The organism is Janthinobacterium sp. YR213 (assembly GCF_900099875.1).
Taxonomy (GTDB): Bacteria; Pseudomonadota; Gammaproteobacteria; order Burkholderiales; family Burkholderiaceae_D; genus Janthinobacterium; species Janthinobacterium lividum.
Map to the genome: position 1 here is coordinate 229,872 of NZ_FNDA01000001.1, position 224,919 is coordinate 454,790.

Below are 224,919 nucleotides of genomic sequence, written 5' to 3' on the forward strand. Positions count from 1 at the left end.
GCCCGTCGACAGCGCGCACAATCCCGATTTCTCGGCCCTGGCCGGCGCCAGCGCGGCCGTCGGCCGCCACATGCGGCGCGGCGCCATCGTCATCTACGAATCCACCGTGTATCCGGGCGCCACCGAGGAAATCTGCATCCCCATCCTCGAGCAGCATTCGGGCCTGCGCTGGAAAGAAGACTTTCATGTGGGCTTTTCACCCGAGCGCATCAACCCGGGCGACAGGGATCATACGCTGCACAGCATCCGCAAGGTGGTTTCGGGCGACGATGCGGCCACCCTGGACAAGATCGCCGCCCTGTACGAAGGCGTGGTCGAGGCCGGCGTGCACCGGGCCTCGAGCATTCGCGTGGCCGAGGCGGCGAAGGTGATCGAAAACACGCAGCGCGACCTGAATATCGCGCTGATGAACGAGCTGGCCATCATCTTCGACCGCATCGGCATCGATACCCTGGAAGTGCTGCAGGCGGCGGGCACGAAATGGAATTTCCTGCCGTTCCGGCCCGGACTGGTGGGCGGCCACTGCATCGGCGTCGACCCATACTATTTGACGCACAAGGCGGAAATGCTCGGCTACCACCCGCACGTGATCCTGGCCGGGCGCCGCATCAACGACGGCATGGCCAAGTTCGTGGCGGAAAAAACCATCAAGGAAATGGTGCGCGCCGGCTTCAAGCTCAAGGGCTCGCATGTGAACGTGCTGGGCCTGACCTTCAAGGAAAATTGCCCGGACCTGCGCAACTCGAAAGTGGTCGACATGATCCACGAACTGCAATCGTACGGCGTGCAGGTGCATGTGCACGATCCCGTCGCCGATGGCCGTGAAGCGCTGGAAGAATACGGTTTATCGCTGGAAAGCTGGGAGCAGCTGCCGCGCGCCGAGGCCATCATCAGCGCCGTTTCGCACCAGGCCCTGCTGGCCCGCCCGCTGGCCGATTTCCAGGCCAAGGTGCAGGAAAACGGCTGCTTCATCGACATCAAATCGCATTTCGACCCCCGTCCGCTCGAGGATGGCGGCCTGCACGTATGGCGGCTGTGATGGCGGCCGGTGCCTTCGACCGGGCTGCAAACACGGCGCAAGGCGCCACAGCTGGCAGCCCGGCTGCCGGCGCCTACGCGCAAGCCTGCGCGCAGCTGGCCAGCGCACCGCGCCGCTGGCTGGTGACGGGCGTGGCCGGTTTCATCGGTTCGCACCTGCTGGAAACCTTGCTGCACCTGGGCCAGGAAGTGCGCGGGCTCGACAATTTCATGACAGGCCACCGGCACAACCTGGAACTGGTGCGCGCCAGCGTGGGAGAACAGGCGTGGCGGCGCTTCACCTTCATCGAAGGCGATATCCGCGACCCGCAGGCGTGCGCGCGCGCGTGTGGTGCGCCGGTGCAAGCCGCCGGCATCGGCCTCGGCGGCAGCTTGGCCGGATGCGGCCGTGCCGGTCCGGACGGTTCCGGCGCCGGCGTCGACTATGTGCTGCACCAGGCGGCGCTCGGTTCCGTTTCGCGTTCGCTGGAAGACCCGCTGCTGTGCCACGCCGTCAATGTCAGCGGCTTCCTGAACATGCTGGCCGCCGCCCGCGACGCGGGCGTGCGGCGTTTCGTGTATGCGGCTTCCAGCGCCACGTATGGCGACCATCCGGCCTTGCCGAAAGTGGAACAGCACATCGGCGCGCCCCTGTCGCCGTATGCCTTGAGCAAATATGTCAACGAACTGTATGCGCAAGTGTACGCGCGCTGCTACGCCATGCAGACGGTGGGGCTGCGCTATTTCAATGTCTTCGGTCCGCGCCAGGATCCGCTGGGTGCCTACGCGGCCGTCATTCCCCGCTGGATCGCCGCCATGCTGGACAACCAGGCCGTGCACATCCATGGCGACGGCGCCACCAGCCGCGACTTCTGCTTCGTGCACAATGCCGTGCAAGCCAATATCCTCGCCGCCACCGGCACCGACCCGGCGGCCGTGAACCAGGTCTACAACGTGGCCGTCAACGCCCGCACCAGCCTGACGCAGCTGCACGCCACCATGCAGCAGATGCTGCTGGCCGTCCACCCGCAGCACGTGCAGCAGGCGCCGCACTACGGCGAGTTTCGCGCCGGCGACGTGCGCCATTCGCAGGCGGACATCGCCAAGGCGGCCCGTTTGCTCGGCTATGTACCCACGCACAACCTGGCGCAAGGCTTGCGGCACACCATCGCCTGGTATGTGGCGCAGGCTGGCCGCACCTGAGGTGGGCGCGCAGCTGACTTCCATAGCCGGTGTCCGATCCTGGTCAGATCCACGCGTCCGATACACATGCCCGATACATATATATGCTTGATATATATGCTTGTTACATATGTCCGATACACATACCCGACACATATGCTTGATATCCGCCCGGCCTCCTGTCGTCTAGCGTTGCACGGGCGGCGCTGTCGGCGTTGCTGCTGACGCTGCCGGTTCGGGCGGCTCGGGTACGCCGTCGGTCTTGCTGCGCAGAACCCGGGGCGTGCCGCGGAAATCGGCCGTATGCAAGGTGACGGGGCGGCGCCAGACGCGGGCGATGTAGGCCAGCACCTGTTCTGCCCGCTCCAGGTCCAGGCCGCGCCCGTCGCGCTGGTGATCGTGGCGCAGCACCAGGCTGCCGTCGTCATTGAGCAGGGTCACGGCGATGCAGGGCGCGCCATAGTTGTATTTGGGCGCCAGGATGGCTTCGCGGATGGCCCGCAAGTCGCGGCTGGCCAGGCGCGTTTCGCCATCGCGGCGGCTTTCATGCACGAACAGGCCCAGGCGGTCAGCCAGTTCGCCGTCCAGATAGTTGCGTATGAAACTGCAGTCATCGTCGTCGCGGCAAATCTGGCGCGCCCGGGCCAATCCTTCGCGCTCGATGATGTGTTCCCACATGCAAAAGCCCAGGTGATAGGGATTGACGGCCAGCGCCTGCTGGTGCTCGCCCGCGTAAGGGCGCACCACGTCCGAATGCGACTTGATGGCGGACAGATACAAGGCCGGCGGCAGGAAGTCGGCTTCGCGCAGCAGCCGCGCATGCCAGTACGAGGCCCAGCCTTCGTTCATGATCTGGCAGGCGTACACGGGATAGAAGTAAAACGACTCTTCGCGCACGGCCAGGAAAATGTCGCGCTCCCAGTCGGCCAGCTCCGGCCCATGTTGTGCGATGAACCATAATAAATCGTATTCGGGCTGCGGCGGCAGGAGCGGGCGCTGCGTCACGCGTGCCCGTGCCGCCTCGTGCGCCGCCCGCGCGGCCGCTTCGCCGGGCAGGCGCCGGTAGCGTTGTGCAAAAGGAGCGTCGTCGCTGGTCCTGTCGCGCGTACCCGCCACGCAAGCTGGCCCGGATGCCGCATAGGGCGGGCGGTGCAGCTCGGCGTGGATGTCCACATGCTGTTCCAGCGCCAGTGCCGCGTCGAGCACGGCTTCCACCTGCTCCTGCCCGTGGCGTTGCAGCGCAATTTCGAGACGCTGTGCCCGTGCCGCGCTTTGTTCCAGGATGTGCTGGCCCGCCATGGCGCCGAAACGCAGGAACAGGGCATTGCGGCTGGCAAAGTCGGCGTGGCCCAGCACATGCGCTGTGACGAGGGTGTTTTCCGCCACGGAATTGTGTTCGGCCATGTAGGCGTGGCAAGGGTCGCCGGGGAACATGACTTCGAACATATGCGAGTTGCCCATTTTTTGATGCACGAGCTGGTGGATGTAGCGCACGCCGAACGACCAGTGGCGCATGCGCACGGGCAAGCCATAGATGGCGATCTCGGCCATGAAGCTGTCCGGCACCAGCTCGAACTCGACGGGTGCAAATGCCAGCCCCAGTTCCCGCGCCAGCGCCTCAATGCGCGCAGCGTAGCTGTCCAGGCTGGCTATGTCTGCCGTATTGGCCGTGTCGCCGTGGCGCTGAGCGTCCGTCCGGGTCATGGCGGTTCCTCCGTTTCTGCCGCCTCGTGCTGGAAAAAGGTGCGGATGGCCGCCCAGATATCGTCATTTTTGCTCAGGATGCTGCTGTGCAAGGGCAAGCCGCGCCGTTCCTGCTCGGCGCACAGGCTGTGCATTTCCGTTTCCAGGCTGCGCGGCACGCCAGGCACGGTTTCCACATAGCCCATATAGTTGAGCAAGGCGCCCAGTTCGCCCAGGACCAGGCTGGTCGCTCCCCGGTCTTCGCTGAAATTCTCGCCATCGGAAGCATAGAACAGATAGGCGTTGTAGCGTCCCTGCGCGTAGTGTTCCTGCAGCAGCTCCCGGCTCAGGCGAAAGGCGGTGGACGCCATGGTGCCGCCCATGCCGTTGACTTGGAAGAACTCCGCTTCGGAAAACTCCCACGCCCGCGTCGTATGGGCGATAAAGCGCGTTTCCACGCGCACATATCTGCGGCGTAAGCCCTGCAAGGCAAAGAAAAAGAAGGATTTGGCCAGCTTGCGCTCGGCCTGCGCCATGCTGGCCGATACGTCCAGCACGAAAAACACGACGGCATTCGCGCTCGGCCGGGGCTGTGGCAGCACCTGGCGGTAGCGCAAGTCGTCATTGGTGAAGGGCACGGGCTGCGTTTGCAAGGCGCGCCGCTTGATGGCTTCCTTGACAGTGCGCCGCCGGTCCAGGCGCGAACGGGCGCCATGACGGTCCAGGCCGCTACGCACGAGCCGGACTTCGTCGATGGCGCCCAGGTGGCGCGGCTTCAGGTGCGGCAGCTCGAAGGCGTCCCACAGCCAGTCGAGAATATCGTCGATGGGAAACTCGAGCAGCAGGCGCACCGCGCCCTCGCCATCGCCGCCTTCGCCTTGCGTTCCCGCCCCGCCCGTGGCGGCGGGGCGGGCCGCGCGCAGAAGATCGCCGGGCTGGCCGCCACCCTGGCCCGCGCCCACGCTGCTGCGCGCGGGCGCCAGGCGGAAATGCGCATGTTCAAGCAGGCGCATGGGCACTTGCACCGTGCGTTGCTGCGGCCCGCCGATCAGGTCAGGCGTGGCGATCAGCTCGGGCAAGTGCGCCTGCACGGCGTCGCGCACTTTCTGGTTGTGGCGCAGCCAGTCGCGCGCGCCGCGCGAGAACAGCCCGTACCACGGCTGGGCCAGGGCAGGCGCGGTGCCCGTATGCGCTGTCGCGCCGGCGGAATGCACCGTGCTTGCCGTGGCTGGCGAGCCTGCGCGGCCATCCCGTTCCGGAGGACCATGCTGATTGCCGTTGCCAGGCGAGGTCGTGGCGGACATGGCTATTCCTGCGCCAGCAAGGTGGTTACGTAGTTGAGCGCTTCGCGCGCGCTATGGGCGTCATAGCCGTATTCGTCGACCAGGCGCTGCTCGACGGCCGATATCCTGGACCGCACGTCGTCATCGGGGCGCTTGGCCGAGCCGACCAGGCGCAGCACGTCGCGCCGCTGCTCGAACAGGTATTGCTGGATGGCGTCGTGCAGTTGCGCATGGCTGGCCAGACCAAATGGCTCGCCCCGCTTGAAGGCGCTCATGGCCTTGCGCACCACTTCTTGTCGGAAAGATTGCTTGCCCGAGTCGCTGATGTGGATTTTTTCTTCCACGGCGCGCAGGAACCGTTCGTCGGGACGGCGCTCTTCGCTGGTGATGGGATCGCGGATCTGGCGGTTGTCGAGCATGGCTTCGACTTCATCGAGATATTTGTTCAGCAAGTCTTGCGCTTCTTGCTCGAACGACACGAACAGGGCCTTGTGCACGTCAGCCTTGACCCAGCGGTTATAGAAATCCTTGCGTGTGAGCACCAAGTAATCGACCCACTTGCGCTTGCGCCGTGGTTCGATGCGCGCATCGTTTTCGATGCCGTCCTTCAGGGCCAGCAGCACGTCCATGGTGGACAGGCTGTTGCGCTGGGCGGAAATGATGGCGTGCGACAGGGCATTGATGACGAAACGGGGCGACACGCCCGACAGGCCTTCGTCGGGCGCCTTGTCGCGCTCGCGCATGCGGCGGATGTCGGCCGGCTGCAAGTCGTCCACGTCTTCGTCGGCGTAGATGCGCAGTTTCTTGACCAGCTCGGCCTCCTTGTCCTCGCCTTCGGGCAGACGGCTGAGGATGGCAAACACGGCCGCCGCATGCAGCACGTGCGGATCGAGGTGTACGTCGCGGAAGGCGGGCGCCGCCGCCAGGATCAACTTGCGGTAGATGCGTGCTTCCTCGCGGTAATTAAGCGTGTACGGCACTTGCACGATGACCATGCGGTCGAGCAGCGCCTCGTTTTCGCTTTCTTGCAGGAATTTGCGAAATTCGGCCAGATTCGTGTGCGCGAGGATGGTTTCGTCGAGATAGATCAGGGGAAAGCGCGACACCTTGACATTCTTTTCCTGCGTCAGGGTCAATAGTAAATAGAGGAATTCCCGCTTGACCTTGAGGATCTCGATCATTTCCAGCATGCCGCGGCTGGCCGCGTATACCGCGCCGGACCATGACCAAGCGCGCGGATCGCCTTCGTCGCCGTACTGCGCCACTTTCGACAGGTCGACGGAACCGACCAGGTCGGCCAGGTCGGCCGTGGTGGGATCGTGCGGCGCATACGTGCCGATGCCGCAGCGGCCCGCCTCGGACAGGTGGATGCGCTCGACGGGCATGCGCAGGAAATCGCCTGCGTACTGTTCTTCCAGGCGGGCTCGGCAATGGGGGCACAGTTCGCCCTGCAGCTCGGCATCATAGCTGGCGCGAAAGTCGGCGCGCATGCTGTGCGGCACCAGATGCAGCGGCGATTCGTGCACGGGACAGCCGGCGATGCCGTACAGCGCGCCTTCACTGCTGTGGCTGTATTCTTCCAGGCCCCGCTTGAGCAGGATCACCATGGTCGATTTGCCGCCCGACGGCGGGCCCAGCAATAGCAGCATGCGCCGGCCCACCTCGGAGCCGGCGGCGGCGGCCTTGAAGTAGGCGGCAACCCGGTCGATCGCCTCGTCAATGCCGAACAGCTCGTCGTCGAACAGGCGGCAGCGGAAGCGCCCGTGGTCATCGGTCTGGCCGTTCCAGCGCATCATGTCCCACAGGTACTGGTGCGCGCTGCGCGTCAGCAGGGCCGCGCGGCCGGGCAGGATCTGCTCGATGAAGTCGGCAAAACTGCCGCCCCATGGGCGGATGCGGTGTTTTGCCGCCCAGGCCGCCATGCCGTGCACAAAACCCGCATGCTGGCCTGCTTGCTCGCCCGCGGGCGCGTCGTCGTGGCGTGTCATACCAGGGCTCGTCATTGTTTCCCCATCCATACCGTTACTGCCGTGGAGCAGGCCCGGTTCCAGCCTGTCAGCCAAGTATACGGCGCCACCTCTGGCCGCACGCCTGATCTCGCTCAACCTTGACGAGGGAACTATTTTTATCCTCGCTGCCCCCGTTGGGGCAGGGCCGCCATGCGCCAGCGCAGTTCAATCCAGATCAATACCGGCCCGCGCGGTCCGTCCAGACTGGTGGTTTGCGGCGACCCACGAGGAGAACATGATGATAGGCAACGAGAATGGTTTCAGCGCCCCGCCTGGCGGCAGCGGCAGGGGACAAAGCGCGGACGATGAAGAGGCCGTCGGCCAATTTTCCGTCCCTGGCGAAGACGATAATACGATCGAGAGCGCGTCCGTCTCGGACGTGCCCGACGCCTTGAGCGGCGTCAGCATGGAATTGCTGGAAATCAAGCGCAGCATCGAAGACGGCATGCGCCAAAGCATTTCCCAGGCGGGCGGCGTGCGCGCGGCCGACGCCTTCAGCGACGGCGGCAATATCCAGGGCGTGTCCATCGGCCTGGGCGAGGGCGCCAGCGACAGTTCGTCCGGCGAACCGGGCTTGCCGGCCCTGACCCTGTACGTGGCCGAGCCCACTTCCGTCGACCGCGCCAAGGCCGCCATCGTGGGAGCCATGGGCGTGCGCGCCGTGTCCAGCGACAGGGTGCCCGTCAACATCGTCGTCACGGGCGTGATCGATGCGCAACCGCACCGCTTCCGTTTGCGCCCGGCGCCGGGCGGTGTGTCGGTCGGGCATTTCCGCATCACGGCCGGCACCATCGGCTGCCTGGCCGTGGGGCGCAGCGCGCCGCGCAACAGCCGTTTGATGATTCTTAGCAATAATCACGTGCTGGCCAATTCCAATGGCGGCGTGTTCAACGACTGCATCGTGCAGCCGGGCCCCATCGATGGTGGCCGCTGCCCGCAAGACCAGGTGGCCGTGCTCGAGCGCTTCGTGCCCATCAACTTCAGCGGCGGCGTCAACTTCGTCGATTGCGCCACCGGCTGGGCCTGGCCAGACCGCGTGCGACCCGAACTGGTCTACCTGAGCGGCGGCGTGCCGGCGTACTTCCGCATCAGCAATGCGCTGGTGGCGCCCGCGCTGGGCATGATGGTTGGCAAGTCCGGTCGCACGACGCAGCTGACGCAGGGCCGTATCACGGGCCTGGGGGCCACCATCAACGTCAATTACGGCGGCGGCAGGATCGCGCTGTTCCAGGACCAGATCGCCATCACGGGCGTCAGCGGCGCATTCAGCGCGGGCGGCGATTCCGGCTCGTCCATCTGGACGTGGAACCAGCAGCGCAATCCCGTCGGCCTGCTGTTTGCCGGCGGCGGCAATATCACGTTTGCCAACCAGATGCGGCGGGTGGTGGTGGCGCTCGACATCAATTTGTACACCTGAGCACGCTGCAAGGGCATGGCGCGGCGGCCTTGCGCCGCCTTGCATCACGCTGTCTTTTGCACGATGATGATATGAGTCAAGGGCAGCAGCCACGCATGGTACTGGCCGGCCAAGCGTACTGCAATGCCGGATGGCCGGGTGTATCATGGAATGCATCAGGAGGGTGTGTCATGTCAAACAGTAAATTCGCACAATCGCCCCATGCCGTCTTCGAGGACGCCGCCATGCCGTATTTGCCGGATGATGCCACTGGACAGGGAACGGGCGGCGCGGGCCAGGGATACTACGCCCCTGCCGCGCCCCCGGGCCGCCTGGAAGCGGCAAAGCGGCGCAACGAGCGGGCGCTGATGGCCATCGATGGCGTGGAAGGCGTCAGCCTGGGGCAGACGGCCGTGGGCAAGGAAGCGCTCGTCGTGTATTTGCGCGACTCGTCCGTCAAGCGGCGCGTACCGTTGCAGGTCGAGGGCTATCCGGTGGAGACGAGCATCACGGGCCAGATCGATATCCAACGCTGGTAGGTAGGCGAGCCCGACGGCCAGGCCGCCGGGCTGCGCATAGCCGCAGGAAGACCTGTTGCCAGGCCTTCGGCTTCGCTTATCCGCCCGCCTTATTTGCTCAGGCGGCCGATCGCTTCAGCCACGCCCGCGCCATAGGCAGGGTCGCACAGGGTGCAGTTGCCGATGTGGCGTTGCTTGACTTGTTCCGAAGCGCCCGAGATGGCGCGCGCCGTGTTGTCGAACAAGGCTTGCTGCTGTGCCGGCGTCATCAGGCGGAACAGGGCGCGCGGCTGCGAATAGTAATCCTCGTCGACACGGTGGTTCCAGTGGTCGGCCGCGCCTTCGATGCTCAGCGGCGGTTCGCGGAAATCGGGCTGCTCGGCCCATTCCTGCTCGCTGTTCGGTTCATAGCCCAAGGTTCCGCCCTGGTTGCCGTCGACCCGCATCTGGCCGTCGCGGTGATAGCTGTGGAACGGGCATTTCGGCGCGTTGACAGGGATATGGCTGTGGTTGACGCCGAGGCGGTAGCGCTGCGCGTCGCCATACGAAAACAGCCGGCCTTGCAGCATCTTGTCCGGCGAAAAGCTGATGCCTGGCACTACGTTGGCCGGGTTGAAGGCGGCTTGTTCCACTTCGGCAAAGTGATTGTCCGCATTGCGGTTTAGTTCCAGCACGCCCACTTCAATCAGCGGATAGTCGCCGTGCGGCCATACTTTCGACAGGTCAAACGGGTTGAGGTGATACGTGCCTGCCTCTTTTTCCGGCATGATCTGCACGTACAGGGTCCAGCGGGGGAAATCCTTGTTTTCGATGCTCTCGTACAAGTCGCGGTGCGAGCTTTCGCGGTCCTTGCCCACCAGTTCTTCGGCTTCGGCATCCGTCAGATTTTGAATCCCTTGCTGGGTCTTGAACGTGAACTTGACCCAGAAACGCTCGTTTTGCGCATTCAGGAAGCTGAAGGTATGGCTGCCGAAGCCATGCATGTGGCGGAAGCTGCGCGGCAAGCCACGGTCGCTCATCACCACCGTGACCTGGTGCAGGGCTTCGGGCAGCGAGGTCCAGAAGTCCCAGTTGCTGTTGGCGCTGCGCAAGCCCGTGCGCGGGTCGCGCTTGATGGCGTGATTCAAATCGGGAAATTTCAATGGGTCGCGCATGAAGAAGACGGGCGTATTGTTGCCGACCAGGTCCCAGTTGCCTTCTTCCGTGTAGAACTTCAGGGCGAAGCCGCGGATATCGCGTTCCGCGTCCGCCGCGCCCCGTTCGCCGGCTACCGTGGAAAAGCGCGCGAACATCGGCGTTTTCTTGCCCACTTCGCCAAAGATTTTCGCCCGCGTGTAGCGCGTGATATCGTGCGTGACGGTAAATGTACCGTGCGCGCCGGAACCCTTGGCATGCATGCGGCGCTCGGGAATGACTTCGCGGTCGAAGTGGGCCAGCTTTTCCAGGAACCACACATCTTGCAGCAGGGCGGGGCCGCGTGGGCCGGCCGTCTGGATGTTCTGGTTGTCGACTACAGGCGCGCCAAAGGCGGTGGTCAGCTTTTTCATTGGACTCTTTCTTTCATGGCTAGGCAGAGCAATGGACGCACCGGCGCTACTCAAACACTGGCTGGGTTGAATGAACACTCACCGGGGCTGGTCCAGAGTAAAATTTCTAAAATGCAATTTCAGTGTAAACCTTTTTGTGCGAGACGGCTTGCCACGCCGCCCATGCAAGCACAGGCGGCATCCTTGTATCATAAGCGCTGAATGGCTGCCGCTCCCGCACGCTTGCAAGTTACAAGTATATAAAGACAGGCCTAGCTCACGCCACTGGCCTTTTGTCCAGATTTTAAAACCCGGTTTTTTAAAAACGGTTCCAATTGTTATGCCGGTGCTCCGTCGCTTCCTTCATCAGGTGGCCGGCGCGCAGGGCGTCGTCCGCCTGCACCGTCATGGCCAGTTCCTGGATGGCGGGCGGGTATTCATGGTGGGCCGCTTCCTCCAGCAATTCGCGGCCCTTGGCCAGGTCGCGCGGCACGCCGCGGCCTTCGCGGTAGGCGTTGTACAGCAGGAACATGGCATGTGGATTGCCCAGCTCGCTCGACTTGTCCAGCCAGCGCGCCGCTTCACCTTGATCTTTCGGCACGCCTTCGCCATTCGCCGCCAGCAAGCCCAGCATCAATGCCGCCTTCGCATGGCCTTGCTGCGCCGCTTGCCGGTACCACAGCCAGGCTTGGGCCGGCGTGGCCGCGCGCAGCATCTGGCCCAGTTCGAAGGCCGCTTCCGTGTCGCCGGCGCGGGCCGCCTGTTCGAACAAGGCCAGGGCCTCGGCGCGGCGTTCGGCACGGGGCTGGTAAATCAGCGCCAGTTCGCGCTCGGCGACGGGCATATCCTTGCCGGCCCAGCTGCGGACCTTGCGCTCGGCCTGGTGGTCGCCCGCCTGGCGCGCATGCATGGCGACGGCTTCAATTTCCGCCGCCGTGGGCGGTGGCGACGCCTGGCAGGCGGCCAGGGCGGCAGCCAGCACGACGGCGGGGAGGGGGAGTGCGTGTTTCATCTGGATTACCTTTCATCGAAACGGGCCGGAACTGCGCTTGCTCCGGCCCTCGGACCTTATTTGCTCAGGTCGATGCGGTACTTGGCAAAGCCGCTGGCGTCGAGGCCGCCTTCGGCCGCCACGTTGCTGATGCCGCTGCCTTGCGCCAGCGCCAGATGGCCGGGCGCCGAGCGCAGGATCACGGGACCGGCCGTGGCCGTCTTGACGAAGCTCCAGCTGCGCGCGCTGCCATTGGCCGCCAGCGTGACCTTGCCGCCTTTGGTGCTGAGCGACGCCAGGTAGTTGCTGACCACGGCCTGGTTTGCATCGGGCGACTTGATGATGGTCTTGCTGCCATCGATGCCAGGCACGGCGCCGCCGCCACCGGCGCGGTAGTCGTTGGTGGCGACGATGAAGTCATCGCCATCGGCCACCGCCGCACCCTTGTACGTGAGGTTGACGATGCGGCTGCCCGGCTTTTTCGTCACGTCGATCTGGTACGTCAGCGCATTGTTTTCCGCGTAGAACACGTCATAGTTATAGATCGTCCCATACGACGGCACCAGATCTTGCTCGGCGCTGCTGGCCGGATCGATCTGGTTGAATTGTTTGGCCGACGTTTCCAGCCACGCCTTCAAGTCCGCGCCCTTGATCTTCACGGCTTGCAGGTTGTTATTGCTATATAAATACAGGTCGCCCGGATTGCGCACTTGCAAGCCGACCGGCGCGGCAGGGGAAGCGCCCGCGGCCACGTCCGTGAAGTCCGACGGCCCGTTGCGGCCCGCCTTGAATGGCGCGCTGCAGGAAATGACGGGGATGTTCTTGTAGCTGGACAAGGTCGCATCCGTGCTGGTGGCGATGAAATTCTTCACGTAGTCGAGCTGCGCCTGGTTCACCAGCTGGATGGCGCTCACGTCGCCCACCAGCGCAAAATAGGCGGACATCTCGAAATCCGTGCTGATGCCCAGCGGCTGCTTGGCGTAAGCGATGGTGGCTGCGTGCTCGGTGGCCACGAGAGGAGCGATGGCCGGGTCGGCTTTCACGAGGGTCTTGCCATCCGTATACTTGAAGCCGCGCGATTCCACCGTCGTCTTGGCCGGCTGCACGACCCATTTACCGCCCTGATAGGCCATCGTCAGCTTGATGATGCCCAAGCGGCGGCCCCAGCTCTGTGCCATGACGGTGGGCACGCCGTTCACAAAGCCGTTGACGGCGTCGATCTTCGCGCTGGCGGGGAAGGCGGCAAACGAGGCGTCCAGCGCGGCCGCGCCTTCCTCCTTGCCTTTCGGGAAGATCAAGTGCGAGTGGCCGATCATCAGCGCATCGATGCCCGTGCTGGTCAGGTGATAGCTGCCGTTTTCCATCTTCGGACTGTAGGCGCTCGTGTCCAGGCCGCCATGCGACAGGGCCACGACGAGGTCGGCGCCCTTGTTGCGCAATTCCGGCACGTATTGTTTCGCCGCTTCCTGCACGCCCGTCACGCTGACTTTGCCAGCGAGCACTTTTTGATCCCATTCGAGGATTTGCGGCGGCACAAAGCTCAGCACGCCCACATTGATTTTCACGGTCAGCTTGCTGCCATCGGGCGCCGTGGCGGCGAAATCGCGGGGCAGCAGGGTGTAGGGCTGGAAGATGGGTTTGCCGCTGGACACGCCGACGACATTGCTCAGCACGGAAGGGAAGGCTGGCGCGCCGCACGTACCCGTCGGCTTGGCTACGCCGGGAATGCCGAAATCCGTGTTGGTGATCTGGCTCAGGTAGGGCAAGCCATAGTTGAATTCATGGTTGCCCATGCCGCCCGCATCGTATTTCAGCGCGTTCATGGCCTTGTGCACGGCCAGCGTGCCGGAGCAGGGCACGGGCGCCGCCACGGCCTGCAGGTCGGCCAGCAAGGTGCCCTGGATGACGTCGCCATCGTCGAGCAAGACGTTGTTCGGATTTTCCGCGCGCGCCGCCTGGATCAGGGTCGACGTGCGCTCCAGGCCCAGGCTCGTGTCTTCGGCCAGCGCGTAGTAGTTATAGCTGAGGACATTCGAGTGGATATCCGTGGTTTCCAGCAATGCCACGGTGACCGTCGTGCCTTCGGGAATGGCCGGCGCGGCCGGCGTATTTGAACTGCCGTTGCAAGCAACGAGACCCACACTTGCCAGCGCCGCCAGCATGACCCAATTTGTTTTCATTACCGCCCTCGGAGAGATTCAAAGGACGCGACTGTAACGCCGCCATATGACGCGGCGATGACAGCCGTGCAAGGCGCATGGATTCAGGGGTGCGCGCAGGCGGCCGCGGCCTTGGCCAGCCAGGCCGCATCGACGGCGCCCAGGCGCCGTGTACATATCTGATGTTGAGAATTCACAATCACTGTGTACGGCAAGCCCTTGATTTGATTGCCAAAGGTGGGCAGCAAGCCGGGCGCAGCCAGGGCCTGCGGATAGCTGGACGGGTGGCGCCGCAGGAACGCTTGCGCGGCCGCCCGCGTATCGATGGCGATGCCGATGATGGGGAGTGTCGGCTGGCTGGCGGCGTGGGCATTGAATATCGGCAACTCCTGGATGCAAGGCAGGCAGTTGCTGGCCCAGAAATTCAGCACCACAGCCCGGCCGTGGAATTGATCAAGGCGCAGCTTGCCGCCGACATCCAGGCGGGGCAGGTCGAAGGATAGCGGCGCGGCGTGCGTCTGGCAGGCGAACGCCAGCAGCAGCGCGGGCCAGCGCATCATTGCGGCACCACGGCCGCGTCCGTCATGCGGTAATACAGGCCCATGGGGTCGCTGGCCAATACCTTCAGCTTGCCTTGCACGATGAAGGGCGCATAGCTGAATTTCACGGGCGTCCGGCTCCTGATTTCCACCACGCCTTCCGGGCCGGCAGGCAGGCAAAAGGGACAGCTGGCCGAAGTGATGGTCAGCAGGAAGTGTTTCTGCTTTTGTCCTGGTTCCAAAGGCATCATGAAACCTTGCACTTTCACGTCAGTATTGTCGAGCGCGCTGATTTCCGGCGTGTATTTCGGCACCATGCGGCCTTTTTTCGCCTTCACCGTGGTGGCCTGGCCCAGCAGTTTCCACGAGACGACGCCGGGCAAGTCCGTCAAGGGGGCGAAGAACGACGGCGGTTCGTCGGCGGGGGCCGCTGCGGCGCTGCCGGCCAGCAGCAGTCCAGCGCCCAATAGCATGATTTTCAGCATGTTCTTTCCTTTCAGGGACGCGCCAGGGTGGAGGCGATATCGGTGCGGTAGGCGCGCGCGGCGGGAATGGCGGCGGCCAGCAAACCCACGGCCACGGCGATGACGGGCAGCCACGCTTCTCCGGGGACAATGCGCCAGGCTTGCAGGTTCAGCTCCTGCATCGATGCCAGCCAGCCCAGCAAGCCGACGGCCGCATGGCCCAGCAGCCAGCCCAGCGCCGCGCCCGTCAATGACAGCAGCAAGCCCTGCGCCAGCAGCAAGCGCAGCAGTTTGGCGGGCGAGGCGCCCAGGGTGCGCAGGATGGCCAGGTCGGTCTTGCGCTCTTCCAGCGCGCCGTACAGCGCCACGAACAGCGACAGGGCCGCCACCAGCAGTACGCCGGCGGCAATCGCCCGTAGCACATCGATGCCCACGCCCAGCAGGTTGAACAGCCGTGCCGCCTCGAAAGCGGGCTGCGCCGCCTGCAGGCGGGCCTGACTGTTCACCCAGCGGGGCAGGCTGATCGCGGCCAGGGGCGACGCGTATTGCACCAGCACGGCCGTCAGTTCGCGCTCGGGCGCGGCGGCTGGCACGGCTGGCTGCTCATCGGGATCCGTTTCATGCACTTGCCATACGGAAGCGACGGGCGTGAGGATCAGCCGGTCCAGCACCGTGCCCGTGGGCGCCAGGATGCCCGTCACCGTGTAGGGCGCGTGTTCGTGCACTTCGCCGCCCGCCGCCAGTCCGTGCGAGCCGGCAAAGCTGGCGCCGAGGGTGGCGCCCGTTTCGCGGGCCGCCCTGGCGCCGAACACGGCTTGCATGGCTTGCGTAAACAGTTTTCCTTGCGCCAGGTGCGCGCCATAGTGGTCCAGCAGCGCCGTCGTGCTGCCGACGATGCGGAAACCGTGGAAGTTGTCTCCCAGCGCGAGCGGAATCGCCGATTTCACCAGCGGCTGCGCGGCCAGCGCCGCCAGCGCGCTGTCGGGAATGTTACCGGTCGGAATATCGGCGTGATACACGGACGACAGGATCAGCTGCAAGGGCGAGCCTTTCGCGCCCACCACCAGGTCGATGCCTTGCGCATCGCGCTCCGCGTGCTCTTCCAGCTGGCTCGATACGCCGAGTATGAACGTCATCATGGCGATGCCGATGGCGACCAGCAGCAGGTTCAGGCTGGACGCCAGCGGCTTGTGGCGCAGGGCGCGCCAGGCCAGGGTGGCCGCGTTCATGCCGCACCCCTGGCGCGGGGCAAGCGCAGCACGAGAGCATCGGGCAGGGCGGCCAGCACCCTGGCGTCGTGGCTGGCAATCACCAGCGAGGCGCCAACTTGCGCGGCCTGGCTGGCCATCAAGGTGACGACGGCGGCGCAGGCGTCGTCGTCGAGGTTGTCCGTCGGCTCGTCGGCCAGGATCAGTTGCGGGCGCATGACGACGGCGCGCGCGATGGCGGCCCGTTGCCGTTCGCCGCCGCTCAGGGCATGCGGGTAGGCATCGAGCTTGTTGGCCAGGCCCAGCTGGCCCAGCAAGCTGGCCGCGCGGGCCGGATCGGGCCGCTGGCCGCTGGCGTAGGCAGGCAGCAAGACATTATCGAGCACGTTCAAACTGGGCACCAGCGCCAGTTGCTGGGGTAGCAAGCCGATGGCGCGGCCGCGCCAGCTGTCGCGCTGGCGTGGCGTCAGGCCGGGCAGGGACGTTCCCGCCACGTCGAGGCGACCCGCCTGCGGCGCCAGGATGCCGGCCAGCAAATGCAGCAAGGTGGATTTGCCGGAGCCGGACGGCCCCAGCAGCAACGCATGGCGCCCGGCGGGCAAGTGAAAGGCGGCGATGTCCAGCACGGGGCAGGCTGGATCATAGCCATAGGTCAGGGAGGCGAGGTGGAGCATGGAATTCTTTCGGGTGGCTAGCTGGCAAAGATTGCTGCACAAATGCAACTGAGCTGCATTATAATTCAAACGCAATAGACTTGCATTTGAAATGCAACCTCCTTGATTGCCAACCTGATCGCCCCATCCGAAAGATACCCATGACCCAACGCAAACTCCCCGTCACCGTCCTGTCCGGCTTTCTCGGCGCCGGCAAGACCACCTTGCTTAACCACATACTGCGCAACCGCGAAGGCAAGCGCGTGGCCGTCATCGTCAACGACATGAGCGAAGTCAATATCGACGCCTCGCTGGTAAAAGACAGTGCCGCAGCGGCTGGCGCAGCCCTGTCGCGCACGGAAGAAAAACTCGTGGAAATGTCCAACGGCTGCATCTGCTGCACCCTGCGCGACGATCTGTTGCTGGAAGTGCGGCGCCTGGCCGCGGAAGACCGCTTCGACTATCTGTTGATCGAATCGACGGGCGTGGGCGAACCGATGCCCGTGGCCGCCACCTTCGACTTCGAGGATGAGCACGGCGACAGCCTGAACGACGTGGCGCGCATCGACTGCATGGTCACCGTCGTCGACTGTGCCAACCTGCTGGCGGATTTTCATAGCGAAGACAGCCTGGAGCAGCGCGGCGAGATCGCGGGCGAGGGCGACGACCGCCAGCTGGCCAATTTACTCACGGAACAGATCGAATTTGCCAATGTCATCGTCCTCAACAAGGTCGACATGGTCGATGCGGCCGAACGCCTGCGCGTGCTGGCCATCTTAAAAGCCCTGAATCCCGGCGCGCGCATCATCGAAACCAACCAGTCCATCGTGCCGCTGGACGCCATCCTGGGCACGAACTTGTTCGACCTGGAGCAGGCGGCCAGCATGCCGGGCTGGGCCCAGGAACTGGCCGGCAGCCACACGCCGGAGACGGAAACGTATGGCATCAGCAGCTTCGTCTACCGGGCGAAGGAGCCGTTCCACGCGCAGCGCCTGCACGATTACATCGCCCAGCCGATCAAGGGCGTGGTGCGCAGCAAGGGTTATTTCTGGCTGGCCAGCCGTCCCGAATGGGTGGCCAGCCTGTCCGGCGCGGGCAAGCTGATGAATATCGAACCCGTGGGCCTGTGGTGGGCCTCCGTGCCGAAGGAGCGCTGGCCGACGGATGCGGCCTCCCTGGCGGAAGTCAAAGCGGGCTGGAGCGAAACGTATGGCGACCGCTACCAAGAGCTCGTCTTCATCGGCCAGGACATGGACCAGGCCGCCATCGAGGCGGACTTGAAGAAATGTCAACTCAACTATACGGAAACGCGCCAGGGCATGGCCGCCTGGCGCAAGCTGCCCGACCCGTTTCCCCAATGGCAACGCATGGAAGAACTTGAAGATTAACCATCGATAGGAAAGCAATATGACAGAACTGATCCCCGTTACCATCATCACGGGTTTTCTCGGCAGCGGGAAAACCACCTTGCTCAAACGCATATTGCAGGGTGATCACGGCGTGCGCATCGCCGTGATTGAAAATGAATTCGCCGCCGAAAGCATCGACCATGGCTTGCTGGTGCAGGACAGCGACGAGCAGATCGTGGAAATGAACAATGGCTGCATCTGCTGCAGCGTGCGCGGCGACCTGATCCGCATCCTGGGCGAGCTGCACGCCAGGCGCGCATCGGGCACCATCGCCTTCGACCACGTGATCATCGAAACGACGGGCCTGGCCGCGCCCGGTCCCGTGGCGCAAACCTTCTTTGCGGAGCCGTCCGTCAGCGAATTCTACATGCTCGACGCCATTTTGACGGTGGTCGACGCGCGCCACGCGCAGCAGCAATTGACGGCGCACAAGGAAGCGCAGGAGCAGGTGGGCTTTGCCGACCGCATCCTGCTGTCGAAGACGGACCTGGTCAGCAAGGATGAGCTGGCCGCGCTGCGGCAACGGCTGATCGCCATCAATGGCCGCGCCAGCATACAGAAAGTGCGTTTTGGCAATGTGCCCCTGCGCGATATCCTGAACATCCGTGGTTTCAACTTGAACGCCATCGTCGAGCTGGAGCCGGATTTCCTGGGAGAATTGGGGCACCGCCATGGGGACGGCGTGCAATCGTTCGTCTACCATCAGTCCCAGTCCCTGGATCTGCTGCAGGTGGAAAATTTTCTCGATGCCGTGGTGCAGCTGTTCGGCACCCAGCTGATGCGCTACAAGGGCATTTTGTATGTTGCCGATCTGCCATGCCGGGCCGTATTCCAGGGCGTGCACATGCTGATGGGCTCGGAACTGGGCGCGCCGTGGCGCGACGGCGAGACGCGCGCCAGCAAGATGATCTTTATCGGGCGCGACTTGCCGCGGGATATGCTGACGCGGGGCCTGGACCGTTGCGTGTCCGGCGCCGCCAGCCCAGCGAGCATGATGGCCGAGGTGATGGCCGGGGAGGCGGCATGAGCGTGGAAGCGGGCTTGCCCGCCCTGGCGCTGATCTTTCTGCTCGGCATGCGGCATGGGCTGGAACCGGATCACCTGGCCGCCGTCGATGGCCTGACTCTGCGCAGCCAGGCCGCATCGCCGCGCTGGGCGCCGTGGATGGGCGCGCTGTTTGCGCTGGGGCATGGCCTTACCGTGCTGGCCATCGTGGCCGTGGCCGCCGCGGCGTCGGCGCAATTCACGCCGTCAGAAACCGTGTTCGGCTGGCTGGAATGGCTGCCCATCGTTTTGCTGCTGCTCATCGCCGGCATGAATGCGCGCAGCTTGCTGGCCGGCGCGCAACTGGCCGAGGTGCGCGGGCGGCTGCTGCCACGCTGGCTGCGGGGCGCATCCGGGCCGCTCGCCGCCATCCTCGTCGGCATGCTGTTCGCGCTGGTCTTCGACACGGCCCTGCAGGCCGCCGCCTGGGGCTATGCGGCCGTCGCGCTGGGCGGCATGCAGCCAGCCTTGCTGACCGGCCTGGTGTTTGCTGTGGGCATGGGCGTGACGGATACCTTCGATGGCTGGGTCACGGCAAAAGTCATGCGCACCGGCCAGATTGACCTCGTGCGCGCCTTCCGGCGCCGCCTGGGCTGGCCCATCGTCGCCATCTGCGTGGCCATGGCCGCCTACATGGTTGCCGGCAAGCTCGATTCCGCCTGGTCGCTGCCGGAAAGCTGGACGGCGGCCCTGGGCGCGGCCATGGTGCTGCTGATGGCGGCCCTGTACGGCTGGACCTTGCTGGGTTTGCGCCGCGTGCGTGCCTGAGGCGGGGGCGTGGGTATAATGGAAAAAAACTGCCGGATTCCACCATGCCCGCACCTGAAATCGTCATTCGCCTGCTGACGCCGGCCGACACCGCCGCCTTTTGCGCGCTGCGCCTGCGCGCCATCCTCGATTCGCCCAGCTCGTTTTCCTCGTCGCGCGAGGATGAGCTGGCGCGCACGCCGGAAGAACATGTGCAGCGCATCGCCGGCGGCCCGTTGCACCGGGCGTTCGGCGCCTTCGATGGCGAACGCCTGGTCGGCTTTGCCGGCTTGCGGCGCGAATCCATGCGGCAACTGTCGCACAAGGCCTTGCTATGGGGCGTGTTCGTCGATGTGGCGCAGCGGGGCAAGGGCGTGGCGCGGCGTCTCGTGAACGCCTGCATCGAGCAGGCCGAGACGGATCCTGCCGTCATGCAAGTGCATTTGAGCGTGAATGCGGAAAACAATGCCGCCTTGCGCCTGTATGAATCGCTGGGATTTATCGCGTATGGCACGGAACCGCGCTCGATGCGCGTCGGCGACTTGTTTTACGACGAGCATCACCTGGCTTTATTGATCAGGTAATGCTGCTGCCGATTACTTGCAGCGCGGGCACAGCCCCTTGATCAGGTAATCGACTTCGCCGCCGCTGAAACCTTCCGGCAACAGCACGGGCGGGGGCAGCTTGACTTCATTGAAGCAGGTGACGTTGGCGCATTTGGTGCACTGGAAGTGCGCGTGCTCATGCGCCTGGTGGCCTGCGCCCGCGCTGAAGCGCCACACCTGGTCGGCACCGGCGATGCGGTGCACCAGTTCATTTTCCGTCAGCCATTCCAGTACCCGGTACAGGGTGACGGAATCGATATCGCTGTCCTGGGACAGCGCCTGCTGGATTTCATGGTGGGTCAGCGAACGGCTTTGCGCCATTAAAAAGTCGAGCACCTTCACGCGCGTCTTGGTGACGCGGGCGTTGGTGTTGCGGATCAGCGATTCGGCTTGCGGTGTAGAAGATGATGTCAACATGATAGGCCTGCTTGCGGGGGATCGGCTGGCGGCGTCATCGCCGTGCCTTTGCCACCCTCTGGGCCGTATCTTAGCATGCGTGCCGCACCGGATGGAACGGCGTCATGGTTTGAACGTCCAATAGCGGCCGGCCACCGTATCGACGGGGTCGAGAAAGCGCTGGTCGGCGCGCGCATGGTTGCGTATCAGATAGAACATATCGGACAGGGCGGAGCGCTTTTCCGCGAAATACGCGTGTTTCATGAAGCTCGTGTCGACCCCGCTGGCATCGATGGTTTCCACGCCCGCCACGATCAGCATGCCGGCGCCGCTGTCGCCCGCCCGCCGGTAGCCGTGCACGGCTTTCGAAGCGGCCAGGGCCAGGTCTTGCGACGAGGCATACAAGGTGACGGGGTTGCGCGCGGCAGCCAGTTTCGGCGCGATATCGTGCTTGAAGATGGCGGCGTCGATATCGGGCGCGGACAGGATGATTTCCGTAATCTTTTGCGCCAGCTGCGGCTGCGCGGCCAGCAAGTCGGCCACGGCGCGCGCCAGGCCGCGGCTGCCCATGCTGTGTCCGACCAGATACACTTGCGCCGCCTCCGTGCTGGCGAGAAAGTCGGCCAGGAAGCTGGTGAGGTGAGGCGTGCTCCACTCGATATTGTTTTCATCGATGGTGTAGCCGGCCACCTCGCCGCGCGACGGCCAGCTGTAGAACACGGGCGCGCCGTCAAAGCCCAGGTCGTAGGCCATCTGTCCCGTGCGCCGCGCCGCATCCTCGAAACTCACGTTATAGCCATGCACGAAGATAAAGGCGCTCTTGCCGGCCGAGGCGCGGATCTGGGTCTTCAAGGCGGCAAAGAAGTTGTCGCGGTCTTGCACCTCGGCCGACAGCAGCACCACGTGCTTGGCCGGGTCGTCGCGAAACTCCTGGCGCCACAGCGACGGCGATTCCAGCTGGCCCATGCGATGGTCGCGGGGGATGCTGATGTCGCAGCTGCCATAGCTGAGCGGGCCATTGCCGCCCATGATGTTGCGTTCGCCGCTGAAGCGCTGGGCCGGCGGCTTGCCCACATCGCGCTGGCGGTCCGTGGCGAAATACACTTTCACCACCGCATAGTTCGACACGACGGCGCCCTGGTCGGCAGTGGCGGGCGACGGGGGAAATGGACGCAGCGGGGGCTGCACTGCATCGAGCAAGCCTTGCGCGGCAAACAGGGTTTCCATGTCATCGGGCACTTTCGCGCTGGACAGGGCGGCCGACAGTGCCAGTTGCAGCCGGGTATCGGCAGGGTCGGCTTCCAGCGCGGCGATGGCGGCGAGGATGGCGGCGGCGCTGTCGAACTTGGCGATGGCCTGCTTGAGCCGCGCATAGTGGCTGGCGACGGCTTCGGGAGCGCGGCCGGGCGCGCCATGCCCGATGCCTGCCACGACAGCGGAAGTGATCAAGTCCATGCGCCACCTGCCTTTCAGGTCAATCTGGATCGAATGTCAATCCATATTGCCATAAAAGCACGCGAAAAGCGACTTGTCCAGCGTCCCATGCAGCGGGCGCGGCTACGGTCAATGCTGCTTGTCGTCGCTGAACTGCTGCGCCAGCGACTGCAGGGGTGCTACCGTCAGACCGCCGCGGCTCACGTGCTCGGGGATGGCCACGCGCACTGGCTTGCTGTGCATGTTGGCGGACGACAGCACATTCGTGGTGGTCTCCGGCGCCGCATTCCACACGGGGTCGACGATGCCTTCGAACACATGTTTCAATTGCTCGCCCCAGGTGTCGCGGATCATGCGGAAATACTGGTTCTTTTCATCGATGGTGACAAAGCGCGTGACGGCCAGGCTGCCCGTCTCGTAGACGAGCAGATCAAGCGGCAAGCCGACGGAAATGTTCGAGCGCAAGGTCGAATCCATGGAAATGAGGGCGCACTTGGCCGCCTCGTCCAGGCGCGTGAACGGGTTGATGACCCGATCGATGATGGGCTTGCCGTATTTCGCTTCGCCGATCTGGAAATACGTGTTTTCATCGTGCGATTCGATGAAATTGCCGGCCGAATACACCTGGAACAGCCGGCAGCGCTCGGCGCCGATCTGGCCGCCTAAAATGATGCTGACATTGAAATCGATGCCGCAGTCGGCCAGGGCCTTCGCTTCGCGCAGGTGCACGGTGCGCACGGCTTCGCCCACGATGCGCGCCGCATCGTACATGCTGGCCACGTTCCAGATGCTGCGTCCGTCCGCATCCACGTGTTCGGAAACGATCTGGCGGATCGCCTGCGAGATCGACAGGTTGCCGGCCGTCATCAGGACCAGCATGCGGTCGCCCGGGTTCTCGAACACGCTCATCTTGCGGAAGGTGCCCACCTGGTCCACGCCGGCATTCGTGCGGGAGTCGGACAGGAAGACCAGGCCTTCGTTCAGGCGCATGCCTATGCAATAAGTCATCGTCGTAAATCAAGTAAAAGGGGTAGCATTTTACACCAGCCGGGCCTGGCAACCAGCTTGCAAGGCCCGGCCAGCCTCATTCCTGCCGTTTACACGGGCACGATCTGCACATCGACCCGTAATGTTTCCGTGCCGCCACCCTGGCGCACGCCGCGCACGGGGGCCGCCGAATCGTAGTCGCGTCCGATGGCCAGGCGGCAATACGCATCCGTCATCAGGCGCGCATGCGTGACATCGATGCTGACCCAGCCCGCGAAATCCGTGTCTTCCGTCCAGGCGTCGACCCAGGCATGGCTGGCCGCGTGGCCCGTCGTGCCCGGATCGATATAGCCGGAGACGTAGCGGGCCGGGATGCCCCAGGCGTGGCAGCAGGCGAGGAACAGATGGGCGTGGTCCTGGCACACGCCGCGCCCCAGCGCCAGCGCGTCGCCGGCCGTGGTGGTGACCATGGTGGCGCCGCTTTCATAGGCCACCTTGCCGACGATGTGCTCGGCCAGGCGCAGCAAGTGGCCAGTGCCCGCCGTCACGCGCCGGTCCGGCAGGCTGGCGGCGCTCAGCTCGAGGATGGCGGGATTGGCCTGCGTCAGCGGTGTCGGCATGGTAAACAGCAGCGGCGACAAGGTATCGACCAGGTTCAGCCGTCCCTTGTGCGGATAGATGGTTTCCACCACGCCATGCGCCACCAGGCTCAGGGAGTGATGGCTGCCGTTGATCGTCAGCATGTGCGACAGATTGCCGTAGGCATCCGTGTAGGCGTGGCACTGGCCCGGCGTGGTGATTTGCCAGGACAGGGCCCGCTGCTGCGGCTCGATACGCGGCGTCAGGTGCAGCTGCTGGATGGTGTAGGCCAGCGGCGCACTGTAGGCGTAATGGGTTTCGTGGCGGATGGTGAGCTGCATCAGGCCGCCAAGGGAACGAGGAAATCGCGGCTGACCCGGTTGCCCAGGTCATAGATGTTTTCCAGAAATTCCGTCAATGTATGGTGCAAGCCCGCCTTCATGATGTCGTCGATATGGCCGAATTTCAGCTCCGCGTGCAGTTTGCCAGCGAAACGCTCCGTATCGGCGGACACATCGTTGCGGATATGCTTGAGGTTTTCCACCACGTCATCCATGCAGGCCAAAAGCGACCTGGGCATGTCGCCGCGCAGCATCAGCAATTCCGCCACCCGCGCCGGGGTGATGACGTCGCGGTACACCTTGCGGTAGATTTCAAAGCCGGACACGGAGCGCAGCAGGGCCGCCCAGTAGTAGAAATCGCGCTGGGTGATGTCTTTCGACGTATCGCGCGCGCCGTGGAACTTCACGTCGAGGATGCGCGCCGTGTTGTCGGCCCGCTCGAGGAAGGTGCCCAGGCGGATGAAATGGATCGCTTCGTCCTTGAGCATGGTGCCCAGGGTCACGCCGCGCGACAGGTGCGAGCGGTATTTGACCCATTCGAAGAACTGGCTGGGGTCCGTTTCCAGCAGATTGCTTTTCAGGCGCTTCTGCATGTCGAGCCAGGTGGCGTTCTGGATTTCCCACACTTCCGTCGTCAAGGTGCCGCGCACGGCGCGGGCGTTTTCGCGCGCGCCCGTCAGGCAGGCGAGGATGGACGAGGGGTTGTTCGGATCGCGCACCATGAAGTCGAGCACGTCGCGCGTGTGGAAACGGCCATATTTGTGGTCATACGCGCTTTGCAGCTCGGAAATACCCAGGGTGGCGCGCCAGCCCTGTTCCGCATCCTGCTCGGACTGGGGCAGCATCGAGGTTTGCATGTTGACGTCGAGCATGCGCGCCGTGTTTTCCGCCCGCTCCGTGTAGCGGGCCATCCAGAACAAATGATCGGCGGTGCGGCTCAGCATGCTTTTTCTCCTGCAAACACAGATGTTGGTTCCAGTACCCAGGTATCCTTGGTGCCGCCCCCTTGCGAGGAGTTGACCACCAGCGAGCCTTCGCCCAGCGCCACGCGGGTCAGGCCGCCGGGCACCATGGAAATCGTCTTGCCGGACAGTACGAAGGGGCGCAAATCGATGTGGCGCGGCGCAATGCCGGCCTCGACATACGTGGGGCAGGCGGACAGGGCGAGCGTGGGCTGGGCGATGTAGCCGCCCGGATTGGCCAGCAGGCGCTGGCGGAAATCCTCGATCTGCGCCAGGCTGGACGCCGGCCCCACCAGCATGCCGTAGCCGCCCGCGCCATGCACTTCCTTGACGACGAGTTTCGCCAGGTTGGCCAGCACGTACGACAGGTCGGCGCTCTTGCGGCACTGATACGTCGGCACGTTGTTGAGTATCGGCTCCTGTGACAGATAAAACTTGATCATGTCGGGAACAAAAGGATAGATCGACTTGTCGTCGGCCACGCCCGTGCCGATGGCGTTCGCCAGCGTGACTCTTCCGGCGCGATACACGGACAGCAGGCCCGGCACGCCCAGCGACGAGTCCGAGCGGAAGGCCAGCGGATCGAGGAAATCGTCGTCGACCCGGCGGTAGATGACGTCGACGCGCTTGGGCCCGCGCGTGGTGCGCATGTACACCGAGTTGTCGTTGACAAACAGATCCTTGCCTTCGACCAGCTCCACGCCCATTTGCTGGGCCAAAAACGCGTGCTCGAAGTAGGCGGAGTTGTACATGCCGGGCGTCATGACGACGACGGTCGGGTCATCCACGCCCATCGGCGCGACGGAGCGCAGGTTGTCGAGCAGCATGTCCGGGTAATGGTCGACGGGGGCGATGCGGTTGCGGGCGAACAGTTCCGGGAACAAGCGCATCATCATCTTGCGGTCTTCCAGCATGTAGGACACGCCGGACGGCACCCGCAGATTGTCTTCCAGTACATAGAATTCGCCCTGGCCGGCGCGCACGATGTCGACGCCGGCGATGTGGGCGTAAATGTCGGAGGCGACGGAAATACCCTGCATTTCCGGGCGGTACTGGGCATTCTTGTAGATTTGCTCGGCGGGGATGATGCCCGCCTTGATGATGTTTTGCTCATGATAAATATCATGGATGAACATGTTCAAGGCTTGCACGCGCTGTACCAGGCCCGTCTGCATCTGCGCCCATTCCGTGGCGGGGATGATGCGCGGGATGGTGTCAAACGGAATCAGGCGTTCCGTGCCGGCATCGTCGCCATACACGGCGAACGTGATGCCGACCCGGCGGAACGTCAGGTCGGCTTCGGCCCGCTTGCGGGCGATGGTCTCGGGGGATTGCTGCTCCAGCCAGTTGCTGAATTCACGATAGTGTTCACGTACCTTGCTGTCCGTCCCCACTTCATTTGCAGTCATTTCATTGAAAAAATTTGCCATGTTGTGATTTCCCTTGAGCCGTGTCTATGCATAGCTCAGCAGGAAGCGTGCCAACAAGGCAGGCGTGAACAGGTGTAAATATGACCACTTTTGTGGCGTCGCGCCATTGCTTGCACCAATTCGGTGCGCTAGGCGTCACTCTTGGGGACGTCGGCGGGCTGGACGAAGGGGCGGCAATCGACGGGCACGTCAAAGATGAAGCTGGTGCCTGTCTCGGCCGCGCTGTCGACGGCGATGCTGCCGCCGTGGCTTTCCGCCACGCTCTGCACGAAGGGCAGGCCGATACCCCAGCCTGGCGCGGGGCTGTCGTTCTCGCGGCGCAGGTAGTCAAAGATGCGTTCGGCCTGTTCCGGCGCGATGGGCCGCCCGCTATTGTGGACGGTGACGATCAGGCGTTCGTGGGTCGCTTCCACGTGCACGCTGATGGGCGCGTCGTCGCCATACTTGAGGGCATTGCCGAGCAGGTTTTCCAGCGCGCGCCGCAGCGAGTTCTCGCACCACCAGCCGATGACGGATTGCCCGCTGACCTGGCATTTGCCCGGCCGCTGCAGGTTGACCTGGCTGGCCACGGCGTGCACCAGCGGCAGCACGTCGAACTGGCTCAGCACCAGCGGCAACTGCTGGCCCTGGTGGTAGCTGAGGCCATCGAGCAATTCCTCGATCATGCTGTCGAGCCGCTTGCTGTGCTCGACAATCTTGTGCGCCAGCAATGTCACCCGTTCCGGGTCGGCTGGCCTGAGCAGCAGCTGGGCGCTGGTGCTGATCACGGCCAGGGGATTGCGCATGTCGTGCGACAGGCCGGCCGCGATACGGCGCCGGAAGCCTTCGTGCATGCTGGTAAATTCGCGTATCGATTCGCGGATGCCCGAGTCGATCGACACATTGATCACCTGCCAATCCTTGCTGCGCAGGGTGATGCCGGACTCATGCGCGGTGGCGGCGAAGCAGTCGCGGAAGATCTGGTATTCCTGGATCACCTGTTCCGGGCCGTAATTGGTCATGCGCGCCCGTTCATTGCCATGCACGGCGGGCACGTTGCTGTTGCTGGCGGCGTTTTCGCGCGGGTGGCCCGGGGTGAGGGCTTCGGCCAGGTTGTCGAAAAAGGCGGGCAAGGTATTGATGAGTATGGGCGTGAGCAACTGGTCGGCGCCGCGCACCTTGGCGCGCACGCGCTGTTCCCAGGCGCTGAGGACGGCGTCGCGCATGGCAAAGATGCGCTGCGCGCGCTGCAATGGCTGGCGTGCGCTGGCCTGGCGACCCGCGTGATGATCCGTGGCAATACTCACCTGGACTCCTGACTGCAATGACTATGCTTGCGATAGTATGCGCCAATTCAGCCGCCGGGGAAACGCCTTATTGTCCAGTATCGGCCTGCCGCAGGGCCGCATCGAGGCGGGAAAGTGAGGCAGACCATTCGGCCAGCGAAAAGTTCTGTGGATCATCATGACCATTCGCAAACCCTGTATCGATGACGGCATGGAAGGCGGGGATCAGCCACGTGCCCCTGCGCACGCTGGCGGCGATATACAGCAGGGCAAGCCGCTCGTATTGCGCAGGCGTAAAGCCGGGATCGGGCGCCAGGCCATCGTTGCCCTTGCCGCCGCCGGGCACCGAGTTGCGCGGCTGCACCAGCTCCACGTGCAGGAACAGGCCCGTCAGCGACGGCTTGTCCTTTTCCAGCTTGCTGGCGTAGCTGGCCGTGCCAAAGTCGCGCACCTGCAAGGAGCCGCCCAGGCGGTTCACGTAGACATGGCCTTTCGGACCGCCGCCCAGCGCCGGATTGCGCAAGCTGAAGTCGTTGAAATCCCAGCTGGCATCGTTGATGTGGCCGGGAATGGCGTCAAGCAGGAAATTCGGGTAGCTGGTGTCGTGGATGACGAAATAGCGGGCCATGGGCGCGGCCAGCCGGCCCACGGCGCGCGACAGGGGCGCGTCGACGGCGCCGCCCACATCTGCCTCGGCGATGCCTTGTTCCGCCAGCCAGGCGCGCAACCTGGCCGGAGCGATGCCCGTGCGCTGGCCGATGCGGGCGGCAAGGAAGTCCGGCAGCGGCACACTCTCGCCCAGGCGCGCATACAGTTTGACGGGGCGCAGCAAACACGTGGCTTGCGCCAGCGCATCGCCCTTGAAGCCGCTTTTCCAGGCAGCATACGGGCAGGCGGCTTGCTTTTGGGCCGCGGCAGGCAGGGACAGGCAAAGCAAAAGCAGCAGGGCAGGGAATCGTTTCATGTCGGCATTGTCGCCGAAGCACGGCTTGCGGCACAGGTGCGCACGCGGAAAAAAAGCTGCCCGAGGGCAGCTTTTCGAAGTACGACAGGGGCGCTGCCTTTAAAATGCCACGCTGGCCGATACGACTACGGTGCGCGGCGCGGCCAGCACCAGCGAGCCGATGTTGAAGGACGACACGGCCGAGGACCAGTAATTGCGGTCCGTCACGTTGTCCACGCGGGCGCGCAAGGTCACGTCACGGCCCGCCACTTGCGTCAGGTAGCGCGCGCCGATGTCGAGACGGGTCCACGATGGCAGTTGCTTGGTGTTGGCCTGGTCCGCATATTGCGTCGAGGTGTAGATGGTGCGGGCGTTCAGGGTCAGGCCTGGCGCGCCCGGCACGTCCCATTCGCCGCCCACGCTCATCTGCGTTTCCGGTGCACCGATGGGTTTCTTGCCATTATTCGTGGCCACGTCGGTATTGCTGAGCTTTGCATCGAGCCAGGTCAAGCCGCCCAGCAGGCGCACGCCCTGCATCGGCGTGCCGAAAATCGACAGTTCCAGGCCACGGTTGCGCTGTTCGCCATCGAGTTCGGCCCGCTTGCCGACCACGGCCAGCAACGGTTTGGCCGTGCTGAACAGGGCGGCGCTCATGCCCAGCTTGCCTCCGTCATACTTGACGCCGATTTCCTTTTGCTTCGATTTGTACGGCGCGAACACGTCGCCCATGTTGTCGACGTTGAGCTGCTGGCCGTTTTCCATGTACGTTCCCGTGGCCGCTGGGCCCTTGACCAGTGCTTCGATGTAGTTGGCGTACAGCGACACGTTCTGGTTCGCCTTGAAGACGATGCCAGCCACGGGCGTCGTGGCGCTCTCGTCATAGGCCTTGCCTTGCAGCGCCGAGGTGTTGTAGTCGTAGCCGGCATCCTTGATCTGCTGGCGGCGCAAGCCCACGGTCAGCAGCAGCTTGTCGTCCAGGAAGGCCATGGTGTCGGCCAGAGCATAGCTGTTGAGGATGGTTTTCTGGGTGATGCGCGGGTCGCTCATGATGCCGCCCGTGTAGGGCGTTGGCGGCGGGGTCACGCTGATTGGCGCGTAAATGTTGGTGGCAAACTTGTCGCCGATCGCATAGGCGTTCTTCGCTTCATTCCAGTGCCCGGACCAGCTTGCCACCAGGGTGTGCTTGACGGCGCCCGTAACGAGCTTGCCGCGAATGCCCAGTTCGCCCGTGCGGATTTCCTGCTTGCGGGCATTGTCGAAGCGCGACACCGTGGCGTCGCCATTGATCGAGGTCAACGAAGGCTCGGCCAGGCTGTTGGCTTCCCTGGTCGAACGGGAGCCAAACGCGGCCCAGGCCACGACATCCTTGGCCAGGTCCACTTCGGCGCGCGCCGTACCGAACACATCGTGTTCCTTCGAATAGCTCCATGGCTGGGCAAAGTTCTTCGAGGCATCGGGCGCGGATGGCAGCACGGCCACGCTGCCAATGGCGACGGACGGGCGCGGCGATGTCAGGTTGAAATTCTGGTAGCCGGCATCGGCCGACAGGCGATAGCCGCGGCCGCGGTAGTCGAGGCCCAGCGAGAACATGCCCACGTCGTGGTCTTCGCGCTTGATGCCGGTCTCGCCCTGGCGCTTGGCGGCGTTGACGCGCACGCCGAATTCCTGGTTCGCGCCAAAGCGGCGCGCCACGTCGATGGCCGCATAGGCGTGGCCGCCCGATTCCACGCCCACCGTCAATTCCGTCAGCGGCGTGTTGCCGGCGCGCTTGGGCATCAGGTTGATGGCGCCGCCGATGCCGCTGCCGCCAGGCGCCGCGCCGTTCAGGAAGGCGCTGGCGCCCCGGAATACTTCCACGCGCTCGAGCAGTTCCGGCGACACATATTGACGGGGCAGCACGCCGTACAGGCCGTTATACGCCACGTCGTCCGAATCGAGGGCGAAGCCGCGGATCACATACACTTCCTGGAAATTGCCATAGCCGCGCGACATGCGCACGGCCGGATCGCTCTGCAGCAGATCGCCCACGCTGCGCGCTTGTTGGTCGGCAATGAATTGCTGCGTGTAACTGGTGCCGCCGAATGGCGAGTCCATCATGTCCACGGCACCAAGAATGCCCATGCGCCCGCCGCGCGCCACCTGGCCGCCCGCATACGCCTTCGACAAGCCTTCCGCCGACGCATCGGCGGACGCATTGACCACCACCGTCGGCATACTTTGCGCGTCGCCGGCCGTCATGGCGGGAGTGGTTTGGGCTTGGGCGGCGGCGCTGGCCAGCAGGAAAGCGGCCAGGGCGAACGGGGTAGGGACGAGGTGGAAGGTGCGCATGGTGTTGTTTGGATATTAATGAGAATGATTATCATTATATTCCAGCGTGGCGCGCTGCGTGGAAAAGTGTGAGAAAGTGATGAAAAAGTCGCCATTTGTACAACAGCCGGTATGCGAAGGCACTGGAATCTGGCGGAAAAAGGCGCGCCAGGCGATACCTTGTGGATTTATTAATGCCCATGATCAAGTTTCGCTAGAATGGGGCATCGCGCCCGGCGCCCACAGGAAACCGCATGCCATTGCAACGCCATCTACAGTCCGCTTCCATGCGCATGCGGGAGGGCTTGAGCCTGAAAGGCGCTGCCGTCGCGCTGATCCTGGCCATGCACGTGCTGGGCCTGTATTTTCTGCTCCTGCCGCCGCGGCAACTCAAGCAATACACGGAAGTGGCTTTCATGACCTTGCTGCCGCCCCGGCCCACGCCGCAGGCGCCACCGATGGCCTTGCCTTTGCCGATGCCTGTACCGCGCGCGCGGGCAACGGCGCCGCCCGCCGCGCCGTCCGCCATCCTCGAACCATCTCCCGTAATAGTGGAAGCCATCACCGTACCGGCCGAAGAGCTTCCCGCCGTGCCGGCTACGGCCCCCTCGACGGCAGACTTGCGCACGCGCGCGCGGCTGGCCGCGGGCGCCGCCGACAAGGCTCTGCGTAGCGAGCTCAAGCAAGACCAGCCATGGTTGGCCTCTGCCGGCCTGAAGAGCGAAAGCACTTTCCAGAAGCTGGTTGCCTCCGCCTGGCGCGGCGGCCCTGTCATCCGCGTGGAGGAATTCCTCACGGCCGATGGCCGGCCCGCCACGCGCGTCGTCAGTGCCGGCGGTGCCACGTGCTTTGGCATGGCCGAGAATCCCGGCTCTGGCGCCGACCCGGCCAGGACGGGCGGCAAGGTGAAACGCGTGCCTTGCCCGGGCTAAAGACCGCATTCGGCACAGGGTTATCACGGCGATTGCGGGGCAGTCATCCCCGGTAGGGCGTCAAATATGCTAAGTTGCGTCTGCAATTCATGTGACACGACCCAGGACGCCCATGCTCCCCGAACTCCTCATCCTCGCTCCCAGCCCGTCGGCTGCCGTCAACGCGCAGCTGGAACAGCAATATACCTGCCATCACGCCTGGCAAGTGCCGGCGCAGGAACGCCACGCCTGGCTGGCCGAACGGGCGCCGTCCATCCGCGCCGTTGTCACGACGGGCGCGCTGGGCTTGAACGCCACCGACATGGCCCTGTTACCAACGCTGGAAATCGTCGCCGTCAATGGCGTCGGACTCGATGGCGTGGCGCTGGACCTGGCGCGCGAGCGCGGCATCGCCGTCACCACCACGCCGAACGTGCTGACCGATGACGTGGCCGACGTGGCGCTGGCCTTGCTGCTGGCCAGCGCGCGGCATATCGTGGCGCTCGACCGATTCGTGCGCGATGGCGGCTGGGAACGCCGCGAAGCCATCGCCCCCGCGTCCAGCCTGCGCGGCAAGACGGCCGGCATCTTCGGTTTCGGCCAGATCGGCCAGGCCATCGCGCTGCGCCTGGCCGCCTTCGGTATCCACGTGCGCTACTTCCAGCCGCGCGCCATTGCCGGCACCAGCGTGCCGCGCGCCGAATCCCTGCTGGCCCTGGCGCAGGAAAGCGATTACCTGATCGTCTGCGCGCCGGGCACCCCGGCCACGCGCAAGATCATCGACCGCACCGTGCTCGACGCGCTGGGACCGCAAGGCACCCTGATCAATATCGCCCGTGGCGCCCTCATCGATGAAGAAGCCCTGATCGCCGCCTTGCAGGATGGCCACTTGGGCGCGGCCGGCCTCGACGTATTTGCCGACGAACCGCGCGTACCAAGCGCCTTGCGCGCCTTGCCGAACGTGGTGCTGACGCCGCACGTGGGCAGCTTGACCGTGGAAACGCGCCATGCGATGGGGCAACTGGTGGTCGATAACCTGGCCGCGCACTTTGCCGGTTTGCCGCTATTGACGCCAGTAAAATGATAACGCCCGGGATGAACCGTTTTAATCAAGCATGAATGAAAGAGTAGCTATGGAATTGACAAAATCGCTGTTGCGCACGCGCGGCGGGCAGGACAGCGGCAAGGTGGGCATGATCGAGCTGTTCTTCGATCTCGTGTTCGTGTTTGCCGTGACGCAACTGTCGCACGGCTTGCTGGCGCACCTGAGCGCCATGGGCTGGCTGCAGACGGGGCTGCTGCTGATGGCCGTCTGGTGGGTGTGGATTTTCACGTCGTGGATCACCAACTGGCTCGACCCCGAGCGCATTCCCGTGCGCATCAGCCTGTTTGCGCTGATGCTGGGCGGCCTGATCATGTCCGCTTCGATCCCCGAGGCGTTCGGCACGCGGGGTCTGGCGTTCGCGGGCGCCTACGTCGCCATGCAGGTGGGGCGTCCCCTGTTCGCCTGGTGGGCCGTGCGCCATGAAGCGCTGTCGCGCCGCCGCAATTTCCAGCGCATCGCCCTGTGGGCCGTGTTGTCCGGTATCTTCTGGATCGCCGGCGGCGTCGCGTCGCCCGAGCAGCGCATCTTCTGGTGGGTGCTGGCACTGGCGATCGACCTGGCCGGTCCCTGGATGCAGTTCGGCCTGCCGGGCCTGGGCCGCTCGACGACGGCCGACTGGGATGTCGATGGCGGCCACATGGCCGAACGCTGCGGCCTGTTCGTCATCATCGCCCTCGGTGAATCGCTGCTGGTGACGGGTGCCACCTTCGCCGGCCTGGAATGGACGGCCAGCAACTGGCTGGGCTTCCTGTCGGCCCTGGTCGGCAGCATCGCCATGTGGTGGATCTACTTCGACACGGGCGCCGAGGCGGGTCACCACCGCATCGCCCACTCGAAAGACCCGGGCCGCATCGCCCGCAAGGCTTACACGTATATCCACGTGCTGATCGTGGGCGGCGTGATCGTTTCCGCCGTGGCCGATGAGCTGGCCCTCGTGCATCCGGACGAAGCCAGTTTTGCCGGCATCAGCGCCTTGCTGGGCGGCCCGATCCTGTATTTGCTGGGCAATGCGCTGTTCAAATGGGTCAGCAGCGAGCGCGCCGCGCCGCCGCTGTCGCATCTGCTGGGCATCCTGATCATCCTGGCGCTGATCCCGATGGCGTATGGACGGCTGTATGCGCCCCTGACCCTGGCCTGCATCACCAGCTGCGTGCTGGTATTGGTGGCCGTGTGGGAACATATGGCGCTGCGCCGTCCGCCACCGGATATCGATCCCTGACGTCTGTCACCCTTGGCCGGGCGGCGTGATGCCGTCCGGATCGCTGCGCGCATCGAGCTGCAGCTGTAAGAATGCCAGGTCCAGCCAGGCGCCGAACTTGGTGCCCACCTGGCGCATCAAGCCCACTTCCTCGAAGCCCAGCTGCTTGTGCAGGGCGATCGAGCCGGTATTGCCCGCTTCGATACCCGCCACCATCACGTGCTTGCCCAAGCCGCGCGCCCGCGCGATCAATTCCACCATCAAGGCCTTGCCGACACCGGCGCCGCGGCGATCGGCGCGCACATACACGGAATGCTCGACCGTATGGCGAAAACCCTCGAATGGGCGCCAGTCGCCAAACGCGGCGTAGCCAGCGACATTTCCTTCCGCATCGATGGCGACCAGCACGGGATAGCCGGCCCGCTGGCGGTCGGCCAGCCAGGCGGCGCGGTTGGCCGCATCGACCGTCCGTTCATTCCAGATGGCCAGGGTATGGCTGACGGCATCGTTGTAGATGGCCGTGATGGCCTCGATGTCGCCCGCATGGGCATCGCGTACCTGCATGTTGCTCTCCTTCCTAGTCGTCCACTATAATGGACAAATCATAGATTGCCTCTCACGCCTTGTCCAATAAAATCCGAATGAAAGCCGGAATGAAATCCAATATATGTCCACTAAACCAGACGAATTGAACCAGCGCATCGGCGCCAGGGTGCGCCTCGAGCGGGAAAACCTGGGCTGGTCGCTGACGGAACTGGCGGCCCGCTCGGGCGTATCGCGCGCGATGGTGCACAAGGTGGAGCGGGGCGACTGCAGCCCCACGGCCACCTTGCTGGCGCGCCTGTCGGGCGCCTTCGAGCTGAGCATGTCCGAACTGATCGCCCGCGCCGAGATGCGTGCGGGGCGCTTGCTGCGCAAGGCTGAACAACCCGTGTGGATCGACCCGCAGAGCGGCTATGTGCGGCGGCACGTGTCGCCCGCGTCCGACATGCCGCTCGACCTCGTGCACATTAGCTTGCCGCCGGGCGCCGTGGTGGCCATGCCGGCCGCCGCCTATGTGGCGCGGCGGCAACTCATATGGTCGCTCAGCGGCAGCCTCGTCTTCCTTGAAGGGGAGACCCGCCACGTGCTGGACGAGGGCGATTGCCTGGAACTGGGGCCGCCGGCCGACTGCGTGTTCAGCAATGAAACGGCCACCGCCTGCACCTATGCCGTGGCCGTATTGAAGAATGGCTGAAGTCAAGCCAGCGCCGCGGCGCGCAGCTGGGCAATGAAGGCGCGCGCGGCGGGCGCCTGTTCGTGGCGGCGGAAGGCCACGGCGATTTCCGAGCTGATCTGCGGCCCTGCCAGTTCGCGGAACACCACGCCGGGCAATTGCACGCTGGCCATCACCGAGTGGGGCACGATGGCGCAACCGACGCCCAGCGACACTTCCGTCAGCACGGCCACCAGACTGCCCGGGCGCGACACCACCTGCGCCGCAAAACCGCCGCGCCGGCTCGCTTCCAATGTTCCCAATTCCTGTTCCGGCACGATGAATGCCTGCTGCGCCAGCGTGGCCGGCACCGCCACATCCAACAGGGCCAACGGGCTGTCGGCTTGCACGGCCAGCACGAAGCGGTCGCGCAGCAAGACCACGCTGTCCAGTCCGTCCGGCAAGCGCAGGGGCGGGCGCACGAAGGCCAGGTCGACGCGGCCCTGGTCCAGCAAGCCGGGCAGGGTATCCATCGCGTATTCGCGCGCACCGATGTGGATGCCCGGGTGGCTGGCGCGAAAGCGGGCAAACTGGTCTTGCAGCACGCCTGAGTAAGCTGCTGATGCGACATAGCCGATTTCCAGCCGTCCCAGTTCGCCCCGTCCCGCGCGCCGCGCCACTTCCTGCGCCTGCGCCAGCTGCGCCAGCGCGCGCGCAGCCTCGATGACGAACAATTCCCCGGCCGCCGTCAGCGCCACGGCGCGCTTGCTGCGCTGGAATAAACGCGTGCCCAGCAGCTGTTCCGTTTCCTGCACCTGCTTGGTCAGCGCGGGCGGCGAAATGCCTAGTTCCGCGGCGGCCCGCGCGAAGTGCAGGCTGTGCGCCACGGCCAACACGCAGCGGAAATGCCGCAATTCCATGTCTTTGACTATATTCACCATCAGTGAATTATAAGGCGATCATCTTATAACAGGAAATAATACAAGCCTGCTTACAATCGAGGCATGAAGAATACCAACTGGACCTTATATACGTGCTCGGGCGTGTGCGCCCTGATCATGCTCGACACCAACGTCGTGGCCGTCTCCTTGCCGTCGATTGCCCGTTTGCTGAACGCCAGCTTCGTCGACGTTGAATGGGTGGTCAGCGCCTACATGCTGGCGTTCGCCTCGTTCCTGTTGCCCGCCGGCAGTATCGCCGACCGCTTGGGACGGCGCAGGGTGATGCTGTTTGGCCTGGCCGTGTTCGCGCTGGCCTCGCTGCTGTGCGGCCTGGCGTGGACGCCGTTCGTGCTCAACGTGGCGCGCGCCGTCAAGGGCCTCGGCGCGGCGCTGCTGCTGACCTCCGCGCTGGCCGTCATCGGCCACACCTTTCATGCGGAAAAGGAGAGGGCGCGCGCCTGGTCCGTGTGGGGCGCGGCCATGGGCGTGGCCATGACGGTGGCGCCCCTGCTGGGCGGCCTGATCACGAGCGCCATCAACTGGCGCTGGATTTTCTACCTGAACCTGCCAGTCGTGGCCATGTTGATGTGGCTGGTAGGCAGGCACGTGGATGAGTCGAAGGACGCCTCCAACGCCAGCTTCGACCCGCTCGGCGCGGCACTATTCTCCGCCGGCCTGTTCTGCATCATCTGGGGCCTGATCGACGCCAGCGTGGCGGGCTGGTCCAGCCGCGCCACCGTGCTGCGCTTTGTCGCGGGTGCGGCGCTGCTGGCCGTGTTCGTGCTGGTGGAGCGGCACCAGCGCGCCCCGATGGTCGATTTATCCCTGTTTGGCCGCCGCGTGTTCGTCGGCGCCGTGCTGGGCATGTTCGGCTATGCCATCGCCGCGCAAGTGATGATGACCTTTTTGCCCCTGTATCTGCAGAACGCCTTCGGCTTTTCCGCCGTGCTGGCCGGCTGCGCCATGCTGCCGTTTGCCGTCGCCATGGTGGTGCTGTCGCGGCTGGCGCCACGCGCCATGCGCCATCTGGACGACCGTGGCATTCTGGTGACGGGTTTGCTGATCGTCGCTGTCGGCAACGTGGCCACAGCCTTTGCCGCCGCCAGCCTGCAGTATGGCTGGGTGGCGGCCGGCATGATTGTCACGGGCGCGGGTGCGGGATTGCTCAATGGCACGACGCAAAAAGCCATCCTGGCCTGCATCCCGCGCGAGCGTACGGGCATGGGTTCCGGCATCAGCACCACCACGCGCTTTGTCGGCATCGTGCTGGCCGTGGGCGCGCTGGGCGCCGTGCTGGCCATGCGCACGGCCGCCTCGTTCGAGAAGCTGGCGTGGCTGCACGGCTTGAAGGCGTCGCCCGAAATGATCGGCCGCATCGTCGCCGGCAACGCGGCCGAGGCCTTCGGCCAGCTGCCGCCCGCCATGCAGGCCGTGGCGCAGGAAGCGGCGCGGCACGCCTTCATCGATGGTTTTGCCAGCGTGCTGTACCTGGCTGGCGGACTGGCGGCCACGGTGGCGGCGCTGGTGTTCGTGCTGGCGCGGCCGCTGGAAAAATTGTAACTGTTCAGCAATATTCAGATACACGGCCTCTGCTTGTAATATGATGCCATCGAGCAATACATGGCAATCATATAACTACCGCGGGAATTGCATGCGCAGAAAACGCATTATCGTCACGAGCGTGCTGGTCGCAGTCATCGGCGTGGCCGCTCCCCTGAGCCTGGCCTTCTATCTGTCGTCCGTGCGCGCCGAGCAGGGCGAGCAGGAGCGCCTGCGCCTGCTGGCCGGCTACGCGCTCGAGCGCGCCCACCGGTCGATCGCCTCGGCCAGCATGGCCCTGCGCAGCGCCGATGCGCTGGACCTGGCGCCGTGTTCGGAAGCCCATATCCAGCAATTGCGCCGCATCACCATCACCACGCGCAGCATCGACGATATCGGCTATGTGGAAAACGGCTTGCTCAAGTGCACCTCGACCGGACTCGAGGAAGAGCGCATCGCCATCACGCCCGCCGACTTCACGCTGGACAATGGCATGGGCATCGATTTCAACCTGCGCCCCGTCGTCAGCGGCGGCAAGCGCATGGTGGGACTGACTTACCGCGCCTATAAAGTGCTGATCGATCCCGTGCGTTTTTCCGACGTCATTGTCGACAGCGACATCCAGATGGCCGTGGCCATCGGCAAGGAAGGCGTGCTCGACACCTTGCACCATCCGGACCCAGCGCAGGTGCAAGCCTTGCTTGCCGGTCTGCCGGCGGCGGACGGCGCCACCCCGGACGGCAGCATCCATGCGATGCTGTACCGCGATGGCTTGACCGCCGTCATGATCGAGCCACGTAGCAAGCTGAACGACAGGCTGCGGCGCGAACAGCTGCTGCTCTTGCCGCTGGGCCTGCTGATGGCCGCCTTCATCGTCGGCATCGTCGTGTGGCTGTCGCGACGCCGCCTGTCGCTGATGGGAGAATTGCGCATCGCCATCGACCGGCGCGAATTCTTTGTCCATTATCAACCCATCATCGCGCTCGACACGGGCATATGCGTGGGCGCCGAAGCGCTGATACGCTGGCGCCGCCCCGACGGCAGCATGATACGGCCCGACCTGTTCATTCCCGTGGCCGAGGAAGGCGAGCTGATCTTGCCCATCACGGACCAGGTCATCGATTGCGTCATCGCCGACATGCGCACCGCGCTGCTGGCCGACCGCGAGCTGCACATCGCCATCAACCTGTGCGCCAGCGATATCGAAACGGGCCGGGTGCTCGACGTGCTGGAACGCGCGCTGGACGGTAGCGGCATCGAGGCGCAGCAGATCTGGCTGGAAGCGACGGAGCGGGGTTTCATCAACGTGGAAGCGGCCCGCGCCACCATCGAAAAGGCCAGAGCCCGCGGCCATGCCGTGGCCATCGACGACTTCGGCACCGGCTATTCCAGCCTGTCGAGCCTGCAAAACCTGCCGCTCGATGCCTTGAAAATCGACAAATCGTTTGTCGACACCATCGGCACGGATGCGGCCACCAGCAGCGTCACGCCGCACATCATAGCCATGGCCCGCACCTTGAACATGCTGATCGTCGCCGAAGGCATCGAAACGCAGCAGCAAGCCGATTATCTGCTGGAACGCAAAGTTGAATTCGGCCAGGGCTGGCTGTTTGCGAAAGCGCTGCCGGCCGCCGAATTCCTCGCCTTCTACCGGGCGCGCCGGGCGCCATCTTCCACATGAAGCAGCCACGTTTTCCCTACCCATTGCAGCCGCTGCGCGTACCGGGCGGCTGGCATATCACCGTCAATACCCTGTTCGAGGTGGACCCGGGTCCGGAGACCATGCAGTGGTTCAGCAGCGCGCTGCTGCTGTGGGGCAGCTGCCGCGACACGGGTTACTGCTTCAATTCGCATTTTGAACCTGAGGACGATCCGCAAGGCGAATTCGTGCTGGAGATGGGCAAGGTGGCATACGACCGGCACGGCAAGATCGTCCAGGGCAGCGACGCCTTCCTGGGCGAGTTTCGCACGCGCAGCAAGGCGGCGTTTGTCGCCCGGGTCGAGCAATTCATGCAAGACCCGGCAGCCTGAGTTTTACGGTTTGCGCGGCAAGACGACGTCCTGTCCGCCTTGCTTGAGGACGGCGCTGGCGATCTTGCCCGCGGCATCGCGTGTAAACGCCAGGTCCGCGTCGATGGCGCGGAAGAAAAATTGGTCTTTCGCGCTGGCAAACAAGGGAGCGGAACCGACGCCCGTGCCGGCCGCTTCCAGGCCATGCTTGCCCAAGGTCACCGTCAACGTGAATTTCTTGTCCAGCGGATACTCGCCCACATATTCGGCCAGCGCGGCGCGCGGCACTTCGATGGCGGCTTGCGGCTTTTTCAGCGGCGGCAGGGGCGTGCCGGGCAGCAGGGCGGACAAGCCCAGCGCATCGACGTCGCGCGCCGTGTTCGTCAGCACCACCACGCCCCGCTTGCCGTCCGTCGTAAACGCCGCGTAGCTGGCGTAGCCGCCCGTCTGGCCGCTGTGCCAGGCGTAGGCATGGTCCTGTTGCTGCTCCAGCAGCCAGGCCAGGCCGATTTTCGTATCGCTATCGGGCGCCAGCGGCCGCTGCGGCTTGATCGCCAGCGCATACGGGTGCAGCGGCTTGAACATGTACGCTTGCAGGTAGGCGACCATGTCGCGCGCGCTCGAGTACACGCCGCCGGCCGGCGCCACCACATTCAAATCCCAGGCGGGCGTAAGCTCGCCCGACAGCAGGTGGCCGGGCGCCAGGCGCGCCAGCATGCCGGCCGAAGGCGTGTTCGTGGTGGAACGCATGCCCAGCGGCACGGCGATGCGCGAGTGCAGCAGGGCTTCATAGCTGGTGCCGGCCTGCGTGGCCAGGGCCGTGCCCAGCACGGCATAGCCGATGTTCGAATAGTCAAATGCCGTGCCCGGCGCATGGGGCAGGTGATAGGCGGCAAGAAACTGCCGCTGTTTTTCTGCCGTGTAATCGGCATACGGATTGGCCGGGTCCTTCGGCACGAAGTTGTCGGGCAGGCGCGGTAGCGAGGAATAGTGCGTGGCCAGGTCGAGCAGGCTGATCGTCTTGCCGTCGAAGGCAGGCACGGTATAGCCCGGCAATAACGCCGCCACCGGTTCGTCGAGTTTCACCTTGCCTTCGACGACGGCATCGGCCAGCAGCAAGCTCGTCATGGTCTTGGTAATGGAGCCGATCTGGTAGACGGTATCGGCGCCCGGCTTGGCGCTCTTGCCGGCATGAATGCTGCCAAAGCCGTAGACGGCGCTGTCCCTGCCGTCGATCACGGCGATGACGATGCTCGAATGCAAGCCCGTGCGCGTCAGTTCTTCCGCGCGCTGGCGCACGGCGTTGTCCAGGGCAGGGGCGGCCAGTGCGGCGCTACTGGCGAGGCAAAGGGGGAGAAGGGCGAAAGTGGGTGTCATGAGGAAACCTTGTCCAGAGTGGATCGAATGCACGCCGGCGCCTGGATAAGGTCTCTGGCATGCCTGCTGAAGGATACGGCCCCAACATGAAGGCTGTCTGAGTTTTATGGCTGCCGGTATGGCAAGGCTTGCGCTTGCTCAATGTTCAGCCAGTGGCGCTTCCAGCAGGCAGGCCAGCTGCGCGCGCATGCCGCTGGCCATGCATTGCAGCAATTCACCGCGCCGGCGCGCATCGGCGCGCTTCTTCGACGGCACGTCGGCCAGGTCCGGCGCCCGGTAGGGAGCGCAGGGCAGGTGATAATTACCGTCGCGCATGCGCAAGGCGTGCAATTCCTGCCATGCCAGGTCGTAGTCGGCGGCGATATGGCGCCGGCGCCGGGCATTCAGGGCGATGCGGTTGTCATTGCTGATCAAAAACACGTTATTGCAGGCAAAAAAATCGCCGAAATCGCGCAAGGCCGTCACCATCAGGTTCTTCGGGCGGCAACCGTGCAGCGCCCGCGTGGCTTCCTTGACGGCCAGCTTGCCCGCTTCCGAGCGCAAGCCTTGCAGCGCGCCCAGCTGCAAGGACACGCCATCGGCGCGCGGCACGAACAAAAAGCTGGCCAGGTAGAAGGGGTGGCCATCGCGCGTCAGGCGAAGGCACAGTTCGCCTTCGCGGTAGCTGTCGTGGATGGCCGTCAGCTGCAGGCGGTACAGCGCTGCATCCTTGCCTTCGAACGCGGCCAGCACGACGGGCTGGCGCGCGGCCCGCTCGACCAGCGCGCGGGCGCCCGCTTGCCACAGGAAGCGGTAATGCCCTTCCAGCAAGGCCAGGCGATCCGTGCAACCGAGCTGGCGCGATGCGTATGGACGGTAAATCTTGAAGCGCAAACAAGGATGCAATTGCGCCAGGGAACTCAAGCCGGGCATGCTGCCCAGGAAGGCTTGCCAGCGCGTGCGCTGGCGGGGAAAGAAGAGGGCGCCCAGCGCCGCTTTCAGGCGGTGTCCGCTGGCAGGGTGTGGCAGGGCGGCGCCGTGGCGCAGGGGTAAAGCGATGTCATTCATGGTTCAGCCGGAAAATGGCAGGCGCTGCACAATGAGAGCCTTGCCAATCTGAATGCTACGTGGGCCAGGTGAATTTCATATTAAGAAACCTGATGCCGGCCCACCCGGGGCCAACATTTAGAGGATGACAACTAAATCATTGCCCGCTGGCTACACGGGCTTTATTCTGCTTGCCTGATTAATGACTAAGGCGCCCATGAATCACCGCCAATTGCTTGCCATTCCCATGCTGCTCGCCGCACTGGGCGTCCAGGCGCAAGACCGCACGGCCGATCCCCTGGGGCCCCTGGCGCAATGCATCAACCGCAGCCAATTCCAGTTCAGGCAGCAGGACCGCTTGCCCGCGCACGTGACGACGCGCAGCGTCAAGCTGGCAACGGGAGAGGGCCAGGTATCGGTGGCCGATGGCTACCGGCTGATGTTGTTCCACAAGAGCAGCTTGCCATTCGTGAATCTGAAGATCGAACGCAGCGCCGAAGGCCGGTTTGCCGCCGACCGCGACACCATCGTGGCGCAAATGCAGCACATGTCGGCCACCAGCAAGCCGCCACAGCTGGTGCTGCTGGAAACGGACACGCGCCAGGGCGTGGAAGTGCTAGGATTGAATAACCCGAATATCACGCAATCGTCCGGCGTGATCAGTCTGTACACGCTGCTGCATGACGCCAGCGGGACGGTCGCCACCGCCTATCTGCTCAATCAGCCGGCAGACAAGCGGGCATTCGCGACGGATGCGCAGTACCAGGCCTTGCGCGACCAGTTCATCGCTACGCTGGTCGCCTGCATGGCCAGTCCTGCGCAGTAAGGCGTGTGCGCATTGAAGGAGATGCCAGCCATGAAAAAAGCAGAACCGGGCACGCCGCCCCATGAAGAAGCGCCCAACACCGCATCGGCTGCCAGCCAGATCGACGCGAAAATCGCCTCGCTGGCGGACTGGCGCGGCAAAACCCTCGCCAGCGTGCGCGCGCTGATACGCCAGGCGGATCCTGAAGTGGTGGAGGAAGTCAAATGGCGCGGCGTGCCCGTCTGGTCACACGCGGGCATGATTTGCACGGGCGAAACGTATAAGCTGGCCGTCAAACTCACGTTCGCCAAGGGCGCCGCCTTGCCCGATCCGGCCGGCCTGTTCAATGCCAGCCTGGACGGCAGCACGCGCCGGGCCATCGACCTGCACGAAGGCGCCCACCTCGACACCGCGGCATTCAAGGCGCTGATACGCGCCGCCGTGGCGCTGAATACGGCGCCGAAACCAAAACGGAATTCTACTTGAGACATTATCTGTATATCTGGCACGATCCGGCCGAGCGCATGCTGGTCGCTTCCGGCATCGAATTCAAGGATTTTATTCCTGCCCTCGGCAAGGCTGGCGGCATCGTGCTGCGCAAGGGCAGCGCCGGGACGGCCAGGAAACCTGCCAGCTACCAGACCATGGCGCGGCAGCAACTGCCAGCCCTGGTGCAAGAAGATATCGCTGCCTGCGGCAGCCATGCCTGGGCCGATTGGCAGGGCATGCCGCCCGCTTCCCAGGATGCAGGCGTTGCCGCGATGCTGGACCACCGTGGCGCGCTCGCGCCGCTGCCAGCCTTGCGCAGCCGCTTTCTCGCCTTTGCCCACGACGACGGCTGGTATCTGAAACTGTCGTATGCGGCATGGGACGAGGTGGCGGCTTTGCTCGCCGGCGCCATCCCGCCGGCCTTGGGCACGCTCGATATGGATGCGCTGCAACGGGGAGGCGACGCTTATTGGCTGCAAGACGGCGTGGTCCAGGTCGAGCTGAAAACCCACGATATCGACAGCGTGCTGAACCGCCGCCTGTAAGGAATGGATAGTACGCCAGCCATGTGCCTGATTCGCCCCTACGCCAGCACGGACATGCAGCCCTGCACCGCCATCCTGGCCCTGGCCGGGCGCGACGCCTTCGGTCCTGTCGCCGGCAGCGCCACTTTCACGACGGCAACGCAGGGCGAAGAGCTCCTCGTTGCTGAATGCGATGGCTGCGTCACCGGTTTTGCGGCCGTGTACACGGGCGACGCCCCCGATTACTTCCTGCACCACCTGTACGTGCACCCGGCGCACAGCGGCATGGGCATCGGCGCGCAACTGCTGACGGCCGTCGTGGCGCGCTTCGGTCCCCGCCTGAGCCTGAAGACGCAGTTGGCCAATACGGGCGCGCGGCGCTTTTATGCGCGCGCGGGCTGGGTCGAAGATGCGCAAGACAGCGGCGTGGACGCCATCGGCGCGTGGATACGGGTGCGCTACCGGCAGTGAGGCATGCTGCGCATACTCGTCCCCGTCCGCCGTCATGGGACAGGCGAAATAATGTGGCAGGCCTTGAAAGCTGGCGATGCCCGTCCTGGGGTCATCATTTAGAGTCCAGGCTATTGGACGGGCTCAAACATCACGCTTTGCTATCCATGAGCAGGGCCAGCCTGGCCGCCATGCCGGCATTGTCGCGCAGCAAACCATCTCTCTCCTGCGCCAATACTTCCATTTTCTGCTGTGATGCTTGCCCATTTTCCGCCAGCATGTCGAGCTGCCGGTCTTGCGCGGCCAGCGCCACCTTGGCGTCGTTCAGCGCCAGCAGGGCTGTATCGAGCTTGGCCAGCAGGGCGTCGGCCGACGCGGCCGCCTGCAGATACTGAAATTCGAACTGGTCGCGCTCGGGGCGCACGGTGGCCAGTGCTTCGCGGTCTGCCGCCGCGTCGTCAGCAAGGCGCGCGTGTTCCGCCTGCAACTGCGCCAGGCGCATGTCCTGTTGCACCAGGGTCGCTTGCTGTCCCTGCAAACGCTGCTGCAGCTGCGCGTTGTCCTGTTCCAGCCGGCTGATTTGTTGCTGCGCCTGCACCCGTTCCTCGCTGCGTTGCGCGGCGGCCGCTTCCTGGTAATGGTCGAACTGCGAGCGCACCTGCGCCAGTTGACGATTGAGCGCCGCGATTTCCTCGCCACGGTCGGCCAGCCGTTGCGTCAAGCCTGCGTTATCGCTGTGCAAGGTGGCCAGGGTGACGGCGCGGAAATGGTGCTCTTCCTTCAATTGCGCCAGCGCATGCTGGGTGGCGCGCAATTCCTGGGTGAGGGCGGCGCGCGCCTCCGTCAGTTTCAAGCGTTCGTTTTCCGTCTTCTTCAGTTGCGCCAAAGCCGCGTCGAGTTCCGCGCGGTTCTGCTGCATGCCCGTTTCCAGCTGCTGCGCCACGTCGCGCTGCTGCTTCTCATAGACGCCGCGCATCGCCTCCATCAGCTCGGCCGGCAAGCCTGCCTCCGTTTTCACGGCGCCCGTGCCCTGGAACTCTTCCTTCCAGCGCTTCAACAGGGGAGCGATGGTGCTCTTGCTGCCCGTGCTGCCCAGCGCTTCGCGCACGCTGTCCACCGTGGGATTGCGCCCATCGGCCGCGACGATTTGGGCTGCTTTCATAACATCAGAGTACAGAATGCCGGTACGGGCCATAAAACCACCTATGAGCGAAATTTAGTAACGTATTACATGATACGTAATACTGGATAATATTACGATATAAATTTTCATGATTTTTGTAAAATATAAGTCTCGATAAGATCGCTTATCGCGGGTTATGGGGGTGGTTTGCATGGTATTCTGCGTATTTCCCAGTACACCAGCCCGATTTCAGCGATTCCATGCCCGATTTGCCCCTTTCCAAACGCCGTGTCGCCGCGCCCAAAAGCGCCGCCTTGGCTCCTGTGCCGTTACACGGCGCCCTGATCGATGCCGAGCTGGCCGCGCGTCACCAGGCGTTTCTTGCCGCAGCCACGTCCGACAACACGCGCCGCACCTACCGTTCCGCCATCCGCCACTTCCAGGCCTGGGGCGGGGCGCTGCCCGCAGACGAGTCCACCGTCATCCGCTATCTGTTGGCATATGCGGACAGCCTGAACGCGCGCACCCTGGCCCTACGCCTGACAGCCCTGTCGCAATGGCATGTGTACCAGGGCTTTGCCGACCCTGCGTCCACGCCCACCGTGCGCAAGACCCTGGCCGGCATCGCCCGCCTGCACGGCAAGCCGAAGAAGAAGGCCAAGGCCCTGCCACTGGAAGACCTGGAGCTGATCGTCGCCAGGCTGGCCGCGCTGGGCAGCGTCAAGGCCTTGCGCGACAGCGCCTTGCTGCAACTGGGATTTTTTGGCGGTTTTCGCCGCAGCGAACTGGTGGGATTGACTGTGGAAGACGTGAGCTGGGAGCCGCAGGGCATGGTGATCACCCTGCCACGCTCGAAAACGGACCAGTTGGGGGAGGGCATCGTCAAGGCGATCCCCTTCGGCGACGGCGTCTGCTGTCCGGCCACGGCCTTGCGCGCCTGGCTGGCCGCGGCACACATCCGCACGGGGCCGTTATTGCGCACCGTGAATCAGTGGGGTCATGTGAGCGTGAAAGCGCTGCACGCGAGCAGCATCAACACGATACTCGAAGGCTGCGCCAGGCTGGCGGCGCTCGATTACGTGCCGGAACTGTCCAGCCATAGCCTGCGCCGCGGCATGGCCACCAGCGCACACCGGGCCGGCGCCGATTTCCAGGCCATCAAGCGCCAGGGCGGCTGGCGCCACGACGGCACCGTGCATGGCTATATAGAAGAGGCGGGGCGCTTCGAGGAAAATGCGGCGGGGAGTTTATTGAAGGCGAAGAGGAAGCCGGCGGGCTGAGGGCGCCTGGCAACCTCCGGTATTACGTAGATGCTACTTCGCTACGCTCCATTTCCAACTCGGTAGCGGAGCTTAATTGCGCCACAATGAGAGCGCTCAGATCAACGTCCGCACCACCATCGGATACGTCCACGCAGGTATCGATAATTAGCTGAAAACAGTTGTCGCGTATCTCCCGCGTGTCTAAATCCAGCGGCGGAGGCGCCAATAACGCGATTTCCAGTCCCAGCGCGAAGGCGCGATACGCCGGATATTCCTCGTACTTCCCTTCCTGGTCAGGCGAGAATCTGATACCAAGTGCCTCGGCCAGAACGACAACAGTTGCTTCGAATGACAGCGTTGGCCGAATGTTCAGACAAGCCGTAAAATAGCTTCCACTTTGAAAATGGCGCATGCAACCTTTGGTGTAAATTTAAAATGCATGGCCTCTTGCCACGTCAGGTTGGGACATCCGCTCCTGGCCGGCTGAAGCCACCTCAAATGCCATACTTGTTCTGAACGGCGGCCTTAAGCTTAGCCTGCGGCAAGCCTCCTTGCTGCCAAAACGCAAAAAAATACTCCAATGTTTCGGCAGAAACGCCCATATCCATAGGATGCAACACGCAGATGGCAGTTCTTATTTTCAAAACGTCTGGCTCCTCCGATTGATCTCGCCCTTCAATTGCTCGCCAGAGGCGTACACGCTCCGCAATGACTTCCTCCGCCATCGCCGCGCCGGTGATGAATCGAGTCGCCACAGCTGCGGCTGACTTGGCAACCTCAGGCAATTGTGAAGTCACGCTTCCTACCGCCTCAATCATGAATTGCTGAGCTAACAATTGTTCTGCAGGGTCATCCAAGTCCACCGCAGATGCGATAGCATCAAAAAGTTTATTATTCAACATTTGCATTAATTTCAGTGATTGCTCGATGCCCACATCGGGGCCGCTTCAGGTCGGTTGCGGTCGGTGGCGACCATCCGAAATTATTCCTCGTCACGCAATTGCGCCCGAGCTTTTGACAGCGCTTGACCATATTCCATATTAAATTAAATGGAGCTACAGATTTCTTCTCAAAAATGCAGCACAAATTCCAGAGCGCCCTTTGTTCTGCTTGGTCTATTATGTCCAATTGGCCTGAATCAGAGTAGCGCCTCAAAAAATCAAATAAAACAAGGGCCTCATCAGCAGTAAGTGTTATGTGAACTTCAGAATTTGTATGCTCGTTCATATGATGTAGATTCGCGCTTTATCTTCGTCTGTAAATGGCCGAGTGCCGCTGTTGGTGGGTGACGCATATGCCTTGTTTTTTCTGCTTTTGGCCGAACTCAGCCTAAGTCTTCAGAACAGCATTTCAACGCAGTTCGTCAGTCTCTCCGAATATGTTTGCCATGTATGGCATTGTTGATTTTTTGAAAAGAAAAAAACAGGAAAGTGATTTTACGAGGCGTTCCTGGACAGCAGCTTGACGAAATGAATGCGCTCCCTGCTAGGATCGCCAAAGTGCTCCACCAGCCGTACCTGGTATCCATTGCGGATCAGCAAACGCAGCATGGCGGGATAGCGGTTCATCGATTTCACCGTGACGGCCGCAAAGCCATGTGCGCTGGCCCAGGCTTCCTGGGCTTCCAGCAGCCGCTGCGCCAGTCCCGTCTTGCGGTGCGCGGGCAGCACGCCGCCGAGCCAGCTATACAAGGAGCCATCCTCGACGGCATATCCCAGCTTGCAGCCGACGGGCTGGCCGTCCGCTTCCGCGATGAGCACCAGCGCACTGGCGGGCAGCCGCTCCTGCAACTGCGCCAGGCTGCGCCGCTGGTCGAATTCGGGTATCGCCTGCAGCACGTGCCAGGCTTCCGCGATGCTGCCGGGCCGTATCATGCGGCCGCTTGTTCCCGGGGACGGATGATCATGCAGGTGGCTGTCGCGTGCGCGTACACTTTACCGGCTTCGTCGCGGATCGTGCCCTCGGAAATGACCAGGTTGCGTCCCGCATTGATGACCTTGCCTTCAGCGTAGACCGTCACGTTGAAGGGCAGGGGACGGCACATCTTGATGTTCAGGTCCGTCGTGCCGTAGCTTTCGCCGGCCGGCAGGACCGTGTGCGTGGCGCAGCCCGTGACCGTGTCGAGCACGGTAGCGGCAAAACCGCCGTGCACGCCGCCCATGGGATTGGTGTGCGTTTCATTTGCCGTCGCCGTGAAGATGACACGGCCATGTTCGACCGTCTGCGCATCCATGGGCATGGTCTTGGAAATGCCGGGCCGGGGGAACAGGCCTTGCGCAAAAGCCTGCATCAGTTGCAAGCCGGTCATGTCGTTCGGGTGCATGGTAACTCCTGTGGTGGTGATGTGGGATGGGTCAGACGTCCTGCGCAAAACGCAGGCGCGAGGCGTGCAGCAGGAAGCGGGCGACGACGGCCAGTTCTTCTTCGCTGAAACCTTGCTTCAGTTGTTCATTAAGGCTGTCGAGCAGGGGCAGGGCGGCAGCCAGCACCTCGCCGCCCCTGGGCGACATGTGGAGGGTGCCGGCGCGCGCGTCGAGCGCCGACTGGCCGCGCACGATGAGGCCGTTTTCTTCCATGCGCGCCACCAGGCCCGTGACGGCCGAGTTTTTCAGTTGCAGCGCGCGCCCCAGATCCTTCAACTGGCAGCCTTCCTCGCCCTTCAGGGCAAACAGGGCGACGACTTGCGTGCCGGAAAATCCAAGTTCGCTGCTGAAGACGGCATCGGCCGAGCGGAACAGGTTCTGGCGAGCCAGATTAAGCAGATTGAACAGGCGCGGCGAACGCTCGCCCATCGGGCAGGCGGCGGTTGTATCGGGGAGGTCAGTATTGGTACGCATGCGGAGTATACTACTACGTATGCGTAATAAATCAAGCAGATATTGTCAGTCCCGCTGGTGGCGTCCGATGTAGCGGGCTCGCGGCCGTATCAGGGCCGCGCTGGCGGCTTGCTCAGCGGCATGGGCGATCCAGCCGGCCGAACGGGCCAGCGCAAACATGCTCATGCCCGCGCCTTCTGGCCAGCCGAACGCCAGCTCCATCGCGGCCAGCGCCAGGTCGGCGTTCGGCTTGGTATCGAGCAGCTCGCCTGCCGTGGCGCACACGGCCAGGATGGCGCGCAGTTGCGGATGCGCGTGCGACAGCGCCGACAAGCGCTCCAGCAGATACGCGGCGCGCGGGTCGCCATGCGGATACAGCGGGTGGCCAAAGCCGGCGAATTCCGGCGCGATGGCCGCGTAGTATTTGCCGATGGCGGCCCTGGCATCCCTGGCGTCTGGCGCGGCCAGCGCCTGCGTCAACATGCGCCTGGCGGCCGCACTGCCACCGCCGTGCTTGTCACCAGACAAGGCCGCCAAGCCCGCGCCCAGCGCGGCCGGCAGGCTGGCGCCCGTCGAAGCGACGCAGCGCACGGCAAAGGTCGATGCATTCAATTCATGGTCGGCCAGCAGCACGAGCGCGGCTCGCAGCAATTCAGGCTGCTCCGCGTCGGCGTTCCACGCATTGGCCAACTGCTGGTGCAGCGGCAAGGCGGACGGCGCCGTCTGCAGCAGGGCGGCGGCCAGGATGCGCATCAGTTCGGGGCCATATTGCAACATGGCCGCTGGGGCGGGCTTGGCCCCCAGCATGGCCATGGCAAGCATGGCGCGCGCCAGCGGCGTGGCATCTTGCCCGCTGGCCAAACCTTGCGGCAGGGCAGGCGCGTCTTGCCGGAAATAATCGCTTGCGCCATCGTCCCACAGCAGCCCTGCGGCCGCTTCCAGGGTCGCGTGTCGGGCCAGCGCTGTCGCATCGCAGCCCCGGTACAGCAATCGGCCATCGAGGATGTGGGAAATCCGCGTCTCCAGCACGGGCAAGCCCCAGTGCATGGCAGCCACGGCCGTCTGGCCGCCGCGCTTGGCGTCATTCTTGCGCGCCGCGAGGCGCAGCACGTCTTCCTGCGGATAGCGCTTGCGGCGCGACGTCCCATTGCTGACGGAAGCGAGCAAGCCACGGCTCACATAGGAATACAGGGTGGGCAGGCTGACGCCCAGCAGGCGCGCCGCGTCAAGAGCGGACAGATCGTTGTTCATGGCGGCCATTGTAGCGTTTGTCACTTTATATTGATTGATGGAATCAAGATTGACGGCCCGGGTGGGGCGTCACTAGACTCATGCCTTTCCCGGAGTATCCATGAGCACATTTACCATACGCACCCTGCGTCCGGACGACGCCGCCCCGTTACTGGCATTCGAGCAAGCCAACCGGGCCTGGTTCGAGCGCCATATCGACCGGCGCCCGGACGCTTTTTACAGCGTTGACGGCATCCATGCCCACGTCGCGCAATTCCTGGACGAGCACGCACAGGGCCGCATGCACCCGTGCGTCATCGTCGGCGAGCAGGGGCAATTGATCGGCCGCGCCAACCTCAAGGACATTGATCTGCAGCAAGGCGTGGCCGAAGTAGGCTACCGCATCGGGCAACAGCAAGCGGGCAAGGGCCTGGCCACGGCCGCGCTGCACCACCTGATCGCCCTGGCGCAAGAGGAATGGCGGCTGGCCAGCCTGTGCGCCTATGCCATCGACGGCAATGCAGCATCGATCCGCGTGCTGGAACGCTGCGGTTTCGTGCAGGGAATTGCCGTGCCCGATATTGCCATCGTGGAAGGCAACGTTGTCGATGGCCATGCCTATGCACTGGATTTGCAGGCGGCTGGGGTAGACTCTGTCCTGCTATAAAACCAAAGTTGCCAAACATGAATCACAAAACTCCAAAACGCATCGTCGTCATCGGCGCCGGCATCGTCGGCGCGTCGCTCGCGTATCACCTGGCCAGCAAGGGTGCAAACGTCACCGTGGTCGAGGCGGGCGGCATCGCTTCCGGCGTGACGGGCACGTCGTTTGCCTGGATTAACACGTCGTGCGCCGGACAGGACCCCATCGCGGCCCTGCGCGGTGGCGCCATCGCCGCCTGGCGCCAGCTGGAAACGCAGGTGCCAGGCTTGACGGTGCGCTGGCATGGCGCCTTGTCGTATGGCACGCAGGATGGGCGCGTGTCGCCCGAATCCATGTTGGTAGATCGCGCGCGCATCGCCCAGCTTGAGCCACATCTCAGGCAGCCGCCGCAACAAGCCGTCCACGAGCCGGAGCAGGGTGCCCTCGATGCCGTTGCCGCCACGCATGCGTTGCTGGCAGCGGCCCAGGCACTTGGCGCGACCGTGCGCACGCACACGCCCGTGCTGGGCTTTGTGGTCCGGGACGCGAAGGTGACAGGCGTGGAAACGGCCGTGGACGTCATCGATGCGGATGTGATCGTATTGGCGGCAGGCACGGGTACCGCTGTGCTGGCACAGAAACTGGGCGCCAGCCTGCCCATCCACGCCTCGCCCGCCATCTTCCTGCGCTACACGGCGCCGCCCGGCCTCGTGCGCGGCATCATCTCCAGCCATGCAATGGAAGTGCGGCAAGCCGAGGATGGCACCATGCTGGCGGCGGAAGACTATGTGGACGACGCGCCGGAAAACCAGCCCGCCGCCATGGCGCAGCGCACGGCCAGTGCGATCCGCAGTGAACTTGCGGGCGCCGATTCCATCGCCCAAGAATTCGCCTGCGTCGGCCTGCGCCCCATGCCGGTCGATGGCGTGCCCATCATCGGTTACCTGTCGCAGGTGGAAGGAGCATACGTGTGCGCCATGCATCCTGGCGTGGTGCTGGCCGCCATCGTGGGCCAGCTTGCCAGCGGGGAAATCGTCACTGGCCAGCCGGCGCCGGCCTTGGAAGCTTGCCGACCCGCGCGCTTTCTGGCGTGATTGTGCGCTGATTCCTACGGCACTGGCGTCACAAACACGGGCAGGATGAACGGTGCTTGCTCCTGCTCATCGCCTTCCTCCGACGGGGCCTGCATGTAATCTTCGTTGCGCCAATCCCCGTTCACCACCCGGTCGGCGATCAGAGACAAATCCTGCGTTTCGCGCACCTCGCAGCGAAACGGCAACCGGCCATGCGAGCGCGACACCAGGCTGAAGCGCAACTGGCGGCATTGCGCATCGTGCCAGCAATAGAACAGCATCTCCTCGCCAACGAGCGCGCTGCTGCGTGCCGCGATCAATTCTCCGATGAATGCAACGATATCCGTCGCATGAATCTGCGGCGTTTCCTCGTCCGTGGGCGAAAAGCTCCACATATTGGTCATCGCTTCGTGATTGATATTATCGGGATCAATCTCCACGGCATCGTCTTTCGCCATGCTGAACCAGTTGTTAACGACGGTTGAGTGCATCATGTAAAGCTTTCAGTACTTATTGTATTTATTTGCGTATCACCGGCTGGATGATGCCGACGCATCCATTCATCCGCGACATCGCCCATGGTTTTGGCGGCGCCATCGCCTATCCAGGCCATGAAATCACGGTCCAGTTTGAATTGCGGCCCGCACTGGTCCAACAGGAAGCGCCGGACGTTTTGCGTGTTTTTATAGTGGGCGTCGACGACCGTGTGCCGGTTAATGACGCCGCCGTGCCAATTGAAATCCATGCTGTTTCCTTTGTTTCATCTTTTGGCTATATTCTCATGCCATCGAAATGCCCGCGCCAGCTTTTCCTTCATTTAATGAGCAGGACTACCGTAGTACGCCTTAGCCCCGCGGCCCATCCGCCAGCAACTCCGCCAGCCTCGTCGTCAGCCACAGACTCGTCTCGCTGAGTTTCTTGCCATGAATCGACAGTCGCCGCACCGGCAGGCGCGACAAGGCCAGGGCAGGGCACGGCACTTCCTGCAGATACCCTTTGTAATTGTCGTAGTTGGCGATGTTCAGGGGGAGAATCGCCCAGCCCAGCTCGTCCGCCACCATTTCCGCGATGCTGTAAAAACTGTCGGAAAACCAGACGGCGGGGCTGAAGGCGTGTTCGCGGTTCAGCTCGGAATCCATGATCAGCTGGCGGTAGCGGGTCAGCTCGTTGCGGCTCACTTCCTGGCCGTGGGCCATCGCATGGCCTTTGGCGACGAACACGCCTTGCGCCACGCTGCCGATGTGCTGCTGTTCCAGCACGGGGGAGATGGGGCCGCGGTCGAAGTGAAAAGCCACGTCGGCTTGCTGCTGCTCCACGTATTGCGCCACCTCGGACGCCGTGGCGTTGAGCATCACCAGTTCCAGCGCCGGGTAGCGCGCCGCCAGTTCCTTCACCAGCGTGCTGATGGCCAGGTAGGGCAGGGCTTCGTCCAGGGCCAGGGTCAGCTGCGCTTCGGGAGCGGCGCTCAAGAGCTGGGCGCGCAGCTGCAATCGCTCGGCCTGGCGCAGCAATTCGCACGCTTCCAGGTGCATCACCTTGCCCGCTTCCGTCAGCACAGCGCTGCGGCGCGAACGGTCGAACAGTTCCACGCCGAATTCCGCTTCCAGCAAGCCGATCGAGGTGCTGACCACCGATTGCGCGCGGCCCAGCCGGCGCGCCGCGCCCGAGAAAGAGCCGGCCGCGACGGCCGCCTCGAAGTAGCGCATTTGTTCCAAAGTCCATTGCATGGCATCCACCTATCTGTTTTACAGATGGATTTTAACTTGAATGCCATTCAGGGGCGACATAAAATGCATTTACATTTTCAACAACACGAGATCCGCCATGAAAAACGCTCAAGCCCATACCCCCGCCATCAGCTTCAGCTGGTGTCACGACGCCACCGCCGAAGATGCGCTGTGCAAGCTCTACCTTGATAACGTCAGCGCCGACTATATTTCCCATTCGGAGCTGCAGGGCGAGCGCGCCGATGCGCCCGGCAACTGGCGCGCGGACTTGCCTGAGGTGATCCGTGGCGAAATCCGCGCCGCCCTGTCGCATGACTGGGCACACGGCGATTCGACCCTGCTGGCTGTCGCCACTGCCGGCGACGATATCGTCGGCATGGCACTCGTCTCGATAGACACGCGCCAGCGCGCCTCGAAATCGTTCGCCGCGCTGGACGACTTGGTCTTGCTGCCCTCCGTGCGCGGCAGCGGCATCGGCAGCCAGCTGGTGGAGTGGGTAGCCGACGAGCTGCGCAGCCACGGCATCGCCCGTCTGTTCCTCGAATGCGGCGCGCACAACCTGACGGCGCAACAATTCTTCCAGGGCCGCGGCTTCAAGCAAGTGTCCGTCGTCATGCTGCGCGAACTCGACGTGCCAGCGGTAACCGCCGCCGTGGATGACAAGGATGGCGACCGTGGCTGACGCCCGCCGCCCCCGACAAGCCCAGGCCCGTGGCAGCCTGGAACGTAAATATTTGCGCAGCACCAAATTCATCCAAACCGATAGTTGTTAAAAGTTATACTAAATCCATGAGTTGTTTATGCATCCAATGAAAAAATGGCTGACGCTGGCCATCGTCTCCAGCGCCCTGTTCCTGATCGTGGTCGACATGACCGTGCTCTACACCGCCTTGCCCGCGCTGACGCGCGACTTGCAGGCATCCTCTTCGCAAAAACTGTGGATCATCAACGTGTACGCGCTGGTCGTCTCCGGTCTGCTGCCCGGCCTCGGCACCCTCGGTGACCGCTTGAGCCACAAACCCGTTTTCCTTGCCGGCCTGGCCGTGTTCGGCATCGCCTCGCTGTGCGCCGCCTTTTCGCCCGCGCCGGAATGGCTGATCTTTGCCCGCGTGCTGCTTGCCATCGGTGCCGCCTTGATGATGCCGGCCACCTTGTCCATCATCCGCCTGACCTTTACGGACAACCGCGAGCGCTCGTTCGCCATCGGCGTGTGGGCGGCCATCGCTTCCGGCGGCGCCGCGTTTGGCCCCGTGCTCGGTGGTTTCCTGATGGAACATTACTGGTGGGGTTCCGTCTTCCTGATCAACGTGCCCATCGTACTGCTGACCCTGGTGCTGGCCGCCGTCGTGCTGCCGAAACGGGCCGGTAACCGCGACAAGCCGTGGGATCTGAAGGGCTCGCTGCAAATCATGATGGGTCTGCTTGGTGGCGTGTATGCGATCAAGGAGCTGGGCAAGTCGCAGCCCTCGTATGCGCTGGCCGCTGCCTCGTTTGCCGTGGGCGCGTTCTTCATGCTGAAGTTCGTGCGCCGCCAGAAGCGCCAGGCCAAGCCGCTGATCGACTTCGCCCTGTTCCGCGAACTGCCGTTTTCCAGCGCCGTGGCCGCCGCCATGGTGGCCTCGGCCGCGCTGATCGGCATGGAACTGGCGCTGAGCCAGCACATGCAGCTGGTGCGTGAATTGTCGCCGCTGGAAGCGGGCTTGCTGCTGTTGCCGCTGCCGCTGGCGTCCGTGTTTGCCGGGCCCTTGACGGGTTTCATGCTGCCGCGCGCCGACAAGGCCAAGGTACTGTGGGGTTCGCTGCTGCTGTCCGGTATCGGCATGGCATCGTATCTGGTGCTGCATGACGCCGCCGTTTCGGCCCAAGTGGCCAGCCTGGTGATCCTGGGTCTGGGCCTGGGCGCCGTCATGACGGCCGCATCGAGCGCCGTGATGCTGAACGTGGCGCCACAGCAAGCGGGCATGGCCGCCTCGATCGAGGAAGTGTCGTATGAGCTGGGTGCCGTGATCGGCGTGACCGTGCTGGGCACCATCTTGTCGGCCGTCTACAGCGCCACCCTGGTCATCCCGGAAAGCGCGGGCCTGTTGCCGAATGCCCATGACACCCTCGATGCGGCGCTGCTGGCCGCCGAGCAATTGCCGGCCGAACTGGGCTTGCAAGTGTCGGAACTGGCCCGCTCGGCCTTTGACAAAGCGTTTATTGTCGTGCTGGCAACGGCTTCCGCCATCCTGATGGCGGCCGCGGCCACCATCCGCCACCTGCATCTGCGGGCGCGCCGCGCGGTCTGATAGTTCAGCGCAACAGCGGCGCCACCTTGTCGCGCAAGACCATCCATTGGGCGTCGTGCACGGCCTGGTTGGGGTCGTGTCCGGCGCGTTTCACCAAGGTAAAATCCTTGGCCGGCGCCGTGATGCTGTCGAAGTAGGTGCGCGCGATGGCGGGCGAGGTCAGCAGATCCGCTTCGCCCATGATGAAAAACACGGGCAAGTCAAAGCGCGTGCCCAGCGCGGGCAGGTCGACCTTGGCGAACATGCCGTCCCCTTGCATGCCGATGAACTGGATGTACGAATAATCATCGGCTGCCTCGGCCGCTGCCAGGGCTTGCGGCGTGGCGTAGAACGGCGCCGGCTGCCACCAGTGTTTCGGCGGCGCATCCGTTGCCAATCCCTCATATTTGCGGTCGAAGCGGCGCAGAATGCCGAAGTTGTGCGGATCGCGCCAGGGCGGCGCACCGAGCCCTGTCAGCTTGTCCACCGTGGTGGTATCGCCGGCCGCTTGCGCCAGCGCAAGCACTTCCCGGTACATGCCGGTTTCGTTGGCCCGCGCATTGACCACCTGCGCCGTGCCGATATACGCGTGGAACAGGTCCGGCTGCGCCTTGGCCATGTGCACACCGAGGATCGAGCCCCAGGAACTGCCCATCAAAATGACTTTCCGCTGGCCCAGATGCTGTTCGATATAGCGGGCCACGGCGATGCCGTCGTCGCGCATCTGTTCCACCGTCAAGCGCACATCTTCAGTGGGCTGCTGTTTTGCATACGTCATGCCTGCGCCGCGCTGGTCCCACTGCACCAGGGTGTAGTGGCGTTCCCAGCCGGCATAGATGGCATCCGCGTAGGGACTCAGCGCATTGCCGGGGCCGCCGTGGATGAACAGGATCACGGGATTGCCGCAGGCGGCGCCCGTGATCGTGATCCATTGCTCGATGCCATTGATGGGCACATAGCCTTGCTCGCGGACGGACTGTGCGGGCGAGGCGCAGATGGACGGCGAGACGGGCGGCGCCGCTTGCGCCACGCCGTAACAAGATAACAACAGCAATGCCAGGCCTGTGATGCGCATATCGTCCTTTTATATAGTTGGGGGGAACTGCAGCGTGCAATCCTGCGCCAGCTTGCCGGCGATAAAGCGGGTACTGGCCTGTGCAAAGCAGGCGGGCGCCGTCCAGAGCAGGAAATGCGGGGCGTTCTGCACGGTGGACAGGGCCACCTTGCCGGCCTTGCTCTGCGTCAAAGCCTGTACCTGCGCCTGCGCGCCCGCGTACGGCGTTTTCGGGTCCAGGGTTCCCTGCAGCACCAGAGTTGGCGGCACTTTCGCCGGCAAGGCGCCGAAAAAGGCATCGCGCGGGTAGGTGGGCAAGCCGCCGCCCAGCAGGATGCGGGGCAGGGGACTGGTAAACAGCAAGTCCGCCTCGTCGCGGTCGATGTCGGTGGCAGCCCAGCCGGGGCGCAACGAAGGCTGCAGATTGTTTTCCGAATTGCTGATGATACTGACCAGAGGAATCGACAGCGGCGACTGGGAATAGCTGCCCAGGCTGGCCGCCGCCTGCGTCAACGTGGCGCGCACGGACGCCAGTTCCGTTTCCTTGCCCTGGTCCAGCTCGCGCAGCAGATACGGGATGCGGGCGCGGGCGGCCGGCACGTCGAGCATGCCGCCCAGGAAATTTTTCAGGTTCTTGCCGGGAATCTTCGCCAGCAGGGCGGGATCCGCTTGCGTCTTGTCCAGCACGCGGCGGTACAGGGTTGCGGCCGGCTCGGCAATCGCCGCATGGCAGGCAGGGTCCGCGTCGCAGCGGGCCAGCACCTGCATGCCGACCGTGTTGACCACGTGCGAACGCTGGCTCAAGTCCCAGCGCGCATCCGTTTGCGGCGGCACCAGCGAGTCGAGGATGACGCCCTTGACGGGCAGCGGTCCCAGTTGCAAGGCGCGCAAGACCAGTTGCGTGCCGTACGACACACTGTATACATACACGGGCGGCTGTGTGCCCTTGGCCTTGCGTTCGCCTTCGATCAGGGCTTGCAAGTCGCGTGCCGCCATCGTGATGGAAAACTGGCCCGCGTATTCCGGCATCAAGTTGATGCCGGCAAAGCAGCTGCCCCATTCGGCGCCAGCCAGCGCGCGGCCGCCGGGACTCTGTTCCGACTCTTCCACCTTGCACAGGCGGGAAGAATTGCCCGTGCCGCGGTGGTCGGGGATGAGGAATTCAAAGCCGGGAAAGCTGCGGCGCAAGGTGGGCAGCAAGTTGTAGAACGAAGCGCCCGATTCGCCGGGACCGCCCGCCACCAGCCACAGGGTGCCCTTGGCGGCCTTGCCGGCAGGCACATCGGCCGCAAACTTGCGCACGAAAACGTGCATGGCGTCCGGCTCGCCGATGCCGCGGCCCTGGGCGTCGTAGCTGCCAGGCACGTTCAAGCCCGAACACAGGCTGCCGGGGGCCGCCGTATCGGAACAGGGCGTGAAAAACATCGGTTCAGCATGCAGGGAGGTGCCAACCAGCAGAGTGGCCAGCAGGGTCAGGCGGGGAAGAAAGGTCATCGGCTACTTTGGCAGAGATGGAGATCAGCCGCCAAAGTAGCGTTTTTTACAGCAATTGTCCAGATGGAAAGTTTTCCACGTGGATTTATTTGGCTTTACTGCCGCGCAGCAGCCTGAGGCCATTCGCCACCACCAGCAGGCTGGCACCCACGTCGGCGAACACGGCCATCCACAGGGTCGCCATGCCGGCCAGGGCCAGGCCAAAGAACACGGCTTTGATACCGATGGCAAAGCTGATGTTTTGCACGAGGATGATGCGCGTGCGCTGGCTCAGGCTGATGAATTCGGGCAATTTCCCCAGCTCGTCATCCATCAAGGCCACGTCCGCCGTTTCGATGGCCGTATCGCTGCCGGCCGCGCCCATGGCGAAGCCGATGTCGGCCTGCGTCAGGGCCGGGGCGTCGTTGACGCCGTCGCCCAGCATGGCGACCACGCCGAACTGCTGCTGCAAGGCCTTGATTTCATCGAGCTTGTTTTCCGGCAGCAGTTCCGCCTTGACCAGGCTGACGCCCACTTCGGCACCGATGCGCTGCGCCGTCAGCAGATTGTCGCCCGTCAGCATCACGGTGGTGACGCCCAGCGCATTCAATCTGGCGATGGCGGACGCCGCCGTGGGGCGCAGCACGTCGGCCACGGCGATGACGCCCAGCGCGCCGTCCGGCGTGGCCAGCACCATGGCCGTGTAGGCTTGCTGTTCCAGCCGCACCAGGATGGCTTGCAATGCCGGCGTCAGGATGTTCAATTCCGTCATCAGGCGCGCATTGCCCAGATAATAGGTCTGGTCGGCGATCGTGCCTTGCACGCCGCGTCCATGCAGGGCGGCAAACTGGGTCACGGGCAAATGGCTGCCAGCGGGCGGGCCCGCCTTGACGATGGCGGCGGCCAGCGGGTGGGCCGAATTGGCGTCCAGGCTGGCGGCCAGCAGCAAGATGGCGTCGCGGTTGTTACCTTCCAATGCCACCACGTCCGTGACGGCCGGTTTGCCCATGGTCAAGGTGCCCGTCTTGTCGACGGCGATGGCCTTGATGCGGTAGCCCGTTTCCAGGAATTGCCCGCCTTTCACCAGAATGCCGCGCCGCGCGGCCGCCGTCAGGCCGCTGACGACGGTGACAGGCGTGGAAATGACGAGCGCGCACGGGCAGGCGATCACCAGCATCACCAGCGCTTTATATACCCAGGCCATGAAGGGCGCGCCAAGAAGCAAAGGCGGCAGCACTGCCACCAGGATGGCGAACACGACCACGGCCGGCGTGTAGTAGCGGGCGAAATTGTCGACAAAGCGCTGCGTGGGCGCCTGTTTTCCTTGCGTTTCCTCGATCACCTTGACGATTTTCGCCAAGGTGCTGTTGCCGCTGTTGGCCGTGACGGTAACGTCGAGCAAGCCCCGTTCATTGATGGTGCCCGCATACACGACGTCGCCCACGGCCTTGTCCACCGGCATGCTTTCACCGGTGATCGGCGCCTGGTTGACGGACGATTCGCCGCTTTGCACGATGCCGTCGAGGGCGATGCGTTCGCCCGGCTTGACGCGCATCAGCGTGCCGATGGCCACCGTGGCGACAGCAACTGGCTGCCAGGCGCCGCTGGCGTCGGCAACGGTCGCCGTGTCGGGTGCCAGCTGCATCAGGCTGTGCACGGCGTTGCGCGCGCGGTTCAGGGACAAGCCTTCGATCAACTCGGCGATGGCGAACAGGAAGATGACCATGGCCGCTTCCGGCCACTGGCCGATGGCGATGGCGCCAAAGACCGCCAGGCTCATCAGGAAATTGATGTTCAGGGTGAACGTTTTCAGGGCAATCCAGCCCTTTTTCAGGGTCGGCCAGCCGCCCGTGGCGATCGACAGCAGGGCCAGGGCGATGACGAGGGGCGAACTGTCTTCATGCGTGGTCCACGCCAGCGCTTCGGCGCCGGCAGCGGCCAGGCCGGAGACGACCAGCAAGCCTTTTTGCAAGCTGCTGAGGTTGCCTTCATTCGGATCGCGCCTGACTACCGCGTCCGCCTTCATGGGAATCGCCTGCATGCCGATGCCGTGCAGCGCAGCTTCCACCGTGGCCAGTGTAGGCAGGGTGTGGTGCACGTCGAGCACGCGGTTCATCAGGTTGAAATCGAGGCCCACGACGCCGGCCATATTGCCCAGCTTGTTGCGGATCAACCGTTCTTCCGTGGGGCAATCCATGTTGGCAATGCGGTATTTGGCCGTGTTGGCGCCGGCGATGGGCGTGCTGGGCAGGACTGGGCCGGTTGGGGCGGCAGGCGTGGACGAGCACGCATGCTGGCTGGAACAGCAGCTGGCCGCCTTGGGCGCATGCTCGTGCTTGTGGTCATGCTTATGCTCGTGGTCAGGTGCGTGGTTATGGCTATCGTGCGGCATCGCATCATCCTTCCGGTTTCGTGTATGCTTCCATTAGAAACCCTGTAGCCGCTACAGGGTCAAGCGGAATTTGCATGAAAGAATGAAAAGGGGATGCCATGCGTATCGGAGAACTGGCCAAACGGACAGATTGTGACGTGGAAACCGTGCGTTACTATGAAAAGGCGGGCTTGCTGCAGGAACCGGGACGCAACAGCGCCGGCTACCGCGAGTACCGGGAAGAACACCAGGAACGGCTACAATTCATCCGCCATTGCCGCTCCCTGCAGATCGGCTTGACGGATATCCGTGCCTTGCTGGAATTTAAGAACAATCCAGCCGAAGGTTGTCAGAGCGTCAATGAATTGCTCGACCACCATATTCTGCGCATTGCCGAACAGATGGCGAATTTGCAAACCCTGCAGCAGCAACTGGTGACCTTGCGCCATCAGTGCGACCAGCCGCAGCCGTCGCAAGACTGCGCGATTTTGCAAAACCTGTCCGAGGCGGCCAGCGGCCACGACTGCGCCTGCCATACCGAACTTCATTGAACCGATTGCTGCATGTTGAAACTGTTGCCTAAAAAAACTTTATTGACCTTATCCCTGCTGTCGCCGCTGAGCCATGCCGCCGATGCCCCTGCCGCAACCGGCCACTACCTGACTTTGTACGCCGTGCCCGGCGTGCCGCAAAACGATGATCCGTACACCTGGAGCACGCTTGGCGGCAAGCAGCTGACGAAAGGCGTGACCAAGGCTGACGGCCGTGCCTATGTCAAGGGGGAGGAGGGCGAAGACACGTATATTCTGAAAACTGTCAGCATGCGCTGGCAGCTGAAGGTTCCCGCCGAATGCTGGCAGGGCGCCCCTGACGCCTTCCAGCAATGCATGCAACTGGCCAAAACCACGAGCCGCTATGATGAAGAGCAGGATGCGCTCAAGCTGGCGGAGCAGCAGAAGGAAGCCAGGATGCAGGCCAGGATCGCCGCCTATGCGGTGGCGGCCAGGGCCAACGACGATGCGTTGGCCTGGCTGGGGCGTTTGCCTTCGAGCTGGACCCTGGAAGGCTATGGCAAACGCCTGCTGGGCATCGGCGACAAGATCGCCAGGCATATCGCCGACGAAGTCCCGCAGGACGGGCCGGATGCGCGCCAGTTCGTCTGCCGCGCGCCCGCCTACTATGGCCCCGTGCCGGACCAGACCGCCGTCGAGGCCTGGATGGCATTGCCGGCCGACGTGCGCAAGGTGCGGGCCGGCCCGGCCTGGGATGCGCTGGTGGCGGCAGGCGGGAAAGGCAACTGGATGGCCCGCCTGGAACTGTATTACGCCTTGTCCAGCGTCAATGTCAGCGAATTGAGCCTGCTGGAACAGTACCGCATCGTGCAATTGATGGAATGGCTGCACAAGAAGAAGGTCGGCGGCCTGTACAGCTATTTCAGCGCCGCCATCCCGGCTGCGCCAGGTGGCAACTACCATGCCGCCTGGCGCAGGCAAGATCAGGTTTTCCTGTATTCCGCCCTGCTGGGTGATTACCATCAGCAATACCGCATGGGCAATGTCTTGCGGCGGGACACGGACCCCGCGCTGGCCGAGGCAGGCAAGGCCATGCAGGCCTGCGCCCAGGCCGCCATGCCGCACCGCCGCTAACGCGCCAGCAAGGGCGGGCCGCCATCACCCAGGCGGAAGGCGTCGACCACGCGCAATAAATCGTGCGCCTGGTCCTGCATGCTTTGCGCGGCGGCGGCCGACTGTTCGACGAGGGCGGCATTACGCTGGGTCAATTCGTCCATTTCCGTGATGGCATTGTTGACTTCCTCGATGCCCTTGCTCTGGCGCTGGCTGGCCGCCGTGATGTCGTTCATGATTTCCGTCACCTGCTGGACGGAGGCGACGATATCTCCCATGGTGCGCCCGGCGCTGTCGGCCAGTTCGCTGCCCGTTTCTATCCTGGCAACGGAATCCTCGATCAGCTGCTTGATTTCACGCGCCGCCGTGGCCGAACGCTGCGCCAGGCCCCGCACCTCGGTGGCGACGACGGCAAAGCCGCGCCCCTGTTCGCCTGCGCGCGCCGCTTCCACGGCCGCGTTCAAGGCGAGGATATTCGTCTGGAACGCGATGCCATCGATGACGGCGATGATATCGACGATGCGCCCGGAACTGGCCTTGATCGAGCCCATCGTTTCGACCACCTGGCCCACCACGCGGCCGCCTTCCAGCGCCACGTTCGAGGTCGACAGCACCATCTGGTTGGCCTGGTGCGCGTGACTGGCATTCTCGCGCACGGTATCGGTCAAGGCATGCATGGACGTTGCCGTTTCCTGCAAGGAATGGGCTTGCGACTCGGTGCGGGCCGACAAGTCGGCATTGCCGAGCGCGATTTCACTCGCTTCCACCGTGATGGTGGAGCCCGCCTGGCGGATGTCGCCCAATAAGGTGTTCCAGTTTTTCAGCACGGTGGCCAGGGCGCGTGACAGCTTGCCCACCTCGTCGTCACCCTGCGCCTCGATGCGCGTGGTCAGGTCGCCGGCGGCCAGCGATTCGGCGGCGCGGCAAGCATCATCGATGGGCCGCACCACGGAGCGCGCCACCCACGTGGCGATCAGGGCCAGCAAGGCAAAGCCGATGACCATGGTACCCAGCGACAGCCAGCCGGCCCGCTGGCCCGCATTCTTGGTATCCTGCAACGCATCGACTGTGCGGTGATCGAGGTTGAGCAGCACCTGGCGCAACTGTCCGCGCACTTGCTGGTAGTGCCCGGCGGCATTTTGCATCGCGGCCACGCCCGTATTCGGGTCCATGGACGCCAGGTCCAGCGCCTGTGCCACGCTGGCACGGTAGCGCTCGATGCCCGGCAGCGCCTGGCCCGCTTCCGTGGCGGCGCCCGAGAATTTCTGCAGTTCCTTCAAGCCTTGCGCAATGGCGTTCAGCTGGCCATCCGTTTGCGCGCCGAATTGCTTGAACTGTTCGTCCGACAGGCTGGCCGCGATGGCAATCTTCGCGTACACGTCGGCGTGCACCTGGCCCAGGGCAATGGCTTGCTGGTTCGCAAGCCGTTCGGCCGTCAGGGTGACGTCTTTCAATTCGCGCATGCGCTGCTCGTTCTGCTGCATGGCGAAGTAGGACAAGGCCCCCATGGCCAGCAGGCAAGCCAGCGCGACCACCGGGACGATCAACATCTTCTGTGCGATTTTCATCGGAAGCCCTATCGTCAAGAGAGCGGAAAACCATCCCGGCGCTGGCGGCGCGGCGGCCGGCTACAGGTAGATGCCACCGCAGACGACAGTCTCGGCCAGCTTTTCGCAATACATCACTTTCGGCTCGATTTTCTTGGTTTCCGGATTCGTGAATTTGTATTCCTGCCAGAACGTGCCCTTGCTCTTGGCCAAGTCGACTCGTTCCTTGACGAAAGCCTTGCCATCGATATCCTTCAATTCGATCAGGTTCTTGCCCACCATTTTCGGGTTGGCGCCATGCGCGACGACCGTGCCGTCGAGTTTATAGACGACCAGGTACAGGTCGTGCAGGATGAATTGCGGCGACTTGGCCGTGATTTCGCCATACGCCTTGGCGTCGCCAGCGCTCTTGATGTAGGCCACGCCTTTCTTGACCATGGCTTCGGCATCGGGGCGCGTGGCGCCGCCTTCCGCAGCGCTGGCGATACCAGGCAAGGTAGCGGCGGCAAGCATGAGCGGCAGGCAAATGGCAGGGGCGAACTTGGGCATGAAAATCTCCTTCACATTGCGGCAGAGGGACGCCGGCGCGGAACCGGTGCGGTAGGGAAAGTGCTGCTGGTTCATGGTAGCGCGATGCCAGCGGGCATGCGCTGGTGCAACAGATTTTTTTTGCGTGGGGCGTTTTTGCAACGCTGCGTGCAGTTTACAAAAACGCTGTTTTCAGTGTAGAAACGGTGCTGAAGGCTATCGATACGCTAGTGTGGCATCCGCGCCGCGCTACCAGTCGGCCGGGTCTTCCGCCGCCGCGCGCGCCAGGTCGTCGCGCCAGTCCTGCTGCGCCAGTCGGTAGATATCGGCAAAGAAGGCGCGCGGGTCGTCCATCTCGTCCCACCGGGCCGGCAGCGCATGCGTGCTTTCGGGGTCATGTTCGAGGATGGCCTGGAAATCGTAAGCAGGGTCTTGCAAGGCCTGCGCCAGCACAGCCACCAGCGCGTGGCGGTGGCGGTAGCCGAGTTCCTTGTATTGCGACGTGATGTCGCGCCGTATCAGCGCCGCGCGCTGGGCGGGATCGTTCATGTCCCAGGCCTCCAGCTCCACGCCCAGGGTTTCTTCGCGGTCATACACGTCAAAGGGACCGAGGAAATGGTGCAAGGTGGGAAGGTAGGGGGCGTCGCTCCAGGGGCCGCGCAATCCTTTTTGCTGTTGCATGATGGATCGCCCTTTTACGCGCACTCGGGCAAGGTCCAGCCTTCATACCCGAGGTCGGTCGGGTAGATGGCGCGGTTCTGGCCCCAGCGGGCATGGTCGAGAATGCCGTCTTCATGCATGTCCAGCACCCATTCCGTGCTCTCCAGCAGGGTGCCATCCTTGTGATACACGCGGAAAAAGGTGGATGTGCTGAGGGCGCGCACGATGTTCTGCGGTACGCCGTTGCCGTAGTGCGGCACATAGGTCTTGATCACGCACGAGCCCTGATCGTTCCACTGCTGTGCATAGACGGTGGCATTGCGCGCCGCGCTCACCTTGATGAAGAGCCAACCTGCCAACACAATGATGAGCAGGAAGGCGGCGACGATCAGGCCGGTTTTCTTGAGTAGCTGCATGAGGTCATGGCATGGCCAAAAACGAAGTTGCCGCATTGTATGTCAAGAGCGGAAATACTTGCTGTACAGCACGTACTGCAAGTATTTCCCCGCGTATGGCTGTCTATTTCGCCAACGTCGCCTGCAGGGCGTTCGCCATTTCCAGGTGATGTTGCAGCGCTGGCAAGGTTTTGACGGCAAAGGCCTTGATGTCGGGATCGCTGGCTTTCTGGCTGGCGTCCGTAAACAGTTTCACGGCTTCCTTGTGCGCCGCCACGCCGATGCTGGCCGCATATTCCTTGTCGAAAGGCTGGCCTTCCAGGCGGCTCAGCCTGTCGATCTGCGCCTTGTGTTTGGCGCCGGGCTGGTCGCTGACCTCGATTTGCTTGCTGCTGGCCAGCTGTTTCAGCTCCTCAGCCACTTTCGTGTGGTCGGTGACCATGGCGTCGGCGAATTTCTTCACCTCCCCATTGCTGCTCTTGCTTTGCGCCACTTTGCTGGCAGCAATTTCTGTGCTGCCAGCATCGGCGGCCTTGCTGAGGAATTGCTTGTCGTACGCGCCCGGCGCGGCAGCGGCGATGCTGTTGATGGCGATGCCGCTCAAGAGCGCCACGGCGGCGCCGATGGCCACGCTTTTCAGGGAGGGCGTACGCGAACTGGTGGTAGAGATAGGCATGGGAAATCCTTTCATATCGTGAGTGCATGCGTGGTTTTTTCTACAAGCTGATGACAATGTTAAGCCCGCAGCCTGCGCACACCCATAGGACAGTCACGACCATGCCCGTAGGACTAGTCCTGTTCGTTAGCGCACAATTCGACTTGTTTGAGAGCAAACAAAGCGGCAATGCCCGCATCGCGGCGCCAGGCGGGCATGCCGATATCGAGCCATTCTGCCATCGCGTCCAGGTGCGAGGGTTCCGAGACGCTGTGTTCGAGTTCGTCGAGCACCGTGTCGCGGTCGATATACAGGCTGTCCAGCCAGGCGTCGAAGGATGGCGCCAGCTCCATCATTCCGTGGGCCCGCTTGCCCGTCCAGTCTGGCAACTCCTGCACATAGGCCAGTACCCGGCCGCCGCCTTCCTCCGTCAGGTCCAGGTAGACCATGGAATTGCCGCCATCGCGGGCAAATGGCAGGATGCGCACCGGCATGTCCGTATTCTCGCGCTCGGAGCGGATTTCGCCCACCAGAGTTTCATCGCAGAAATCGCCTTCGTCGGCGCTGAAGAAGGTATTGAAACCCATTTTTTCCACGCCGCCATTGCCGTCCGGCACATCGCAGGTGTAATCAAAATAAGCGCCGTTGGCCACTTGCAAGAACGCGAGGAAGGCGGGCGGCAAGGGCGCTTCCAGCAAGGCTTCGATGGCGGCGATCTGCTGCGCCGTGGGGGCGGGCTTGGCGCCCTCGATCGCCAGGTGACGATACCGCATGTAATGGTTGCTCATTGATTCTCCTTGTATTTATTCTTGTATCCAGACAGGCGCTGGCGCCGCATCGTCGCAGCCCGTCTCCACCTTGGCCAGCGCATCGGCGAGGCCGGCGCGCAGCACGGCCATCGAGCGGGCCTTGTCATCGATCTGGGCAATTTTCGTTTCCAGCATCGCTCGTTTGGTGGCCGTATCGAGCGCGTTTTCCTGCCATACAGCAATGACTTCGGCGATTTCCTTCAAGGTAAAGCCCAGCGCCTTGGCGTGGCCGATCAGCTCGATCCGCCGCAGCGCCTGCGCCGAATATTCCTTGTAGTTATTCGTCAAGCCCGGCTGCGGCGCTTCATCCAGCAGACCCTGGCGCTCGTAAAAACGCACCGTGTCCTTGCTCACGCCCGTCAGACGGGTGATTTCTCCGATGCGCATAGTTTTTTGACTTTCTACTCATTTGCGTTCCACGCTTGACCGTGGACTAAGGACCACAGTTTACATTAAAAACACTTTCAACCACGACACTTTTGCCATGCTCCCATACGACTATTTCAACCAGACCGTGCTGATCACGGGTGCCTCGTCCGGCATCGGCCGCGTCTTCGCGGAAACCCTGGCCGCGCGCGGCGCCAATTTGCTGCTGCTGGCCCGTTCCGGCGCCGTGCTCGACAGCCTGGCCAAGGAACTTTCCCAGCGCCACGGCATCCGCGCGCATGCGCTGGTGGCCGACCTGGGCCTGCCCGGCGCAGCAGCACAAGCCCACGCGCAAGCCTGCGCGCTGGGCATGGCGCCCGATGTACTGATCAATAATGCGGGTTTCGCCACGCACGGCCGCTTCGAAAGCATCGATCTGGCGCGCCAGGGGCTTGAGGTGGCCGTCAATTGCACGGCCCTGATGGTACTGACGCACTGCGCCTTGCCGCACATGCTGGCCCAAGGGCGGGGTGCCATCATTAATGTGGCGTCCACGGCGGCCCTGCAACCCGATCCCTACATGGCCGTGTATGGCGCTAGCAAGGCTTTCGTGCTGTCGTTTTCGGAAGCCCTGTGGGCCGAAAACCGCAACCGCGGCGTGCGCGTGCTGGCCCTGTGCCCGGGCGCCACGGAAACGGCCTTTTTCGACGTGGTGGCGGCACCCGAAGCGGCCGTGGGCAAGCGCATGGATCCTCAAGCCGTCGTCGATGAAGCGCTGCGCGCGCTGGACCGGGGCCGCAGCAGCCACGTGGCAGGCAGGCCGAACCGGCTGCTGGCCTGGCTGCCGCGCTTGCTGCCGCGCCAGACCGTGCTGGGGATTGTGGCAGGCATGCTCAAGCCGAAGGCGGCGTAGGCTTCAGAAGGCCATGGTGGCGGACATGGCTGGCGCGGTCAGCATGGCTTGCCGCTGCGCATGGTGCCTATTAGATGGCGTCATTGACAAAAACGTCGTCGAGGTTGCGCGGTTCGCGCGCGACTTTGCCCGTGCGCTCGAAGCGGAAACGCGCAGACATCGCATACGCAGCCTTGCGCACGCGCATGATGGAGCCGAGCGGCCGGTGCGCCAGCAGGCCATGCCAGGGGCTGAAGGCCATGCCGTCATCGACGGCACGCGACAGGGCTTCGCTCCAGCCCGCCTGCGGCTGGGCCGTGATGCGCGCCACGGGCAGATACGGGCTGTCTGCCTCGGGCCAGGCGACGGAAGCGTCTTCCAGCGGCATGCTGGCGATGTCGCGGCACAGCTGGATACGCACTTCCCAGGTGGCCGCATGGCGGGCAAAGTAGGCCACGACGGCGTCGCGCAAGCCATTCGGCTTGCCATCCAGGTCGACAGGCGCACCTTTCAGGGCTGACAGTTCCGGCAACACGGGCACCAGCGCCACCTTGGCCATGTAGACGCCATATAAAATGGGCGCCTGGCTATAGTAGGTTTCGCCCAGCACATGAGTTTCCGGATGGCCACCCAGGCTTTTCAGCGTACCGCTTTCGCCACCCACGGCTTCGAGCGCCTTTTCCGCTCCCTGCAGTACGGTCGACAGCGCCTGTTTCAGGCGCGGGACTTTATCCGTGGTGCTGGCCAGCAGCTTCAGGCTGCCGAGGAAATTTTTCGCGCTGGGTGCGAGGAAGGCGGGACCGTTGACGAGCACGAAATCCTGCGTGCTGGCGGGCTCCGTGCCATCGTCCGGTTCCAGGCTGGACAGCTGCGTGCCCGGTACGCCGATCACTTTGATGGCCATGCCACGCGGTACGGATACCTTGTCGTCAAGCATGTCGCCAGGGATGGTGGAGATGCGCATGACCACATCGTAGCTGGCCGGCGTGGCGAACAGGCCTTGCGCCAGCTCGGGCGCCAGGCCATCGAGTATCTGCAGGCGGGCGCGCAGCAAGCCGTGGCTTTTCGCATGCACGCTGCGCGTGGCATGGCCCGAGTCGGCATAGGTAGTGGCGGAAATGCCGTGCAGGGTCTGCAGCAGCTGCGCGCACGTCTCCTGCTCGCCGTCCTCTTCAAACTCGTAGCGTGGCTCGTAGGGCAGGGGCGGGCGTGGAATGGCGAACATGGCTTTTCCTTGTGATGGGTGAGTGTGCCCCCATCATTGCCGCCAACGCCACATCCTTCTGTTTGCTGGCATACACTGGCCCCTAAATACCTGCCGATGCCGCCTTTTGCGCCACGAAAGCGGCCGTCCGGTAGGGCACGCTGATGCTGTCCCGCCCGCGCAAGGCCGGCTCCGAGGCGATCATCTGGCGAATCTCGTCGTCGATGCGCTGGCGTGCCTGCGGCGGCAAGGCGGCAATAAAACTGGTGGAGCGCACGCGGTTGAACAGCACGTCTTCGGCCGTGCCCGTATGCTCCTGGGAAAATTGCGTTTCCTGCAAGTGTGTCAGCCCCGCGTGGGGGAAGACGTGGCGCCAGACGCCTGTGTAGTAGCGGGGCGTGTCGCCCTCGACACGGTTGACGATGGCGTCCAGGCTGGCCACCCAGGGCACGCTGGCGTCGCGCAGATTCCACACCAGGCCCAGCCTGCCGCCCGGCTTGAGCACGCGCAAGATCTCGTCGAGCGCCGCAGAGGTGGCGAACCAGTGGAAGGCTTGCGCGCAAACAACGGCATCGACCGAGGCGTCGGGCAGGGGAATGGCCGTTGCCGTGCCTGGCAGGGCCTGGACTTGCGGCAAGGTTGCGGACAATGTCGCCAGCATGGCCGGCACTGGTTCCACGGCGATGACCGTGGCGCCCGTGTCCAGCAGGCGCGGCGTGAACTTGCCCGTGCCGGCGCCCAGGTCCAGCACGGTGGCGCCCGGCCCCAGGCCCAGGCTATCCTTCAGCCAGGCCGACACTTCCGGCGGATAATCGGGCCGGCCCTTGACGTAGCTGGCGGCTGCCGTGGCGTAACCGCCGGCTGCCGCGTGATGGATATTGCTGCTCATGCAAGACTCCTCGGATGGTCGTGGCATGAGCGTAGCAGATTCCGCACTGGACGGCGCTTCAGTAGCGCGCATCCCTGGGCTTGCCTCCCTTCGGCCAATCCTTGACCTTGTCGGGGAAGTCCGGGCGCGGCATATGCGTAAAATATTCGGCCACGTCGACGGCGTCCTGGTCGGACAGGTTGCCCTGGCCCAGCGGGAATTTCTGGCCGTGGCCCATCACCATATTGGCCTTGACGAAGCCGGCCGCCGTGTAGGTGCGGGCCATGCCGGCGCCGATATTGAAGGAACGGTCGCCCCACAGCGGCGGGAAGGCTACTACGCCATTGGCGCCCTTGATGCCCTCGCCATTCGCGCCATGGCAGACGGCGCATTGCTCGGCATATACTTTTTTGCCATGCACGGGATCGGGCAGCAGATTGCGGTCGATCTTCGCCACGCCGCGTCCCGCCACCTTGTCATTCGCCTGCGTGGCACCCTTCATCCAGTCGATATAGGCGACCATCGCCTGCAGGTCGGGGCCGTCCACGGGCAGCGGCTTGCCGTGCATGGAGCGGCGGAAGCAGCCGTTGATGCGCTCGCCCAGGCTGATGATCTTGCCGGCGCGCGGCGCTTCTGACGGAAAGAAGGCGGAAATACCGAGGAAGGGCGAACCGTTGGCCACCGTGCCGCCATTCAGGTGGCAGCTGCTGCAATTGAGGTCGTTGCCCACGTTTTGCGGCAGGCGCGCGCGCGTTTCCGTCATCAGCTGCATGCCATGGATCAATTGATTGGCATTCGGATCGGCCGTCAGGGCGGCAAAGCGGGGCGTGACGAAGCCGCCCGCGTCCGGCGCCTTGAGCTTGAGCTCCTTGCGCACTTTGGCGATCTGCGCAGGCGTGACGGGCGCGCCTTGATTGCCCCACTTGCCGCGCACAAAGGTGAGGATTTCCGCCAGTTCCGTGTCCGACAGGCGGTCATACGCGGGCATGCCGAAGGAGCGGGGCGAATGCTGCGTGACAGCCGACTGCCAGCCCGTCAGCGCGATATGAATGACGGAGGTGGCATCCTTCGACTGTACCGAGTCGTTCTGCGCCAGCGGCGGGAAGATGTTTTCCACGCCACGGCCGTCGCGGCGGTGGCAGGTGGCGCAAAACTGCAGGTAGCCGAGGCCGCCGCGCGTGTTGTACAGGGCATCGTTGCTGGCCGCCACGAGGGGCGCCGTTTTCTTCGGCGGCGCGGCCGCCCCATTCTTGGCCGGCAAACTGTGCAGGTAATGCGCCAGCGCATCGAGGTCGCCATCCGTGAAGTACTGCGTGCTGTGCGTGATGACTTCCGTCATGCTGCCGGCCGCCGTGCCGAAGCTGTTGCGGCCCGTCTTGAGCAATTGCACGATGTCGCCCGGCGTCCACAGGCTGCGCAGGTTCACCGCATGCCAGCCGTCGAAGGTGAAGCCGGACAGATAATGCTTGCCGCCGCTGCCATCCTGGCCCATGGTCTTTTCCTGGAAGGCCACGCCGCGCGGCGTGTGGCAAGAGCCGCAATGGCCGAGCCCCTGGGCCAGATAGCTGCCCCGGTTCCACATGGCCGACTTGGCGCTGTCGGGCTTGAACGGCGCGTCGTCGAGGAAGACGGCGTTCCACAGCGACAGGCCCCAGCGCATGCTGAACGGCCATTTCATGTCCGTTTCGCGGTTTTGCTGCGCCACGGGCGCCACGCCGCGCTGCAGGTAGGCGTACAGCGCCTGCATGTCGTCGGGCGTGATCTTCGCGTAGGAAGGGTAGGGCATGGCCGGATACAGGTTGTGCCCGTCCGCCGCCACGCCCTTGCGCATGGCGCGGTCGAATTGCGCAAAGGTATATTTGCCCAGGCCCGTCTTGGCGTCCGGCGTGATGTTGGTGCTGTAAATGGTGCCGAACGGCGTTTTGAGCTCCAGGCCGCCGGCCATGGCGGCGCCGTTCGGGCTCGTGTGGCAGGCCACGCAGTCGCCCAGGCGGGCGACATACTCGCCGCGCTTGATCAGTTCAGCCGACGTGACTGATGCGGCCGTAGCGCTGGCGCAGAAAGCCAGCATGCCCAGGAGCATGACGGCAAGCCGGCCAAACAGCGAGGGGGAGGAAGCGGGAGGGCGGCGCGAGCCGCGATGCAGGATGGAAATGGCGTTCATGGTGACCCTTTATTATTACGCGCAAGCTTACGCAGTCGTCACCACGGCGAACATTGGGAGTTTCTTTCGATCGACTAGGTAATTTTGCCTAGTGCATCACGGCAACAATTCGTGTATGCCCATGCACGCCTGCCACCCGCCGCCCGCCTGCCTCAGGCCATGTCCGCATACTCGGGCAGCGTGATGGCATCGGCCTTGGGCGTCAGGAACCTGGCCAGTATCGTCTTGATAATTGGCACATTTGACATGCGCAACATGGCATGGCCAACTGCGATCCCGGCGCGCGAGTGCGGCGAGGCCAGGCGCGGCGCGAAGGTGGGCACGCTTTGCGCCTGGTCAACATAAGGGCGCATGATCGCTTCATATGCGGCAAAGGCTTGCGCGTGATCGTCATGGCGTCCCAGTTCCCCCGCCAGCACGTAGGCGCCGCACATGCCCAGGCTCGTGCCCATGCCGCTGATGGGCGAGGCGCAATAGGCGGCGTCGCCAACGAGCGCGATCCGGCCCTTCGACCAGCGCGGCATTCTGACCTGGGAAATCTGGTCGAAATACAGGTCGGGAGCGGCGTCCAGGGCCGCCAGGATGCGCGGCGTTTCCCACTCCAGCGCGCCGAACTTCTGCTTCAGCAGGGCTTTTTGCTCGGCAATCGGCAGTTTTTCATAGGCGCTGGGCGCTTCCTGGAATGACAGCAGGGCGCGCGTAGTACCCAGGTTATCGGGCCGCAGGCACACGCTCAGGCCGCCAGGGGCATTGAACCAGCGCATCTGGCGCTCATCGCCGGGCGCGCGCGGGATGGTGAAATAGGCCGTGTAGAGCTTGAACGAGCGGCGTTGGACTTCATCCCCGAACACGAGTTTGCGCGTATGCGAACCGACGCCTTCGGCGCCGATGACGAGATCGAACATTTCTTCGCCGCCCTGTTCGAAGCGCACCTTGACGCCATGCGGCAATTCTTCGAGCGCGGCGATGCTGTCGCCAAAGCGGTAGTCGACCGCGTCGCGGCCATGCCCGATCAGCAGCCTGGCCAGTTCCCCCCGCAAGATTTCCAGCTCGGCCACCGGGCCGTTGCCGCCAAAGGCGCCGATGCCGAATGCCGCCTGCGTGCGGTCTTGCGCATCGACAAAGCGGATGCCATCTTCATGCGTGCTTTTGGCGCGGATGGCGCTTTCGAGTCCCATGCGCTGGGCCACCAGCTTGCCTGCGCCGCGCACGTCGATCGTTTGTCCGCCATCGCGAAACTCGGGCGCCCGCTCGACAACGGTGACGTCCATGCCCAGGCGCGACAGCCAGTAAGCGAGGGTGGGGCCGGCGACGCTGGCCCCCGTGACCAGGATTTTTCGTTTCTTCGTCATTTGATCTTCTTTTCTGCTGTGGTTGGCAAGGTGGTCTGGTAAACCGTGATCACTTGCTGGAGAAAGTGTTCTATCGTCGTGCGCTCGTCGGCGGACAAGCCGCTCAGCACCGCGTCCAGTCCGTTGAGCATCGGCGCGATATGCCGGTACGTTTGCGCCACCGAGGCCTGCACCGGATGCACGAGCACGCGGCGCTTGTCGTCCTGCTGGCGTACGCGCGTCACGTGGCCGGCCCGTTCCAGGCGGTCGATGACGAGCGTCACGCCCGCCGTCGTGACGGACAGACGCGAGGCCAGCTCATTCGGAGACAGGGGACCGTGCGTGATCAACTGCTCCATCAATGCCAGGTCGGTCTGGTTGATGCCCATGGCGGTGCTCAGGTGCATCGCCGTTTCGCGCGTCAGGATCGCGATATCCTGCAACTGGCGGCCGATGACATCGCCGGCGATGTGCATGCCGCGTGGATCTTCTGCCGCGAATGTATTCATGTGTGTTTCCTGGTCATGCATGGCTTACCTCAAGTTTTGCAGCGGTGGGAAAGAAAAACGTCACGCCCATGAAGGCGATGAGTATGCAGGTCTGTATCGTCAGTGCGGCACCGAGCGCCAGGTCCGGCGTCATGGTGGGATGCGCGGCAAAGAATGCGCCGCTGAACACGGCCACGCCGATCGAAGCGGCAATCGATTGCACGGCAGACAGCACGCCGGAACCGGAACCGATCTGCTTGTCATCGAGGGCCGCCAGGATGATGCTGAACAAGGCTGCGATCACGAGGCCGGCGCCGATGCCGCAGACCAGCATGCCGGGCACCACATGCCAGACAGAAAATGCCGCGGTATTGCCCAGTTCAAATTGCAGCAGCGCTACGCCGGCAAGCTGGACCCCGGCCCCCAGCTGCAGCACCTTGCGGCCGAAACGCGCCGCCAGGAACGCGCCGCTCAGGGTGGCGCCGCAGGCCGTGCCCACGGCGAATGGCAGGTTGGCAATGCTTGCTTCGCCCGCCGTCAAGCCATGCCCGATCTGCAGGAAGAGCGTCAGGACCAGCTGCATGCCGACGAGCGAACAAAAGAACAGGGCAATGCCGGCCAGCCCGGCCGTGTAGGCGGAGCGCTGGAAGATCGACGTCATGATGAGCGGCGCCTGTCCGGCGCGCACCACCGCGGACTGGCGCAGGCCGAACAGGCCGAGGCCCAGCACGGCCATCGCGATCACCGGCCATCCCCAGGCTGGCCATGCGCCAGCCTCGCCCAGCGGCAAGACCAGGCACACCGACGCCAGCACCAGCAGGCTGGCGCCGGCGAGGTCGATCTTGACGGAGCGGTCGCCCGGACGGCGGGGCAGGTAGCGCCACGCCACCAGGAAACAGGCGATGCCGATGGGAATATTGATGAGGAACATGGCTCTCCAGCCCAGGCCGAACAAATTCGCTTCGAGCAGCATCCCGCCCAGCACGGGGCCGAGAATGCCCGCCAGGCCCAGGATGGGGCCGAAGATGCCAAACACCTTGGCCAGATCCGGCCCCTGGTAGTTTTCACGCAGCAACCCTAAACCTTGCGGCAACAGCATCGCACCGGCCAGCCCTTGCAGCAGGCGACAGGCAATCAGCGCGGCGATGGTCGGCGCCACGGCGCACAGCAGCGAGGCGACGGTAAACGCGGCCAGGCCGTAGAGAAACATGGCACGCCGCCCGAAGCGGTCGCCCAGCCGCCCGCCGAGCACCAGGCCCGCGCCCAGTGCCAGCGCGTAGCCGCCGATGACCCATTGCATCTGGGCCGGGCTGGCGCCCAGCGACCCGATCAATGCAGGTCCGCCGACATTGACGATGGTGGATGCGGCAAGATCCATGATTTCGGAAACGATCATGACCAGTAAAATCGGCCAGCGAGGCAGTGCAACAGTCTTCATTCTAATTAATAGCTAACTTAGTTAGTTATAAAGCGAGACAGTATACGGCCTGCCTATCTTTGTCAATGGCTCAAGCCGGCTTTTCGTTCCACGCCATGATGCGCTCGCGCAGCCAGCGGTGGCCGGGCTCCAGGTGCATGCGCTCGTGCCAGACCATGGCCATCTCGTAGTCGGGCAGGCTGACGGGCGGTTCCCACGTACGCAGGGCGCCCAGCGCATTCTTCAGCAGGCGTGACGGCAGCAAGGCCACCATGTCGGACGCCGCCAGCAGGGGAGGGACGATGAGGAAGTGCGGCACGGACAGCACCACCGTGCGCGTGCGCCCCAGCTGTTCCAGGGCCGTATCGACGTTGCTGCGGAAGCCCCCGCCGTTGGGCGAGACGACGATGAATTCCAGCGCGCAAAACTGCTCGAGGTCGGGCGGCGTTTGCAGCAGCGGGTGGTCGCGGCGGCCCGCCAGCACATAGTGTTCGGTGAACAGGGTGCGATGGCGCAAGCCGGGCGGCGCTTCTTCCTGGGCCAGAAAGCCCAGGTCAACCTGGCCGCTTTCCAGGTCTTGCGCCATGCGCGCCGGCACGGCTTCGAAGACGGCCATGCGCGACAACGGCGCCTGCGCGCGCAGGGCGGGCAGCATCGGCAGCAGGATCGCATACTCGGTGGCGTCGGCCGCCGCCAGGTTCCAGCGTACCTCGGCCGTGGCTGGCTCGAACGCCTGTTCCGGCTGCAAGACTTGCTCCAGCTGGGCCAGCACGGCTTGCAAGGGCGCGAACAGGGCCAGCGCCCGCGCCGTGGGCAGCATGCCGCGCGGGCCGGGCAACAGCAGTGGATCGTCGAAAGCGGCACGCAGTTTGCCCAGCTGCACGCTGACGGAAGGCTGGCTCAGGTGCAGCCGCGCCGCCGCCCGCGTGACATTGCGCTCGATCAACAGCGCATTCAGGGTCAGCAGCAGGTTCAAGTCCATCTTACGCAAATTGTTCATGGCTATACCTTGTATATCAACTATTCATTTCCACTATGATAGCGCAAGCCCTACAGTAGTTCCTGTGATCTCCACTCCTCATCTATTACAGGAATAAACTGATGCAACTCCATGAATATACAAGCTTTGATGGTCTGGGATTGGCCCAGCTGCTGCGCGATGGCGCCGTCTCGGCCGTCGAATTGCACGACGCGGCCGTACGCGCCTGTGCCGCCGTCAACCCGCGGATCAACGCTGTGGTCGAGCTGTGGCCGGCGGATTTGACTGCCATCGACAGCACAGTCAGCACTGCGCCGTTCGCCGGCGTGCCCTTCCTGATCAAGGACGTGGCCGTCACCATGGCCGGCCAGCGCAGCGAAGCGGGCAGCCGCCTGGGCGCCGGCCATGTCGCCGCGCTCGATTCCCACCTGATGACGCAGTTCCGCGCAGCCGGTTTGGCGACGTTCGGCCGCACGAGCACGCCCGAAATGGCCTTTGCCACTACCACGGAACCCGTGCTGTACGGCGCCACGCGCAATCCCTGGAATTTGGCATTGAGCGCCGGCGGCTCCAGCGGCGGCGCGGCAGCGGCCGTGGCAGCCGGCATCGTGCCGCTGGCCCATGCGACGGATGCGGCCGGTTCCATCCGCGTGCCGGCCGCGTCGACGGGCCTGTTCGGCTTCAAACCGAGCCGGGGCCGCGTCTCGAACGGCCCCTCCATGGACGAGATCTTCAGCGGTCTGGGCGTGCAGCTGGGCGTGAGCCGCACGGTGCGCGACAGCGCCGCCTTGCTCGATGCCGTGCAGGGCGTGATGGTGGGCGAGCCGTATGCGACCAGTGCACCGGGCCACAGCTGGCTGTCGCAGGTGAGCGTGGCGCCGGGCAAGCTGCGCATCGGGGTGCAGCGCGCCGCCAGCAATGGCGCCCGGCCCGTGCCCGCCGTCGATGCCGCGCTGGACACCACCGTGCGCCTGCTGCAAAGCCTGGGCCATCACGTGGAAGAAGTGCAAGCCCCGCTGGGCGTGTCGTGGCAAGCGTTCGTGCACGCCAATGCCAGTATCTGGTGTGCCAACCTGGTGCCGTGGATCGATGCCCTGGCGCAAGAGAGCGGGCGCGCCGTGTCGCTGGACAACCTCGAACCGGCGACCCTGGCCTGTTACCGCCATGGCAAGACGATCTCTGCCGTCGATTTCGTGGCGGCCCTCGACATGCGCAATACCGTCACGCGCCAGGCTGGCGCCTTGTTTGGGCAGTACGACGTCTTGCTGACGCCTACCATGCCGGATGTGCCGTGGCCGCTGGGCCGCTATGGCGAAAAGGAGGAACAGCTTGACGGTGTTGGCTGGACGGCGCGCCTGTTCGAGCATTCGCCGTACACGCCGCTGGCAAACGTGGCGGGCTTGCCGGCCATGTCCATGCCCTTGGGCATGTCGGATGACGGTTTGCCGATCGGCATGCAGTTCATGGCGGGCTACGCCAAGGATGGCGTGCTGCTGCGCCTGGCTGGCCAGCTGGAGCGGGCGGCGCCGTGGGCACAAAGGCGGCCGCCCGTGTGGGCAGGGAATTAAGAAGGGGGATTACAGCGCTGCGAGGCGGGCCGCACCGCGGCTTTCCAGGCGAAAGCGGACTTTTTCCCACAGCCGGTCGTGGAAGGGCAGGACGATCACGTTGCAGATCGGCTCGACCACGGCCAGCAAGCCGCCGAAGGCCATGGAACCCGTGGCCCAGTACATGACGCCGAAGGCCACACCCATGTGCAGGGCTGTCTGGCTGAGCTTTTCGCCGGCCAGGGCGGCAATGCCCAGGCGGCTGGCGGCGTAGCGGCGGCGGATCGCGTGCCAGGCTTTTTCGTGCCATGGCAGCAGGGCAACATTAATGACCGGTTCGATGATTGCGGCCAAGCCACCGATTGCCAGCGATCCCGTCAGCAAGTAGGCGAGACCGAAGGCGATCGACATATGCGTGCAGACCTGGCTGAATGTTTTGATGGCTGTAAACAAGGGATGCTCCTCTCTGTTGAATTCGCTTATCCTTGATGTAGATAGTAACGATTCTCATTTACAAAAGGAAGTAAAATATTTCAACTGAACCCATAGATTAAGACTATGAATTGAGAAATATCAATTGTCCTTACTGGATTATGGATGGCGTCAGGCACGTGCGGGGGCAGGGGAGATGCTTCGCCAGGGCATGTGCTGCGCATGTGAGCAGCAAGGCTCCCATGCGCAGTCGGGCAAAGGCTGTTACGGCAGGGTTTTCAGTACATTCTTCGTCGGCACGGAGAAATTATAGTTGTCGTGGCGGTCCCAGTTGATCGACCACGTCATCACGCCGCGGAAGTCCGGATACGCCTGCAGCGGCTTGATGGTGCCGCAGTTGAGCAGGCGCGTCAGGCAATTCAGGGCATTGCTGACGTCGGCATTCGTCGTGAATCCCGAACCGGCCGAACTGCGCCCCGACGGCACGCCGAAGCCCACCTGGTCCGGACGCAGGCCGGCGAAGGTATTGCCGCCATAATTGAAACCCTCGATCAGCATGCGCGCCGTGGCCACCAGCTGGTCGGCCGAGCCTGCCTTGATGGCGCCCGCCGCGTACGGCGTGTAGATGTCGCCATTGTTGTAATACTGCGGGTGCAGCACCGTCAGCTCGCTGCGCAAGGCATTGATGATGGGAATGTAGGCGCCCCAGATGCTGCCATAGCTCGTGTATCCCCCTTCCACATACACCCATTCCGGCGCCATCGACAGGTAGAAGCTGCTGCCGACCTTGGTTTTCAGGTTTTTCACGGCGATCGGCAGATAAGTCTGGATGGCCGCGCCTTGCGCCACGCCGTTTTCCAGGTCCAGGTCGATACCGTCGAAGCCATACTTGGTGATGATGGCGTACAGGCTATTGGTGAAATTGGTGGCTTCAGCCGTGTTGCCGACGGAAACGGAACCGTTCTGTCCGCCCAGCGACAGGATGACTTTCTTGCCTTTCGCGCGCTTGGCGGCCACGTCGGCGATGAATTGCGCTTCCGTGCCCGCGCCCGGATCGATGGTCAGGCTGACATTGCCGCCGCCCGCGTTGTCGCCGAAGGAGACGACGATCACATCCCAGTCATCGCTGACCTGGCTGATCGGATACGTGGCACCGCTGGGGTTGGTGAAGTTGTGCCAGTAGCCGATCAGCGCGTGCTTGGCCAGGCCGGTGGGCGTTGGCGTTGGCGTTGGCGTCGGAGTAGGCGTTGGGGTCGGCGTTGGAGTAGGTGTTGGCGTCGGTGTCGGGGTGGGAGTCGGCGTAGGTGTTGGGGTAGGCGTGGGTGTCGGTGTCGGCGTCGGGGTAGGAGTCGGCGTGCCGCAGTCTCCCACCGCCGTCCAGGGCTGGCCGCTGCCGGCGCCGCCGCTGCTGGTCGACGGATTATTGCCTTGCGTCCACCAGTTGGCCGTGTAATTGACGTTGTTGTAGCTGGCCTGGCCGCCGCCGTTGTAGGCGGTACCGCTGTTCCACGGCGTGTAGCAGGCCACTGCTGCGGTCGCGCCGGCCAGCAACTGGCTCCCGCCACCGCTGGATCCGTCGCCGCTGCCGCCACCGCAGGCGGCCAGGGTACCGCCGAAGAGGGTAAGGATGAGGGTATTCATGACTGTCCGGTTCACTTGCATCTCCTTGTGTGTTTTTAGTATGGCCGGGCGGCTGGACACCGTCCGATTTTTCAGAGTGCAAGCATTGCAGGTGGTAGTCAACTGGTTTTATTCATTGCGCAAGATCACAATACCAGTTGTGGCGTTGCCCCATGAGATGGGCGATGCGGGCCATACCAGTACCTGTTTTCCAGTGCGCTGGTATGGTGTCCGGAATGGTGCCGGGAGCAGGGCGGGGAAGGGAGGAGGACGCCAGGCAAAGTCTATGGCACCGTTTCCTTGCGCAAATCGGCATACGGCACGCGCGACAGGTCCAGCCGCATTTGCGTCAAGGCCACCGTCTGGCGCCGCATCAGGCGGTAGTCCAGCGTGGGGTATGCGAGTGTTGAGACTTCTCATGCAAAATGGGCGGCAAATGCCTGATTTCATTGATATTGCTGGCATTGGAAATACTGGCCACGGGCAGTAATTTACCACCAGGCAAGGCGCTGATCCCGCGTGCCTCATCAGGCAATGTCTCTTTTTCAAGGGTTCCATGTTCCGCTCCTGAAAGAAAACCTGTAACTTCCTGCATGGCAGCGTGCCATGACGAAAATGGAAATAATGAAAAAGATATTGATACTGGGTGCAGGCGGACAGGTGGCGCAGTGGGTCATCCGCGCCTTGGCGGGCCGTGAGGACATCGCCTTGACGTTGTTGTTGCGCAATCCCGGCAAGCTGCCTACGCCAGTCCCGGCCAACGGCACGGTGCTGGCCGGCGACGTGCTGGACCAGCCATTGCTGCGGCTAACGATGCCCGGTCACGACCTGGTCTACGCCAATCTGGTGGGCGACGACATGGAAGACCAGGCCAACAGCATCATTGCCGCCATGCGGGCATCCAGTGTCGTGCGCCTGGTTTTCGTCCTGTCGATGGGCATCTACGATGAAGTTCCCGGAAAATTCGGCGCATGGAACAACGCCAGGCTGGCGGAACACCTGAAACCATTCCGCCGCGCCGCCGACGCCATCGAAGCGTCCGGCCTGGCATACACCATCGTGCGTCCAGCCTGGATGACGGACGAAGACGAAGTCGACTACGAACTGACGCCGCGCCACGCGCCATTCAAAGGCACCGTGGTGTCGCGCAGGAGCGTGGCAGACCTGATCGCCAGCATCATCGAAGCGCCAGACTTGCACCTGCATGCCAACTTGGGCGTGAACAAACCAAACACGGACGGGGACAAGCCGTATTTCATGTAGCTTGTCCAAGCGAAGATACCCAGCGGCCACGACAGCGGCGCGCAGATGGAGAAAATCGCATTTGCGATTGGGTAGTTGGCGAAATGGGGGTTGTCTCAAATCCTTCCATAACTTCGCATAATTTATATTATGTCAAATGAAAGAAGGAGGTGTATGCTACTTTTGGTGCATCGCCCCCATCCTTCTGACGCTTTTATTTTAAAGTACGCGAACAGCATTTTTAGTACTCCAGCTACAGTACTTCAAATCAACCACCTGGGGAGAATTCAAAGGTCCGAGAATCTCTCTGATCAGCGCACACTTGCTGCCCGTGATCATGAAGGCGGGTATTTGACTTTCAGCAAGAAGCCCAATGCCATACTGTGCATTGCAGGCCAAGCGGCCATTGACATCTACTAATGCAGGAACAGTTTGGTGTACGGCTATCTTTTTGACGATCCCGAGTGGCGCTCCTACGTTCATGAAAATCCCGCATGGAATCTTGCCATCGCCAAGAAAAGACAGGACGTTGGCGACGTATACGCTAACCTCCCTCTGCTTCATTTGGTACTCGGCGCCGCGTGGACCTTGTCAATCATAAGGCGCATTTTCAGTATATCTCTTAGTTAGTCAGCGGTGGCTGGCGCGTACTTATCATACTCCTTGCTGAAGAGCTGGTCAGCTTCATCGCGGAATTCCCTGCGTCGATTTGTGAGGTCGCGCAGCTTTTCAAGCAAGCTTTTATACACAATCTGGTGAGCTTGATTTTTCAATAGTTCCTCGTTGTAGTCGTCAAACTCCACTTCATTTTCCAACGCCAAATTAACCAAATACAATAGGTCGCCCTTATTAATCTTGTCAACTGCCTGATAGGCCGCGGCCGAAGTATAGTAATGACCTTGGCCGTTTTCAATTTTCAATAATTTCATATTGATTTTTCCTTCCTTTATAAGCATCGTAACCTGCTTCCAGTGAATTCATTACTACTTCATGGCTGTTTATTGTTGCGCCGTCAACCGAATGCAGTAACTTATCGGATGGGTGCCCAGAGTATAGCCGATACGTTACCTGACGATTATCCATGACGCCTAACTCTTTCTTTGCGTATAAAACATAATCGGCGCCAATTGATGCTCCGACTGTATTATTATGCGTCACTATTACAACTGGCATGAATTGAGAAAGATGTTTTAATATCTTATTTACATTGCTTTTTAGAAAAAGATTATCAAACGATGATTCCGGCTCATCAATGAGTAGAATATCGTAATCTTTTGCATCAATGATATGCTGTAGCAACCTGAATTCAGAACGTTCACCTCCAGAAACAGGTGCTCCGTGACTATTTAATATTTGGTAACTTATTTTCGTAAATAGTTTATAGAGTTCTGATGGGACTATACCTTCGATTCCTAAAAGCTCCTGGAGGTACTCATAAGGTTGATCGTACTTCTTGAAGGCAGTGCCATAGGCCAGCGTCGTGGCTGCTGCCGCTTTTACTTCACCTGCGAGTGCATATGGCCCCTTTCTCGCCTCTACGGTAAACCCTTGGATCGTCTCTTGGGAGATAATTGACGGGACTCTAATGGCTTCCGCGATTTTTAAAAAAATTTTAACTTTTTCCTGCGCGATCTTGTAATCATATAAGTTGATATCTTCGACCGGAATTGAAGAGCTGCGGAGCGCCAATTGCTGTTTAACATCTTTAATTAAGTCATTTATTATTTTTTTCTTTTTATTTTCTTGAAATTTAAATCTAAGGTTTTCAATCAACTCACGAATCAAACCTTTTAAACCTTCAATATTGACGTGTTTCTGAATTATGTCGCGAAATTCGGCGTTCTCGATCAGTAAGCGGACTGACTCGATCAACTCATGTAAGGTGGTTGGTTCACTCACTGCGAACTCCGACTCCTTGTACAGCTTGACCTTTGAAAACGCATCTTGCCGGTCGGCCTCGTCCGCAGACTTCAGTAGCGAATCCAGGTAACGCTCTAAAGACTTTTCATTCGCATGCAGATCGACGCGTATCACTTCATCAAGGACTGACTTGAAGCCCGCGAGGTATTCCTCGATGACGATGCTGCGTTTTTTTTGCACTTCAGCGTTAAACTCTTTCTCATAGGCACTATCGTCCTGCTGAACCAGAGAAAATTGAGCGATATACTTCGGGTGTTCTACTGCCTCTTTGATCCTATTCAGTGTGTGGGTTTTTCCTGAGGATCGCTCACCGAGCAAAATATTAAGCCCGGTAGATATCTTCTGTCCATCCAAGAAAACAGGCCAAAGACGGTTGCCATCTTTCTCGGATAGCGCAACCTTGGTTCGATCGGACAGGCAGGCTTTAATGGCTTCAAACGTAAGCTCGCCGCAATCAATGAATGTATGGCGCGAAGGAAACTTGTTTCTATCTTCCCGTATCCGGGTATCGCTAAACAGGACAGGAGGAAACTTATCGTCATCCTTGACAGCACGGATAAATTTCTTTGGACTATCTACTTCTCCTGCAGTCACAAAGGGAGCGATCTTCTGCAAAGTTACGCCAGAAATAGCGGGGGATTTATCCGCGTGCGGGATGATAATATAGCGCCGCAGATCACCAAAAATGGCCTCGAATTCTTCATACGTGACACTGTCTCCTATAGCGACCACTTTCTTCGATATGAGATCGCACCTCTCTTGGAAGTCAGGCAAATTTTTGCCATCACTAATGACAAGTACATGGCCATTGACCAGGTTCACCTCTATACCTGGAAGCGCCAGTATGCCGAGTTCGTGTCTTATCGTCCTGAACTGGTCTCCGTCGAAGACATCGTGATTGGTCACTGCTATTGCATTCAGTTGTGCCTCATTCACATAGCTTTTGAACGATTCAAGGCTGAACGTAAAGTGCGCATCACTAATAGTGGGCACTGTATGAATATGCAGGTCTATTTTCTTCAACGCGATCTCCGTGTAGGCTTACGCAGAATCAACAAGATTTTCTTGAGAATACTACCTTGATATTGCAAATATGAAAACCGAATTCGATTAATGCGTTGCATTTTATGCATTTACGCAACTCGAACCTCAGGATATCGGCAAATGATCAGAATGCGCCGGCGCTCCGATGTTGCCGTGTGAAACTTTGGGAGCCACAATGCAAGTACTGATAAGATTGGTGGCAGCTGCCAGTGCATCCCACGGACACGGATGATCGTCCGTCCAGAGCAAATTCAAAGAAGCGGGCGCTTAAATCTTAGCTAGGAATGCCCGGAAATGGTCAGCTTTTACGTTTCTCTGTCCTCCCCCTCAATGCGAAGCAGTGACGCAAGGCTATCATGCGTCCAATGACCGGAAAGCACTTGGACGAGCGGCCACCCTCCCCTGGTCTGCGTTCGAATACCCGCCACCCGCAATTGCCGTGAATTAATTACTGGCAATACCCAAGCTTTCCATGACCCTGGCGGCATTATCCTTGCAGTCCACATCCTCCGGTTTTGCATCGATCAATTGAATCAGCGACAAAAGATGGGCCTTGTTTTGTGCCAGGCGCACTTCCAGCGATTCGATATCGGCTATCTTCTTTTTGAGCGCAGCCATCAGTTCATCATGCTTCCATGATGAAATATCCTCCGGCAAGACTTGCTTGATTTCATCGAGGGAAAAGCCCGCCTGCTGCGCGTCGCTGATGATGGACAGTACCGCCACGGCTTCCAGCGGATAGTCGCGGTAGCCGTTCGATTGGCGGCTCACGGCTTTCAACAAGCCCTTGGATTCGTAGAAGCGTATCGTGGACGCCGCCAAGCCGCTGCGCTTGGCCAGTTCGCCAATTTTCATTATTTTTCCCGCTGAAGTTGTAGTTTGTTATTGTGTAAAGCCTTGAGCAGAGCTTGCGCCACTTCCTTGCTGGAACCAGGGTTCTGGCCGGTGACGAGGCGGCCGTCCGTCAGCACGAAGCTGCCAAACGGGAAAAAGCCTTTGGCATACAGTGCCCCTTTGCTCTCTACCTCGCTTTGCAAAAGGTAGGGAACCTGGTCCCTGATGCCGGCAAGCGATTCTTCCAGGTTGGAAAAACCTGTTACGCGGCGCCCTTTTATCAGTGGCTCGCCCTTCTCGTCCTCCAGATCCAGCAAGCCAGCGGCGCCATGGCACACGGAGGAAACTAAGCCGCCGTTGCGGTAGATAGCCTCGGCAATGCGCTTGAGGTCCTTGTTGCCCTTGAAATCCCACATCGTTCCATGGCCGCCCGTGTAGAAAACAGCCGCATAGGCAGCGGGATCGATGTCGGCCGCGGCCTTTGTCGATTGTAATGATGCCATGAAAACAGGATCTTTCAGGTGCTCTCTTGCCGCCTCATCCATGTACAGCCATCCCAGGCTGCGTTCATCTAGCGGCACGGCCCCGCCGCCTGGGCTGACGAAGTCCACGCCATAGCCGGCTTCCTGCAGCGCGTCGTACGCGTGCGTCAATTCCGTGAGCCAGAGTCCCGTATGGTCGTTTCTGCTTGGATATTGGGAATGATTAGTCATGACGACCAGCACTTTTTCCATGCCCGGACCGCGCATGGGGGACGCCGGTTCAGCAGCAACCATCTGCATGAACAGCAAGGGCATGACAGCCAGAAGCAGCTTCTTGAAAACAGACATGGGATCGTCCTCCGAATAGTTGAGTGGTCTGGGCCATGTTGTCCGAACACAGCGTGATCGACTATAAGCTTAAAGCCAACTTGAATGTCAAGCGGCCGATGGGCAATCGCGCGATTTTTCTGGCCCAAAGGAAGCGGCCTCGCTGCAAACTAGTGTCCCGAACGCGACAGTGCGATTTTTTTTCGTTTCAGGGCTTGACCTTCAAGTTAGCTTAAAGCTTATCGTGAGGCTATCGCAACCCTGGAGATCAGCATGAAACCCTTTACCGCACTGACATTGCCCAATGGGACAGTCATTCCAAACCGTCTCGCCAAAGCCGCCATGGAAGAGAACATGGCCGACAAGGACCACGCGCCGTCCAAGGAGCTGATCCACCTGTACCAGTCGTGGGCGGACGGCGGCGTTGGCCTGATGATCACCGGAAACGTAATGATCGACCGCCACGCCATGACGGGGCCCGGAGGGGTCGTGCTTGAGTCCGAACAATTTGGCGCCCGCTTCGAGCAGTGGTCGCGCACCGCACGTTCACGCGGGGCGCAGATCTGGATGCAGATCAACCATCCAGGGCGCCAGATGCCTGCGGCCCTGGGACAGGAAACCCTGGCACCGTCAGCCGTGTCCATGGATCTGGGCAACTTTTCCAGGCAATTTTCGGCGCCGCGCGAGATGACGGAGGCCGATATTGCCGACGTGAAGCAGCGCTTTGTCAACAGCGCCCGGCTGGCGGAGCGGTTTGGCTTTACGGGCGTGCAAATCCATGCGGCGCACGGTTACCTGATCAGCCAGTTCCTCTCCCCGCTGACCAATCAGCGCACGGACCGCTGGGGCGGATCGTTGGAAAACCGGGCGCGGCTGCTGGTCGACGTCGTCAACGGGGTGCGGCAAGCCGTCGGCAAGGACTTTGCCGTCGCGGTGAAGCTCAACTCGGCGGATTTCCAGAAAGGCGGCTTCAGTTCGGTAGATGCCAAGCAGGTCGTTGCCATGCTCAACACCCTGGGCGTGGACTTGATTGAGCTGTCCGGCGGCAGTTATGAAGCGCCGGCCATGCATGGCCAGACCCGCGATGGCCGCACGCTGGCCCGCGAAGCCTATTTCCTGGAGTTCGCCAAGGAGATCGCCACGGTGGCCAGCATGCCGCTCATGGTGACGGGCGGCATACGCCGCTACCAGGTGGTGGAGCAAGTGCTCGACAGCGGCATCGCCATGGCCGGCATGGGAACGGCGCTGGCGATCGATCCGCAATTGCCCAAGGCATGGCGTGCCGATCCATCGGCGAGCCCCCTGCTCAGGGCCATCACCTGGAAAAACAAGGTGTTGTCGTCCATTGCGTACATGGCGATGGTCAAGTATCAGCTGCGGCGCCTGAGCCAGGGCAAGCAGACCAGGCCCCAGGTGGCGCCCGTCCTGGCGCTGCTGATGCAGCAATGGGAAACCGCCGTCAGGAACCGCCAGTATCGCCGCAGGATGAATAGCGGCTTGTGAACTGAATTTTTCCACATCCAACATTGAAGGTGCAAGCCATGAACATGAAAATTGCCGCGGCAGCAGCCGCCTCAGTATCGACATTGATGCTGAGTCTAGCCGCAAGCCCGGCGCGGGCCGAAAATCCTGCTGCAAACCAGCCCGTCATCATCGATATCGCCGGCCATGCCGTCCCGGTGGCGGCTGGCGGCCTGTATGAGCGCTTCCGCTCGAATCCGCCCTTATCGGTCATTGCGGCGGAAGCGCCGGACCTGGACCTGAGCTGGTTCAAGGGCATGCGGAAAAAAAAGGTCGACATCGGCTTTGCCTCGTATTCGCCGAATTTCTATTACAAGAACCGCAAGATCACGGCGGTATTTACGGCCGACCTCGCCCGCTTGAAGGAATTGATGCCGGAAGACATATTGAAGGCAGTCCAGCCGCTGCAAGTGTGGCCAGGCCGGGGGGCCGTGGCGTTGACGGCCTACGCCTATGAATACTGTGACAACGACAGCTACAATGAAATTTCATTGGCAATTGTGACCAACAGGCCCGGCGCCACCAGTTTTGGCCCGTTTTCCTTGCTGGGCCAATCGCTGTCCCATGATTTCTGGGGCTATGTGCTCAAGCTTCCCGTCAATACGGAACTGGCCAGGGTGCGTGGCGTGGTCGGCTACAACTTGCCCAAGTGGCTGACCGGTATCGACATACAGGAAACTGAGGCAAGCGTTTCCTTTGCCGTCACGGACAGCGCGACGGGCAAGTTGGATTTTGTTTTCGAAGGCAAAAAGCTGGGCGACCTGTCGCACCAGGCCGAGGTGGTGAGCAACAGCTTCACCAACAAGGATGGCGCCGGCAAGCTGACGTATGGCTATGCCGTTTCCCGCCTGCTGAGCCATGCATCGAGCACGCGCGCGGAATCGGTCGACCTGAAACTGGGCGACGGCAGTTTTTCCACGTATATGAAATCATTGAAGCTGGGGAAGATGATGAGCTATGAATACGTGCCAGCCTTCCAGAATGCGCTGTATGTCCCGCAGCCGCTGGCAACCCTCGGTGCCGGCAAGTGATTTGCTAAACAGCAGGCAGCGAAAAGGCACCGTGCCAGGTGTTTTTTTATCGCCGTCCCTCCCGGTATATGTTGATGTAGATCAATCAATTTTCCTATTGTGTGCAGCAGAATATGATCATTCGCAAGCCTCTGTTGAACAGACCATGGCAGAGCGCCTGCGTCCTGCATTACGCATTTGCCACTACATAAGGAATAACATGATCCCCACTACCATGAAAGCCGCCGTTGTCGAACAACTGGGCCAGCCGCTGGTGCTGCGCGACGTTCCCGTGCCGGTGCCAGGCCCCGGCCAGATCCTCGTCAAGACGGAAGCTTGCGGCGTGTGCCACACTGACTTGCATGCGGCGCGCGGAGACTGGCCCGTCAAGCCGACGCCGCCGTTCATTCCCGGCCACGAGGGCATCGGCCTCGTGGTGGCCGTGGGCACAGGCGTGACCGAAGTGCAGCTGGGCGAACGGGTCGGCGTGCCCTGGCTGTACTCGGCTTGCGGCCATTGCGAACATTGCCTGGCAGCCTGGGAAACCGTGTGCGCCGAGGCGCAGTTTGGCGGCTACACCAAGAATGGCGGCTTCGCCGAGTACATCCTGGCCGACCCGCGCTACGTCGCGCACATTCCGGCGGGTCTGTCCGCCGTGCAGGCGGCGCCCATCATTTGCGCCGGCGTGACCAGTTACAAGGGCATCAAGGAAACGGGGGCGCGGCCGGGCCAGTGGCTGGCCGTGTCCGGCATCGGCGGACTGGGCCACCTGGCCATCGAATATGCGGTGGCCATGGGCTTGCGCGTGGCGGCCGTCGACATCGATGAAAGCAAGCTGGAGCACGCGCGCGCCCTGGGCGCCGAAGTGACCATCAATGCGCGCCAGGGCGACCCGGTCGCGGCATTGCGCGAAGCGACCGGGGGCGGCGCCCACGGCGTGCTGATCACGGCGCCATCGATCGATGCTTTCCAGCAAGGCGTGGCGATGACGCGCAAGCGCGGCACCTGCGTATTGGTCGGCTTGCCGCCGGGCGACTTCCCCACGCCGCTGTTCGACGTGGTCGCCAATTGCGTGACGATACGCGGCTCTTTTGTGGGCACGCGCCAGGACATGGCCGAGGCGCTCGCCTTCGCCGCCACGGGCAAGGTCAAGGCCGGCGTGGAATTGCAGCCGCTGTCGGCCATCAACGAGATCTTCAGCCGGCTGGAACATGGCAAGGTTGCCTCGCGCGTGGTGCTCGATTTCAGCGGCAACTGAACGCTACGCGGGCAGCACGGTGTGTCGTGCGACGGCAATTTAATTGCCGTTGCTATGATGGCATCTCATACAGAACACCGAGGACACACCGATGAAGAAATCCCTCTCCGGCCTGCTGGCCTGCGCCGCCCTCGCCTTGTCCTTTTCGGCTGGGGCGGCCTGCGCGGCCGAGCCGGCTGCGGCTACGCTGCCCGGACACTATTACCTGCAAGGCGTCATGGAAACGGGTTCCGAACTGCTGCTGAAAAAGGACGGTAAGTTCGAATGGATGCTCAGCTATGGCAATACCGACGAGCAAGCCAGCGGCGAGTGGCGCGTTGCCGGCGACGTCGTGACCCTGGTGGCGGGCAACGGCGGCAAGGAGCCGCAGTTTCGCGTGTTCGAGGAATCGGAAATGCGCATCCAGAAACCCGCCGAAGCGGGCCTGTGGGTGGCCATCGTCGGCTTCCCCCGGCTGGGGCCGATGGCCGACGTGGAAGTAAAGTTCGAAGCGCAAAGCGGCAAGACGGCCACAGCCGTCAGCGTGGCGAACGGCGACGCCATCGTCCGCATGCCGGCGTCGGAAAGCTGGGTGCGCGCCGGCTTGCGCCGCCAGGGTTCAAAAGCCGACTATCAATGGCTGGCCGTGCCGCCCATGCGTGCGCAGGAACGCATCGCCGCATTCGCCGTCACCGATCCCCAGTGGTTGAGAGGCCAGGCATTCCAGAAGCTGTCCTTGCGCGTCGTCAAAGGCGGCCTGAAAGTGGACGATCCGGACCATGGCCTGGCCAGGGGCCTGTACGCCAAACCGGCATCGACGCAATAGCTTCCTTCCCCCTTCTTTCCATTCTCCCGGCACGTTGTCCTGGTCAAGAATAATGACCGGGGCAGTACGCGCACGCCCGTGCGCCGTTGACACCCCGCACGGTCTGTCCTATAGTCGCCGGGTTAACGACAAATGAGAATGAGAATCATGTTCAGTTCTATCAAGAAATGGCTCGTCTGCTATCCGCTCCTGGCCGCCAGCCTGCTGCTGGCCGGAGGCGCGCAAGCGCAAGTGGCCGACCAGGGCGCCGGCGCCAAGCAGTTATGGCAATTGATCGACTATGTTGCCGTCGATTACAGCGGCGCCGTCGAACACGGCGAAGTGGTCAGCGAGGCGGAATACGCGGAAATGCTCGATTTTACGGACAACGCGACGACGCAAATCGCCGCCCTGCCCGCCCACGCGTCGCAGGCGGCCATCGCCGCCGCTATCGCCGACCTGCGCAAAGCCGTCGTCGCCAAGGCGGACGGCGCGGAAGTCAAGCGCCTGGCGCACCATGCGAACGGCTTGCTGATTGCCGCCTACCCGATTCCCGTGGCGCCGAAAGTGCTGCCCAACCTGGCGCGCGGCGCCGCCCTGTATGCGGCCCAGTGCGCGTCCTGCCACGGCGTGGCCGGCGGCGGCGATGGTCCGCTGGCGGCCAGCCTGGAACCGAAGCCGATCGCCTTCACGGATGGCGAACGGGCGCAGTCGCGCAGCCTGATGGCGCTGTACCAGGTCATTTCGCAAGGCGTGGCCGGCACCTCGATGGCCAGTTTTGGCCAGCTGTCCGAAAACGAGCGCTGGGACCTGGCGTTCTATGTCGGCGGCATGTCGCACGATGCGGCGGCAAGCGCGCGCGGAGAAAAGCTGTGGCAGGATGATCCGCGCAGCAAGAACCTGTACGCGGACCTGGCTGCCGTGACGACCCTGACGCAGGAAGCCGTCGCGGCCAAGCTGGGCGCGGACGAGGCGCAAGCCTTGACGGCGTACTTGCGCAGCAACCCTGGCAAGGCCGAGGCGCACAAGCCGGCCGGCCTGGCCCTGTCGCGTTTGCGCCTGGCGGAAAGCCTGGATGCCATGCATGCGGGCGACCGCGCTGGCGCCACGCGCCTGGGCCTGTCGGCCTACCTGGACGGTTTCGAGCCGATCGAGCCGATGGTGGGCGCGCGCAATAAATCCCTGCTGCTGGCCGTGGAAAATGCCATGCTGGCTTACCGTTCCGCCGTGGCCAAGGGCACGGTGGCCGACGCCGACGCGGCCGGCGAAAAGCTGCAGCAACTGTTTACCCACGTGGAAGCGGAACTGGGCGACGCCAAGGCCGACCCGATGACGACCTTTGTCGGCGCCCTGACGATCTTGCTGCGCGAAGGCGTGGAAGCGTTGCTGATCGTCATCGGCATCATCGCCTTCCTGCGCAAGGCCAAGCGCAACGACGTGCTGCCCTATGTGCATGCGGGCTGGGCCAGCGCGCTGGTGGCGGGCGGCCTGACATGGGTGGCGGCAACGTATCTGGTGACCATCAGCGGCGCCAGCCGCGAAGTGAGCGAAGGCCTCGGTTCCGTGTTCGCAGCCCTGGTACTGCTCAGCGTGGGCTTGTGGATGCACCAGAAGAGCAGCGCCGGGCGCTGGCAGGAATACCTGCACGAGAAACTCACGGCGGCCATGACGCGGCGCTCCGCCTGGGGCCTGTTCGCCCTGGCCTTCATCGCCGTCTACCGAGAAGTCTTTGAAACCGTGCTGTTCTATTCCGCCCTGGCGGCGGACGGCAACGGCGGCGCCCTGCTGGGCGGCTTCCTGGTGGCCATCGTGCTGCTGGTCGTGATCGCCTGGGCCTTGCTGCGCACCAGCGCCCGCATGCCGATCGGCAAATTCTTCTCGTGGACGTCCGCCTTCGTGGCCGTGCTGGCCGTGATTTTGATGGGCAAAGGCGTGGCCGCGCTGCAGGAAGCGGGCTGGGTCGGCGTGAGCCCCGTCGATTTCATCCGCGTCGACCTGCTGGGCATCCTGCCGACCCTGGAAACCTTGTTGGCGCAAGCGGCCATCCTAGCCATCATCGTCGTTGGCTATGGCTGGAACCGCGTCTCGGCAGGCAAGCGCAAGCTGGCTTGACCTTGTAGAGCCGGCGCGGGCAAGCTGCCCGTGCCGGCCACGGCGCGCCTGTTCAGGCGCGCCATCCCTCCCCCGCCATCGGTCCCACTTTCATCGCCAACATCGTCATGACGGGCGGCGGGCCAGGCAAGGATGCGCCGCCGTTTTCCTTTACCCGGCAAGACATCCTGAATAGAATATGATGGCCATCATGCGGAATTTGCGCAACAACTCAACTGCCCAACCCTCGGCGCCAAACCGCAAGGAAGCCACCCACGAACGCATCGTCGAGGTGGCCACGGCCAGGACATTGCGGACCATTTCCTGACGTCGCCCTTGCGCGGATGGTACCGTTTTCATCCGGACAGGGCTTTCGACACGCGGTCTCCGAACAAGTGGTTTGCAAGGCAATGGCGATGCCCGCGCCGAAAGCGATGGGTAACAGTAGCGCGTTCATCAGGCGCTGCTTACGCATGGTGGATCGGCGCGAACGATTCAGCAAACAGATCGGGCTGGTAACCGGCGGCATTGAACAGGTGAGCGCAGGATTCGTCGATCGCGGAGCGCAGCCTTGCCTGATCCACGCCCAGTACGACGCCACCGCGTTTGCGCACGCGCCCGTTGATGATGACGGTATCGATATTGCTGCGCTCTGCCGCGTGCACCACGGTACCGATGGCGTTGTTGACCGGGTAGAGGTTGAGGTCGCCGGTGCGTATCAGTACCAAGTCGGCCTGCTTGCCTGGCGCCAGGCTGCCGATGCGTTGTTCCAGCCCCGCACATGCGGCGCCGTCGATCGTGGCCGCCTCCAGCAAGCGGAACGCATCGGTGGGCGCCGCCGCATGGTGGTGCCCATGCAGGCGCTGGGTATGCCCCAAGACCCGCTGCAGGTAGAACGCCACGCGCATCTCCATGAACATGTCGCCGCTGTACGAGGTCTCGTTGTCGACACTGAGGCCGGGGCGTATGCCGTGCTGGAACGCCGCCTGCCAGGCGTTCATGCCATCCTCGATACCGTAGTGGGCATCCGAGCGCGGGCATACGTTGACGCGCACGCCTGCCTCGCGCAAGATTTTCCAACCGGATTCCGGCAGGCAGGTGCAGTGGTTGAAGATGTTGTCCTTGCCAAGCAGCCCCTGCTGGTGCAGGCCTTCGAGTTCGGCTGCCATGCCACCACCAAAAAACTCGGTCACGATGGGAATGCCCAGTGCCCGCGCGATGGCCCACTGCTCCGGTTCCAGCTGCGCCATCATGGCCAGCGTCACCAGGCTGTCGGGATTGGCAAAATACTTGGCCTGCAGACGTGCGAGGTTACCCGGCCAATGCGCCTCATCCCAGTCGCCCGATACGGGCGCACCGGATGCATGCACGGCACGGATACCCGTATCGAGCAATGCTTCGACGGCCGCGTCGGAGTGCGCCGCGGTGCGGCTGTTGTGGGAGTTGTCGATCACGGTCGTGATGCCGGCATCGATGCAGCCCAATGCCGTGAGCAGGTTGCCCACGTAAATGTCGCGCGGCCGGTAGTATTTGGCAAACGAGAAATGGGTGGCGTTGCAATAGTCCTCGAGCGTTGCCGCATTCGGATTGATGCGGCGCAGCTGGCCTTCCCAAGAGTGCCGATGGGTATCGACCATGCCCGGAATGGCGATCATCTCCGCGGCATCGATCACCTCAGCACCGTCGGCCTCCAGGTGCACGCCGATGGCGGCAATGGCGCCGTCGGCAATCAGGATGTCGCCCTTGGGCAAATTGCCGACATTGCCATCCATGCTGATGATCGTCGCGCCGCGTATCAGCATCTTGCGGCGGGCTGGGGCCAGTGGCGCCAGCAGAGCCGGCAATTGAGTATCTTGTTCAAGCATGGTTGAGTCCTGCGATAGGTAATGGGTTGCACGCAGTTTAGTGCAGTCAAGCCGGCGGAAAAAGTAGCGCCGGGCGTTTTCAGCATGCGGAAAATCCGAACAATGTTGGGTTATAGTGCCATTTCCTTTAGCATCACACGGACAAGACATGGATCGCGTACAAGCAATGCAGGTATTCCTTCGCGTGGTCGAGAGCAGGAGTTTTGTGCGCGCGGCAGATACCCTGGGCTTGCCCGCATCGTCGGTCACCGGCATCATCAAGCGGCTGGAAAAACATTTGCAGACGCGCCTGCTGAACCGCTCCACACGAAACCTCAGCCTGACACCCGAAGGCGAGCGCTACTTCCACCGCTGCCGCGAGATACTCGACCTCATCGACGACACCGAAGCGAGCCTGCAAGGCCCAGGCGAGCTCCCGCAAGGACGTCTGCGCGTGGATATGCCGGGCGGCATCGCCCATGCCTTGATCCTGCCGCAGTTGCGGCAATTTCAGCAGCGCTACCCGGATATCTACCTGATGATCGGCGTCAATGATCGCCAGGTCGACTTGATACAGGAAGGAGTCGATTGCGTCATCCGCACCGGCAGCCTGGAAGACTCGGCGCTGGTCGCGCGCCGCTTGGGCGAGCTGCGCTGGATCACCTGCGCGGCGCCGTCCTACCTGGCCGAACACGGTGTTCCCGAGGTCCTGGAGGATTTGCAGCGACACCGGGCCGTCCACTACTTTTCCGGCAAGACGCGGCGGGAGAGCGATCTGCATTTCATCGACGATGGCGTCCGCGTCGCGGTGCCGGTCCCTGGCACGGCCGCGGTCAACGAGACGGGGCTGTACATCAAACTGGGCCTCGACGGCCACGGCCTGATGCAGCTGGCCGAGATCCTGGTGCGCGACCATTTGCAGGTTGGAGCATTGGTCGAGGTGCTGGCCGACAGGCGGCCGGCACCTGTGCCGGTATCGCTGCTCTATCCCCACCACCGCTTTCTCTCCCCGGCAATGCGGGCCTTCACCGACTGGACGACAGAACTGTTCAGCAACGCCAGCCTGATTTGACCGCGCCGAGCGCCGCCTGCAGGCGCAGCGCATCGCGTGCACGGAGTTGGAAATTACGATATGATGATCATCATGCAGAAATTACCCAACAACTCAACTGCCAAGCCCTCGGCGCAAAGCCGCAAGGAAGCCACCCACGAACGCATCGTCGAGGTGGCCACGCGCGCCATCCGCCGCAGCGGCTATGCGGGCACGGGCGTGGCCGACATCATGAAGGAAGCGGGCCTGACGCACGGCGGCTTCTATGCCCACTTCGCCTCGCGCGACGCCCTGCTGGCCGAAGCGGGCGACCGCGCGGGCGCCGAATCGGTAGCGCTGGCGGCCAGGGTGGCGGCCGCCGCCCCGTCCGGCCAGGCGCTGCAAGCCATGCTGGCCGCGTATCTGTCGCCCGAACACATCGCCGCCATCGAGGTGGGCTGCCCCGTCTCGGCGCTGGGTTCGGAAATGCCGCGCCAGGCGCCCGAGGTGCGGCGCGCCGCCACCATCCATATCAAGGAAATGATCGACCTGTTTGCGCGCCAGTTGCCGAACTGGGGCCAGCCCGAAGCGCATGCGCAGGCCATGGCGACGGTGTGCGCCCTGATCGGCACCACCATCCTCGCGCGCGCCGTCGACGAGCCAGCCCTGTCGGACGCACTGTGCGCAGCCACCCTGGCGCAGTTTCAGGCGCCCGGCTAACCGTACTGCCCGTGGCGTTGATGCGTCCCGGGCTTTTTTTTCAACAACAATATGATGATCGTCATATTCCATATTCCAAGCTGTCAATCACTGAAGGAACTGCCATGAAAAACCACAAGATTGCCCTGGTTACCGGCGCCTCGTCCGGCATCGGCGCGGCCACGGCCCAGCGCCTGGCGCAAGCGGGCTACACGGTGTACGGCACCAGCCGGCGCGGCGCACAAACGGCCGGAGTCGGCCATGCGATGCTGGCGCTCGACGTCACCAGCGCTGCGTCTGTCGCTGCCGCCGTGGCCGAGGTGATGCAGCGCGAAGGCCGCATCGACCTGCTCGTGAATAACGCCGGTTTCGGCGTGGCCCCGGCGGGCGCCGAGGAAAGCAGCATGGCGCAGGCGCAAGCCATCTTCGACACGAATTTCTATGGCGTGCTGCGCATGACCCTGGCCGTGCTGCCGCACATGCGGGCCCAGGGCGGCGGGCGCATCCTCAATATCGGTTCCGTCGTGGGCTTCCTGCCCATGCCTTACGGCGCGCTGTATTCCGCCACCAAGCACGCCATCGAGGGCTACACGGAATCGCTCGACCATGAAGTACGGGGCTGGGGCATCCGCGCCAGCGTCATCGAACCGGCCTATACGAAAACCACGTTCGAAGCCAATCTGCTGGCGCCCGATGCGCCGCTGTCCGCCTACAGGCAAGTCAGCATGGCCGTCACGCGCCGGCTGCAAGCGCTGATGGCCGGCGCCGATGACCCTGGCGTCGTGGCCGACACGGTATTGGCGGCGGCGCAGGCACGCCAGCCCAAGCTGCGCTACACGGCCGGCCCGCTGGCGGCGCGCTTGCGCCTGATGCGCCGTTTCATGCCCGCCGCCCTGATGGACGCCGGCTTGCGCAAGGACCTGCGCCTGGCTTGATCGCCCCCTTTTCAGCCTTCAGAGAGAACACCATGCAAGCATTGCAACTCAAACTATACGGCGGCCTTGATCACGTGGCGTTTGCCGAACTGCCCCGCCCCATTCCCGGTCCCGGCGAATTGCTGGTGCAGGTGCACGCCGTGGGCTTGAACCCCATCGACAATCTGATTCCCAAGGGCGACTTCAAGCCGATATTGAAACTGCGCTTGCCTGCCACCCTGGGCAGCGACCTGGCCGGCGTGGTCGTGGCCGTGGGCAGCGCCGTCACGCGCTTCAAGGTGGGCGACGCCGTGTATGCCAGTATTTTCGACACGCCATACGGCAGCCTGGCCGAATTTGCCGTGGTGCCCGAACAGGCGGCCGCCCTCAAGCCTGTCAACCTCGATTTCGTGCAGGCGGCCTCGATTCCCATGGTGGGCTTGACGGCGTGGCAAGCCATGCATGAGCGCATGCAGCTCCAGCCGGGCCAGAAAGTATTCATTCCGGCCGGTTCCGGCGGCATCGGCACGTTTGCGATCCAGCTGGCCAGGCACCTGGGCGCCCGCGTGGGCACGACCACCAGCACGGCGAACGTGGAGCTGGTGCGCGGCCTGGGTGCCGATGACGTGGTCGATTACAAGAAACAGCCGTTCGAGGACGTGCTGCGCGATTATGACGCCGTGCTGGGCACGGTGCGCGGCGACGGGCTGGAAAAGGCCTTGCGCATCGTCAAGCCTAGCAGCCATGTCGTCTCGCTGATCGGCCCGCCGGACGCCGCTTTCGCCCGTGCGCGTGGCATGAACGTGGTGCTGAAACTGGTGTTTGGTTTGCTCAGCCGCAAGATTATCGGCCTGGCGAAACGGCGTGGCGCCAGCTATGCCTTCCACTTCGTGCGTCCCGACGGCGGCCAGCTGGCGCAGATCGCCGCCTTGATCGAAGGGGGAAGCATCCGTCCCGTCATCGACCAGGTGTTTCCTTTCCATGAGGCGAAACAGGCGCTGGCTTACCTGGCGCAGGGACGCGCGCGCGGCAAGGTGGTGGTGCAACTTCCCGCGCCTTGAGTCACATCTGCCGGAAATGCTGCAGATAGCTGCGGCTGACGGGCAAGGTTTCCTCGCTGCCGCGCAAATGCAGCTGCGCCGTTTCATTCACGCCCCGCGTTACCTGGCTGACATACGCCAGGTTGACGATGACGGCGCGGTGTATTTGCACGAAGCGTGCCGGGTCCAGCTGTTCGCCCAGTTCCTTGATGCTGGTGCGTATCAGGGCTTCACCCTCTTCCCACGCCACCAGCGTGTATTTCTCTTCGGCCCGCAGATAACGCACTTGCTCGACGGGAATCAGGCGCACGCTGCTGCCCACGGATGCCTTGATCCATTGCAGCCAGGCCGGCGGCGCGGCGCGCTGGCCCAGGCGGCTGGCCAGCCGGTCCAGCACGGCGTCGAGCGCGCCGCCATCGCTCAACGGGCCGGGCAACTGGCGTTGCAAACGCTGCACGGTGTCGGCCAGGCGGGCAGGATCGACGGGTTTCACCAGGTAATCGATGGCGCCCTGCTCGAACGCCTGCAATGCGTACTGGTCATACGCCGTGACGAACACGATTTGCGCGCGGCGGGCCAGCGCGCGCGCCGTGGCAATGCCGTCCAATCCCGACATGCGGATGTCGAGAAAGACAATGTCGGGTTGATGCAGCTCAAACAATTCAAGCGCTTCGGCGCCGTTGCGCGCATCGCCGATCACGGACAAGGCGGGCCACAGGGTGGCCAGGTGGCTGCGCAGGCGTTCGCGCAGCAGCGGTTCGTCGTCGGCAATCAGCGCGGAAATGGTTTTCAAGACTGTCCTCCAGAAAAATGCAGCTCGGCACGCACGCCATGCGGGTCGAGCGCGTGCAGTTCCAGCCGGGCGCTGGCGCCATACACGGCTTGCAGGCGGCTGCGCACATTGTTCAGGCCGGTGCCAGGCTGCGCCGTCTCGGCCATGCCCACGCCCGTGTCGCTGACCCAGACGCAGCTCTTGCCGCCGGCCCCCTCCACCGTTGCGCCCACCGCGATGCGTCCGCCCGCCATAGCGGGATCGATGCCGTGGCGCACGGCGTTTTCCACCAGGGTCAGCAACGCCATGGGCGGAAAGCGCAGGCCGGCTGCCTGCGCGACGTGGGCTACCTCGAATTGCAGGCGGTCCGGCATGCGCACCCGCATCAGTTCCAGATAGGCGCGCACCAGCTGCAATTCCTGCTCCAGGGTGGCGGCTTCATCGTTCAGGCGCGGCATGGCGGCGCGCAGATAGGCGATCAGGTGGCGCAGCACGGGTCCCGCATTGGGCGAGCCGGACGCCACCAGTGCTTCCACATTGGCCAGGGTGTTGAACAGGAAATGCGGTTCGATCTGCGCCTGCAGGAGGCGCAGGCGCGCGTCCAGCAGTTCGCGCTCCAGGGTGTTTTTCTGCAGTTCGGCCTGCAGGCGGTCGGCCCGTTCGCGCTCGCGCCGTTCGCTGCGCATGGCCAGCAGGGAAAACAGCACGCCGAAGACGACAGCCAGCACGACCATCAGGAAATGGCCGACGAGGGTTTGCGTTTGCGCGAGGTAGGCAAGGAACTGGCCCCGCTGCGTGGCCAGCGCCGTGACCAGGGCGGCCACGGGCGCCATCAGCACCACGGCGCCCAGGCGCGCCGCCGCCAGCGACAGCCAGCGCGGCCGCAAGGCTCCCGCCGCCGAGTACGCCAACAGCAGCGCCGCGCCAATGAAGCCGATGCGGCCAAACACGCCAAGATACGGCGTACCGCTGAGCAGATGCAGCAGCCACGACAGGAGCAAGGTGAAGACCGTCACGACGAGCGCCTGCCGCGCGGTCGGCAAGAACGCTTGGGCACGGCGGGCGGTGACAGGGGCAGGCATCATGGCGTCACCATACGCGGGAAGCGGCCGCCGTTCAAGCCCTGAAAACCGCCGTTCGTCGCACCGTCGCCGCCCGTTCGCGCCCGCCTGGCAGGTAGCCGCCTATCTTGATGCTTCGTTCATGCCGCCAGGAGATACCGATGCCATCCGCCAGTTCCACCACCAGCCCCCTGCCCTCGCCGCGCCTGGCGTCATCGCACCGATGGGCGGCCACGGCCCTGTCCGCCTCTGCCCGCTTCTGGTTCCTCGCCACCGTCACCGGCCAGCTGTTCTTTGCCGCCTACATCATCGCCCTGTATGGCGGCGCCGCGGTGCGCGGCGATTTGCCGGGCTGGAATGCCGTCATGACGCATGGCCACGTGCCCGGCGATGGCGTGGGCAATGTGGCCACCGGCGTGCACCTGCTGCTGGCAGCCATCCTCATGCTGGGCGGCGCGCTGCAACTGGTGCCGCACGTGCGCCGCCACGCGCCCCGCCTGCACCGCTGGAACGGCAGAGTCTACCTGGCCGGCGCCGTGCTGGCTGCCTTGTCCGGACTGTATATGCTGTGGTGGCGCGGCGCCGTGGGCGATACGACACAGCACCTCGGCATCAGCCTCAATGCCGTGCTGGTGCTGGTCTTCGCCGGCCTGGCTTTGAAGAACGCGTTGCAGCGCGAGTTCGCGGCGCACCGGCGCTGGGCGCTGCGGCTGTTCCTGGCCGTAAGCGGCGTGTGGTTCTTCCGCGTGGGACTGATGTGCTGGCTGGAAGTCAACGGCGGCCCGGCGGGTTTCGACCCTGCAAGCTTCACGGGGCCATTCCTCAGCTTCCTCGCCTTTGCCCAGTATCTGCTGCCGCTGGCCGTGCTGGAAGCCTATCTGCGCTGCCGCGACGGCGGCAACGCGATGCTGCGCCTGGGCATGGCGGCCGTGCTGGCACTGCTGACGATGGCGATGAGCGCGGGCATCGCCGTGGCCGCGATGGGCATGTGGCTGCCGCGCATGCACGGCTGAGCGCCGCCCGGCATGCGGCCGGGCAAACGCCTGTTACCAGTAGCCAAGCACCTTCCACCAGGTGGTGCCGACGATGGCAAAGATCAGCAGTTCCACCACGCACATGATGAAGCCGACCCGCCACCAGTTGCCCATCGTCACGAAGCCGCTGCCGAAGATGATGGGCGAAGTGCCCGTCGCATAGTGCGTCAGGGTCATCATGATGGCCGAGCCGGCCGTCATCATCAGCATGAAAGGCACGTGGTATTCGGCGGGAATCAGGTGCAGGCCCACCGTCAGGAAAGCCAGCAGCATGGCGCTGATGTGCGCCGTCGTGCTGGCAAAGAAGTAGTGCGAAAAGACGAACACCAGCACCAGGACGGCGGCGATCGGCAGCCAGTCCATGCCGCTGGCGACGATGGCGGCCTTCATGCCGGCCGAAAACCAGGCGATCACGCCCGTCTTGTTCAGCTGCTCGGCCATCATGACCAGCGCGCCGAACCACACCAAAGTGTCCCAGGCGCTCTTTTCCGACAGCACGTCGTCCCAGTCGATGGTGCCGGTAATGATCAGTACAAACAGGCCGACAAAGGCGACCACCGTCGCATCGAGCGAAAACGCGGGACCGAACAGCATGGCGGGCACGTTTGCCCACAGCAGCAGCAACAGGGCGAAGGTACCCAGCATGACTTTTTCCGACGGCGACAGCGGGCCCATGCTTTTCAGTTCCGCCTTGGCGTAGGTGACGGCGTCGGGCGTGGCTTTCAGTTCCGGCGGCGACAGCCAATAAATAATCAGCGGCATGACCAGCAGGCAGACCAGGCCCGGCAGCAGCATGCACAGGGCCCAGGTGGTCCACGTCAGGTGAAAACTCTGGCCGCTGGCCTTGGCCACAAAGTCGACCACCAGCGGGTTCGGCGCCGTGGCCGTGAGGAACATCGCCGAGGTGATTGGATTGGCGTGGTAGTTGACGAGGGCCAGATAGGTGCCGACTTTCTTTTCCGTGCCCTTGGCCGGGTCCGAGTCGAAGGCGTTGGCGATCGATTTCATGACGGGGTGGACGATGCCGCCGCCGCGTGCCGTGTTACTCGGCGTAAATGGCGCCAGCACCAGTTCGCAGATCGCCAGGCCATAGCCGATGCCCATGGTGCGCTTGCCCAGCAGGGAAATGAACAGCAGGCCGATGCGGCTGCCCAACCCCGTCTTTTTCAGGCCGCGCGAAATCAGGATCGCCACGACGATCAGCCAGATCAATGGATTCGAGAAACTGCTGAGCGCATCCGTGATGGCGCCCTTGGATGAGGTCGACGTCACTTGCGACAATGAAACGATGACGATGGCCATCATCGCCATCACGCCGATCGGCATGACCTTCAGAATGATCGCCAGGATGGTGGTGAGGAAAATCGCCACCAGGCCCCAGGCTTTGGGCGTCAAGCCATCGGGCGCCGGCAGCAATAGCATGCTCAACAGCAAGGCTGTGCAGATCAGGGCGGGGACGAGGCGGAATGGGACGGCTTCCTTGAAATGCAGGAACAGGTCGCGCACTGTTTTATACATCTTTATTACCTTTCGCTGTGGGTCAGGCATCCTCGCGGTCGGAATCGTGCACGCAGATTCATGGGCCGGTAGGCACAAGAAGCGCGCCCGCAAGATGACAGATGCCCAACAATTCTGTTCGGCAATATCATACACGCAAGGCTGACGCGGCCCCGCCCCGTCACGCCGCCCGCTTCAACTAACTTTCAAATCGTTGATCTGGGAGCGGCATGCGCAACAAAAGCGCCTCTCGCCAGGCGTCAATGTGCTGGCGCGCCGCAAGCCGTTTTCGCATCGGCAGTACCGGCACGCGCAACTTTCCCCACGCCTGTCAGAACCTGAAGTTCGACACGGCGGCCCTGCTCAAAACATGCCCGTTGCTTGAGCGAGTCCTTCATCTCGCCGCAGCCGCTGATGCCGTCGCGATCCAGGCGTATGTCAATCAATGCATCCGCCTCGCTGATCGATTTGTCGCGTACCAGTTGATGGAACACGGTGCATGCTCTTTTGTGCGCCAAAACGAAATTACCCTCTTTTTCGCGAGGCATCGGGTCGGCAAAGCCCACGATAACTACTTTTTTCTTTTCGCCTTTTTTTGCCTGCGGCATGAATTTATCAACGTACGATTTTGAAATAGCCCACTGCCCTTCTTCGAACGTCTCTTTTCCAGAGCTGAAATAGATCCCGTTTTTCAGCTCCTGGCAAACTGTCTCTTTTCCCCCTCTTGAAACCTTGACGCCGGCGCTATCCAACTCAATCCGCGTATCTGTTGTATCGGCGGCAGCCGTCCCTTTCAGTTCGATATAGCTGCGCAGGCCAACCCCATGCCACAGAACCCGGACATTACTGATCGAAAAGCTGTCGCCATCCATTTTGCAACTATGCAGCAACACCCCCTTGGCATCGGCCGCAGCTTGCATCGTGGCGAAATTCGTTTTATTGACGATCAATACGGCATCGGAGCGCAACCCGAGGCCACTCATCACATAATTAAAACTATGCTGGCCTGCCAGCAATGGAATATAGGCAAACAGGATTCCCACTGCAATACTGGCAAAAGCGCTCCGGGAGCTGGCGCTGAGGCTGGCCGTGGCGGGGCCGGGTGGAACGGGTGGAACGGGCGGAATTGGAGGCGGAAGCGGCACGAATGTGGAAAACATCGCCACGCCAAGACTTAAAAACATTCCTGAAAATAGCAACACCAAGGGTATTGCCAGGAAGTTGAAAACTCCACTGCCAGCGTCAGGCTTGTTTAGGGCGGCAATATATCCCAGCATGGACGTGGAAGCAATCAATGGCATAACGTAGGCGACGGCGAACCAGCCATCTTCCGTCAATTTGCGAGCCAGGTACCAGTACACGCCAATGAGAACCACCGCTACGATACTTAACACGACAAATTGGCATCCACTGGCGGATCCGGCGCCGTTGTTCAAAGCCTCAAAGAAAACCATAACCAGCAGCAGGGAAAGCAGCCAAAGACCAAGCAGATATGCGGCACTCTTTAACTTCCCGGATGGGAGTATTTTTTGTGTAGCCCACGGAACAAAAGGCAAGAACCCCATGATGACCGATAAGGCACCGATACAGGAAAAAGCCAGCATGACAAAAATAAAGAATAATGTATCGCCAACACTTAACCCGGATGGGAAAAAACCAATCACGAAGAAACAATAAATAAAGACGGCAACCAGGCCAAAAGTAGAGCTCAGACCGGCACATAAACCACTCATGGTTTTCAGGCGTTCAATCCTGAGCTTTTTAATTTCGGCTATTTGCTTCTCTTCATCCAGTGTCATAATATTAGGCGGTGTATTGACGTTTAGATATTATAATGCAACCATCTTTCCTGAAGTCAATAAATTTGCAAGATTGGCATGAGCGGCGGAGTTCCACCTGGGCGCCAGAAAACTGAGCCAGGTCAAGACTCTGCCTGTCACCCGCCTGTTTCAAGGGGTATTTCAGCTCAATCTTGCCAACCGCACTATAATGTTGGCACCGCTTGCGGCAGCAATGGCGGCGATAGACGGTAACAATTTCGTGTGGAGGCCGGTACAATAGCGTCTGGGCCTACACAGGGTTTCACTTTTGCCAGCAGTTGCCAGCAACTAACCATTTTTTTGACCAGCCAACAAATACTATGAGTTCGATGAATGAAGAGCGCGTTTTAAGCGTGCACCACTGGACGGATACCCTGTTCTCCTTTACCACCACGCGCGACCCGTCGCTGCGTTTCTCGAATGGCCATTTCACCATGATCGGCCTGCGCGTCGATGGCAAGCCGTTACTGCGTGCCTATAGTATCGCCAGCGCCAATTATGAAGACCACCTGGAATTTTTCAGCATCAAGGTGCCGGGCGGTCCATTGACGTCGCGCTTGCAGCACTTGCAAGTGGGCGACACGGTCATCGTCGGCCGCAAGCCGACGGGCACCTTGGTGTCCGACTACCTGCTGCCAGGCAAGCGCCTGTACATGCTGTCGACGGGCACGGGCCTGGCGCCTTTCCTCAGCATCGTGCGCGATCCGGACATCTACGAGCGCTTCGACCAGCTGATCCTCGTGCACGGCGTGCGCCAGGTCGATGAATTGGCTTACCACGACTTGCTGGAAGAGCATCTGCCGAAGCATGAGTTCCTGGGCGAAATGGTCAGCGACAAGCTGCGCTACTACCCTACCGTGACGCGCGAAGACTTCCGCAACATGGGCCGCATCACCGAACTGATCGAAAACGGCAAGCTGGCCGAAGATCTGGGCGTGCCGGCGCTGAACCCTGCCGAAGACCGCGTGATGATCTGCGGCAGCTCGGACATGCTGCGCGACCTGAAGGAAATGCTGGAAGCGCGTGGCTTCAAGGAAGGCAATACCTCGACGCCTGGCGACTTCGTTGTCGAGCGCGCGTTCGCCGAGAAGTAATCCGCAAAAGTCATCCACAATACCCCAGGGGCCCGGCCCCGCCGCTTCCTGCGGCGGCGCCGGGCCTTTTCATTGGCGGCGGCTACCGCAATCCATTCATGAGGCGCCGCAAGGACGTAAAGGCTTCCTGTCATGGCCGGAAACGAACAGCAGCGAGGCCGCACGGTCGGTCTTGACCTTGCTTGATCTGTCGCAAACGTGGCCTGTAAAACCGCATTGGGATTCGGCCGCATGCCAAAATAAACACGCCCCCTGATGGCGGCGCATCAGTCACGCTCGCTCCTGACAGAAATTGTCAGTGCTTTTCATTATGCTTTCGGCACCAGCAGGCTAGCCAGCCTGTACTATCGATATCTCCACCTGCGACAGGACTTTTCATGACACGTGCCATCACCATTCTGACCGAGAACTTTGCCGATTGGGAAACCGCCCTGATCAATTCCACGGCGCGCCTGTACTACGGCTTTTACACGCAGTTCGCCACGCCCGGCGGCTTGCCCGTCACCTCATCCGGCGGCATGCTGGTCACGCCGCAACTGGCGCTGGAAGATATTGTGCTCGATGAACTCGATTTGCTGATGGTATGTGGCGGCAGCCACTGGCAAAGCGGCAAGGCGCCCGACCTCTCCCCTTTGCTGCGCGCGGCCCGCGACAGGAATATCGTGCTGGCCGGCATTTGCGACGGCACGCGCGTGCTGGCGCAGGCGGGCGTGCTCGACGCTGTGCGCCACACCTCCAATTCCGCCGACAACCTGAAGGATACCGGCTATGCGGGCGCCGCCCTGTACCAGGATGTGCCGTGGGCCGTGGCCGACCAGCGCGTCATCACGGCGCCCGGCACGGCGCCCGTCAGCTTTACGGCCGAGGTCTTGCGCGCCCTGGGCATAGCTGACGACAACCTGGCGGCTTACCTGGCCATGCACGGCGCCGAGCACGGCAAGGCAGACCAGGCAGTGCGCTAGTTGGCATCCAGCACGCGCAGGCGCGCCACGGCGTGCGTGTTGCCCGGATCCAGTTCCAGCGAACGGCGGTAATGCGTGATGGCCAGCGCCTTGGCGCCGTCCGCCTCGTATGCTTCGGCCAGGCTGTCGTGGCCATTTGCCCCTTGCGGGTACAGTTGCACGCCGAGCTGGAAGACGGCCACCGCCTGTTTCGGCTGCTGCCGCCGCAGCAGACGGTAGCCCCAGGCATTCAAGTCATCGTCGGTGGGCGCAGAGAGCCCATGCTGGCGCCGGATGGCCGCCAGTTTCTTGTCCAGTCCATCGAAACCAGCGCTGGCCGCTTTGTTGCGCAGCAGGTGCGCGGCATACGCGCCGCCGCGCTGCTGGCGCAGGGCGGGAAGATAAAAGCCGGCGACGGTATCGATCAGCTGTTCCGGCTGGGCGCCGGCCAGGTTGCTCAGGATAACGACGGCCAGGCCATCGTTCGGATACACATAAAAGGCTGAGCGGGCGCCGCCGATGCCGGCCACGGCACGGTGTCCATCGCGTCCGATGGTGGGCCAGCCCAGCGCCCACGGCGCCGGCTTGCCGTCATTCAAGCTGGTCGGCTGCCACAGCCGTTCCACGCTGGCGGACGCCAGCAGGCGCCCCGACTGCAGCGCGATGAGCCAGTTCGCCAGTTCGCCCGCATTGCTGTTGATGCCGGCGCCGGCGCGCATGAACACGGGAAAGTCTTCGATCACGTTGCGGTAGCCCTTGCCACCCCTGTCCAGCACGTAGGAACTGGCCTTGTTGACGACCACGTCCTTCGCGTCGCCAAAGCCGCTGTGCGGCATGCCCGCCACGTCAAACTGCCCGCGCTGGACGAAGGCGGTAAATGGCTGGCCCCCTTGCCTCTCGATCAATTGCGCCAGCAACACGTAATTGGTCTGGTTGTAGCGGTAGCGCTCGCCAGGCTTGGCTTCCACGGGCAGCGCCTGCACGGCTGTCCACGCCGCATCGGCGTCATCCGGCTGCGGCCCCACCAGTTTGCCGCTGCGCTGGTCCAGCACATCGGGCAAACCCGAGGTATGGTTGAGCAATTGCGTCACCGTCACGGCTTGCCAGGCTGAAGGCAAGCCCGTCAGATACTGGCCGATAGGCGCGGCCAGGTCGATCTTGCCCTGCTGCACCAGCTGCATGACGGCCACGCCGGCAAACGCTTTCGTTGCCGAATTGATGGAAAACAGGCTGGCGTCCGTCACCGGCACCTGGTATTGCAGGCTGGACAGTCCGAAATTGCGCGCCAGTACGACCTTGCCGCGTTGTATCACGGCCAGTTGCAGCCCCGGAATCTGGCGCTCCTGCATTTCGCTGCGCACGAAGGCGGCAATTTCCTGTTCCGCGTTGGACACCTTCGGCTGGCTGACGGCAGTGGCAGTAGCAGTGGCAGCCACGGCGCCAACGGGGACGGCGGCAAGCGCCATGAGGAGCAGGACAGACGGGAGGCGTGGGTTCAAGATGTGGCTTTCGACAGGAGAAAACGGAACCGCAGCATCCCATACCTATTTATCAACGTCAACGACAATCTTGCCGTTCAGAAAGTTACTCTTCCAGCCACACGTCTTCATACCCTTCCCGGTCGAGAATGAACTTGGCGCCGCTGGGCAAGGCCAGGTAATCGACCACCTGCGGCAGCAGTTCGTGCAGGTGTTCCGCATGCAGGGGTTGGTAAAAGCCGCTGGCATCGTCGTGCTCACCGCAATGGATGAACCAGCTGATGGTGCCGTTTTCCGGCAGCGCGATGCGCGTGCCGTAGATGGGCGACTGCGCCAGGCTGGCGATGGCCAGGGCCACCATGGGCTCGGGCGCCTGGGCCGGCAAGCCGAATTTGTCGCAGATGCGCCGTTGTGTTTCGCTGATCAGTTCAGTCATGGTGTTTCAGGATCCGATGTAGTGGTAATGCAGGCGCAGCGCGCCGTCGTGACCGGACATTTCCAGGTGCAAGGTCGCTTCGCCCGGCTTGCCGTCGGCCAGCAGCAGGCATTCCAGGCCCAGCGGTCCGGCGTCGGTGGCATACACGTCGACGGCGGGACGGCCACCCTTGCCCGGCACGAAGGCTTGCGCCAGCGGCGCCAGGGACAATGTCTGGCTAGCCGCAAAATAACTGTCGAGCATCTCGATGATCTCGTCGGCCACGCCCGGCGACAAGTCCCAGTCGCGCTGCAGTGCAACAGGATCGCGCCCGTCCAGCGTCTGCACGAAGGCGGCGGCCTGCGCGTATGCCAGCTGCCGCAGGCTGTCTGTGATGGCCATTTCCATAGAGTACGTCGTGCCTTATCCATTCAACAGGCGCCATTATAGTGCGTCGCCGCGGGAATGCTCGATCCGTTTGCCATCAATAATTGAGCACCGTTCCGCTTATTTAAAGTGGCGCGCTTATTATTTATCGCACTGCAATAACATAAATGGCTCGCGTGATATTTGGTGAGTATTTGAAAAATATAACCGCAGATACGATTGATTTTCAAGTTGACGCTTATTTATTCAGGCGCTAATATCGAATGGCCATATACCATGGCATACAGCACAAGCAGTACTTAACCATCACAAGAGGATAGTACAATGCAAAACCAAACCAAATTGTTCGCATTCAAACTGGCTGAAAAACAGGTACAAAAACAGGAAGCGCCCGCCACCGCCTGGAAGGTGCGCGACGGCGTCGCCGTGGCCGGCTGCACCGCCGTTGGCACCCATGATCAATATCGCGACTCTTCGCGCCTCAAGCCCAACGACAGCGGCCAGTATTGCTGATACCCGGCACGCCATAACCCCCGCCCGGCGTGGGGGTTTCATATATTCTCCCATATTCAAACCGGCGCCGTGTGGCGCGGCTATTCCGCGCGCAATGCATATACAAACACCTTTCAATTAAAGTTTCCATTTTTTAAAATAAGTATTTATCGGTAAAAATCGGAACACGACCATTAATAGAGGATCACATGCACAAAGAAACCAAACTGTTCGCATTCAAATTGGCGGAAAAAAAGGAAGAAGAAAAGCCAGCGCATCCTGTGCTCTGGAAAGTACGCGATGGCGTCGCCGTGGCCGGCTGCACGGCTGTCGACAGCGAGGAGCAATACCGCTATTCGCGTATCGGTTCGAGTGACGGCGGCGAGTTCTGCTGATACGTTCGCCAGCTGAAAGCCTTGCCACGGCAAGGCTTTTTCACCTTCCTTTACCGCAAACCCACGACATGCACAAAAAGGTTTTGATTATCAGCCATAGCGGCGATCTGCACGCCGACCTGGTCGAAGCCATCCTCGCCGCCCGCGGCCATGCCCCCTTCCGTATCGATCTCGACGCCTTTCCCCGCGATTATCAGCTGTGCCAGCGCCTGCACGACGGCCGCGCCAGCGCGCGCCTGCGTCACTTGCCCGATGGCGACTGGCTTGACCTGCAGCAGGTGGGCGCCGTCTGGCTGCGCAAGGCGGCCGACTACGCCTACGCCAGCGCCGACCTGACGCCGCAGGAGCGCGCCTACGCGCAGCTGGAAACGGAACAAGCCATCTTCAGCGTGCTGTATGGGCTCGATTGTTACTGGCTCAGCCATCCACTGGCCCTGCGCGGCGCCCAATGGAAAGGCGAACAGCTTGCGCGTGCCGCGCGCATGGGCTTTCGCGTGCCCGCCACCGTGATCACCAACGTGCCCGACGACGTGCGCGCCTTCCGCGCTGCCATCAAAGGGCCCATCATTTTCAAGAGCATGTCGACGCCCAGCCTGGCCGCCGAAGCGGTCGAGGATGTTGACAGGGTCAGCGCCGGCATCGGCACCACCATCGTCGACGATGCCATGCTCGATAGCCTGGACGCCGTCAGCGAACTGAGCTGCCAGTTCCAGGAATATATCGCCAAGCAATACGAACTGCGGATCACCGTGATCGGCAAGCAATTGTTTGCCGCGCGCCTGTATTCCCAGGACGATGCGCGCACGGCCATCGACTCGCGCGACATGTCGGCCCCCATCCGCTATGAAGCATGCACCTTGCCAGCGGAAATACAGCAGCGCTGCCTCGCTTTCGTGCACAGCTATGGCCTCGAATATGGCGCGCTCGATCTCATCGTCACGCCCGGGGGCGAGTATGTTTTCCTGGAAAACAATCCTGTTGGTCAATTCTTGTATGTACAACAACTGGTGCCAGCCTTGCCCATGCTGGAAAGCGTGGCCGCAAGCCTGATCGAAGGAGCCGTATGCCGCAGCCAGACCTGAACCAGATCCCCGTCCGGCTGCGCGAACTGGAACAGGCGCGCGACAGCCGGGCCATCGTCCTGGCCGCCTCGCACCTGGACATGGAACTGCTGCCCGCCCTGTACGAGCTGTGCCAGGGCATCGGCCCCGTAGCGCGCCTCGACGTGGTGCTGCACGGCCGCGGCGGCATCGTCAACGCGGCGCGCCGCATCGCCATCCTGCTGCGCCAGCATGCGCGCCACCTGAGCTTTATCGTGCCCTTCCACTGCCAGTCGGCCGCCACCCTGCTGGCCCTGGGCGCCGATGAGATCATCGCGGGCGACCTGGCCCTGTTCTCGCCCATCGATCCGCAGCTCGATGGCGCCGACGGCGGCTCGATGTCCAGCCTGGACATCAAGGTGTTCGGCGACATGGCGCAGCAATGGTTTGGCGTCGATGCCAGCGAGGCGCGCCAGCAATCGCTGTCCCTGCTGTGCGGCAGCATCTTCCCCCCTTCCCTGACGGCCTTCTACCGCACCACCCTGGAACTGGCGCAGATCGGCGAGGAATTGCTGGCCTGGCAATTGCCCGATGCCACACAAGAGGCGCGGCGCGCCATCGTCGCGCAACTGGTGACGGGTTATCACTCGCATAACTATGCCTTGACGCGCGAAGAGCTTGCCCAACTGGGCCTGAACATGGTGCGCGATATCCACGTCGAAAGGCTGGGCTGGGCCATCTCGACGCAATTGCAGGCAAGCATAGGCGGCGCCTTGCGCAGCGCGCCAGACGAGCCGTGGAACGATGCCCTGCTGGCGTCGCGCGACGGCGTGCAGCTGCGGCGCCAGTGTCCGGGCGGCTTCGCGCCCGTGTGGAGCGCACAATGCTGACGTCCGTGCTGGCCGCGTTACTGGCCGACATCGCGCGCTACTGTATCGCCTTGCTGCTGCTGGCGGCCAGCGTGGGCAAGCTGCGCAGCTACGGAGACTTTCGCGGCAACCTGGCCACCTCGTTCGGCATGCCGCCCGCCGCAGCCCAATTCGCTGCGCCAGCCCTGGTGATGACAGAACTGCTGCTGGCCGGCTGGCTGCTGGCCGGCGGTTCCTACACACCGATGCTGCTGTCGCTATTACTGCTCAGTACGCTCACCGCCATATTGACTTACCGCTACTTCACGCACAGCGTGGTGCGCTGCAGCTGCTTTGGCGAAGCGGCACGGCCCGTGTCGCAGTACGACCTGCTGCGCAACATGCTGGCGGTCGGCATCAACGGCGCCTACTTTGCGCTGGCGCAGGCACCGGCCTTGCCCGTCGCCACTTCCATATTGGCCGCCGGCCTGGCAGCCATCGTGTGCGTGGCCACGATTTCCCTGCACGAGATCGCCACTTTGGCAAAGGCAGACTGATGGATTCCACGACTTTGCAACTGGTGCTGGCGGCGCTGGCGTTTGCCCTCGCCGGCAATATCTGGCTCAGCCTGGCCGTGCTGCGCGCCAGCCGCCGCGAACGCATCGCGCCCACGGCGCTGGAGCCGGGCCAGCCCCTGCCTGCCGTGCAAGCCCGTCCGCTGGCTGGCGGCGCGCATTTCCAGCCGGGCGCCGGCGGCCAGGCAGCCGTGCTGCTGTTCCTGGCCAGCCGCTGTCCGAAATGCGGGGAAAAGCTGGCCGGCATCGAACAGTTGCTGCCGCTTGCGCGGGAGGCAGGCCTGGCCCTGTGGCTGATCAGCGAAGAGCCAGTCCGCCGCCTGCGCGCCTTTTTGCCCGGCAACACCTTGCGGGCGGCCACGGCACGGCTGACGCTGCGCGACTACCGGCGCGTGAATCCGCTAATGAGCTCGCCTTCCTATGTATTCGTCAATCACCAGGGCAGCGTGGAAGCTGCCGGCCTGATCGGCGATGAAGACTGGCTGGCCCTCGTCGAGCAACTGGCTGACGAGACGGCACAGGAGCGCGCCGCATGAGCCATCTGAATGTCGGCCCGCATCTTGAACGCCTGCGCCTGCTGTATCCCGTGCGCTGGCGCGTCGCCGCCGGCTTGCTGTGCATGGTCCTCACCGTGGGCGCACAGCTGGCCTTTCCGCAAGCCATCGCGTATTTCATCGACAACGTGGCGGAACTGACCCGGCGCGGCGTCACGCCGGGCATGGTCGCCACCATGCTGGCCGTCAGCCTGCTGTATGCGCTGATCACGACCGCGCGCTTCTATTTGCTGCAATCGAGCGGCCACATGATCGTCATGGGCGTGCGCCGGCGCCTGTTTGACGTGGTGATCAATCAGCCCATCGCCTTCTTCGACAAGCACCATGGCGGCGAACTGAACAGCCGGCTCACGTCCGACGTCTCGGCCCTGCATGAAAGCTTGACCATCGGCGCGGCCAATGCCCTGCGCTCGCTATGCGTCTTTCTGGGCGGCATCGCCATGCTGCTGCATCTGTCACCCATGCTGAGCCTGCCGCTGGCCCTGTTCATTCCCATCAGCCTGTATCTCGGCAAGTTATCAGGCAGCAATTACCGGCAGCGTTCGCGGGCCATTTCCGCCACCCTGGCCGCCAGCGGCAAGGTGGCGCAGGAATACTTTGCCCATGCCCGGCTGGTGCAGGCATTCAACCAGCAGGGCGGCGCCATGGCCCGCTATGCGCAAGCCATGCGGCAACTGCTGGAGGTGTCCCTGGCCGGCACGCGGCTGCTGGCCGTGTTCCAGGGCGCGCAAGGGCTGCTGGCTTTTGTTGCCCTGCTGACCACCCTGTGCTTCGGCGCCCACCTGATCGGCCAGGGCCGCTTGAGCGTGGGAGAGCTGACGGCTTTTGTCATCTATGCCAGCATGGTGACGGACACGGCCGGCTCAATCAGCGAATTCTGGAACACGTGGATGCGCACCATGGGCTCAACCGACCGCATCTTCGAGATCCTGCGCAGCCACCGCGCCGTGCCCGAGGCGGCGCCGCAACCGCCGCTGGCCGGCCACATCGCGCTGCGCGACGCGCGCTTTTCGTATCCCGAACGCACGCAGGTCACGGCCCTCGACGGTGTCAGCCTGTCGATACGGGCGGGCGAAAAAATCGCCCTGGTGGGCGCCTCGGGCGCGGGCAAGTCCACCATCGCCAGCCTGGTGCTGGGCCACTACCAGCTTGACGCGGGCAGCCTGCAGTTCGACGGCATCGATGCAGGCATGCTGGGCGTGACGCAGCTGCGGCGCCAGATGGCCGTGGTGGAACAGGAACCTGCCCTGTTTTCCGGCAGCATCGCGGACAATATCGCCTTTGCCGTGCCAGACCGCCAGGTGACGCGCGACGAAATGCTGGCGGCGGCGCGCCTGGCGCACGCCCACGATTTTATTCAAGCTTTTCCTGACGGCTACGAGACCCTGGTGGGCGAACGGGGCGTGCAATTGTCCGGCGGACAGAAGCAGCGCATCGCGATCGCCCGCGCCATCCTGCGCGCGCCGAAAATCCTCATCCTGGACGAAGCCACCAGCGCGCTCGACGCCGCCAGCGAACAGCAGGTGCAGCTCGCCCTCGACACCCTGATGCAAGGGCGCACCACCATCATCATCGCCCACCGCTTTTCCACCATTATCAAAGCGGACCGCATCATCGTCATGGACAAGGGCCGGATATGCCAGCAAGGCACGCACGCCGAGCTGCTGCGCGCGGGCGGCCAGTATGCGCGGCTGATGCAGCAGCAGTTGTCGCAATTCCAGCAATTGCATGCTAGTGCGGCAACGCTGTAAGGCGGCAGCGTGCGCTGGCACTGTCCGACTTGCCTGAATAAGCACGCGCACCCCGTTGTCTGGATCGGCATTCTGGGCGATAATTACGCCCATGAACGATACCACCACCTTACCCCCATTGCCCGATCGCCTGTCGATCGACCCTAGCAGCCCTTACCACGTTGCAGCCGTGTTCGAGAACGACGTCGGCATCCGCTTCAACGACAAGGAGCGTCTTGACGTGGAAGAATATTGCATCAGCGAACGCTGGATCAAGGTCGCTTCCACCAAGTCACTCGACCGCCGCGGCCGTCCGCTGCAGATCAAGCTGAAGGGCAAAGTCGAAGCTTTTTACCGCTAAGCAACGCACGCAGCTGTCATCGAGGCCGATTTTCATCGGCCTTTTTTGCGTGCGCCGCTTGTCTTTCAGGCATCGCAGATGACCAGCCCGGCCGCGGCCGCCAGCGGCAGCCACAGCATGACGTCGGCCAGTACCTCGTCCGGCGCCCTGCCGCTCGACCGCGCCGCCTGCCCCGCGCACTGTGCCAGCGGCGCGCCGCCGGCCAACGCTTGCAGACAATAAAACTGCCAGGGCTGCAATTCCTGCATGGCAAGCCGGTAATGCATGCGCGAAATGGCGACAAAGGCGGACCTGGCACCAGGCTGGGCCGGCACGGCGTCGTCCGGCGCGGCCTGCGCCTGTTGCCAGTAGTCGCACAGGGGGAACGACAGGGCCAGCAGCCGCGTGCACGGCGCCAGGCGCCAGGCTGGTGTATTTCCTAATAGCAAGTCCAATCCGCACGGCAGCATGGGCGGCGTCAGCTTTTCCAGGCCGGGCGCCCTGCCCGCTTCGCTGCGCGCCCGTTCCAGCTGCGCCAGTTCGACGGGAAAGCGCAAGGCGGCGCCCTGCGCGCCGGCGGCATGCTGGCTGGCGGCGAGAAAATCGGCAAAGCCGGCACCCAGGTCGTACAGGGTCGCGGACGCGGACGGGTGGCGCCAGACATAGGCGCGGGCAAAGAAGGCGAACAGCTCGTCACCCATGACCTTGCGCAACACGGGATAGTCGGCTTGCAGGCATTCCAGCAGGCGCTGCACATAGCCATCCGCATGGATGTGCAGCGGCGCCGGCCCGCCCCTGGCCCGTTTCAATACTTGCTCCTGCGTCAAGCCATGGCGCTCGCTGGCCAGCTGGACGCCGCGCGCCGCGCCGCCCGGCGCCGTCATCGCCGTCAGGAACCATGCCTGCAATTGCGCCAGCGGTGCGCGGGCCTCGCCAGATTCGCCTGCTGCGGTGCTACTGGGCATGGGCAGCCTCCAGGTGAAAGCCCAGCGGCGCCGAGACGGCGGCGGCAGCCGTGACTGGTGCCGCATCCGCGAATTCTCCCCGCTCGGCCGCGCGCGCCTTGTCGAGCTCGGCCAGCAGCTGCGGGTACGGGGGAATCGCCGCATCCCATTCCAGCAGGGCCGACACGCCGCCCGTCAGCCGTTGCGCCAGCGCGTACAGGCGCCACACGGCGGCCGGCACGGGGGCGTCATGGGTATCGATCAGCACGGCGCCGCACACGGTGGGGCCGGCCAGGTGGATCTGCACGATGTGCGCGTGCGGCAGCTGGCGGATGTAGTGGGCCGCGTCATAGCCGTGGTTATGCGCGCTGACGTGGACATTGTTGACGTCGAGCAAGAGTCCGCAGCCCGTGTCTTCGGCCAGGCGGCCCAGGAATTCCCATTCCGGCATGCTGGACTGGGCAAATTCCACGTAGCTGCTGGGGTTTTCCAGGACCAGCGGACGGCCCAGGAATTCCTGCACCTGCCGCACGCGCCCCGCCACGTGGCGCAGGCTGGCCTCGTCCAGCGGCAGCGGCAGCAAGTCGTGGCTGTTAAGCGAGGCGGCACCCGTCCAGCACAGGTGGTCGGAAATCCACGCGGGCCGGATCTCGCCGGCCAGCTGGCGCAGCTTGCGCAGGTAGGCCAGGCTGAGAGGATCGCTGCTGCCGATCGACAGCGAGACGCCATGCATGACGATAGGCACCTGCGCCGCCACCTGCTCCAGCACATGGCGCGCATAGCCGTGGTTGTCGATGAAGTTCTCGCTGATGATCTCGAACCAGTCCACCTGCGGCCCGTGGCGCAGGATGTGCGCATAGTGCGGCGGGCGCAGCCCCACGCCCAGGCCCAGGTTCGGCAAGCCCAGGCGTGGCGCCACCGTGTGCATGGCGTGCCGCATCAGGTCGACGGCGGCAAGGCCAGGCGCAGGTCGGTGGGCGGCGGCGACGCCCCCACTGGCGTGCCGCGCGCCGCCATCACCTTGCCGTAGGCTTCCCATGCCTTGTCGTAGACATTGTCGCCCAGCGCAAAGCTCATGGTCTGGCCCAGCGGAATGCTGCGGTGCTCGGGCGCGGGTCCGAAATCGTACAAAGTCATGGTGGCAGGCTCGGGCGGTTCCTTGCCCGTCGTGTTCGGATACAGCTGCGAGGCCGAAATCGGCACGGCGCAGCCGCCGAATCCCCCGCATTTGTTGTCGCTGGGCGCGCTGTAGACTTTATCGGGCTGCGGCGGCGGTGGCGGCACGTAGCACGGCGTGCCCGGCGAGGCGGCAAGCTTGACCGAGTGGCCGCAGGACGAACCGCCCGTGTCGGCCTGGGCAAAGCCGCAGCCGCCCTGGGCATGGCAGCCGTTGGAGCCGCGGCAGGTATGGTAGACGGCCAGCGCGGCGCAGGTGGACGAGGCCTCGCCTTCCAGGTGCATGCCCTGGCAGGCGTGGTACAGCACGCCTTTCTCGGCCAGCGGCACGCCCGTCGCCAGGTTCGGCGCCTGGCCCAGCACGGCCCAGCAGATGGCCATGCGGTCGCCCGCGCCCACCATCGACGGATACGGAAAGTCCAGTTGCTGGTTCTGCCAGTACTTGTCCAGCACGGAAGTGATGCCGTAGATGGCGCCCGTGGCGACCGTGCTCAGCATCTCCGGGGTGCCGCTGGCGTCCTTCAGGCGGTTCAGGGCACCCGCCACGGCCGCCGGCGCGGGAATATTCTGCGGCGCGCTGGCCGGGTTGTAGCGTTCGTTGGTCAGCATGGCCGCGCTCCACTGCTGGCCCTGCTTGTGCCAGCTGGCCCAGGTAGTCACGGGCAGCATCGCCTTGACCTGGCCGAAACGCTCGTAGTGGTCGAACGGGGCGCTGTCGTGGCGCGCCTGCGCATCGCGCGATTCGGCATCCTTGCCATTGTTCGCGTAGGACGGATAATCGCACTTCAAGGCATCCAGGTCTTCGCGGTAGTCGGGCTGCACGGCCTTCAGGCGCAGTGCCGCATCGCGGCGGTAGCGCTGGATGGCCGCTTCGCTGCCCTCGCCCTGATCCGTGATGGCCGCCATCATGTCGATGGCCTTGTTGAACGAGCCCGTCTGGCCGCCATCCTGGTCCTGCGGGCCGAAGCAGGTATCGAATTTGGGAAATTCCGCCCGCGCATGCCCCTGGACCTGGCTGTTGAACATGTCCTGCTGCACCGAACCGTTGACGAACAGCTTTTGCCACAGGGTCTGGCCATCCGCATATTCGATGCTGATGTAGCGCGCATAGCATTCGTACATGTAGCCGATGGTGCCGAACAGGGGCAGATCATGCACGTGCTTGCCCGGCGTCCAGCCCGGGAGCGGCACTTCCGGGAAGTATTTGGTGTGGTTGTGCTTGTCGAACTCGGCCAGCTGGGCGCGTGCCTGCTCCTCGGGCTGCTCGATGGCGAGGAACAGGTCGCACTGGTTGCTGTTCAGCTCTTCCAGGTTGACGCGCACGTGGCGGTAGCCGGACGTGTCCTGCAAGTCGACGATGTGCGGGATCACCGTGCACTCCTTGCCATAGCAGGTCCAGCCATGATCCTGCGATTGCAGCTCCGAGCCCGTGAAGCACGGCGCCGTGCCGATGGCCGTGGCCAGGTTGGCCGCCATCTGCAGATGCAGCATTTCCTGGATGAAGACGCTGAAGATGATGTTGAAGGCCTTTTGCTCCTTCAGCTCGGGCCGGGCCGTGGTGCCCATGCCCGGCCACTGGCGTCCCTCATAGTAGGTGACGCCTTTCGAGTTGATCTGGTGCGTGCCGTGGATCGAGTACATGGTGGCCATGTACAGGGGGATGGTGAACAGCTCGACGCTGACGGCCGCCTGGGCGATGGCGCGCACGGCGGCCGTGTCGGTGTCCAGCGTGTCGAGCGGGCGCCTGGTGATGGGGGCCTGGGTGCTTCCTAAAACGGGCATTTTCATTCTGTATCTCCACAGGAAGGATGCGTTTCGGATATCGGGCCGGTCCGCGCCATCTGCGTGCGCTGTTCACGGCAAGGAAATCATACGCCTGAGAAAGATACTTTTGCGGCAAGATTTATGCGCTGGCCGAGGGGCAATACCGTCAGGCCTGGGCCATGAAAATAAGCGTTTTCAGCGGCCATTCGATGACAATTGAATAGAATCGGCAAAACCTGCGCGTGTATAAGCGCCGCACCGGCAAGCGCCGGCGCGTGGCTTGCATGCTGATAGTCAGGCGCCGGGCGGCTGGAAGGCGCAAAAGCCGGGCCACTGGTCGCGGCTGTCGCATACTTTCAGGCAGCCTTTGTCATCCTTGAACGTGGCGACCACCTTGATGTGGAAACCGTATTTTGGCGTGGTGGCCAGGAAGGCGGACGGGCAGCTTTGCTCGTTGCTGAAACGGAAAGTGATTTCTTCGCGGCGGCCCTTGCGCTCAAAGCCCAGCATGAAGGTTTCATTGCTGTTCCACTGCGCCTTGCCCGGCACGCGGAAGCGGTAGCGCGGGCTGCCCTGCTGCTGGCCGTCAAGTTTCTGGCCGAAGACGCGGCTGCTGGCCGTGGCCGTTTCGACCTTGGCGATCGGATAGGGCACGGCAAACATGTAGGTGCCGGCAAAACCCTGGTCGAAGCCGAGGCCCTTCTGGTAAAACGGTACGACGATATGCGGCGCGCCCGTGTATTCCACGGTATTGCGGGCCGTCACGCGCGACGTCAGCTTGTCATCGGGCTCTTTGCCGAAGACCACGTCCAGTTCCAGCAAGGCTTGTTGCTTGTGGATATCTTGCGCCAGATAATCCTTGGCGAACATCTCGCCATGCACGCAGCCGGCCAGCAGGGAGGCGGCGAGGCAGCCGGCGAGGAGTTTGGGTATTGTCATGGCTGTTTTCCTTCCGGCGGCGCGGAAATGAGGCCCAGCCCCGTCACCTGCAAGCCGTTCTTGCCCTGTTTCCATTGAAATTGCTGGCCGAACCAGGCCAGTTCCAGCTCGCGCCGGATACGGTTCGAATCCGTGCGGCCCTGGCGCGCCTTGATGGCGGCGCCCGCCTGTTCGGCAGCGGCCTGCGACAAGGGCTTCAGCCACCGTTGATAGGTGTCGGGCGGCAAGGCCAGCACGCCTGCCACGCCGTCGTCGCGCGTGGCGACGACGACCTGCAAGCTGGTCAGCCTGCGGGTCAGATAGGCGCCGCGCCGGCTGTCGGGCGAGACGGAGACCAGCATGGCGGGCGCGTAATCGCCCGTGACGATGCCCGGCATGTCAAACCACAGCAGTTCGCCCGTGTCCGTATCGAGCGCGCGGCCGTCGCGCGCAAACAGCAGTATTTCGCTACGGCCCGGCTGCGGCACGCCCCATTCGGGGTCGCGCTCCGTGCGCACCATGTCGTCGCGCTGCATGGGACTGACGGGGCGCATCAGCGGTTCGCCGTTCTGCACGCCGATCAATATCGTGCCCTGGCCCGTATAGCCCTTGGTAAAGGCCAGCAGCATGGGCTGGCCTTCGCGCCTGGCCTTGAGGGGACGCACTTCCACCACTTCGCGCGCGCCGCCGGGCCAATAGCCGTGCTTACGGAAAGACAAGTTGACGAGCGGGTCGTGGCGGTCGCGCGTGACGACAAAGTCGCCGTATTGCTGCATCACCGGCACGTATGGTGTTTGCGCCTGCGCGGCAGGCAGGACGGCGGCAAGCAAGCTGGCGGCGGCCGCCAGGCGGCATAAAGGTAGCAACAGAGGTAGGAACGGCATGGCATCCTGCAAGGGTCGCGCGAGGCGAAGAATCAGGATGATAAACGATTCCTCGTCAGCAACACTGTCCGATAGGAAACATCAACGGCGCTGGATTTCGATCAGTTCGATCTCGAACAGCTTGGGCCACAGCTTGCCCGTGACAAACAAACGCTTGCCGCGCGCATCCCAGGCGATGCCATTGAGCACGGCGTCGGGATTGGCCGTACCCCGCTGCGCGGGCGGGAGCAAGCCCGTCAGGTCGATCCAGCCGACCACCTTGCCGCTGGCCGGGTCGATGCGGGCGATCACGTCCGCGCCCCACACATTCGCGTACAGCTCGCCGTCGACCATTTCCAGTTCATTCAGGCGCTCGATGGGACGGCCTTCCGCCTTTACCTCGAAGCGGCGCACCTCGGCCAGGGTTTTCGGGTTCAGCACGCGGATGGCGGAACTGCCGTCGCTCATGTAGACAAATTGACTGTCGCTGGCCAGGCCCCAGCCTTCGCCCTGGTAGCTGAATGTGCGTTTCAGCTTGAACGTTTTCTGGTCAAACACATAACCGGTCTGCGACATCCACGTCAGGCCAAGGATGTCATCGCCCACGTCCGTGATGCCTTCGCCGAATACTTTTTTATCGAGCATGCTTTTCTGCAGCACCTTGCCCGTCGTCAATTCCACCTTGCGCAAGGAAGACTGGCCGTTCTGGCCCGTGCTTTCATACAGATGGCCATCCTTGAACAGCAAGCCCTGGGTAAACGCCTTGGGGTCGTGAGGATAGGTATTCTTGACGAAATAGCCATACACAGGAATGGCGGCCTGGGCGTAGCCCATTTCGCTCATCAGGCCCACGGTGCATAACAATCCCAGCAGCAGCGAGCCTGCCGTGCGTTTCAGACTTGTTTTACCGATATTCTTCATATTCTTGGCGGTGGTTGGCGAGCGCCTATTGTAATCGCCCGGGCTGCGCCATGCGCGCCCTGACGAGCTCCAGCCAGGCGCGGGCAGCGAAAGACAGCCGACCGCCGCGGCGCCAGGCCAGCATCAGATTCCATTCCACGGGCGGACCTGCCAGGGGAATCACGGCAAACTGCGCTGGCTCGAGCGTGTCGCAATACATCTTCGGCAACAGGCAGATGCCCACGCCCAGGCGGACCAGCGAGGCGATGAAATCCCACTGGCCGCTGCGGCCCGTGATGCGCGGGGCGAAACCGGCCCGCTGGCAGGCATCGAGCACGATATCGTTCAGGGCAAATGCGGCGCCATAGAAAATGAAGGGACTGTCGGCCAGTTCGGCCAGGGCCACGGAAGAGCGTCCCTGCCACGGCGAACCGGGCGCGGCCAGCAGGCACAGCGGCGAGCGCACGAGGGGCAAGGCCTCGAAATCTTGCCACGTGGCCGCATTGCCCGGGTAATCGAGCATGGTGCCCAGCTCCACCATGCCGGTGCGCAAGTCGCGCTCGATGGCTTGCGTGCCGCTTTCATACATTTTCAGCTCGATGCCCGGATAGCGCTGGTGATACTCGGCCAGCCACGGCGCCAGGGTGGAATGCGTCTGCGGCGACACGCCCACCCGCAACTCGCCCCGCTCCAGCTCTTGCAGGTCGCGCAATTCCACCTTCAGTTCCGCGTGCAGGGCCAGCAATGTATGCGCGCGCGCCAGTACCACCTTGCCCGCGTCCGTCAGGGTAAAACGTTTACCGGCACGGTCCAGCAAGGCCAGGTCCAGCGACTGTTCCAGCTGTTGGACCATCTTGCTGACGGTGGGCTGCGTCACGTGCAGCCTGGCGGCCGCCCGCGTAAAACTGTTCTGTTCCACCACCTCGACGAAGTAGCGCAGGGAGCGGATATCCATGATGCATTCCAATATCGAATGATAATCATAAGTTTAAGTCATTTTATCTTTTGATGTGGCGTCCCTACAATGAAACCTTCCCCTGCCGTTTGAAAGCCTGCCTTGAAAGCCGTCCCCTATCCCGCCGCCCTGCCCTCCATCCCCGCCTGGCGCCAGCCCGCGCAGACCGTGTGGCAAGTGGGTGTGCTGATCGCCGCCTGGTGGCTGGCCAACGAGGCCGCCTCCGTCCTGCACCTGCCGTTTTCCGGCGGCGTGGTGGGCCTGTTCGTGCTGGTGGCCCTGCTGCTGGCGGGTTGGGTGCGGCCTGCCTCCATCGAACTGGGCGCGAACTGGCTGCTGGCCAACATGCTGCTGTTCTTCATTCCGCTGGTTGTGTCCGTGGTGCAATTTACGCAGCTGTTAAAGTCGCAGGGCTTGATGCTGTTCGTAAACATCGGCCTGGGCTTTGCCAGCGTGATGCTGGCCACGGCCTTCACCGTGGAATGGGTGTGCCGCTATGAACGCAAGTTGCGCCTGCAAACACTGCGGCGCCAGCGCGCAGCCAGGGCGGCAGCATGAGCACCTTGCTCCTGTCCCTGCTGTTCTTGCTGCTGACCCTGGTGCTGTTCTACGCCAACCAGGCGCTGCACCGCCGCCATCCGCATTTCTTGCTGACGCCCGCCATCTGCACCTCGGCGATATTGATCGTCGTCGTGCAGGCGACCTCGACGCCGTTCGCCACGTATTTCGGCGAAACGCGCTGGCTGCCGTGGCTGCTGGGCCCAGCCACCATCGCGTTTGCGCTGCCCATCTTCCAGGAGCGCAAGCTGATCCGCAAGCATTGGCTGGCCTTGAGTCTGGGCAGCTGCGCCGGCATCGTGGCATCGGTTGCCGCCACCCTGCTGCTGGACCGTGTTTTGGGCGTGCATGGCGACATGGCGCGCAGCCTGCTGGCGCGCTCCGTGTCGACGCCGTTCGCGCTGGAAGCGTCGCGCCACATGGGCGGCTCGGCCCAGCTGACGGGTATCTTCGTGGTGATGACGGGTTTGTTCGGCTTGATGCTGGGCAAACCGCTCTTAAAACTGCTGCCCTTGCGCATGCGCATCGCCCGTGGCGCCCCGTATGGCGCGGCGGCGCACGGCTTTGGCTTGTCGGTGGCGCGCCGGGTCGGCACGGAAGAAGGCGCCGTGGCCAGCCTGACGATGATTTTCTCGGGCGTCGTGACGGTGCTGCTGGCGCCCCTGCTGGGGCATCTGCTGGGCTAGCGGCCCGCTTGCAGCGCCTGCATGCCATGCACGATCAGGTCGATTCCTGCCAGGAAATCCTCGCGGTCGTCGTGCGTGCGCAGCTGACCCGCCACCTTGCGGGCAAATGGAAACGCCTGCGCGTCGAGGCGTGACCAGGCGCCCGCCATGATGTCGAGGAAATGCGCGCGCTCCAGGCCTTTTTCCCGGGCGATGGCGGCATTGGCCGCATTCTGCCCGCTCACGCCCAGCAGATAATTGAGCAGCGTGCATGCCGCCAGCCATTGCCTGTCCTGCGGCACGCCCAGCGCATCCACTTGCCGCCCCAGGCGTTCCAGGATGCGCACGATGGGCAGCTGACCCGGCGCGCGCGACAGGGCCGAGCCCAGCCACGGATGCGCATCCATGGCCTCGAACATGGCCAGCGCCACGGCGCGGATGCCGGCCTGCGGCGTATGGTCATGCGGGGCGGTATCCATGGCGCGGGCGACGATGGCGTCGCTGGCGGCCGTGAACAAATCGTCCTTGTCGGCCACGTGCCAGTAAATGGCGCCCGCCCCCGTGACCAGACGAGTCGCCAGGGCGCGGAACGTCAGGCCGCCCTCGCCCGCCGTGTCGAGCAGGTCAATGGCGGCGTCGATGATGGTCTCGCGCGTCAGCGAGTCGGCTCGTCGTGGTGGGGTCATTACGGTATTGGAGGACATCGCCTATCTTGACACACATGCCGCCGTGCCGCAAAATCCTTGTGGAATGATGTTCCAGTTTTATTTTAACACTACATTCAAGGATCACCATGCATATCGCCATCATCGGCGCGGGGCTGGGCGGGCTGATGCTCGCCCGCGTGCTGCACGTCCACGGCATCGCCGCCGCCATCTATGAAGCGGACGCTTCGCCGCAGGCGCGCCGCCAGGGCGGTATGCTCGACATTCATGAGGACACGGGCCAGCAAGCGCTGCGGGCGGCCGGCCTGCATGAGGTCTTCCGCCCCCTCATCCATACAGGTGGCGAAGCGAGCCGCGTGCTCGACCAGCACGGGACGGTCTTGCTCGACGAAGGGGACGATGGCACGGGTGGCCGTCCCGAAGTGCCGCGCGGCGAGCTGCGCCGCATCCTGCTCGAGTCCCTGCCCGCCGGCACGGTGCGCTGGGGACATAAGCTGACAGGCTTGGCGACACTGGATGGTGGCCGGCACAGGCTGGGTTTTGCGAATGGCGCCACGGCCACCGCCGACCTGCTGGTCGGCGCGGACGGCGCCTGGTCGAAGGTGCGGCCTCTGCTCTCCAGCGCCCAGCCCGCGTATAGCGGCATTGCCTTCATTGAAACGTATCTGCTCGACAGCGACCGCCGCCACCCGGCCAGCGCGCACGCCGTGGGCGCCGGCGCCCTGTTCGCGCTGGCGCCCGGCAAGGGCATCCAGGCCCACCGCGAAGCCGATGGCGTGCTGCATGCCTACGTGGCCCTGAGCAAACCGGAAGCCTGGTTGGCTGACATCGATTTTGCCAATCCCGCCGCCGCCCGGGCCCGCATCGCCGCGCAATTTTCCGGCTGGGCGCCGGCGCTGACGGCCCTGATCACGGACGCCGACACGCCGCCCGTGCCCCGTCCCGTGCACTTGCTGCCCGTCGATCACCGCTGGCAGCGCGTGGCGGGCGCGACCTTGCTGGGCGACGCAGCCCATCTGATGGCGCCGGCCGGCGAAGGGGCGAATCTCGCCATGTTCGATGGCGCCGAACTGGCGCAGGTGCTTGCCGCGCAGCCGGACGACATGGAAACGGCCCTGCTGGCTTATGAAACGGCGCTGTTTGCGCGCAGCAGCGCGGCGGCGGCCGAGTCCGAGCGCATCCTTCGCCTGTGCTTTGCCGACGACGCGCCGCACAGCCTGGTGCGGTTCTTTGCCGGCATGCAAGACAGTGGCCCGGCGCGCGAAGTGCAGGTGGCGGCGCCTGAGCCCCACGCCAGCGGCGTTTATCGGGGATAATACGTCTTTCCCCATTCCAAGCAGCCGCGCCACGATGAAATACCCTGCAGTTCAGCCTTTCAGCGACATCCTGCCCAGCTTGAGCGAGTTCGATGCCATCATCGACGTGCGCAGCCCGTCCGAGTTCGCGGAAGACCACTTGCCGGGCGCCATCAACCTGCCCGTGCTGGACGACGAGCAGCGCGTGCGCGTGGGCACCTTATATAAGCAGACCAGTGCCTTCGAAGCGAAGAAGCTGGGCGCGGCGCTGATCGCGAAAAATATCGCGCGGCATATCGAAGACGGTTTTCTCGGCCACCCGCAGCATTGGAAGCCACTGGTTTACTGCTGGCGCGGCGGCAACCGCAGCGGCGCCATGGCGCACATCCTGGCGCGCATCGGCTGGCCCGTCACGCAGTTAGAGGGCGGCTACAAGGATTACCGGCGCCACGTGAACGCCGAGCTGGCCACCCTGCCCGAACGTTTCGACTTCATCAACGTGCTGTGCGGCCCCACGGGCAGCGGCAAGAGCCGTTTGCTGCAAGTGCTGGACAGGCAAGGCGCGCAAGTGATCGATCTGGAAGACCTGGCGGCCCACCGCGGCTCCGTGCTGGGCGGCTTGCCGGAGGAAGACCAGCCATCGCAAAAAGCGTTTGAAAGCGTGCTGTGGCAGCAGTTGCGCCATTTCGACCCCGCGCTGCCCGTCTTCATCGAGTCCGAAAGCAAGAAGGTAGGCCGTTTGCGCGTGCCCGATGCGCTGATGGACAAGATGCGCGCGGCCGACTGCACGGACGTGCGCCTGGACATCGGGGAGCGCGTGCAATTGCTGATGCAGGACTATGCGCATTTCGTCGGCGACCCGGCGCGCCTGAACGTGCAGCTGGCCCTGTTGACGCAGCTGCACGGCAAGGAAAAAATTGCCCACTGGCAGCAGCTGGCCACGGCTGGCCGCATGGCCGAGCTGGTGGAAGAACTGCTGGTGCAGCATTACGACCCCGTCTACCGGCAATCGATCGCCCGCAACTTCAGCCGCTATGCCCAGGCAACGCCGCTGGTCTTGCCCGACATTTCAGAACATGCCTTTGAGCAAGCCGCGCGCGCATTATGTGCTATCGTCGGCGAACACCGTACCGCCAGCGCCGCGTAAGCGCTGGCGCAGCTTTTAATGACCTTTTCCAGCAGGATGACGACCATGTCCGATACCGCAGCACCATCCAATACACCCATTCGATTGACCGAATATGCCCATGGCGGCGGCTGCGGCTGCAAGATTGCGCCGGGCGTGCTGGCCGACATTTTAAAGGGCAGCGGCGGCTTTCCCCTGCCGAAGGAATTGCTGGTCGGTATAGAAACCTCGGATGACGCGGCCGTCTACCAGCTCAACGACGAGCAGGCGCTGATCGCCACGACGGATTTCTTCATGCCCATCGTCGACGACCCGTTCGACTTCGGCCGCATCGCCGCCACCAACGCCATTTCCGACGTGTACGCGATGGGCGGCACGCCCATCATGGCGCTGGCCCTGGTCGGCATGCCGATCAACAAGCTGCCCGTGGAAACCATCGGCCTCATCTTGAAAGGCGGCGAAACCATCTGCGCCCAGGCCGGCATCCCCATCGCGGGCGGCCACACCATCGATTCCGTCGAGCCGATCTATGGCCTGGTCGTGCTGGGCCTCGTGCACCCGTCGCAGGTGAAACGCAACGCGGGCGCGCGCGCCGGCGATAAACTGGTACTGGGCAAGCCGATCGGCGTGGGCATCTTGTCGGCCGCGCTGAAGAAGAATGCGCTGGACGCGGGCGGTTACGCCTCGCTGATAGCCAACACCACCAAATTGAATACCCCGGGCAAGAAGCTGGCCCTGCTGGACGGCGTGCATGCGCTGACGGACGTGACGGGCTTCGGCTTGCTGGGCCATACGCTGGAACTGGCGCGCGGCGCCAAGTTGCAGGCGCGCATCGCCATGGCTTCCGTGCCGCTGCTGCCGCAAGTGCAGCAACTGGCGCAAAATGGCAACATCACGGGCGCCTCCGGCCGCAACTGGCAGGGCTACGGCGCGCAAGTGGCGCTGGACGACAGCCTGAGCGCCATCGACAAGGCGATCCTGACGGACCCGCAAACGGCCGGCCCCCTGCTGGTAGCGTGTGCGCCGGAAGCCGTCGAACAAGTGCTGGCGATTTTCCGCGCCGAAGGCTTTGCCGACGCCGTCGTCATCGGCGAGATGCAGGAAGGTACGACCGGGGTTTCCGTAATCTAATGAATATTTTTTGCAAAGGCAGTCCCATGACCACATTCTCCAACTCATTTTCCAACTCATTTTCCAAATTCCCCGCCATCCTGGCCACCGTCGCCGCCACCCTGGCCATCCACAGCGGCCTGGCGCAGGCGCAGCAAGTGTTGCGCGTGTCCGCCATTCCCGATGAAGCGCCGACGGAATTGCAGCGCAAGTTCAAGCCGCTGGGCAGCTATCTGGAGAAAAAGCTGGGCATGAAGGTGGAATTCACGCCTGTCACCGATTACGCGGCCTCCGTGGAAGGCTTGATCAATAACAAGCTCGACATGGTCTGGTTCGGCGGTTTTACCTTCGTGCAAGCGAACGTGCGCAGCGGCGGCAAGATCGTCCCGCTGGTGCAGCGCGAAGAAGACACGAAGTTCCGCTCCGTGTTTGTGACCACCAGCAAGGACATCAACCAGTTGTCCGACCTGAAAGGCAAGAATTTCACGTTCGGCTCGGAATCGTCGACGTCCGGCCACTTGATGCCCCGCTACTACTTGCTGGCCGCCAAGATCAATCCGGACACGGACATGAAGCGCATCGCGTTTTCCGGCGCGCATGACGCCACCGTGGCGGCAGTGGCCGGCGGCAAGGTCGACGCGGGCACCTTGAACATTTCCGTATGGGAAAAGCTCGTGGAAGCGAAAAAAGTCGATCCAAGCAAGGTGCGCGTGTTCTACACGACACCGGGCTACTACGACTACAACTGGAGCGTGCGCGCCGACATGAACCCCGTCGTGCGCAAAAAGCTGACGGACGCCTTCCTGGCGCTGGACCCAGCGACGGCCGAAGGCAAGGAAATCCTCGAACTGCAGCGTGCCACCAAGTTCATCCCGACCAAGGCCGAGAACTACAAGGATATCGAAGCGGCTGCGCGCGATGCGAAGTTGTTGAAGTAACTTGCATCGACGCGTTTTACCGTAGGTCGGATTAGCGGCGAAGCCGCGTAATCCGACACAGGCAATAATGCCAACAATGTTGTCGGATTACGGCCTGCGGCCTAATCCGACCTACCGATTTCTCAAGCATGACATTCCAACTTCACAAGGTCAGCGTCCACCACGCGGGCGCCGCCGGCAATGCGCTGGCCCTGCGCGACTTGGACCTGGACGTGGCCCAGGGTGAGCAGATCGCCCTGATCGGCCCGTCCGGCGCCGGCAAGACCAGCTTGCTGCACACGCTGGCGTGCGCGCTGCGCCCCGAATCGGGCAGCTTGCGCATCCTCGGTACTTCTCCGTGGCAAATCGGCAGTGCCGAGCGCCATGCCTTGCGCGCGCGCCTGTTCCTGGCGCCGCAAACGCCGCCCTTGCCGCCGCGCCAGCGCGTCGTCAACGCCGTGCTGGCGGGACGCTTGCCGCAATGGAGCTTGTGGACGGCCATCCGGTCGCTGCTGGCGCCCGTCGACCCGCGCGCCGCGTGGCTAGCCCTGGGCAAGTTCAACCTGCAGGACAAACTGTACGCGCGTGTCGACCGCCTGTCCGGCGGCGAACGCCAGCGCTGCGGCATGGCGCGCGCGCTGGTGTCGGATGCGGAAGTCTTCCTCGTCGACGAACCCCTGTCCGCGCTCGACCCCACACTCGCTTTGCAGACAATCAATGTGCTGCAGGCCGAAGCGCAGGCGCGCAACGCCACGCTGATCTGCAGCCTGCACCAGGTGGAAATCGCCCGCGCCTGCTTTACGCGCATCGTCGCCCTGCGCGATGGCAAGATCGTCTTCGACCTGCCTGGCGCCCAGGTCAGCGACGCCATGATCGCCGAGCTGTACCGCAACAAGGCCGATCCCGCGCCGCAGTTCGAGGCTGTGGACACGAATCTGGATGCCGCGAGGCCCCTTTGCTGAAGAGCACCGCCATCCCCCGCGACCCCGCCTGGCGCGGCCGCCTGACCGGCGCCGCCATCGTGCTGCTCGTGCTGTGGCCGATGCTGGTGCAGGCCGAGTTCAAGCCATGGATACTATGGGATGCGCAAAGCCTGGCAGCCACCTGGCAGTTCATCGCCAGCTTCGTGCCGCCGGCCCACTCGCTGGAATTCCTGCAACTGGTGGCCATTTCCAGTTGGGAAACCATCGCCATGGCCACGGCCGGCATGGCGCTGGCCATGCTGGGCGCCATCCCGCTGACCTTGCTGGTGACGGAGTGCCTGTCGGTCTCGCGCATCGGCAGCGGCCAGGTGTCGCCCCTGGCCGCCGGCGTGCGCCACGCAGTCCGTGCGCTGCTGGTGCTGCTGCGCAGCGTGCCTGAACTGGTCTGGGCCTTGTTGCTGGTGCGCATAGTCGGCTTGGGACCGACGGCGGGCGTCATCGCCATTGCCCTCACCTATTGCGGCATGCTGGGCAAGGTGTACGCGGAAATCCTCGAATCGTCGGATGCGTCCGCCTGCAACGCCCTGCTCCACAATGGCAGCGGCAGATTGAAGGCCTTGCTGTACGGCGCCTTGCCCGAATCGGCCGCCGAACTGGTGTCGTACACGATTTACCGCTGGGAATGCGCGATCCGCGGCTCCGTCGTCATGGGCTTTGTCGGAGCGGGCGGCCTGGGCCAGCGCATGGATGAATCGATGAAGATGATGGCGGGCAGCGAACTGGCCACCATGCTGATGGTCTTCGTGCTGCTGGTGGCGGGCGCCGACGCTGTGTCCGCCATGCTGCGCCGGAGGCTGGCATGAAGAGCGACACGGCCATGCTGCCGGTTCCCCCTCGCGTGCGCTGGTCCACCTGGGCCTTGCTGGCCGGACTATTGCTGCTGGTCGTCGCCAGCTTCGCCACCCTGCCCCTGAAATGGGACGAGTTCTTCAGTGCCGACGCCGTGCGCACCACGGCCGATTTCCTGCACGGTTTCGCCCCGCCGGAGCTGTCCAGCCCCTTCCTCATGAAAGTGGGCGTGGCCACGTTCGAAACGCTGGCCATGTCGGCCATCGGCACGGTGATCGCGGCCGTCCTGGGCGCGCTGCTGGCCCTGCCCGCCAGCGGGCGTTTCGGCAATGTGGCGCGCAACGCGACGCGTGGCGTGTTGAATGTGCTGCGCTCGATCCCGGAACTGGTGTGGGCGTCGATCCTGCTGATCGCCGCCGGCCTGGGCCCGTTCGCCGGCACCCTGGCCCTGGCCCTGCATACGGTGGGCGTGCTGGGCCGCTTGTTTGCCGACGCCTTCGAGAATTGCCCGCCCCTGCCGGCGGCCACCTTGCGCATCAATGGCGCGCGCCCCGCCGTGGCCTTCCTGTACGCAACCTTGCCGCAATGCAGCCCGCAAATGATGTCCTACACCTTGTACCGCTGGGAAAACAATATCCGCGCCGCCGCCATCCTCGGCGTCGTCGGCGCGGGCGGCCTGGGGCAAATGCTGAAATACCATCTGTCGCTGTTCCAGATGCAGAACGCCGCCACTGTCATCATCGCCATGCTGCTGATGGTGGCCGCCGTCGATGGCCTCAGCTACCTGCTGCGCCGCGCCATGACCCGTTAAATTTAACTTTTCACAAGGAACGCCCATGTCAGGCTGGTGGACCATTATCTCGACAGAAACGCCGGAGCAGATAGCCGATATGACGAAAGTCAACAAGGACGCATTTCTCGCCACCTGGGAAGCAGGCCTGTTCGGCGCCGACTGGATCGCGCAACTGTGCGCACAAGGCAAGGCGACCCAGCTGGCCTTCAACGGCTTTCCCAACCGCTACACAGCCCTGGCGGACGACATCGTCCCCCTGCTGCAGGCGGGCATCGCCGAAGCGCAGGATGGCGAATTTCCACAGGACCGCCTGACGGGCTGGCCCGGCTGCATTACCGTGCACCGGGAGCGCGTCGCCGCCTGCGTGCCCGGGCAACTGCTGAGCATCGAAGTGTGGGATCAGTCGTAAACAACTGGTGTGCGCACACGCCTTTTAAAAAGAGCTTTGCCGGACGGGGCCTTCAGGATAATCTTGAAGACTGTTCACTACTTTCCAGAGCCGCCATGAAAATCCTCGCTCCCGTATGTCTTGCCGTTGCCTTGTTGACGTCCCTGCCTGCCATGGCGCAGGAAGCGCAGGAAGTGGCGGCCGCTAAAATTGCTGCGGAAAGTTGGCTCAAGCGCATGGATGCGGGCGACGAGGCCGGCACCTGGGACGCCAGCGCCGCATCGCTGCGCAGCGAAATGTCGAAATCAAGCTGGAAGATGGTCATCACGGCCGTGCACTGGCCGCTGGGCGAGTTCAAGTCACGCAAGCTCAAGTCTGCCGCGCTGCAAAAGGCGACGGCTGGCAAACCAGGGCCGGACAAAGTCGTTATCGATTATGTGAGCCAGTACGAAAACAAGGCCAACGTGCAGGAAACCATCACGACGGTACTCGAAAAAGGTTCTAGCTGGAAAGTTTCCGGATATAACATCAACGGCTGATCACCTACCTCGAGGACCGCGTTCCCCACCGTGCAGGCGGACGACAAGCGGCAGCAGCCGCCTTAATGTCCCTGGCATCAAGAGCCGGCGTAGTGCAACCTAAAATGAAAGCATTGCAAGATTGAACAACATTCTCATCCACCCCACCACGGCCAGCGACTGGCCGGCCCTGAAATCCGCGCGCCTGGCCGCCCTGCTCGACGCGCCCACCGCCTTCGGCGCCAGCCACGCCAGCGCCGCCGCTTTTTCGGACGCCGACTGGCAGCAGCGCGCCGTCAGCACGCCGCAGCGCACGTTTTTCCTCGCCTTCGATGGGGAGCAAGCCATCGGCCTCGCTGCGCAAGTCGTGGCCGGCAATGGCGAATGCCATCTGATCGCCATGTGGGTACATCCGGAATATCGGGGCATGGCCGTGGCGCAGGGCCTGGTCGATACCGTCAAACAATGCGCCGTCGGCAACGGCCACACGCGGCTGGTGCTCGACGTGGCGCCGGAGAACACCCGCGCGGCCGCGTTTTACCAGAAACAGGGGTTTGTCTTCTTACCGGAATGGGAAGCGCTGGAAAGCCACCCGCATATCCAGGTACAGAAGATGGAGTGGCTGGCGCCTGCATGAACTCAAGCAATTGGAACAGCCCGAGGATGAACTGTGCTTGACTGGATTTTTTATGCCATCGTCTGGATAGTTCTCCTGTTGATGTATAGCCTGTTAGGAACAGTCATCGAAAAGCTGTTCTATTGGCCGGGCTGGGCAATGCTACGGCTGCTCACGCTGGGCCACTACCCTCCAGCGAGGGGGACTCCTCACAGTCACTTTGCCATCGCGCTGTTTGCTGCGACAGTCATTGCTTCCGGCTTGTTGATGGCATTGACGTAAATACTATTGCGCGTACTGGGGAAATTCAGCGATTTCATACACTCCGTTCATCCAAATTTGCATTCTGTCTTAAACATCTGCCCGTACCTCTGTTTTTTTCTACACTCACGTTTTCATTGATGAGTAGAAAGATAGGGTATGCGTGTAATCAAACAAGCTGGTCTTCTGCTGTGTTTATGCGCCGCCGCGGTGCAGGCTTACGCTGATACGGATCAAGCCGTGGAGCAAGCGGGCCAGGAGGCCGCATCCGTCAATGTCAAAGGCATCCGCGACCCGGACTGGAAACCCTACAGCGCCATGCTCAAGGGAGTGAAACGCTTCGAGGAAAAACATGCGCTGGCGCCTGGCGCCGAATTGCGCTTCATCCTGGAACCGCGCCGTGCCGATGTCGACATGCACGCCATCGCGCTGCGGCTGGAAAGCGACGAGGCTGGCATGGCGATACCGCTAGGGGAGCGCAATATCTTCAGCTTGCCCGTCGAGCCGGGTCCGCTGTATGAGAAGGCCGAGCTGACCGTGAACCGCAAGGCGGGGTCGGTCAGGTGGATACCCTACGTCAGGAGCGCGGCCACCAGCGACACGCTGCGCCGCCTGGGCGACTTACGGCTGGCGTGCGAAGTGCATTGGGCCATCGACAAGGAAACCTTACCTTTCGCCATGCGCACGGCGATGGGCGCACTTGGCGGCCCGTGCAATTTCGTGTCGCAAAAAGGAACCTACAGCTTTTCCGAACCGCGGCGCATTACCGGGGCGACGATCAGTTTCAACGGCAAGAGCGCGCCCGTGCCCTTCAGCGGCTCGTCGTTTACGCCGCCGCTGCGGGAGCAGGACTGGAGCGACGACAGCGTGCTCGAATTGACATTCGACAACGATTAGACGGCGCTGGGGCTATTTGACCCGCTGCTTTTCCAGCTTGCGCGCCAGGGTGCGCCGGTGCATGCCCAACCTTCTCGCCGTTTCCGAGATATTGAAATCCGTCTCGGCCAACATTTCGTGGATGCGCTCCCATTCCAGGGTCTTGATGTTGGTGGCGCGGTTGGTCAGTTCGATATCAGCGTTGCCGGCCACGTGGCCGAAGGCCGCTTCGATGTCGTCCGTGTTCGACGGTTTCGCCAGGTACTGGCAGGCGCCCAGCTTGATCGCTTCGACGGCCGTGCCGATGCTGGCGTAACCGGTCAGCACGACGATCAGCATTTCCGGGTCGTGCTGGTGCAGCATCTGCACGCAGGCCAGGCCCGATGTATTGCCATTCAACTTCAAATCGACGACGGCGTAGTCGGGGCAATGCTGCTCGAGCAAGGCGCTCGCTTCATCGAAATTGGTGGCCAGGATGACCTGGTAGCCGCGCCGCTCGAACGAGCGGCCCAGGGTGCGGGCAAACGCGGCGTCGTCTTCCACGATCAGTAACAGACGGTCATCCTGCATGGTGGTCGCTTTCTCTTTCCAGTTTGATGGCCGCCAGCGGCAAGGCCAGGTGCACCACCGCCCCGCCCTGCACCCTGTTGCGCGCCGTCACCGTGCCGCCCAGGGTACGCGCGACATTGACCACCAGGAACAGCCCGAGGCCGCCGCCGGGCTTGCCCTTGCTGCTTTGGTACGGTTTGCCCAGGTGCGTCAGCATCGATGGCTCGAAGCCGGGGCCCGCATCGGTAATGACCAGGTGCAAGGCGTCCGCTTCGCGCGTCGCTTCGAAGCGCAGCCATTCGGGCGACGCTTCCAGCGCATTGTCGAGCACATTGCAGATGGTTTGTTTCAGGGTCGAATCGAAGACGACGGGCACGTCGTGCTCGATGCGGTTATCGTACTCGAAATCCTGGATCGGGCGGCTGGTGCGCCACTCGTCGACCAGGTCGTTGAGGAAGGTATTGATCGTCGTCTTGACGGACGATTCGCCGCGCGCCTCGCCCGCCGACAGCAAGATGCCGCTGACGATGCTCTTGCAGCGCTGCAACTGCGCCTGCATTTCCGTGATTTCTTCCAGCAATTCGCTGTTCTTGCTCAGCTCAGGCATGCGGCGCCAGTCGCCGAGGATGACGGACAGGGTCGCCAGCGGCGTGCCCAGCTCGTGCGCGGCGCCCGAGGCCAGCAGGCCCATGCGGATGATGTGCTCCTCTTCCGCCGCGCGCTGGCGCAGGTCGGCCACCTTGGCGTCGCCGGCGCGCTGGTTGCGGTTGATGCGCGTGATGAACACCACCAGCAAGGCGGCGTTCAAGATGAAGCAGATCAGCAAGCCTTGCACGTACAGGCTGGAAAAGCCCCGCTCGGGGTCGATCGGCAGGATCAAGGGGCCGGGCAGCAAGGCCAGGCCGGCCAGGCACAGGCTGGTAATTGCCACCATGATCCAGGTCGACCACACTTCCAGCAGGACGGCGCTGAGGATGACTTGCAGTAAGTACAGGAAGGCGAACGGGTTGCTGATGCCGCCGCTCAGGTAGAGCTGGGCCGTCAGCACGGTGACGTCGACCAGCAGAGCGAGGAACAGGGCCGTGTTGGAGACGGGCTGGCGTTCGTGCCAGCGCAAGAGGCTGGCCAGGTTGAAAGCGATGAGGCAGGACAGCACTTCGAGCATATAAGGCACGGGCAAGGCGATGCCCAGCCCGACGCCCACGCCGAAGATCGTGCTGATCTGGCCGATCACGGCCAGCCAGCGCAGCTGGATCAGCAGCTTCATGTTCTGGTGGCCGGCCGGATGTTCCATCTCGGCCGCCACCGCACCGCGCTCTAAGACTTCGCGGTTGGGCAGGATCTCAATCCTGCCCGGCATGGTCGCTTTCTTGCGATTGATCAAGGCCAGCCTTTCGCGCGCGGCGGCGCTTGTCTTCGCGCACGATCCACCACGTGATGCCAGCCACCATCAGGGCTAGCGCAAACCACGTCAAGGCGTAAACCAAATGGTTGTTGTGGAAGGAAATCACGGTCAGGCCGCCGACGGGGGCGTCGCTGGCCGTTTCCGATTTTTCCTTCGCATCGACAAAATATGGCGCCACATTGGTCAGCATGTGCGAGGCGCCGATGGCGGCCACGTCGCGCGAATACCAGTGCTGCGTGGCAGGACTGTTTTCGCGCAGGAAACCGCCGCCCGTCTCGCTGACGCGCAGCAAGCCGTCGACGTGCACGATGCCGGCCGGCGTGCTGGCGGCGATGCCTTCGCGTTTCGGCACGAAGCCGCGGTTGACCAGCACGGTGCTGCCATCAGCCAGGCGCAATGGCGTGATCAGCCAATAACCGCTGCCCAGTGCCGTCGTTGCCTGCACCAGGGTATTGAAAATGGGGAGATACGTTCCGGAGAGTCGCACATGGCGGTATTCATCCGTTTGCTGCGTGACACTGGCCCAGGCTGCGGGTCCAGGTGCGTCCGTTGCGGGCGCATGTACGCGTTGTTCGACGCGCTCGATCAGGTCAAGCTTCCAGAAGAGGCGCTTGACTTGCCAGGTGCCCAGGGCACAGAAACCGGCAAACAAGATCCCCGCCAGCAAGGCCAGTGCATACCGCACGACCATGCCGCGTGGGCCTGGCGCGGCATCTTGCGATGCGGCGCCAGGGGCGCGCTCGGTGTTGCTTGGGCGCGTTTGACTCATCATGGAGCCGTTTTCGTATGCATGTACTCAGGCATCAGATCCGGCATCATGTTGTGGTTCATGTGGTACATGACCCACAGGGAACCGGCCATGGCAATGCCCACGATCATGATCGTGAAGATCAGCGCCATCATGTTCCAGCCGCCTTCGGACTTGGTGTTCATGTGCAGGAAGTACACCATGTGCACGACCACTTGAACAGCCGCGAACGCCAGCAGGACCAGGCCCATGGTGCCCGAGTTGGTGATGGCTTTCGTCATCACCAGCCAGAAAGGAATGGCCGTCAGGATCACCGACAGGATGAAGCCGATGGCATAGCTTTTCAGGCTGCCATGATCGTGATTGTCATGGTGGTGGCTATCGCCGTGTGTGTGGTGGTCGCTCATGGCAGCACTCCCATCAGGTAGACAAAGGTGAAGACGCCGATCCAGATGACGTCCAGGAAGTGCCAGAACAGCGACAGACACATCATGCGACGGCCGTTTTCCGGGGTCAGACCATGCTTGTTCAACTGGAACATCAAGGTCACGAGCCAGATCACGCCGAACGTCACGTGCAAGCCGTGGGTACCGACCAGTGCAAAGAACGACGACAGGAACGCGCTGCGCTGCGGACCGGCGCCTTCGTGGATCAGATGAATGAATTCATACATTTCCAGCGACAGGAAGGCCAGGCCGAACAGGCCCGTGATGCCCAGCCAGACCAGGGTGCTGCGCAATTGCTTGCGCTGCATGGCCAGCATGGCGAAACCGTAGGTGATCGACGACAGCAGCAGCATGGCCGTGTTGACGGCCACCAGCGGCAGGTCGAACAGCGCGGCGCCCGTCGGGCCGTCCGCGTAGCTGCGGCCGACCACGGCGTACGTGGCGAACAGACAGGCGAAGATCAGGCAATCGCTCATCAGGTAGAGCCAGAAACCCAGCAGGCTGCCGTTTTCCGGGTGGTGCTCGCGCACAAAGTAGCTGCGCGTGCTTGGTGCGGCGCCAGCGGCGCCGGTGTTATGGGCGATGGTATCAGACATGGCTGCTCAGCAATTTAGTATAAGCGTCTTCGGTACGGACCACTTCTTCCGCAGGAATGTAGTAATCGCGCTTGTAGTTAAAGGTATGGACGATGATGGTGACCATCATGATCACGAAGCCAATGCTGGCGACGAGCCACATTTGCCAGATCAGGCCAAAACCGACCAGTGCGGACAGTGCGGCGATCACGAAACCAGCCCAGGTGTTCTTCGGCATGTGGATCTTCGTGAAACCGGACGTCGGACGCTGGTAACCGTGTTTCTTCATGTCAGTCCATGCATCGAGTTCGTGCACTTGTGGCGTGAAGGCGAAATTATAGTCTGGCGGTGGCGACGACGTCGACCATTCCAGCGTACGGCCGCCCCATGGGTCGCCGGTCACGTCGCGCAGGGCGTGACGGTTGCGGTAGCTGACATAGAACTGGATCAGCATGGAAGCGATACCCAGTGCGATCGAGACGGCGCCAAACCAGGCGATGATGGTCCAGATTTGCAGCGATGGATCTTCAAAGTGGTTGACACGACGGGTCACGCCCATCAGGCCCAGCACGTACAGCGGCATGAAGGCCAGGTAGAAGCCGACGAACCAGAACCAGAACGAGCACTTGCCCCAGAACGCGTCGAGCTTGTAGCCGAAGGCTTTCGGGTACCAGTAGTTGATCGCAGCGAATACACCGAAGACCACGCCGCCGATAATCACGTTATGGAAGTGGGCGATCAGGAACAGGCTGTTGTGCAATACGAAGTCAGCTGGTGGCACGGCCAGCAGCACGCCGGTCATGCCGCCGATGGTGAAGGTGACCATGAAGCCGATCGTCCACAGCATCGGCAGTTCGAAGCGGATACGGCCGCGGTACATGGTAAACAGCCAGTTGAAGATCTTCGCGCCCGTCGGGATCGAAATGATCATCGTCGTGATGCCGAAGAAGGAGTTGACGCTGGCGCCCGAACCCATGGTGAAGAAGTGATGCAGCCATACCAGGTACGACAGGATCATGATGACGCAGGTGGCGTACACCATCGAAGCGTAGCCGAACAGGCGCTTGCTGCTGAAGGTGGCGACGACTTCCGAGAACACGCCGAACAGTGGCAGGATCAGGATGTACACCTCTGGGTGGCCCCAGATCCAGATCAGGTTGACGTACATCATGGCGTTGCCGCCCAGTTCCGTCGTGAAGAAGTTAAAGCCTGCAACGCGGTCCAGCGACAGCATGGCCAGCACAGCCGTCAGCACCGGGAAAGCGGCGACGATCAGGATGTTGGTGCACAGCGCGGTCCAGGTGAAGACAGGCATTTTCATCCAGGTCATGCCTGGCGCGCGCATCTTGACGATGGTGGCGATCAGATTGACACCGGACAATAGCGTCCCGACCCCGGCAATCTGCAAGGACCAGATGTAATAGTCTACCCCCACGTCCGGACTGCCGACGATGCCCGACAGCGGCGGATAGGCCAGCCAGCCCGTGCGGGCGAATTCGCCGACGAACAGCGAAGCCATGACCAGGGCGGCGCCCATGGTGGTCATCCAGAAGCTGAAGTTGTTAAGGAAAGGGAAAGCCACGTCGCGCGCGCCGATTTGCAGCGGCACCACGTAGTTCATCAGACCCGTCACGAAAGGCATCGCGACGAAGAAGATCATGATCACGCCGTGGGCGGTGAAGATCTGGTCGTAGTGATGCGGTGGCAGGAAGCCGGCATTGTCGCCAAAGGCGACAGCCTGCTGGGTGCGCATCATGAGTGCGTCGGCAAAGCCGCGCAGCAGCATGACGAGGCCCAGGATCATGTACATGATACCGATTTTTTTATGGTCGATACTGGTGATCCAGTCGCGCCACAGGGTACCCCAGACGCGGAAATACGTCAGTGCCGCAACGAGTGCGATACCGCCCAGGGCAACCATGGCAAAGGTCACCAGCAGGATAGGTTCGTGAAATGGAATTGCATCCCAAGTCAGACGGCCAAATATAAGCTTCGTCAGATCAATATGGTCTAGCATTGTTACTCTCAGAGAAAAAAGGGAGGCGCCAGGCAAGCGGCGCCAGTATCTGCAGCGCAATGCGCTGCGGGATTCATGCAGTCGTTACTTGGCTTGAACGCCCTTTTCAACTACTGCATCGCTAGCGACTACTGCCGTTACGGCCGCTACCGGGCTATTTGCCATCGTCAATTTGTATGGCTCGACCGGCGTCACGCACAGGGCGTCGGAAACGATGGTGCGGTTCAGGATTGCCTTGTACAGATCGCTAGGCACGGCGCTGTAGCGGCGGACCGGGTCGCGTTCGCTAGGCTGGGCCAGCGACAGGTAGTCGTCGCGGTTCAGCGCGCCGCCACCGGCACGTGCCGATGCCACCCATTTGTCGAAGTCCGCATCATTCACGCCGTGGAACTTGAAGCGCATGCCCGAGAAACCGGCACCGCTGTAGTTGGCGGAGAAGCCCTTGTAGACGCCAGGCTTGTTGATGACGGCATTCAACTGCGTTTCCATGCCCGGCATGGCGTAGATCTGACCTGCCAGTGCGGGGATGAAGAACGAGTTCATGACGGACGACGCGGTGATCTTGAAGCGGATCGGACGATCGACGGGCGCGTACAGTTCATTCACGGAAGCGATGCCTTGCTCCGGATAGATGAACAGCCATTTCCAGTCCAGCGCCACGACTTCGACGATCATCGGCTTGTGGCTGGCAGGAATCGGACGGTTGGCGTCGATACGGCTCAGCGGACGATAAGGATCGAGGGTGTGGGTGCTGATCCAGGTCAGCAGGCCCAGCACGATGATGATCAGCAGGGGCGCGCCCCAGATGATCAGCTCGAGGCGAGTCGAGTGGTCCCAGTCCGGCTCGTATTTGGCCGCGGTGTTGTTTTTTCTATAGCGCCATGCGAAAAGCAGGGTCAGGGCGATTACCGGAACGATAATCAACAGCATCAGCAATGTCGAGATGACAATCAAATTGCCTTGCTGAACTGCGATGTCACCAGACGCATTCAGTACCACCGTATTGCAACCAGCCAACAATGCGAGAGGTAAAAGAAGCAGTCCGCGACGAACTTTTAATGAAAACATACAGGAAAGTCCAGTACAGGGGATGAAGATATGGTACTGTATTCTCACTGGAGCGCGTTGGCAATTGGACGTTTTGTCCTACCCCTTGCTCGGACTTTCACTGCGTAGACGCGGAGTTTTCCTACGGCTACCTGATGAATAGTCCTACTCCGGGCGTGAGACACCCGGAGTAAGTTACGCGTTGGCCGAACTCGAAACTATATTGGAGACGATCATCATGTCCAGCACGCGCATACACAGCGGGGATGTACCCGCCGACTTTTCCCCCCACTCCCTGCGCGACGCACGCGGGGCCGGCACGGTCGAATCGCATATCGACCCAGGTGAGATCGCCGTCGGCGTGATCATCGGCCGCGCTTCCGAATACTTTGACTTCTTTGTCTACGCCATCGCCTCGGTGCTGGTGTTTCCGCGCGTCTTCTTCCCATTTGAAGAACGCCTGGAAGGTACCTTATATGCATTCCTGATTTTCTCGTTCGCCTTCATCGCCCGTCCCTTCGGCACCGTGATCTTCATGGAGATCCAGCGCCGCATGGGACGCAGCGCCAAGCTGACGATCGCTCTCTTCCTGCTGGGCGTGTCGACGGCCGGCATCGCCTTCCTGCCAACCTATTCGCACCTGGGCTTTGCCGCCATCATCTGGCTGTCCGTGCTGCGCATCGGCCAGGGCGTGGCGTTGGGCGGTTCATGGGATGGCCTGCCATCGCTGCTGGCCTTGAACGCGCCGGAAAACAAGCGCGGCTGGTACGCCATGCTGGGCCAGCTGGGTGCGCCCACCGGCTTCCTGATCGCCGCCGGCCTGTTCTGGTTCATGCTGACCACCCTGACGGATGAAGACTTCCTCGACTGGGGCTGGCGCTATCCGTTCTATGTGGCGTTCGCCATCAACGTGGTGGCCCTGTTTGCCCGCTTGCGCCTGGTGTCGACGAATGAATATGCGCGCCTGCTGGACGAACGCGAACTGCAGCCCGTGAGCGTGTTTGAAATGAGCCGCGGCCAGGGCCGCAACGTGCTGATCGGCGCCCTCGCCGCGCTGGCCAGCTACGCCCTGTTCCACCTGGTGACCGTGTTCCCGCTGTCGTGGATTTCCGTCTACCAGACGCGTTCCGCTTCGGACTTCCTGCAAGTGCAAATGATGGGCGCCGTGCTGGCTGCCATCGGCGTGGTGATTTCCGGCTTGCTGGCCGATAAGGTGGGCCGCCGCACCACCCTGGGCGTGCTGGCCGTGCTGATCGCCATCTTCAGCGCCTTCGTGCCGACCCTGATGGGTGGCGGCAACTTCGGCCAGGACGTCTTCATCCTCGTCGGCTTCAGCCTGCTGGGCTTGTCCTACGGCCAGGCAGCCGGCGCCGTGACGGCCAACTTCCCTGCCCGCTTCCGCTACACGGGCGCGGCATTAACGTCCGACCTGGCCTGGCTGGTCGGCGCCGGCTTCGCCCCGCTGGTGGCGCTGGGCCTGTCGGCCAACTTCGGCCTCGCCTATGTCAGCTTCTACCTGCTGTCAGGCGCCGTCGCCTCGCTGGCCGCCCTGAGCCTGAACCGGGCGCTGGAAATCCGCGACTGACATATATATAGAGGCAAACCGGGTGGCAGCGCGCTGCCACCCGGCCCCCCTCCAAAAAAACGCCGGCTCCGTCCGGCGTTTTTTCATGCCCCGGCCCGTGTCACTGTATCGCCAGCTGCCGCCCACCCGTGCCTTCCTTCTTCGGCAAGTCGAGCAGCAACACGCCATTTTCATAGCGGGCTTGCGCGCCGGCCTCGTCCACTTCATGCTGCAGCACGAAGCTACGGTATTGCTGGCCGTACTCGCGTTCACTGCGCACGACCTTGCCTCCGCCGTCGCGCATCACCCTTTCATTCTTGAGTTCGGCGCTGATGGAGACGCGGTTGCCGTCGATGGAGACCTTGATATCGTCCTTGTTGACGCCTGGAATGTCCGCCTGCACGAGGTAAGCTTGTTCGGTTTCGGCAATGTCGACACGCATGCGTCCATTGCCCACGTCGCGCGCGCGCAAGGCGGGCAACAAAAAGTCGCGCATCATGTCTTCCATGTCGCTGAACGGGTCAAAACGCCCCAAGGGATTGAGCGCATCGCGCTGTATCAAATGATTGGCCATGATGTCCTCCTGCATGGGCTCTGGCTTGCACACGGCGGCCGTCCGCAAGAACGCCACCACCTCCTGCATCTTAGGACGGCAACAGCCAATCTCGTTGATCTGTCTCAATCGAGGCCAACTTGATTTTTCCTTGACTTTCATCCGTGCGCTACCGCGCTTTGCACAGTCTTGTAAGTCGGAAATTGTCCCCAAGGCTGTTATGCTAGCGCACGCTATGCTTGACCACCAGAAAGCTTGCATTTCAATTAAAATTGATTTTTTCGCGACAGCCTTATACGGACATGATGAATACCAAGACCCCGATCGATTCCTTCAGCTTTCGCCGCATCCTCGCCCGCAATGTCACCTTGCCGCTGGTCATCGGGGTCATCACGGCCCTCGTGTTTGTCGGCCTCATCGCTTACCTGCTCTCGGCCCTGCGTTCGGTCGAGCATTCCGAACGGGTGATCGGCAATGCAAATGAAGTCATGAAGTTGTCGGTCGACCTGGAAACGGGCATGCGCGGCTACCTGCTGACGGGCGACGAAACGTTTTTGGCGCCATATAAATCGGGCAAGGCGAAGATCTCCGTCGAAATGACCACCCTGCTGGAACTGGTATCCGACAGTCCCATCCAGGTGGACCGCTTGCGCCGCATCCGCGCGCTGCAAGGCCAGTGGCTCGATTACGCCGAAGGCGTGATCGCCCAGCGCCGCAGCAACCAGGAATTCCTCGCGCGCGTGCGCCAGGGTGAAGGCAAGCTGGAATTTGACGAAATCCGCCGCGAATTCCTCACTTTCCTGTCCATGGAACAGCGGCTGCGCCAGGAAAGGGCCGATACGGCCGAAAGCCGCACCATGCTGGCTGTGGTTGTATTCCTCGTCCTCAGCCTGGGATTGTCGGGCCTGCTGGCCTATCTGGGACGGCGCGAACTGCTGCGCCTGTCCGATATCTACAACGATGCGCTCGAACAGCGCAGCAAGGACAACGACGTGCTGCAGGAGCAAGCCTGGCTGCGCACGGGGCAGACGGAACTGGCGGCGCATACGAGCGGCCAGCTGGGCCTGCCGCAGCTGGGACGCCATGTGCTGGACTTCCTGGCCCACCGCCTCGACGTAGCCGTCGCCACCCTGTACGTCGTCGACGAGGATGGCAGCCTGCGCCGCACGGCCGTGTACGGTTTCAACGACCAGGGCGTGAAGGACAAGCAAGTCTTCAAGCTGGGCGAAGGCCTGGTGGGCGAGACGGCGCGCGAAAAACGCCTCAAGCATATACGGCAAGTGCCCGACGATTACCTGACCGTAACGTCGAGCCTGGGCCGCGGCACGCCGCTGGAACTGGTCTTGACGCCAGTCAACAATGAAGGCGCCGTCAACGGCGTCATCGAACTGGGCTTTACGCATCCCGTCAGTGCCCGCGCCAAGGAATGGCTGAACCTGATTGCCGCGAATGTCGGCACCTCGCTGGAAGCGGCCCTGTACCGCCAGCGCCTGCAAAATGTGCTGGAAGAAACGCAGCAACTGAATGAAGAACTGGAAGTGCAGCAGGAAGAACTGCGCACGGCCAATGAAGAGCTGGGCGAGCAGTCGCGCGTGCTGGAACAGTCGCAAGCCCACCTGGAAGAGCAAAAGGCGGCGCTGGAGCAGTCGAACGAGCAGCTGGCCGTGCAGGCGCTGTCGCTGGACCAGAAAAACATGGCCATCGGCGAGGCGCATGCCCAGCTGGAAGCCCGCGCCGAAGAACTGCAGCGGGCCAGCCGCTACAAGTCCGAATTCCTCGCGAACATGTCGCATGAGCTGCGCACGCCGCTGAACAGCTCGCTCATCCTGTCGAAACTGCTGTCGGACAATACCAGCGGCAACCTGACGCCGGAGCAAGTGACGTTTGCGCAAACCATTTATTCGGCCGGCAACGACTTACTCACCCTTATCAACGATATCCTCGACATTTCCAAGGTCGAGGCGGGCAAGCTGGAATTGACGCCGGAAGCCGTGCCCTTCGACGAGCTGCTCAGCAGCATGAGGATGCTGTTCGGTGCCCAGGCGCAGCAAAAGAAACTGGTATTTGACATCAAGGTGGCGCCGGACGCCCCGCCGTCATTCGTCAGCGACCGCCAGCGCCTCGAGCAAATCCTGAAAAACCTGCTGTCGAACGCCATCAAGTTCACCGATGCGGGCACGGTATCCCTGCACGTGAACACCGGTGCAGCCGGCCAGGTGCGCTTCCAGGTGCAGGATACGGGCATCGGCATCGCCGACGACCAGCAGCACAAGATTTTCGACGCCTTCCACCAGGCCGACGGCACCACCAGCCGCCGCTATGGCGGCACGGGCCTGGGCCTGTCGATTTCGCGCGACCTGGCAGCCTTGCTGGGCGGCAGCATCGAACTGGCCAGCACGCCAGGCCAGGGCAGCACGTTTACCCTCGTGCTGCCGGCCGCCATGCCGGAACATGCGGTGGAAGCGGCGGCCGTACCCACGGCCGCGCCGCAAGCACCCGCCGCGGCCGCCGCGCCCAAGGCGGCGCCCGCCGCCAAGCCCGTGCCGCTGCCCACCTTCCAGGATGACAGGAATAGCGTGCCGGCTGCCAAGACCGGCCAGCGTTCCGTGCTGGTGATCGAGGATGAGCCGTCGTTTGCCGGCATCCTGTTCGACCTCGCGCATGAAATGCAATACCGCTGCCTGGTGGCGCATGGCGCCGACGAAGGCTTGCGCCTGGCGGAAGAATTCCTGCCCGACGCCATCCTGCTCGACATGGGCTTGCCGGACCGTCCGGGCTTGCTGGTCTTGCAGCAGCTGAAGGAAAACCCGCTGACGCGCCACATTCCCGTGCACATCGTCTCCGGCAACGACCAGATCCAGGAAGCCATGCAGCTGGGCGCCATCGGCTACGCCACCAAGCCGCGCACGCGCGAGCAGTTGAAGGAAGTGTTCCGCAAGCTCGAATCGAAATTCACGCAAAAAATGAAGCGCATCCTGCTGGTCGAGGACGACGAACGCCAGCGTGAAAGCGTGGTGCACCTGATCAGCGACGACGACGTGGAAATCACGGCCGTGGCCCTGGGCGAGCACGCGCTGGAATTGCTGAAAACGCAGATTTTCGACTGCATGATCATCGACTTGAAGCTGCCCGATATCCAGGGCAACGAATTGCTCGAACGCATGGAACATGAAGAGCTGTGCTCGTTCCCGCCCGTCATCGTCTACACGGGCCGCAACCTGAGCCGCGAAGAAGAAGCGGACCTGATGAAGTATTCGCGTTCCATCATCATCAAGGGCGCCCGCTCGCCCGAGCGCCTGCTCGACGAAGTCACCCTCTTCCTGCACAAGGTGGAGTCCGAACTGTCGAGCGAGCGCCAGGGCATGCTGCAGCAGGTGCGCAGCCGCGAACGTGTGTTTGAAGGGCGCAAGATTTTGCTGGTGGACGATGACGTGCGCAATATCTTCGCCCTGACGAATGCGCTGGAACAGAAAGGCGTGGTGGTGGAAATCGGCCGCAACGGCTTCGAAGCCATCAGCAAGCTCAACAGCGTGGACGATATCGACCTCGTGTTGATGGATGTCATGATGCCGGGCATGGATGGCCTGGAGGCGACGCGCTTGATACGCGCCGACGGCCGCTACAACAAGCTGCCCATCATCGCGATTACCGCCAAGGCCATGAAGAATGACCAGGAAGAATGCCTGCAGGCGGGCGCCTCCGATTACCTGGCCAAACCGATCGACCTGGACCGCCTGTATTCACTGCTGCGCGTATGGATGCCGAAGATGGAACGCATCTGATGCAACATCGCCTGCGCCACCGGCCTCTGCTGCGCCATCGATTGGAGCATCACTGATGTCGCTGCGTTACACGGATGCGCAACTGCAGGCGCTGATGGAAGCGATCTATCAGCGCTACAGCTATGATTTTCGCGACTACTCGCTGCCCTCGCAGCGGCGCCGCCTGAATCAGGCGCTCGAACGCTTCCATTGCGCCGACTTGCCCAGTTTGCAACAGCTGGTGCTCGGCGATGCGGCCGCCTTTGGCAAGCTGCTGCAGATTTTGACTGTACCGGTCACGCAAATGTTCCGCGACCCGGCGTTTTTTCTCGCCTTGCGCGAACAGGTGGTGCCCGTGCTGAAAACCTACCCGTCGCCGACGATCTGGGTGGCTGGCTGCTGCACGGGCGAAGAGGCGCTGTCGCTGGCCATCGTGCTGCACGAGGAAGGCTTGCTTGAACGCAGCACGATTTACGCCACCGACATCAATCCGCAAGCGCTGGCCACGGCCGCGCGCGGCGTATATCCGCTGCACCGGCTCGATGAATATGGCGCCAACTACCTGGCCGCCGGCGGCCTGGGCCAGCTGGCCGACTATTACACGGTCGAGCATGTCACTGCGCGTTTTCAGCAGCACCTGCTTGACAGGATCAACTTTGCCGACCACAGCCTGTCCACGGACAGTGTTTTTATTGAAACGCAATTGATTTGCTGCCGTAACGTGCTGATTTACTTCAACAAAACCTTGCAGGAACGGGCCCTGGGCCTGTTCCACGACTCGCTGTGCCACCGGGGTTTCCTGGGCCTGGGCAGCAAGGAAAGCACGCATTTCACCCGCTTTGCCGCCGACTTCGAGCCATTGCCGGGTCCCGAAAAGCTCTACCGCAAGCGTGCGCCGTCGCACGCTGCTTCCCACTACGCTGGACGGCAAAGCCATGCCAGGAATGAAACATGATGAATGAAACAAGCACCAAACTGCTGATCGTCGACGATTTGCCGGAAAACTTGCGCGCGCTCAATGCGCTGATCCGCGAGAGCGACCGCAGCGTCTACCAGGCATCCTCGGGCGAAGAAGCGCTGGCCCTGCTGCTGGAGCATGATTTCGCGCTGGCCATCCTCGACGTGCAAATGCCGGAAATGGATGGTTTTGAGCTGGCGCAATTGATGCGCGGCACGGAAAAAACGCGCCACATTCCCATCGTCTTCGTCACGGCGGCCGGCAAGGAAATGAATTTTGCCTTCCAGGGCTATGAAAGCGGCGCCGTCGATTTCCTGCACAAGCCACTCGACATCAATGCCGTGCAAAGCAAGGTCAATGTGTTCGTTGCCCTGCACCAGCAGCGCAGCGAAACGCGGCGCCAGGTGCAGGCGCTCGAGCACAGCCGCCAGCAGCAGGAAGCGCTGCTGAAGGAATTGCGCGCCACGCAGGCGGAACTGCAGCGTTCGCTGCGCCTGCGCGACGAATTCATGTCCATGGTGGCGCACGAACTGCGCACCCCATTAAATACGTTATTCCTCGAGACGCAGATGCGCACCGTCAACCTGGAACGGGGCAACCTGGCCGCCTTCGAACCGGAAAAGCTGGGCAAGATGGTGGCGCGCGACGGGCGGCAAATCCGCAGCATGGTGCGCCTGATCGACGACATGCTCGACGTCTCGCGCATCACCAGCGGCAAGCTGTCGATCCGCCGCGAAGCCGTCGACCTGACCAGCCTCGTGCGCCGGGTGGCTGACGACCTGGCGCCGTATGCGGCCACGACGGGCAGCGTGCTGGAAGTGCTGGCCTTCGAACCCATCCAGGGTTTCTGGGATGCCTTCCGCGTCGAGCAAATTGTTGTCAACCTGATCAGCAATGCCGTGCGCTACGGCCAGGGCCAGCCTGTGGAAATCAGCCTGGCGCACACGCAGAACAGCGCCGTCATCGAAGTGCGCGACCATGGCATCGGCATCAACGCGCGCGACCAGGAACGCATTTTCGACGCCTTCGAACGCGTCATCCACCAGGACCGCACTGGCGGCCTGGGCCTGGGCCTGTTCATCACCAAGCAACTGGTCGATTCGCACGGCGGCGCCATCACCCTGCAAAGCCAGCCCGGCAATGGCGCCCTGTTCAGCGTCACCCTGCCGCTGGCCGGAAGCTGAGGCCCGCATGACCACCTCCCCTGCCACCAGCAGCCAGGCCGGCGCCAGCGGCGTCGCCTTTTTGCTGCAACTGGAGCGCCGGCTGCGCCTGCTGCAAGACACGGGCGAGATCCTTTCCCTGTCGGCGCAGCTGCTGGGGCAGCGCCTGGGCGCCCAGCAAGTGGCCTGTTTCGATATCGACCAGGCACTGCAGTGCCCCACCCTCCAGCATGCGTGGAGCGATGGCCTGGCGCCGGGCGCCGCCGGCGAGTATTTCCTCGGCGATTACGCGGCAGGCCTGGCCGAGGCGCTCGGCGCGGGCCAGGCGCTGGCCGTGAGCGATGTGGCAAGCGACCCGCGCACGGCCATGCCGGCCGCACTGGCCACGTTTGCGCGCCTGGGCATCCGTGCCTTCCTGAACATTCCCATTGCCAAGGATGGCCAGCTGGCTGCCCTGTTCGTCGTGCACAGCCGCACGGCGCGCCTGTGGCATGCGGACGAAATCGAACTGGCCGTGCAAGTGTCGGAACGGGTCTGGTCGACCATTTTGCGGGCCCAGGCGGAAGCGCGGCTGCGCACCCTCAGTGCCAGCATGGAAACGCAGGTGGCCGAACGCACGCGCGAGTTCGGCCGCACCTGGAACGTCAGCCCCGATTTGCTGGGCGTGCTCAACCTTGACGGCTATTTCGAACATTCGAACCCCGCCTGGCAAGCCACCCTGGGCTGGTCGGCAGAGGAAATCCGCACGACGAAGTTCCTGGAACTGATCCATCCCGAAGACTTGCCGCGCACGCATGCGGCCTGGGAGGCGGCCAACCAGGGCCAGCCTGCCTTGCGCTTCGAAAACCGCTACCGCCACAAGCTGGGCGGCTGGCACTGGCTGTCGTGGGTGGCCGTGCCCGAGGGCGACAAGGTGTATTGCAGCGCGCGCGACATCACGGTGGAAAAGAAGCTGGAAGCGGACCTGGCCGCGCGCAACAGCGAGCGCGAACGGCTATGGCGCAGCGCGCAAGACCTGATGGTGGCCATCGATGCCGAAGGCTGCTTCGCCGCCGTCAACCCGGCTGCCGGCGCCATCCTGGGCTGGCTGCCCGAGGAAATGCTGGGCCGCAGCATCTTCGATTTCGTGCTGCCCGAGGACGCCGCCGCCACGCGCCAGGCCTTGCTGCAGGTCGGCAAGGAATCCATGCCCAGCTTTGAAAACCGCTACCGGCACCGCGATGGCGGCCACCGCTGGCTGTCGTGGGTGGCGGCGCCCGAAGGCGACCTGGTGTTTGCCACGGGGCGCCATGTCACCCTGGAAAAAGAGGCGCAAAACACCTTGCACAGCATGCAGGAATCGTTGCGCCACAGCGAAATGGCCCTGCTGCAATCGCAAAAACTCGAAGCGCTGGGCAAGCTGACGGGCGGCGTGGCCCATGATTTCAATAACGTCCTGCAAATTATCTCCGGCAACCTGCAGTTGCTGCAGCTGGGCCTGGACGACGACCCGCTGGCCGCCAAGCGCATCGCCAGCGCCTCGGCCGCCGTGGAACGGGGTGCCAAGCTGTCGGCCCAGTTGCTGGCCTTTGCGCGGCGCCAGCCATTGAAACCGCTGGTGACGGACCTGGCGCAACTGCTGCGCGCAACGGAAGAGCTGCTGCGGCGCGCCACCGGTGAAACCATCGAAACGCGCTTGCAGCTGGCCGACAATTGCTGGCGCGCCCTGGTCGACCCGCACCAGCTGGAAAACGTTATCCTCAACCTGGCCATCAATGCGCGCGACGCCATGGATGGCCAGGGCCAGCTGACCATCGAACTGAGCAACTGCGTGCTGGGCAACGACTACGCGGCCCGCCATGCGGACGTGACGCCCGGCGACTACGTGCAGCTGGCCGTCTCGGATACGGGCACGGGCATTCCCGCGGAACTGCTGGACAAGATTTTCGAACCATTCTTCACGACAAAAAAGGAAGGCGAAGGCACGGGACTGGGCCTGTCCATGGCCTACGGCTTCCTGCGCCAGAGCGGCGGCCACCTGACGGTGGACAGTTTACCGGGCCATGGCAGCACCTTCCGCATCTATCTGCCGCGTTCGCTTGAAGCGGAAACGGAACTGCCGCTGCAACTGGGCGGCCCCGTGCTGGGCGGCAAGGAAACCATCCTTGTCGTGGAAGACGATGTGCAAGTGCAGACGACGGTGGTGGACATGCTGCGCGGCCTCGGCTATGTCGTGCTGCGCGCCAGCGATGGCGAAAGCGCGCTGGCCATCATCGGCAGCGGCGTCCCCATCGACTTGCTGTTTACGGACGTGGTGATGCCGGGCAAGGTGGCCAGCACGGCACTGGCGCGCCAGGCCCGCGTGCTGCTGCCGCAGCTGGCCGTGCTGTTTACCTCGGGTTACACGCAGGACGCCATGATGCAGGGAGGCCGGCTGGAACCGGGCGTCGAATTGTTGAGTAAACCCTACCGGCGCGAAGACCTGGCGCGGCGCATCCGCCACTTGCTGGCCAATGGCCGCCACGTGACGGCCCTGCACCAGTACCGCGCGCAGCTGGCGCCGCAGTCTCCCACGCCCGCGCAATCGGAGGCGCGACATATCCTATTGGTGGAAGACAATGCGGACGCGCGCGCCATGACGGGCGAGCTGCTGGACATGCTGGGACACACGGTGCTGGCCGTGGGCACGGCCGAGGAAGCCTTGCCCCTGCTGGGCACGCCGGGACTGGAGCTGTTGCTGACCGATATCAGCCTGCCGCAGATGTCGGGCGTCGAGCTGGCCGAGGTTGCGGCGCGCGACCATCCGCAGCTGGAAGTGGTGTTTTCCACCGGCCATGCGCCAGCCAATTCCGGCGTGCTGGACCCGCAGGCGCGCTTCCTGGTGAAACCATTTACCATGGAACAATTGCAGCAAGCCTTGCTGCCGCCGGACTAACCGTCTAGTAAACGTCGAGCCGGCGCGCCTTCAGTGCGCCGGCCAGCTCTTCCAAGCCAAACGGTTTGCGCAGGAAGCGCGCGCTGGCGTCCTGCATCAGGCTGGCGCCCCAATCATGCCCGGAAGCAAATACCACTTCCAGCTGCGGCCAGTGCGCGCGCGCATGGCGCGCCAGTTCCAGGCCCGACATGGTGGGCAGGCTGATGTCCGTCACCAGCACGTCCAGGCCCGGCAAGGCCAGCAGGGGCAAGGCTTCCTCCGCGCTGGACACGCCGTGCACGGTGTGGCCCAGCATATTGAGCATTTCCGTCGTCATTTCGCGTGCATCGTCATTATCTTCCACCAGCAGGATGCGCCGCCCGGACGGGTCGGGCGCACCCACCAGGCGGCGGTCGGCCAGCAAATGGCGGATGCGCCGCGCCAGGTCTTCGCGCTGGTAGGGCTTGCTCAACAGCTCCACGCCCGGGTCCAGCCGCCCGCCCTGCATGATGGCATTGTGCGTGTAACCCGAGGTAAACAAGATGGCCAGCTCCGGCAGCAGCAATTTGGCCTGCTGCGCCAGCTCCTTGCTGCTGACGGGGCCCGGCATAACCACGTCCGTAAACAGCAGGTCGATGGCCACGCCCGTGCCCAGCAGGGCCAGCGCCGAGGCGCCATCGTCCGCATGCAGCACGTCGTAGCCGAGGCCGCGCAGCATGTCGACCACGGTATGCTGCACAGGAGCATCGTCTTCCACCACGAGGATGGTCTCGCTGCCGCCCAGAATGGGGCCCGTCAGGCCAGGTGGCGGCTCGGCCAGCGTTTCCAGCGAACGGGGCAGGTAAATCTTGAACGTCGTGCCGGCGCCCGGCGCGCTGTGCACCTTGATGTGGCCCGCGCTCTGGCGGATGAAGCCGTAGGCCATGGACAGGCCCAGGCCCGTGCCCTCGCCTTCACGCTTGGTGGTGAAGAAAGGCTCGAATATCTGGTCGATCACGTCGCGCGCCATGCCATGGCCCGTGTCGGTGATGGTCAGCAGCACGTATTGCCCCTCCAGCACGTCCGCATGCCGGCTGGCGTAGGCGGCATCGAGCGTGACATTGCTCAAGGTAAAAGTCAGGCGTCCGCCCTTCTGCATCGCGTCGCGCGCGTTGATGGCCATGTTCAGCAGCACGTTTTCCATCTGGTTCGGGTCAACCAGGGTATGCCACAAGCCTTCGCTGATGAAGGTTTCCTCGGTAATCGCCTCGCCCAGGGCGCGGCGGATCAGCTCATGCATGCGGCGCAGCAAACGCCCCAGGTCCGTCACCAGCGGCCGCAAAGGTTGACGCCGCGCAAAGGCCAGCAATTGCGACGACAGCTTGGCGCCCCGCTCGACAGCTGAGGCAGCCGAAGCGAGGCGCCTGGCCGCCTGCGGATTGTCGGCCACCGTCAGTTTCAGCAACTGCAAATTGCCCGAGATAATTTGCAGGACGTTGTTGAAATCGTGGGCCACGCCGCCCGTCAGCTTGCCGATCGATTCCAGCTTTTGCGCCTGCAATAAGGCTTGCTCGCTGCGCACCAGCGCCAGCCGCGCCTCTTTTTCATCGGTGACGTCGCGGCCGATGGCGTGGATCAGCTTTTGCGCTGGCACGGCCGTCCAGGAAATCCAGCGGTAGCCGCCATCGCGGCGCCGGTAGCGATTTTCCATGCGCAAGGTGGGCGCGCCATGGGCCAGGCGCGACAAGTCCTTCAAGGCGGCCATGCGGTCGTCGGGATGCACAAGGCTGATGAAATCCATGCCCAGCGACTCGATTTCCGGCCGGTCCAGGATCTGGCTCCAGGCGGGATTGACGGCGATGATCATGCCGGCCAGGTCCGCCACCAGCATGATGTCGGTCGACAGCCGCCACATGCGGTCGCGGTCGGCAGTGCGGTTGGCCATTTCCACTTCCAGCGAGGAATTCAGGTAAGCCATCTTTTCCAGCACGTTCTTCTGTTCCTGCACGTCCGTATTCGTGCCTACCCAGCGCAGCACCGTGCCCGCCTCGTCGAACAGCGGCAAGGCGCGCGCCAGGAACCAGCGATAGGCGCCGTCGCTGGCGCGGCGCATGCGGAACTCGTGTTCATAGGCGCTGGCTGTAGCGACGGCCCGGTCCCAGCTCTGCTGGGTGGACAGCATGTCGTCCGGATGCACGCAATGGCGAAAACCGCTGGTGACCAGCGACTTCAGCGATTGCCCCGTGTAGTCGCAGACCTGCTCGTTGACCCAGTAGGTGGCGCCGCTGCCATGCGCCAGCCAGGCCTGGTTCGGCATGGTGGAGGCGAGCGAACGGAACTGCGCTTCGCTGTCGAGCAAGGCATTGCGCGCCTGCCAGTGCTCGTCGATATCCTCGCACGAGCCATACCATTTCACGGGCTGGCCGCGCTCGTCCTGCCGGCAATACGCGCGCGAATGCATCCAGCGGTACTGGCCGTCCTGCCGGCGCACGCGCATTTCCTGGTCGAAAGGTTGGCCACTGCCCACCGCTTCGCTCCAGGCCGCCAAGGAATAGGGCACGTCCTCGGGGTGGATGGCGTCCAGCCAGCTGGTGCCCAGGCCGCTGCCGCCCGTCCATTCGCGCCAGCGCTGCGCCACATAATCGAGCTTGCCGTCGACGTCGGCCGTCCACAGCACTTGCGTGTTCAGTTCGATGGCGTAATGGAAGTGTTCGCGGCTGTCGTGCAGCGCCTGTTCCAGCTGGCCCCGTTCGATGACATGCGCGGCCACGCGCGCGGCCAGCGCCAGCAATTCGATCTCGGGTTGCGTGGGATGGCATGGCGCCTGGAAAAACAGGCCCAGCACGCCCAGGATGTGCCCCTTGGCGCCAAACACGGGGGCGACCCAGCAGGCGCGGTAGCCGTGCAGCATGGCTTCCTTGCGTCCCGCGCTCCAGTTCACGTCGCGCGTGATGTCGCCGCAATACACGGGCGCGCCGGAAAAGGCGGCCGTGCCGAACGGGGATGGCTGGTCGCCGCCGTGGCGCAAGGCCAGGCACAGGTCTGGTGGCAGGCTGGGCGCGGACAAGCCGCAAAAGCGGTCGGCTTCGTCGATGAGCACCAGGCAGGCATGCGCGCCGCCGTCGGCCAGGTCTTGCAGCGCCTGCAACAAATGCTCCAATGCATGGGCCAGGTTGGCGCCTGCCGCGATGCTGCCCAGCGCAGTATGCTCGGCGTCCAGCAAGGAAAGAATGTTGTTTGCGTGCACCGTGTCGATAAGGGGAAAACTGATGCCCGAAATATACCATGGGGCACCCCTCTTGCAGGAGGAAAACAGCGCACCGCTTGATCTCTGCACCCACGCGGCCCTATGCTAAAGTATTGCTCTCTTCTCAAGCGAATCCCAGCATGCCTACCTCCTTGCCGTCCTCCCTGATTGCCACCGCCCTGCTCGCCTCCGCCCACGGCGCCGTCGCCGCCCCCATGAGCCTGGACGACTACCTGGCCCTGAACGGCCCTCCGCGCACAGCGCAGATCGCCTATGGCCCCGCGCCGTCGCAATACGCGCAGCTGTTCCGGCCCGACGGCAGCGGACCATTCCCCGTCGTCGTGCTCGTGCATGGCGGCTGCTGGACGGTGGCCTTCGGCGGCATCAAGCAGATGCGCAACGTGGCCGGCGCCCTCGTCGCGCAAGGCATCGCCGTATGGAATGTGGAATACCGGCGCGTGGACGAGCCGGGCGGCGGCTATCCGGGCACCTACGAAGACATGCACGCGGCGCTCGACAGCCTGCAGCAGCACGCGCCCCGGTACCAGCTGGACGTGAACCGCATCGTCGCCATGGGCCACTCGGCCGGCGGCCAGCTGGTGCAGTGGATCGCCGGACGGGAAAAGCTGCCCAAGACCAGCCCCCTGTACCGCGACAAGTTCCTGCCAGTGAAAAACATCGTCAGCCTGGGCGGCCTGGCCGACCTGCGCCATGAAAAGGACTTGATCAAGACCAGCTGCGAGCGCGACATCGCCCAGCTGGCAGGCAGCGCCAGCACCGAGCGCCCCGACATCTACAGCGACACCAACGCAGCCGACCTGATGCCCAACGGCAGCCGCACCGTCCTGATCACAGGCGAGCTCGATACCATCTCCCCACCCCGCGTCGCGCAAGACTATGCGGCCAAGGCCCGGCTGGCCGGCGACCATGCGGAAGTGCTGATTTTGCCCGGCGCCAGTCATTATGACGAGATTGCGGCGACGTCGAATGCCTGGGGGATGATATTGCCGGTGATTCGGGGAATGTTGGGGATGGAGGCGGAATGAAGCGCGTTCGCCCCCGACACCACTTACTCAACAATGAACACACAATAGGCGGAAATACACGACTTACCTCTGCATTGTTTCTGCGCCAGTAGGGAGTATATTTAATATATATCCTAAGAAAACCATATCTAGATGAGCATTTTTAGAAAATTTTTACAGGAAAGAACTTATGAGAATTCGTAACGAATTATTGACTAGTGCCAGCTCAATTGCCGCCCAACTAAAAAAAATGGAAGAAAATAGCGCATTGAGAAACATCACTCATTCTTTAAATGTGACAAATTCGCTATCAGAACAGATGAGGAACTTCGACTCAAGCAGTCGATTGAGAGAACTGACACGCTCGTTGACCGCAGCGAACCTCGTTTATGAGCAATTTAGAAGCGTTAATATAGAAAAACAGTGGGCGGAAATGGTCCGTTCAGTAACCACAACAATCACTCTATCTGAGCAACTAAAAAAAATTGATATACATAGCCAGTGGAAAGAAATGGCAAATTCATTTTCTACATCAATTGCCCTATTGCAACAATTAAAAAATGTTGATGTAGGTCGGCAATGGCGGGAAATGACACAATCTTTCAATGCAAGCAGCGCGATCTCAGATCAATTAAGAAATATTAGCGAAAATGATTCATGGAGAAAACTTTTCGATACAGTTTCTATAGGGAGTTCATATAGCAAATATTTAAAAGATTTTAGCAACACAACATCTTTACAAAAATTGGCAATTTCTGTTGGCTCCAGTAACCAATTTACAAGTTCGCTAGAGCGACTGCGTAGTTCTGAATATTTTGATTTGCTACTCGATAATTTTGAAGAGGAAAAATCAGAAACAAGAAAAATAGAAAACACAGAGATTAATTCACTAGACAGTAAAAATATTGACACTTTACTTCGGGAAATTGGAGCTGCAGAAACATCACAGGAATTCTCAAAATTACTAAAAAAAACCCCAGGAATATTTAAATTCTTCCTAATTTTCATTTTTATGAATTTAATTTTTCCAATTCTACCTGGTGTAACTAGCGGCATAATGGGAAATTTACTAACTCCCTATGTCACCTTGCATCTCAACAATGCAAAAGATGCATCGCAGCGAGAAAAAATAAAAATCATTAAGAAAATATCTTTCCCGGAGTTGGCTATAGAGCTAAAAGATTATAGATTTATAACAAAAAAAGTTCTCTTAATTAGAGAAACTCCTAGCTCAACATCTGCGATTGTTGGTCATTTAAAATTTGGGCAAGTCATTGGTGTGTTATCTAAAGATCGAGATTGGACGAAGGTGATATACGAATATGGGGATGGCACTACAATTACAGGCTGGGTGTTTACCCGATATACAGAAAAATTCAGAAGCTGATTCGAGTCAAATATCTACTTTCACATGTTCTTAAAAGTCGAGTTGATTAGTACACATCTTCACCTGTAAATATCTAAACAACCCAAGTCCCCAACCCGGGCTCCCCGGGCCCAGCGGGCCTGAAAAATGGCCAGGGCAAGGCGCGCGGGCGAAGACAGTACGCATGTACGGCGAGCCCAAGCAACGCAGCCATGGTCATTTTCTCAGGCCCGCGACTCAGGCCCGCTGTTCTTAAATATTACTGAACACGCGCCAGATACTGTGCCAGTTGGGCGAAGGTCGCCTTAAACCCCTCCTTCATCGACTCAAACCCCTGCTTGAAAGTCTCATGCTGCTCATCCGTGGCCTTGTGCGGCGTGGACCGCAAGGTCATCGTCGTCTTGCCATTCTCTTCGGTGAGGGTCATGGTATTGAACGATTCCAAAGGCCAGGTGGCACTGACCGGATGCTGCACGGCATTGCCCTGCTTGTCGGCAAACGACAGGATCGACACGATGCGTTCAGGCGCTTCAATGGACTGGTAAGTGAACTTGCCCCACATCTCATAGCCATTGTCGGCGCGCATGCCGTAGTGGAAGACTCCGCCCGGTTTGAGATCCAGCGCCAGCACGCTCAATTCGAAGCCGACGGGACCCCACCATTGGGCCAGGCGCTCCGGCTCCACCCACGATTGAAACACCAGTTCGCGCGGCGCGTCGAAAGTTTGCGTGATGACAAAGTCGCTGCTGTCGCGGTGCTGTCCGTCCTGCTTCTGTTCTGCGGTGGTCATGGCGCTCTCCTGAGGATGATGGTCTGGCACTAATGTACCAGCGGCGCAGATAAACGGGAAGGCCTGTACGCCTGCCAAACGCGCATGCTAGAATATTAGTTAGATACCTAACTATTAGACGACTCACCTTATGACTTCTATCGAAGAGCGCTTTTCCGCCGCCCTCCACAAGACGGCGCGCGGCTGGCGCCATGCCATCGACCGGCGCCTGAAAGACCTGGACCTGGGGCAAGCGAGCTGGATGTGCATCGCCATGATCGCCAAGTCGCCGCAGCCGCCGTCGCAAAGCGAGCTGGCCCATCAACTGGGCGTGGAAAACCCCACCATGGTGTCGATGCTGGACCGGCTCGTGAAATCGGGCTTCGTGCAGCGCCAGCCATCGGAAACGGACCGCCGCGTGAAACTCGTCGTGCTGACCGAGGCGGGCCTGCAGGTGTATGACACCGTGCGCAAGGAAGCGGATGGCTTCCGCAAGGAACTGCTGCAGGGAATTGATCCCGATCAACTGCGGGCCGCCACCGAACTGCTGGAAGCCTTGCAGGCGGCCACGGAGAAATCCGCATGAGTTCGGCCACAGCCGGCGCCGCACCGGCGCTGCCCGCTTCACAAGACCCCAGCCTGAACCGGCGCATGATCACAATTTCGATCATGCTCGCCACCATCATCCAGGCGCTCGACGGCACCATCGCCAACGTCGCCCTGCCCCACATGCAAGGCAGCCTGTCCGCCTCGCAAGACCAGATCACCTGGGTACTCACCTCCTTCATCGTTGCCGCCGCCATCGCCACGCCCCTGACGGGCTGGCTGTGCGACCGTTTCGGCCAGAAAAACACCTTTCTCGTTTCCGTGGCCGGCTTCACGCTCGCTTCCGTGCTGTGCGGCTTGTCCGCCACCCTGTCCGAGATCGTCGCGGCCCGTTTGCTGCAAGGCGTATTTGGCGCGGCGCTGGTGCCGCTGTCGCAGGCGGTGCTGCTCGACATCAATCCGCGCGAAAAGCACGGCTCGGCAATGGCCATCTGGGGCATGGGCGTGATGATCGGCCCCATCCTGGGACCGACCTTGGGCGGCTGGCTGACGGACAGCTACAGCTGGCGCTGGGTCTTCTTCATCAATATCCCCATCGGCGCCATGGCCTTCTACGGCATCTGGCGCTACATCCGCAAGGACCCGCCGAACCGCCGCATGAACTTTGACATGTTCGGCTTTGCCACCCTGAGCCTGTCGATCGGCGCGCTGCAGATGCTGCTGGACCGGGGCGAGCAGAACGACTGGTTTTCTTCCACGGAAACATGGATCGAAGCCATCGTGCTGGCCATGAGCTTGTGCTACTTTATCGCCCATACGGCCTTGCGCCCGGCCGGCAAGTCCTTCCTCGACTACCGCCTGTTGAAGAACTCGAACTATGTGAGCGGCTTGCTGTTCATCTTCATCGTCGGCATGGTGCTGTTCGCTACCCGCGCGCTGACGCCGTCGATGCTGCAAGGCTTGATGAACTACCCGGCGGCGATCGCCGGCCTCGTCACTGCCCCCAGCGGGCTGGGCACGATGCTGGCCATGCTGATCGTCGGCAAACTGACGGGCCGGATCGACACGCGCATCCTACTGGGCGTGGGCTTTTCCATCACCGCGTTCTCGCTGTGGCAAATGGCCAATTTCACCCTGGATCTGGTGCCGAAGACCGTCGTGTGGAATGGCATCATCCAGGGTATCGGCCTGGGCCTCGTCTTCGTGCCGCTGAGCGCGGCCACGTTTGCCACCCTGTCGCCGCAGATGCGGGCGGAGGGCACGGCCATTTACAGCCTGGTGCGTAATATCGGCAGCAGCATCGGCATCGCCCTCGTGCAGACCTTGTTGGTGCGCAATACGCAGATCGCCCATGCGTCCTTGACGGAACACATCAATATCGCCAACCCGGCCCTGCATGACCCTGCCATTGCCAGCGTCTACAACTTGGGGACAGCTTCCGGCATGGCGGCGCTGAATGGCGAAATCACGCGGCAGGCGTCGATGATCGCCTACCTCGGCGACTTCTGGCTGATGATGTGGCTGACCATCCTCGTGCTGCCGCTCTTGCTCCTGATCAAACCCCCGAAGAAGAACGCGCCCGTCGTGGTCGACCACGCGGCCATGGAATAACCCTTATGCATACACCTATGAAACTCTCCCTGCGCATATTGGCGCTCAGTTTGGCCCTGGCCGGCTGCGCCAGCATCCCGCCCGACACGCAGCAGTTGCCGCAGCAAGACCTGGCCACGATACAGCTGGCGGCCGACATCCACCTGGCCAGCGAAGGCTGGCCAGCCGCGCAATGGTGGCGCCAGTTCCAGGACGAGCAGCTGGACCAGCTGATTGAAAGCGCCCTGTCCAGCAGCCCGAACCTGGACGTGGCGAATACCCGCATCGGCTCGGCCCTGTCTGCGTTTGACGCGCAGCATGCGCAGCGCGGCCCCAGGATCGACCTGGGCGCAAATGCCAGCCGCCAGCGCTATTCCGCCAACGGCCTGATGCCCGCCCCCATCGGCGGCAATTACTACAACGAGCTGACCGTGGGCATGCAAGCCCATTACGACCTCGACTGGTGGGGCAAGCACAAGGCGCAGATCGCGGCCAGCCTGGGCGAAGTCAACGCCCGCCGTGCCGAATACGCGATGGCGGAACAGATGCTGGCCGCCGAGATCGCCCGCCACTACTTCAGCATGCAAAATGGCTGGGCCCGCATGGATAACCTGCATGCGCTGGTCAAACTGCAGCAGCAACTGGTGCTGGACAAGGAAAAGCGCATCGCCAACGGCCTCGGTGTCAGCGACGACCATTTGTCGGCGCAAACGCGTTTGAGCTTGCTGCAGCAGCAGATCGCGCTGCTGGAAACGCAGGTCGTCACGGAACGGGAAGCCTTGCGCGCGCTGTTGGGAACATCCTTGGGTGCGGATGCCTCGGCCCTGACCAGCCTGCAGCCGAAAGAAGCACAGGCGCTGCCGCACGCCCTGCCCGGCAAGCTGGGCATGGAATTGCTGGCGCGCCGGCCCGACTTGCAGGCGGCGCGCTGGCGGGTGCAGGCAGCCATGAGCAATATCGAAGCGGCGCAGGCGTCGTTCTACCCCGATATCGACTTGAGCGCCTCGTTTGGCCTGGATGCGATAACACTGGGCAAGCTGCTGCAGTCCGGCAGCCGCACCCTGTTCATCGGCCCGGCACTGTCCTTGCCGCTGTTCGACAGCGGCCGCCTGCAGGCGCAGCTCGGCGGCGCGCGCAGCCAGCGCAATGAACTGATCGCCGACTACAACCAGAGCGTCTTCAATGTCGTGCGCGACGTGGCACAGGCCGGCGCCAGGGTGCAAGGCGTGGAAAACCAGCTGCGCCTGCAGCAGGAAAACCTGCGCGCCAGCGAAGCGCAGTTGCGCAATGCGAATGCGCGACTCAAGCAAGGTCTGGCCGACCGCGCCACCCAGCTGAATGCGGAAATGACCGTGCGCGGCCAGGTCGACCTGGGCATGCAGCTGCAAAACCAGCGCCAGAACGCGGAAATCAACCTGACCGTGGCCCTGGGCGGCGGCTACCGGGGCGGCAGCGACTTTTCCGCCAACGCCACGGCCAAACAATAACCATCGATTACGGAACACACCATGAGCAGCGATACCACAGCAACGACCACTCCAACCGAACAGCCGGGCAAACGCAAGGCCGTCCTCATCGCCATCACGACCGCCTTCCTCGTCGCTGGCGCGGCCTGGGCCGTTTATTATCAATTGGTGCTGGCCAAGGAAGAAGTCACGGACAACGCCTATGTGGGGGGCAACCTCGTCACCCTGTCCGCGCAAGTGACGGGCAATGTCGATGCCATCCGCGCCGACGAGACGCAAATGGTCAAGGCGGGCGCGCCCCTGATCACCCTGAACGCCATCGATGCGGAGCTGGCCCTGAGCCAGGCCGAGGCACGGCTGGGCAACGTCGTGCGCCAGGAGCGCGAGCGCTATGCCAATGTAGCACAATACGACGCCGTCATCGGGCAGCGCCGCTTGGCGCTGGCCACGGCACAGGGTAACCTGGCGCGCCGCGCGCCGCTGGCGGCGGACCAGACGATTTCCGGCGAAGACCTGGCCCATGCGAAACAGGCCGTCGACGACGCGAAAGCGGCCTTGACAGTGGCCCAGCGCCAGGCCGAATCCGCCAAATCGGGCGTGGCCGGCGTGAACCTGGCCAGCCATCCGGCCGTCCTGTCGGCCCGGAGCGACGTGCTGCAGGCGTGGCTGGCCGTGCGCCGCAATGCCGTGGTCGCGCCCGTCTCGGGCTACGTCGCCAAGCGCAGCGTACAGCTGGGCACGCACGTGACGCCGGGCACGCCCCTGATGTCCATCGTGCCACTGGACCAGTTATGGGTCGATGCGAACTTCAAGGAATCCGAACTGCGCAATATCCGCGTGGGCCAGGCGGCCACCATCGAAACGGACTTATATGGCAGCAAGGTGGTCTACCACGGCAAGGTACTGGGCATGTCGGCGGGCACGGGCAGCGCGTTTTCCCTGTTGCCGGCGCAAAACGCCACGGGCAACTGGATCAAGGTGGTACAGCGCGTGCCCGTGCGCGTCACGCTCGATGCCAGGGAACTGGCCGCCCACCCGCTGCGCATCGGCCTGTCGACCACGGTGACGGTCGATACCAGCCATGGCGAAGGCGCGACGTTGGACCAGCCGATGGTGGCGTCCACCGTCTACACGACCAAGGCGCTGGAACAGCCCGTGGACGAGGCGGAGAAGATGGCCGATGCGATCATTGCGCAGAATCTTCTGAATTGATGCGTAGGTCGGGTTAGCGCAACGCGCGTAAGCCGACACCACCAACGGCCTTGGCCAACAATGTTGTCGGATTACGCGGGGCTTTGCCCCGCTAATCCGGCCTACTTGGCTTTGCCCGCCGCCGCCACCTGGTCGAGTATATGCTTGGGCACGGCCGCATAGTGCTTGAATTCCATCGTGTAGGTGGCGCGGCCCTGGGTCAGCGACCGCAAGGTGGTGGAATAGCCGAACATTTCCGCCAGCGGCACCAGGGCCTTGACGATGCGACCCGCGCCGCCAGGGATGTCGTCGACGCCCTGCACCATGCCGCGGCGGGCCGTCAGGTCGCCCATGACGTTGCCCATGAATTCTTCCGGCGTTTCCGCCTCCACCTGCATCATCGGTTCCAGCAGCACGGGCGACGCTTTGCGCATGCCATCCTTGAAGGCGATGGAGCCAGCCATGCGAAACGCGTTTTCGTTCGAATCGACGTCGTGGTAGGAGCCGAACGTCAACGTGGCCTTGACGTCGACGACCGGGTAGCCGGCCAGCACGCCCGACTTGAGGGTTTCGGCGATGCCCTTGTCGACGGCGGGGATGAATTCGCGCGGCACCACGCCGCCCTTGATGGCGTCGACAAACTGGTAGCCGGTGCCTGGCGGCAAGGGTTCCAGTTTCAGCACCACGTGGCCGTACTGGCCCCGTCCGCCCGATTGCTTGACGAACTTGCCTTCCACGTCTTCCACCGCGCGCGTGATGGTTTCCCGGTACGCCACCTGTGGCTTGCCGACATTGGCTTCCACGCCGAATTCGCGGCGCATGCGGTCGACCAGGATTTCCAGGTGCAATTCGCCCATGCCCGACATGATGGTCTGGCCCGACTCTTCATCCGTATGGACCCTGAACGACGGATCTTCCTGCGCCAGGCGGTTCAGGGCGATGCCCATCTTTTCCTGGTCCGGCTTGGTCTTGGGTTCGACCGCCTGGGAAATCACCGGTTCCGGGAAGATCATCTTTTCCAGCACGATGATGTGATCGATGGCGCACAGGGTATCGCCCGTGGTGACGGCTTTCAGGCCAACGGCGGCGGCGATGTCGCCCGCATACACTTCCTTGATTTCCTTGCGCTCGTTCGCATGCATCTGCAGGATGCGCCCCAGCCGTTCGCGCGCGCTCTTGGTGGGGTTGTAGACCATGTCGCCCGAATTCACCACGCCCGAATACACGCGGAAGAAGGTCAGCTGCCCCACGAACGGGTCCGTCATGATCTTGAAGGCCAGGGCAGAAAAATGCTCGTCGTCCGTCGGATGGCGCTCCACCTCGTTGTCGTGCTCGTCATGGCCCATGATGGGCGGCACTTCCATCGGTGACGGCAGGTATTCGATGACGGCATCGAGCATCGCCTGCACGCCCTTGTTCTTGAAGGCGCTGCCGCACAGCATGGGCACGATCTCGTTGCGGATGGTCCGCGCGCGCAAGGCTTGCTTGAGCTCGGCTTCCGTAAACGTGTCGCCATTCAGGTAGCGCTCCGTCATCTCCAGCGTGGCTTCGGCCGCGTTCTCGACCATGTGGTCATGCCACTCCTGCGCCTGCGCCTGTAGTTCCGCGGGAATCTCGCCATAGCTGAACTGCACGCCCTGGCTGGCGTCGTCCCAGGTGATGGCGCGCATTTTCAGCAGGTCGATCACGCCCGTGAAATGGTCTTCGGCGCCGATCGGCAGCTGGATGGGCACGGCCACGCCCTTCAGGCGCTCGGCGATCTGCTTGCGCACGCGCAAAAAGTCCGCGCCCACCCGGTCCATCTTGTTGATGAAGGCGATGCGCGGCACATGGTATTTATTCGCTTGCCGCCAGACGGTTTCCGATTGCGGCTGCACGCCGCCGACAGCATCGTAGACCATCACGGCGCCGTCGAGCACGCGCATCGAGCGCTCGACTTCAATCGTGAAGTCCACGTGGCCCGGCGTATCGATGATATTGATCCGGTGTTCGGGGAAATTGCCTGCCATGCCTTTCCAGAAGGCCGTGGTGGCGGCCGAGGTGATGGTGATGCCCCGTTCCTGTTCCTGCTCCATCCAGTCCATGGTGGCGGCACCGTTATGCACTTCGCCGATCTTGTGATTGACCCCCGTATAAAACAGGATGCGCTCGGTGGTGGTGGTCTTGCCGGCGTCGATATGGGCGCTGATGCCGATGTTGCGGTAGCGCTCGATAGGTGTTTTGCGGGTCATCACAATCTCCATGGCTAGCCCCGGCATCACTGGGTTTGCGCCGGTTTTCCAGTGTAGCAGACATCGATTTGGGCGGCACGGCAGCATACCGTTTACCAAGCGCACAACACCAGCAGGCCCGCGCACGTCTGCGACGCGGAGGCTAATTGCGGATTCGGCTATACTTCCCAGACATTAATTTTTGAACTTTAATTCAACAAAGATTAATAAAAATCAATACGCATGGCATCCTGCCATGCAAGGCGACGCCGCCGGCATGCAGCCCAGGTGCGCACCGAACGACATGCCCTACTCAGCTTATGACTATCCAACTAAGAAAAATAATCCTTTCCTCCCTGCTGGCATCGCCGGCGCTGGCCATGGCCGGCGAACTGGAACAGCAAATGCAGCGTTGCGCCGTCCTCGGTGACGCCAGTGCCCGCCTGGGCTGCTTCGACACCCTGGCCAAGGCGGCGGAAAAGGCCACCATCGCGGCCGGCGGCGATCCCGTCACCGCGGCAGTGACCCTGGCTGCCGCTGCCGAGGTCGCACCCCTCACGCCAGTCAGTCCGCCGGGCGTGGCCACGCCGGACGCCGTCAACGCCGCCATTCCCGCCATCGCGCAGGCTGGCGCGGCGCCACCGGAAGCGCCGATTTCGCGCACGCAGCAATCGTGGGAACTGAACGAAGCGTCCAAGCGCGGCCTGTTCAACTTCCGCCCGCACCGCGATACCTATCTCCTGCTGGCCAATTACAGCGACGCTTCGAACGACGAACCGTTCCAGGATTTCACGCCGGCCGGCATCAAGAGCCAGCATGTGGAATTGACATTCCAGCTCAGCTTCAAGATGAAGCTGCTGGAAGACATCGCCGGCACGCCCATCGACATGTGGTTCGGCTACACGCAGCAAAGTTTCTGGCAGGCGTATAACCGCAAGGCATCGAGCCCCTTCCGCGAAACCAATTACCAGCCTGAGCTGATGCTGATCTTGCCGATCAACAAGAATTTCGCCGGCGTGGAATTCAATTACCTGAACTTCGGCCTCGTGCACCAGTCCAACGGACAGACGTCGACCCTGTCGCGCAGCTGGAACCGCGTGTATGCCGAGCTGGGCATGGAGAAGGACAACCTGGCCGTCACGACGCGCGTCTGGCACCGCCTCGACAATGGCAAGACCGACAATGACAATATCGACATCACCGATTACATGGGGCATGGCGACTTGCGCGTCAGCTACCGCAACAAGGGCCACGAGTACGCCGTGACGGCCCGCCGCAATTTCAGCAAGAAGCATGGCTCCATGCAGGCCAGCTGGGCCTTCCCATTGAAGGCCAACCTGAAAGGCTATCTGCAACTGTTCTCCGGCTATGGCCAGAGCTTGATCGACTACAACTATTCGCAGAAATCGATCGGCGCCGGTTTCATGGTCGACCTGTAAGCCAGGCAGTACCGCAAACAAAAATGGCGCCAATGGCGCCATTTTTTATGGGAAATATCGGGTTTATCGCCGGCCGCCGCCCAGCACGCGCGCCGGCAGCATGACGATGGCGCGCAGCAATTCGAACACGCCTTCCACGCCGATGCCGATCAGGCGGAATGGCAGCAACAGCAGCCAGGCCAGCGGATACAGCACGAGGGCCAGCAAGGCCAGGGGCCAGCACACCAGCAAGAGCAGCAGCCACAGCACGAATCCCAGCATCGCGTTCCCCCTAGAATGAAATGTGCGGAGCAAGCCGTGCTTGCCCCGCTACCGTGACAGCACTATATGAAAGCGCCGCGACGGCGGCAACGGCCATGCGATGAACTGCGCGCTGCGGGGATGAACGGTGCAAAAACGGGAATGAACGGGGACTTACTGGCCGACGCAAATCACTTTCGTGATGTATTCATGCGCGTTCGGCTTCTTGCTGGTGGCCCATTTGATGGCCTGGTTGGCATCTTCGATGGTCATGACGGTGGCCTTGTCCTTCGACTTGATGAAGGACACGCCTTCAAACACGCCTTCCTTGCTGCGCATTACCTTGGCAAACACGGGCGGCCTGGTCTCGCCATCGCTGATTTTGTTCTGTTGCACGAGGTAACGCTGATCGATCTGTTCCATGATAGTAAAGCTGTCCAGTGGGTAAAAGACGAAATATACCCTGAATGGACAAACGCCGCAGGATGAAATCGCTGCGGCGTTGCCTGGGAATTAACGATGCTTATGCATACACGGCGTTCTGCGTAGCGGGCTGAAGATTCACGTCGTAGATCACCTGGGCGCGGATCGACGCTTCCAGCGAGGGAATCGAGCCGCCGGCGCGGTACTGGAAGCTCACTTGCAGCACGTCGCCCGCCTTCACGGCCACCGGCGTGGCCAGCGGCAAGCACATGTAATGGTTCAGCCAGTCGATGGTGGTCGAGCGCTCGGGCACCACGGCCAGGATGTTCTTGGTGACGAAACGCAAGGCGTTCAGGGTGCCGCTGCGCTCGACGACAAACTTGCCGTCAAAGCCGAACACGCTGTCCGTCGGCTGGCTGAAGTCGATGATACTGTAGACGGAAGGCGGCGCCAGCTCCTGCACGCCAGGATGAATGGCCGTGGTTTCCTGGAATTGCACGATGGGCGCGTAAAAACCCTCGAAATCGTATTCCTGCTGCATCGGCTGCACGGCCATGATGACGGCTTCGGGCAGGAAGATGGGCAGCGGACCGCCAAAGCGGGCCAGGTAGCGGCGCTTGAACGATTCGATCACTTCCACCTGCTTTTCGCGCAGCATGCCGACATGGATCATTTCGCAGATGACCACATCAACGGGCTCGGGCGGCAGGTATTCGAAGGCGTCCGCGTGGACGACCTCGACTTTTTCACCGTTGGGATTGAGCGCCAGCATCTTGCGCGCTTCCTTGACCATGTCCGGATTGAACTCCACGCACCACACCTTGTCGGCGCGCGCGGCCGCAAACCACGACAGCACGCCCGTGCCGCCGCCCAGCTCCAGCACCTTCATGCCGGGTTTTACCGCGTAATCGATCGCCGACTTGAACCCGTGCATGCGGTTCTGGTCCATCAACATATTGTGGTGGTAATGGACGGGGATAAATTGCCCCAGGTAACAACTCTCGATTTCTCGTTCATTCAGCATGTCTGTCCTCTTGGAGTCTGGCTCCGATGGCCGATCGGTTTTGTCATTCCAGAAAGCAGTGATATCGCACGGGCTGCGCGAGGGGCGGCGACAATACAGCCGGCGCCTGACGGTGATGTGATGACCCATGCGACGTATCTCCTGATTAATGCGACACGATCATTATCGTTAATCGGCAGGGAGAACAAAGGGCTGAGGTGAGAGGCAATTCCATGCCAGTTTCAGCGCTGGCATGGAAAATATTGAAGTTAAAACATCACTTGCGGGCTGCGCGCGCCTTCTGTGCCGCTTCGATGATGGCGACCACGCCGGGCTTGTCGCCCGCCTGGGCAAACTGCACGGCCGTCCAGCCATGGCCGCTTTTCAGGCTGGCGTCCGCGCCCCAGGACACCAGCAGCTTGACGGCGCCCTCCTGTCCTTCGCGGGCGGCAAACATCAGCGGCGTGACGTTGGCGGGCGCAAGCGCATCGACCACGGCGTCGCGGTCGAGCAATATCTTCATGATGGGCAGGTCGCCTGCCGAGGCCGCATAGTGGAGCGCCGTCCAGCCGCTCTGGTTGACCTTGGCGCCCTTGGCCAGCAAGGCGTTCACGGCGTCCTGCTTGTGCTTGTAGGCGGCCATCATCAGCGCCGTGTTGCCATTGGCCGAACGGGCTTCGATGTCGATGCCGGGCGCGTCGAGCAGCACCTGGAACACCCGGTCCGCATCGTCGCGCAGGGCCAGCACGAGGGGAATGTCGCCCCGCTGCGCGTCAGGCTGGTTCGGATTCATGCCCTCCGCCAGCATGCTGCGCACGCCGCTGGCATTATTGACGGAGACGGCGCGGAAGAAAGCGTCCGGTTCCGGCGCCGCCTGGCTGGCGGTGGCGCAGCACAACAGCATCGCCAGGGCGAGTTTTTTCATCATGTCTGACCTTAAGAAGTTACGGCAACTGATTGAATAACTTGAAGAAATTATCCGTCGTCTGCTTCGCCACCTGGTCCAGCGGGATGCCTTTCAGGGTCGACAGGTATTCCGCCACGTGGGCCACATAGCCGGGCTCGTTCATGCGGCCACGGAACGGCACGGGCGCGAGATACGGCGAATCCGTCTCGATCAGGATGCGCTCGAGCGGCACTTCCAGCGCCACGGCCTGCAAATCCTTGGCGCTCTTGAACGTGACGATGCCGGAAAACGAAATGTAGAAACCCATGGCTATGGCGGCGCGCGCCACTTCCAAGGATTCCGTAAAGCAATGCATGACGCCAGCCACGCCGCCGTCGGACACGCCCGCGCCCTCTTCGCGCATGATGCGTATGGTGTCTTCACTGGCCGCTCTTGTGTGAATAATCAAGGGCTTGCGCGTGATTCTTGAAGCTTTGATGTGAGTGCGGAAACGCTCGCGCTGCCACTCCAGGTCGCCCGTCAGGCGGAAATAGTCGAGACCCGTCTCGCCGATGGCGATGATCTTCGGATGGTCGGCCAGGCGGACCAGGTCTTCCACGGACGGTTCAGGCGTGTCCTCGTAGTCGGGATGCACGCCGACGGAAGCAAAGATATGTGGATACTGCTCGGCCAGGGCCAGCACCTGTGGAAAGTCCGGCAAGTCGACGGACACGCACAAGGCGTGTGTCACCTTGTTCTCGGCCATCTTGGCGAGGATCTCGGGCATGCGAGCAGCCAACTCGGGGAAATTGATATGGCAATGGGAATCGATATACATAAGGCGGGATTGTACCGGAGCGGGCGGAATCTGGCAGGAGGAAGGCGCAAATCCTTCCTGCCGCTGGGGGCTCCCGCGCAGTCCGCCTACTGTCCCTGCGGCGGCTGCCACAGCTCCACCTTGTTGCCCTCGGGATCGATGACCCAGCCGAACTGGCCATACTCGGAATCGGGCGCCTTTTCCAGCACGTTGCAGCCCTCGTCGCGCAGGGCTTGCAGCAATGCGTCGAGGTCGTCGACGCGGTAGTTGATCATGAAGGACGCCTTGCCGGGCGCGAATTGTTCGTTGTCATTGGCCGCGACGGACCAGATAGTGGTGCCGCCAGTGGGCTTGCCATCGGCGTCCGTCCAGGTGAAGGCGGCGCCGCCCCACGGCTGCACGTCCAGGCCCAGGTGGCGCTGGTACCAGGCGCGCAGCGCGGCCGGGTCTTGCGCGTGGAAAAAGATGCCGCCGATGCCAGTGACTCGTTTCATGCACGCCTCCGTTGCTGTCCAGTGCCTTGACTGTAACACCGGGGGCCAGGCGTGGCAAACGATGCGGCGAGCCTTCCGCCGGGCCAAGAAATATATAATTTACTTTAAATTTACTTCGCAAGCACTTGATTTTATTGGCAACTGGATGCGTAGTCGAGCAACATATCTTCCAAAAACAGCTTGGGCGACAAGGGGTGTTCGGCAATCGCCCGGCGCTCATTGGCAGCTTTGATCGCAGCCATCAACCGGCTCACGTTGATGCGTCCCGCCAGCGCTTCCAGTTCGCGCCGGTGGCGCGGGTAGTAGCGGATGGTGCCGGACAATTTGACGGAAAACACGTCGTACAGCCAGCGCTGGAGCGATGCCACGAGCGGCGCCAGCGGAGACTTCTGTAATTTGTCCGCCGCTTTCAGGGCCGCTTCCACGCCAGGGTTCGCCAAGACTTGCAGCAATTGTTCCGTTTCTTCGCGGCCGCCCGATTCGGACTGGGCCAGCGCTGCCAGCGGCGCGCCGCCCTGCTCGCGCAGCCAGCTGTCCGCATCGTTCAAGCCTTGTTGCTTGAGCCACGTCAAGGCCTGCTCGTGGCTGGGCATGGGCAAGGCAAATTTCCTGCAACGCGACAAGATGGTCGGCAGCAAACGGTCCAGGCTGTTCGAAGCCAGCAGGAACAGGGTGCCTGGCGGCGGCTCTTCCAGGGTTTTCAGCAAGGCGTTGGACGCGGGCGTGTTGAGCGCTTCGGCCGGGTACAGCACCACCACGCGCAAGCCCTGGCGGTGCGTGGAAATGTTCATGAAGTCGGCCAGGTTGCGGATCTGCTCGATCTTGATGTCTTTTGACGGCGTCTTGGTCTTGGCGCTTTTTTTGGCGCCTTCGCCCTCTTCGCCGTCGTCGGCCACGTCGTCTTCCAGCGCTTCCGGACGGACCCGGCGGTAATCGGGATGGTTGCCCTGGCTAAACCAGCCGCATGAGGCGCACGCGCCGCAGGCATGGCCGTCGGCGCGCACGTCTTCGCACAGCAATGCCTGCGCGAAATGCTCGATGAAGTCGGCCTTGCCGATGCCCTGCGCGCCATGGAACAAAATGGCGTGCGGCATGCGCGGGCGCAGGGCTTGCAATTGCTGCCAGGCGTCCTGTTGCCACGGATAGAGAGGACTGTTCATTTTATTCCTTATCAATCAGTGGCTTGCAATACTTTGCTCAAGCAATACATCAAGCAGTTTTGCCAGCTGTACTTGAATATCGGCAATGCTTTGCGTGGAATCGATGATGCGGAAGCGTTCCGGGAACTGGGCCGCGCGGCGCAGATACTCGTTGCGCGTGGCGGCAAAGAAATCGGCCTGCTCCTGCTCGAACTTGTCGAGCGCACGCGTGGCGTCCAGGCGGGCACGGGCCACGGCCAGCGGCACGTCGAACAGGAACGTCAGGTCCGGCTGCAAGTGCGGGTGCACCCACGCTTCCAGCGTTTCCATCTTGCGCAAGTCCATGCCCCGGCCCCCGCCCTGGTAGGCGAAGCTGGCGTCGCTGAAGCGGTCGGAAATGACCCACTCGCCCCGATCGAGGGCTGGCGCGATCACTTGCGCGATATGTTCGCGGCGGCTGGCGAACATCAGCAAGGCTTCCGTTTCCAGGTGCATCTTTTCATGCAGCAACAGTTCGCGCAGCTTTTCGCCCAGGCTGGTACCGCCCGGTTCGCGCGACGAAACGAGGCTGACGCCCCGCTGCTGCAGGTAGTCGGTGACAAAACCGATATGCGTCGACTTGCCCGCGCCATCGATGCCTTCGAAGGTGATGAAGCGGGGTTGATAGTGTGGTGTCATGAAGCTTCTAGTTTGAAATAATTAACGCTGGTATTGATTCACGGCGCGGTTATGGTCGGGCAAGTTGGCCGAGAACTGGCTGGTGCCGTCGCCGCGCGCCACGAAATACAGCGCTTGCGTGCGGGCCGGCGCCAGCGCCGCCGTCAGCGACTGCGCGCCAGCCAGGGCGATCGGCGTGGGCGGCAAGCCGCCGCGCGTGTAGGTATTGTACGGGGTGTCCGCTTCCAGGTCGCGTTTGCGGATCTTGCCCTGGTAGTTGTCGCCCATGCCATAGATCACAGTCGGGTCCGTCTGCAGCAGCATGCCCGTCTTGAGGCGGTTGACGAACACGCCGGCAATCATGGCGCGCTCGGACTTTTGCCCCGTTTCCTTTTCCACGATGGAAGCCATGATCAGCGCTTCGTACGGGTTTTTATATGGCAAGGCGGGATCGCGCTTGTCCCACGCTTCGGACAGGCGGCCGATCATGGCCGTGTGCGCCTGCCTGAAAATCTGCATTTCGCTGGCGCCCTTGGCGAACAGATACGTATCCGGGAAGAACAAGCCTTCCGGGTGCACATATTCCGGGCTGATTTTCGCCATCAGTTCCTTGTCGGACAGGCCTGCGGTATCGTGCTTGAGGCCGGGATGGTTGGCCATCGCCAGGCGCATCTGTTTGAAGGTCCAGCCTTCGATGATGGTCAGCGACTCTTGCGCGAATTCGCCGCGCGCCAGCTGCGTGATCAAACGCTGCGGCGTGGTGCCCGGTTTCAGTTCATAGGAACCGGCCTTGATCTTCGAGGTCTTGCCTTCGATGCGCGCCAGCATGTTGAACAGGATGGGCACGATGGGCACTCCCGCGTCCGCGATCTGCTGGCCGGCCGCATGCGCGCCGCTGCCCGGGCTGATCGTAAACGGAATCGCTTCTCCATCCGTGGTGATGGGCTGCTGCGCCCAGTACACAAAAGTACCGCCCACGCCGATGGCGGCGATGACTGAACTGACTACAAGTTTTTTAAAGAAAGCCATTGTTCCGATTCTTGTGATGCGGGCGCTGATGGCCAACGTCCGCTTGTTATGATCGTTCATTTGTGAAGCAAGTGCGCGCAAAGCGGCGCCAACACTGGCAATCTTGCCGTTGCCGACGCAATCTGCGCGACATCACTATAATGAACCCGTAATGATAATGCTTAATCGCTGATCTAATGGAAATTATGAATAACTGGAATCAATTTTTAACAGCCCAAGGCGCCCGCCCCGTTGCCATCGATGGCGCGCCTGACGGCACCGCCCCCATCACCGCCGTCCCTATCCATGATTTCGGCCAGTCCCTGACAGTGCCCCAGCTGCAAGAAGGTTTTGTCGCGGCCATCACGGACCAGGGCTTGATCGGCTTGAGCGGCGACGATGCGGCCAGTTTCGTGCACGGCCAGCTGACCAACGATGTGGAACACCTGAACCAGGAGCAAGTGCGCCTGGCCGGCTACTGCACGCCGAAAGGCCGGCTGCTGGCCAGTTTCCTGATGTGGCGCAACGCCACCACCATTTATCTGCAATTGCCGCGCGCCATACAGCCGGCCATCCAGAAGCGTCTGCAGATGTTCGTGCTGCGCGCCAAGGCCAAGCTGCACGATGCATCCCTTGATGCAGCCAATCAAGTCGTCCTGGGCCTGGGCGGCAAGCAAGCCAACGCGGCCCTGTCCGCCTGGTTCCCGGCCCTGCCCGCCACGCCGTTCAGCAAGGTCGAACACGCGTCCGGCACCCTGCTGCGCGTGGCCGACGCCTTCGGCAGCGCCCGCTATGAGTGGCTGACGTCGGCCGCCACGGCGCGCGACGCGTGGCCGGAGCTGGCGCAAACGCTCGCCAAGGGCGGGATTGACGCCTGGCGCTTGTCGGAGATCCACGCGGGCATCCCGCAGATCACGGCCGCCACGCAAGAGCAGTTCGTACCGCAAATGGTCAACTTCGAGCTGCTGGGCGGCGTCAATTTCAAGAAAGGCTGCTACCCGGGCCAGGAAATCGTCGCGCGCAGCCAGTACTTGGGCAAGCTCAAGCGCCGCACCACCCTCGTCAGCATTGCCGATCCCTCGGTAGTGGCCGGCGGCGAACTGTTTGCCGTCAGCGACCCCGAGCAACCTTGCGGCATGGTCGTCAACGCGGCACCCAACGGTGATGGCGGCATCGACGCCCTCGTTGAAATGAAGCTGGGGGCGATCGAAGAAGGTGCAAGCGCCGCCGGCGCCGTGCGCTACGGTTCGGCCCAGGGCGCTCACGTGCAGTTCCTGTCCATGCCTTACGTGCTAGACGCACTCGACTTGTGAGAATGCCATGAAAGATTTGTACATTTATTACCAGGTCAAGGAAGAGCACGCCCAGGCGCTGGAAGCCAGGGTCCGTGCCTTGCAGGCAAAACTGGCTGCCGCGTCCGGCGTGGCGCCGCAATTGAAGCGCCGCCCTGACGCCAAGGATGGCTTGCAGACGTGGATGGAAATCTACCCCGTCGTCGGCGAAGGTTTTACGGAGCTGCTGGCCAGCGCGTCCGACGAAGCGGGATTGCTGTCCTTGACGGCTGGCGCGCGCCATACGGAAGTGTTCATGGATTTGCCTCCATGTGCCTGATCGTTTTTGCCTGGAAAGTCAATCCGCACATCCCGCTGATTGCCGCCGCCAACCGCGACGAATTCTATGAACGCGCCAGCGCCCCCGCCGGCGCCTGGCCCGAGCACCCGCAAGTGTATGCGGGCCGCGACCTGCAGGCGGGCGGCAGCTGGATGGGCATCACCCAGGCCGGCAGCGGCAGCTCGCGCTTTGCCGCCATCACGAATATCCGCAGCCCGCAAGACCGCAACCCGGACGCCCCCTCGCGCGGCGCCCTGGTAGCCGACTATCTGGCCGGCAATATGTCGCCACAGGATTACATCGCGCAAATCCGCCCCGGCTGCACAGCCTACAACGGCTTTAACCTGGTGCTGGGCGATGCGGACACCCTGATCTGGTTTTCCAACCGGGGCGATGGCGATGCGCGCAATGGCCAGCCATTGGAGCCGGGCATCTACGGCCTGTCGAACGCCCTGCTGGACGCGCCGTGGCCGAAGGTCTTGAAGACCAAGGCCCAGTTCGCCAGCCTGCTGTGCCAGGGTGCGCCCGACGAGGCGTATTTCGACATGCTGGCCGACACCACGCGCGCGCCCGATTTCCGCTTGCCGGACACAGGCGTGCCGCTCGACCTCGAGCGCGTGCTGTCCGCCGTCTGCATCGAAACGCCGGGTTACGGCACGCGCACGTCCACCGTCGTGAAACTGTTCCCGGATTCTCCCGGCGAACTGCATGAGCTGGTGATCCAGTAGGTCGGGTTAGCGCGCAAGCGCGTAACCCGACAACACCAGCGCCCTCAAGCGGCCTCACCGCCGTCCCCGATGTCCGATTACGCGCGCCTCCGGCGCGCTAATCCGACCTGCGCAAGCTTCCCCTGTCCTCATCGGCACCCCACCCGCCATCCATCCGCAGAAAAAAGAAAGCGCTTGCGCAAGCGCTTTCTTTTGTTTACGATAGCTTCAATCGCGGCGACACAGCCGCACCCAATCGCAGTACGCAATAATAAAAAAACCTCAGGAGACACCATGGCCACCATGGAAGATGTAGCGCGGGCGGCGGACGTATCGCTGTCGACCGTCTCTCACGTAGTCAACGGCACCCGCAAGGTCAGCCCGAAAACCGTCGCCGCCGTCAACGCGGCCATGCAGCAGATCGGCTATGTGCCGAACATGCTGGCGCGCGCGCTGGCCGGCTCCTCGTCGGGCACCATCGGCGTGGCCATTTCCGCCTTCACCAATCATTATTTCAGCGAAACCGTGCGCGCCATCGAGGCTGCCTGCACGCGGCACGGCTTGATGATGCTGTTTTCCGATACGCATGACGACCCCGAGCAAGAGTTGAAAGTGGTGCAGAACTTGCACCAGCGCCGGGTCGACGGCATCGTGCTGGCGCCATCCGGCGATCCGCACAACCGCGCCCTCGACTATTTGACCAGCAACAAGATCGCTTCCGTGCTGGTCGACCGCATGTCGCCACAACCGTTCGACCAGGTGGGTGTGGAAAACATCGAAGCGACGGCTCAGCTCGTTAGCCACCTGATCGCGGCCCATGGCCACCGCCGCATCGGTTTCATCGCCGGCGCGCCCGGCCTGTCCACGACGGACGAGCGTATCGAAGGCTACCGGCTGGCCTTGCAGCGCGCCAATATTGCCTTCGATGGGGCACTGCTGCGTTCGGGCGACTCCAACCTGGAACGCAGCGGCGCAGCCACGCGCGAATTGCTGGCCCTGCCCGCCGCACAGCGTCCCACGGCCATCGTTGCCGGCAATAACCTGATGACCATCGGCACCATGCATGCCTTGCGCGATGCGCACATTGCGGTACCGCAAGACGTTGCGCTGGCCGGCTTCGATGATTTCGACTGGGCCGATTACTTCAGCCCCCGCCTCACCGTGATGGCGCAGCCGCTCGAAGAGCTGGGCGCCATGGCCGTCGACCTCCTGATCGACCGTATCGCCAATCCGGGCATCGCCCAGCACGTGCAGCGTTTATCGCCAACCTTGCGCGTACGCAATTCCTGCGGCTGCCCCTGACCTTTACATATAGACACACCATGCATCCAGCGATTTCCCTCGGTATCGACCTCGGTACCTCCGAACTGAAAACCGTGCTGATGGACAGCACTGGCGCCGTGCGCGGCCAGGCGTCCGTGCGCATCGACACCAGCCGCCCGCAAGCAGGCTGGTCCGAACAGGCGCCGCAGGACTGGTGGGCCGCCTGCGTCAACGCGCTGGGCCAGTTGCGCGCGGGCTGGCCGCAGGACTATGCCCGCATCGCCTGCATCGGCCTGTCGGGCCAGATGCATGGCGCCGTGCTGCTCGACGCCAACGATACCGTGATCCGTCCCGCCATCCTGTGGAACGATGCGCGCGCCGAGGCCGAAGCGGCTAGCCTGGCGCGCGACTATCCCGCATATGCGGACGTGACGGGCAGCCTGCCCATGGCGGGCCTGACGGCGCCAAAACTGCTGTGGCTGCAAAAGCATGAGCCGTCCGCCTTTGCCGCCATCGCCTGTTTGCTGTCGCCGAAAGACTATTTGCGCCTGCGGTTGACGGGCATCAAGCTGACGGATATGTCGGACGCGGCCGGCACCCTGTGGTTGGACGAGGCCAACCGTGCCTGGTTCGCGCCCATGCTGGCCGCCTGCGGCTTGCACCCAGAACAGATGCCGGCGCTGGCCGAAGGCGACGCTGCCACGGGCACCGTGCTGGCGTCCATCGCCGACCAGTTGGGCTTGCCAGCGGATGTGGTGGTGGCGGGCGGCGGCGGCGACAATCCCGTCTCGGCCGTGGGCATCGGCGCCGTCAATGGCGGCGACAGCTTTATCTCGCTGGGCACCAGCGCCGCCATCGTCAGCGTGACCGAAGCGCCCCTGGGCAATCCGGCCGGCGGCGTGCACAGCTTTTGCCACGCCCTGCCCGGCCGCTGGTATGCGATGGGCGCGATCCTGTCGGGCGCCAGCTGTCTGCGCTGGGCAACTGGCGTGCTGGGCCAGCCCGACGAGGCAGCCCTGCTGGCGCTGGTGGAAGCGGGCTTGCCGCTCGACGCGCCCATCGCGCCCTCGGCGCCCCTGTTCCTGCCGTATCTGTCGGGCGAGCGCACGCCGCATAACGACCCGCAAGTGCGCGGCGCCTTTTTGCAACTGGGCCACGACAGTACGCCAGCGCAGCTCGGCTACGCCGTGCTCGAAGGCGTGGCCTTTGCCTTGCGCGACGCCATGGCCGCCGTCACGTCGACGGGCGCCGTCGTTCCCCACTGCATGCTGGTGGGCGGCGGCGCGCGCAGCCAGTACTGGGCGCAACTGCTGGCCAATGTGCTGGGACGCGAAATGCGCACCCTGCACAACAGCGAACTGTCGGCCAGCCTGGGCGCTGCCAAGCTGGGCTTTGCCGCCATCGGCGACACCAGCCTGCTGACGCAGGGCTTGCCCATCAAAAACATTTTCCTGCCCGATGCCGCGCACAGCGCAGCCTTGAGCATCCGTTACGGTCGCTACCGTAGCCTGTTTCCCGCCGTGCAAGCCTTGCACCAACTCAGTGATAAGGAATAGTAATGAATCAGCTGCAACAATTGAAACAACACAGCACCGTCGTCGCCGACACGGGCGACTTTTTGCAACTGGCGCGCTTCGCGCCGCAAGACGCCACCACCAATCCGTCGCTGATTTTAAAGGCCGTGCTGCAGCCCGATTACGCGCCCTTGCTGGAAAGCACGGTCGCCGCGCATCAATCCGCTGCGCTGGACGATATCGTCGACCAGGTGCTGGTGCGCTTCGGCCTGGAAATTTTAAAGGTCGTGCCGGGCCGCGTATCGACGGAAGTCGATGCCCGCCTGAGCTTTGACCGCGACGCCACCGTCGCCCGCGGGCGCCGCCTGATCGCCCTGTACGAGCAAGCCGGCATCAGCCGCGAGCGCGTGCTGATCAAGGTTGCCGCCACCTGGGAAGGCATCCAGGCAGCGCGCGAGCTGGAAAAGGACGGCATCTTTTGCAACCTGACCCTGCTGTTCGCGTTTTGCCAGGCCGTCGCCTGCGCCGACGCGAAAGTGCGCCTGATTTCGCCGTTTGTGGGCCGCATCTACGACTGGCATAAAAAATCGCTGGGCGCGGCATGGGACGAAGCGGCGCGCAGCCTGTCCAATGATCCAGGAGTACAGTCGGTCACGCGCATCTTCAATTACTACAAACAACATGGCATCGCCACGCAAGTGATGGGCGCCAGCTTCCGTAATGTGGGGCAGATCACGGCCCTGTCCGGCTGCGACTTGCTGACCATCAGCCCGGATCTGCTGGCCAAGCTGGAAGCGGCAGATGCGCCATTCGAACGCGCTCTGGGCGGCGACCTGGGCGCGGCACAACCGGCCGTCACGTATGACGAAGCGGCTTTCCGCTACGCCTTGAACGACGACGCGATGGCGACCGAAAAGCTGGCCGAAGGCATCCGCGGCTTTGCCGTCGATGCGGGCAAGCTGGACGCCATGATCGAGAAATTACGCAATCAATAAGTTTGCACCCCGTTTTTACCCGTAGCACCGTTTGTTTTTACAATAAAAACCCTTGGAGATCCTCATGAAAAAAGTCATTACCGCCTCCCTGCTGCTGTCCGCCGCCTGCGGCGCTTTCGCTGCTGACAAACCGCTGAAATCGATCGGCGTGAGCGTGGGCGACCTGGCCAACCCATTTTTTGTCGCCATTGGCCGCGGCGCGGAAGAAAGCGCGAAAAAGCTGGGCGGCCCTGGCGTGAAAGTCACCACGGTATCAAGCAAGTATGACCTGAACACCCAGGTGGACCAGATCGAGAACTTCATCGCCAATAAAACCGACATCATCATCCTGAACGCCGTCGATTCCAAGGGCATCGCGCCAGCCATCAAGAAAGCGCGCAATGCGGGCGTGGTCGTGATCGCTGTCGACGTGGGCGCCGTGGGCGCCTCGGCCACCGTGATGTCCGATAACACCATGGCCGGCGACGTGTCGTGCGCCTACCTAGCCAAGCAGATCGGCGGCAAGGGCAATGTGGTGATCCTGAACGGCCCGCCGGTCACGTCCGTGATCGACCGCGTCAACGGTTGCAAGAAAACCCTGGCCGCGTTCAAGGATATCAAGATCCTGTCCGACAACCAGAACGCCGGCGGCAGCCGCGACGGCGGCATGACCGTGATGTCGAACCTGCTGACGGCCCATCCGAAGATCGACGGCGTGTTCGCCATCAACGATCCGACCGGCATCGGCGCCGAACTGGCGATCAAGCAATCGAAGCGCACGGACGTGAAACTGATCACGGCAGTCGATGGCGCGCCCGATGGCCAGAACGCCCTGAAAAACAAGGCCGGCCTGTTTGCCGCCACCTCGGCGCAAAACCCGTACCGCATGGCCACCGACGCCGTGCAGATGGGCTACGACATCATGAACGGCCGCACGCCGAAACAGACCATGGTGCTGTTGCCGACCCCGGCCATCACCAAGGAAAACGTCGCCACCTACACGGGCTGGGTAAAGAACTGATCTGCCTGACCTGAACCACGTGGCGCCGCCAGCCAGTTGGCAGGCGGCGCCAGTTTCACCAGCAAGGAAGGACAGTCATGAGCGACGATATTATTTTTGAAATGCGCGGCATCGAGAAGCGCTTTGGCGCCACGCGCGCGCTGCGCGGCGTGCACCTGACGGTGCGCAGCGGCGAAATCCATGCCGTGATGGGCGAGAACGGCGCCGGCAAGAGCACCCTGATGAAGATTTTATCCGGCGTGTACACGCCGGACGCGGGCGAGATCATCCTCGACGGCAAGCCGATTCGTATCCGCAACCCGGGCGAGGCACGCGCGCTGGGCATCAACCTGATCTACCAGGAATTGAGCGTAGCCAGGAACATGACGGTGGCGCAGAACGTCTTCATGGGCAGCGAGCCACAAGGACCGTTCTGGACCGTCAAGGGCGGCGAAATGCGCGCGCGCACGAATGCCATCCTGGCCGACCTCGGTTCCCGTTTCGACGCCGACACCATGGTCTCGACCCTGTCGATCGCCGAGCAGCAGCAGGTGGAAATCGCCCGCGCCCTCGTGCACGAAAGCCGCATCCTGATCATGGACGAGCCCACTGCCGCCCTGTCCGACCGGGAAACCGAACAATTGTTCCGCATCATCGAAGAACAGCGCGACAAGGGCCTGGCCGTGCTCTACATCAGCCACCGCATGGCCGAGGTGGAACGCCTGGCGCGCCGCATCACCGTGCTGCGCGACGGCGCCTATGTGGGCGAACTGGGCAAGGATGAGCTGGATCAAAAGAAAGTCGTGCAAATGATGGTGGGCCGCCCCGCCGACGACTTTTATGCGCACCAGCGGCGCACCACGCGGGGCGCCGAGCGCCTGCGCGTGGAAAACGTGGGCGGCGGCAAGGTCAAGCCCGCCTCGTTCGCGCTGCATGCGGGCGAGGTGACGGGACTTGCCGGCCTGGTCGGCGCAGGCCGCACGGAACTGGCGCGCCTGATCTTTGGCGCCGACAAGAAGCAATCGGGGCAAGTATGGCTCGACGGCCAGGAAGTGCACATCCACCGGCCGCTGGCGGCCATCCGCCACGGCATCGGCTACCTGCCGGAAGACCGCAAGAGCCTGGGCCTGTTCATGCAATTGTCGGCCATGGAAAACATGTCGATGAACATCCTCTCCAAGCACTCCACGGCGGGCGTCGTCAACCGTGGCGCCCTGACCCAGCTGACGCGCGAGGCAATTGCCAACCTCAACGTGAAAGTGTCGGGACCGGAAGGCATCGTCGGCGGACTCTCCGGCGGCAACCAGCAAAAAGTCTTGCTGGCGCGCTGGCTGGCCATCGCGCCCAAGGTCCTCATCCTCGACGAACCGACGCGCGGCGTGGACGTGGGCGCGAAGAGCGAAATCTACAAGATCATCCACCAGCTGGCCGATGCGGGCACGGCCGTGCTGTGCATTTCCAGCGAACTGGCCGAACTGGTCGGCATCTGCGACCGCGTGATGGTGATGTGCGAAGGACGCCTGACGGGCGAAGTGACGGGCGACGACATTACGCAGGAAAACATCCTTGCCTATGCCACGCAGCTGGAAGCGGCATAAAAACACCTGTCAAAACCTACTGCGCGTCGCGGGTTGCGGTTTCCGATGCTCACTGTGCATCCGCACAGTTCCGCGTCTCAACCACAACCCACATCCGCTCGCTACGGTTTTGTCAGGCGTTTTAAGAATACGTCTTAAATAATCATTCAGGAGACTCATGATGACAACTAGCACCACCCGCGGCGCCGCGCGCGCCGGCGAACCCTTCAATGCCTCGAACCTGATGCGCCGCCTGGGCATGCTGCCCGTGCTGGTGGTGCTCTACCTGGCCATGTATGGCCTGACCGTGTACTTCTCGGCCGATGGCACGTCGACGTTCATGACCAGCAATAACACCATGAACATCTTCCGCCAGGTGTCGATCAATATCGTGCTGGCGTCGGGCATGACCTTCGTCATTCTGACGAGCGGCATCGATTTGTCCGTCGGCTCCGTGCTGGCCGTCTCGGCCGTGGCAGGCATGCTGATGTCGCTGTCGGCCCAGTTCGCCGGTTTCTCGATTCCCGCCTTCCTCATCGTCGGTCTGCTGCTGGGCGCACTGAACGGCGTGCTGGTGGCCCTCGTCGGCCTGAACCCGTTCGTGGTGACTTTGGGCACCATGACGGCCCTGCGCGGCGCGGCCTACCTGTTCGCCGACGGCACCAGCGTGCTGAACACGGAAATCCCCAGCTTCGAATGGATGGGTAACGGCAGCTTCCTGGCCGTGCCCTGGCTGATCTGGCTGGCGGCGGCCGTCGTCGTGCTGACCTGGTTCATCCTGCGCAAGACCACCCTGGGCCTGCATATCTACGCTGTCGGCGGCAATATCCAGGCGGCACGCTTGACGGGCATCAAGGTCGGCCTCGTGCTGATGTTTGTCTACACGATCAGCGGCCTGTTCGCGGGCCTGGGCGGCGCCATGTCGGCCAGCCGTCTGTATGCGGCCAACGGCAACTGGGGCACGGGATATGAGCTGGACGCCATCGCGGCCGTCGTTCTGGGCGGCACCAGCCTGATGGGCGGCGTGGGCTCCGTCTGGGGCACCGTCATCGGCGCCCTGATCATCGGCGTGATGAACAATGGTTTGACGATTCTGGGCCTGTCGTCGTTCTGGCAGTATGTGGCGAAAGGTGTCGTGATCGTGCTGGCCGTGATTCTGGATAAATGGCGCCAGAGCCACGCGCAGAACTGATTGTGCTGGTGGTGTCGGGTTACGCGCTGCGCGCTAACCCGACACCACCGTTGACGTCGTAGGTCGGATTAGCGCTACGCGCGTAATCCGACAGCACCCTAGAACACCAGCCGCATCTCCACATGCGCAATCCCCGCCTCTTCAAACACTTCCCCCTGCTGCACGAAACCGTGGCGCGCATAGAATGGTGCGGCCACGGTCTGCGCATTGAGCACCACCGCCGCATCGCCCCGTTCGCGGGCTTTGTCCATCAGCAAGGTCAGAATGGCCCCGCCCACGCCCGTGCCGCGGCCCGGCTGGCGCACGGCCATGCGGCCGATGTGGCCGTCTGGCAATAAACGTCCCGTGCCGATGGCGTTGCCGGCGCCATCGTAGGCAACGGCGTGCAGGCAGACGGCATCCATGTCGTCGAGTTCGATCTCGGCCGGCACTTTCTGTTCATCGACAAAGACTTCAAAACGGATGGCGGTGGCGTCAGGGCCCAGGGTGGCCCAGTCGCCGAGGCGGATGGTGTGCTTGGTCATGGGTATGCGCTAGTAAGAGACGGGCCGCAATTGTCGCACGGCCCGCCTTGCGGAAGGAAGGTCAGGCCAGTTTCACCAATTGCTTGCCGAAGTTGCGCCCTTTTAAGAGGCCGATGAACGCTTGCGGCGCGCTGGCCAGGCCATCGGCCACGGATTCGCGGAATTTCAGCTTGCCCGTCGCCACCAATGTTCCCAGTTCCGCCAATCCTTGCGGCCAGAATTCCGGCTGTTCCGACACGATGAAGCCGCGTACGGTGAGGCGGTTGGTGAGGATCAGGCGCGCATTGTCGAGCGGCGTCGGCTCGCCGTTGTAGCCGGCGATCCAGCCGCACACGGCCACGCGGCCAAACGCGTTGGTGCGCGCCAGGGCTGCATCGAAGATGGCGCCGCCCACGTTTTCAAAGATGGCGTCGATGCCGTCCGGCGTGGCCGCCGCCAGGTCAGCCTCCAGATTGCCCGCCTTGTAGTCGACGCAGGCATCGAATCCCAGTTCATTCACCACATACGCGCACTTGTCGGCGCCGCCGGCGATGCCGACCACGCGGCAGCCTTTCAATTTCGCCAGTTGCCCCACGACGCTGCCCACGGCGCCGCTGGCGGCCGACACGACCACCGTTTCGCCCGCTTTCGGCGCCATGATCTGGTTCAAGCCATACCAGGCGGTCATGCCCGGCATGCCGACGGACCCCAGGTAGGCCGAGGCGGGAATATGCGTGGTGTCGACCTTGCGCAGCATGGTGCCGTCCGACACGGCCACTTCCGTCCAGCCCAAAGTCCCCACGACGGTGTCGCCCGCGGCAAACTTCGGATGCTTCGATTCCAGCACCACGCCCACCGTGCCGCCGATCATGGTTTCATCGAGCGCCTGCGGCGCCGCATAGCTTTTATTGGCGCTCATGCGCCCGCGCATGTAAGGATCGAGCGACAGATACTGGTTACGCACCAGCAACTGGCCATCCGCGATGGCGGGAATCTCTTTGGTTTCCAAACGGAAATGTGCCGGCTGCACTTCCTCATTGGAAGCGGGGCGCGAGGCGAGGACGATGCGTTGGTAGGTGGTCATGAATGCTCCTGTCATTTGTCAAATGAACCCCAGAGGCAAAGTCCGGGGTCAGACCCTCAGGGTCTGACCCCAGCCCTTCGCTTTGGGGTTAACGGGTTTTCACACTTCGTAATCCATACATTGCCGTGCTTCCCGCACGGCCCCAAAGAATGGCTTGATCTTCACGTGCTCGGGATGGTTCTGGTAAGCGTCGAGCGCTTCGCGGCTGGCGAACTCGCTGTACAGGACGATGTCGTAGGTGGCTTCCAGGCCCGGCTGGGCCACGGCTGCTTCGAATTTCAGGATGCCGGGCACCAGGTCCGAACAGGAATCGAGCAGGGCTTTCAGTTTCAAGGCGTTCGTGGCGCGGTCGGCGCCTTCGGCGTGGTCTAACAGTTTCCAGAAAACGATATGCTTGATCATGGTGGCAGGCCGGTTGTTTATTAATGAAGCATTACTGTACCCGCTATCGGCGCGCCTTGCAGGAAACGGGCGCGCAATGCAAACGGGCGGCCTTGTAAGCCGCCCGCAGACTGGATAAAACCTACCTTACAGCACTTCGAACAGGCCGGCCGCGCCCTGCCCGCCGCCGATGCACATGGTCACCACCACGTATTTGACGCCACGGCGCTTGCCTTCGATCAGGGCATGGCCCGTCAGGCGGGCGCCCGACACGCCATACGGGTGGCCGACGGCAATGGCGCCGCCGTTGACGTTCAGGCGGTCCATGGGGATGCCCAGGGTATCGGCGCAATACAGCACTTGCACGGCGAACGCTTCGTTGAGTTCCCACAGGCCGATGTCGGCGACAGTCAAGCCCGCCTTTTTCAGCAGTTTCGGGATGGCAAACACGGGGCCGATGCCCATTTCATCGGGTTCGCAGCCGGCCACGGCAAAGCCGCGGAAGATGCCCAGCGGCTGCAAGCCTTTCGCTTCGGCCACTTTCGCATTCATGACGATGGCCATCGCCGCGCCATCGGAAAACTGGCTGGCGTTGCCGGCGCTGATGACGCCGCCCGGGATGGCCGGACGGATCTTCGCCACGCCGTCGTAGGTCGTGTCGGCACGAATGCCTTCATCGGCGGAGATCGTCACTTCGCGCGACAGCAGCATGCCGCTGGCCTTGTCGGCCACGCCCATGATGGTGGTCATCGGCACGATTTCCGCGTCGAACAGGCCGGCCGCCTGGGCCGCGGCGGCGCGCTGCTGGCTTTGCGCGCCATACCCATCCTGGCGTTCGCGCGAGATCTGGTAGCGCTTGGCCACGGTTTCGGCCGTCTGCAGCATGGGCCAGTACACTTCCGGCTTGTGCTGCTGCAGCCAGACGTCGCGGTACATATGCGTATTCATTTCATTTTGCACGCAGGAAATCGATTCCACGCCGCCGGCCGCATAGATATCGCCTTCGCCGGCGATGATGCGCTGCGCGGCCAGGGCGATCGCCTGCAAGCCCGACGAGCAGAAACGGTTGACGGTCATGCCGGCCGTGGTGACGGGGCAGCCGCCGCGCAAGGCCACCTGGCGCGCGATGTTGCCGCCCGTGGCGCCTTCCGGGAAGGCGCAGCCGACCAGCACGTCTTCCACTTCCTCCGCCTCGATGCGCGCGCGCTCGACGGCGGCCGCCAGCACGTGGCCGCCCAGGGTGGCGCCATGCGTCATGTTGAACGCGCCCTTCCAGGACTTGGCCAGGCCCGTGCGGGCGGTCGATACGATGACGGCTTCATTCATGCTGTGTCTCCTTGTGGGGAATATTATGGGGTGGAATATCTGCGGAATCAGAATAGCACATTTAAGTACGATCGTTCGCAAAGTTCTGGTGCGCATCAATTTGTAAGCTTGGCGTAAGTTTCAAGCAAGCATGACGTAAGGTTCGGAGAACACACTCGCCTCCAGCTGTTGCAAGAATGGTCAAAAAGACCGCGGCACCAGTTCACTAGAAAACATAGGGAGACAAACCATGGCATCACCATCCGGCTCGGCCGACGTACGGAAATTTTCCACCAAAGGCACTCCGATCACGCCCGAGGAACGCAAGGTCATCTTTGCATCATCCTTGGGCACCGTCTTTGAATGGTACGATTTTTACCTGTACGGTTCGCTCGCTTCCATCATCGCCAAGCAATTCTTCATCGGCGACCCTACCACCACCTTCATCTTCGCGCTGCTGGCCTTTGCCGCCGGCTTCATCGTGCGTCCGTTCGGCGCGCTGGTCTTCGGCCGCCTGGGCGACATGATCGGTCGCAAGTACACCTTCCTGATCACCATCCTGATCATGGGCGGCTCCACCTTCATCGTCGGCTTGCTGCCGGGCCACGCTTCCATCGGCATCGCGGCACCGATCATCCTCGTCTTCCTGCGCATCCTGCAAGGCCTGGCGCTGGGCGGCGAGTACGGCGGCGCAGCCACCTATGTGGCCGAGCACGCGCCTGAAGGCAAGCGCGGCGCGTTCACGGCGTGGATACAAACGACGGCAACCCTGGGCTTCTTCCTGTCGCTGATGGTCATCCTGGGTACCCGCCTGGCGACCGGCGAGAAGGATTTCGAGGCATGGGGCTGGCGCATTCCCTTCCTGGTCTCCGTCATCCTGCTGGGTATTTCTGTGTGGATCCGCCTGGCCATGAATGAATCGCCGGCGTTTGCCAAGATGAAGGCCGAGGGCAAGACCTCGAAAGCCCCGCTGACGGAAGCGTTCGGCAAGTGGAAAAACCTGAAGATCGTCATCCTGGCCCTGATCGGCCTGACGGCCGGCCAGGCTGTCGTGTGGTACACGGGCCAGTTCTACGCCCTGTTCTTCATGATCCAGACCCTGAAAGTGGACCTGGCAACGGCCAACGTGCTCGTCGCCATCGCCCTGCTGCTGGCCACGCCATTCTTCCTGTTCTTCGGCAGCCTGTCCGACCGCATCGGCCGCAAGTACATCATCCTCGGCGGCTGCCTGATCGCCGCTGCGACCTATTTCCCGATCTTCAACGGCCTGACCCACTTCGCCAATCCGCAGCTGGAAGCGGCACTGAAGAACTCGCCAGTGGTGGTGGTCGCCGATCCTGCTTCCTGCCACTTCCAGTTCAACATGACGGGCACGAAGAAATTCCCATCGTCGTGCGACATCGCCACGGGCTTCCTGTCTAACAGCTCGGTGAACTACACGAAGGAAGACGCACCGGCGGGCAGCATCGCCAAGGTACGCATCGGCACGAAGGAATTCACGTCGTTTAACGCCGTCATGACGGCCGATGGCTTGAACTTCGATGCGGAAAGCAAGGCCCACGAAGCGGCGCTGAAGAAAGAACTGGGCGCCGGCATCAAGGAAGCGGGCTACCCTGCGAAAGCCGATCCGGACCAGATCAACAAGCCGATGGTCGTCTTGCTGCTGTTCATCCTGGTGCTGTACGTGACCATGGTGTATGGCCCGATCGCCGCCATGCTGGTGGAAATGTTCCCGACCCGTATCCGCTACACCTCGATGTCCCTGCCCTACCATATCGGTAACGGCTGGTTCGGCGGCTTGCTGCCGACCACGGCCTTCGCGCTGGTGGCCTTCAAGGGCGATATCTATTACGGCCTGTGGTATCCGATCGTCGTCGCCCTGGCGACTGTCGTGATCGGCACCCTGTTCGTCAAGGAAACCAAGGACAACAATATCTACGCCGACGACTGATCTGATGCAGGCCCCGGTCGCAAGGCCGGGGTTCGCAAAGCAAAACGCCGCTGACTCGTCAGCGGCGTTTTTTTATGCGGCGTATGCGGCGGCGAACTTGCCGAACTTACTTGTCGCTCTTGCCCTTTTTCAGCTGGTCGCGCTGCTGCACGTATTCCTGGTAGCTGGTCTGGTTGCGCTTGCGGCAGGCATTCCGGTCGTCAAAATTATTGAGGCTGTTGCAATACTCGCCGATCTTGTCCCGGTTTGCGTCATACAGTACTTCGCAGCCAGTGATGGCCAGCAAGAAGGGAATGATCAGATATTTCATTGCTACTCTCATGGATAGGGACGGGATTGCGCGAAAAAACACCAGATTGCCCACTGGATAAGCGGGCAGCTTTATCTTAACGCGATCTTGACGAAAAGTACAAGCGCTCGGTATTACTTAATGGAAAGGATTGCCTGCGCGCCCGCCACCGCATGCTATGGTGGCAGTTTCTCCCAACGGATTCGTACCAGGCATGCCGACCATTCCTCCCGCCCCCTGCGGCCCACTGCAGCAGCATTTCGACGCCTTGCTGCAAGACGTTTGCGCCAGCCTGGCTGCGCACGCCGGTAACTTGCTGGACGGCATATACCTGTATGGCAGCGTCGCCCGCGGCGACGCCACACCGGGCGTATCCGACCTCGATCTGACCCTGGTACTGCGCCATCCGCCCACGCAGCAGCAGGCCGGCGCGCTGGAAGCGCTGCGCCTGGCCTTGCAGGCGCGCCACCGGGAAGTCATGAAGATCGATTTCGATATCGGCCACCGGGCCCAGGTACTGGCGCCCGAACACCTGTACAGCTGGGGCTACTGGCTCAAGCACCAGTGCCGCTGCCTGTGGGGCGAAGACCTGGCGCGGCACTTTGCGCCGTTCGCGCCCTCGCGCGCCATTGCCCTGGCCGTGAATGGCGACTTTGCCCGCGTGCTGGACGAGTATGCGCAGCGCCTTGATGACGAGCGCGCCCCTGCCGTCATCGCCCGCCTGCAGCGCGAAGCGTCGCGCAAGCTGATCCGTTCCTGCAACACCCTGCGCCAGGATGGCGATCCAGGCTGGCCCGCCAGCCTGGACGAGCATGTCGCGCTGTTGCTGCGGCACTCTCCCGCCATGCAGGCGCCCATCGCGTATTTCCTGGCCCAGGCCAGGCCCGGTGCCGCGCCAGCCAGCGGTTTTACGCCAGCGCTGCGCCAGTTCACGCTGTGGCTGGCCCAGCAACAGACAAGCTAAACGCCCGGCTCCTCGTTCAACAAGGGATTATCCGCCGCAAACGCCGCCAGATGCTCGAGCAGCACGCGCACACGGGCCGGCAGGTAGCGCCGCTGCGTCCACACGGCATACACGTGGCGCGGCTGCGGCATCCAGTCGGGCAAGACGCGCACGAGGCTGCCCCGGGCCACTTCCTCTCGGCATTGCAAAAGCGGGCACAGCAGGATGCCGATGCCCGCGTCGGCCATCTCCACGGCCAGACGCATCTCGTTGACGCGCAGGCGCGCCTGCGGTTCGATCACCATTTCGGCGCCGTCGCCGGGCCGCCGCAGCCGCCAGCTGCGCAGCGGCTCGGCCACGATCAGCTCGTGCTTTTCCAATTCCTGCAAGTCGCGCGGCACGCCGGCGCGCGCCAGATAGCCGGGCGCGGCCACCATCACCAGCGCGGCACTACCCAGCCGGCGCTGCATCAGCGAGGAATCGTCGAGCGCGCCCACGCGGATGGCCAGGTCGGCGCCGCTGCCCACGAGGTCTTGCAGCAGGTTCGACAGTTCCAGCTCGAGGCGGATATCCGGATACTTCTGCATGAAACTGACCCAGGCCGGCGTCAGCAAGCCGCTGGCGAAGTTGACGGGCGCCAGCACGCGGATGCTGCCCGAAACGGCCGACAGGCTGGCGTCGAGCTGCTGCGTCGCTTGCCGCAAGGCATGCACCAGGGGGCGGCACTGCTCGTAGTATTGCCAGCCTTCCGCCGTCGGCTGCAGGCGGCGCGCGCTGCGGTTGAGCAAGCGGTAGCCGAGCTGGCTTTCCAGCTTTTGCAGCCGGCGCGTGACGGTCGCGGCAGGCAACTCTTCCTTCACGGCCGCCGCATGCAGGCTGCCCGCCTCGACAATGGCGACAAACAGGGCTAAGTCATCAAGCATGATTGCATTTTCGGAATTTGAAATTAAAAATATGCCTCTAGTATAGATTGCTGCAAGTCGTTACGCTGCCATATCCTCATATCTTGAAAGTGCGCCATGTCCGAAGCCCTGCGTTTGCGCTGTGTATTTGCCTTCCTGATGTCGCTGGTCATGACCCTGCTGATGAGCGCCTGGGTCACCTGGCTGAATATCGGCCTGCAGGCCGACTTCCTGCCCCGCTGGCGCCACGCGTTCTTTGCCGCCTGGCCCGTGGCCTTCTGCGCCGTGATGCTGTTCGCGCCCCGCGTTCAGTTGTTCAGCCGCACGATCGTGACCCGCCTGGCGCGCCCGGCGCCACGCTGCCCCGCCTGCCCGGCCGATGCGCCATGTGCGTGCGCCAGCCGCCCTTAACCGGCAGTCGACCAGCAACAGTATCACTCGGTCACTCCCGCCCACGGCCGCCCTGATCCGGGCTATGCTATGGCCGTCCTTGTTTTTACAGCGGAGTGCCCATGCTCGATCACGTTTCCCTCACCGTCAGCGACCTGGAGCGCGCCGAGCGCTTCTACGACGCCATCTTCGCCGCGCTGAACGTGCCCAAGGTGGGCAGCGACCATGCCAACGCCTGGATAGGCTACGGCGAGCGCAGCGATGCGGAGCATCCCGAGCGCAGCTATTTTTCCGTGCGCCTGGGTCCCAAGCCCGACGACGCGCCGCGCCGCCATTGCTGCTTCAAGGCCCCCTCGCGCGCGGCCGTGGAAGCATTCTGGCACGCGGGGCTGGCGCATGGCGGCATCGACCTGGGCGCGCCCGGCTTGCGCCACTATCACGCCAGCTATTACGCGGCCTTTTTGTTCGATCCGGACGGCAACCGCATCGAAGCCGTCTGCCATCGCGCCGACGCCGGCTGACAGGACGGTAAATCCGCCTCTGTTCGGCATTTCCACTTCGGCACGATTTGCCTATAATGGCTGGCAAGCCATACCGGTCCCCGGTCCGTGCACCAAGAAGGAGATTCATGCATCATCTATTCGTCGGCCGCCCCGCGCGCACCATGCTCCTCTCCAGCGCCGGCTTGCTGCTGGCAGGCTGTTTTTCCGGCTGCTCTCTGTTGCCATCGACCCCGGTCATGCCCGGCGTGCCGGCCACCGCCGCCCTGCCCGACGCCAGCATCGCCTACACCGTGAGCGGCCAGGGCGGCGTACCCGTCGTGTTCCAGTCGGCCATGGGCGACGGCAAGGACGTGTGGGCCAAGGTGGTGCCCGAAGTGGCCAGGCAGCACCGCGTGCTCGTGTACGACCGTCCCGGCTACGGCGAGAGTAAAAAGACCACCACGCCGCGCGATCCCTGCACCATTGCTGCCCAGCAGCGTGCCCTGCTGACGCAAGCGGGCTTGAAACCGCCGTATGTGCTGGTCGGCCATGGCTTGGGCGGGCTGTACCAGTACGTGTATGCCAGGCTGTACCCGCAGGACGTGGCCGGCCTGGTCTTGCTCGATCCCACGCACCCGCAGCAATGGAACCGCCTGCAGACGGACGCGTCCACCTACGCCATGCTCGTCAAGACGCGGCGCAAGCTGATGTTCAACAGTACGGAATCGGCCGAATTCGATGCGCAGACGCAGTGCCTGCAACATGTCGACATGAGCAGCCCGCTGCGCGTGCCCGCCATGCTGCTGGTGCGCGACAAGTTCGGCATCGAGGAAATGGGCTCGTTTGAAAACGTCGTGCGGGCCCAGGAAAAGGATTGGCAGCGCCTGTCCGGCGCGCCAGCCATCGAGCGCATCACGGGCGCCGGCTACTACATCCAGAAGGACAACCCCGTCATCGTCAACGAGGCGGTCAAGATGGTGGCGAAGAAGAAATAACAACGTAGGTCGGATTAGCGGCATGCCGCGTAATCCGACACCGCTACGGCCAACAATGTTGTCGGATTACGCGAGGCGGAGCCTCGCTAATCCGACCTACATCTTTTCAACCGTGCCTCATCAGCTGTTGAAACCCTTGCCCTCGCCCGCCAGTTTCACCAGCAGCGGCGCCGGCGTCCACGCTTCGCCGTGGCGGCCTTTCGCATAGCCGGCGATCGTATCGAGCACGTTTGGCAAGCCGACCGTGTCCGCGTAGAACATCGGACCGCCGCGGAACAGCGGGAAGCCGTAGCCCGTCAGATACACCATGTCGATGTCCGAGGCGCGCAGGGCGATGCCCTCTTCCAGGATGCGCGCGCCTTCATTGACGAGCGCATACACGAGGCGTTTGACGATTTCCTGGTCGCTGATCTTGCGCCGTGTCACCCCGATGTCGGCGGAATGCTGGACTATCATGGCGTTGACCTGTTCCGACGGATACGCCTTGCGGTCGCCCGGCTTGTAGTCATACCAGCCGGCGCCCGTCTTCTGGCCATAGCGCCCCAGTTCGCACAGCAGGTCGGCCGTCTTCGAATACGTCACTTCCGGTTTTTCCACATAGCGGCGCTTGCGGATGGCCCAGCCGATGTCGTTGCCGGCCAGGTCGCCCATGCGGAACGGGCCCATGGCGAAGCCGAATTTCTCGACCGCCTTGTCGACCTGTTCCGGCAGACAGCCTTCTTCCAGCAGGAAACCGGCCTGGCGGCTGTACTGCTCGATCATGCGGTTGCCGATGAAACCGTCGCACACGCCCGAGACGACGCCCGTCTTTTTCAGCTTTTTCGACAGCGCCAGCGCCGTGGCCAGCACGTCCTTGCCCGTTTCCTTGCCGCGGACGATTTCCAGCAGCTTCATGACGTTCGCGGGACTGAAAAAATGCGTGCCGATCACGTCTTGCGGGCGCTTGGTGAACGCGGCGATCTTGTCCAGGTCCAGGGTCGACGTGTTCGAGGCGAGGATGGCGCCCGGCTTCATGACGGCGTCCAGCTGCTTGAAGACGGTTTCCTTCACGCCCAGTTCCTCGAAGACGGCTTCGATGACGATGTCCGCCTGCGCAATGTCGGCGTAGGCCAGCGTGCCGCTAACGAGCGCGATGCGCTGCTCGGCCTTCTCTTGCGTCAGCTTGCCCTTCTTCACCGTGTTCTCGTAATTCTTGCGGATGGTGGCCAGGCCCTTGTCCAGCGCTTCCTGCTTCGTTTCCAGCAAGATGACGGGAATGCCCGCGTTGGCGAAATTCATGGCGATGCCACCACCCATGGTGCCGGCGCCGACGATGGCCGCGCTGGCGATCGTGCGCACGGGGGTATCGGACGGCACGTCCGGCACCTTGCTGGCGACGCGTTCGGCAAAGAAGGCGTGGCGCAGGGCTTTCGATTCGGGCGACTGCACCAGCTGCATGAACAGTTCACGCTCGTACTTCAAGCCTTCGTCGAATTTCATCGTCACGGCGGCCGCCACGGCATCGACGCATTTCAGCGGTGCGGGGAACGGGCCGGACATGGCTTTCACGGTATTGCGCGAAAACTGCAAAAACGCTTCGTGGTTCGGGTAATCGACCTTGCGCTCGCGCACTTTCGGCAGCGGGCGCACGTCGCCCACTTTGGTGGCGAAGGCCACGGCGGCGGCCAGCAAGTCCGCGCCGGGCGCGATGACTTCGTCGAACAGGGCCGTGCCGGCCAGTTTTTCGGACGCCACGGGCGTGCCGGAAACGATCATGTTCAGGGCCATTTCCAGGCCCAGCACGCGCGGCAGGCGCTGCGTGCCGCCCGCGCCCGGCAAGATGCCGAGTTTAACTTCCGGCAAGGCCATCTGCGCGCCCGGCGCGGCCACGCGGTAGTTGCAGCCCAGCGCCAGCTCCAGGCCGCCACCCATGCAGACGCTGTGGATGGCCGCCACGACCGGCTTGGTCGATTGCTCGACGACGTTGATCAGGGTGTGAAGAGTCGGTTCCGTGAGCGCCTTGGGCGAATTGAATTCCTTGATATCGGCGCCGCCCGAAAAGGCCTTGCCGGCGCCCGTGATGACGATGGCTTTGACGGACTCGTCCGCCAGCGCCTGGCGGATGCCGGCCACGGCGGCCGTGCGCGTGGCCAGGCCCAGTCCATTGACGGGCGGATTGGCGAGGGTAATGACGGCAACGGCGCCGTTCACTTGATATTCAGCACTCATGTCTCTTCCTTATTGATTTTGCTCAGCGATGAGGTGGTTGCAAGGGATGAAGCTTCACTATACCGCATAAAAGAACGCTCGTATTATTTTTGTCGTGGCGTGCCCGGCGCCAGCATGGTACGCCATGGTACAACATCGTTTGCGGAAAGATTCTGCTGCAAGCAGCAAGCTCCCGTAGAAGCTATCACTTGGATATTCATTTAAATAATAAAAGCACAATAATAATAACGGCGTTTTATTATGCAAAGTAAAGGGTTTGTTATATGCGGGCATGGGTCAATTACGACAGTTTTGACATTATTTATTTCCGCCCCTTGTTTTTCGCCAGATGCTGGGGAATAATCAAATTGTTGATTCAAATCAATACTCTACAATTTATCCACTAAAGGCAAACCGCAGGGCAAACACTGGCGGCCGTTGATCGCGCACATTCTCACCGATTATCACCAGATGTCGATCCATGCAATAACATCGCTGCCTTATATGGATAGCAGAAAAAATAATAACAGCAGCCTTATCGTTCCCATTCCTCTTCTCACCCCGAAGGAAATACTATGGACGCAGCCAGCCATGTCAGCCACTCCCAGGATCTGGACTTACAAGCGATAAATACTGCATTGAACCGTGTCCAGGCCGTCATCGAATTCGAACTCGACGGCACCATCCTGCATGCGAATGACAATTTCCTGCGCGTCCTCGGCTATACCCTGGACGAAGTGCAAGGCAAGCACCATGCCATCTTCTGCGACCCCGACTATGTGAAAACGGCCGAATACGCCACCTTCTGGGCCAAACTGGGACGTGGCGAGTTCGACCATGGCGAATACAAGCGCCGCGCCAAGGATGGGCGCGAAGTGTGGATCAATGCGTCCTACAATCCCATCCTCGATGCGGACGGCAAGCCGTATAAAGTCATCAAGTTTGCCACCGATATCACGGCCAGCAAGCGCCGCAACGCCGATTATGAAGGCAAGATCGACGCCATCAGCAAGGCCCAGGCTGTGATCGAGTTCCGGCTCGACGGCACCATCCTCGACGCCAACGACAATTTCCTCAAGTCCGTCGGCTACACGCTCGACGAGATCAAGGGCAAGCACCACCGCATGTTTTGCCTGCCCGACTACGCCAGGAGCGACGACTATGCGCAGTTCTGGCAGAAACTGGGGCAAGGCCAGTTCGACTCGGGCGAATACAAGCGCGTCACCAAGGACGGCCGCGAAATCTGGCTCAATGCCTCGTATAACCCCATTTTCGATGCGGAAGGCCGGCCCTTCAAGGTAGTCAAGTTCGCCAGCGACATCACGGCCCTGAAAATGCGCAATGCCGAATACGAAGGCAAGGTCAGCGCCATCGGCAAGGCGCAGGCCGTGATCGAATTCGACATGCACGGCAATGTGCTGGACGCAAACGACAATTTCCTCGCCGTCATGGACTACGACTTGAGCGATATCCAGGGCGAACACCACCGCATGTTTTGCGAGCCCGAGTACGCGAGCAGCCCCGAGTACAAGAAATTCTGGCAAAAGCTCAACCGCGGCGAATTCGACGCGGGCCGCTACAAGCGCCTGGGCAACCATGGCAAGGTAGTGTGGATACAGGCCACCTACAACCCCATCCTGGACCTGAACGGCAAGCCGTATAAAGTGGTCAAGTTCGCCATCGACATCACGGAACAGGTGAACCTGGAAAACAGTATCCAGTCCAAGGCCGCCAACGACAGCCGCAAGGTCAATGCCCTGCTTGAATCGGTGGCGCGCGCGGCGCAAGGCGACCTGACTTGCAATATCGTGCCCGAGGGCGACGAGCCGATCGACCTGCTCGCCGGCGGCATCAGCAAGATGATCGTCGACTTGCGCGGCGTGATCGGCAACGTGGTATCGGCCGCCAACGGCTTTGCCGACGCCTCGCACGCGATCGCCGAACGGGCCACGGGCGTGGCCGTGGGCACGCAGGCGCTGGGCGCCACGGTGGAAGAGATGAACGCGTCCATCGATGGTTTGACGTTCTCCATCAACTCCATCGCGGAAAACACCTCGAACGCCGATTTCCTGGCGAAAGCCACGCAGCAGGAAGCGGAAGCGGGCGCGCGCGCCGTCGCCAAGTCGATCGAGGCGATGGACTTGATCAACCGCTCGTCGGAAGACATCGGCGAAATCGTCAAGGTGATCAGCGAAATCGCCAACCAGACGAATATGCTGGCCTTCAATGCGGCCATCGAGGCGGCGCGCGCGGGCGAGCACGGCCTGGGCTTTTCCGTCGTTGCCGATGAGGTGCGCAAGCTGGCCGAGCGCTCCTCGCAGGCAACAAAAGAGATTTCCAAGCTGATCAACGAATCCGTCAAGCGCGTCTCGACGGGCAGCGAAATTTCGCGCCAGGCCAGCGACGCCTTCGACAAGATCGTCTCGGGCGTGGCGAAGACCACCCTGGCCATTTCCGATATCTCGAAGGCGGCCAATGAACAGCTGCTGACGGCGCGCGAAGTATCCACGGCCATCCAGTACATCGCCGAGGAAACGGAAAAGTCGGCCGCCAACTGCGACAGCATCGCCCGCTCGACGGATGGCTTGAACGAGCGCGCTGGCAGCCTGAACCAGACTGTCTCCGGCTTCGTGGTGTAAGCCATGAGCCACGCGGCCACCTTGACGCCCGAGGTGCTGACGACCCTGATCGCGCTGGTGCGCCAGCATACGGGCATCGCCATGACGGCGCGCAAGAGCGTCTTGCTGGAACGGCGCTTGCAGCCTCGGCTGCGGGCGCTGTCCCTGCACAGCTACCAGGCGTACCTGGAGCGCGTCAGCAGCGACCGCGACGAGGTGGCCCATTTCATCGACCTGGTGACCACCAACGACACCCTGTTCTTCCGCACGCCGTCCATCTGGGATTACTTCCGCGACCGCTACCTGCCCGCCTGGGCCCGCGCGCATCCGGACGGCTGCCTGTCCATCTGGTCGGCAGCGGCCGCCAGCGGCGAGGAGCTGTATTCAATCGCCATGCTGTGCGAGCAATTCAAGCTGCAAGCGCCCGCTTTCCGCTACCAGATCCTGGCCAGCGACATTTCGCAGCAAATCCTGGGCGCGGCGCGGGCCGGCCAGTACAGCGGCCGCTCCGTCGAACGCATCCGCCTGTCGCATCCGGACTTGCTGCGCAAATATTTCACGCCCTCGCCGCATGGCGTCAGGGTCAACGAGGAATTGCGGCAACACGTCAGCTTTGCCCAGCACAATCTGCTGGAAGCATTGCGCCCGGCGCGGCAGTTCGACCTGGTGTTCCTGCGCAATGTGCTGATCTATTTCGATGCCGAGCACCAGGAAACCGTGCTGCGCCAGGCACGGCTCAGCCTCAAGGACGAGGGCCGGCTGATCCTGGGCGAGTCGGAAACCATCGCCCGCCTCGGTACCGGCTATCAATTCGAGTTTCCCATGATTTATAAGGCGGGTAGCGCATGAACATCATCATCGATCCTAGCCTGCCGCTGCACCATGTTGGCATGGGGCAACTCAGCGTGGGCACGCATGGCGAGCAGCTGCAAGCCTTGCTCGGCTCCTGCATCGGCATCGGTTTCATCTGGAAGAATGGCCCCTGCTGCGGCCTGGCCCATTGCCTGCTGCCGGAAGCGCCGGGCACCGACAGCAGCCTGGGGGCACGCTATGTGAGCCAGGCCGTGCCCTCGCTGCTGCGGATGATGGGTGTGCGCCAGGCCGATTACGCCGATATCGAAGTGGTGCTGGCGGGCGGCGCCAGCATGTTTGGCCCGCGCAATGGGAGATTGCAAGTGGGCCGGCAAAATGCGGAAGCGGCGCAAAAATACCTGGACCAGTGCGGCTTGTCGGTGAGTTTTTGCGCGCTGGGCGGACGCCACGGGCGCCAGTTGCTGATCGATTGCGCCAACCACAGCTATGCCGTCACCGATGTGGTGGCGCAACCCGAATTAATTCCACGCAAGGAAGGCGCATATGGATATGCATGAAGCGACAGGCTTGCAAGCGCAGGCCCATGGAGAAACGGCCGCCGAGCTGTTCGGCTCCTTCCACCTGGGCGACGATGAATTCGCCCTGCCCGCCAGTTGCATCCGCGAAGTCGTCAATTACCCCGCGAAAGTCACGGCCCTGCCCCTGTCGCCCGCCTACCTGGAAGGCATGTTCACCCTGCGCGGCAGCGTCATTCCGGTGGTCAACCTGGGGCGCTTGTTCCGCGCCGATGCGCCGCGCGCCGTGGCCACGGACAAGATCGCCATCCTCGACTTCCAGCAAGTGCTGGTCGGTATCGTCTTCCAGGATACGGGTGAAATCCTGCGCGTGCCCGCCAGCGCCCGCAGCGCCCTGCAATATGCGGCCGGCGACAGCCACGCCGTCATCGCCGGCACGATCCTGCTCGACGGCGGTGCGCGCCTGCTGCAGGTACTCGATCCGCATGCCCTGCTGCGCATCGAAAACGTCCCCCATGTGCTGGCCCTGCAGGCGACGGGCGCCAAGCTGAGTTCGGCCCGCTACCATGCGCAAAGCGAACGCCGGCAGTGCGTCAGCTTCCATGCGGCCGGCGCCACGTTTGCCTTCGAAATGCTGGCCATCCAGGAAATCATCCGCGTGCCGGAACTGCACAGCTCCCTGCTGAACAGCGAACTGTGCCTCGGGCGCATGCATTTTCGCGGCAGCCAGGTGGCCGTCGTCGACTTCGGCGCCCTGCTGCAGGCGGCCGGGTCCGGCACGGCGGCGACCAGCGACCAGCGCATCATCGTCGTGCGCCTCGATGATACGACCGTGGGCTTCCTCGTCGACTCCGTCGACAGCATCGTGCATTTCTTTGGCGACGAGGTGCTGCCGATTCCCCTGCTGAGCAAGGCACGCGCCGCCATGTTTGCCGGCTGCATCACGAAAGAGGGTCTGGGCGACATCATTTTCCTCGACCACAAGGGCATCTTGTCGCAGGCGGAGATCGTCGAGATGCGCGACGGCCACGCGCGCCTGTACCCGACCGACACGGAAGCGGGCAGCGCCGCCACGCGCAAGGCGCAGCGCCGCGTCTACATCACGTTTACGGTGGAAACCCGCTTCGCCGTGGAAATCGGGCAAGTGCGCGAAATCATCGACTTCAGCGGCGCCATCACCACGCCACCGGGCATGCCGGCCTGCATGCGCGGCATGCTCAACCTGCGCCAGCAAATGATCAGCATCATCGACCTGCGCCAGTTGTACGCCATGCCGCGGCTGGCGGACACGGGCGCCGGCAAGATTTTGATCGTGGAACGGGGCGCCGAGCGCTACGGCTTTCTCGTCGACCATGTCGACAACATCATGACCATCTCCGACAGCCAGCGCTTTGCGGCGCCGCAAATCATCCGCACGGGAGAGCATGACGACTTGCGCAGCGAAATGGATGAAATGATCGATATCGGCACGGATGCGCAGCGCCAGACCCTGTCCGTCTTCCAGTGCGACCATCTGCTGGAAAAGCTGGGCTCGGCGCTGCCGCAGGCGGCGTAAGTTTTTTTACAAGCCCGGCAACTTGTGCCCCTTGAACTGGTCACGCAGCTTGTTCTTCTGGATCTTGCCCGTGGCGCCCATGGGCAAGGCGTCGATGAACAGCACGTCGTCGGGCGTCCACCACTTGGCGATCTTGCCTTCAAAAAATTGCAACAGCGCTTCGCGCGTGACCGTCATGCCGGGGCGCAGCACCACGACGAGCACGGGACGCTCGTCCCATTTCGGGTGGAACACGCCGATGCAGGCCGCCTGCAGCACGGCCGGGTGCGCCATGGCCAGGTTTTCCAGGTCGATGGTGCCGATCCACTCGCCACCCGACTTGATCACGTCCTTGCTGCGGTCCGTGATCTGCATGTAGCCATCCGCATCGATGGTGGCCACGTCGCCCGTGGGGAACCAGCCATCCTGCAGCACCTCGCCGCCCTCGTTCTTGTAATAGGAGGAAATGATCCACGGCCCCTTGACCAGCAGATGGCCGTAGGCCAAGCCATCCCACGGCAATTCCTTGCCGTCGTCATCGACGATCTTCATGTCCACGCCGTAAATGGCATGGCCCTGCTTGTGCAGGATATCGCGCTGCGCTTCCTTGTCCATGGCAAGGTGCTTGGTCTGCAAGCCGCCCGTGGTGCCCAACGGCGACATTTCCGTCATGCCCCAGCCATGGATGACTTCCACGTCGAACTTGTCGATCAGGGTATCCATCATGGCCGGCGGGCACGCCGCGCCGCCGATCACCGTGCGGCGGAAGGTGGAAAATTTCAGGTCATTCTGCAAGGCATAGTTCAGCAGGCCCAGCCAGACCGTGGGTACGCCGGCCGAGAAGGTCACTTTTTCCGATTCGAACAGTTCGTATAGCGACTTGCCGTCCAGCGCCGCGCCGGGAAACACCATGCGCGCGCCAGACAGCAGCACGGAATACGGCAAGCCCCAGGCGTTCACGTGGAACATGGGCACGACGGGCAGGACCGTGTCGGTGGCGCGCACGTTCAGTGCGCTGGGCATGGCCGAAGCATACGCGTGCAGCACGGTCGAGCGGTGCGAATACAGCGCGCCCTTGGGGTTGCCCGTCGTGCCCGAGGTATAGCACAGGGCGGCGGCCGAGTTTTCATCGAACACGGGCCATGTATACTCGTCGGAATGCGTGTCGATCAGGTCTTCATAGCACAGCAGGTCGGGAATGCTGCTGCTGGCGGGCATGCGGTCGCGGTCGCACATCAGCACGAAATGGCGCACGAAGGTGCAGTCGGCGGCGATCTTTTCCACCACGGGCAGGAAGGTCAGGTCGAACAGCAGCACCTGGTCTTCCGCGTGGTTCGAGATGTAGGCGATCTGCTCGGGAAACAAACGCGGATTGATGGTGTGCAGCACGGCGCCCGAGCCGGACACGGCATAGTACGCTTCCAGGTGACGGTAGCCATTCCAGGCGAGGGTGGCGACCCGGTCGCCCATGCCTATGCCCAGGCCGTGCAAGGCATTCGCCAGGCGCCGCGTGCGCTGGTGGCAATCGCGGTAGGTATAACGGTGCAGATCGCCTTCCACCCGGCGCGACACGATTTCGCCGCAGCCATAATGACGCGCTGCAAACTCGATAATGCTGGAAATCAGCAGGGGCTGATTCATCATCTGGCCCATCACTGGACTCAAGGGAAATGCCGACATCGTGTCTCCTGGTTTGGATACTCGGTTATTGTTGGAAGTTAAAGATTTTCCTTAGTTTCGTACGGTCGTGCGGAAATCGTCAACGCATTTCGATATTGCATTGCAGCATGGAATTTTTGATTCCGTTTTTTGCCGCATTGCTCCCCACGACAGCGCCCGCCACGCGCCCTGGCGCTGTGCGGTAAAATCGCATTCCAGGCTGGCGCACCTTGCCGGTCCATCTTACTGACTGGAATTGCCATCACCGCTCATACCTTACCACTGGATAATGCCTTTGCGGCCTTGCCGCCCGCGTTCTATACGCGCTTGATGCCCACGCCCCTGCCCGCCCCATATTTCGTGGCCGCCAGCGCACCAGCCGCAGCCCTCATCGGCCTCGATGCCGCGCGCCTGGCCGATCCCGACTATGTGGCGCTGCTGAGCGGCAATACGGTTGCCGAGCGTTCACTGCCCCTGTCGGCCGTGTATTCGGGCCACCAGTTCGGCGTCTGGGCTGGCCAGCTGGGCGATGGCCGCGCCATCCTGCTGGGCGACATCGCCACCGAACACGGTCCGATGGAACTGCAGCTGAAAGGCGCCGGCGCCACGCCGTATTCACGCATGGGCGATGGCCGCGCCGTGCTGCGCTCGTCCATCCGCGAATTCCTGTGCTCGGAAGCCATGGCGGCGCTGGGCATTCCCACCTCGCGCGCGCTGTCCATCATGGGTTCGCAGCAAGGCATCATGCGCGAAACCGTCGAGACTGCAGCCGTCGTGACGCGCATGGCACCCAGCTTTGTGCGCTTCGGCTCGTTCGAACACTGGTTTTACCGCAAGAAGCCGGAAGAGCTGAAAATCCTTGCCGATTACATCATCGACGGTTTTTATCCCCATTTGCGCGCTGCATCAAATCCATATCAAGCCTTGCTGTCCGAAGTCTGCGTGCGTACGGCGCACATGATTGCGCAATGGCAAGCCGTGGGCTTCATGCATGGCGTCATGAACACGGACAATATGTCGATCCTGGGCTTGACGCTCGATTACGGCCCCTTCGGCTTCATGGAAGCGTTCGATGCCGAGCACATCTGCAACCATACGGACCAGCAGGGCCGCTATTCCTACGCCAACCAGCCACAGGTGGGCCACTGGAACTGCTATGCGCTGGGCCAGGCCCTGCTGCCGCTGATCGGTGAAGTGGCCGAGGCGCAGGCGGCGCTGGACAGCTATCAGCCCGCGTTCGCGGACAAGATGAATGCCTTGCTGCGCGCCAAGCTGGGTTTGCGCACGCAACACGACGACGATACGCAACTGTTCGACGGCATGTTTGCCCTGATGCAAGCCAACCACGTGGATTTCACCAACTTTTTCCGCGCGCTGGCGACACTGAAAATAGCCGCTCCCGAGCACGACACCGTGCTGCGCGACATGTTCATCGACCGCCCCGCCTTCGATACGTGGGCAGCGGCGTACCGCGCGCGCCTGCTGCAGGAGCACAGCGTTGATGCCGAACGGCAAGCGGCAATGAACCAGGTTAACCCGAAATACGTGCTGCGCAACTACCTGGCGCAAGTGGCCATCGAGAAAGCCCAGCAGCACGATTACACGGAAGTGGCGAAATTGCTGGAAGTTTTGCAAAAGCCATTTGACGAACAGCCCGAACACCAGCACTATGCGGCCCTGCCGCCCGACTGGGCCAGCCACCTTGAAGTCAGTTGCTCATCCTGAGGAGTCATTATGACCACCAATAAAGTCAAAAAAACCGACGCCGAATGGCGCGCCATGCTCGACTCGATGCAATACGAAGTCACGCGCCACGCGGCCACGGAACGGGCCTTCACGGGCAAGTTCTGGGACCACCATGAACACGGCATCTACACCTGCGTCTGCTGCAACACGCCCTTGTTTGCCTCGGACACGAAGTTCGACTCGGGCTGCGGCTGGCCCAGCTATTTCCAGGCGCTCGACCCGGCGAATGTGACGGAAATCGTCGACCGCAGCCACGGCATGCTGCGCACGGAAATCGTCTGCGCCGTCTGCGACGCCCACCTGGGCCACGTCTTCCCGGACGGCCCGCCACCGACCGGCTTGCGCTATTGCATCAATTCGGCCTCCTTGCGCTTCGATCCGCAGCCTTGATCTGGCAATGGCTTGGGCGTTGCTCCTAAGCCATTCCTAAGATGATTCTAATAAGACCAGTGTAAAGTCTCGCCATGAAATTTCTATTCGACCTATTCCCCCTGATCGCCTTCTTTGCCGCTTTTAAACTGGGCGGCATGTATGAAGCGGCCACGCACGATTTCGTGCAGCAATATTTGTCCGGCTTCGTGTCTGGCGGCCTGATCAAGGCCGACCAGGCGCCGTGGATACTTGCCACCCTCGTCGGCATCGTCGCCACGGCTTGCCAGGTCAGCTATCTGCTGCTGCGCGGGCGCAAAGTGGACGGCATGCTGTGGCTGTCGCTGTTCATCTTTGTCGTGTTCGGCGGCGCCAGCATTTACCTGCATGACGATTTCTTCCTGAAATGGAAGCCGACCCTGATCTACTGGCTGTCCGGCCTGGCCCTCCTGATCGCCTACGTGGGTTTCAAGAAAAACCTGATCCGCAAGACCATGGAAGCGCAAGTGCAGTTGCCTGATGCCGTCTGGAACCAGTTGCTGGCCGCATGGATCATTTTCTTTGGCGCCATCGGCGCACTGAACCTGTTCGTCGCCTTCGTGCTGTACAAGGGCGACATGGCCGCCTGGGTCAGCTTCAAGGCGTTTGGCGCGACGGGCATATTCTTTGCCTTCATCGTGGCGCAAACCCTGTTCCTGGCCAAACATATCAAGGAAGACGCATGATGAGCTCCACCACCGAAAACACCGCGCCGGAAACGCGCATGCAGCGCATTCGTACCCGCCTGGAAACGGCACTTTCCCCTCTGGAATGCGTGCTGGAAGACGACTCGGCACGCCACCGGGGCCATGCGGGCGCCGCCTCCGGCGGAGGCCATTACAATCTGCGGATTATTTCTAGTCAATTTGAGGGGCTCAGGCTCGTCATGCGCCATCGACTGGTGTATGATTCCGTGCACGATATGATGCATAATGAGATACATGCATTGGCGATTGTGGCACTGGCGCCATCCGAAGTAGTGTAAGGATGGCGTTTTTGGCGTACCGGGGCAACTTGGTATGCCGTTTGCCGCAAGCGCCATGCACGCGTTTTCTTTCCATGCGTTTTTTACGAAACTTTCCCTAACAGGATTTAATAATGACTTTTAAGCCAGCCCGCTTGCTGATCGCACTACTCGCCGTTGTCGCGGTACCTGTTTTTGCGCAAAATGTTGCCGTTGTTAATGGCAAGCCTATCCCATCGTCGCGCGTTGATGCAGTCGTCAAGCAAGTCGTCGCCCAAGGCCAGCAACCGGATTCGCCGCAATTGCGCGAAATGATCAAGAAGGACTTGATCGGCCGTGAAGTGCTGATGCAAGAAGCGGAAAACAAAGGTTTCGGTAAAGATGCAGCCGTCAAGCAGCAAATCGAGAACGCACGCCAGGCCATCGTCATCAACGCCCTGGTCGGCGACTACCTGAAAAAGAATCCCGTCAACGACGCTGAAATCAAGGCGGAATACGACCGCTTCGTGGCCCAGACCGGCGACAAGGAATACCACGTGCGCCACATCCTGGTCGGCACTGAAGCTGAAGCGAAAGACATCATCGCCAAGCTGAAAGGCGGCGCCAAGTTCGAAGACCTGGCCAAGCAATCGAAAGATAGCGGTTCGGCCGACAACGGCGGCGACCTGGACTGGGCAGCGCCATCGTCCTTCCCGAAAGTGTTCTCCGACGCCTTCGTGAAACTGCAAAAAGGCCAGGTTACCGACACCCCGGTGCAAACGCCTAACGGTTTCCACGTGATCAAGCTGGACGACACCCGCGCGGCAAAACTGCCTACCCTGGAAGAAGTCAAGCCACAGATCGCCGAAGCGCTGCAGCAAAAGAAATTGCAAGCGTATCAGGAAGAAATGATCAAAAAAGCGAAAGTTCAATAAGAACTGACCTCCCCGGCGCCCTTTTCGGCGCCGGTCGTGTATTCTGCGCCTGAACGCGAACTGCACGGCAGTCGCGATCTCTTGTATCAGTTTTTGTAAATTTATTAGGAATGAACATGATTTTGAAGCCAGCCCGCCTGATCTTAGCCCTGGTCGCCGTTGTAGCGATCCCTGCGTTCGCGCAAAACGTGGCCACCGTGAATGGCAAGGCCATCCCATCGTCGCGCGTTGACCAGGTCGTCAAACAAGTCGTCGCCCAAGGCAAACAAGCTGATTCGCCGCAATTGCGCGAAGCCATCAAGAAAGACCTGATCGGCCGCGAAGTGCTGATCCAGGAAGCCGACAAGCAAGGCTACGGCACCCGTCCGGAAGTCAAGTCGCAGATCGACAATGCCCGTCAAAGCATCATCATCAACGCCCTGCTGGCCGACTACGTCAAGAAAAACCCCGTCAAGGACGCTGAAATCAAGGCCGAGTACGACAAGTTCAAGGCACAAGCCGGCGACAAGGAATACCATGCACGCCACATCCTGGTCGCCACCGAAGCCGAAGCGAAAGACATCATCGCCAAGCTGAAAGGCGGCGCCAAGTTCGAAGAACTGGCCAAAGTATCGAAAGACGGTTCCGCAGCCAATGGCGGCGACCTGGACTGGGCTAGCCCAGCTTCGTACGTGAAGCCATTCTCCGACGCCATGGTTGCCCTGAAACCAGGCCAGGTCACGCAAACGCCAGTGCAATCACAATTCGGCTTCCACGTGATCAAGCTGGAAGAAACCCGTCCGACGAAGTTGCCGGCACTGGAAGAAGTCAAGGGTCAAGTGGCCGAGTCGCTGCAACAGAAGAAACTCGCCGCCTACCGCGACGAACTGATGAAGAAAGCCAAAATCCAATAAAAACGCCTGATATAAGCTACTGCGCGTCGCGCTTTGCGGCCTGCGATGCTCACCGTGCTCCAGCACGGTTGCGCGTCTCGGCCACAAATCGCTGCCGCTCGCTACGGTTCTATCAGCCGTTTGGATGGCTGAACAAGAGCGCTCTTCGGGGCGCTTTTTTTACGTCTGAAAAAAGCGAGATGCGATGGATTTACATGCAGAACTGAAGGCCGCGCTGGAAGCGGCCGCCGAACCGGGCCGTGCGGCACCCATGCAGGCCTACATGCGCGAGCAGTTCATCTTCCTGGGCGTGGCCGCACCGCAGCGGCGGATGGCCGCCAAGGGCCTGCTGGCAGGTTTGAAGGGCATCGATCCCGCAACGCTGCTGGATCACGCGCAACGGCTGTGGCAGCAGCCGGAACGCGAATACCAGCACGTGGCGCTCGACATGCTGGCCCTGCACTGGCGCCAGCTGGGCATCGAGCACATCCCCGCCCTGCTTGGCCTGGCGCGCCAGCGCGCGTGGTGGGACAGCGTGGACGGCATGGCGGGCATTGTCGGCGACGTGCTGCAGGCGGAGCACCTGCGCGGCGGCGATGGCCATGCGCACATGGACGCGGCCTTGCGCCATGACGATTTCTGGCTGCGCCGCATCGCCATGCTGCACCAGCTGGGCTGGCGCGCCGACACGGATGCGGCCTGGCTATTCGGCGCGGCGCTGGCGCTGGCCCACGAAAACGAGTTTTTCATCCGCAAGGCCATCGGCTGGGCCTTGCGCGATTACGCGCGCCACGCGCCCGAGGCCGTGACGGCGTTTGCCAACGCGCACCGCCAGATGCTCTCTCCCCTCAGCCGCCGCGAAGCGCTGAAGCACCAGCCACGCTGAAGGCCGAGCCGCCCAGCAGGCGCAGCGCGGCGTCGATGCGCGGCGCCGCATCCCAGGACGGCACGGGCGCCAGCAAGTCCAGCGCCATCTGGCGCAGCGGCTCGGCGATCACCATGGCCAGCAGCAAGCCGGCCAGTTCCTTCCCATCGTGCAGCACCAGATGGCCGCGCGCGGCCTGGCGCTGCAGCCACTCGGCCAGCAGGGCCGTGCCCCGCTCGATGCCGTTGCGCTGATACACGGCCAGCAGATCGGCGCGGGCGGGAAACTCCGTGCACAGCAAACGGAACAGGCCCACGGCGTCCGCCGTCAGCACGCGCGCCGCCATCGCCTGCAAGATCTCTTTCAATAAAGGCAGCACTTCGCCAGGCGCGGCCGCATCCTGCGCCATGGCCGGCAGGAAGGCATCCGTCCAGCCGCGCACCACCAGGGCGACGAGTTCCTCGCGGTTGGCCGCATATTGATACAGTGACTTCTTTGCCATCCCTGCGTGGCGCGCCACCGCTTCCATGGTCGTGGCCGCATAGCCTTCGTGCAGCAGCAGCCAGGTGGCGGCCTGCACGGCCGCCTCGCGCGCTTCCTCCGGCGGGCGCGCCGGACGGCCCCGTCCACGCACAGCCTTGCTCTCTTCTTCCCGCATGCCCGCTCCAAGCTTGATCGATAGGCGATTTTACACTGAATTCAATTTTGGAAACGCTGAACGTTTCTTTAATATATAATTGTTTTACCCAAACAACGGAGAATGACATGACGCAGCATATTCAATTCCCATGGAACATCACCGACACGGGCGACTTGCTCGACCCGTTTCCCCTGCACCTGGAAACGGGCATCACGCGCCTGCAAGACGGTTGCCTGCTGGTGGCGGCGCGCACGGAACTGCACGGCTGCAGCGGGCGCATGCTGGACTGGTGGTTTACGTTTTTCGAGACGACACAGCACATCAAGTGGTGGCACCCGCACGATCACGTGGCCCATCACGGCTGGAACGGCGCGTGGAAAAAGGGAGAGAGTTACTACGGCGCCTCGATCGAGGCAGTGGAATCCCTGGGCGACATTCCGCCCGTGAAAGCCAAGCTGAAGTTCCATGATCCGAAAGAGGTGTTCGATGCGGAGCAACTGCGCCGCGCACAGGACAGCGGCGCCCTGTCGGCCGCCGTCTGCGCGCGCATCGGATTCGGCGACCACGTGCAGCTGGACCCGCATGGCGATCCGCTCGACGGCGAAATGCTGCACCTGGCGCGCGACACGCCCACGGGCTGCGTGCTGCGCAGCCGCTTCCTGCTGGGGCGCAACAGCCTCAACCCCGTGCGCGACGTGCCCGACGTGCTGGGCCTGAACTTGCTGCGCCATTGCTACAGCGAATTTACCTATCTGTCGCGCTTTCTGCCGTCGCTGTACTACGGCGAACACGCCAACGGAGAGCAAGCGCCGCTGCCGTGGTAAAGCGCCGCATCACAGCCGCTTGTGCATGCGCGCCAGCGGCAGCTTGATGTCATCGGGCAAGTCCAGGTGAAACTCTTCCGTGACGGCAAAGCCGCTGGCCAGGTACAGCGGCACGCCGGGCAAGGTGGCGGCCAGTTCCAGGGCGGTAAAGCCGGCGGACAGCGCCTGGCGCTCGCAATGGCGCATCAGCATGCTGCCCAGGCCCTGGCGCGCGGCCGCTGGTTCCACAAAAAAGGCGCGGATGCGGCCCGGCTGGCTGGCCGGATCGAGCAGCGGGTCCGGCCCGCTCTTGGCGCGGTCGGCGCCATACAGGGTGGCGCGCTGGCTCCATCCGCCGCAGGCCAGCATGGCGCCATCGCGTTCGATCACGAAATACGTCCGGTCGGCAACGAGTTGCGTATCGACGCCGAACACATGGCGCGTCACGGACTCGGCCTGTTCCTGCGTATAAAACCCCGCGCTCAGTTCCACGCCGGAACGGGCGATCAGCGCATTCATTTGCGGCACATCGGCCGGCAGCGCCACGCGCAGGCGCGTCAACGCGCCAAAGCCGAACCAGGCACGGCTGATGTGACCGTGCTCCACTTCATATGTCGCCACCAGTTCCTGCGCCGATACGCCATCGTCCGTGTCGCCATGGACGATTTCATGGTCGATCACCAGCTCGCCGCAGGCGATGCGGTTCAGCAACTGCGCGCGCGGTTTGCTGGCGGCGAAGCGGGCCGTGAAGCGGGGACCGATTTGCGCGCTGCCCTGAGCCAGCAAGGTATCGGGATGCTGGAATTGCTGCGCGTCATCAGCATAGATGGCCAGCAAGGCCGGCACGTCGTGTGCGTTATAGGCATCCAGTTGTGCCTGGACCACCGCCGTGGCCGAAATGAGTGTATCGTTGGCAAGCGCCATGCATGCACCTGTTGTGATGTGGTTGGAAAGTTGCAAAGCGTAACACTGTCGCTCCTGTCGCGGCGCGGTTTGCTGCGATAATTGTAAGATTCGTTATCAGATTCACCGCAAGAGACATCTTGCGGCGTCACCAATCAATCGCAAATCGCAGCAGGAGTAGATATCATGAAATGGGAAGGCAATCGCGAAAGCGACAATGTGGAAGATCGCCGTGGCGAAGACGGTGGTGGCGGCGGCGGGGGCGGCTTTGGTTTTGGCGGGCGCTCGATCGGCATCGGCACCATCGTCATCGCCCTCGTCGGCTCGTATGTGCTGGGCGTCAATCCCTTGACCTTGCTGAATCTGCTCAGCGGCGGTGGCGGCCAGGTCAGCACCCAGCAAAGCCAGGCACCGGCGCGCCAGCCGCCCGAATCGGACGAGATGGCCCGCTTCGTGAAAACCGTGCTGGCCGATACGGAAGACACGTGGGGCGCCCTGTTCAAGGCCGAGGGCGGCAGCTATGTGAAACCCAAGCTGGTGCTGTTTTCCGGCAGCACGCCGACCGCTTGCGGCACGGGCCAGAGCGCCAGCGGTCCCTTCTACTGCCCCGGCGACCAGAAAGTCTACCTGGATCTCGATTTCTTCAATCTGATGCAGCAGCGCTTCAAGGTCTCGGGTGAATTCGCCGAGGCGTATGTGATCGCCCATGAAGTGGGCCACCACGTGCAAAACCTGCTGGGCTTGTCCGAGAAGGTCGACAAGGCGCGCCGCACGCAATCGGAGCGCCAGGCCAACGCCATGTCCGTGCGCCTGGAATTGCAGGCCGACTGCTTTGCCGGCGTGTGGGCGTATCACGCGAACGCCGACCGCAATATCCTGGAACAGGGCGACGTGGAAGCGGCCCTGAAAGCAGCCACGGCCATTGGCGACGATGCGCTGCAGCGCCAGTCGCAAGGCCATGTCGTGCCGGACTCGTTTACGCATGGCACCTCGGAGCAGCGCGTGCGCTGGTTTACCAAAGGCATCGAAAGCGGCCAGATTTCCCAGTGCAATACGTTCGAGGCACGCCAGTTGTAGTGCCACCACGCATGCCGCCCTGGGGGCCGGCATGCGTATCCATCAGGGCACAGTGACGTCGTAGCGCTTGCCCAGTCTTTTCAGTTCGCCCGTCTCGATCAGGTTATTCAGCTCCTGGTCGAACTGCAGGCGCAGCTTGTCGAAGGTGGGCGAGCGGGGGAAGGCGAAATAGCCGTTTTGCAGTTCTATTACTTTGGGCAATGGTTTCACCTGGCGTCCATAGCCGAGGCGCGCAATCACGGGATCGGTGTTGCGGCGGTTGCTGACAAACACGTCGACGTGGTTGTGCACCAGCATCTTCAAGCCATTTTCCACATTGTTGGCCACGCTGACCTGCAAGCCGGGCCGCACGCGCTCCCAGTCCGCGCCGTAGGCCCAGCCATTGAGCAGCACCACCCGGCGGTTCTTCAGCGCCGCGTAGTCGCCATCCCAGCCGAAGCTGGCATCCTGGCGCGTATAGAAGACCATCTGGTCCTGGTAGAACGGCTTGTCGGAAAACGCCATGCTGGCGATACGCTCGGGCGTCTTGTAGGGGCCGATCAGGATATCGGCCTGGCCCTGCACCAGCATGGCTTGCGCGCGCGCCCACGGCACCATGCGAAAACGCACGGTGTTACCCGTGCGCGCCGCCATCAGGCGCAGCAGTTCCGCGCCCAGGCCGCCGTATTCACCGCTGTCCTGGTACTCGAACACGCGCTCGAACTGCGCCCCCACAGCCAGCAGCTCGCGCGCCTGCAGCGGCGCGGCGAATGCCGGCCACAGCAGCGCCAAGGCCAGCAGGCGCCGCCCTGCTCCGTTCATCAGCCGACGATGCGCAAGGAGTAATCGGTGGCCCGCACATCCTTGGTCAGGCTGCCGATCGAGATGCGGTCCACGCCCGTTTCGGCAATGGCGCGCACGGTGTCGAAATTGATGCCGCCGGATGCTTCCAGCAAGGCGCGGCCTTTGGTGATGGCCACGGCCTCGCGCATCATGTCGTTGCTGAAGTTATCGAGCAAGACGGAGACGGCGCCCGCATCCAGCGCTTCCTGCAATTGCGCCAGGGTTTCCACCTCGATCTGCACGGGCACGCCCGCGTCGAGATTGCGGGCGTTTTCCAGGGCCTGGCTGACGCCGCCCGCGGCCGCGATATGGTTTTCCTTGATCAGGATGCCGTCGTACAGGGCCAGGCGCTGGTTCTTGCCGCCACCGACGCGAACCGCATACTTTTGCGCCAGGCGCAGGCCAGGCAAGGTCTTGCGCGTATCTAAAATGGACGCCCTGGTGCCGGCGATCACGTCGACATACTGGCGCGTGGCCGTGGCCACGGCCGACAGCAGTTGCAGGAAATTGAGGGCGCTGCGCTCGGCCGTGAGCAAGGCGCGCGCAGGCGCTTCGATGGTGCAGACGACGCTGTCGGCCGTCATCATGTCGCCTTCGGCGTAATGCCAGACGATGTCGATGCTGCGGTCCAGGCTTTTCATGATGCCTTCGAACCAAGGGGCGCCGCACAGCACGGCTGCTTCGCGCACGATGACACGGGCCGTGACGATGTGGTCAGGCGGCACCAGCTCGCCCGTCAGGTCGCACTGGCCCACGTCTTCCAGCAAGGCGGCCAGCAAATTGCCTTCGAATGCGCGCGCCAGGGCGGGATCGAAGGGAGCGAAAGAATTAACGAGGGTACTCATGCTGGACCGATTCCTTGGAACAATGTGGTTTCTTTTGCCAGGTCCGCGCCTGGCTTGAGGCCCGCCTTCTTGGCGGCGGCAAAATCGAGCATGCGGTTGATCGAGCGCACGGCCAGCTGGCCGACGGCAGGATCGACGTGGATTTCGTTGTGCATGTTTTCCAGCGTTTCGGCCAGGTTCAGCAAGCCATTCATGGCCATCCACGGGCAATGCGCGCAGCTTTTGCAGGTGGCGCTGTTGCCGGCCGTGGGCGCTTCGATGAAACGCTTGCCCGGCGCGGCCGCACGCATCTTGTGCAGGATGCCGTTGTCGGTGGCGACAATAAACGTGTCCGTGTCCATGGTTTGCGCTGCCGCAATCATTTGCGACGTGGAACCCACCATGTCGGCCAGCGCCACCACATTCGCGGGCGACTCCGGATGCACGAGCACTTTGGCTTGCGGATACTCTTCCTTGAGCAAATCGAGTTCGATGCCCTTGAATTCGTCGTGCACGAGGCAGCTGCCCTGCCACAGCAGCATGTCGGCGCCCGTTTGCTTCTGGATATACGAGCCCAGGTGCTTGTCGGGTGCCCACAGGATTTTCTTGCCCTGCGCATGCAGGTGGGCAACAATGTCGAGGCCGATGGACGACGTCACCATCCAGTCCGCGCGCGCCTTGACGGCCGCGCTGGTGTTGGCGTAGACGACGACCGTGCGGTCCGGATGGGCGTCGCAGAAGGCCGTGAATTCGTCCACCGGGCAGCCGAGATCGAGCGAACAGGTCGCGTCGAGGTCGGGCATCAAGACCGTTTTTTCGGGACTGAGGATTTTCGCCGTTTCGCCCATGAAACGCACACCGGCCACGACCAGGGTCTTGGCCGGATGGTCGCGCCCGAAGCGGGCCATTTCCAGGGAATCGGAGACGCAGCCGCCCGTGGCTTCCGCCAGGTCTTGCAGGTCGGCATCAACGTAATAGTGGGCAACGAGCACGGCTTCGCGCTCGATCAGCAGGCGCTTGATGCGCGTGATCAGTTCGGCTTTTTCAGCCGGGGAAGGCGTCGCTGGCGTGCGTGCCCAGGCGTGGGCAGTGCAGCTGGCTCCGTCTTGTGGATGTTCGTACTCGACGGATTTGATGGCTAAAGTTTGCATGGCTGTGTCAAACAAAAACGGGATAGACCGGCACGATTGCAATAAAGCAGGTGCGCCGGAACGAAAGGACCGCGGCGCGTCGGTGTGGTGCTGGCGGTTGGCGTTGCACCTGGCATTGCAATGTCGGATTACGCTACGCTAATCCGACCTACCGGCCTGTGCCAACCGATTGCATCTGGCGTAGGTCGGATTAGCGCACAGCGCGTAATCCGACGCAACGTTACTGCAGCAATTAATCAATACCCTGGCTCTTGAGGTAATCCTCATAGTTGCCGCGGTAATCGACCACTTCATCTTCCTTGATCTCGATGATGCGGTTGGCCAGCGAAGAGACGAATTCGCGGTCATGCGACACGAAGATCAGGGTGCCCGCGTATTTTTCCAGCGCGATGTTCAGCGATTCGATCGATTCCATGTCCATGTGGTTGGTCGGCTCATCGAGCATCAGCACGTTGTGGCGGCCCAGCATCAGCTTGCCGTACATCATGCGGCCTTTTTCACCACCGGACAGTACCTTGACGGCCTTTTTCACATCGTCGCCGCCGAACAGCAAGCGGCCCAAGATGGAACGCACGGCCTGGTCGTCGTCGCCCTCTTTCGTCCACTGGCCGATCCAGTCGGTCAGGTTCGTGTCTTTGGCGAAATCTTCCGTCGGGTCTTGCGGCATGTAGCCGACGTTGGCGTTTTCCGCCCACTTCACGCGGCCCTGGTCAGGCTGCAGGCCGGCGATGTCGCCCGCGATGCAGCGCAGCATGGTGGTCTTGCCGGCGCCGTTGGCGCCGATGATGGCGATGCGTTCACCCGCCTCGACCATGATGCTGAAATTCTTGAACAGCTGGCGGTCGAAACCTTTCGAGATGTTTTCGACTTCCACGGCCAGACGGTGCAATTTCTTTTCGCCGTCGAAACGCACGAACGGATAGGCGCGCGACGATGGCTTGATGTCGTCGACCTTGATCTTTTCGATCTGCTTGGCGCGCGACGTGGCCTGGCGGGCCTTCGATTTGTTCGCGGCGAAGCGGCGCACGAATTCCTGCAGCTCAGCAACCTTGTCTTTCGCTTTCGCGTTGTTGGCCAGCTGCTGGTTGCGCGCCTGGGTCGAAGCGAACATGTATTCGTCGTAGTTGCCTGGATAAATCTTCAGGGTGCCGTAGTCCATGTCGGCCACGTGGGTGCAGACCTGGTTCAGGAAGTGACGATCATGGGAAATGATGATCATGGTGGAATTGCGCTCGTTGAGCACGTCTTCCAGCCAGCGAATCGTGTTGATGTCCAGGTTATTCGTCGGCTCGTCGAGCAGCAGGATGTCCGGATTCGAGAACAGCGCCTGCGCCAGCAGCACGCGCAGCTTCCAGCCTGGCGACACATTGCTCATCGGGCCCTGATGCAGGTCGATGGCGACACCGGCGCCCAGCAGCAGTTCGCCGGCGCGCGATTCGGCCGTGTAGCCGTCGTATTCGGAGACTTTGCCTTCCAGATCGGCGGCCTGCATGTAGTCGTCGTCGGTCGCTTCCGGGTTCGCGTAGATCGCGTCGCGCTGCTGGATGGCAGCCCACATTTCCGTGTGGCCCATCATGACGACGTCGAGGACGCGCATGTCTTCAAAGGCAAACTGGTCCTGGCGCAGCTTGCCCAGGCGTTCGTTGGTATCGAGCATGACGTTGCCGCCCGACGGATCCAGGTCGCCGCCCAGGATCTTCATGAACGTCGACTTGCCGCAGCCGTTCGCGCCGATCAAACCATAGCGGTTGCCGTCGCCGAACTTGACGGAGATATTCTCAAACAATGGCTTGGCGCCAAACTGCATCGTAATATTTGCGGTTGAAAGCATTAGTAAGGTCTTTATCCAGTGAAAACAGGTAGTTAGGTACTTTTCTCCCATTATACAGCAACCACCATGAACCACTATCCTGACCACTACTCCTGGTGAGCTGCCTGAGCAGGCCGTTTTCACCGCTCAGATCCTGGGGTTTCCGGCAACTGGCCAGCGGGCTGTCAGCCGGTTTACGCCGTTCGGGCTTGGACCTGGCCCGCTTGTTACGCTTTATTACGGCCACGCTGCCGCCTTGATGGCGGCGGCCTCTCGCCAAATAACCGCCGACAAAAAAATCATTCACTCCCTGTTATATCAGGATAGTTGTCGCGTCCCCTGATTTACCGTAGCATTGCCGAGTTTCTCCTTGCCGCCAATCTGAAATCGCCGCCCAGAACACCCTTTTGAGAAAAATAATGCGAAAACTTCGTTCCACGATTATTTTTACCATGCTGGCCAGTTTGGCCATGCCTGTATTGTCGGCGGATAAGCCGCTCTCTTTGCCGGACCGCCTGGCTGCCCTTCGCACGACTATTGCGATCGACCATGGAAAGATGCTTGGTTCCGGCGCGGCACCATTAATAAATGCGGGCCTGGAAAGCCAATTCGTACTCATCGGTGAGGACCATGGGATTACAGAAATTGCGAATTTTTCGGCGGCGTATTTTGAAGCATTGGCAGGTCAAGGATTTACGACGCTGATTGTCGAAAATGGGCCGGCGGTTGCCGGTGCCTTGGAAAAAGCGTTGAGGTCCAATACTGGCGTCGCTGGCATAGCAGCATTTAATCAGGCATATCCGGTCGCCACTGCTTTTTACAAGTGGCAAGCTGAGGCGCAATTCCTGGCCCGTATCGCCAAAGCTGCCGGACCATCGTTCCAATTAGTGGGAATGGATCAGGAGCTCATGGGAGCTTCGAAATATTTGCTCGACCAAATGGCTGAGCAACCGCTTAATCCTTTGGCGAAAGCAAAAATCGAGGCCTTCCGCAAGCTTGAAAGCGACAACTATCGCCGAGCGTCGGAGAGCGGAGACCCGAGAGAGCTCTTCATGGTAAAAGTCCAAGAGGAAGAATTATTCGCATTACAGAAGCTGCTCACGGCCCCCAAGGAAATGCCCGCCTTGGCGATGTTAAATTCATTGATTGAAAGCCGCAGCATTTATACTAAAAACATGACTCCGGGACAAGGATATGGGTCGAATACACAACGTGCCAGGCTGATGAAGCAGTATGTGGCCAGCCATTTGACGCATGCGCCTGCACAGCGCATGTTGCTGAAAGCCGGTGCAATTCATGTCTTCCGAGGCTATAACCCGCTTGGTGCCGGTAGCCGGGAGATCGGCAATTATTTGGCTGAATATGCGGAAGGCCGCGGACAAAAATCGCTGCATGTGCTGGTGCTGGCTCTCAAAGGCCAGCAGGCGCAATTTGCAGGCATTGGACGCGCGTCGGCCTCCACAGAAATTGAAAAAGTCGATAGCAAGTCCTCCATGGCTGGTGTATTGCCCTTCTTTGCTGCGGCGAAAGAGCATAAGGAATGGTCATTGTTCGACGTGCGTCCCTTGCTGGGATCGGCGAAAACTCTGGCGAATGGAGACAGCAGTGTCCAAGGCATGATTCAGGGCTACGATTTCGTACTGGTCATTCCCGAGGGAAACGCCACGTCGGATCTGTGACAATATCGCCATCGGCCTTCAGCTGCAGCGCGGCACTGCTGCGCATGCCGCGGCTCATGCCAGGCATCTCCACGATCCAGGCATGCGTTCAGTCGTTACCACCCGGATGCTTGCGCATCCTGGACTCAAAAAACTGCCACGCGGCTGCCGGCGTATCAACGTCATGGTTCATTTCACCGAGCAGCTTGCTTTCAGCAATCGCACGATCGATGAGGGCGGCCAGAAAAGCGACGTCGACTGCCAGGACGCCCAGCCGCCGCATAACCCTACTCGGAATTACAACAAATCAGTGACAATTGATTAGAATTATTGATATTCAACCAACTACAATTAGTAGGAATCATCCTACACGGTGAAGTAAATTCTCTATATTTGATTCAACTTTTTGGGAGGAAATATGAAATTTCATATGTTCTTGACGCTTCCAATGTTGCTCTCCCTGGCTGGCTGCGCAGGCATGATACGTACTCCACAAGATCAGGCAACTCAAATTGATTTCAGTGCGAGCTACATGAATTCCCTGTCAGAAAAATATAAACCCAACGATAAGCTAACCAGCTCGAACTTCCATCAGCAACTCATAAACTACGATAGCCTCGAAGGCAAGGATCTAGATGAGGAAGCCAGGAAGGCTGACGTTGGAATCAAATCACTTGCCCTTGTCGACATTCATTCGTTGACAAATGGCTTGCACAGTATTGAGGCCGATATTTCGCGGCACTTGACATATAAGGCTATCGAAGAAAATCGTCTGAAATCCCTGGAAAAGGAATTTTCGGCACTCAACAAAAAAACACCGCCGTCTGACGTCGCAATAGCTGCGCTGCAAGATAAAATTGATGAAAGAAAAGCAAAACTATCTGAGATTGCATCAACGTTGAGAAAATTTGAAGCGGATAAGTCATCGCAAATCTTGCTCATCGAGGAAAAAAAATTAATAGTAAAAACGATCGATGGGAAGGTTTACCAGACATCGGAAAAAGACCGAATGCGCATACGAAACGGGATAGTTCGCGACTTCATGGCCATCGCCGACCATAATTACATGCAATTCAAGAACGAATTGCTGGCTGGACGGGTGCGTACCGATACGATTGCGGACATCACTGAACTTCTGTTATCCACAGCCACCACGCTCACCGGTGGCCTGATGACCAAGACCAACCTCGGGGCGGCATCAACCCTGTTAAAAGGATCGCGGGCAACCGTAGACAAGAATTTCTTCGCGCAACAAACCATGCGGGCCATTATCAACTCCATGGAGGCAAGCAGATCTTCGGACAAGACCGTCATTATTTCAAAAATGAACAAGTCCACGAGTGTCTATCCTATTAGCGAAGCGATTTCCGATGTTCAGCGGTATCAAAGTCGCGCCAGCCTCTTCCTGGCGGTCCTGGATCTGGCGAACCAATCAGGCAAAAGCGCCGTTTCGTTAGAGAAGGACCTCAATACAGAAACCATGCAATCGATAAACTAGGACAATGCTATGGAAAATTATCCATACATCATGATTGCCTTGTCCGTCTTTAGCAGTTAGGCTGCGTGCTCGCCCGCCACCAGACATTGGGATTGTGCGGGCGCATCCCAACCCTACCGGACTCACAGGCATCACTTGAAAAAAACTACCATTGCCGCCGCTGCGGCCATCATTTCCATCGCCGCCACCGTCTACGCTTCGCCGTACTACGCCTTGCACCAGATTAAGACTGCGCTGGCCGAGCGCAACACAGAAGCGCTGGCCGCACACGTGGACTTCCCCGCCCTGCGCGCCAGCGTCAAGACGCAGCTGGAAGCCGGCATGGCCCGCAGCATCGAAGCGACAGCCGGCAGCGGCAACCCGCTGGCCGCCCTGGGACAGTCGATCGCGAACGCCATGCTGGGCAAGATGGTCGACACCATGGTCTCGCCCGCCGGCGTGGTCGCGCTGGTCAACAAGAGCGCCGTCAGCCCGCAAGCAGAGGTGAATGCGAATCCGGATGCGCCCGCCGATGGTGCACGGAAGAAGGCCGACTATACGGCGGGCTATGCCGGCGTGAACACGTTCGTCGTGCGCGCCAAGGATGGCAATGCGCAGGAAGGCGCGCTGGTCCTGCTGCGCCATGGCGTGTGGGGCTGGAAACTGAGCTCGATCGAGATTGACTCGGCGATGGCCGCACATTAGCAAAGCGCGCGCATGCGCCAGCAATCTGAGACACAATGCGGGTCATTTACATCAGATTGCAGGAAACTTCATGCTGAAACACACCGCCTTGGCGCTGACCATGGCCTGCGCCGCGCCATCCGCCCATGCCACGGATGGGATTGCTGGCGCCGAGCGCAGCCACTCCGTCGCCGCGCGCATGCAGGCGGAAACGTCCAGCGCTGCCGATCCTGACGCCCCCGCCCTGCTGCCCGTGCCCAGCGATATCTCGCTGGCCGAACTGGAGCGCCGCCTGGCACTGGGCCAGGCGCAGGCCGCCGAAAAACACTATACCAGCGCGCTCGACCCGGCCATTCTGAACGGCCTGGCACAGCAGATGGATTGCCTGGACATCATCGGCGTGCAGCCGTTCGGCTTCCCCCTCGATCAAACGCAGCCCACCGTCCTGAGCGGCGCACACCTGCTGGCCCGCTGCCCGGACAGGGCTTACGTGGCGATCACGGCGATGTCGATGGCGGGCAAGACGGGCAAGCGCGTCAGCATTTCACCGCAATCGTTCCAGCATACCGTGGATGGCAAGCCAGCGCGGCGGCTGTATTACAAGGCGCCCAACGGGCGCCAGAAGGAATCGCTGACCATCGCCGATGGCAGTTATGTGTATGCGCTCGAATATTGGTCGCTCGATGACAGCCAGCAAAGGGGCATGGTCGGCAAGCGCAGGATGGAAACCTTGACGTTGCCGCAATAAGACAGCCGCAGATAGTCAAAATACTGTATATTTATACAGTTACTTACTATTCCCCTGCCGAGCATGCCTGCACACCCGCACAAGGACTTACCCTACACTATCTGCATCAGCGCCACGATCGATGCGGAGGTCGAGCAAACCATCCTCGACGGCTTGAATGCCTATAACGATGCGATCACGGGATACCAGGACAGGCAGGTATTGAGCGTGGTCGTGCGCGACCGCGACAGCCAGCGGGTGCTGGGCGGCGCCATGGGCCGGACCTCGCTGGGCCTGCTGTTTCTCGACCTGTTCTATTTGCCCGCCGCCTTGCGCGGGCTGGGTCTGGGCAGCCAGATACTGGCGCAATTCGAAGAGGAAGGACGCCGGCGCGGCTGCGCTTCGGCGGTGCTGTACACCATCAGTTTCCAGGCACCCGAGTTTTACGAGCGCCGCGGCTGGCGCCGCTTCGGCGACATCGCCTGCAGCCCGGAAGGCACGAGCCGGGTATTCATGAGCAAGACCTTGTAAGCCGCATGCGACAATGGCTGGCGGCAAACCTGCCGCCAGCCACGATCAACGGCAGTTGCTTACATGCCCAGGGACTTGAGCAGGTCGGCGTTGTCGTCGTCTTCCGGTTCCGCTGCAGGCGCCGGGGCGGCGTCCCGTTCGCGGTTCGCGAATTCGCCATCCATCAGCGAGTCGGCGTCGACTTCGCGTGAATCGAAATCGTGCAACTTGATGAACTCGGTACGGTCGATCGCCAGTTCCAGGTAGAAAATATTGTTCTTTTCCGTGTAGAAAGTGACGCGGCGCATTTCCGGACGGTCCAGCGGCGTGTCGACGCTGAGCATCACCTGCTTGTTCAGCACCAGCATCTTCGGCTGGCTCTGGGTGATATTCGTTTGCAGTTCGCGCCGCACCTTGCCCGTGAAGTCGCCCACGATCTGGTTCATCAGCTCGCCCATGATATTCGACACTTCGTCCGACGTGTAGAAACTGGCCAGCTCCGACTTCGGCATACCCATGTGCAACATGTAGCGCTCGTAGATTTCCATCGCCGTATCGGCGGCAAAATTGAGCACCACCAGGCCCGTGAAACCGCCATCGAACATCACGAAGCAGCCGATGTCCGGCTTCAGGCCCGTCTTGGTGATGCGCTGCACCATGCCCGAATAATTGACCTTGCTTTGTGTTGCAACGTTGAGCACCCGAACCACCGAGTTGCACAAACTCATCAACAAATCTTCTGTACCGTACACAACATCCTTTTCTGCATCCATGAGCAACCTCTCCTACTATTTTAAAGATGACAGCACTGTTCCCTGTCCGCCGCGAGCCGAAACACGACAGTTTCGCTCAGCAAGCGGACGACTTCACCTTTGCATGTCTGACCTTGCGTGGCAGCGCGCGCCGCGTTGCCGCCAGCACGAACCGCCCTCTTACCTTTTTCCGTATAGAAATAAGTATCAGATGCGCAGAATACCCAGATGTAACATTTCCGTCCAGCCATACCTGCATTTACTTGATGATCTGTGCAGAAATACCATATCCGGCCTGGGCACTGGCGTCAGCACAGGAAATAGTAACTAAAAATCAAGGGCGCGCAAGACCACGCCGCTGACCAGCAGATCGCGGCTCAGGTAGGCGAAGGCACGCTGGCCGATGCGCAGGCGGTGGGTGTCGAAGATGGCCAGCAAGTCGCCGCCCTGCCCCTGGTCCAGGCTGTGCAATGCCGTAATGGTGATACGGCACGTCTTTTCCGCCCCGAAAACGGTCAAATGGAAACGGATGGCGTCACCCGCCTGCTCGAGCGCGATGCTGTCGCGCAGGATTTCATAGGGCATGGCAGTTCTCCCCGCTGTGGGACGAATGCGCTGGCAGGGGGCGCCCGTTCATGCGGCGAACGTGGCGGCTGGGCCGACATGCCGTGGCAAGTCGATGATGAAGACGCAACCATGGCCAACCACGCTCTCCACGCTCAAGTTGCCGCCATTCGCTTCCACGCTGCGCCAGGCAATCGACAGGCCCAGTCCCAGGCCAGTCTTGTTGGCGCCGGCTTGCGTAAATGGCAGGAACATGTCATCTGCGGCCTCGGGCGACAGGCCAGCGCCGTTGTCTTCCACCTCGATCCTGATCCGTTCGCCATTCGCATACGCGCGCAGCACCACGGTGCCATTTGGCGCGCCAAACTTGAAGGCATTCTGCAGCAGGTTTCCCACGGCGGAGAGCAGCAAATCCTGGTCCGCATGGAGCTGCAGCAAGGGAGCGACCTCTTCCACGACCAGGGTGCAGCGCAGCAAGTTCGCCTCCAGGCTTGCCGAATAGCGTAGTTCATTGATGAAGTTACTCAGGAAGAAAACCGAACGCTGCAAGGTCAGGCCCGCCTCCACCCGCACCTCCGCCAGGGAGCGGTCGATCAGGGTGCGCAAACCCACGAGGCTGCGCTCGAGTACGGCCCCGGTCGCGCCCGTCACACCCATGCCACCCTGCTTGAGCGCGGCGACAGCCAGGCTGGCCGTTCCCAGATGAGCACGCAACTCCTGGGCAAAATAGCCGATGCGCTGGCTCAGTGCCAATGCCTGTTCATTGGCAATCAGCACGTCGCGCCGCTGGGTAAATTCGGACACGGCTTCGGCGATGCCGTTGTCGAGGCAGCGGTTCAGCGTCCTGAATTCCTCGACGGCGAACTGTTCCTCCATGAGCACGGCAAGGTCGCTGACAGATTGGCACAGGTCGCCATAGTCGTGCACCACCTGGCCGACGGAATAGCCGAGCGTCAGCAATTGCCCGCCGTGCATAGTGGCACTGCCGGCCAGTTCCGATGTACCCGCCGCACTGCCGCCAGCGGGGCCGGAAATGGCCAGGCTTTGCGTCATCTGGCCTGCCTCTTCCGCCTGCAGCGTGCGGATCAGCTGATCCAGGAAGATGGGTATGCCGTGTTGTAACTGTTGTTCGGTCGGCAATCGCAATGGTCTCCTGGCGACTTTATCTCGGCAACGGCGCTCCAGCTCGGCGCGATGTTCCGCTAGGAATAAATGCATCATGACGTTTCCGGCAATCTCAATGATTAAGAATAAGCAAGCCTAGCGCGCCGACCTGTCAAACACCGTCTGTTACCGTACATATTCGCGCCCGCCTGCCTGGCGCCGTGCAGCGCGGGCATCGGCCAGATCCCTGTGCTATTGTCGTCGGATACATCACATCATCAGGCAGGAGTCATGCATGCTCAACATCGTTACCAGCGTCTCGTTCCGCTACATCGACCCACGCCACAAGGAACCGGGCCCGAGCAGGGAATTCATCAATCAGAACATTCTGCTACCGCCGGGCGCCCATCTGCCGCGCATGGGCGAGGCGATCGAACTGATGCACTGGGACTTGAACCGCGACATGAAATCCGGCGTCTATTCTGTGCTGTTTGTCCACACACGCATTGCCTTGTTTGATGGCAACGAAAAGCCTTCCGGCTGGCACACCACGATCACCGTGGGACCGCAGTCCGACGAAATCGACGAACGTTTTCTCAGCGCTCCCTCCTGATAGCCGTGCGCCCCTTGTTCCGGGCAGGCCTGACCACCTAAAATAGTGCTTTATATTAAACATGATCGTGACGGCAACAAGCACCAATGTCACGCACAAGGAAGTCAATGAGCACACTTGTAGAAGAACAGGCAACGGCGGAAATGATGGCGTCCGTGGAAGCCTGGTTTGTCGAGCGCCTGAAGCGCACCGACCTGGAAAGCGCCGTGAATCGCACCACCTTGCAGATGGGTGTCTTCAGTGATTTATTGCTCGACTACAAACCCGGACGCACCACGGCCGACGATTTCCAGCTGACTGATGCCGATGAGTTCGCACCGAGGACGCGATCGGGCCTCGATGAAGCCGTGGTGCGCGACAGCATCGCGCCCAAGTTGGTTGCCATGGTGCAAGCGAAGCTAGAAACACTGGCCGACACGGCCCTGATCGACTACCGCTTCAGCTTTCGCGGCAAATTCCAGACAGCACAGGGCACGCTGCACCTGAACCTGCTCGACTACGTCAACGCAGGCAAGCGCCTAGCCTTGCTCGAGCACATACACGGCTACGTCACGCAAAAACTCGAGCGCGGCAGCCGGCCGACGAAAAAGCTGGAAACTTTCTTCCTAGCGCGCCAATTGCTCGATCCACACCTGTTTCCACAGCCCGATATCGCCTGGACT

222 protein-coding genes (2 of these 222 running past the window's edge) are annotated in these 224,919 nt (G+C 62.4%); 110 read left to right on the forward strand and 112 right to left on the reverse strand.

Annotated elements, in window-relative coordinates:
- Positions 1–1,039 carry the 3' portion of a nucleotide sugar dehydrogenase gene (locus tag BLT98_RS00960; RefSeq protein ID WP_092604860.1) on the forward strand. Its footprint begins 266 nt before the window's first position, so the window shows 1,039 of its 1,305 coding nt (coding positions 267–1,305); the start codon falls outside the window, past its left edge; the stop codon is at positions 1,037–1,039.
- Complete coding sequence (locus BLT98_RS00965) at positions 1,027–2,220, forward strand: SDR family oxidoreductase (RefSeq protein ID WP_244517338.1); 1,194 nt, start codon at positions 1,027–1,029, stop codon at positions 2,218–2,220. Before BLT98_RS00960 ends, BLT98_RS00965 begins: the two co-directional genes overlap by 13 nt.
- A 165-nt stretch (positions 2,221–2,385) precedes the next feature.
- On the opposite strand, the gene BLT98_RS00970 is transcribed toward BLT98_RS00965, so the two are convergent.
- From BLT98_RS00970 to BLT98_RS00980, 3 genes are read right to left on the reverse strand one after another with little or no spacing between them, the layout of a single operon-like run.
- Complete coding sequence (locus tag BLT98_RS00970) at positions 2,386–3,903, reverse strand: SpoVR family protein (protein WP_092604861.1); 1,518 nt, start codon at positions 3,901–3,903, stop codon at positions 2,386–2,388.
- On the reverse strand, positions 3,900–5,186 hold the full coding sequence (locus BLT98_RS00975) for a DUF444 family protein (RefSeq protein WP_092604862.1): 1,287 nt from the start codon (positions 5,184–5,186) through the stop codon (positions 3,900–3,902). The genes BLT98_RS00970 and BLT98_RS00975 overlap by 4 nt, the downstream gene beginning before the upstream one ends.
- Positions 5,187–5,188: 2 nt before the next feature.
- Complete coding sequence (locus tag BLT98_RS00980) at positions 5,189–7,153, reverse strand: serine protein kinase (protein ID WP_092604863.1); 1,965 nt, start codon at positions 7,151–7,153, stop codon at positions 5,189–5,191.
- Between the two features lie 256 nt (positions 7,154–7,409).
- On the opposite strand from BLT98_RS00980, the gene BLT98_RS00985 reads away from it, so the two are divergent.
- Together BLT98_RS00985 and BLT98_RS00990 are read left to right on the forward strand one after the other, a co-directional pair.
- The gene (locus tag BLT98_RS00985; RefSeq protein ID WP_244517339.1) at positions 7,410–8,591 is read left to right on the forward strand and encodes a chymotrypsin family serine protease; all 1,182 of its coding nucleotides are present in this window, start codon (positions 7,410–7,412) and stop codon (positions 8,589–8,591) included.
- Between the two features lie 170 nt (positions 8,592–8,761).
- Positions 8,762–9,109, forward strand: coding sequence for a hypothetical protein (locus tag BLT98_RS00990; protein WP_034787390.1), 348 nt, complete (start codon positions 8,762–8,764; stop codon positions 9,107–9,109).
- Positions 9,110–9,198: 89 nt separating this feature from the next.
- Here BLT98_RS00990 and BLT98_RS00995 read toward each other — a convergent pair whose 3' ends face one another.
- The 7 genes from BLT98_RS00995 to BLT98_RS01025 form a co-directional block, all read right to left on the reverse strand.
- Positions 9,199–10,635 (reverse strand): catalase, encoded by a 1,437-nt coding sequence (locus tag BLT98_RS00995; RefSeq protein ID WP_092604865.1) that lies wholly within the window; start codon positions 10,633–10,635, stop codon positions 9,199–9,201.
- Between the two features lie 298 nt (positions 10,636–10,933).
- A complete protein-coding gene (locus tag BLT98_RS01000) occupies positions 10,934–11,626 on the reverse strand; it encodes a tetratricopeptide repeat protein (RefSeq protein ID WP_092604866.1) in 693 nt (230 codons plus the stop codon).
- Positions 11,627–11,682: 56 nt separating this feature from the next.
- Complete coding sequence (locus BLT98_RS01005) at positions 11,683–13,785, reverse strand: bifunctional 2',3'-cyclic-nucleotide 2'-phosphodiesterase/3'-nucleotidase (protein ID WP_092604867.1); 2,103 nt, start codon at positions 13,783–13,785, stop codon at positions 11,683–11,685.
- Between the two features lie 83 nt (positions 13,786–13,868).
- Complete coding sequence (locus tag BLT98_RS01010; RefSeq protein WP_092604868.1) at positions 13,869–14,324, reverse strand: TlpA family protein disulfide reductase; 456 nt, start codon at positions 14,322–14,324, stop codon at positions 13,869–13,871.
- The gene (locus BLT98_RS01015) at positions 14,321–14,788 is read right to left on the reverse strand and encodes a DUF3299 domain-containing protein (RefSeq protein ID WP_092604869.1); all 468 of its coding nucleotides are present in this window, start codon (positions 14,786–14,788) and stop codon (positions 14,321–14,323) included. The genes BLT98_RS01010 and BLT98_RS01015 overlap by 4 nt, the downstream gene beginning before the upstream one ends.
- Positions 14,789–14,799: 11 nt before the next feature.
- A complete protein-coding gene (locus tag BLT98_RS01020) occupies positions 14,800–15,996 on the reverse strand; it encodes an FtsX-like permease family protein (RefSeq protein WP_092604870.1) in 1,197 nt (398 codons plus the stop codon).
- On the reverse strand, positions 15,993–16,649 hold the full coding sequence (locus tag BLT98_RS01025) for an ABC transporter ATP-binding protein (protein WP_092604871.1): 657 nt from the start codon (positions 16,647–16,649) through the stop codon (positions 15,993–15,995). Before BLT98_RS01025 ends, BLT98_RS01020 begins: the two co-directional genes overlap by 4 nt.
- Positions 16,650–16,789: 140 nt before the next feature.
- Between BLT98_RS01025 and zigA the strand changes: the two genes are divergently transcribed.
- Genes zigA through BLT98_RS01045 form a run of 4 tightly spaced genes read left to right on the forward strand, consistent with a single transcriptional unit; the run spans position 16,790 to position 20,412 of the window.
- Positions 16,790–18,016 (forward strand): zinc metallochaperone GTPase ZigA, encoded by a 1,227-nt coding sequence (gene zigA / locus BLT98_RS01030; protein ID WP_034787407.1) that lies wholly within the window; start codon positions 16,790–16,792, stop codon positions 18,014–18,016.
- Between the two features lie 19 nt (positions 18,017–18,035).
- The gene (locus BLT98_RS01035) at positions 18,036–19,064 is read left to right on the forward strand and encodes a CobW family GTP-binding protein (protein WP_092604872.1); all 1,029 of its coding nucleotides are present in this window, start codon (positions 18,036–18,038) and stop codon (positions 19,062–19,064) included.
- Positions 19,061–19,849 (forward strand): HoxN/HupN/NixA family nickel/cobalt transporter, encoded by a 789-nt coding sequence (locus BLT98_RS01040; protein ID WP_092604873.1) that lies wholly within the window; start codon positions 19,061–19,063, stop codon positions 19,847–19,849. Before BLT98_RS01035 ends, BLT98_RS01040 begins: the two co-directional genes overlap by 4 nt.
- Positions 19,850–19,893: 44 nt before the next feature.
- Positions 19,894–20,412, forward strand: coding sequence for a GNAT family N-acetyltransferase (locus tag BLT98_RS01045; protein WP_092604874.1), 519 nt, complete (start codon positions 19,894–19,896; stop codon positions 20,410–20,412).
- A gap of 12 nt (positions 20,413–20,424) precedes the next feature.
- Here the strand turns inward: BLT98_RS01045 and BLT98_RS01050 are convergent, their stop codons facing one another.
- The 9 genes from BLT98_RS01050 to BLT98_RS01090 form a co-directional block, all read right to left on the reverse strand.
- A complete protein-coding gene (locus BLT98_RS01050) occupies positions 20,425–20,850 on the reverse strand; it encodes a Fur family transcriptional regulator (protein ID WP_034787417.1) in 426 nt (141 codons plus the stop codon).
- 102 nt (positions 20,851–20,952) lie between these two features.
- A complete protein-coding gene (locus BLT98_RS01055; protein ID WP_092604875.1) occupies positions 20,953–22,284 on the reverse strand; it encodes an alpha/beta hydrolase in 1,332 nt (443 codons plus the stop codon).
- A 108-nt stretch (positions 22,285–22,392) separates the two neighbouring features.
- Positions 22,393–23,271, reverse strand: a complete 879-nt coding sequence (locus tag BLT98_RS01060; protein WP_092604876.1) for a proteasome-type protease — start codon at positions 23,269–23,271, stop codon at positions 22,393–22,395.
- 89 nt (positions 23,272–23,360) lie between these two features.
- Positions 23,361–24,170 carry a transglutaminase family protein gene (locus BLT98_RS01065; protein WP_070279556.1) on the reverse strand — a complete coding sequence of 270 codons (810 nt, stop codon included), beginning with the start codon at positions 24,168–24,170 and terminating at the stop codon, positions 23,361–23,363.
- A complete protein-coding gene (locus BLT98_RS01070) occupies positions 24,170–25,114 on the reverse strand; it encodes an alpha-E domain-containing protein (protein WP_034787425.1) in 945 nt (314 codons plus the stop codon). Before BLT98_RS01070 ends, BLT98_RS01065 begins: the two co-directional genes overlap by 1 nt.
- Positions 25,108–26,562: a circularly permuted type 2 ATP-grasp protein gene (locus tag BLT98_RS01075; protein WP_052140579.1), complete on the reverse strand. Its 1,455-nt coding sequence runs from the start codon at positions 26,560–26,562 to the stop codon at positions 25,108–25,110. The genes BLT98_RS01070 and BLT98_RS01075 overlap by 7 nt, the downstream gene beginning before the upstream one ends.
- Positions 26,563–26,690: 128 nt before the next feature.
- Complete coding sequence (locus BLT98_RS01080; protein ID WP_139178938.1) at positions 26,691–27,848, reverse strand: sensor histidine kinase; 1,158 nt, start codon at positions 27,846–27,848, stop codon at positions 26,691–26,693.
- Between the two features lie 67 nt (positions 27,849–27,915).
- On the reverse strand, positions 27,916–28,791 hold the full coding sequence (locus BLT98_RS01085) for a hypothetical protein (protein WP_139178941.1): 876 nt from the start codon (positions 28,789–28,791) through the stop codon (positions 27,916–27,918).
- Positions 28,792–28,890: 99 nt separating this feature from the next.
- Complete coding sequence (locus tag BLT98_RS01090) at positions 28,891–31,098, reverse strand: TonB-dependent receptor (RefSeq protein WP_092604879.1); 2,208 nt, start codon at positions 31,096–31,098, stop codon at positions 28,891–28,893.
- Positions 31,099–31,331: 233 nt separating this feature from the next.
- On the opposite strand from BLT98_RS01090, the gene BLT98_RS01095 reads away from it, so the two are divergent.
- The 3 genes from BLT98_RS01095 (at position 31,332) to BLT98_RS01105 (ending at position 34,312) form a co-directional block, all read left to right on the forward strand.
- A complete protein-coding gene (locus BLT98_RS01095; RefSeq protein WP_139178944.1) occupies positions 31,332–32,009 on the forward strand; it encodes a hypothetical protein in 678 nt (225 codons plus the stop codon).
- Between the two features lie 112 nt (positions 32,010–32,121).
- Positions 32,122–33,072: a 2-hydroxyacid dehydrogenase gene (locus tag BLT98_RS01100; RefSeq protein ID WP_092604881.1), complete on the forward strand. Its 951-nt coding sequence runs from the start codon at positions 32,122–32,124 to the stop codon at positions 33,070–33,072.
- A 49-nt stretch (positions 33,073–33,121) separates the two neighbouring features.
- Complete coding sequence (locus BLT98_RS01105) at positions 33,122–34,312, forward strand: low temperature requirement protein A (RefSeq protein WP_070279560.1); 1,191 nt, start codon at positions 33,122–33,124, stop codon at positions 34,310–34,312.
- Between the two features lie 6 nt (positions 34,313–34,318).
- On the opposite strand, the gene BLT98_RS01110 is transcribed toward BLT98_RS01105, so the two are convergent.
- Complete coding sequence (locus tag BLT98_RS01110) at positions 34,319–34,855, reverse strand: GNAT family N-acetyltransferase (RefSeq protein WP_092604882.1); 537 nt, start codon at positions 34,853–34,855, stop codon at positions 34,319–34,321.
- Between the two features lie 103 nt (positions 34,856–34,958).
- Between BLT98_RS01110 and BLT98_RS01115 the strand changes: the two genes are divergently transcribed.
- A complete protein-coding gene (locus tag BLT98_RS01115; protein ID WP_092604883.1) occupies positions 34,959–35,528 on the forward strand; it encodes an XRE family transcriptional regulator in 570 nt (189 codons plus the stop codon).
- A 2-nt stretch (positions 35,529–35,530) separates the two neighbouring features.
- Here BLT98_RS01115 and BLT98_RS01120 read toward each other — a convergent pair whose 3' ends face one another.
- Positions 35,531–36,427, reverse strand: a complete 897-nt coding sequence (locus BLT98_RS01120) for a LysR family transcriptional regulator (protein ID WP_244517340.1) — start codon at positions 36,425–36,427, stop codon at positions 35,531–35,533.
- A gap of 63 nt (positions 36,428–36,490) precedes the next feature.
- On the opposite strand from BLT98_RS01120, the gene BLT98_RS01125 reads away from it, so the two are divergent.
- The 3 genes from BLT98_RS01125 to BLT98_RS01135 all read left to right on the forward strand — a co-directional run bounded on the left by BLT98_RS01125 (position 36,491) and on the right by BLT98_RS01135 (position 39,997).
- A complete protein-coding gene (locus BLT98_RS01125) occupies positions 36,491–37,987 on the forward strand; it encodes an MFS transporter (protein ID WP_092604884.1) in 1,497 nt (498 codons plus the stop codon).
- Between the two features lie 91 nt (positions 37,988–38,078).
- The gene (locus BLT98_RS01130) at positions 38,079–39,647 is read left to right on the forward strand and encodes an EAL domain-containing protein (RefSeq protein ID WP_092604885.1); all 1,569 of its coding nucleotides are present in this window, start codon (positions 38,079–38,081) and stop codon (positions 39,645–39,647) included.
- Positions 39,644–39,997, forward strand: coding sequence for a hypothetical protein (locus BLT98_RS01135; RefSeq protein ID WP_139144497.1), 354 nt, complete (start codon positions 39,644–39,646; stop codon positions 39,995–39,997). The genes BLT98_RS01130 and BLT98_RS01135 overlap by 4 nt, the downstream gene beginning before the upstream one ends.
- Positions 39,998–40,000: 3 nt before the next feature.
- On the opposite strand, the gene BLT98_RS01140 is transcribed toward BLT98_RS01135, so the two are convergent.
- Together BLT98_RS01140 and BLT98_RS01145 are read right to left on the reverse strand one after the other, a co-directional pair.
- The gene (locus BLT98_RS01140) at positions 40,001–41,353 is read right to left on the reverse strand and encodes a serine hydrolase (protein WP_092604886.1); all 1,353 of its coding nucleotides are present in this window, start codon (positions 41,351–41,353) and stop codon (positions 40,001–40,003) included.
- A 138-nt stretch (positions 41,354–41,491) separates the two neighbouring features.
- Positions 41,492–42,400: a VirK/YbjX family protein gene (locus BLT98_RS01145; RefSeq protein ID WP_092604887.1), complete on the reverse strand. Its 909-nt coding sequence runs from the start codon at positions 42,398–42,400 to the stop codon at positions 41,492–41,494.
- Between the two features lie 196 nt (positions 42,401–42,596).
- Here BLT98_RS01145 and BLT98_RS01150 point away from each other — a divergent pair, with 196 nt between their 5' ends.
- Genes BLT98_RS01150 through BLT98_RS01165 form a run of 4 tightly spaced genes read left to right on the forward strand, consistent with a single transcriptional unit; the run spans position 42,597 to position 44,668 of the window.
- A complete protein-coding gene (locus BLT98_RS01150) occupies positions 42,597–43,205 on the forward strand; it encodes a hypothetical protein (RefSeq protein WP_139178947.1) in 609 nt (202 codons plus the stop codon).
- Between the two features lie 30 nt (positions 43,206–43,235).
- Positions 43,236–43,670: a DUF1801 domain-containing protein gene (locus tag BLT98_RS01155; protein WP_092604889.1), complete on the forward strand. Its 435-nt coding sequence runs from the start codon at positions 43,236–43,238 to the stop codon at positions 43,668–43,670.
- Positions 43,667–44,218 (forward strand): hypothetical protein, encoded by a 552-nt coding sequence (locus tag BLT98_RS01160; protein ID WP_092604890.1) that lies wholly within the window; start codon positions 43,667–43,669, stop codon positions 44,216–44,218. The genes BLT98_RS01155 and BLT98_RS01160 overlap by 4 nt, the downstream gene beginning before the upstream one ends.
- A gap of 3 nt (positions 44,219–44,221) precedes the next feature.
- Positions 44,222–44,668 (forward strand): GNAT family N-acetyltransferase, encoded by a 447-nt coding sequence (locus tag BLT98_RS01165; RefSeq protein ID WP_092604891.1) that lies wholly within the window; start codon positions 44,222–44,224, stop codon positions 44,666–44,668.
- A gap of 130 nt (positions 44,669–44,798) precedes the next feature.
- Here the strand turns inward: BLT98_RS01165 and BLT98_RS01170 are convergent, their stop codons facing one another.
- Positions 44,799–45,809, reverse strand: a complete 1,011-nt coding sequence (locus tag BLT98_RS01170; protein WP_170846250.1) for a DNA-binding protein — start codon at positions 45,807–45,809, stop codon at positions 44,799–44,801.
- A gap of 284 nt (positions 45,810–46,093) precedes the next feature.
- Between BLT98_RS01170 and BLT98_RS01175 the strand changes: the two genes are divergently transcribed.
- Complete coding sequence (locus BLT98_RS01175) at positions 46,094–47,050, forward strand: tyrosine-type recombinase/integrase (protein ID WP_230521626.1); 957 nt, start codon at positions 46,094–46,096, stop codon at positions 47,048–47,050.
- Between the two features lie 22 nt (positions 47,051–47,072).
- Here BLT98_RS01175 and BLT98_RS01180 read toward each other — a convergent pair whose 3' ends face one another.
- From BLT98_RS01180 to BLT98_RS01210, 6 genes are all read right to left on the reverse strand, one after another.
- Positions 47,073–47,444, reverse strand: a complete 372-nt coding sequence (locus BLT98_RS01180; RefSeq protein ID WP_092604894.1) for a hypothetical protein — start codon at positions 47,442–47,444, stop codon at positions 47,073–47,075.
- Positions 47,445–47,526: 82 nt separating this feature from the next.
- Entirely contained in the window at positions 47,527–47,967 is a 441-nt protein-coding gene (locus tag BLT98_RS01185) for a hypothetical protein (protein WP_170846251.1), read from the reverse strand.
- A gap of 501 nt (positions 47,968–48,468) precedes the next feature.
- The gene (locus tag BLT98_RS01195) at positions 48,469–48,906 is read right to left on the reverse strand and encodes a GNAT family N-acetyltransferase (RefSeq protein ID WP_092604896.1); all 438 of its coding nucleotides are present in this window, start codon (positions 48,904–48,906) and stop codon (positions 48,469–48,471) included.
- A complete protein-coding gene (locus tag BLT98_RS01200; protein ID WP_034787481.1) occupies positions 48,903–49,355 on the reverse strand; it encodes a PaaI family thioesterase in 453 nt (150 codons plus the stop codon). The genes BLT98_RS01195 and BLT98_RS01200 overlap by 4 nt, the downstream gene beginning before the upstream one ends.
- A 31-nt stretch (positions 49,356–49,386) precedes the next feature.
- On the reverse strand, positions 49,387–49,869 hold the full coding sequence (locus BLT98_RS01205) for a MarR family winged helix-turn-helix transcriptional regulator (protein WP_211614777.1): 483 nt from the start codon (positions 49,867–49,869) through the stop codon (positions 49,387–49,389).
- Positions 49,870–49,914: 45 nt separating this feature from the next.
- Positions 49,915–51,123 (reverse strand): citrate synthase, encoded by a 1,209-nt coding sequence (locus BLT98_RS01210; protein WP_244517341.1) that lies wholly within the window; start codon positions 51,121–51,123, stop codon positions 49,915–49,917.
- A 76-nt stretch (positions 51,124–51,199) separates the two neighbouring features.
- Here BLT98_RS01210 and BLT98_RS01215 point away from each other — a divergent pair, with 76 nt between their 5' ends.
- Positions 51,200–51,745: a GNAT family N-acetyltransferase gene (locus tag BLT98_RS01215; RefSeq protein ID WP_092604898.1), complete on the forward strand. Its 546-nt coding sequence runs from the start codon at positions 51,200–51,202 to the stop codon at positions 51,743–51,745.
- A gap of 17 nt (positions 51,746–51,762) precedes the next feature.
- A complete protein-coding gene (locus BLT98_RS01220) occupies positions 51,763–52,815 on the forward strand; it encodes an NAD(P)/FAD-dependent oxidoreductase (RefSeq protein WP_092604899.1) in 1,053 nt (350 codons plus the stop codon).
- Positions 52,816–52,829: 14 nt separating this feature from the next.
- On the opposite strand, the gene BLT98_RS01225 is transcribed toward BLT98_RS01220, so the two are convergent.
- From BLT98_RS01225 to BLT98_RS01235, 3 genes are all read right to left on the reverse strand, one after another.
- Complete coding sequence (locus BLT98_RS01225) at positions 52,830–53,288, reverse strand: hypothetical protein (RefSeq protein WP_092604900.1); 459 nt, start codon at positions 53,286–53,288, stop codon at positions 52,830–52,832.
- A complete protein-coding gene (locus BLT98_RS01230; protein WP_052140591.1) occupies positions 53,285–53,539 on the reverse strand; it encodes a DUF6434 domain-containing protein in 255 nt (84 codons plus the stop codon). Before BLT98_RS01230 ends, BLT98_RS01225 begins: the two co-directional genes overlap by 4 nt.
- Before the next feature lie 100 nt (positions 53,540–53,639).
- Positions 53,640–54,521, reverse strand: coding sequence for a LysR family transcriptional regulator (locus BLT98_RS01235; RefSeq protein ID WP_170846252.1), 882 nt, complete (start codon positions 54,519–54,521; stop codon positions 53,640–53,642).
- Positions 54,522–54,618: 97 nt separating this feature from the next.
- Between BLT98_RS01235 and BLT98_RS01240 the strand changes: the two genes are divergently transcribed.
- Complete coding sequence (locus BLT98_RS01240; protein WP_170846253.1) at positions 54,619–55,203, forward strand: GNAT family N-acetyltransferase; 585 nt, start codon at positions 54,619–54,621, stop codon at positions 55,201–55,203.
- A 127-nt stretch (positions 55,204–55,330) separates the two neighbouring features.
- Positions 55,331–56,809: an MFS transporter gene (locus BLT98_RS01245; protein WP_280141174.1), complete on the forward strand. Its 1,479-nt coding sequence runs from the start codon at positions 55,331–55,333 to the stop codon at positions 56,807–56,809.
- Positions 56,810–56,813: 4 nt separating this feature from the next.
- Here the strand turns inward: BLT98_RS01245 and BLT98_RS01250 are convergent, their stop codons facing one another.
- The 3 genes from BLT98_RS01250 to BLT98_RS01260 form a co-directional block, all read right to left on the reverse strand.
- Positions 56,814–57,863, reverse strand: coding sequence for an alpha/beta hydrolase (locus BLT98_RS01250; RefSeq protein ID WP_092604904.1), 1,050 nt, complete (start codon positions 57,861–57,863; stop codon positions 56,814–56,816).
- A 9-nt stretch (positions 57,864–57,872) separates the two neighbouring features.
- On the reverse strand, positions 57,873–59,336 hold the full coding sequence (locus tag BLT98_RS01255; RefSeq protein ID WP_092604905.1) for an alpha/beta fold hydrolase: 1,464 nt from the start codon (positions 59,334–59,336) through the stop codon (positions 57,873–57,875).
- A gap of 85 nt (positions 59,337–59,421) precedes the next feature.
- Positions 59,422–61,707, reverse strand: a complete 2,286-nt coding sequence (locus BLT98_RS01260; protein ID WP_092604906.1) for a heavy metal translocating P-type ATPase — start codon at positions 61,705–61,707, stop codon at positions 59,422–59,424.
- 98 nt (positions 61,708–61,805) lie between these two features.
- On the opposite strand from BLT98_RS01260, the gene cadR reads away from it, so the two are divergent.
- Together cadR and BLT98_RS01270 are read left to right on the forward strand one after the other, a co-directional pair.
- Positions 61,806–62,237, forward strand: a complete 432-nt coding sequence (cadR, locus tag BLT98_RS01265; RefSeq protein WP_034787498.1) for a Cd(II)/Pb(II)-responsive transcriptional regulator — start codon at positions 61,806–61,808, stop codon at positions 62,235–62,237.
- A gap of 12 nt (positions 62,238–62,249) precedes the next feature.
- Positions 62,250–63,332: a hypothetical protein gene (locus BLT98_RS01270; protein ID WP_170846254.1), complete on the forward strand. Its 1,083-nt coding sequence runs from the start codon at positions 62,250–62,252 to the stop codon at positions 63,330–63,332.
- Here BLT98_RS01270 and BLT98_RS01275 read toward each other — a convergent pair.
- The 7 genes from BLT98_RS01275 to BLT98_RS01305 form a co-directional block, all read right to left on the reverse strand.
- On the reverse strand, positions 63,329–64,879 hold the full coding sequence (locus BLT98_RS01275) for a methyl-accepting chemotaxis protein (RefSeq protein WP_244517342.1): 1,551 nt from the start codon (positions 64,877–64,879) through the stop codon (positions 63,329–63,331). The two genes, BLT98_RS01270 and BLT98_RS01275, sit on opposite strands and share 4 nt — an antisense overlap.
- 60 nt (positions 64,880–64,939) lie before the next feature.
- On the reverse strand, positions 64,940–65,482 hold the full coding sequence (locus tag BLT98_RS01280; protein WP_244517343.1) for a cache domain-containing protein: 543 nt from the start codon (positions 65,480–65,482) through the stop codon (positions 64,940–64,942).
- A 153-nt stretch (positions 65,483–65,635) separates the two neighbouring features.
- Positions 65,636–66,067 carry a hypothetical protein gene (locus BLT98_RS01285; protein ID WP_092604909.1) on the reverse strand — a complete coding sequence of 144 codons (432 nt, stop codon included), beginning with the start codon at positions 66,065–66,067 and terminating at the stop codon, positions 65,636–65,638.
- A gap of 14 nt (positions 66,068–66,081) precedes the next feature.
- A complete protein-coding gene (locus tag BLT98_RS01290; RefSeq protein ID WP_092604910.1) occupies positions 66,082–66,462 on the reverse strand; it encodes a hypothetical protein in 381 nt (126 codons plus the stop codon).
- A 103-nt stretch (positions 66,463–66,565) separates the two neighbouring features.
- The gene (locus tag BLT98_RS01295; protein WP_052140594.1) at positions 66,566–67,117 is read right to left on the reverse strand and encodes a DUF4142 domain-containing protein; all 552 of its coding nucleotides are present in this window, start codon (positions 67,115–67,117) and stop codon (positions 66,566–66,568) included.
- Between the two features lie 113 nt (positions 67,118–67,230).
- Positions 67,231–67,884, reverse strand: a complete 654-nt coding sequence (locus BLT98_RS01300; protein ID WP_092604911.1) for an SMI1/KNR4 family protein — start codon at positions 67,882–67,884, stop codon at positions 67,231–67,233.
- Between the two features lie 15 nt (positions 67,885–67,899).
- Positions 67,900–68,292 carry a MerR family transcriptional regulator gene (locus tag BLT98_RS01305; protein WP_092604912.1) on the reverse strand — a complete coding sequence of 131 codons (393 nt, stop codon included), beginning with the start codon at positions 68,290–68,292 and terminating at the stop codon, positions 67,900–67,902.
- A 97-nt stretch (positions 68,293–68,389) separates the two neighbouring features.
- Here BLT98_RS01305 and BLT98_RS01310 point away from each other — a divergent pair, with 97 nt between their 5' ends.
- Positions 68,390–69,184 (forward strand): SDR family NAD(P)-dependent oxidoreductase, encoded by a 795-nt coding sequence (locus tag BLT98_RS01310; protein ID WP_092604913.1) that lies wholly within the window; start codon positions 68,390–68,392, stop codon positions 69,182–69,184.
- A gap of 70 nt (positions 69,185–69,254) precedes the next feature.
- Here the strand turns inward: BLT98_RS01310 and BLT98_RS01315 are convergent, their stop codons facing one another.
- The 7 genes from BLT98_RS01315 to BLT98_RS01345 all read right to left on the reverse strand — a co-directional run bounded on the left by BLT98_RS01315 (position 69,255) and on the right by BLT98_RS01345 (position 77,635).
- Positions 69,255–70,388, reverse strand: a complete 1,134-nt coding sequence (locus tag BLT98_RS01315) for a catalase family protein (protein WP_092604914.1) — start codon at positions 70,386–70,388, stop codon at positions 69,255–69,257.
- An 82-nt stretch (positions 70,389–70,470) separates the two neighbouring features.
- A complete protein-coding gene (locus BLT98_RS01320; protein ID WP_092604915.1) occupies positions 70,471–71,256 on the reverse strand; it encodes a class I SAM-dependent methyltransferase in 786 nt (261 codons plus the stop codon).
- 58 nt (positions 71,257–71,314) lie between these two features.
- On the reverse strand, positions 71,315–73,306 hold the full coding sequence (locus BLT98_RS01325) for a c-type cytochrome (RefSeq protein ID WP_244517433.1): 1,992 nt from the start codon (positions 73,304–73,306) through the stop codon (positions 71,315–71,317).
- Positions 73,307–73,551: 245 nt separating this feature from the next.
- On the reverse strand, positions 73,552–74,751 hold the full coding sequence (locus BLT98_RS01330; protein ID WP_092604917.1) for an FAD-dependent monooxygenase: 1,200 nt from the start codon (positions 74,749–74,751) through the stop codon (positions 73,552–73,554).
- Positions 74,748–75,239, reverse strand: a complete 492-nt coding sequence (locus BLT98_RS01335; protein ID WP_083299677.1) for a MarR family winged helix-turn-helix transcriptional regulator — start codon at positions 75,237–75,239, stop codon at positions 74,748–74,750. The genes BLT98_RS01330 and BLT98_RS01335 overlap by 4 nt, the downstream gene beginning before the upstream one ends.
- A gap of 13 nt (positions 75,240–75,252) precedes the next feature.
- Positions 75,253–76,614, reverse strand: coding sequence for an MFS transporter (locus BLT98_RS01340; protein WP_211614780.1), 1,362 nt, complete (start codon positions 76,612–76,614; stop codon positions 75,253–75,255).
- Positions 76,615–76,726: 112 nt separating this feature from the next.
- A complete protein-coding gene (locus tag BLT98_RS01345; protein WP_092604919.1) occupies positions 76,727–77,635 on the reverse strand; it encodes a LysR family transcriptional regulator in 909 nt (302 codons plus the stop codon).
- Between the two features lie 101 nt (positions 77,636–77,736).
- Here BLT98_RS01345 and BLT98_RS01350 point away from each other — a divergent pair, with 101 nt between their 5' ends.
- Positions 77,737–79,182, forward strand: a complete 1,446-nt coding sequence (locus tag BLT98_RS01350; RefSeq protein ID WP_092604920.1) for an amidase — start codon at positions 77,737–77,739, stop codon at positions 79,180–79,182.
- 9 nt (positions 79,183–79,191) lie between these two features.
- Here BLT98_RS01350 and BLT98_RS01355 read toward each other — a convergent pair whose 3' ends face one another.
- The 3 genes from BLT98_RS01355 to BLT98_RS28555 form a co-directional block, all read right to left on the reverse strand.
- Positions 79,192–79,614 (reverse strand): DUF2061 domain-containing protein, encoded by a 423-nt coding sequence (locus BLT98_RS01355; RefSeq protein ID WP_092604921.1) that lies wholly within the window; start codon positions 79,612–79,614, stop codon positions 79,192–79,194.
- A gap of 243 nt (positions 79,615–79,857) precedes the next feature.
- Entirely contained in the window at positions 79,858–81,234 is a 1,377-nt protein-coding gene (locus tag BLT98_RS01360; protein WP_244517344.1) for a chitinase, read from the reverse strand.
- A gap of 352 nt (positions 81,235–81,586) precedes the next feature.
- The gene (locus tag BLT98_RS28555; protein ID WP_139178952.1) at positions 81,587–81,808 is read right to left on the reverse strand and encodes a hypothetical protein; all 222 of its coding nucleotides are present in this window, start codon (positions 81,806–81,808) and stop codon (positions 81,587–81,589) included.
- Between the two features lie 29 nt (positions 81,809–81,837).
- Here BLT98_RS28555 and BLT98_RS01365 point away from each other — a divergent pair, with 29 nt between their 5' ends.
- Positions 81,838–82,476, forward strand: coding sequence for an NAD(P)H-binding protein (locus BLT98_RS01365; protein ID WP_092604922.1), 639 nt, complete (start codon positions 81,838–81,840; stop codon positions 82,474–82,476).
- A 198-nt stretch (positions 82,477–82,674) separates the two neighbouring features.
- Here BLT98_RS01365 and BLT98_RS29045 read toward each other — a convergent pair whose 3' ends face one another.
- The 5 genes from BLT98_RS29045 to BLT98_RS01390 all read right to left on the reverse strand — a co-directional run bounded on the left by BLT98_RS29045 (position 82,675) and on the right by BLT98_RS01390 (position 87,083).
- The gene (locus tag BLT98_RS29045; protein WP_170846255.1) at positions 82,675–82,938 is read right to left on the reverse strand and encodes a hypothetical protein; all 264 of its coding nucleotides are present in this window, start codon (positions 82,936–82,938) and stop codon (positions 82,675–82,677) included.
- A 143-nt stretch (positions 82,939–83,081) separates the two neighbouring features.
- Positions 83,082–83,384, reverse strand: coding sequence for a hypothetical protein (locus tag BLT98_RS01375; RefSeq protein ID WP_092604924.1), 303 nt, complete (start codon positions 83,382–83,384; stop codon positions 83,082–83,084).
- A complete protein-coding gene (locus tag BLT98_RS01380; protein ID WP_092604925.1) occupies positions 83,365–85,398 on the reverse strand; it encodes a phosphotransferase in 2,034 nt (677 codons plus the stop codon). Before BLT98_RS01380 ends, BLT98_RS01375 begins: the two co-directional genes overlap by 20 nt.
- A 465-nt stretch (positions 85,399–85,863) precedes the next feature.
- A complete protein-coding gene (locus tag BLT98_RS01385) occupies positions 85,864–86,274 on the reverse strand; it encodes a MerR family transcriptional regulator (RefSeq protein ID WP_092604926.1) in 411 nt (136 codons plus the stop codon).
- Positions 86,274–87,083 carry a type 1 glutamine amidotransferase domain-containing protein gene (locus BLT98_RS01390; protein WP_092604927.1) on the reverse strand — a complete coding sequence of 270 codons (810 nt, stop codon included), beginning with the start codon at positions 87,081–87,083 and terminating at the stop codon, positions 86,274–86,276. The genes BLT98_RS01385 and BLT98_RS01390 overlap by 1 nt, the downstream gene beginning before the upstream one ends.
- A 252-nt stretch (positions 87,084–87,335) precedes the next feature.
- Between BLT98_RS01390 and BLT98_RS01400 the strand changes: the two genes are divergently transcribed.
- The 5 genes from BLT98_RS01400 to BLT98_RS01420 all read left to right on the forward strand — a co-directional run bounded on the left by BLT98_RS01400 (position 87,336) and on the right by BLT98_RS01420 (position 93,747).
- Complete coding sequence (locus BLT98_RS01400; RefSeq protein WP_092604929.1) at positions 87,336–88,565, forward strand: NADH:flavin oxidoreductase/NADH oxidase family protein; 1,230 nt, start codon at positions 87,336–87,338, stop codon at positions 88,563–88,565.
- A 38-nt stretch (positions 88,566–88,603) separates the two neighbouring features.
- Positions 88,604–89,614 (forward strand): acetoacetate decarboxylase (ADC), encoded by a 1,011-nt coding sequence (locus tag BLT98_RS01405; RefSeq protein ID WP_211614783.1) that lies wholly within the window; start codon positions 88,604–88,606, stop codon positions 89,612–89,614.
- Between the two features lie 202 nt (positions 89,615–89,816).
- A complete protein-coding gene (locus BLT98_RS01410) occupies positions 89,817–90,851 on the forward strand; it encodes a zinc-dependent alcohol dehydrogenase (RefSeq protein ID WP_211614851.1) in 1,035 nt (344 codons plus the stop codon).
- A gap of 91 nt (positions 90,852–90,942) precedes the next feature.
- Complete coding sequence (locus BLT98_RS28560; protein ID WP_139178955.1) at positions 90,943–91,656, forward strand: hypothetical protein; 714 nt, start codon at positions 90,943–90,945, stop codon at positions 91,654–91,656.
- Between the two features lie 147 nt (positions 91,657–91,803).
- Positions 91,804–93,747 carry a cytochrome c/FTR1 family iron permease gene (locus BLT98_RS01420; protein WP_092604931.1) on the forward strand — a complete coding sequence of 648 codons (1,944 nt, stop codon included), beginning with the start codon at positions 91,804–91,806 and terminating at the stop codon, positions 93,745–93,747.
- A 446-nt stretch (positions 93,748–94,193) separates the two neighbouring features.
- Here the strand turns inward: BLT98_RS01420 and BLT98_RS01425 are convergent, their stop codons facing one another.
- Positions 94,194–95,591 carry an amidohydrolase family protein gene (locus tag BLT98_RS01425; RefSeq protein ID WP_092604932.1) on the reverse strand — a complete coding sequence of 466 codons (1,398 nt, stop codon included), beginning with the start codon at positions 95,589–95,591 and terminating at the stop codon, positions 94,194–94,196.
- A 148-nt stretch (positions 95,592–95,739) separates the two neighbouring features.
- On the opposite strand from BLT98_RS01425, the gene BLT98_RS01430 reads away from it, so the two are divergent.
- The 4 genes from BLT98_RS01430 to BLT98_RS01445 all read left to right on the forward strand — a co-directional run bounded on the left by BLT98_RS01430 (position 95,740) and on the right by BLT98_RS01445 (position 99,274).
- Positions 95,740–96,642 carry a LysR family transcriptional regulator gene (locus BLT98_RS01430; protein WP_092604933.1) on the forward strand — a complete coding sequence of 301 codons (903 nt, stop codon included), beginning with the start codon at positions 95,740–95,742 and terminating at the stop codon, positions 96,640–96,642.
- Positions 96,643–96,702: 60 nt separating this feature from the next.
- Positions 96,703–97,320, forward strand: a complete 618-nt coding sequence (locus tag BLT98_RS01435; RefSeq protein ID WP_092604934.1) for a TetR/AcrR family transcriptional regulator — start codon at positions 96,703–96,705, stop codon at positions 97,318–97,320.
- Between the two features lie 104 nt (positions 97,321–97,424).
- A complete protein-coding gene (locus tag BLT98_RS01440; protein ID WP_092604935.1) occupies positions 97,425–98,234 on the forward strand; it encodes an oxidoreductase in 810 nt (269 codons plus the stop codon).
- 32 nt (positions 98,235–98,266) lie between these two features.
- Positions 98,267–99,274 carry an NADP-dependent oxidoreductase gene (locus tag BLT98_RS01445; protein ID WP_092604936.1) on the forward strand — a complete coding sequence of 336 codons (1,008 nt, stop codon included), beginning with the start codon at positions 98,267–98,269 and terminating at the stop codon, positions 99,272–99,274.
- Between the two features lies 1 nt (position 99,275).
- Here BLT98_RS01445 and BLT98_RS01450 read toward each other — a convergent pair whose 3' ends face one another.
- Complete coding sequence (locus BLT98_RS01450) at positions 99,276–100,046, reverse strand: LytR/AlgR family response regulator transcription factor (protein ID WP_092604937.1); 771 nt, start codon at positions 100,044–100,046, stop codon at positions 99,276–99,278.
- Positions 100,043–101,110, reverse strand: a complete 1,068-nt coding sequence (locus BLT98_RS01455) for a sensor histidine kinase (RefSeq protein ID WP_092604938.1) — start codon at positions 101,108–101,110, stop codon at positions 100,043–100,045. The genes BLT98_RS01450 and BLT98_RS01455 overlap by 4 nt, the downstream gene beginning before the upstream one ends.
- 137 nt (positions 101,111–101,247) lie before the next feature.
- On the opposite strand from BLT98_RS01455, the gene BLT98_RS01460 reads away from it, so the two are divergent.
- Positions 101,248–102,099 carry a DUF2306 domain-containing protein gene (locus tag BLT98_RS01460; RefSeq protein WP_092604939.1) on the forward strand — a complete coding sequence of 284 codons (852 nt, stop codon included), beginning with the start codon at positions 101,248–101,250 and terminating at the stop codon, positions 102,097–102,099.
- 33 nt (positions 102,100–102,132) lie between these two features.
- On the opposite strand, the gene BLT98_RS01465 is transcribed toward BLT98_RS01460, so the two are convergent.
- Complete coding sequence (locus tag BLT98_RS01465) at positions 102,133–103,638, reverse strand: anion permease (protein WP_092604940.1); 1,506 nt, start codon at positions 103,636–103,638, stop codon at positions 102,133–102,135.
- A 239-nt stretch (positions 103,639–103,877) separates the two neighbouring features.
- Positions 103,878–105,416, reverse strand: a complete 1,539-nt coding sequence (locus BLT98_RS01470) for an OmpA family protein (RefSeq protein ID WP_092604941.1) — start codon at positions 105,414–105,416, stop codon at positions 103,878–103,880.
- A 341-nt stretch (positions 105,417–105,757) separates the two neighbouring features.
- On the opposite strand from BLT98_RS01470, the gene BLT98_RS01475 reads away from it, so the two are divergent.
- Positions 105,758–106,531: a ferredoxin--NADP reductase gene (locus BLT98_RS01475; protein WP_034748152.1), complete on the forward strand. Its 774-nt coding sequence runs from the start codon at positions 105,758–105,760 to the stop codon at positions 106,529–106,531.
- A gap of 377 nt (positions 106,532–106,908) precedes the next feature.
- A complete protein-coding gene (locus BLT98_RS01480) occupies positions 106,909–107,493 on the forward strand; it encodes a type 1 glutamine amidotransferase family protein (protein WP_092604942.1) in 585 nt (194 codons plus the stop codon).
- Here BLT98_RS01480 and BLT98_RS01485 read toward each other — a convergent pair.
- From BLT98_RS01485 to BLT98_RS01495, 3 genes are all read right to left on the reverse strand, one after another.
- The gene (locus BLT98_RS01485; RefSeq protein ID WP_139178958.1) at positions 107,490–108,971 is read right to left on the reverse strand and encodes a serine hydrolase domain-containing protein; all 1,482 of its coding nucleotides are present in this window, start codon (positions 108,969–108,971) and stop codon (positions 107,490–107,492) included. The genes BLT98_RS01480 and BLT98_RS01485 overlap by 4 nt on opposite strands.
- Positions 108,972–109,056: 85 nt before the next feature.
- Positions 109,057–109,386 (reverse strand): immunity protein Imm33 domain-containing protein, encoded by a 330-nt coding sequence (locus tag BLT98_RS01490; RefSeq protein ID WP_070279608.1) that lies wholly within the window; start codon positions 109,384–109,386, stop codon positions 109,057–109,059.
- A 6-nt stretch (positions 109,387–109,392) separates the two neighbouring features.
- Positions 109,393–109,767, reverse strand: coding sequence for a hypothetical protein (locus tag BLT98_RS01495; RefSeq protein WP_170846256.1), 375 nt, complete (start codon positions 109,765–109,767; stop codon positions 109,393–109,395).
- Positions 109,768–110,076: 309 nt separating this feature from the next.
- Between BLT98_RS01495 and BLT98_RS01500 the strand changes: the two genes are divergently transcribed.
- The 8 genes from BLT98_RS01500 to BLT98_RS01535 all read left to right on the forward strand — a co-directional run bounded on the left by BLT98_RS01500 (position 110,077) and on the right by BLT98_RS01535 (position 115,747).
- Positions 110,077–110,265 (forward strand): hypothetical protein, encoded by a 189-nt coding sequence (locus tag BLT98_RS01500; RefSeq protein WP_034786916.1) that lies wholly within the window; start codon positions 110,077–110,079, stop codon positions 110,263–110,265.
- A gap of 188 nt (positions 110,266–110,453) precedes the next feature.
- Positions 110,454–110,639, forward strand: coding sequence for a hypothetical protein (locus BLT98_RS01505; protein ID WP_092604945.1), 186 nt, complete (start codon positions 110,454–110,456; stop codon positions 110,637–110,639).
- A 68-nt stretch (positions 110,640–110,707) separates the two neighbouring features.
- Positions 110,708–111,721, forward strand: a complete 1,014-nt coding sequence (locus tag BLT98_RS01510; RefSeq protein ID WP_070279609.1) for an ATP-grasp domain-containing protein — start codon at positions 110,708–110,710, stop codon at positions 111,719–111,721.
- Entirely contained in the window at positions 111,703–112,569 is an 867-nt protein-coding gene (locus tag BLT98_RS01515; RefSeq protein ID WP_092604946.1) for an SDH family Clp fold serine proteinase, read from the forward strand. The genes BLT98_RS01510 and BLT98_RS01515 overlap by 19 nt, the downstream gene beginning before the upstream one ends.
- Positions 112,563–113,084, forward strand: coding sequence for a MauE/DoxX family redox-associated membrane protein (locus BLT98_RS01520; protein ID WP_092604947.1), 522 nt, complete (start codon positions 112,563–112,565; stop codon positions 113,082–113,084). Before BLT98_RS01515 ends, BLT98_RS01520 begins: the two co-directional genes overlap by 7 nt.
- Positions 113,084–113,638: a thioredoxin domain-containing protein gene (locus tag BLT98_RS01525; RefSeq protein ID WP_070279612.1), complete on the forward strand. Its 555-nt coding sequence runs from the start codon at positions 113,084–113,086 to the stop codon at positions 113,636–113,638. The genes BLT98_RS01520 and BLT98_RS01525 overlap by 1 nt, the downstream gene beginning before the upstream one ends.
- A complete protein-coding gene (locus tag BLT98_RS01530) occupies positions 113,635–115,407 on the forward strand; it encodes an ABC transporter ATP-binding protein (RefSeq protein ID WP_092604948.1) in 1,773 nt (590 codons plus the stop codon). The genes BLT98_RS01525 and BLT98_RS01530 overlap by 4 nt, the downstream gene beginning before the upstream one ends.
- Before the next feature lie 91 nt (positions 115,408–115,498).
- Positions 115,499–115,747 (forward strand): DUF3297 family protein, encoded by a 249-nt coding sequence (locus BLT98_RS01535; protein WP_010398340.1) that lies wholly within the window; start codon positions 115,499–115,501, stop codon positions 115,745–115,747.
- A 65-nt stretch (positions 115,748–115,812) separates the two neighbouring features.
- Here BLT98_RS01535 and BLT98_RS01540 read toward each other — a convergent pair whose 3' ends face one another.
- The 7 genes from BLT98_RS01540 to BLT98_RS01570 all read right to left on the reverse strand — a co-directional run bounded on the left by BLT98_RS01540 (position 115,813) and on the right by BLT98_RS01570 (position 123,246).
- Complete coding sequence (locus BLT98_RS01540) at positions 115,813–116,691, reverse strand: HvfC/BufC N-terminal domain-containing protein (RefSeq protein WP_092604949.1); 879 nt, start codon at positions 116,689–116,691, stop codon at positions 115,813–115,815.
- Entirely contained in the window at positions 116,681–117,610 is a 930-nt protein-coding gene (locus BLT98_RS01545) for an MNIO family bufferin maturase (protein WP_244517345.1), read from the reverse strand. Before BLT98_RS01545 ends, BLT98_RS01540 begins: the two co-directional genes overlap by 11 nt.
- Entirely contained in the window at positions 117,610–119,634 is a 2,025-nt protein-coding gene (locus BLT98_RS01550; RefSeq protein ID WP_092604951.1) for a ferritin-like domain-containing protein, read from the reverse strand. The genes BLT98_RS01545 and BLT98_RS01550 overlap by 1 nt, the downstream gene beginning before the upstream one ends.
- A gap of 270 nt (positions 119,635–119,904) precedes the next feature.
- A complete protein-coding gene (locus BLT98_RS01555) occupies positions 119,905–120,549 on the reverse strand; it encodes a hypothetical protein (RefSeq protein WP_092604952.1) in 645 nt (214 codons plus the stop codon).
- Positions 120,546–121,412, reverse strand: a complete 867-nt coding sequence (locus BLT98_RS01560) for a hypothetical protein (protein ID WP_211614786.1) — start codon at positions 121,410–121,412, stop codon at positions 120,546–120,548. Before BLT98_RS01560 ends, BLT98_RS01555 begins: the two co-directional genes overlap by 4 nt.
- 81 nt (positions 121,413–121,493) lie before the next feature.
- Positions 121,494–122,312: a glutaminyl-peptide cyclotransferase gene (locus BLT98_RS01565; protein WP_211614789.1), complete on the reverse strand. Its 819-nt coding sequence runs from the start codon at positions 122,310–122,312 to the stop codon at positions 121,494–121,496.
- A gap of 25 nt (positions 122,313–122,337) precedes the next feature.
- Positions 122,338–123,246 carry a LysR family transcriptional regulator gene (locus BLT98_RS01570; RefSeq protein WP_070279617.1) on the reverse strand — a complete coding sequence of 303 codons (909 nt, stop codon included), beginning with the start codon at positions 123,244–123,246 and terminating at the stop codon, positions 122,338–122,340.
- A gap of 102 nt (positions 123,247–123,348) precedes the next feature.
- Here BLT98_RS01570 and BLT98_RS01575 point away from each other — a divergent pair, with 102 nt between their 5' ends.
- Positions 123,349–123,804 (forward strand): CidA/LrgA family protein, encoded by a 456-nt coding sequence (locus BLT98_RS01575; RefSeq protein WP_092604953.1) that lies wholly within the window; start codon positions 123,349–123,351, stop codon positions 123,802–123,804.
- Entirely contained in the window at positions 123,801–124,490 is a 690-nt protein-coding gene (locus BLT98_RS01580) for an LrgB family protein (RefSeq protein WP_092604954.1), read from the forward strand. The genes BLT98_RS01575 and BLT98_RS01580 overlap by 4 nt, the downstream gene beginning before the upstream one ends.
- Here the strand turns inward: BLT98_RS01580 and BLT98_RS01585 are convergent.
- Positions 124,487–125,173, reverse strand: a complete 687-nt coding sequence (locus BLT98_RS01585; RefSeq protein ID WP_092604955.1) for a TetR/AcrR family transcriptional regulator — start codon at positions 125,171–125,173, stop codon at positions 124,487–124,489. The genes BLT98_RS01580 and BLT98_RS01585 overlap by 4 nt on opposite strands.
- Before the next feature lie 89 nt (positions 125,174–125,262).
- Here BLT98_RS01585 and BLT98_RS01590 point away from each other — a divergent pair, with 89 nt between their 5' ends.
- The 12 genes from BLT98_RS01590 (at position 125,263) to BLT98_RS01645 (ending at position 134,827) form a co-directional block, all read left to right on the forward strand.
- A complete protein-coding gene (locus tag BLT98_RS01590) occupies positions 125,263–126,450 on the forward strand; it encodes an FAD-dependent oxidoreductase (protein ID WP_244517346.1) in 1,188 nt (395 codons plus the stop codon).
- Between the two features lie 34 nt (positions 126,451–126,484).
- Positions 126,485–127,576 (forward strand): tRNA 2-selenouridine(34) synthase MnmH, encoded by a 1,092-nt coding sequence (mnmH, locus tag BLT98_RS01595; protein WP_092604957.1) that lies wholly within the window; start codon positions 126,485–126,487, stop codon positions 127,574–127,576.
- A 45-nt stretch (positions 127,577–127,621) separates the two neighbouring features.
- Positions 127,622–128,686 carry a selenide, water dikinase SelD gene (gene selD / locus BLT98_RS01600; protein WP_092606747.1) on the forward strand — a complete coding sequence of 355 codons (1,065 nt, stop codon included), beginning with the start codon at positions 127,622–127,624 and terminating at the stop codon, positions 128,684–128,686.
- Between the two features lie 26 nt (positions 128,687–128,712).
- On the forward strand, positions 128,713–129,603 hold the full coding sequence (locus BLT98_RS01605) for a putative selenate ABC transporter substrate-binding protein (RefSeq protein WP_170846257.1): 891 nt from the start codon (positions 128,713–128,715) through the stop codon (positions 129,601–129,603).
- Positions 129,604–129,731: 128 nt separating this feature from the next.
- Positions 129,732–130,544: a phosphonate ABC transporter ATP-binding protein gene (locus BLT98_RS01610; protein ID WP_092604958.1), complete on the forward strand. Its 813-nt coding sequence runs from the start codon at positions 129,732–129,734 to the stop codon at positions 130,542–130,544.
- Positions 130,538–131,368 carry a PhnE/PtxC family ABC transporter permease gene (locus BLT98_RS01615; RefSeq protein WP_092604959.1) on the forward strand — a complete coding sequence of 277 codons (831 nt, stop codon included), beginning with the start codon at positions 130,538–130,540 and terminating at the stop codon, positions 131,366–131,368. The genes BLT98_RS01610 and BLT98_RS01615 overlap by 7 nt, the downstream gene beginning before the upstream one ends.
- A complete protein-coding gene (phnE, locus tag BLT98_RS01620) occupies positions 131,365–132,165 on the forward strand; it encodes a phosphonate ABC transporter, permease protein PhnE (protein ID WP_092604960.1) in 801 nt (266 codons plus the stop codon). Before BLT98_RS01615 ends, phnE begins: the two co-directional genes overlap by 4 nt.
- A gap of 25 nt (positions 132,166–132,190) precedes the next feature.
- The gene (locus tag BLT98_RS01625) at positions 132,191–132,556 is read left to right on the forward strand and encodes a hypothetical protein (protein ID WP_139178961.1); all 366 of its coding nucleotides are present in this window, start codon (positions 132,191–132,193) and stop codon (positions 132,554–132,556) included.
- 95 nt (positions 132,557–132,651) lie between these two features.
- The gene (locus BLT98_RS01630; RefSeq protein WP_070253474.1) at positions 132,652–133,074 is read left to right on the forward strand and encodes a DUF4019 domain-containing protein; all 423 of its coding nucleotides are present in this window, start codon (positions 132,652–132,654) and stop codon (positions 133,072–133,074) included.
- Positions 133,075–133,195: 121 nt separating this feature from the next.
- Complete coding sequence (locus BLT98_RS01635; RefSeq protein WP_092604962.1) at positions 133,196–133,690, forward strand: GNAT family N-acetyltransferase; 495 nt, start codon at positions 133,196–133,198, stop codon at positions 133,688–133,690.
- 33 nt (positions 133,691–133,723) lie between these two features.
- Entirely contained in the window at positions 133,724–133,951 is a 228-nt protein-coding gene (locus tag BLT98_RS01640) for a hypothetical protein (protein WP_211614793.1), read from the forward strand.
- 189 nt (positions 133,952–134,140) lie between these two features.
- Entirely contained in the window at positions 134,141–134,827 is a 687-nt protein-coding gene (locus BLT98_RS01645) for a hypothetical protein (protein ID WP_092604963.1), read from the forward strand.
- 12 nt (positions 134,828–134,839) lie between these two features.
- Here BLT98_RS01645 and BLT98_RS01650 read toward each other — a convergent pair whose 3' ends face one another.
- The 7 genes from BLT98_RS01650 to cyoA all read right to left on the reverse strand — a co-directional run bounded on the left by BLT98_RS01650 (position 134,840) and on the right by cyoA (position 141,614).
- The gene (locus BLT98_RS01650; protein ID WP_034788474.1) at positions 134,840–135,376 is read right to left on the reverse strand and encodes a response regulator transcription factor; all 537 of its coding nucleotides are present in this window, start codon (positions 135,374–135,376) and stop codon (positions 134,840–134,842) included.
- Positions 135,366–136,715 (reverse strand): ATP-binding protein, encoded by a 1,350-nt coding sequence (locus tag BLT98_RS01655; protein WP_034788477.1) that lies wholly within the window; start codon positions 136,713–136,715, stop codon positions 135,366–135,368. Before BLT98_RS01655 ends, BLT98_RS01650 begins: the two co-directional genes overlap by 11 nt.
- Complete coding sequence (locus BLT98_RS01660) at positions 136,699–137,532, reverse strand: SURF1 family protein (protein ID WP_092604964.1); 834 nt, start codon at positions 137,530–137,532, stop codon at positions 136,699–136,701. The genes BLT98_RS01655 and BLT98_RS01660 overlap by 17 nt, the downstream gene beginning before the upstream one ends.
- Positions 137,529–137,915 (reverse strand): cytochrome o ubiquinol oxidase subunit IV, encoded by a 387-nt coding sequence (cyoD, locus tag BLT98_RS01665; protein ID WP_034788483.1) that lies wholly within the window; start codon positions 137,913–137,915, stop codon positions 137,529–137,531. Before cyoD ends, BLT98_RS01660 begins: the two co-directional genes overlap by 4 nt.
- Positions 137,912–138,550: a cytochrome o ubiquinol oxidase subunit III gene (cyoC, locus tag BLT98_RS01670; RefSeq protein ID WP_034788486.1), complete on the reverse strand. Its 639-nt coding sequence runs from the start codon at positions 138,548–138,550 to the stop codon at positions 137,912–137,914. The genes cyoD and cyoC overlap by 4 nt, the downstream gene beginning before the upstream one ends.
- Positions 138,543–140,546: a cytochrome o ubiquinol oxidase subunit I gene (gene cyoB / locus BLT98_RS01675; protein ID WP_070253477.1), complete on the reverse strand. Its 2,004-nt coding sequence runs from the start codon at positions 140,544–140,546 to the stop codon at positions 138,543–138,545. Before cyoB ends, cyoC begins: the two co-directional genes overlap by 8 nt.
- Before the next feature lie 84 nt (positions 140,547–140,630).
- Positions 140,631–141,614, reverse strand: coding sequence for a ubiquinol oxidase subunit II (gene cyoA / locus BLT98_RS01680; RefSeq protein ID WP_071653323.1), 984 nt, complete (start codon positions 141,612–141,614; stop codon positions 140,631–140,633).
- A 217-nt stretch (positions 141,615–141,831) separates the two neighbouring features.
- Here cyoA and BLT98_RS01685 point away from each other — a divergent pair, with 217 nt between their 5' ends.
- The gene (locus tag BLT98_RS01685; protein WP_034784578.1) at positions 141,832–143,178 is read left to right on the forward strand and encodes an MFS transporter; all 1,347 of its coding nucleotides are present in this window, start codon (positions 141,832–141,834) and stop codon (positions 143,176–143,178) included.
- A gap of 100 nt (positions 143,179–143,278) precedes the next feature.
- Here the strand turns inward: BLT98_RS01685 and BLT98_RS01690 are convergent, their stop codons facing one another.
- The gene (locus tag BLT98_RS01690) at positions 143,279–143,731 is read right to left on the reverse strand and encodes an Hsp20/alpha crystallin family protein (protein WP_092606756.1); all 453 of its coding nucleotides are present in this window, start codon (positions 143,729–143,731) and stop codon (positions 143,279–143,281) included.
- A gap of 284 nt (positions 143,732–144,015) precedes the next feature.
- Here BLT98_RS01690 and BLT98_RS01695 point away from each other — a divergent pair, with 284 nt between their 5' ends.
- The 4 genes from BLT98_RS01695 to BLT98_RS01710 are packed head-to-tail and all read left to right on the forward strand — an operon-like array spanning position 144,016 to position 152,506.
- Positions 144,016–147,492 carry a response regulator gene (locus BLT98_RS01695; RefSeq protein WP_092606759.1) on the forward strand — a complete coding sequence of 1,159 codons (3,477 nt, stop codon included), beginning with the start codon at positions 144,016–144,018 and terminating at the stop codon, positions 147,490–147,492.
- A gap of 55 nt (positions 147,493–147,547) precedes the next feature.
- A complete protein-coding gene (locus tag BLT98_RS01700) occupies positions 147,548–148,426 on the forward strand; it encodes a CheR family methyltransferase (RefSeq protein ID WP_092604966.1) in 879 nt (292 codons plus the stop codon).
- Positions 148,423–149,613 (forward strand): hybrid sensor histidine kinase/response regulator, encoded by a 1,191-nt coding sequence (locus tag BLT98_RS01705; RefSeq protein WP_092604967.1) that lies wholly within the window; start codon positions 148,423–148,425, stop codon positions 149,611–149,613. Before BLT98_RS01700 ends, BLT98_RS01705 begins: the two co-directional genes overlap by 4 nt.
- A gap of 7 nt (positions 149,614–149,620) precedes the next feature.
- Positions 149,621–152,506, forward strand: a complete 2,886-nt coding sequence (locus BLT98_RS01710; protein WP_139178964.1) for a hybrid sensor histidine kinase/response regulator — start codon at positions 149,621–149,623, stop codon at positions 152,504–152,506.
- A 4-nt stretch (positions 152,507–152,510) separates the two neighbouring features.
- On the opposite strand, the gene BLT98_RS01715 is transcribed toward BLT98_RS01710, so the two are convergent.
- Positions 152,511–155,711, reverse strand: a complete 3,201-nt coding sequence (locus BLT98_RS01715) for a PAS domain-containing protein (protein WP_244517347.1) — start codon at positions 155,709–155,711, stop codon at positions 152,511–152,513.
- A 140-nt stretch (positions 155,712–155,851) separates the two neighbouring features.
- Here BLT98_RS01715 and BLT98_RS01720 point away from each other — a divergent pair, with 140 nt between their 5' ends.
- Both BLT98_RS01720 and BLT98_RS01725 read left to right on the forward strand, forming a co-directional pair.
- Positions 155,852–156,757, forward strand: a complete 906-nt coding sequence (locus BLT98_RS01720; RefSeq protein ID WP_092604970.1) for an alpha/beta hydrolase — start codon at positions 155,852–155,854, stop codon at positions 156,755–156,757.
- Positions 156,758–156,926: 169 nt separating this feature from the next.
- Positions 156,927–158,123: an SH3 domain-containing protein gene (locus BLT98_RS01725; RefSeq protein ID WP_092604971.1), complete on the forward strand. Its 1,197-nt coding sequence runs from the start codon at positions 156,927–156,929 to the stop codon at positions 158,121–158,123.
- A 238-nt stretch (positions 158,124–158,361) separates the two neighbouring features.
- Here the strand turns inward: BLT98_RS01725 and BLT98_RS01730 are convergent, their stop codons facing one another.
- Positions 158,362–158,892: an SRPBCC family protein gene (locus BLT98_RS01730; protein WP_034784585.1), complete on the reverse strand. Its 531-nt coding sequence runs from the start codon at positions 158,890–158,892 to the stop codon at positions 158,362–158,364.
- A 130-nt stretch (positions 158,893–159,022) separates the two neighbouring features.
- Here BLT98_RS01730 and BLT98_RS01735 point away from each other — a divergent pair, with 130 nt between their 5' ends.
- From BLT98_RS01735 to BLT98_RS01750, 4 genes are read left to right on the forward strand one after another with little or no spacing between them, the layout of a single operon-like run.
- Positions 159,023–159,457, forward strand: a complete 435-nt coding sequence (locus BLT98_RS01735; protein ID WP_070279648.1) for a MarR family winged helix-turn-helix transcriptional regulator — start codon at positions 159,023–159,025, stop codon at positions 159,455–159,457.
- Positions 159,454–161,028, forward strand: a complete 1,575-nt coding sequence (locus BLT98_RS01740; RefSeq protein WP_092604972.1) for a DHA2 family efflux MFS transporter permease subunit — start codon at positions 159,454–159,456, stop codon at positions 161,026–161,028. The genes BLT98_RS01735 and BLT98_RS01740 overlap by 4 nt, the downstream gene beginning before the upstream one ends.
- 17 nt (positions 161,029–161,045) lie before the next feature.
- Complete coding sequence (locus BLT98_RS01745; RefSeq protein WP_092604973.1) at positions 161,046–162,494, forward strand: efflux transporter outer membrane subunit; 1,449 nt, start codon at positions 161,046–161,048, stop codon at positions 162,492–162,494.
- A gap of 21 nt (positions 162,495–162,515) precedes the next feature.
- A complete protein-coding gene (locus BLT98_RS01750; protein ID WP_092604974.1) occupies positions 162,516–163,685 on the forward strand; it encodes an HlyD/EmrA/EmrK family protein in 1,170 nt (389 codons plus the stop codon).
- Positions 163,686–163,786: 101 nt separating this feature from the next.
- On the opposite strand, the gene fusA is transcribed toward BLT98_RS01750, so the two are convergent.
- The gene (gene fusA / locus BLT98_RS01755; RefSeq protein WP_034784639.1) at positions 163,787–165,895 is read right to left on the reverse strand and encodes an elongation factor G; all 2,109 of its coding nucleotides are present in this window, start codon (positions 165,893–165,895) and stop codon (positions 163,787–163,789) included.
- Between the two features lie 299 nt (positions 165,896–166,194).
- On the opposite strand from fusA, the gene BLT98_RS01760 reads away from it, so the two are divergent.
- The gene (locus BLT98_RS01760; protein WP_070253751.1) at positions 166,195–167,313 is read left to right on the forward strand and encodes a phospholipase A; all 1,119 of its coding nucleotides are present in this window, start codon (positions 166,195–166,197) and stop codon (positions 167,311–167,313) included.
- A gap of 63 nt (positions 167,314–167,376) precedes the next feature.
- Here BLT98_RS01760 and BLT98_RS01765 read toward each other — a convergent pair whose 3' ends face one another.
- The 9 genes from BLT98_RS01765 to mltG all read right to left on the reverse strand — a co-directional run bounded on the left by BLT98_RS01765 (position 167,377) and on the right by mltG (position 174,001).
- The gene (locus tag BLT98_RS01765; RefSeq protein ID WP_034784591.1) at positions 167,377–167,574 is read right to left on the reverse strand and encodes a hypothetical protein; all 198 of its coding nucleotides are present in this window, start codon (positions 167,572–167,574) and stop codon (positions 167,377–167,379) included.
- Positions 167,575–167,727: 153 nt separating this feature from the next.
- On the reverse strand, positions 167,728–167,976 hold the full coding sequence (locus BLT98_RS01770; RefSeq protein ID WP_034784592.1) for a hypothetical protein: 249 nt from the start codon (positions 167,974–167,976) through the stop codon (positions 167,728–167,730).
- A gap of 100 nt (positions 167,977–168,076) precedes the next feature.
- Positions 168,077–169,000, reverse strand: a complete 924-nt coding sequence (locus BLT98_RS01775) for a class I SAM-dependent methyltransferase (protein WP_092604975.1) — start codon at positions 168,998–169,000, stop codon at positions 168,077–168,079.
- 256 nt (positions 169,001–169,256) lie between these two features.
- Positions 169,257–169,907 (reverse strand): ankyrin repeat domain-containing protein, encoded by a 651-nt coding sequence (locus tag BLT98_RS01780; protein ID WP_092604976.1) that lies wholly within the window; start codon positions 169,905–169,907, stop codon positions 169,257–169,259.
- 16 nt (positions 169,908–169,923) lie between these two features.
- Positions 169,924–170,703, reverse strand: a complete 780-nt coding sequence (locus BLT98_RS01785; protein WP_034784594.1) for a TatD family hydrolase — start codon at positions 170,701–170,703, stop codon at positions 169,924–169,926.
- Positions 170,704–170,789: 86 nt separating this feature from the next.
- On the reverse strand, positions 170,790–171,176 hold the full coding sequence (locus BLT98_RS01790) for a VOC family protein (protein WP_092604977.1): 387 nt from the start codon (positions 171,174–171,176) through the stop codon (positions 170,790–170,792).
- Between the two features lie 131 nt (positions 171,177–171,307).
- On the reverse strand, positions 171,308–172,336 hold the full coding sequence (locus BLT98_RS01795) for a DNA polymerase III subunit delta' (protein ID WP_034784596.1): 1,029 nt from the start codon (positions 172,334–172,336) through the stop codon (positions 171,308–171,310).
- Between the two features lie 15 nt (positions 172,337–172,351).
- A complete protein-coding gene (tmk, locus tag BLT98_RS01800) occupies positions 172,352–172,993 on the reverse strand; it encodes a dTMP kinase (protein ID WP_092604978.1) in 642 nt (213 codons plus the stop codon).
- A gap of 21 nt (positions 172,994–173,014) precedes the next feature.
- A complete protein-coding gene (gene mltG / locus BLT98_RS01805; RefSeq protein WP_034784598.1) occupies positions 173,015–174,001 on the reverse strand; it encodes an endolytic transglycosylase MltG in 987 nt (328 codons plus the stop codon).
- A gap of 176 nt (positions 174,002–174,177) precedes the next feature.
- On the opposite strand from mltG, the gene BLT98_RS01810 reads away from it, so the two are divergent.
- From BLT98_RS01810 to BLT98_RS01850, 9 genes are all read left to right on the forward strand, one after another.
- Positions 174,178–175,293 (forward strand): CAF17-like 4Fe-4S cluster assembly/insertion protein YgfZ, encoded by a 1,116-nt coding sequence (locus BLT98_RS01810; protein WP_092604979.1) that lies wholly within the window; start codon positions 174,178–174,180, stop codon positions 175,291–175,293.
- Between the two features lie 7 nt (positions 175,294–175,300).
- Positions 175,301–175,591, forward strand: a complete 291-nt coding sequence (locus BLT98_RS01815; RefSeq protein ID WP_034784600.1) for a DUF4936 family protein — start codon at positions 175,301–175,303, stop codon at positions 175,589–175,591.
- A complete protein-coding gene (locus BLT98_RS01820) occupies positions 175,582–176,319 on the forward strand; it encodes an NRDE family protein (protein ID WP_034784601.1) in 738 nt (245 codons plus the stop codon). Before BLT98_RS01815 ends, BLT98_RS01820 begins: the two co-directional genes overlap by 10 nt.
- Before the next feature lie 273 nt (positions 176,320–176,592).
- A complete protein-coding gene (locus BLT98_RS01825; RefSeq protein ID WP_070279662.1) occupies positions 176,593–177,600 on the forward strand; it encodes a LacI family DNA-binding transcriptional regulator in 1,008 nt (335 codons plus the stop codon).
- A gap of 32 nt (positions 177,601–177,632) precedes the next feature.
- Positions 177,633–179,117 (forward strand): xylulokinase, encoded by a 1,485-nt coding sequence (gene xylB, locus BLT98_RS01830; RefSeq protein ID WP_211614860.1) that lies wholly within the window; start codon positions 177,633–177,635, stop codon positions 179,115–179,117.
- Positions 179,118–179,119: 2 nt separating this feature from the next.
- Complete coding sequence (gene tal, locus BLT98_RS01835) at positions 179,120–180,070, forward strand: transaldolase (RefSeq protein WP_092604981.1); 951 nt, start codon at positions 179,120–179,122, stop codon at positions 180,068–180,070.
- Between the two features lie 64 nt (positions 180,071–180,134).
- On the forward strand, positions 180,135–181,070 hold the full coding sequence (locus BLT98_RS01840; RefSeq protein ID WP_077404737.1) for an ABC transporter substrate-binding protein: 936 nt from the start codon (positions 180,135–180,137) through the stop codon (positions 181,068–181,070).
- A 77-nt stretch (positions 181,071–181,147) separates the two neighbouring features.
- Complete coding sequence (locus BLT98_RS01845) at positions 181,148–182,647, forward strand: sugar ABC transporter ATP-binding protein (protein ID WP_034784605.1); 1,500 nt, start codon at positions 181,148–181,150, stop codon at positions 182,645–182,647.
- 160 nt (positions 182,648–182,807) lie between these two features.
- Positions 182,808–183,818, forward strand: coding sequence for an ABC transporter permease subunit (locus BLT98_RS01850; protein ID WP_070279901.1), 1,011 nt, complete (start codon positions 182,808–182,810; stop codon positions 183,816–183,818).
- Between the two features lie 98 nt (positions 183,819–183,916).
- Here the strand turns inward: BLT98_RS01850 and BLT98_RS01855 are convergent, their stop codons facing one another.
- From BLT98_RS01855 to BLT98_RS01870, 4 genes are all read right to left on the reverse strand, one after another.
- The gene (locus BLT98_RS01855) at positions 183,917–184,342 is read right to left on the reverse strand and encodes a GNAT family N-acetyltransferase (RefSeq protein ID WP_092604982.1); all 426 of its coding nucleotides are present in this window, start codon (positions 184,340–184,342) and stop codon (positions 183,917–183,919) included.
- A gap of 61 nt (positions 184,343–184,403) precedes the next feature.
- Positions 184,404–185,405, reverse strand: a complete 1,002-nt coding sequence (locus BLT98_RS01860) for an NADP-dependent oxidoreductase (RefSeq protein ID WP_070279672.1) — start codon at positions 185,403–185,405, stop codon at positions 184,404–184,406.
- Positions 185,406–185,504: 99 nt separating this feature from the next.
- On the reverse strand, positions 185,505–185,807 hold the full coding sequence (locus BLT98_RS01865; protein ID WP_058048132.1) for a Dabb family protein: 303 nt from the start codon (positions 185,805–185,807) through the stop codon (positions 185,505–185,507).
- 126 nt (positions 185,808–185,933) lie between these two features.
- Positions 185,934–187,112 (reverse strand): acetyl-CoA C-acyltransferase, encoded by a 1,179-nt coding sequence (locus tag BLT98_RS01870; RefSeq protein WP_092604983.1) that lies wholly within the window; start codon positions 187,110–187,112, stop codon positions 185,934–185,936.
- Between the two features lie 229 nt (positions 187,113–187,341).
- Here BLT98_RS01870 and BLT98_RS01875 point away from each other — a divergent pair, with 229 nt between their 5' ends.
- The gene (locus BLT98_RS01875; protein ID WP_034784609.1) at positions 187,342–189,042 is read left to right on the forward strand and encodes an MFS transporter; all 1,701 of its coding nucleotides are present in this window, start codon (positions 187,342–187,344) and stop codon (positions 189,040–189,042) included.
- A gap of 106 nt (positions 189,043–189,148) precedes the next feature.
- Here BLT98_RS01875 and BLT98_RS01880 read toward each other — a convergent pair whose 3' ends face one another.
- Complete coding sequence (locus BLT98_RS01880) at positions 189,149–189,352, reverse strand: hypothetical protein (protein WP_034784610.1); 204 nt, start codon at positions 189,350–189,352, stop codon at positions 189,149–189,151.
- A 193-nt stretch (positions 189,353–189,545) separates the two neighbouring features.
- On the opposite strand from BLT98_RS01880, the gene BLT98_RS01885 reads away from it, so the two are divergent.
- The gene (locus BLT98_RS01885; protein WP_092604984.1) at positions 189,546–190,295 is read left to right on the forward strand and encodes a nucleotidyltransferase domain-containing protein; all 750 of its coding nucleotides are present in this window, start codon (positions 189,546–189,548) and stop codon (positions 190,293–190,295) included.
- Here BLT98_RS01885 and BLT98_RS01890 read toward each other — a convergent pair.
- Complete coding sequence (locus BLT98_RS01890) at positions 190,292–191,197, reverse strand: LysR family transcriptional regulator (RefSeq protein ID WP_092604985.1); 906 nt, start codon at positions 191,195–191,197, stop codon at positions 190,292–190,294. The genes BLT98_RS01885 and BLT98_RS01890 overlap by 4 nt on opposite strands.
- Before the next feature lie 96 nt (positions 191,198–191,293).
- On the opposite strand from BLT98_RS01890, the gene BLT98_RS01895 reads away from it, so the two are divergent.
- The 3 genes from BLT98_RS01895 (at position 191,294) to BLT98_RS01905 (ending at position 193,043) form a co-directional block, all read left to right on the forward strand.
- Complete coding sequence (locus tag BLT98_RS01895; protein ID WP_092604986.1) at positions 191,294–191,587, forward strand: DUF2798 domain-containing protein; 294 nt, start codon at positions 191,294–191,296, stop codon at positions 191,585–191,587.
- Positions 191,588–191,688: 101 nt separating this feature from the next.
- Positions 191,689–192,087, forward strand: a complete 399-nt coding sequence (locus BLT98_RS01900; protein ID WP_092604987.1) for a VOC family protein — start codon at positions 191,689–191,691, stop codon at positions 192,085–192,087.
- Between the two features lie 107 nt (positions 192,088–192,194).
- Positions 192,195–193,043: an alpha/beta fold hydrolase gene (locus tag BLT98_RS01905; protein WP_170846258.1), complete on the forward strand. Its 849-nt coding sequence runs from the start codon at positions 192,195–192,197 to the stop codon at positions 193,041–193,043.
- A gap of 120 nt (positions 193,044–193,163) precedes the next feature.
- On the opposite strand, the gene BLT98_RS01910 is transcribed toward BLT98_RS01905, so the two are convergent.
- Positions 193,164–195,251 (reverse strand): 3-hydroxyacyl-CoA dehydrogenase NAD-binding domain-containing protein, encoded by a 2,088-nt coding sequence (locus BLT98_RS01910; protein ID WP_092604989.1) that lies wholly within the window; start codon positions 195,249–195,251, stop codon positions 193,164–193,166.
- Positions 195,252–195,868: 617 nt separating this feature from the next.
- On the opposite strand from BLT98_RS01910, the gene BLT98_RS01915 reads away from it, so the two are divergent.
- The 4 genes from BLT98_RS01915 to BLT98_RS01930 are packed head-to-tail and all read left to right on the forward strand — an operon-like array spanning position 195,869 to position 200,731.
- Positions 195,869–197,869, forward strand: coding sequence for a methyl-accepting chemotaxis protein (locus BLT98_RS01915; protein ID WP_244517348.1), 2,001 nt, complete (start codon positions 195,869–195,871; stop codon positions 197,867–197,869).
- Positions 197,870–197,872: 3 nt separating this feature from the next.
- Positions 197,873–198,697, forward strand: coding sequence for a CheR family methyltransferase (locus tag BLT98_RS01920; protein ID WP_070259470.1), 825 nt, complete (start codon positions 197,873–197,875; stop codon positions 198,695–198,697).
- Positions 198,694–199,218: a chemotaxis protein CheD gene (locus tag BLT98_RS01925; RefSeq protein ID WP_052140344.1), complete on the forward strand. Its 525-nt coding sequence runs from the start codon at positions 198,694–198,696 to the stop codon at positions 199,216–199,218. Before BLT98_RS01920 ends, BLT98_RS01925 begins: the two co-directional genes overlap by 4 nt.
- Positions 199,205–200,731 carry a chemotaxis protein CheW gene (locus BLT98_RS01930; protein WP_244517349.1) on the forward strand — a complete coding sequence of 509 codons (1,527 nt, stop codon included), beginning with the start codon at positions 199,205–199,207 and terminating at the stop codon, positions 200,729–200,731. The genes BLT98_RS01925 and BLT98_RS01930 overlap by 14 nt, the downstream gene beginning before the upstream one ends.
- A gap of 6 nt (positions 200,732–200,737) precedes the next feature.
- Here the strand turns inward: BLT98_RS01930 and BLT98_RS01935 are convergent, their stop codons facing one another.
- Entirely contained in the window at positions 200,738–202,390 is a 1,653-nt protein-coding gene (locus BLT98_RS01935; RefSeq protein WP_092604991.1) for a 3-(methylthio)propionyl-CoA ligase, read from the reverse strand.
- Positions 202,391–202,651: 261 nt separating this feature from the next.
- Here BLT98_RS01935 and BLT98_RS01940 point away from each other — a divergent pair, with 261 nt between their 5' ends.
- The 7 genes from BLT98_RS01940 to BLT98_RS01970 all read left to right on the forward strand — a co-directional run bounded on the left by BLT98_RS01940 (position 202,652) and on the right by BLT98_RS01970 (position 208,159).
- Complete coding sequence (locus tag BLT98_RS01940; protein WP_092606765.1) at positions 202,652–204,094, forward strand: protein adenylyltransferase SelO; 1,443 nt, start codon at positions 202,652–202,654, stop codon at positions 204,092–204,094.
- Positions 204,095–204,103: 9 nt separating this feature from the next.
- Positions 204,104–204,505: a peptide-methionine (R)-S-oxide reductase MsrB gene (gene msrB, locus BLT98_RS01945; RefSeq protein ID WP_034784618.1), complete on the forward strand. Its 402-nt coding sequence runs from the start codon at positions 204,104–204,106 to the stop codon at positions 204,503–204,505.
- Between the two features lie 74 nt (positions 204,506–204,579).
- Positions 204,580–205,209 (forward strand): septation protein A, encoded by a 630-nt coding sequence (locus tag BLT98_RS01950; RefSeq protein WP_034784619.1) that lies wholly within the window; start codon positions 204,580–204,582, stop codon positions 205,207–205,209.
- Positions 205,206–205,508: a BolA family protein gene (locus tag BLT98_RS01955; protein WP_225317325.1), complete on the forward strand. Its 303-nt coding sequence runs from the start codon at positions 205,206–205,208 to the stop codon at positions 205,506–205,508. Before BLT98_RS01950 ends, BLT98_RS01955 begins: the two co-directional genes overlap by 4 nt.
- 113 nt (positions 205,509–205,621) lie before the next feature.
- Positions 205,622–206,401 (forward strand): peptidylprolyl isomerase, encoded by a 780-nt coding sequence (locus tag BLT98_RS01960; protein WP_034784620.1) that lies wholly within the window; start codon positions 205,622–205,624, stop codon positions 206,399–206,401.
- Between the two features lie 116 nt (positions 206,402–206,517).
- Complete coding sequence (locus BLT98_RS01965) at positions 206,518–207,294, forward strand: peptidylprolyl isomerase (RefSeq protein WP_034756072.1); 777 nt, start codon at positions 206,518–206,520, stop codon at positions 207,292–207,294.
- A 184-nt stretch (positions 207,295–207,478) separates the two neighbouring features.
- Positions 207,479–208,159 (forward strand): DNA alkylation repair protein, encoded by a 681-nt coding sequence (locus BLT98_RS01970; RefSeq protein WP_092604992.1) that lies wholly within the window; start codon positions 207,479–207,481, stop codon positions 208,157–208,159.
- Here BLT98_RS01970 and BLT98_RS01975 read toward each other — a convergent pair.
- Positions 208,122–208,796, reverse strand: a complete 675-nt coding sequence (locus tag BLT98_RS01975) for a TetR/AcrR family transcriptional regulator (RefSeq protein WP_092604993.1) — start codon at positions 208,794–208,796, stop codon at positions 208,122–208,124. The genes BLT98_RS01970 and BLT98_RS01975 overlap by 38 nt on opposite strands.
- A 107-nt stretch (positions 208,797–208,903) precedes the next feature.
- Here BLT98_RS01975 and BLT98_RS01980 point away from each other — a divergent pair, with 107 nt between their 5' ends.
- Positions 208,904–209,602, forward strand: coding sequence for a DAPG hydrolase family protein (locus BLT98_RS01980; protein WP_092604994.1), 699 nt, complete (start codon positions 208,904–208,906; stop codon positions 209,600–209,602).
- 9 nt (positions 209,603–209,611) lie between these two features.
- Here the strand turns inward: BLT98_RS01980 and BLT98_RS01985 are convergent, their stop codons facing one another.
- Positions 209,612–210,505, reverse strand: a complete 894-nt coding sequence (locus tag BLT98_RS01985) for a GNAT family N-acetyltransferase (RefSeq protein ID WP_092604995.1) — start codon at positions 210,503–210,505, stop codon at positions 209,612–209,614.
- A gap of 165 nt (positions 210,506–210,670) precedes the next feature.
- On the opposite strand from BLT98_RS01985, the gene BLT98_RS01990 reads away from it, so the two are divergent.
- Positions 210,671–211,561, forward strand: coding sequence for a KPN_02809 family neutral zinc metallopeptidase (locus BLT98_RS01990; RefSeq protein ID WP_092604996.1), 891 nt, complete (start codon positions 210,671–210,673; stop codon positions 211,559–211,561).
- Between the two features lie 42 nt (positions 211,562–211,603).
- Here the strand turns inward: BLT98_RS01990 and BLT98_RS01995 are convergent, their stop codons facing one another.
- The 5 genes from BLT98_RS01995 to BLT98_RS29050 form a co-directional block, all read right to left on the reverse strand.
- The gene (locus tag BLT98_RS01995) at positions 211,604–212,362 is read right to left on the reverse strand and encodes a substrate-binding periplasmic protein (protein ID WP_092604997.1); all 759 of its coding nucleotides are present in this window, start codon (positions 212,360–212,362) and stop codon (positions 211,604–211,606) included.
- Positions 212,362–213,228, reverse strand: a complete 867-nt coding sequence (nadC, locus tag BLT98_RS02000) for a carboxylating nicotinate-nucleotide diphosphorylase (RefSeq protein ID WP_092604998.1) — start codon at positions 213,226–213,228, stop codon at positions 212,362–212,364. The genes BLT98_RS01995 and nadC overlap by 1 nt, the downstream gene beginning before the upstream one ends.
- Complete coding sequence (gene nadA / locus BLT98_RS02005) at positions 213,225–214,358, reverse strand: quinolinate synthase NadA (protein WP_092604999.1); 1,134 nt, start codon at positions 214,356–214,358, stop codon at positions 213,225–213,227. Before nadA ends, nadC begins: the two co-directional genes overlap by 4 nt.
- 232 nt (positions 214,359–214,590) lie before the next feature.
- Positions 214,591–216,189: an ABC-F family ATPase gene (locus tag BLT98_RS02010; protein ID WP_034784627.1), complete on the reverse strand. Its 1,599-nt coding sequence runs from the start codon at positions 216,187–216,189 to the stop codon at positions 214,591–214,593.
- On the reverse strand, positions 216,137–216,475 hold the full coding sequence (locus BLT98_RS29050) for a hypothetical protein (protein WP_170846238.1): 339 nt from the start codon (positions 216,473–216,475) through the stop codon (positions 216,137–216,139). Before BLT98_RS29050 ends, BLT98_RS02010 begins: the two co-directional genes overlap by 53 nt.
- Before the next feature lie 112 nt (positions 216,476–216,587).
- Between BLT98_RS29050 and BLT98_RS02015 the strand changes: the two genes are divergently transcribed.
- From BLT98_RS02015 to BLT98_RS02035, 6 genes are all read left to right on the forward strand, one after another.
- Positions 216,588–217,847 carry a TraB/GumN family protein gene (locus BLT98_RS02015; protein ID WP_092605000.1) on the forward strand — a complete coding sequence of 420 codons (1,260 nt, stop codon included), beginning with the start codon at positions 216,588–216,590 and terminating at the stop codon, positions 217,845–217,847.
- Positions 217,848–217,929: 82 nt separating this feature from the next.
- Positions 217,930–218,151: a hypothetical protein gene (locus tag BLT98_RS28570; RefSeq protein WP_139178967.1), complete on the forward strand. Its 222-nt coding sequence runs from the start codon at positions 217,930–217,932 to the stop codon at positions 218,149–218,151.
- 93 nt (positions 218,152–218,244) lie between these two features.
- Positions 218,245–219,324 carry a hypothetical protein gene (locus BLT98_RS02020; protein WP_139178970.1) on the forward strand — a complete coding sequence of 360 codons (1,080 nt, stop codon included), beginning with the start codon at positions 218,245–218,247 and terminating at the stop codon, positions 219,322–219,324.
- 135 nt (positions 219,325–219,459) lie between these two features.
- Entirely contained in the window at positions 219,460–220,008 is a 549-nt protein-coding gene (locus BLT98_RS02025; RefSeq protein WP_092605002.1) for a DUF2939 domain-containing protein, read from the forward strand.
- 70 nt (positions 220,009–220,078) lie between these two features.
- Positions 220,079–220,735, forward strand: coding sequence for a hypothetical protein (locus BLT98_RS02030; protein WP_092605003.1), 657 nt, complete (start codon positions 220,079–220,081; stop codon positions 220,733–220,735).
- 63 nt (positions 220,736–220,798) lie between these two features.
- Positions 220,799–221,245: a GNAT family N-acetyltransferase gene (locus BLT98_RS02035; protein WP_052140346.1), complete on the forward strand. Its 447-nt coding sequence runs from the start codon at positions 220,799–220,801 to the stop codon at positions 221,243–221,245.
- Between the two features lie 59 nt (positions 221,246–221,304).
- On the opposite strand, the gene BLT98_RS02040 is transcribed toward BLT98_RS02035, so the two are convergent.
- The 3 genes from BLT98_RS02040 to BLT98_RS02050 form a co-directional block, all read right to left on the reverse strand.
- Positions 221,305–221,997: a DUF3334 family protein gene (locus tag BLT98_RS02040; protein WP_034784631.1), complete on the reverse strand. Its 693-nt coding sequence runs from the start codon at positions 221,995–221,997 to the stop codon at positions 221,305–221,307.
- A 306-nt stretch (positions 221,998–222,303) separates the two neighbouring features.
- Positions 222,304–222,561 carry a DUF1488 family protein gene (locus BLT98_RS02045; protein WP_034784632.1) on the reverse strand — a complete coding sequence of 86 codons (258 nt, stop codon included), beginning with the start codon at positions 222,559–222,561 and terminating at the stop codon, positions 222,304–222,306.
- A 48-nt stretch (positions 222,562–222,609) separates the two neighbouring features.
- On the reverse strand, positions 222,610–223,761 hold the full coding sequence (locus tag BLT98_RS02050; protein WP_170846259.1) for a sensor histidine kinase: 1,152 nt from the start codon (positions 223,759–223,761) through the stop codon (positions 222,610–222,612).
- 178 nt (positions 223,762–223,939) lie between these two features.
- On the opposite strand from BLT98_RS02050, the gene BLT98_RS02055 reads away from it, so the two are divergent.
- On the forward strand, positions 223,940–224,257 hold the full coding sequence (locus BLT98_RS02055) for a hypothetical protein (protein ID WP_092605004.1): 318 nt from the start codon (positions 223,940–223,942) through the stop codon (positions 224,255–224,257).
- A gap of 107 nt (positions 224,258–224,364) precedes the next feature.
- Positions 224,365–224,919 carry the 5' end (the start) of a DUF6138 family protein gene (locus BLT98_RS02060; RefSeq protein WP_092605005.1) on the forward strand. It continues 1,119 nt past the right edge of the window, so only the first 555 of its 1,674 coding nucleotides appear in the window; the start codon lies at positions 224,365–224,367; its stop codon lies off the right edge, out of view.

Bases quoted from the DNA above. Each gene is read 5' to 3' on its own strand.
- BLT98_RS01690 (WP_092606756.1), bottom strand. From the start codon at position 143,731: ATGGCCAATCATTTGATACAGCGCGATGCGCTCAATCCCTTGGGGCGT.
- BLT98_RS28560 (WP_139178955.1), top strand. From the start codon at position 90,943: ATGAAGAAATCCCTCTCCGGCCTGCTGGCCTGCGCCGCCCTCGCCTTG.
- BLT98_RS01425 (WP_092604932.1), bottom strand. From the start codon at position 95,591: ATGCTTGAACAAGATACTCAATTGCCGGCTCTGCTGGCGCCACTGGCC.
- BLT98_RS01955 (WP_225317325.1), top strand. From the start codon at position 205,206: ATGATGAGCTCCACCACCGAAAACACCGCGCCGGAAACGCGCATGCAG.
- BLT98_RS00990 (WP_034787390.1), top strand. From the start codon at position 8,762: ATGTCAAACAGTAAATTCGCACAATCGCCCCATGCCGTCTTCGAGGAC.
- BLT98_RS01920 (WP_070259470.1), top strand. From the start codon at position 197,873: ATGAGCCACGCGGCCACCTTGACGCCCGAGGTGCTGACGACCCTGATC.
- BLT98_RS01885 (WP_092604984.1), top strand. From the start codon at position 189,546: ATGCCGACCATTCCTCCCGCCCCCTGCGGCCCACTGCAGCAGCATTTC.
- BLT98_RS01900 (WP_092604987.1), top strand. From the start codon at position 191,689: ATGCTCGATCACGTTTCCCTCACCGTCAGCGACCTGGAGCGCGCCGAG.
- BLT98_RS01470 (WP_092604941.1), bottom strand. From the start codon at position 105,416: ATGACACTGGATGAAGAGAAGCAAATAGCCGAAATTAAAAAGCTCAGG.
- nadC (WP_092604998.1), bottom strand. From the start codon at position 213,228: ATGAGTACCCTCGTTAATTCTTTCGCTCCCTTCGATCCCGCCCTGGCG.
- BLT98_RS01065 (WP_070279556.1), bottom strand. From the start codon at position 24,170: ATGCAGCTCACCATCCGCCACGAAACCCATTACGCCTACAGTGCGCCG.
- BLT98_RS01000 (WP_092604866.1), bottom strand. From the start codon at position 11,626: ATGAAACACGCACTCCCCCTCCCCGCCGTCGTGCTGGCTGCCGCCCTG.
- BLT98_RS01705 (WP_092604967.1), top strand. From the start codon at position 148,423: ATGATGAATGAAACAAGCACCAAACTGCTGATCGTCGACGATTTGCCG.
- BLT98_RS01825 (WP_070279662.1), top strand. From the start codon at position 176,593: ATGGCCACCATGGAAGATGTAGCGCGGGCGGCGGACGTATCGCTGTCG.
- BLT98_RS01590 (WP_244517346.1), top strand. From the start codon at position 125,263: ATGCATATCGCCATCATCGGCGCGGGGCTGGGCGGGCTGATGCTCGCC.
- BLT98_RS01270 (WP_170846254.1), top strand. From the start codon at position 62,250: ATGTTGAAACTGTTGCCTAAAAAAACTTTATTGACCTTATCCCTGCTG.
- BLT98_RS01865 (WP_058048132.1), bottom strand. From the start codon at position 185,807: ATGATCAAGCATATCGTTTTCTGGAAACTGTTAGACCACGCCGAAGGC.
- mltG (WP_034784598.1), bottom strand. From the start codon at position 174,001: ATGGCTTTCTTTAAAAAACTTGTAGTCAGTTCAGTCATCGCCGCCATC.
- BLT98_RS01375 (WP_092604924.1), bottom strand. From the start codon at position 83,384: ATGAAATTATTGAAAATTGAAAACGGCCAAGGTCATTACTATACTTCG.
- BLT98_RS01610 (WP_092604958.1), top strand. From the start codon at position 129,732: ATGACATTCCAACTTCACAAGGTCAGCGTCCACCACGCGGGCGCCGCC.
- BLT98_RS01280 (WP_244517343.1), bottom strand. From the start codon at position 65,482: ATGAACCAGCAGCACTTTCCCTACCGCACCGGTTCCGCGCCGGCGTCC.
- BLT98_RS01445 (WP_092604936.1), top strand. From the start codon at position 98,267: ATGCAAGCATTGCAACTCAAACTATACGGCGGCCTTGATCACGTGGCG.
- BLT98_RS01165 (WP_092604891.1), top strand. From the start codon at position 44,222: ATGGATAGTACGCCAGCCATGTGCCTGATTCGCCCCTACGCCAGCACG.
- BLT98_RS01220 (WP_092604899.1), top strand. From the start codon at position 51,763: ATGAATCACAAAACTCCAAAACGCATCGTCGTCATCGGCGCCGGCATC.
- BLT98_RS01025 (WP_092604871.1), bottom strand. From the start codon at position 16,649: ATGCTCCACCTCGCCTCCCTGACCTATGGCTATGATCCAGCCTGCCCC.
- BLT98_RS02050 (WP_170846259.1), bottom strand. From the start codon at position 223,761: ATGATGCATTTATTCCTAGCGGAACATCGCGCCGAGCTGGAGCGCCGT.
- BLT98_RS00970 (WP_092604861.1), bottom strand. From the start codon at position 3,903: ATGACCCGGACGGACGCTCAGCGCCACGGCGACACGGCCAATACGGCA.
- BLT98_RS01305 (WP_092604912.1), bottom strand. From the start codon at position 68,292: ATGCGCATCGGAGAAATCACCCGTCTGACGGGCGTGAGCAAGGACACG.
- BLT98_RS01810 (WP_092604979.1), top strand. From the start codon at position 174,178: ATGGAAATTATGAATAACTGGAATCAATTTTTAACAGCCCAAGGCGCC.
- BLT98_RS01135 (WP_139144497.1), top strand. From the start codon at position 39,644: ATGAAGCAGCCACGTTTTCCCTACCCATTGCAGCCGCTGCGCGTACCG.
- BLT98_RS01580 (WP_092604954.1), top strand. From the start codon at position 123,801: ATGAGCACCTTGCTCCTGTCCCTGCTGTTCTTGCTGCTGACCCTGGTG.
- zigA (WP_034787407.1), top strand. From the start codon at position 16,790: ATGACCCAACGCAAACTCCCCGTCACCGTCCTGTCCGGCTTTCTCGGC.
- BLT98_RS01820 (WP_034784601.1), top strand. From the start codon at position 175,582: ATGTGCCTGATCGTTTTTGCCTGGAAAGTCAATCCGCACATCCCGCTG.
- BLT98_RS01435 (WP_092604934.1), top strand. From the start codon at position 96,703: ATGATGATCATCATGCAGAAATTACCCAACAACTCAACTGCCAAGCCC.
- BLT98_RS01100 (WP_092604881.1), top strand. From the start codon at position 32,122: ATGCTCCCCGAACTCCTCATCCTCGCTCCCAGCCCGTCGGCTGCCGTC.
- BLT98_RS01325 (WP_244517433.1), bottom strand. From the start codon at position 73,306: ATGCTGGCTTTCTGCGCCAGCGCTACGGCCGCATCAGTCACGTCGGCT.
- BLT98_RS01120 (WP_244517340.1), bottom strand. From the start codon at position 36,427: ATGGTGAATATAGTCAAAGACATGGAATTGCGGCATTTCCGCTGCGTG.
- fusA (WP_034784639.1), bottom strand. From the start codon at position 165,895: ATGACCCGCAAAACACCTATCGAGCGCTACCGCAACATCGGCATCAGC.
- BLT98_RS01005 (WP_092604867.1), bottom strand. From the start codon at position 13,785: ATGAAAACAAATTGGGTCATGCTGGCGGCGCTGGCAAGTGTGGGTCTC.
- BLT98_RS01150 (WP_139178947.1), top strand. From the start codon at position 42,597: ATGAATCACCGCCAATTGCTTGCCATTCCCATGCTGCTCGCCGCACTG.
- BLT98_RS00975 (WP_092604862.1), bottom strand. From the start codon at position 5,186: ATGTCCGCCACGACCTCGCCTGGCAACGGCAATCAGCATGGTCCTCCG.
- BLT98_RS01330 (WP_092604917.1), bottom strand. From the start codon at position 74,751: ATGACGAAGAAACGAAAAATCCTGGTCACGGGGGCCAGCGTCGCCGGC.
- BLT98_RS01515 (WP_092604946.1), top strand. From the start codon at position 111,703: ATGCCGCAGCCAGACCTGAACCAGATCCCCGTCCGGCTGCGCGAACTG.
- BLT98_RS01695 (WP_092606759.1), top strand. From the start codon at position 144,016: ATGAATACCAAGACCCCGATCGATTCCTTCAGCTTTCGCCGCATCCTC.
- BLT98_RS01390 (WP_092604927.1), bottom strand. From the start codon at position 87,083: ATGTCTGTTTTCAAGAAGCTGCTTCTGGCTGTCATGCCCTTGCTGTTC.
- BLT98_RS01340 (WP_211614780.1), bottom strand. From the start codon at position 76,614: ATGATCGTTTCCGAAATCATGGATCTTGCCGCATCCACCATCGTCAAT.
- BLT98_RS01530 (WP_092604948.1), top strand. From the start codon at position 113,635: ATGAGCCATCTGAATGTCGGCCCGCATCTTGAACGCCTGCGCCTGCTG.
- BLT98_RS01700 (WP_092604966.1), top strand. From the start codon at position 147,548: ATGTCGCTGCGTTACACGGATGCGCAACTGCAGGCGCTGATGGAAGCG.
- BLT98_RS01020 (WP_092604870.1), bottom strand. From the start codon at position 15,996: ATGAACGCGGCCACCCTGGCCTGGCGCGCCCTGCGCCACAAGCCGCTG.
- BLT98_RS01545 (WP_244517345.1), bottom strand. From the start codon at position 117,610: ATGCGGCACGCCATGCACACGGTGGCGCCACGCCTGGGCTTGCCGAAC.
- BLT98_RS01520 (WP_092604947.1), top strand. From the start codon at position 112,563: ATGCTGACGTCCGTGCTGGCCGCGTTACTGGCCGACATCGCGCGCTAC.
- msrB (WP_034784618.1), top strand. From the start codon at position 204,104: ATGACCACCAATAAAGTCAAAAAAACCGACGCCGAATGGCGCGCCATG.
- BLT98_RS01385 (WP_092604926.1), bottom strand. From the start codon at position 86,274: ATGAAAATTGGCGAACTGGCCAAGCGCAGCGGCTTGGCGGCGTCCACG.
- BLT98_RS01710 (WP_139178964.1), top strand. From the start codon at position 149,621: ATGACCACCTCCCCTGCCACCAGCAGCCAGGCCGGCGCCAGCGGCGTC.
- cyoA (WP_071653323.1), bottom strand. From the start codon at position 141,614: ATGTTTTCATTAAAAGTTCGTCGCGGACTGCTTCTTTTACCTCTCGCA.
- BLT98_RS01300 (WP_092604911.1), bottom strand. From the start codon at position 67,884: ATGAGCAACCATTACATGCGGTATCGTCACCTGGCGATCGAGGGCGCC.
- BLT98_RS01875 (WP_034784609.1), top strand. From the start codon at position 187,342: ATGGCATCACCATCCGGCTCGGCCGACGTACGGAAATTTTCCACCAAA.
- BLT98_RS01010 (WP_092604868.1), bottom strand. From the start codon at position 14,324: ATGATGCGCTGGCCCGCGCTGCTGCTGGCGTTCGCCTGCCAGACGCAC.
- BLT98_RS28570 (WP_139178967.1), top strand. From the start codon at position 217,930: ATGCGTTCAGTCGTTACCACCCGGATGCTTGCGCATCCTGGACTCAAA.
- BLT98_RS01335 (WP_083299677.1), bottom strand. From the start codon at position 75,239: ATGAATACATTCGCGGCAGAAGATCCACGCGGCATGCACATCGCCGGC.
- BLT98_RS02015 (WP_092605000.1), top strand. From the start codon at position 216,588: ATGCGAAAACTTCGTTCCACGATTATTTTTACCATGCTGGCCAGTTTG.
- BLT98_RS01880 (WP_034784610.1), bottom strand. From the start codon at position 189,352: ATGAAATATCTGATCATTCCCTTCTTGCTGGCCATCACTGGCTGCGAA.
- BLT98_RS01430 (WP_092604933.1), top strand. From the start codon at position 95,740: ATGGATCGCGTACAAGCAATGCAGGTATTCCTTCGCGTGGTCGAGAGC.
- BLT98_RS01555 (WP_092604952.1), bottom strand. From the start codon at position 120,549: ATGACAATACCCAAACTCCTCGCCGGCTGCCTCGCCGCCTCCCTGCTG.
- BLT98_RS01535 (WP_010398340.1), top strand. From the start codon at position 115,499: ATGAACGATACCACCACCTTACCCCCATTGCCCGATCGCCTGTCGATC.
- BLT98_RS29045 (WP_170846255.1), bottom strand. From the start codon at position 82,938: ATGAACGTAGGAGCGCCACTCGGGATCGTCAAAAAGATAGCCGTACAC.
- phnE (WP_092604960.1), top strand. From the start codon at position 131,365: ATGAAGAGCGACACGGCCATGCTGCCGGTTCCCCCTCGCGTGCGCTGG.
- BLT98_RS01845 (WP_034784605.1), top strand. From the start codon at position 181,148: ATGAGCGACGATATTATTTTTGAAATGCGCGGCATCGAGAAGCGCTTT.
- BLT98_RS01745 (WP_092604973.1), top strand. From the start codon at position 161,046: ATGAAACTCTCCCTGCGCATATTGGCGCTCAGTTTGGCCCTGGCCGGC.
- BLT98_RS01655 (WP_034788477.1), bottom strand. From the start codon at position 136,715: ATGCCGGGCAGGATTGAGATCCTGCCCAACCGCGAAGTCTTAGAGCGC.
- BLT98_RS28555 (WP_139178952.1), bottom strand. From the start codon at position 81,808: ATGCAGGAAGTTACAGGTTTTCTTTCAGGAGCGGAACATGGAACCCTT.
- BLT98_RS01115 (WP_092604883.1), top strand. From the start codon at position 34,959: ATGTCCACTAAACCAGACGAATTGAACCAGCGCATCGGCGCCAGGGTG.
- BLT98_RS01035 (WP_092604872.1), top strand. From the start codon at position 18,036: ATGACAGAACTGATCCCCGTTACCATCATCACGGGTTTTCTCGGCAGC.
- BLT98_RS01495 (WP_170846256.1), bottom strand. From the start codon at position 109,767: ATGGCCATCACAGACAGCCTGCGGCAGCTGGCATACGCGCAGGCCGCC.
- BLT98_RS01785 (WP_034784594.1), bottom strand. From the start codon at position 170,703: ATGTATATCGATTCCCATTGCCATATCAATTTCCCCGAGTTGGCTGCT.
- BLT98_RS01770 (WP_034784592.1), bottom strand. From the start codon at position 167,976: ATGGAACAGATCGATCAGCGTTACCTCGTGCAACAGAACAAAATCAGC.
- BLT98_RS01055 (WP_092604875.1), bottom strand. From the start codon at position 22,284: ATGGACTTGATCACTTCCGCTGTCGTGGCAGGCATCGGGCATGGCGCG.
- BLT98_RS01790 (WP_092604977.1), bottom strand. From the start codon at position 171,176: ATGAAACGAGTCACTGGCATCGGCGGCATCTTTTTCCACGCGCAAGAC.
- BLT98_RS01505 (WP_092604945.1), top strand. From the start codon at position 110,454: ATGCACAAAGAAACCAAACTGTTCGCATTCAAATTGGCGGAAAAAAAG.
- BLT98_RS01245 (WP_280141174.1), top strand. From the start codon at position 55,331: ATGAAAAAATGGCTGACGCTGGCCATCGTCTCCAGCGCCCTGTTCCTG.
- BLT98_RS01085 (WP_139178941.1), bottom strand. From the start codon at position 28,791: ATGAAACGATTCCCTGCCCTGCTGCTTTTGCTTTGCCTGTCCCTGCCT.
- BLT98_RS01650 (WP_034788474.1), bottom strand. From the start codon at position 135,376: ATGCAGGATGACCGTCTGTTACTGATCGTGGAAGACGACGCCGCGTTT.
- BLT98_RS01815 (WP_034784600.1), top strand. From the start codon at position 175,301: ATGAAAGATTTGTACATTTATTACCAGGTCAAGGAAGAGCACGCCCAG.
- BLT98_RS01225 (WP_092604900.1), bottom strand. From the start codon at position 53,288: ATGATGCACTCAACCGTCGTTAACAACTGGTTCAGCATGGCGAAAGAC.
- BLT98_RS01260 (WP_092604906.1), bottom strand. From the start codon at position 61,707: ATGCCGCACGATAGCCATAACCACGCACCTGACCACGAGCATAAGCAT.
- BLT98_RS01935 (WP_092604991.1), bottom strand. From the start codon at position 202,390: ATGTCGGCATTTCCCTTGAGTCCAGTGATGGGCCAGATGATGAATCAG.
- BLT98_RS01455 (WP_092604938.1), bottom strand. From the start codon at position 101,110: ATGATGCCTGCCCCTGTCACCGCCCGCCGTGCCCAAGCGTTCTTGCCG.
- tal (WP_092604981.1), top strand. From the start codon at position 179,120: ATGAATCAGCTGCAACAATTGAAACAACACAGCACCGTCGTCGCCGAC.
- BLT98_RS01570 (WP_070279617.1), bottom strand. From the start codon at position 123,246: ATGGATATCCGCTCCCTGCGCTACTTCGTCGAGGTGGTGGAACAGAAC.
- BLT98_RS01990 (WP_092604996.1), top strand. From the start codon at position 210,671: ATGAAATGGGAAGGCAATCGCGAAAGCGACAATGTGGAAGATCGCCGT.
- BLT98_RS01285 (WP_092604909.1), bottom strand. From the start codon at position 66,067: ATGCAACAGCAAAAAGGATTGCGCGGCCCCTGGAGCGACGCCCCCTAC.
- BLT98_RS01860 (WP_070279672.1), bottom strand. From the start codon at position 185,405: ATGACCACCTACCAACGCATCGTCCTCGCCTCGCGCCCCGCTTCCAAT.
- BLT98_RS01060 (WP_092604876.1), bottom strand. From the start codon at position 23,271: ATGACTTATTGCATAGGCATGCGCCTGAACGAAGGCCTGGTCTTCCTG.
- BLT98_RS01965 (WP_034756072.1), top strand. From the start codon at position 206,518: ATGATTTTGAAGCCAGCCCGCCTGATCTTAGCCCTGGTCGCCGTTGTA.
- BLT98_RS01890 (WP_092604985.1), bottom strand. From the start codon at position 191,197: ATGCTTGATGACTTAGCCCTGTTTGTCGCCATTGTCGAGGCGGGCAGC.
- BLT98_RS01230 (WP_052140591.1), bottom strand. From the start codon at position 53,539: ATGGATTTCAATTGGCACGGCGGCGTCATTAACCGGCACACGGTCGTC.
- BLT98_RS01125 (WP_092604884.1), top strand. From the start codon at position 36,491: ATGAAGAATACCAACTGGACCTTATATACGTGCTCGGGCGTGTGCGCC.
- BLT98_RS01685 (WP_034784578.1), top strand. From the start codon at position 141,832: ATGTCCAGCACGCGCATACACAGCGGGGATGTACCCGCCGACTTTTCC.
- BLT98_RS02010 (WP_034784627.1), bottom strand. From the start codon at position 216,189: ATGCTTTCAACCGCAAATATTACGATGCAGTTTGGCGCCAAGCCATTG.
- BLT98_RS01170 (WP_170846250.1), bottom strand. From the start codon at position 45,809: ATGAAAGCAGCCCAAATCGTCGCGGCCGATGGGCGCAATCCCACGGTG.
- BLT98_RS01360 (WP_244517344.1), bottom strand. From the start codon at position 81,234: ATGAATACCCTCATCCTTACCCTCTTCGGCGGTACCCTGGCCGCCTGC.
- BLT98_RS01540 (WP_092604949.1), bottom strand. From the start codon at position 116,691: ATGCCCAGTAGCACCGCAGCAGGCGAATCTGGCGAGGCCCGCGCACCG.
- BLT98_RS01015 (WP_092604869.1), bottom strand. From the start codon at position 14,788: ATGCTGAAAATCATGCTATTGGGCGCTGGACTGCTGCTGGCCGGCAGC.
- BLT98_RS00985 (WP_244517339.1), top strand. From the start codon at position 7,410: ATGATGATAGGCAACGAGAATGGTTTCAGCGCCCCGCCTGGCGGCAGC.
- BLT98_RS01735 (WP_070279648.1), top strand. From the start codon at position 159,023: ATGACTTCTATCGAAGAGCGCTTTTCCGCCGCCCTCCACAAGACGGCG.
- BLT98_RS01960 (WP_034784620.1), top strand. From the start codon at position 205,622: ATGACTTTTAAGCCAGCCCGCTTGCTGATCGCACTACTCGCCGTTGTC.
- BLT98_RS01050 (WP_034787417.1), bottom strand. From the start codon at position 20,850: ATGTTGACATCATCTTCTACACCGCAAGCCGAATCGCTGATCCGCAAC.
- BLT98_RS01985 (WP_092604995.1), bottom strand. From the start codon at position 210,505: ATGGCGCTTGCCAACGATACACTCATTTCGGCCACGGCGGTGGTCCAG.
- BLT98_RS01725 (WP_092604971.1), top strand. From the start codon at position 156,927: ATGAGAATTCGTAACGAATTATTGACTAGTGCCAGCTCAATTGCCGCC.
- BLT98_RS01240 (WP_170846253.1), top strand. From the start codon at position 54,619: ATGAAAAACGCTCAAGCCCATACCCCCGCCATCAGCTTCAGCTGGTGT.
- BLT98_RS01925 (WP_052140344.1), top strand. From the start codon at position 198,694: ATGAACATCATCATCGATCCTAGCCTGCCGCTGCACCATGTTGGCATG.
- BLT98_RS01870 (WP_092604983.1), bottom strand. From the start codon at position 187,112: ATGAATGAAGCCGTCATCGTATCGACCGCCCGCACGGGCCTGGCCAAG.
- BLT98_RS01250 (WP_092604904.1), bottom strand. From the start codon at position 57,863: ATGCGCATCACAGGCCTGGCATTGCTGTTGTTATCTTGTTACGGCGTG.
- BLT98_RS01255 (WP_092604905.1), bottom strand. From the start codon at position 59,336: ATGACCTTTCTTCCCCGCCTGACCCTGCTGGCCACTCTGCTGGTTGGC.
- BLT98_RS01195 (WP_092604896.1), bottom strand. From the start codon at position 48,906: ATGATACGGCCCGGCAGCATCGCGGAAGCCTGGCACGTGCTGCAGGCG.
- BLT98_RS01460 (WP_092604939.1), top strand. From the start codon at position 101,248: ATGCCATCCGCCAGTTCCACCACCAGCCCCCTGCCCTCGCCGCGCCTG.
- BLT98_RS01075 (WP_052140579.1), bottom strand. From the start codon at position 26,562: ATGGCAAATTTTTTCAATGAAATGACTGCAAATGAAGTGGGGACGGAC.
- BLT98_RS02055 (WP_092605004.1), top strand. From the start codon at position 223,940: ATGCTCAACATCGTTACCAGCGTCTCGTTCCGCTACATCGACCCACGC.
- BLT98_RS01200 (WP_034787481.1), bottom strand. From the start codon at position 49,355: ATGCACCCGAACGACATGACCGGCTTGCAACTGATGCAGGCTTTTGCG.
- BLT98_RS01295 (WP_052140594.1), bottom strand. From the start codon at position 67,117: ATGCCTATCTCTACCACCAGTTCGCGTACGCCCTCCCTGAAAAGCGTG.
- BLT98_RS01215 (WP_092604898.1), top strand. From the start codon at position 51,200: ATGAGCACATTTACCATACGCACCCTGCGTCCGGACGACGCCGCCCCG.
- BLT98_RS01630 (WP_070253474.1), top strand. From the start codon at position 132,652: ATGAAAATCCTCGCTCCCGTATGTCTTGCCGTTGCCTTGTTGACGTCC.
- BLT98_RS01510 (WP_070279609.1), top strand. From the start codon at position 110,708: ATGCACAAAAAGGTTTTGATTATCAGCCATAGCGGCGATCTGCACGCC.
- BLT98_RS01490 (WP_070279608.1), bottom strand. From the start codon at position 109,386: ATGACTGAACTGATCAGCGAAACACAACGGCGCATCTGCGACAAATTC.
- BLT98_RS01550 (WP_092604951.1), bottom strand. From the start codon at position 119,634: ATGAAAATGCCCGTTTTAGGAAGCACCCAGGCCCCCATCACCAGGCGC.
- BLT98_RS01765 (WP_034784591.1), bottom strand. From the start codon at position 167,574: ATGCTGGGATTCGTGCTGTGGCTGCTGCTCTTGCTGGTGTGCTGGCCC.
- BLT98_RS01110 (WP_092604882.1), bottom strand. From the start codon at position 34,855: ATGCAGGTACGCGATGCCCATGCGGGCGACATCGAGGCCATCACGGCC.
- BLT98_RS01750 (WP_092604974.1), top strand. From the start codon at position 162,516: ATGAGCAGCGATACCACAGCAACGACCACTCCAACCGAACAGCCGGGC.
- BLT98_RS02020 (WP_139178970.1), top strand. From the start codon at position 218,245: ATGAAATTTCATATGTTCTTGACGCTTCCAATGTTGCTCTCCCTGGCT.
- BLT98_RS01290 (WP_092604910.1), bottom strand. From the start codon at position 66,462: ATGCAGCTACTCAAGAAAACCGGCCTGATCGTCGCCGCCTTCCTGCTC.
- BLT98_RS01465 (WP_092604940.1), bottom strand. From the start codon at position 103,638: ATGTATAAAACAGTGCGCGACCTGTTCCTGCATTTCAAGGAAGCCGTC.
- cadR (WP_034787498.1), top strand. From the start codon at position 61,806: ATGCGTATCGGAGAACTGGCCAAACGGACAGATTGTGACGTGGAAACC.
- nadA (WP_092604999.1), bottom strand. From the start codon at position 214,358: ATGCAAACTTTAGCCATCAAATCCGTCGAGTACGAACATCCACAAGAC.
- BLT98_RS01155 (WP_092604889.1), top strand. From the start codon at position 43,236: ATGAAAAAAGCAGAACCGGGCACGCCGCCCCATGAAGAAGCGCCCAAC.
- BLT98_RS01500 (WP_034786916.1), top strand. From the start codon at position 110,077: ATGCAAAACCAAACCAAATTGTTCGCATTCAAACTGGCTGAAAAACAG.
- BLT98_RS01400 (WP_092604929.1), top strand. From the start codon at position 87,336: ATGAAACCCTTTACCGCACTGACATTGCCCAATGGGACAGTCATTCCA.
- mnmH (WP_092604957.1), top strand. From the start codon at position 126,485: ATGAAATACCCTGCAGTTCAGCCTTTCAGCGACATCCTGCCCAGCTTG.
- cyoD (WP_034788483.1), bottom strand. From the start codon at position 137,915: ATGAGCGACCACCACACACACGGCGATAGCCACCACCATGACAATCAC.
- BLT98_RS01205 (WP_211614777.1), bottom strand. From the start codon at position 49,869: ATGCGTACCAATACTGACCTCCCCGATACAACCGCCGCCTGCCCGATG.
- BLT98_RS01070 (WP_034787425.1), bottom strand. From the start codon at position 25,114: ATGCTGAGCCGCACCGCCGATCATTTGTTCTGGATGGCCCGCTACACG.
- BLT98_RS01625 (WP_139178961.1), top strand. From the start codon at position 132,191: ATGTCAGGCTGGTGGACCATTATCTCGACAGAAACGCCGGAGCAGATA.
- BLT98_RS01235 (WP_170846252.1), bottom strand. From the start codon at position 54,521: ATGCAATGGACTTTGGAACAAATGCGCTACTTCGAGGCGGCCGTCGCG.
- BLT98_RS02045 (WP_034784632.1), bottom strand. From the start codon at position 222,561: ATGCCCTATGAAATCCTGCGCGACAGCATCGCGCTCGAGCAGGCGGGT.
- BLT98_RS00965 (WP_244517338.1), top strand. From the start codon at position 1,027: ATGGCGGCTGTGATGGCGGCCGGTGCCTTCGACCGGGCTGCAAACACG.
- BLT98_RS01320 (WP_092604915.1), bottom strand. From the start codon at position 71,256: ATGAGCAGCAATATCCATCACGCGGCAGCCGGCGGTTACGCCACGGCA.
- BLT98_RS01740 (WP_092604972.1), top strand. From the start codon at position 159,454: ATGAGTTCGGCCACAGCCGGCGCCGCACCGGCGCTGCCCGCTTCACAA.
- tmk (WP_092604978.1), bottom strand. From the start codon at position 172,993: ATGACACCACACTATCAACCCCGCTTCATCACCTTCGAAGGCATCGAT.
- BLT98_RS01730 (WP_034784585.1), bottom strand. From the start codon at position 158,892: ATGACCACCGCAGAACAGAAGCAGGACGGACAGCACCGCGACAGCAGC.
- BLT98_RS01560 (WP_211614786.1), bottom strand. From the start codon at position 121,412: ATGCCGTTCCTACCTCTGTTGCTACCTTTATGCCGCCTGGCGGCCGCC.
- BLT98_RS01095 (WP_139178944.1), top strand. From the start codon at position 31,332: ATGCCATTGCAACGCCATCTACAGTCCGCTTCCATGCGCATGCGGGAG.
- cyoB (WP_070253477.1), bottom strand. From the start codon at position 140,546: ATGCTAGACCATATTGATCTGACGAAGCTTATATTTGGCCGTCTGACT.
- BLT98_RS01365 (WP_092604922.1), top strand. From the start codon at position 81,838: ATGAAAAAGATATTGATACTGGGTGCAGGCGGACAGGTGGCGCAGTGG.
- BLT98_RS01090 (WP_092604879.1), bottom strand. From the start codon at position 31,098: ATGCGCACCTTCCACCTCGTCCCTACCCCGTTCGCCCTGGCCGCTTTC.
- BLT98_RS01795 (WP_034784596.1), bottom strand. From the start codon at position 172,336: ATGAACAGTCCTCTCTATCCGTGGCAACAGGACGCCTGGCAGCAATTG.
- BLT98_RS01895 (WP_092604986.1), top strand. From the start codon at position 191,294: ATGTCCGAAGCCCTGCGTTTGCGCTGTGTATTTGCCTTCCTGATGTCG.
- BLT98_RS01850 (WP_070279901.1), top strand. From the start codon at position 182,808: ATGACAACTAGCACCACCCGCGGCGCCGCGCGCGCCGGCGAACCCTTC.
- BLT98_RS01660 (WP_092604964.1), bottom strand. From the start codon at position 137,532: ATGATGAGTCAAACGCGCCCAAGCAACACCGAGCGCGCCCCTGGCGCC.
- BLT98_RS01950 (WP_034784619.1), top strand. From the start codon at position 204,580: ATGAAATTTCTATTCGACCTATTCCCCCTGATCGCCTTCTTTGCCGCT.
- BLT98_RS01345 (WP_092604919.1), bottom strand. From the start codon at position 77,635: ATGAACAATTTGCGTAAGATGGACTTGAACCTGCTGCTGACCCTGAAT.
- cyoC (WP_034788486.1), bottom strand. From the start codon at position 138,550: ATGTCTGATACCATCGCCCATAACACCGGCGCCGCTGGCGCCGCACCA.
- BLT98_RS02030 (WP_092605003.1), top strand. From the start codon at position 220,079: ATGCTGAAACACACCGCCTTGGCGCTGACCATGGCCTGCGCCGCGCCA.
- BLT98_RS01905 (WP_170846258.1), top strand. From the start codon at position 192,195: ATGCATCATCTATTCGTCGGCCGCCCCGCGCGCACCATGCTCCTCTCC.
- BLT98_RS01720 (WP_092604970.1), top strand. From the start codon at position 155,852: ATGCCTACCTCCTTGCCGTCCTCCCTGATTGCCACCGCCCTGCTCGCC.
- BLT98_RS01585 (WP_092604955.1), bottom strand. From the start codon at position 125,173: ATGTCCTCCAATACCGTAATGACCCCACCACGACGAGCCGACTCGCTG.
- BLT98_RS01350 (WP_092604920.1), top strand. From the start codon at position 77,737: ATGCAACTCCATGAATATACAAGCTTTGATGGTCTGGGATTGGCCCAG.
- BLT98_RS01145 (WP_092604887.1), bottom strand. From the start codon at position 42,400: ATGAATGACATCGCTTTACCCCTGCGCCACGGCGCCGCCCTGCCACAC.
- BLT98_RS01130 (WP_092604885.1), top strand. From the start codon at position 38,079: ATGCGCAGAAAACGCATTATCGTCACGAGCGTGCTGGTCGCAGTCATC.
- BLT98_RS01315 (WP_092604914.1), bottom strand. From the start codon at position 70,388: ATGTTCGCCATTCCACGCCCGCCCCTGCCCTACGAGCCACGCTACGAG.
- BLT98_RS01975 (WP_092604993.1), bottom strand. From the start codon at position 208,796: ATGCGGGAAGAAGAGAGCAAGGCTGTGCGTGGACGGGGCCGTCCGGCG.
- BLT98_RS02035 (WP_052140346.1), top strand. From the start codon at position 220,799: ATGCCTGCACACCCGCACAAGGACTTACCCTACACTATCTGCATCAGC.
- BLT98_RS00980 (WP_092604863.1), bottom strand. From the start codon at position 7,153: ATGACACGCCACGACGACGCGCCCGCGGGCGAGCAAGCAGGCCAGCAT.
- BLT98_RS01760 (WP_070253751.1), top strand. From the start codon at position 166,195: ATGACTATCCAACTAAGAAAAATAATCCTTTCCTCCCTGCTGGCATCG.
- BLT98_RS01605 (WP_170846257.1), top strand. From the start codon at position 128,713: ATGACCACATTCTCCAACTCATTTTCCAACTCATTTTCCAAATTCCCC.
- BLT98_RS01525 (WP_070279612.1), top strand. From the start codon at position 113,084: ATGGATTCCACGACTTTGCAACTGGTGCTGGCGGCGCTGGCGTTTGCC.
- BLT98_RS01180 (WP_092604894.1), bottom strand. From the start codon at position 47,444: ATGCGCCATTTTCAAAGTGGAAGCTATTTTACGGCTTGTCTGAACATT.
- BLT98_RS01310 (WP_092604913.1), top strand. From the start codon at position 68,390: ATGCTCCCATACGACTATTTCAACCAGACCGTGCTGATCACGGGTGCC.
- BLT98_RS01970 (WP_092604992.1), top strand. From the start codon at position 207,479: ATGGATTTACATGCAGAACTGAAGGCCGCGCTGGAAGCGGCCGCCGAA.
- selD (WP_092606747.1), top strand. From the start codon at position 127,622: ATGTCCGATACCGCAGCACCATCCAATACACCCATTCGATTGACCGAA.
- BLT98_RS01855 (WP_092604982.1), bottom strand. From the start codon at position 184,342: ATGACCAAGCACACCATCCGCCTCGGCGACTGGGCCACCCTGGGCCCT.
- BLT98_RS01420 (WP_092604931.1), top strand. From the start codon at position 91,804: ATGTTCAGTTCTATCAAGAAATGGCTCGTCTGCTATCCGCTCCTGGCC.
- BLT98_RS01995 (WP_092604997.1), bottom strand. From the start codon at position 212,362: ATGAACGGAGCAGGGCGGCGCCTGCTGGCCTTGGCGCTGCTGTGGCCG.
- BLT98_RS01565 (WP_211614789.1), bottom strand. From the start codon at position 122,312: ATGAAGAATATCGGTAAAACAAGTCTGAAACGCACGGCAGGCTCGCTG.
- BLT98_RS01780 (WP_092604976.1), bottom strand. From the start codon at position 169,907: ATGATGAAAAAACTCGCCCTGGCGATGCTGTTGTGCTGCGCCACCGCC.
- BLT98_RS00995 (WP_092604865.1), bottom strand. From the start codon at position 10,635: ATGAAAAAGCTGACCACCGCCTTTGGCGCGCCTGTAGTCGACAACCAG.
- BLT98_RS01910 (WP_092604989.1), bottom strand. From the start codon at position 195,251: ATGAGTGCTGAATATCAAGTGAACGGCGCCGTTGCCGTCATTACCCTC.
- BLT98_RS01045 (WP_092604874.1), top strand. From the start codon at position 19,894: ATGCCCGCACCTGAAATCGTCATTCGCCTGCTGACGCCGGCCGACACC.
- BLT98_RS01040 (WP_092604873.1), top strand. From the start codon at position 19,061: ATGAGCGTGGAAGCGGGCTTGCCCGCCCTGGCGCTGATCTTTCTGCTC.
- BLT98_RS01275 (WP_244517342.1), bottom strand. From the start codon at position 64,879: ATGAAAATCGCACAGAAGATGTTGATCGTCCCGGTGGTCGCGCTGGCT.
- BLT98_RS01440 (WP_092604935.1), top strand. From the start codon at position 97,425: ATGAAAAACCACAAGATTGCCCTGGTTACCGGCGCCTCGTCCGGCATC.
- BLT98_RS02040 (WP_034784631.1), bottom strand. From the start codon at position 221,997: ATGGATGCAGAAAAGGATGTTGTGTACGGTACAGAAGATTTGTTGATG.
- BLT98_RS01105 (WP_070279560.1), top strand. From the start codon at position 33,122: ATGGAATTGACAAAATCGCTGTTGCGCACGCGCGGCGGGCAGGACAGC.
- BLT98_RS01480 (WP_092604942.1), top strand. From the start codon at position 106,909: ATGACACGTGCCATCACCATTCTGACCGAGAACTTTGCCGATTGGGAA.
- BLT98_RS01930 (WP_244517349.1), top strand. From the start codon at position 199,205: ATGGATATGCATGAAGCGACAGGCTTGCAAGCGCAGGCCCATGGAGAA.
- BLT98_RS01775 (WP_092604975.1), bottom strand. From the start codon at position 169,000: ATGCTGAATGAACGAGAAATCGAGAGTTGTTACCTGGGGCAATTTATC.
- BLT98_RS01980 (WP_092604994.1), top strand. From the start codon at position 208,904: ATGACGCAGCATATTCAATTCCCATGGAACATCACCGACACGGGCGAC.
- BLT98_RS01405 (WP_211614783.1), top strand. From the start codon at position 88,604: ATGAACATGAAAATTGCCGCGGCAGCAGCCGCCTCAGTATCGACATTG.
- BLT98_RS01140 (WP_092604886.1), bottom strand. From the start codon at position 41,353: ATGACACCCACTTTCGCCCTTCTCCCCCTTTGCCTCGCCAGTAGCGCC.
- BLT98_RS01840 (WP_077404737.1), top strand. From the start codon at position 180,135: ATGAAAAAAGTCATTACCGCCTCCCTGCTGCTGTCCGCCGCCTGCGGC.
- BLT98_RS01475 (WP_034748152.1), top strand. From the start codon at position 105,758: ATGAGTTCGATGAATGAAGAGCGCGTTTTAAGCGTGCACCACTGGACG.